At 68.2% G+C, this 228,379-nt stretch carries 188 protein-coding genes and 41 pseudogenes (1 of these 229 cut by a window edge); 103 read left to right on the top strand and 126 right to left on the bottom strand.

What is annotated here, in order from left to right; translation table 11 throughout:
* Window positions 1–802 carry the 3' portion of a DUF3732 domain-containing protein gene (locus tag ACFUJY_RS23245; protein ID WP_383302677.1) on the top strand. It extends 1,163 nt beyond the left edge of the window, so 802 of the gene's 1,965 nt are visible here — the last part of the coding sequence; its start codon lies beyond the left edge, outside the window; it ends in the stop codon at window positions 800–802.
* Between the two features lie 489 nt (window positions 803–1,291).
* On the opposite strand, the gene ACFUJY_RS23240 is transcribed toward ACFUJY_RS23245, so the two are convergent.
* The gene (locus ACFUJY_RS23240) at window positions 1,292–2,035 is read right to left on the bottom strand and encodes a hypothetical protein (RefSeq protein WP_383302675.1); all 744 of its coding nucleotides are present in this window, start codon (window positions 2,033–2,035) and stop codon (window positions 1,292–1,294) included.
* 412 nt (window positions 2,036–2,447) lie between these two features.
* Here ACFUJY_RS23240 and ACFUJY_RS23235 point away from each other — a divergent pair, with 412 nt between their 5' ends.
* Together ACFUJY_RS23235 and ACFUJY_RS23230 are read left to right on the top strand one after the other, a co-directional pair.
* Window positions 2,448–2,873: a DUF4357 domain-containing protein gene (locus tag ACFUJY_RS23235; RefSeq protein WP_383302672.1), complete on the top strand. Its 426-nt coding sequence runs from the start codon at window positions 2,448–2,450 to the stop codon at window positions 2,871–2,873.
* Between the two features lie 29 nt (window positions 2,874–2,902).
* The gene (locus ACFUJY_RS23230; protein WP_383302669.1) at window positions 2,903–5,560 is read left to right on the top strand and encodes a Helicase associated domain protein; all 2,658 of its coding nucleotides are present in this window, start codon (window positions 2,903–2,905) and stop codon (window positions 5,558–5,560) included.
* 42 nt (window positions 5,561–5,602) lie between these two features.
* Here the strand turns inward: ACFUJY_RS23230 and ACFUJY_RS23225 are convergent, their stop codons facing one another.
* Together ACFUJY_RS23225 and ACFUJY_RS23220 are read right to left on the bottom strand one after the other, a co-directional pair.
* The gene (locus ACFUJY_RS23225) at window positions 5,603–6,610 is read right to left on the bottom strand and encodes a hypothetical protein (protein ID WP_383302666.1); all 1,008 of its coding nucleotides are present in this window, start codon (window positions 6,608–6,610) and stop codon (window positions 5,603–5,605) included.
* Window positions 6,611–6,762: 152 nt separating this feature from the next.
* A complete protein-coding gene (locus ACFUJY_RS23220) occupies window positions 6,763–7,023 on the bottom strand; it encodes a hypothetical protein (RefSeq protein ID WP_383302663.1) in 261 nt (86 codons plus the stop codon).
* 135 nt (window positions 7,024–7,158) lie between these two features.
* On the opposite strand from ACFUJY_RS23220, the gene ACFUJY_RS23215 reads away from it, so the two are divergent.
* The 3 genes from ACFUJY_RS23215 to ACFUJY_RS23205 are packed head-to-tail and all read left to right on the top strand — an operon-like array spanning window position 7,159 to window position 11,109.
* Entirely contained in the window at window positions 7,159–8,226 is a 1,068-nt protein-coding gene (locus ACFUJY_RS23215; protein WP_383302740.1) for a tyrosine-type recombinase/integrase, read from the top strand.
* Between the two features lie 9 nt (window positions 8,227–8,235).
* On the top strand, window positions 8,236–8,571 hold the full coding sequence (locus ACFUJY_RS23210; protein ID WP_383302660.1) for a helix-turn-helix domain-containing protein: 336 nt from the start codon (window positions 8,236–8,238) through the stop codon (window positions 8,569–8,571).
* 6 nt (window positions 8,572–8,577) lie between these two features.
* On the top strand, window positions 8,578–11,109 hold the full coding sequence (locus ACFUJY_RS23205) for a hypothetical protein (RefSeq protein ID WP_383302657.1): 2,532 nt from the start codon (window positions 8,578–8,580) through the stop codon (window positions 11,107–11,109).
* 92 nt (window positions 11,110–11,201) lie between these two features.
* Here the strand turns inward: ACFUJY_RS23205 and ACFUJY_RS23200 are convergent, their stop codons facing one another.
* Genes ACFUJY_RS23200 through ACFUJY_RS23185 form a run of 4 tightly spaced genes read right to left on the bottom strand, consistent with a single transcriptional unit; the run spans window position 11,202 to window position 13,071 of the window.
* Window positions 11,202–11,483, bottom strand: a complete 282-nt coding sequence (locus tag ACFUJY_RS23200) for an HIT family protein (RefSeq protein ID WP_383302655.1) — start codon at window positions 11,481–11,483, stop codon at window positions 11,202–11,204.
* A gap of 1 nt (window position 11,484) precedes the next feature.
* Entirely contained in the window at window positions 11,485–11,988 is a 504-nt protein-coding gene (locus ACFUJY_RS23195; protein WP_383302652.1) for a hypothetical protein, read from the bottom strand.
* Between the two features lie 30 nt (window positions 11,989–12,018).
* The gene (locus ACFUJY_RS23190) at window positions 12,019–12,546 is read right to left on the bottom strand and encodes a hypothetical protein (RefSeq protein WP_383302650.1); all 528 of its coding nucleotides are present in this window, start codon (window positions 12,544–12,546) and stop codon (window positions 12,019–12,021) included.
* 15 nt (window positions 12,547–12,561) lie between these two features.
* Window positions 12,562–13,071, bottom strand: a complete 510-nt coding sequence (locus tag ACFUJY_RS23185; protein ID WP_383302647.1) for a replication-relaxation family protein — start codon at window positions 13,069–13,071, stop codon at window positions 12,562–12,564.
* 51 nt (window positions 13,072–13,122) lie between these two features.
* Between ACFUJY_RS23185 and ACFUJY_RS23180 the strand changes: the two genes are divergently transcribed.
* On the top strand, window positions 13,123–13,341 hold the full coding sequence (locus ACFUJY_RS23180) for a hypothetical protein (protein WP_383302646.1): 219 nt from the start codon (window positions 13,123–13,125) through the stop codon (window positions 13,339–13,341).
* A 119-nt stretch (window positions 13,342–13,460) separates the two neighbouring features.
* On the opposite strand, the gene ACFUJY_RS23175 is transcribed toward ACFUJY_RS23180, so the two are convergent.
* Both ACFUJY_RS23175 and ACFUJY_RS23170 read right to left on the bottom strand, forming a co-directional pair.
* A complete protein-coding gene (locus ACFUJY_RS23175; protein ID WP_383302644.1) occupies window positions 13,461–14,465 on the bottom strand; it encodes a sigma-70 family RNA polymerase sigma factor in 1,005 nt (334 codons plus the stop codon).
* 459 nt (window positions 14,466–14,924) lie between these two features.
* Complete coding sequence (locus tag ACFUJY_RS23170) at window positions 14,925–15,149, bottom strand: hypothetical protein (protein ID WP_383302641.1); 225 nt, start codon at window positions 15,147–15,149, stop codon at window positions 14,925–14,927.
* Window positions 15,150–15,214: 65 nt separating this feature from the next.
* Between ACFUJY_RS23170 and ACFUJY_RS23165 the strand changes: the two are divergent.
* The 7 genes and pseudogenes from ACFUJY_RS23165 to ACFUJY_RS23135 form a co-directional block, all read left to right on the top strand.
* A pseudogene (locus tag ACFUJY_RS23165) lies at window positions 15,215–15,856 on the top strand (helicase); the annotation flags it as partial.
* Window positions 15,857–17,007: 1,151 nt separating this feature from the next.
* Entirely contained in the window at window positions 17,008–18,180 is a 1,173-nt protein-coding gene (locus ACFUJY_RS23160) for a hypothetical protein (protein WP_383302638.1), read from the top strand.
* Window positions 18,177–21,545, top strand: a complete 3,369-nt coding sequence (locus ACFUJY_RS23155; RefSeq protein WP_383302636.1) for a hypothetical protein — start codon at window positions 18,177–18,179, stop codon at window positions 21,543–21,545. The genes ACFUJY_RS23160 and ACFUJY_RS23155 overlap by 4 nt, the downstream gene beginning before the upstream one ends.
* On the top strand, window positions 21,542–21,769 hold the full coding sequence (locus tag ACFUJY_RS23150) for a hypothetical protein (RefSeq protein WP_383302633.1): 228 nt from the start codon (window positions 21,542–21,544) through the stop codon (window positions 21,767–21,769). The genes ACFUJY_RS23155 and ACFUJY_RS23150 overlap by 4 nt, the downstream gene beginning before the upstream one ends.
* Before the next feature lie 75 nt (window positions 21,770–21,844).
* Window positions 21,845–24,304, top strand: coding sequence for an RNaseH domain-containing protein (locus ACFUJY_RS23145; protein ID WP_383302631.1), 2,460 nt, complete (start codon window positions 21,845–21,847; stop codon window positions 24,302–24,304).
* A gap of 343 nt (window positions 24,305–24,647) precedes the next feature.
* On the top strand, window positions 24,648–26,270 hold the full coding sequence (locus tag ACFUJY_RS23140; RefSeq protein ID WP_383302629.1) for a hypothetical protein: 1,623 nt from the start codon (window positions 24,648–24,650) through the stop codon (window positions 26,268–26,270).
* A 306-nt stretch (window positions 26,271–26,576) separates the two neighbouring features.
* Entirely contained in the window at window positions 26,577–28,115 is a 1,539-nt protein-coding gene (locus ACFUJY_RS23135; RefSeq protein ID WP_383302626.1) for a serine/threonine protein kinase, read from the top strand.
* Between the two features lie 162 nt (window positions 28,116–28,277).
* On the opposite strand, the gene ACFUJY_RS23130 is transcribed toward ACFUJY_RS23135, so the two are convergent.
* The 10 genes and pseudogenes from ACFUJY_RS23130 to ACFUJY_RS23085 form a co-directional block, all read right to left on the bottom strand.
* Complete coding sequence (locus ACFUJY_RS23130; RefSeq protein WP_383302624.1) at window positions 28,278–30,164, bottom strand: ABC transporter ATP-binding protein; 1,887 nt, start codon at window positions 30,162–30,164, stop codon at window positions 28,278–28,280.
* Window positions 30,165–30,349: 185 nt separating this feature from the next.
* On the bottom strand, window positions 30,350–30,715 hold the full coding sequence (locus tag ACFUJY_RS23125) for a lasso peptide biosynthesis B2 protein (RefSeq protein WP_383302737.1): 366 nt from the start codon (window positions 30,713–30,715) through the stop codon (window positions 30,350–30,352).
* Between the two features lie 48 nt (window positions 30,716–30,763).
* Window positions 30,764–31,057, bottom strand: coding sequence for a PqqD family protein (locus ACFUJY_RS23120; RefSeq protein ID WP_383302621.1), 294 nt, complete (start codon window positions 31,055–31,057; stop codon window positions 30,764–30,766).
* The gene (locus ACFUJY_RS23115) at window positions 31,051–32,796 is read right to left on the bottom strand and encodes an asparagine synthase-related protein (RefSeq protein ID WP_383302618.1); all 1,746 of its coding nucleotides are present in this window, start codon (window positions 32,794–32,796) and stop codon (window positions 31,051–31,053) included. The genes ACFUJY_RS23120 and ACFUJY_RS23115 overlap by 7 nt, the downstream gene beginning before the upstream one ends.
* Before the next feature lie 93 nt (window positions 32,797–32,889).
* Window positions 32,890–33,060, bottom strand: coding sequence for a hypothetical protein (locus ACFUJY_RS23110; RefSeq protein ID WP_383302615.1), 171 nt, complete (start codon window positions 33,058–33,060; stop codon window positions 32,890–32,892).
* 138 nt (window positions 33,061–33,198) lie between these two features.
* Window positions 33,199–34,389, bottom strand: coding sequence for a M20 family metallopeptidase (locus ACFUJY_RS23105; RefSeq protein WP_383302613.1), 1,191 nt, complete (start codon window positions 34,387–34,389; stop codon window positions 33,199–33,201).
* A gap of 16 nt (window positions 34,390–34,405) precedes the next feature.
* Complete coding sequence (locus tag ACFUJY_RS23100; protein WP_383302611.1) at window positions 34,406–35,179, bottom strand: XRE family transcriptional regulator; 774 nt, start codon at window positions 35,177–35,179, stop codon at window positions 34,406–34,408.
* 85 nt (window positions 35,180–35,264) lie between these two features.
* Window positions 35,265–36,187, bottom strand: a pseudogene (locus ACFUJY_RS23095) (Ku protein).
* A gap of 318 nt (window positions 36,188–36,505) precedes the next feature.
* Window positions 36,506–39,337, bottom strand: coding sequence for a hypothetical protein (locus ACFUJY_RS23090; RefSeq protein ID WP_383302609.1), 2,832 nt, complete (start codon window positions 39,335–39,337; stop codon window positions 36,506–36,508).
* 305 nt (window positions 39,338–39,642) lie between these two features.
* On the bottom strand, window positions 39,643–41,502 hold the full coding sequence (locus tag ACFUJY_RS23085; RefSeq protein WP_383302606.1) for a hypothetical protein: 1,860 nt from the start codon (window positions 41,500–41,502) through the stop codon (window positions 39,643–39,645).
* 47 nt (window positions 41,503–41,549) lie between these two features.
* On the opposite strand from ACFUJY_RS23085, the gene ACFUJY_RS23080 reads away from it, so the two are divergent.
* Window positions 41,550–41,717: a hypothetical protein gene (locus ACFUJY_RS23080; protein ID WP_383302603.1), complete on the top strand. Its 168-nt coding sequence runs from the start codon at window positions 41,550–41,552 to the stop codon at window positions 41,715–41,717.
* Window positions 41,718–41,892: 175 nt separating this feature from the next.
* Complete coding sequence (locus tag ACFUJY_RS23075) at window positions 41,893–42,273, top strand: transposase family protein (RefSeq protein WP_383302600.1); 381 nt, start codon at window positions 41,893–41,895, stop codon at window positions 42,271–42,273.
* On the opposite strand, the gene ACFUJY_RS23070 is transcribed toward ACFUJY_RS23075, so the two are convergent.
* From ACFUJY_RS23070 to ACFUJY_RS23050, 5 genes and pseudogenes are all read right to left on the bottom strand, one after another.
* Window positions 42,236–42,472 carry a hypothetical protein gene (locus ACFUJY_RS23070; protein ID WP_383302597.1) on the bottom strand — a complete coding sequence of 79 codons (237 nt, stop codon included), beginning with the start codon at window positions 42,470–42,472 and terminating at the stop codon, window positions 42,236–42,238. The genes ACFUJY_RS23075 and ACFUJY_RS23070 overlap by 38 nt on opposite strands.
* Window positions 42,466–43,350 (bottom strand): protein kinase, encoded by an 885-nt coding sequence (locus ACFUJY_RS23065; RefSeq protein WP_383302594.1) that lies wholly within the window; start codon window positions 43,348–43,350, stop codon window positions 42,466–42,468. Before ACFUJY_RS23065 ends, ACFUJY_RS23070 begins: the two co-directional genes overlap by 7 nt.
* Window positions 43,266–43,965: pseudogene (locus ACFUJY_RS23060) on the bottom strand (hypothetical protein). The gene ACFUJY_RS23065 and the pseudogene ACFUJY_RS23060 overlap by 85 nt, the downstream one beginning before the upstream one ends.
* A gap of 506 nt (window positions 43,966–44,471) precedes the next feature.
* Window positions 44,472–44,978, bottom strand: a complete 507-nt coding sequence (locus ACFUJY_RS23055; RefSeq protein ID WP_383302592.1) for a hypothetical protein — start codon at window positions 44,976–44,978, stop codon at window positions 44,472–44,474.
* Between the two features lie 703 nt (window positions 44,979–45,681).
* Window positions 45,682–48,552, bottom strand: a complete 2,871-nt coding sequence (locus ACFUJY_RS23050) for an FG-GAP repeat domain-containing protein (RefSeq protein WP_383302589.1) — start codon at window positions 48,550–48,552, stop codon at window positions 45,682–45,684.
* A gap of 975 nt (window positions 48,553–49,527) precedes the next feature.
* Here ACFUJY_RS23050 and ACFUJY_RS23045 point away from each other — a divergent pair.
* The 9 genes and pseudogenes from ACFUJY_RS23045 to ACFUJY_RS23005 all read left to right on the top strand — a co-directional run.
* Entirely contained in the window at window positions 49,528–55,356 is a 5,829-nt protein-coding gene (locus tag ACFUJY_RS23045; RefSeq protein ID WP_383302586.1) for an RHS repeat domain-containing protein, read from the top strand.
* Between the two features lie 73 nt (window positions 55,357–55,429).
* The gene (locus ACFUJY_RS23040; protein WP_383302584.1) at window positions 55,430–55,690 is read left to right on the top strand and encodes a hypothetical protein; all 261 of its coding nucleotides are present in this window, start codon (window positions 55,430–55,432) and stop codon (window positions 55,688–55,690) included.
* Window positions 55,691–56,043: 353 nt separating this feature from the next.
* On the top strand, window positions 56,044–56,634 hold the full coding sequence (locus ACFUJY_RS23035) for a hypothetical protein (RefSeq protein ID WP_383302582.1): 591 nt from the start codon (window positions 56,044–56,046) through the stop codon (window positions 56,632–56,634).
* 104 nt (window positions 56,635–56,738) lie between these two features.
* Window positions 56,739–57,071, top strand: a pseudogene (locus tag ACFUJY_RS23030) (helix-turn-helix domain-containing protein); the annotation flags it as partial.
* A gap of 28 nt (window positions 57,072–57,099) precedes the next feature.
* Complete coding sequence (locus tag ACFUJY_RS23025; protein WP_383302579.1) at window positions 57,100–57,462, top strand: transposase; 363 nt, start codon at window positions 57,100–57,102, stop codon at window positions 57,460–57,462.
* Window positions 57,420–57,986, top strand: coding sequence for a transposase (locus tag ACFUJY_RS23020; RefSeq protein ID WP_383302577.1), 567 nt, complete (start codon window positions 57,420–57,422; stop codon window positions 57,984–57,986). The genes ACFUJY_RS23025 and ACFUJY_RS23020 overlap by 43 nt, the downstream gene beginning before the upstream one ends.
* 14 nt (window positions 57,987–58,000) lie before the next feature.
* Window positions 58,001–58,273, top strand: a pseudogene (locus ACFUJY_RS23015) (transposase); the annotation flags it as partial.
* A 165-nt stretch (window positions 58,274–58,438) separates the two neighbouring features.
* On the top strand, window positions 58,439–59,050 hold the full coding sequence (locus ACFUJY_RS23010) for a hypothetical protein (RefSeq protein WP_383302574.1): 612 nt from the start codon (window positions 58,439–58,441) through the stop codon (window positions 59,048–59,050).
* A gap of 272 nt (window positions 59,051–59,322) precedes the next feature.
* A pseudogene (locus tag ACFUJY_RS23005) lies at window positions 59,323–59,625 on the top strand (transposase family protein); the annotation flags it as partial.
* A gap of 1,085 nt (window positions 59,626–60,710) precedes the next feature.
* On the opposite strand, the pseudogene ACFUJY_RS23000 reads toward ACFUJY_RS23005, so the two are convergent.
* From ACFUJY_RS23000 to ACFUJY_RS22990, 3 genes and pseudogenes are all read right to left on the bottom strand, one after another.
* Window positions 60,711–61,642 (bottom strand): annotated as a pseudogene (locus ACFUJY_RS23000) (IS5 family transposase).
* An 86-nt stretch (window positions 61,643–61,728) separates the two neighbouring features.
* A pseudogene (locus ACFUJY_RS22995) lies at window positions 61,729–63,231 on the bottom strand (tetratricopeptide repeat protein); the annotation flags it as partial.
* Between the two features lie 1,738 nt (window positions 63,232–64,969).
* The gene (locus tag ACFUJY_RS22990) at window positions 64,970–66,031 is read right to left on the bottom strand and encodes a hypothetical protein (RefSeq protein WP_383302571.1); all 1,062 of its coding nucleotides are present in this window, start codon (window positions 66,029–66,031) and stop codon (window positions 64,970–64,972) included.
* On the opposite strand from ACFUJY_RS22990, the gene ACFUJY_RS22985 reads away from it, so the two are divergent.
* Window positions 65,997–66,407: a hypothetical protein gene (locus ACFUJY_RS22985; RefSeq protein ID WP_383302568.1), complete on the top strand. Its 411-nt coding sequence runs from the start codon at window positions 65,997–65,999 to the stop codon at window positions 66,405–66,407. The two genes, ACFUJY_RS22990 and ACFUJY_RS22985, sit on opposite strands and share 35 nt — an antisense overlap.
* Before the next feature lie 206 nt (window positions 66,408–66,613).
* On the opposite strand, the gene ACFUJY_RS22980 is transcribed toward ACFUJY_RS22985, so the two are convergent.
* From ACFUJY_RS22980 to fxlM, 7 genes and pseudogenes are all read right to left on the bottom strand, one after another.
* Window positions 66,614–68,779 carry a family 16 glycosylhydrolase gene (locus tag ACFUJY_RS22980; protein WP_383302566.1) on the bottom strand — a complete coding sequence of 722 codons (2,166 nt, stop codon included), beginning with the start codon at window positions 68,777–68,779 and terminating at the stop codon, window positions 66,614–66,616.
* A 66-nt stretch (window positions 68,780–68,845) separates the two neighbouring features.
* Window positions 68,846–69,721: a glycosyltransferase family 32 protein gene (locus ACFUJY_RS22975; RefSeq protein ID WP_383302563.1), complete on the bottom strand. Its 876-nt coding sequence runs from the start codon at window positions 69,719–69,721 to the stop codon at window positions 68,846–68,848.
* Between the two features lie 202 nt (window positions 69,722–69,923).
* Window positions 69,924–70,301 (bottom strand): annotated as a pseudogene (locus ACFUJY_RS22970) (PIG-L deacetylase family protein); the annotation flags it as partial.
* Window positions 70,298–71,143, bottom strand: a complete 846-nt coding sequence (locus ACFUJY_RS22965) for a hypothetical protein (protein ID WP_383302560.1) — start codon at window positions 71,141–71,143, stop codon at window positions 70,298–70,300. The pseudogene ACFUJY_RS22970 and the gene ACFUJY_RS22965, both read right to left, overlap by 4 nt.
* Entirely contained in the window at window positions 71,140–72,096 is a 957-nt protein-coding gene (hemC, locus tag ACFUJY_RS22960) for a hydroxymethylbilane synthase (protein WP_383302558.1), read from the bottom strand. The genes ACFUJY_RS22965 and hemC overlap by 4 nt, the downstream gene beginning before the upstream one ends.
* A 35-nt stretch (window positions 72,097–72,131) precedes the next feature.
* Window positions 72,132–72,680, bottom strand: a complete 549-nt coding sequence (locus ACFUJY_RS22955) for an AAA family ATPase (RefSeq protein ID WP_383302555.1) — start codon at window positions 72,678–72,680, stop codon at window positions 72,132–72,134.
* Window positions 72,677–74,386, bottom strand: coding sequence for a methyltransferase, FxLD system (fxlM, locus tag ACFUJY_RS22950; protein ID WP_383302553.1), 1,710 nt, complete (start codon window positions 74,384–74,386; stop codon window positions 72,677–72,679). The genes ACFUJY_RS22955 and fxlM overlap by 4 nt, the downstream gene beginning before the upstream one ends.
* Between fxlM and ACFUJY_RS22945 the strand changes: the two are divergent.
* From ACFUJY_RS22945 to ACFUJY_RS22935, 3 pseudogenes are all read left to right on the top strand, one after another.
* A pseudogene (locus tag ACFUJY_RS22945) lies at window positions 74,268–75,435 on the top strand (IS30 family transposase). The gene fxlM and the pseudogene ACFUJY_RS22945 overlap by 119 nt on opposite strands.
* A 7-nt stretch (window positions 75,436–75,442) precedes the next feature.
* A pseudogene (locus ACFUJY_RS22940) lies at window positions 75,443–75,742 on the top strand (integrase core domain-containing protein); the annotation flags it as partial.
* Window positions 75,627–76,136, top strand: a pseudogene (locus ACFUJY_RS22935) (transposase); the annotation flags it as partial. The pseudogenes ACFUJY_RS22940 and ACFUJY_RS22935, both read left to right, overlap by 116 nt.
* A gap of 286 nt (window positions 76,137–76,422) precedes the next feature.
* Here the strand turns inward: ACFUJY_RS22935 and ACFUJY_RS22930 are convergent.
* The 4 genes from ACFUJY_RS22930 to ACFUJY_RS22915 all read right to left on the bottom strand — a co-directional run bounded on the left by ACFUJY_RS22930 (window position 76,423) and on the right by ACFUJY_RS22915 (window position 80,880).
* Window positions 76,423–76,965 carry a hypothetical protein gene (locus ACFUJY_RS22930; RefSeq protein ID WP_383302551.1) on the bottom strand — a complete coding sequence of 181 codons (543 nt, stop codon included), beginning with the start codon at window positions 76,963–76,965 and terminating at the stop codon, window positions 76,423–76,425.
* Window positions 76,966–77,043: 78 nt separating this feature from the next.
* Window positions 77,044–79,416 (bottom strand): tyrosine-type recombinase/integrase, encoded by a 2,373-nt coding sequence (locus tag ACFUJY_RS22925; RefSeq protein ID WP_383302548.1) that lies wholly within the window; start codon window positions 79,414–79,416, stop codon window positions 77,044–77,046.
* On the bottom strand, window positions 79,413–79,973 hold the full coding sequence (locus ACFUJY_RS22920; RefSeq protein WP_383302545.1) for a site-specific integrase: 561 nt from the start codon (window positions 79,971–79,973) through the stop codon (window positions 79,413–79,415). The genes ACFUJY_RS22925 and ACFUJY_RS22920 overlap by 4 nt, the downstream gene beginning before the upstream one ends.
* A 535-nt stretch (window positions 79,974–80,508) precedes the next feature.
* Window positions 80,509–80,880, bottom strand: a complete 372-nt coding sequence (locus tag ACFUJY_RS22915; RefSeq protein WP_383302542.1) for a DUF4259 domain-containing protein — start codon at window positions 80,878–80,880, stop codon at window positions 80,509–80,511.
* Here ACFUJY_RS22915 and ACFUJY_RS22910 point away from each other — a divergent pair.
* Entirely contained in the window at window positions 80,879–81,478 is a 600-nt protein-coding gene (locus tag ACFUJY_RS22910) for a hypothetical protein (protein ID WP_383302539.1), read from the top strand. The two genes, ACFUJY_RS22915 and ACFUJY_RS22910, sit on opposite strands and share 2 nt — an antisense overlap.
* 76 nt (window positions 81,479–81,554) lie before the next feature.
* On the opposite strand, the gene ACFUJY_RS22905 is transcribed toward ACFUJY_RS22910, so the two are convergent.
* Together ACFUJY_RS22905 and ACFUJY_RS22900 are read right to left on the bottom strand one after the other, a co-directional pair.
* Window positions 81,555–81,866, bottom strand: coding sequence for a UvrD-helicase domain-containing protein (locus tag ACFUJY_RS22905; RefSeq protein WP_383302734.1), 312 nt, complete (start codon window positions 81,864–81,866; stop codon window positions 81,555–81,557).
* Between the two features lie 614 nt (window positions 81,867–82,480).
* Entirely contained in the window at window positions 82,481–83,041 is a 561-nt protein-coding gene (locus ACFUJY_RS22900; protein ID WP_383302732.1) for a nitroreductase family protein, read from the bottom strand.
* A gap of 634 nt (window positions 83,042–83,675) precedes the next feature.
* Between ACFUJY_RS22900 and ACFUJY_RS22895 the strand changes: the two are divergent.
* Window positions 83,676–84,408, top strand: a pseudogene (locus ACFUJY_RS22895) (transposase family protein).
* Between the two features lie 372 nt (window positions 84,409–84,780).
* Here the strand turns inward: ACFUJY_RS22895 and ACFUJY_RS22890 are convergent.
* The 3 genes from ACFUJY_RS22890 to ACFUJY_RS22880 all read right to left on the bottom strand — a co-directional run bounded on the left by ACFUJY_RS22890 (window position 84,781) and on the right by ACFUJY_RS22880 (window position 86,327).
* Entirely contained in the window at window positions 84,781–84,909 is a 129-nt protein-coding gene (locus ACFUJY_RS22890) for a hypothetical protein (protein WP_383302536.1), read from the bottom strand.
* Window positions 84,910–85,536: 627 nt separating this feature from the next.
* On the bottom strand, window positions 85,537–85,938 hold the full coding sequence (locus tag ACFUJY_RS22885; protein ID WP_383302534.1) for a DMT family transporter: 402 nt from the start codon (window positions 85,936–85,938) through the stop codon (window positions 85,537–85,539).
* Between the two features lie 68 nt (window positions 85,939–86,006).
* The gene (locus ACFUJY_RS22880) at window positions 86,007–86,327 is read right to left on the bottom strand and encodes a DMT family transporter (protein ID WP_383302531.1); all 321 of its coding nucleotides are present in this window, start codon (window positions 86,325–86,327) and stop codon (window positions 86,007–86,009) included.
* A gap of 142 nt (window positions 86,328–86,469) precedes the next feature.
* On the opposite strand from ACFUJY_RS22880, the gene ACFUJY_RS22875 reads away from it, so the two are divergent.
* A complete protein-coding gene (locus ACFUJY_RS22875) occupies window positions 86,470–86,925 on the top strand; it encodes a MarR family winged helix-turn-helix transcriptional regulator (protein WP_383302528.1) in 456 nt (151 codons plus the stop codon).
* 401 nt (window positions 86,926–87,326) lie between these two features.
* Window positions 87,327–87,575, top strand: a complete 249-nt coding sequence (locus tag ACFUJY_RS22870; RefSeq protein WP_383302525.1) for a transposase family protein — start codon at window positions 87,327–87,329, stop codon at window positions 87,573–87,575.
* Between the two features lie 12 nt (window positions 87,576–87,587).
* Here ACFUJY_RS22870 and ACFUJY_RS22865 read toward each other — a convergent pair.
* The 8 genes and pseudogenes from ACFUJY_RS22865 to ACFUJY_RS22830 form a co-directional block, all read right to left on the bottom strand.
* Window positions 87,588–88,389, bottom strand: a pseudogene (locus tag ACFUJY_RS22865) (transposase); the annotation flags it as partial.
* A gap of 43 nt (window positions 88,390–88,432) precedes the next feature.
* Window positions 88,433–89,326 carry an IS3 family transposase gene (locus tag ACFUJY_RS22860; protein ID WP_383302522.1) on the bottom strand — a complete coding sequence of 298 codons (894 nt, stop codon included), beginning with the start codon at window positions 89,324–89,326 and terminating at the stop codon, window positions 88,433–88,435.
* Entirely contained in the window at window positions 89,326–89,601 is a 276-nt protein-coding gene (locus ACFUJY_RS22855; protein WP_383302519.1) for a transposase, read from the bottom strand. The genes ACFUJY_RS22860 and ACFUJY_RS22855 overlap by 1 nt, the downstream gene beginning before the upstream one ends.
* A 2-nt stretch (window positions 89,602–89,603) precedes the next feature.
* A pseudogene (locus ACFUJY_RS22850) lies at window positions 89,604–89,805 on the bottom strand (transposase); the annotation flags it as partial.
* Window positions 89,806–90,616: 811 nt separating this feature from the next.
* Window positions 90,617–91,168, bottom strand: a complete 552-nt coding sequence (locus tag ACFUJY_RS22845) for a hypothetical protein (protein WP_383302516.1) — start codon at window positions 91,166–91,168, stop codon at window positions 90,617–90,619.
* 542 nt (window positions 91,169–91,710) lie between these two features.
* Window positions 91,711–92,181, bottom strand: a complete 471-nt coding sequence (locus tag ACFUJY_RS22840) for a hypothetical protein (RefSeq protein ID WP_383302513.1) — start codon at window positions 92,179–92,181, stop codon at window positions 91,711–91,713.
* A 162-nt stretch (window positions 92,182–92,343) separates the two neighbouring features.
* Window positions 92,344–92,565 carry a helix-turn-helix domain-containing protein gene (locus tag ACFUJY_RS22835; protein ID WP_383302510.1) on the bottom strand — a complete coding sequence of 74 codons (222 nt, stop codon included), beginning with the start codon at window positions 92,563–92,565 and terminating at the stop codon, window positions 92,344–92,346.
* Window positions 92,565–93,056 (bottom strand): DUF2975 domain-containing protein, encoded by a 492-nt coding sequence (locus ACFUJY_RS22830; RefSeq protein ID WP_383302507.1) that lies wholly within the window; start codon window positions 93,054–93,056, stop codon window positions 92,565–92,567. The genes ACFUJY_RS22835 and ACFUJY_RS22830 overlap by 1 nt, the downstream gene beginning before the upstream one ends.
* 201 nt (window positions 93,057–93,257) lie before the next feature.
* On the opposite strand from ACFUJY_RS22830, the gene ACFUJY_RS22825 reads away from it, so the two are divergent.
* Entirely contained in the window at window positions 93,258–93,635 is a 378-nt protein-coding gene (locus ACFUJY_RS22825; protein WP_383302505.1) for a helix-turn-helix domain-containing protein, read from the top strand.
* Here the strand turns inward: ACFUJY_RS22825 and ACFUJY_RS22820 are convergent.
* From ACFUJY_RS22820 to ACFUJY_RS22810, 3 genes are all read right to left on the bottom strand, one after another.
* Window positions 93,632–94,135 (bottom strand): transposase, encoded by a 504-nt coding sequence (locus tag ACFUJY_RS22820; protein WP_383302730.1) that lies wholly within the window; start codon window positions 94,133–94,135, stop codon window positions 93,632–93,634. The genes ACFUJY_RS22825 and ACFUJY_RS22820 overlap by 4 nt on opposite strands.
* Before the next feature lie 50 nt (window positions 94,136–94,185).
* Complete coding sequence (locus ACFUJY_RS22815) at window positions 94,186–94,551, bottom strand: winged helix-turn-helix domain-containing protein (RefSeq protein ID WP_383302727.1); 366 nt, start codon at window positions 94,549–94,551, stop codon at window positions 94,186–94,188.
* Window positions 94,552–95,562: 1,011 nt separating this feature from the next.
* Entirely contained in the window at window positions 95,563–96,621 is a 1,059-nt protein-coding gene (locus ACFUJY_RS22810) for a PucR family transcriptional regulator (protein ID WP_383302502.1), read from the bottom strand.
* 205 nt (window positions 96,622–96,826) lie between these two features.
* Here ACFUJY_RS22810 and ACFUJY_RS22805 point away from each other — a divergent pair, with 205 nt between their 5' ends.
* Window positions 96,827–98,044, top strand: coding sequence for a cation:proton antiporter (locus ACFUJY_RS22805; RefSeq protein ID WP_383302499.1), 1,218 nt, complete (start codon window positions 96,827–96,829; stop codon window positions 98,042–98,044).
* Window positions 98,045–98,141: 97 nt separating this feature from the next.
* On the opposite strand, the gene ACFUJY_RS22800 is transcribed toward ACFUJY_RS22805, so the two are convergent.
* Entirely contained in the window at window positions 98,142–98,603 is a 462-nt protein-coding gene (locus tag ACFUJY_RS22800; RefSeq protein ID WP_383302496.1) for a hypothetical protein, read from the bottom strand.
* Window positions 98,604–98,660: 57 nt separating this feature from the next.
* Window positions 98,661–99,062, bottom strand: coding sequence for a hypothetical protein (locus ACFUJY_RS22795; RefSeq protein WP_383302493.1), 402 nt, complete (start codon window positions 99,060–99,062; stop codon window positions 98,661–98,663).
* Window positions 99,063–99,259: 197 nt separating this feature from the next.
* On the opposite strand from ACFUJY_RS22795, the gene ACFUJY_RS22790 reads away from it, so the two are divergent.
* From ACFUJY_RS22790 to ACFUJY_RS22760, 7 genes and pseudogenes are all read left to right on the top strand, one after another.
* On the top strand, window positions 99,260–100,318 hold the full coding sequence (locus tag ACFUJY_RS22790; protein ID WP_383302490.1) for a PP2C family protein-serine/threonine phosphatase: 1,059 nt from the start codon (window positions 99,260–99,262) through the stop codon (window positions 100,316–100,318).
* A gap of 52 nt (window positions 100,319–100,370) precedes the next feature.
* Window positions 100,371–100,865 carry a MarR family winged helix-turn-helix transcriptional regulator gene (locus ACFUJY_RS22785; RefSeq protein ID WP_383302487.1) on the top strand — a complete coding sequence of 165 codons (495 nt, stop codon included), beginning with the start codon at window positions 100,371–100,373 and terminating at the stop codon, window positions 100,863–100,865.
* Window positions 100,866–101,020: 155 nt separating this feature from the next.
* On the top strand, window positions 101,021–101,155 hold the full coding sequence (locus tag ACFUJY_RS22780) for a hypothetical protein (RefSeq protein WP_383302484.1): 135 nt from the start codon (window positions 101,021–101,023) through the stop codon (window positions 101,153–101,155).
* Window positions 101,156–101,290: 135 nt separating this feature from the next.
* On the top strand, window positions 101,291–102,460 hold the full coding sequence (locus tag ACFUJY_RS22775; protein ID WP_383302482.1) for a permease: 1,170 nt from the start codon (window positions 101,291–101,293) through the stop codon (window positions 102,458–102,460).
* A 251-nt stretch (window positions 102,461–102,711) separates the two neighbouring features.
* Window positions 102,712–104,475 carry a chloride channel protein gene (locus ACFUJY_RS22770; RefSeq protein WP_383302724.1) on the top strand — a complete coding sequence of 588 codons (1,764 nt, stop codon included), beginning with the start codon at window positions 102,712–102,714 and terminating at the stop codon, window positions 104,473–104,475.
* Between the two features lie 28 nt (window positions 104,476–104,503).
* Window positions 104,504–104,956, top strand: a pseudogene (locus ACFUJY_RS22765) (transposase family protein); the annotation flags it as partial.
* Window positions 104,957–105,915: 959 nt separating this feature from the next.
* Window positions 105,916–106,185 carry a hypothetical protein gene (locus ACFUJY_RS22760; protein ID WP_383302479.1) on the top strand — a complete coding sequence of 90 codons (270 nt, stop codon included), beginning with the start codon at window positions 105,916–105,918 and terminating at the stop codon, window positions 106,183–106,185.
* A gap of 168 nt (window positions 106,186–106,353) precedes the next feature.
* Here ACFUJY_RS22760 and ACFUJY_RS22755 read toward each other — a convergent pair whose 3' ends face one another.
* From ACFUJY_RS22755 to ACFUJY_RS22745, 3 genes are all read right to left on the bottom strand, one after another.
* Entirely contained in the window at window positions 106,354–106,626 is a 273-nt protein-coding gene (locus ACFUJY_RS22755; protein WP_383302477.1) for a GNAT family N-acetyltransferase, read from the bottom strand.
* 10 nt (window positions 106,627–106,636) lie between these two features.
* On the bottom strand, window positions 106,637–107,506 hold the full coding sequence (locus ACFUJY_RS22750; protein ID WP_383302475.1) for an abortive infection family protein: 870 nt from the start codon (window positions 107,504–107,506) through the stop codon (window positions 106,637–106,639).
* An 864-nt stretch (window positions 107,507–108,370) separates the two neighbouring features.
* Complete coding sequence (locus ACFUJY_RS22745) at window positions 108,371–109,546, bottom strand: IS3 family transposase (RefSeq protein ID WP_383302472.1); 1,176 nt, start codon at window positions 109,544–109,546, stop codon at window positions 108,371–108,373.
* Here ACFUJY_RS22745 and ACFUJY_RS22740 point away from each other — a divergent pair.
* Window positions 109,449–109,670, top strand: a pseudogene (locus ACFUJY_RS22740) (transposase); the annotation flags it as partial. The gene ACFUJY_RS22745 and the pseudogene ACFUJY_RS22740 sit on opposite strands and share 98 nt — an antisense overlap.
* 64 nt (window positions 109,671–109,734) lie before the next feature.
* On the opposite strand, the gene ACFUJY_RS22735 reads toward ACFUJY_RS22740, so the two are convergent.
* Together ACFUJY_RS22735 and ACFUJY_RS22730 are read right to left on the bottom strand one after the other, a co-directional pair.
* Window positions 109,735–110,552, bottom strand: a protein-coding gene (locus ACFUJY_RS22735; protein WP_383302469.1) for an IS5 family transposase whose coding sequence is annotated in 2 segments (ribosomal slippage) — window positions 109,735–110,189 and window positions 110,189–110,552 — 819 coding nt in all. Because the reading frame shifts where the segments join, the coding sequence is not laid out codon by codon here.
* 714 nt (window positions 110,553–111,266) lie between these two features.
* Window positions 111,267–114,203, bottom strand: coding sequence for an RHS repeat-associated core domain-containing protein (locus ACFUJY_RS22730; RefSeq protein WP_383302721.1), 2,937 nt, complete (start codon window positions 114,201–114,203; stop codon window positions 111,267–111,269).
* 891 nt (window positions 114,204–115,094) lie between these two features.
* On the opposite strand from ACFUJY_RS22730, the gene ACFUJY_RS22725 reads away from it, so the two are divergent.
* Together ACFUJY_RS22725 and ACFUJY_RS22720 are read left to right on the top strand one after the other, a co-directional pair.
* Window positions 115,095–115,334 carry a DUF5133 domain-containing protein gene (locus ACFUJY_RS22725; protein WP_383302466.1) on the top strand — a complete coding sequence of 80 codons (240 nt, stop codon included), beginning with the start codon at window positions 115,095–115,097 and terminating at the stop codon, window positions 115,332–115,334.
* Between the two features lie 49 nt (window positions 115,335–115,383).
* The gene (locus ACFUJY_RS22720) at window positions 115,384–115,548 is read left to right on the top strand and encodes a hypothetical protein (RefSeq protein WP_383302463.1); all 165 of its coding nucleotides are present in this window, start codon (window positions 115,384–115,386) and stop codon (window positions 115,546–115,548) included.
* Between the two features lie 1,417 nt (window positions 115,549–116,965).
* On the opposite strand, the gene ACFUJY_RS22715 is transcribed toward ACFUJY_RS22720, so the two are convergent.
* A complete protein-coding gene (locus ACFUJY_RS22715; protein ID WP_383302460.1) occupies window positions 116,966–117,409 on the bottom strand; it encodes a hypothetical protein in 444 nt (147 codons plus the stop codon).
* A 116-nt stretch (window positions 117,410–117,525) separates the two neighbouring features.
* Between ACFUJY_RS22715 and ACFUJY_RS22710 the strand changes: the two genes are divergently transcribed.
* Together ACFUJY_RS22710 and ACFUJY_RS22705 are read left to right on the top strand one after the other, a co-directional pair.
* On the top strand, window positions 117,526–117,948 hold the full coding sequence (locus tag ACFUJY_RS22710) for a hypothetical protein (RefSeq protein WP_383302457.1): 423 nt from the start codon (window positions 117,526–117,528) through the stop codon (window positions 117,946–117,948).
* A 122-nt stretch (window positions 117,949–118,070) separates the two neighbouring features.
* Window positions 118,071–119,280 (top strand): annotated as a pseudogene (locus ACFUJY_RS22705) (IS701 family transposase).
* Between the two features lie 557 nt (window positions 119,281–119,837).
* On the opposite strand, the gene ACFUJY_RS22700 reads toward ACFUJY_RS22705, so the two are convergent.
* The 3 genes from ACFUJY_RS22700 to ACFUJY_RS22690 all read right to left on the bottom strand — a co-directional run bounded on the left by ACFUJY_RS22700 (window position 119,838) and on the right by ACFUJY_RS22690 (window position 122,801).
* On the bottom strand, window positions 119,838–121,307 hold the full coding sequence (locus tag ACFUJY_RS22700; RefSeq protein WP_383302454.1) for a hypothetical protein: 1,470 nt from the start codon (window positions 121,305–121,307) through the stop codon (window positions 119,838–119,840).
* Window positions 121,270–122,061, bottom strand: a complete 792-nt coding sequence (locus ACFUJY_RS22695; RefSeq protein WP_383302451.1) for a DUF4145 domain-containing protein — start codon at window positions 122,059–122,061, stop codon at window positions 121,270–121,272. The genes ACFUJY_RS22700 and ACFUJY_RS22695 overlap by 38 nt, the downstream gene beginning before the upstream one ends.
* Before the next feature lie 326 nt (window positions 122,062–122,387).
* Complete coding sequence (locus tag ACFUJY_RS22690) at window positions 122,388–122,801, bottom strand: DUF3592 domain-containing protein (RefSeq protein WP_383302448.1); 414 nt, start codon at window positions 122,799–122,801, stop codon at window positions 122,388–122,390.
* A 134-nt stretch (window positions 122,802–122,935) separates the two neighbouring features.
* On the opposite strand from ACFUJY_RS22690, the pseudogene ACFUJY_RS22685 reads away from it, so the two are divergent.
* Window positions 122,936–124,311: pseudogene (locus ACFUJY_RS22685) on the top strand (IS1380 family transposase).
* A gap of 812 nt (window positions 124,312–125,123) precedes the next feature.
* The gene (locus tag ACFUJY_RS22680) at window positions 125,124–125,309 is read left to right on the top strand and encodes a hypothetical protein (protein ID WP_383302445.1); all 186 of its coding nucleotides are present in this window, start codon (window positions 125,124–125,126) and stop codon (window positions 125,307–125,309) included.
* A 134-nt stretch (window positions 125,310–125,443) separates the two neighbouring features.
* On the opposite strand, the gene ACFUJY_RS22675 is transcribed toward ACFUJY_RS22680, so the two are convergent.
* Window positions 125,444–125,914, bottom strand: coding sequence for an HIT family protein (locus ACFUJY_RS22675; RefSeq protein ID WP_383302719.1), 471 nt, complete (start codon window positions 125,912–125,914; stop codon window positions 125,444–125,446).
* Window positions 125,915–125,983: 69 nt separating this feature from the next.
* On the opposite strand from ACFUJY_RS22675, the gene ACFUJY_RS22670 reads away from it, so the two are divergent.
* Window positions 125,984–126,259 (top strand): hypothetical protein, encoded by a 276-nt coding sequence (locus tag ACFUJY_RS22670; protein WP_383302443.1) that lies wholly within the window; start codon window positions 125,984–125,986, stop codon window positions 126,257–126,259.
* 16 nt (window positions 126,260–126,275) lie between these two features.
* Here ACFUJY_RS22670 and ACFUJY_RS22665 read toward each other — a convergent pair whose 3' ends face one another.
* From ACFUJY_RS22665 to ACFUJY_RS22655, 3 genes are all read right to left on the bottom strand, one after another.
* A complete protein-coding gene (locus ACFUJY_RS22665) occupies window positions 126,276–127,346 on the bottom strand; it encodes a questin oxidase family protein (RefSeq protein WP_383302440.1) in 1,071 nt (356 codons plus the stop codon).
* 210 nt (window positions 127,347–127,556) lie between these two features.
* On the bottom strand, window positions 127,557–127,772 hold the full coding sequence (locus ACFUJY_RS22660) for a heavy-metal-associated domain-containing protein (RefSeq protein ID WP_383302437.1): 216 nt from the start codon (window positions 127,770–127,772) through the stop codon (window positions 127,557–127,559).
* Window positions 127,769–128,188, bottom strand: a complete 420-nt coding sequence (locus ACFUJY_RS22655) for a nuclear transport factor 2 family protein (protein ID WP_383302435.1) — start codon at window positions 128,186–128,188, stop codon at window positions 127,769–127,771. The genes ACFUJY_RS22660 and ACFUJY_RS22655 overlap by 4 nt, the downstream gene beginning before the upstream one ends.
* Window positions 128,189–128,273: 85 nt before the next feature.
* On the opposite strand from ACFUJY_RS22655, the gene ACFUJY_RS22650 reads away from it, so the two are divergent.
* Window positions 128,274–128,882 (top strand): TetR/AcrR family transcriptional regulator, encoded by a 609-nt coding sequence (locus ACFUJY_RS22650; RefSeq protein WP_383302433.1) that lies wholly within the window; start codon window positions 128,274–128,276, stop codon window positions 128,880–128,882.
* Here ACFUJY_RS22650 and ACFUJY_RS22645 read toward each other — a convergent pair.
* Window positions 128,879–129,298 carry a hypothetical protein gene (locus tag ACFUJY_RS22645; protein ID WP_383302430.1) on the bottom strand — a complete coding sequence of 140 codons (420 nt, stop codon included), beginning with the start codon at window positions 129,296–129,298 and terminating at the stop codon, window positions 128,879–128,881. The two genes, ACFUJY_RS22650 and ACFUJY_RS22645, sit on opposite strands and share 4 nt — an antisense overlap.
* A gap of 116 nt (window positions 129,299–129,414) precedes the next feature.
* Complete coding sequence (locus ACFUJY_RS22640) at window positions 129,415–129,663, bottom strand: hypothetical protein (RefSeq protein WP_383302428.1); 249 nt, start codon at window positions 129,661–129,663, stop codon at window positions 129,415–129,417.
* On the opposite strand from ACFUJY_RS22640, the gene ACFUJY_RS22635 reads away from it, so the two are divergent.
* Window positions 129,656–129,865 carry a hypothetical protein gene (locus ACFUJY_RS22635; protein ID WP_383302425.1) on the top strand — a complete coding sequence of 70 codons (210 nt, stop codon included), beginning with the start codon at window positions 129,656–129,658 and terminating at the stop codon, window positions 129,863–129,865. The genes ACFUJY_RS22640 and ACFUJY_RS22635 overlap by 8 nt on opposite strands.
* Here ACFUJY_RS22635 and ACFUJY_RS22630 read toward each other — a convergent pair.
* A pseudogene (locus tag ACFUJY_RS22630) lies at window positions 129,855–130,745 on the bottom strand (transposase); the annotation flags it as partial. The gene ACFUJY_RS22635 and the pseudogene ACFUJY_RS22630 sit on opposite strands and share 11 nt — an antisense overlap.
* A 10-nt stretch (window positions 130,746–130,755) precedes the next feature.
* Here ACFUJY_RS22630 and ACFUJY_RS22625 point away from each other — a divergent pair.
* Entirely contained in the window at window positions 130,756–131,187 is a 432-nt protein-coding gene (locus ACFUJY_RS22625; RefSeq protein ID WP_383302422.1) for a hypothetical protein, read from the top strand.
* A gap of 13 nt (window positions 131,188–131,200) precedes the next feature.
* Here the strand turns inward: ACFUJY_RS22625 and ACFUJY_RS22620 are convergent.
* Window positions 131,201–132,076: pseudogene (locus ACFUJY_RS22620) on the bottom strand (IS5 family transposase).
* Window positions 132,051–132,788 (bottom strand): hypothetical protein, encoded by a 738-nt coding sequence (locus tag ACFUJY_RS22615; protein WP_383302419.1) that lies wholly within the window; start codon window positions 132,786–132,788, stop codon window positions 132,051–132,053. The pseudogene ACFUJY_RS22620 and the gene ACFUJY_RS22615 overlap by 26 nt, the downstream one beginning before the upstream one ends.
* Before the next feature lie 230 nt (window positions 132,789–133,018).
* On the opposite strand from ACFUJY_RS22615, the gene ACFUJY_RS22610 reads away from it, so the two are divergent.
* Together ACFUJY_RS22610 and ACFUJY_RS22605 are read left to right on the top strand one after the other, a co-directional pair.
* Window positions 133,019–133,300, top strand: a complete 282-nt coding sequence (locus ACFUJY_RS22610) for a hypothetical protein (protein ID WP_383302416.1) — start codon at window positions 133,019–133,021, stop codon at window positions 133,298–133,300.
* 308 nt (window positions 133,301–133,608) lie between these two features.
* Window positions 133,609–133,845: pseudogene (locus ACFUJY_RS22605) on the top strand (hypothetical protein); the annotation flags it as partial.
* Window positions 133,846–134,371: 526 nt separating this feature from the next.
* On the opposite strand, the pseudogene ACFUJY_RS22600 reads toward ACFUJY_RS22605, so the two are convergent.
* Window positions 134,372–134,596 (bottom strand): annotated as a pseudogene (locus tag ACFUJY_RS22600) (thioesterase II family protein); the annotation flags it as partial.
* Between the two features lie 29 nt (window positions 134,597–134,625).
* On the opposite strand from ACFUJY_RS22600, the gene ACFUJY_RS22595 reads away from it, so the two are divergent.
* The gene (locus ACFUJY_RS22595; RefSeq protein WP_383302716.1) at window positions 134,626–135,510 is read left to right on the top strand and encodes a MerR family DNA-binding protein; all 885 of its coding nucleotides are present in this window, start codon (window positions 134,626–134,628) and stop codon (window positions 135,508–135,510) included.
* A 338-nt stretch (window positions 135,511–135,848) separates the two neighbouring features.
* Here the strand turns inward: ACFUJY_RS22595 and ACFUJY_RS22590 are convergent, their stop codons facing one another.
* Window positions 135,849–137,000 (bottom strand): HEAT repeat domain-containing protein, encoded by a 1,152-nt coding sequence (locus ACFUJY_RS22590; protein WP_383302414.1) that lies wholly within the window; start codon window positions 136,998–137,000, stop codon window positions 135,849–135,851.
* A 767-nt stretch (window positions 137,001–137,767) separates the two neighbouring features.
* Here ACFUJY_RS22590 and ACFUJY_RS22585 point away from each other — a divergent pair.
* Both ACFUJY_RS22585 and ACFUJY_RS22580 read left to right on the top strand, forming a co-directional pair.
* A complete protein-coding gene (locus ACFUJY_RS22585; protein ID WP_383302411.1) occupies window positions 137,768–139,678 on the top strand; it encodes an MXAN_6230/SCO0854 family RING domain-containing protein in 1,911 nt (636 codons plus the stop codon).
* 29 nt (window positions 139,679–139,707) lie between these two features.
* Complete coding sequence (locus ACFUJY_RS22580) at window positions 139,708–140,394, top strand: hypothetical protein (RefSeq protein ID WP_383302408.1); 687 nt, start codon at window positions 139,708–139,710, stop codon at window positions 140,392–140,394.
* Window positions 140,395–140,606: 212 nt separating this feature from the next.
* On the opposite strand, the gene ACFUJY_RS22575 is transcribed toward ACFUJY_RS22580, so the two are convergent.
* The gene (locus ACFUJY_RS22575; protein ID WP_383302406.1) at window positions 140,607–144,329 is read right to left on the bottom strand and encodes a hypothetical protein; all 3,723 of its coding nucleotides are present in this window, start codon (window positions 144,327–144,329) and stop codon (window positions 140,607–140,609) included.
* A 158-nt stretch (window positions 144,330–144,487) separates the two neighbouring features.
* On the opposite strand from ACFUJY_RS22575, the gene ACFUJY_RS22570 reads away from it, so the two are divergent.
* Complete coding sequence (locus tag ACFUJY_RS22570; RefSeq protein ID WP_383302403.1) at window positions 144,488–144,922, top strand: hypothetical protein; 435 nt, start codon at window positions 144,488–144,490, stop codon at window positions 144,920–144,922.
* Window positions 144,923–144,989: 67 nt separating this feature from the next.
* Window positions 144,990–145,493 carry a DUF2690 domain-containing protein gene (locus ACFUJY_RS22565; RefSeq protein WP_383302400.1) on the top strand — a complete coding sequence of 168 codons (504 nt, stop codon included), beginning with the start codon at window positions 144,990–144,992 and terminating at the stop codon, window positions 145,491–145,493.
* Between the two features lie 787 nt (window positions 145,494–146,280).
* Here ACFUJY_RS22565 and ACFUJY_RS22560 read toward each other — a convergent pair.
* Both ACFUJY_RS22560 and ACFUJY_RS22555 read right to left on the bottom strand, forming a co-directional pair.
* The gene (locus ACFUJY_RS22560) at window positions 146,281–146,487 is read right to left on the bottom strand and encodes a DUF6527 family protein (RefSeq protein ID WP_383302713.1); all 207 of its coding nucleotides are present in this window, start codon (window positions 146,485–146,487) and stop codon (window positions 146,281–146,283) included.
* A 71-nt stretch (window positions 146,488–146,558) separates the two neighbouring features.
* Complete coding sequence (locus ACFUJY_RS22555; RefSeq protein WP_383302398.1) at window positions 146,559–146,705, bottom strand: hypothetical protein; 147 nt, start codon at window positions 146,703–146,705, stop codon at window positions 146,559–146,561.
* A 316-nt stretch (window positions 146,706–147,021) separates the two neighbouring features.
* On the opposite strand from ACFUJY_RS22555, the gene ACFUJY_RS22550 reads away from it, so the two are divergent.
* Window positions 147,022–147,318: a hypothetical protein gene (locus tag ACFUJY_RS22550; RefSeq protein WP_383302396.1), complete on the top strand. Its 297-nt coding sequence runs from the start codon at window positions 147,022–147,024 to the stop codon at window positions 147,316–147,318.
* A 435-nt stretch (window positions 147,319–147,753) separates the two neighbouring features.
* On the opposite strand, the gene ACFUJY_RS22545 is transcribed toward ACFUJY_RS22550, so the two are convergent.
* The gene (locus ACFUJY_RS22545) at window positions 147,754–147,969 is read right to left on the bottom strand and encodes a hypothetical protein (protein ID WP_383302394.1); all 216 of its coding nucleotides are present in this window, start codon (window positions 147,967–147,969) and stop codon (window positions 147,754–147,756) included.
* A gap of 166 nt (window positions 147,970–148,135) precedes the next feature.
* On the bottom strand, window positions 148,136–148,477 hold the full coding sequence (locus tag ACFUJY_RS22540; protein ID WP_383302751.1) for a hypothetical protein: 342 nt from the start codon (window positions 148,475–148,477) through the stop codon (window positions 148,136–148,138).
* Window positions 148,478–148,500: 23 nt separating this feature from the next.
* On the opposite strand from ACFUJY_RS22540, the pseudogene ACFUJY_RS22535 reads away from it, so the two are divergent.
* Window positions 148,501–148,790: pseudogene (locus tag ACFUJY_RS22535) on the top strand (integrase core domain-containing protein); the annotation flags it as partial.
* A gap of 188 nt (window positions 148,791–148,978) precedes the next feature.
* Here the strand turns inward: ACFUJY_RS22535 and ACFUJY_RS22530 are convergent.
* Window positions 148,979–149,440, bottom strand: a complete 462-nt coding sequence (locus ACFUJY_RS22530; RefSeq protein ID WP_383302391.1) for a nuclear transport factor 2 family protein — start codon at window positions 149,438–149,440, stop codon at window positions 148,979–148,981.
* Window positions 149,441–149,530: 90 nt separating this feature from the next.
* Between ACFUJY_RS22530 and ACFUJY_RS22525 the strand changes: the two genes are divergently transcribed.
* The gene (locus ACFUJY_RS22525; RefSeq protein ID WP_383302388.1) at window positions 149,531–150,097 is read left to right on the top strand and encodes a TetR/AcrR family transcriptional regulator; all 567 of its coding nucleotides are present in this window, start codon (window positions 149,531–149,533) and stop codon (window positions 150,095–150,097) included.
* Between the two features lie 577 nt (window positions 150,098–150,674).
* Here ACFUJY_RS22525 and ACFUJY_RS22520 read toward each other — a convergent pair.
* Together ACFUJY_RS22520 and ACFUJY_RS22515 are read right to left on the bottom strand one after the other, a co-directional pair.
* Window positions 150,675–151,871: an IS256 family transposase gene (locus ACFUJY_RS22520; RefSeq protein ID WP_383302385.1), complete on the bottom strand. Its 1,197-nt coding sequence runs from the start codon at window positions 151,869–151,871 to the stop codon at window positions 150,675–150,677.
* 266 nt (window positions 151,872–152,137) lie between these two features.
* The gene (locus ACFUJY_RS22515) at window positions 152,138–152,350 is read right to left on the bottom strand and encodes a WhiB family transcriptional regulator (RefSeq protein WP_383302710.1); all 213 of its coding nucleotides are present in this window, start codon (window positions 152,348–152,350) and stop codon (window positions 152,138–152,140) included.
* A 535-nt stretch (window positions 152,351–152,885) separates the two neighbouring features.
* Between ACFUJY_RS22515 and ACFUJY_RS22510 the strand changes: the two genes are divergently transcribed.
* Window positions 152,886–154,241: a HEAT repeat domain-containing protein gene (locus tag ACFUJY_RS22510; RefSeq protein WP_383302383.1), complete on the top strand. Its 1,356-nt coding sequence runs from the start codon at window positions 152,886–152,888 to the stop codon at window positions 154,239–154,241.
* A 475-nt stretch (window positions 154,242–154,716) separates the two neighbouring features.
* Here ACFUJY_RS22510 and ACFUJY_RS22505 read toward each other — a convergent pair whose 3' ends face one another.
* Window positions 154,717–155,295, bottom strand: coding sequence for a TetR/AcrR family transcriptional regulator (locus tag ACFUJY_RS22505; protein WP_383302380.1), 579 nt, complete (start codon window positions 155,293–155,295; stop codon window positions 154,717–154,719).
* A gap of 81 nt (window positions 155,296–155,376) precedes the next feature.
* Here ACFUJY_RS22505 and ACFUJY_RS22500 point away from each other — a divergent pair, with 81 nt between their 5' ends.
* The 3 genes from ACFUJY_RS22500 to ACFUJY_RS22490 all read left to right on the top strand — a co-directional run bounded on the left by ACFUJY_RS22500 (window position 155,377) and on the right by ACFUJY_RS22490 (window position 157,163).
* The gene (locus ACFUJY_RS22500) at window positions 155,377–156,150 is read left to right on the top strand and encodes an oxidoreductase (RefSeq protein ID WP_383302377.1); all 774 of its coding nucleotides are present in this window, start codon (window positions 155,377–155,379) and stop codon (window positions 156,148–156,150) included.
* A gap of 33 nt (window positions 156,151–156,183) precedes the next feature.
* Window positions 156,184–156,552: a VOC family protein gene (locus tag ACFUJY_RS22495; protein ID WP_383302375.1), complete on the top strand. Its 369-nt coding sequence runs from the start codon at window positions 156,184–156,186 to the stop codon at window positions 156,550–156,552.
* Between the two features lie 104 nt (window positions 156,553–156,656).
* Window positions 156,657–157,163 (top strand): hypothetical protein, encoded by a 507-nt coding sequence (locus ACFUJY_RS22490; RefSeq protein ID WP_383302372.1) that lies wholly within the window; start codon window positions 156,657–156,659, stop codon window positions 157,161–157,163.
* Between the two features lie 409 nt (window positions 157,164–157,572).
* On the opposite strand, the gene ACFUJY_RS22485 is transcribed toward ACFUJY_RS22490, so the two are convergent.
* Entirely contained in the window at window positions 157,573–157,734 is a 162-nt protein-coding gene (locus ACFUJY_RS22485; RefSeq protein WP_383302370.1) for a hypothetical protein, read from the bottom strand.
* 547 nt (window positions 157,735–158,281) lie between these two features.
* Between ACFUJY_RS22485 and ACFUJY_RS22480 the strand changes: the two genes are divergently transcribed.
* Window positions 158,282–158,473 (top strand): DUF2795 domain-containing protein, encoded by a 192-nt coding sequence (locus ACFUJY_RS22480; RefSeq protein ID WP_383302367.1) that lies wholly within the window; start codon window positions 158,282–158,284, stop codon window positions 158,471–158,473.
* A gap of 34 nt (window positions 158,474–158,507) precedes the next feature.
* On the opposite strand, the gene ACFUJY_RS22475 is transcribed toward ACFUJY_RS22480, so the two are convergent.
* On the bottom strand, window positions 158,508–158,708 hold the full coding sequence (locus ACFUJY_RS22475; protein ID WP_383302364.1) for a hypothetical protein: 201 nt from the start codon (window positions 158,706–158,708) through the stop codon (window positions 158,508–158,510).
* A 547-nt stretch (window positions 158,709–159,255) separates the two neighbouring features.
* On the opposite strand from ACFUJY_RS22475, the gene ACFUJY_RS22470 reads away from it, so the two are divergent.
* The 3 genes from ACFUJY_RS22470 to ACFUJY_RS22460 all read left to right on the top strand — a co-directional run bounded on the left by ACFUJY_RS22470 (window position 159,256) and on the right by ACFUJY_RS22460 (window position 160,323).
* Window positions 159,256–159,684 carry an ATP-binding protein gene (locus tag ACFUJY_RS22470; protein ID WP_383302707.1) on the top strand — a complete coding sequence of 143 codons (429 nt, stop codon included), beginning with the start codon at window positions 159,256–159,258 and terminating at the stop codon, window positions 159,682–159,684.
* A gap of 197 nt (window positions 159,685–159,881) precedes the next feature.
* Window positions 159,882–160,115: a DUF5133 domain-containing protein gene (locus tag ACFUJY_RS22465; protein WP_383302361.1), complete on the top strand. Its 234-nt coding sequence runs from the start codon at window positions 159,882–159,884 to the stop codon at window positions 160,113–160,115.
* Window positions 160,116–160,167: 52 nt separating this feature from the next.
* Window positions 160,168–160,323 carry a hypothetical protein gene (locus tag ACFUJY_RS22460; protein ID WP_383302359.1) on the top strand — a complete coding sequence of 52 codons (156 nt, stop codon included), beginning with the start codon at window positions 160,168–160,170 and terminating at the stop codon, window positions 160,321–160,323.
* Window positions 160,324–160,336: 13 nt separating this feature from the next.
* Here the strand turns inward: ACFUJY_RS22460 and ACFUJY_RS22455 are convergent, their stop codons facing one another.
* Both ACFUJY_RS22455 and ACFUJY_RS22450 read right to left on the bottom strand, forming a co-directional pair.
* Window positions 160,337–160,678 carry an ANTAR domain-containing response regulator gene (locus ACFUJY_RS22455; RefSeq protein WP_383302357.1) on the bottom strand — a complete coding sequence of 114 codons (342 nt, stop codon included), beginning with the start codon at window positions 160,676–160,678 and terminating at the stop codon, window positions 160,337–160,339.
* Window positions 160,679–161,193: 515 nt separating this feature from the next.
* Entirely contained in the window at window positions 161,194–161,397 is a 204-nt protein-coding gene (locus ACFUJY_RS22450) for a cold-shock protein (RefSeq protein ID WP_383302355.1), read from the bottom strand.
* A 1,148-nt stretch (window positions 161,398–162,545) separates the two neighbouring features.
* On the opposite strand from ACFUJY_RS22450, the gene ACFUJY_RS22445 reads away from it, so the two are divergent.
* Window positions 162,546–163,004: a hypothetical protein gene (locus tag ACFUJY_RS22445; protein WP_383302748.1), complete on the top strand. Its 459-nt coding sequence runs from the start codon at window positions 162,546–162,548 to the stop codon at window positions 163,002–163,004.
* Between the two features lie 11 nt (window positions 163,005–163,015).
* On the opposite strand, the pseudogene ACFUJY_RS22440 reads toward ACFUJY_RS22445, so the two are convergent.
* Window positions 163,016–163,435 (bottom strand): annotated as a pseudogene (locus tag ACFUJY_RS22440) (MMPL family transporter); the annotation flags it as partial.
* Between the two features lie 234 nt (window positions 163,436–163,669).
* Between ACFUJY_RS22440 and ACFUJY_RS22435 the strand changes: the two are divergent.
* Window positions 163,670–164,263, top strand: coding sequence for a hypothetical protein (locus ACFUJY_RS22435; protein WP_383302704.1), 594 nt, complete (start codon window positions 163,670–163,672; stop codon window positions 164,261–164,263).
* A gap of 367 nt (window positions 164,264–164,630) precedes the next feature.
* Window positions 164,631–165,692, top strand: a complete 1,062-nt coding sequence (locus ACFUJY_RS22430) for a polyprenyl synthetase family protein (protein WP_383302701.1) — start codon at window positions 164,631–164,633, stop codon at window positions 165,690–165,692.
* Window positions 165,693–165,858: 166 nt separating this feature from the next.
* On the opposite strand, the pseudogene ACFUJY_RS22425 reads toward ACFUJY_RS22430, so the two are convergent.
* A pseudogene (locus ACFUJY_RS22425) lies at window positions 165,859–166,517 on the bottom strand (transposase family protein); the annotation flags it as partial.
* Between the two features lie 118 nt (window positions 166,518–166,635).
* On the opposite strand from ACFUJY_RS22425, the pseudogene ACFUJY_RS22420 reads away from it, so the two are divergent.
* Window positions 166,636–166,809, top strand: a pseudogene (locus tag ACFUJY_RS22420) (IS256 family transposase); the annotation flags it as partial.
* A complete protein-coding gene (locus ACFUJY_RS22415; RefSeq protein WP_383302353.1) occupies window positions 166,809–167,180 on the top strand; it encodes a hypothetical protein in 372 nt (123 codons plus the stop codon). The pseudogene ACFUJY_RS22420 and the gene ACFUJY_RS22415, both read left to right, overlap by 1 nt.
* Window positions 167,181–167,726: 546 nt before the next feature.
* Here the strand turns inward: ACFUJY_RS22415 and ACFUJY_RS22410 are convergent.
* Complete coding sequence (locus tag ACFUJY_RS22410) at window positions 167,727–168,053, bottom strand: hypothetical protein (RefSeq protein WP_383302351.1); 327 nt, start codon at window positions 168,051–168,053, stop codon at window positions 167,727–167,729.
* 327 nt (window positions 168,054–168,380) lie between these two features.
* On the opposite strand from ACFUJY_RS22410, the pseudogene ACFUJY_RS22405 reads away from it, so the two are divergent.
* Window positions 168,381–168,482 (top strand): annotated as a pseudogene (locus ACFUJY_RS22405) (ATP-binding protein); the annotation flags it as partial.
* Here the strand turns inward: ACFUJY_RS22405 and ACFUJY_RS22400 are convergent.
* From ACFUJY_RS22400 to ACFUJY_RS22390, 3 genes and pseudogenes are all read right to left on the bottom strand, one after another.
* Window positions 168,476–168,636, bottom strand: a pseudogene (locus tag ACFUJY_RS22400) (ATP-binding protein); the annotation flags it as partial. The pseudogenes ACFUJY_RS22405 and ACFUJY_RS22400 sit on opposite strands and share 7 nt — an antisense overlap.
* 303 nt (window positions 168,637–168,939) lie before the next feature.
* Window positions 168,940–169,143 (bottom strand): hypothetical protein, encoded by a 204-nt coding sequence (locus ACFUJY_RS22395; RefSeq protein WP_383302348.1) that lies wholly within the window; start codon window positions 169,141–169,143, stop codon window positions 168,940–168,942.
* A gap of 646 nt (window positions 169,144–169,789) precedes the next feature.
* Window positions 169,790–169,906, bottom strand: a pseudogene (locus ACFUJY_RS22390) (IS5/IS1182 family transposase); the annotation flags it as partial.
* A 122-nt stretch (window positions 169,907–170,028) separates the two neighbouring features.
* Here ACFUJY_RS22390 and ACFUJY_RS22385 point away from each other — a divergent pair.
* Together ACFUJY_RS22385 and ACFUJY_RS22380 are read left to right on the top strand one after the other, a co-directional pair.
* Window positions 170,029–170,454, top strand: a pseudogene (locus ACFUJY_RS22385) (transposase); the annotation flags it as partial.
* Window positions 170,455–170,551: 97 nt separating this feature from the next.
* A pseudogene (locus tag ACFUJY_RS22380) lies at window positions 170,552–171,213 on the top strand (ATP-binding protein).
* Here ACFUJY_RS22380 and ACFUJY_RS22375 read toward each other — a convergent pair.
* Entirely contained in the window at window positions 171,131–171,376 is a 246-nt protein-coding gene (locus ACFUJY_RS22375) for a hypothetical protein (protein ID WP_383302745.1), read from the bottom strand. The pseudogene ACFUJY_RS22380 and the gene ACFUJY_RS22375 overlap by 83 nt on opposite strands.
* Before the next feature lie 694 nt (window positions 171,377–172,070).
* Between ACFUJY_RS22375 and ACFUJY_RS22370 the strand changes: the two genes are divergently transcribed.
* Entirely contained in the window at window positions 172,071–172,241 is a 171-nt protein-coding gene (locus ACFUJY_RS22370; protein WP_383302345.1) for a hypothetical protein, read from the top strand.
* A gap of 638 nt (window positions 172,242–172,879) precedes the next feature.
* Here the strand turns inward: ACFUJY_RS22370 and ACFUJY_RS22365 are convergent.
* The 4 genes from ACFUJY_RS22365 to ACFUJY_RS22350 all read right to left on the bottom strand — a co-directional run bounded on the left by ACFUJY_RS22365 (window position 172,880) and on the right by ACFUJY_RS22350 (window position 177,549).
* Window positions 172,880–174,184: a BNR-4 repeat-containing protein gene (locus ACFUJY_RS22365; protein WP_383302342.1), complete on the bottom strand. Its 1,305-nt coding sequence runs from the start codon at window positions 174,182–174,184 to the stop codon at window positions 172,880–172,882.
* A 154-nt stretch (window positions 174,185–174,338) separates the two neighbouring features.
* Window positions 174,339–175,640 (bottom strand): ABC transporter substrate-binding protein, encoded by a 1,302-nt coding sequence (locus ACFUJY_RS22360; RefSeq protein WP_383302339.1) that lies wholly within the window; start codon window positions 175,638–175,640, stop codon window positions 174,339–174,341.
* 62 nt (window positions 175,641–175,702) lie between these two features.
* A complete protein-coding gene (locus ACFUJY_RS22355; protein WP_383302336.1) occupies window positions 175,703–176,623 on the bottom strand; it encodes a carbohydrate ABC transporter permease in 921 nt (306 codons plus the stop codon).
* A complete protein-coding gene (locus tag ACFUJY_RS22350; RefSeq protein WP_383302332.1) occupies window positions 176,623–177,549 on the bottom strand; it encodes a carbohydrate ABC transporter permease in 927 nt (308 codons plus the stop codon). The genes ACFUJY_RS22355 and ACFUJY_RS22350 overlap by 1 nt, the downstream gene beginning before the upstream one ends.
* Before the next feature lie 343 nt (window positions 177,550–177,892).
* On the opposite strand from ACFUJY_RS22350, the gene ACFUJY_RS22345 reads away from it, so the two are divergent.
* A complete protein-coding gene (locus ACFUJY_RS22345; RefSeq protein ID WP_383302329.1) occupies window positions 177,893–180,181 on the top strand; it encodes an FAD-dependent oxidoreductase in 2,289 nt (762 codons plus the stop codon).
* A gap of 62 nt (window positions 180,182–180,243) precedes the next feature.
* Here ACFUJY_RS22345 and ACFUJY_RS22340 read toward each other — a convergent pair whose 3' ends face one another.
* The 4 genes from ACFUJY_RS22340 to ACFUJY_RS22325 form a co-directional block, all read right to left on the bottom strand.
* The gene (locus ACFUJY_RS22340; RefSeq protein WP_383302327.1) at window positions 180,244–181,032 is read right to left on the bottom strand and encodes an IclR family transcriptional regulator; all 789 of its coding nucleotides are present in this window, start codon (window positions 181,030–181,032) and stop codon (window positions 180,244–180,246) included.
* A 196-nt stretch (window positions 181,033–181,228) separates the two neighbouring features.
* Window positions 181,229–182,251 (bottom strand): acetylxylan esterase, encoded by a 1,023-nt coding sequence (locus ACFUJY_RS22335; RefSeq protein WP_383302324.1) that lies wholly within the window; start codon window positions 182,249–182,251, stop codon window positions 181,229–181,231.
* Window positions 182,252–183,218: 967 nt separating this feature from the next.
* On the bottom strand, window positions 183,219–184,196 hold the full coding sequence (locus tag ACFUJY_RS22330) for an alpha/beta hydrolase (protein WP_383302321.1): 978 nt from the start codon (window positions 184,194–184,196) through the stop codon (window positions 183,219–183,221).
* Between the two features lie 167 nt (window positions 184,197–184,363).
* Entirely contained in the window at window positions 184,364–185,092 is a 729-nt protein-coding gene (locus ACFUJY_RS22325) for an SDR family oxidoreductase (RefSeq protein ID WP_383302318.1), read from the bottom strand.
* A 75-nt stretch (window positions 185,093–185,167) separates the two neighbouring features.
* Between ACFUJY_RS22325 and ACFUJY_RS22320 the strand changes: the two genes are divergently transcribed.
* Together ACFUJY_RS22320 and ACFUJY_RS22315 are read left to right on the top strand one after the other, a co-directional pair.
* Window positions 185,168–185,545: a MerR family transcriptional regulator gene (locus ACFUJY_RS22320; RefSeq protein WP_383302315.1), complete on the top strand. Its 378-nt coding sequence runs from the start codon at window positions 185,168–185,170 to the stop codon at window positions 185,543–185,545.
* Between the two features lie 111 nt (window positions 185,546–185,656).
* Complete coding sequence (locus ACFUJY_RS22315) at window positions 185,657–185,824, top strand: hypothetical protein (RefSeq protein ID WP_383302312.1); 168 nt, start codon at window positions 185,657–185,659, stop codon at window positions 185,822–185,824.
* 1,016 nt (window positions 185,825–186,840) lie between these two features.
* On the opposite strand, the gene ACFUJY_RS22310 is transcribed toward ACFUJY_RS22315, so the two are convergent.
* Both ACFUJY_RS22310 and ACFUJY_RS22305 read right to left on the bottom strand, forming a co-directional pair.
* Window positions 186,841–188,361, bottom strand: coding sequence for a S1 RNA-binding domain-containing protein (locus tag ACFUJY_RS22310; RefSeq protein ID WP_383302310.1), 1,521 nt, complete (start codon window positions 188,359–188,361; stop codon window positions 186,841–186,843).
* A 59-nt stretch (window positions 188,362–188,420) separates the two neighbouring features.
* Entirely contained in the window at window positions 188,421–189,404 is a 984-nt protein-coding gene (locus tag ACFUJY_RS22305; protein ID WP_383302307.1) for a hypothetical protein, read from the bottom strand.
* 200 nt (window positions 189,405–189,604) lie between these two features.
* Between ACFUJY_RS22305 and ACFUJY_RS22300 the strand changes: the two genes are divergently transcribed.
* The 3 genes from ACFUJY_RS22300 (at window position 189,605) to ACFUJY_RS22290 (ending at window position 194,503) form a co-directional block, all read left to right on the top strand.
* Window positions 189,605–189,886 (top strand): hypothetical protein, encoded by a 282-nt coding sequence (locus tag ACFUJY_RS22300; RefSeq protein WP_383302304.1) that lies wholly within the window; start codon window positions 189,605–189,607, stop codon window positions 189,884–189,886.
* A 238-nt stretch (window positions 189,887–190,124) separates the two neighbouring features.
* A complete protein-coding gene (locus ACFUJY_RS22295) occupies window positions 190,125–193,577 on the top strand; it encodes a CHAT domain-containing protein (protein ID WP_383302302.1) in 3,453 nt (1,150 codons plus the stop codon).
* A gap of 506 nt (window positions 193,578–194,083) precedes the next feature.
* Window positions 194,084–194,503 (top strand): hypothetical protein, encoded by a 420-nt coding sequence (locus ACFUJY_RS22290; protein ID WP_383302299.1) that lies wholly within the window; start codon window positions 194,084–194,086, stop codon window positions 194,501–194,503.
* Between the two features lie 357 nt (window positions 194,504–194,860).
* Here the strand turns inward: ACFUJY_RS22290 and ACFUJY_RS22285 are convergent.
* Window positions 194,861–195,181, bottom strand: a pseudogene (locus ACFUJY_RS22285) (transposase); the annotation flags it as partial.
* Here ACFUJY_RS22285 and ACFUJY_RS22280 point away from each other — a divergent pair.
* A pseudogene (locus tag ACFUJY_RS22280) lies at window positions 195,159–195,705 on the top strand (IS5 family transposase); the annotation flags it as partial. The pseudogenes ACFUJY_RS22285 and ACFUJY_RS22280 overlap by 23 nt on opposite strands.
* Here the strand turns inward: ACFUJY_RS22280 and ACFUJY_RS22275 are convergent.
* The 5 genes and pseudogenes from ACFUJY_RS22275 to ACFUJY_RS22255 all read right to left on the bottom strand — a co-directional run bounded on the left by ACFUJY_RS22275 (window position 195,618) and on the right by ACFUJY_RS22255 (window position 198,969).
* On the bottom strand, window positions 195,618–195,959 hold the full coding sequence (locus tag ACFUJY_RS22275; protein WP_383302742.1) for a DNA-binding protein: 342 nt from the start codon (window positions 195,957–195,959) through the stop codon (window positions 195,618–195,620). The pseudogene ACFUJY_RS22280 and the gene ACFUJY_RS22275 overlap by 88 nt on opposite strands.
* 61 nt (window positions 195,960–196,020) lie before the next feature.
* Window positions 196,021–196,305: pseudogene (locus ACFUJY_RS22270) on the bottom strand (hypothetical protein); the annotation flags it as partial.
* 222 nt (window positions 196,306–196,527) lie between these two features.
* Window positions 196,528–197,514 (bottom strand): NAD-dependent epimerase/dehydratase family protein, encoded by a 987-nt coding sequence (locus tag ACFUJY_RS22265; protein WP_383302297.1) that lies wholly within the window; start codon window positions 197,512–197,514, stop codon window positions 196,528–196,530.
* Between the two features lie 590 nt (window positions 197,515–198,104).
* Window positions 198,105–198,316, bottom strand: a pseudogene (locus ACFUJY_RS22260) (IS5/IS1182 family transposase); the annotation flags it as partial.
* Window positions 198,317–198,567: 251 nt separating this feature from the next.
* Entirely contained in the window at window positions 198,568–198,969 is a 402-nt protein-coding gene (locus ACFUJY_RS22255; RefSeq protein WP_383302294.1) for a GbsR/MarR family transcriptional regulator, read from the bottom strand.
* Between the two features lie 452 nt (window positions 198,970–199,421).
* Between ACFUJY_RS22255 and ACFUJY_RS22250 the strand changes: the two genes are divergently transcribed.
* On the top strand, window positions 199,422–199,772 hold the full coding sequence (locus ACFUJY_RS22250) for a hypothetical protein (RefSeq protein ID WP_383302291.1): 351 nt from the start codon (window positions 199,422–199,424) through the stop codon (window positions 199,770–199,772).
* A gap of 181 nt (window positions 199,773–199,953) precedes the next feature.
* Here the strand turns inward: ACFUJY_RS22250 and ACFUJY_RS22245 are convergent, their stop codons facing one another.
* On the bottom strand, window positions 199,954–200,472 hold the full coding sequence (locus ACFUJY_RS22245; protein WP_383302289.1) for a GAP family protein: 519 nt from the start codon (window positions 200,470–200,472) through the stop codon (window positions 199,954–199,956).
* Between the two features lie 356 nt (window positions 200,473–200,828).
* Here ACFUJY_RS22245 and ACFUJY_RS22240 point away from each other — a divergent pair, with 356 nt between their 5' ends.
* Window positions 200,829–200,984, top strand: coding sequence for a hypothetical protein (locus tag ACFUJY_RS22240; RefSeq protein WP_383302286.1), 156 nt, complete (start codon window positions 200,829–200,831; stop codon window positions 200,982–200,984).
* Window positions 200,985–201,067: 83 nt separating this feature from the next.
* Window positions 201,068–202,513, top strand: a pseudogene (locus ACFUJY_RS22235) (alkyl/aryl-sulfatase); the annotation flags it as partial.
* Between the two features lie 125 nt (window positions 202,514–202,638).
* Here ACFUJY_RS22235 and ACFUJY_RS22230 read toward each other — a convergent pair.
* Both ACFUJY_RS22230 and ACFUJY_RS22225 read right to left on the bottom strand, forming a co-directional pair.
* Window positions 202,639–203,889, bottom strand: a complete 1,251-nt coding sequence (locus ACFUJY_RS22230; protein WP_383302284.1) for a nucleotide sugar dehydrogenase — start codon at window positions 203,887–203,889, stop codon at window positions 202,639–202,641.
* A 115-nt stretch (window positions 203,890–204,004) separates the two neighbouring features.
* Entirely contained in the window at window positions 204,005–204,526 is a 522-nt protein-coding gene (locus tag ACFUJY_RS22225; protein WP_383302282.1) for a hypothetical protein, read from the bottom strand.
* A gap of 882 nt (window positions 204,527–205,408) precedes the next feature.
* Between ACFUJY_RS22225 and ACFUJY_RS22220 the strand changes: the two genes are divergently transcribed.
* Window positions 205,409–205,963, top strand: coding sequence for a Tn3 family transposase (locus tag ACFUJY_RS22220; RefSeq protein ID WP_383302280.1), 555 nt, complete (start codon window positions 205,409–205,411; stop codon window positions 205,961–205,963).
* A gap of 118 nt (window positions 205,964–206,081) precedes the next feature.
* On the opposite strand, the gene ACFUJY_RS22215 is transcribed toward ACFUJY_RS22220, so the two are convergent.
* The 3 genes from ACFUJY_RS22215 to ACFUJY_RS22205 are packed head-to-tail and all read right to left on the bottom strand — an operon-like array spanning window position 206,082 to window position 208,734.
* Complete coding sequence (locus tag ACFUJY_RS22215) at window positions 206,082–206,828, bottom strand: SDR family NAD(P)-dependent oxidoreductase (RefSeq protein WP_383302277.1); 747 nt, start codon at window positions 206,826–206,828, stop codon at window positions 206,082–206,084.
* Window positions 206,825–207,817 (bottom strand): alpha/beta hydrolase family protein, encoded by a 993-nt coding sequence (locus ACFUJY_RS22210; protein ID WP_383302275.1) that lies wholly within the window; start codon window positions 207,815–207,817, stop codon window positions 206,825–206,827. The genes ACFUJY_RS22215 and ACFUJY_RS22210 overlap by 4 nt, the downstream gene beginning before the upstream one ends.
* Window positions 207,814–208,734 (bottom strand): zinc-binding dehydrogenase, encoded by a 921-nt coding sequence (locus ACFUJY_RS22205; protein ID WP_383302272.1) that lies wholly within the window; start codon window positions 208,732–208,734, stop codon window positions 207,814–207,816. Before ACFUJY_RS22205 ends, ACFUJY_RS22210 begins: the two co-directional genes overlap by 4 nt.
* Window positions 208,735–208,823: 89 nt before the next feature.
* Here ACFUJY_RS22205 and ACFUJY_RS22200 point away from each other — a divergent pair, with 89 nt between their 5' ends.
* Complete coding sequence (locus ACFUJY_RS22200; RefSeq protein ID WP_383302270.1) at window positions 208,824–209,789, top strand: LysR family transcriptional regulator; 966 nt, start codon at window positions 208,824–208,826, stop codon at window positions 209,787–209,789.
* Between the two features lie 134 nt (window positions 209,790–209,923).
* On the opposite strand, the pseudogene tpg reads toward ACFUJY_RS22200, so the two are convergent.
* From tpg to ACFUJY_RS22185, 3 genes and pseudogenes are all read right to left on the bottom strand, one after another.
* Window positions 209,924–210,189: pseudogene (gene tpg / locus ACFUJY_RS22195) on the bottom strand (telomere-protecting terminal protein Tpg); the annotation flags it as partial.
* 18 nt (window positions 210,190–210,207) lie between these two features.
* Window positions 210,208–210,504, bottom strand: a pseudogene (locus ACFUJY_RS22190) (transcriptional regulator); the annotation flags it as partial.
* Window positions 210,505–210,544: 40 nt separating this feature from the next.
* Window positions 210,545–211,138 (bottom strand): TetR family transcriptional regulator, encoded by a 594-nt coding sequence (locus tag ACFUJY_RS22185; RefSeq protein WP_383302267.1) that lies wholly within the window; start codon window positions 211,136–211,138, stop codon window positions 210,545–210,547.
* Window positions 211,139–211,205: 67 nt separating this feature from the next.
* On the opposite strand from ACFUJY_RS22185, the gene ACFUJY_RS22180 reads away from it, so the two are divergent.
* A complete protein-coding gene (locus tag ACFUJY_RS22180) occupies window positions 211,206–212,093 on the top strand; it encodes an SDR family NAD(P)-dependent oxidoreductase (protein ID WP_383302265.1) in 888 nt (295 codons plus the stop codon).
* A 270-nt stretch (window positions 212,094–212,363) separates the two neighbouring features.
* On the opposite strand, the gene ACFUJY_RS22175 is transcribed toward ACFUJY_RS22180, so the two are convergent.
* The gene (locus ACFUJY_RS22175; RefSeq protein ID WP_383302264.1) at window positions 212,364–212,525 is read right to left on the bottom strand and encodes a hypothetical protein; all 162 of its coding nucleotides are present in this window, start codon (window positions 212,523–212,525) and stop codon (window positions 212,364–212,366) included.
* A gap of 450 nt (window positions 212,526–212,975) precedes the next feature.
* Window positions 212,976–214,082 carry a hypothetical protein gene (locus tag ACFUJY_RS22170; protein ID WP_383302262.1) on the bottom strand — a complete coding sequence of 369 codons (1,107 nt, stop codon included), beginning with the start codon at window positions 214,080–214,082 and terminating at the stop codon, window positions 212,976–212,978.
* A 713-nt stretch (window positions 214,083–214,795) separates the two neighbouring features.
* Between ACFUJY_RS22170 and ACFUJY_RS22165 the strand changes: the two are divergent.
* A pseudogene (locus ACFUJY_RS22165) lies at window positions 214,796–215,383 on the top strand (transposase); the annotation flags it as partial.
* Between the two features lie 29 nt (window positions 215,384–215,412).
* Here the strand turns inward: ACFUJY_RS22165 and ACFUJY_RS22160 are convergent.
* A complete protein-coding gene (locus ACFUJY_RS22160; RefSeq protein WP_383302261.1) occupies window positions 215,413–215,724 on the bottom strand; it encodes a hypothetical protein in 312 nt (103 codons plus the stop codon).
* Between the two features lie 214 nt (window positions 215,725–215,938).
* Window positions 215,939–216,155 (bottom strand): annotated as a pseudogene (locus tag ACFUJY_RS22155) (IS5/IS1182 family transposase); the annotation flags it as partial.
* Between the two features lie 545 nt (window positions 216,156–216,700).
* On the opposite strand from ACFUJY_RS22155, the gene ACFUJY_RS22150 reads away from it, so the two are divergent.
* Window positions 216,701–216,910: a hypothetical protein gene (locus ACFUJY_RS22150; RefSeq protein WP_383302258.1), complete on the top strand. Its 210-nt coding sequence runs from the start codon at window positions 216,701–216,703 to the stop codon at window positions 216,908–216,910.
* A 638-nt stretch (window positions 216,911–217,548) separates the two neighbouring features.
* Complete coding sequence (locus tag ACFUJY_RS22145; protein ID WP_383302256.1) at window positions 217,549–218,478, top strand: ADP-ribosylglycohydrolase family protein; 930 nt, start codon at window positions 217,549–217,551, stop codon at window positions 218,476–218,478.
* 905 nt (window positions 218,479–219,383) lie between these two features.
* Here the strand turns inward: ACFUJY_RS22145 and ACFUJY_RS22140 are convergent.
* A complete protein-coding gene (locus ACFUJY_RS22140) occupies window positions 219,384–219,890 on the bottom strand; it encodes a hypothetical protein (protein WP_383302254.1) in 507 nt (168 codons plus the stop codon).
* A gap of 252 nt (window positions 219,891–220,142) precedes the next feature.
* Here ACFUJY_RS22140 and ACFUJY_RS22135 point away from each other — a divergent pair, with 252 nt between their 5' ends.
* The 7 genes from ACFUJY_RS22135 to ACFUJY_RS22105 form a co-directional block, all read left to right on the top strand.
* Window positions 220,143–220,688 carry an NUDIX domain-containing protein gene (locus ACFUJY_RS22135; RefSeq protein WP_383302251.1) on the top strand — a complete coding sequence of 182 codons (546 nt, stop codon included), beginning with the start codon at window positions 220,143–220,145 and terminating at the stop codon, window positions 220,686–220,688.
* Between the two features lie 609 nt (window positions 220,689–221,297).
* Window positions 221,298–223,298 carry an ABC transporter ATP-binding protein gene (locus ACFUJY_RS22130; protein ID WP_383302248.1) on the top strand — a complete coding sequence of 667 codons (2,001 nt, stop codon included), beginning with the start codon at window positions 221,298–221,300 and terminating at the stop codon, window positions 223,296–223,298.
* Entirely contained in the window at window positions 223,298–223,849 is a 552-nt protein-coding gene (locus ACFUJY_RS22125) for an HIT family protein (RefSeq protein ID WP_383302246.1), read from the top strand. The genes ACFUJY_RS22130 and ACFUJY_RS22125 overlap by 1 nt, the downstream gene beginning before the upstream one ends.
* Before the next feature lie 101 nt (window positions 223,850–223,950).
* On the top strand, window positions 223,951–225,429 hold the full coding sequence (locus tag ACFUJY_RS22120; RefSeq protein ID WP_383302243.1) for an NUDIX domain-containing protein: 1,479 nt from the start codon (window positions 223,951–223,953) through the stop codon (window positions 225,427–225,429).
* Between the two features lie 42 nt (window positions 225,430–225,471).
* Complete coding sequence (locus ACFUJY_RS22115; RefSeq protein WP_383302240.1) at window positions 225,472–226,677, top strand: methyltransferase; 1,206 nt, start codon at window positions 225,472–225,474, stop codon at window positions 226,675–226,677.
* Window positions 226,674–226,982, top strand: coding sequence for a hypothetical protein (locus ACFUJY_RS22110; RefSeq protein ID WP_383302238.1), 309 nt, complete (start codon window positions 226,674–226,676; stop codon window positions 226,980–226,982). Before ACFUJY_RS22115 ends, ACFUJY_RS22110 begins: the two co-directional genes overlap by 4 nt.
* Before the next feature lie 47 nt (window positions 226,983–227,029).
* Window positions 227,030–228,379: methyltransferase (locus ACFUJY_RS22105; protein WP_383302235.1), on the top strand; the 1,350-nt coding region annotated here is incomplete at its 3' end.

The following is a 228,379-nucleotide window of genomic DNA, read 5'->3' as shown; positions in this document are numbered from 1 at the left end:
GATCGAACAGGTCTCGGCACGTCTACGCGAAGAGCTCCGCGGCATCGAGGGCGCCCTCAGCGTCATCGCCGAACAGCGCTCCGAGCAAGCCGGCCTCCTCGGACAAGCCGAAGCTCAGGCCTACACCCGCGGCAGGATCAGCGCGTACCTCAGCCAGATCAGCACCACAACCGACAACGGCCACCTCCAGCGCCTGCAAGCGGATGCCGCGATGGCACAGCAGCTCGTCCAAGGCCTCGAAGAACAGCTCGACAACGACGCCGTCGACGAAAAGCTCACCCACAGCCTCGGCTACGTCAGCGGCAAGATGACCAGCCACGCCAGATTCCTGAACCTCGAACACGGCGGCGGACTCGTCCGACTGAACCTCAAGAAACCCACCGTCGTCACCGACGCCCCCGCCGGCAGCACCGAACTGCTCCGCATCGGCAGTGGCAAGAACCACGTCGGCTACCACCTGGCCGCCCACCTCGCCCTCCACCAGTACTTCACCGCGAACAGCCGGCCCGTACCCCGCTTCCTCATGCTCGACCAGCCGACCCAGCCCTACTACCCCTCCGACATGGCCAAAGCCCGAGGACGGCTCGAAGACCTCGCCCTGGACGAAGACCGCGAGACGGTCACCCGCCTCTTCCAACTCATGCACCAGGTCGTCGCCGAACTCGCCCCCGAATTCCAGATCATCGTCAGCGACCACGCCGACCTGCCCCACACCTGGTACCAGGCATCCGTCCGCTACAACTGGCGCAACGGCGAAAAACTCATCCCCACCACCTGGCTCGACACCAACCCCACCCCGTAACCGCCGCCATATACCAGGGATCACGGAACCTGCGCAGTACTCAACCAACCTGCACAGGAAAGCCCGGAGCCAAAAACACCCCAAGTCAAACGGCTACCGCACCCAAAAACTGCGCAGCTTCAGTGAGCCACCCGGCAGACATCCCGCTCAACCAACCTGCACAACCCCAGGTCAGAAGCACGACCACTACGCAGATTCACTAAACCGCGACAACTCCTTTTGATGAAAGGTGAGCGCCCAAGTTATGCCGCCCAGGCGGGCGAGGAATCACGAATTGAGCGGCTTCGGGCCTCAGCCACAGAACGGTACCTCGGATATGGGAAAGCATGGCACTATGTACTGTTGGCTGAACATAGGACACCCCCCAAACGCCCGGGCGTGGCGCAGATTTTGAGACGGAATCTGGTCCAGCTGAGGTCCGGGCGAATTCCCAATTCGTGATTCCTCGCCCACGCGGTGGGTCTGAGTATCGGTGCTGAGGCGGGGCAGTCAGGCCCTCCGCTTTTTCGCCCACGTCCGGACCGGGTGCATAGAGTTCAGCTCGTCAGCAGGTGTGGGTGTAGGTGGCGGCCAGTGGAACGCCTCGGTAGGGGGCCACAACCTCAGCTGCTGTCCGTTCTCCCCGTATCGGGCGATCTCGTAGCCCGGGTCCAGGCGCAGTGAGGTGAACTGCACGGCAAGGGCGCCGGTGCGCAGGATGACCGAGTAGCCGTTGCTCTTCCCGCCGAGCCTTCGGCCGTGGAAGTTCCCCCACTCGTGCTGGTGCTCGTCGCTGGGCGGTTCGACGTACAGGGCTCGGGCTGTCGTGCGACGCATGGACGGCTGGCCGTGACGGTGCAGCTGGAGGTAGTCAGCGCGAGGAATCATCGTCAGGTCGTCAAGCACGCTCGACTGCACCGTCATCATCGACGTCTTCATCGCCCACGTGGCGAGGGCGATCTGCTCGTCGGGGCCAAGCGTCACGGGCCGGCCGAGCATCACGTGGTACAGGAACGGCTGCACCTTCTGCTCAACGCCAGACATCCAGACGTTGTTGCAGGTGGAGCAGACGCATTTGACGGTGGCGGTGGCGAACAGTTCGGGGATCTGCCGGTACTCGCCCTGCTTCGTGCGTATGGTGCGGGTGCCGCCTGCCCTCACGAATGCCTCGGGGGCTTGGCGCCGCAGCCACTGCGGAAGCACGTGCTCACGGCTGCCTGCCATCCCCTCGCAGAACACACACGTGTTGGCCATTTCGACTCCCCTTGGGGCTCTGGATGAGGGGGGGAAGCCTATCGAGGGTGCCCCGGAGGATGGGGAGTATTTCGGTGCAGGGGCGTGCGCGCTGGGCACGGCCCCAGCCCGTCGCGCTGGAGGTCACGCTCGGCAGACGGCAGGAGCTCCGATCCACGCGACGCACCCCGCCGGCCTCGCCCAGCTCCTTGAAGAGCTTTCGTAGATGGGGCCGGTAGCAGCCGGGTCAGACTGGCGACCGGAGGCCGAAAGCACGCTGCATCGCACCCCGGGCCGGCCGCGCAAGCTCGGCAGTGGCCGACATGACAGCAGCGTCCCGAACTGGCACCACTCCTTGATTCTTTGGCTTTCAGTTGTTAAGTTCTTCTGGGTCACTCAATCGTGAAGCCAATGTCAGCGTTAGGGAGCGTTCATGCCCACAGTCAGCCTTCACTTCGATCCGTCCGTCTTCGCGCATCTCGCGCGTGCTACGGGCAACGACACCGTCCACCTGACCCTTTCCCTGGGCGGAGGCGACGAGCCGACTAAAGCCGCATCTGGTCCGGTCGTCCCTCACGGCCCGCTCGCTGACCTCCTGAAGGCCGGCCTGCTCAACGCGGGCACCGAGCTCACCTTCTATCAGCGACGCGCCAATCGCAGGGGACGGGCCGTCGTCACCGCCGAGGGGCAGCTCATCGTCGACGGACACGCCTCTCCCTTCCCCTCCCCATCAAAAGCGGCTGAAGCGATCACCGGCAACGTGATCAACGGCTGGACGCTGTGGCACCTGCCTGCCCCTGACGAGCGCACACTGGACGACCTCCGACGTGAACTCCGGCGGAACAACCCGCAGCACTGACTCGTATCGCACCCGAGGGGAGGACGTCCGTGTCCGTCATCAAGCTTCGCGAGCACCAGGTGGCCCAGAAGGCGGCCTTCCGGAAGTGGGTGGGATTCCCCGCGAAAGCGTCCGTGCCGCAGCAGGGGGCCCGGGGCACGATCGTGTCCGCGACCGGTTCGGGGAAGACGATCACGGCCGCCGCGTGCGCGCTGGGGTCGTTCGTGGACGGCCGGATCCTCGTGACGGTGCCGACCCTGGACCTGCTCGCGCAGACCGCCCAGGCGTGGCGGACGGTGGGTCACCGGGCCCCGATGGTCGCAGTGTGCTCGCTGGAGAACGACACGGTCCTGAACGAGCTCGGGGTGCGCACCACCACGAACCCGATCCAGCTGGCCCTGTGGGCGGGGCACGGGCCGGTCGTCGTGTTCGCCACGTACGCCTCCCTGGTGGACCGCGAAGACGTCGACGCTCCCGAGGGCCAGAGGAAAGTTCGCGGGCCGCTGGAGGCCGCTCTGGAAGGCGGGGAGCGCCTGTACGGCCACCGCATGGACGGCTTCGACCTCGCCATCGTGGATGAGGCCCACTCAACCGCTGGTGATCTTGGCCGTCCGTGGGCCGCGATCCACGACAACACCCGGATCCCCGCCGACTTCCGGCTCTACCTGACCGCGACCCCGCGCATCCTCGCCGCCCCCCGGCCGAGGAAGGGCGAGGACGGCCAGGAGGCGGAGATCGCGACGATGTCGGACGACCCGGAAGGGCTCTACGGCGCGTGGCTCGCGGAGCTCGGGCTGTCGGAGGCGATCGAGCGGGAGATCCTCGCCGGGTTCGAGATCGACGTCCTGGAGATCCGCGACCCCTCCCCCGTCATCGGCGAGACCGAGGAGGCGCGGCGGGGCCGGCGCCTGGCCCTGTTGCAGACCGCGCTCCTGGAGCACGCCGCCGCCTACAACCTGCGTACGGTCATGACCTTCCACCAGAAGGTCGAAGAGGCCCGCGCGTTCGCGGACAAGCTGCCGGAGACGGCAGCCGAGCTGTACGTCAACGACGCGTCCGACGCCGACCTGGCCGCTGCGGACAAGCTGCCGAAGTCCTCCATCGACGCGGAGTTCTACGAGCTGGAGGCCGGCCGCCACGTCCCGCCGGACCGGGTGTGGTCGGCGTGGCTGTGCGGCGATCACCTCGTCAGCGAGCGGCGTGAGGTCCTGCGCCAGTTCGCCAACGGCATCGACGCGGCCGGGCGCCGGGTGCACCGCGCCTTCCTCGCCAGCGTACGCGTCCTCGGAGAGGGCGTGGACATCACCGGCGAGCGGGGAGTCGACTCGATCTGCTTCGCCGATACCCGCGGCTCCCAGGTCGAGATCGTGCAGAACATCGGCCGGGCGCTCCGGCTCAACCGCGACGGCTCCACCAAGGTGGCCAGAATCATCGTGCCGGTGTTCCTGGAGCCCGGCGAGGATCCGACGGACATGGTCGCCAGCGCCAGCTTCAAGCCGCTCGTAGCCGTCCTCCAGGGCCTGCGTTCGCATGACGAACGTCTGGTCGAGCAGCTCGCCTCCAGGGCGCTCACGAGCGGGAAGCGCAAGGTGCACGTCCGGCGTGACGAGGAGGGGCGGATCGTCGGGGCCGGCGGCGAGGACCAGGAGGAGGACGACGACACCCAGGCCGCCGCCGAAGCCGCCCTGCTGCAGTTCTCCAGCCCGCGCGACGCGGCGACGATCGCGGCGTTCCTGCGGACCCGGGTGTACCGGCCGGAGTCGCTGGTGTGGCTGGAGGGCTACCAGGCCCTGCTGCGCTGGCGGAAGGAGAACGAGATCACCGGCCTCTACGCCGTGCCCTACGACGTCGACGTCGAAGTCGGGGCGACGAAGGCGTTTCCGCTTGGCCGCTGGGTGCATCAGCAGAGGAAGGCGCTGCGGTCCGGTGAGCTGGAGGAACGCCGCAAGACGCTGCTGAACGCCCCGGAAGCCGGGATGGTGTGGGAGCCCGGCGAGGAGGCGTGGGAGGGCAAACTCGCAGCGCTCCGCTCCTACCGGCGGGCCACCGGCCACCTCGCACCCCGGCAAGACGCGGTGTGGGGGGAGGGCGAGGCGATGGTGCCCATCGGGCAGCACCTCGCCAATCTGCGCCGCAAGGGCGGCCTCGGGAAGGACCCGCAGCGGGCCGCCGTCCGCGCGCAGCAGCTCACCGAGATCGACCCGGACTGGGACTGCCCGTGGCCGCTGAACTGGCAGCGGCACTACCGCGTCCTCGCCGACCTGGTCGACGCCGACGGCGTCCTGCCACCCATCGCGCCCGGCGTCACGTTCGACGGTGACGACATCGGCAAGTGGCTCCAGCAGCAGAAGCAGCCGGCCATCTGGGCCCGGCTCCTGCCCGAACAGCAGGAGCGGCTGACCGCGCTGGGGCTCAAGCCGCTTGAGGGGCCTTCTGCCGCCCCGGCCGCCAAGGGCGCGGCGAAGGGCCAGGGCAAGGCGCAGCAGGCGTTCCAGCGAGGCCTGGCGGCGCTCGCGCAGTGGGTGGAGCGGGAAGGCGCGGAGCGGCCGGTGCCAAGGGGCCACAGCGAAGAGATCACGGTCGACAGCGAGACGGAGCCGGTGGCGGTGAAGCTGGGCGTGTGGGTCTCGAACACCAAGGCCCGGCGGGACAAGCTCGGCCAGGAGCAACTGGACGCGCTGCGGGACCTGGGCATGGAGTGGGCGTAACAGCCGAGGGTGTGGGCCGGTGGAAGCCTCCGGCCCACACGTCTAATTGGCCACGTGCGTGGCGTCGCCCGGGAGGGCATGCAGGCTCAGGATCTCACCGCAGATGATGTACGTGTTCAGAGCACACAGGTTCGCCGTCTCGAAGGCAACGGCGGCGTGGACACCCTTGTTGGTCATCGTGTCCACAGCTACGAACCGATCGTAGAGCCCTGCGATCATGGCGTCGGTTAGCTTGTTGCTGGACTTGCTTTCGACTGCCCTCTTGGTGAACTCGAACAGTCGGTTGCGGTGACGGGCATCGTCGAGGATGTGGCCCGTGGCCGCCGGCTGGTCCTGCGGCGGGAGTACGTGGTCGACAACGTTCTTGAGAATGCGACGGCAGGTCGTGATCGCCTGCGACAGCTCTTCTGCGGCATTACGATTCGGGGAGGTCTCGGCAGCTTCCTGGAGCCTGCGGTAGACCGCGTTGAACTGCTGCAGGAGCTCCGGAACGCCATCGGAGAGCAGCCTGTCGACCTTGGTTCGATAGCCAGCGAAGATCGACTCATTGATGCTGGTGTAGCCGAAGCGGCGCTCCCAGGAGCAGAGAAGAGCGAATGCCAGGTGACGCGTCTTTGCAACGATTCGTGCCGTGCGTTCCCTGGACGCCAGATCGCTCCCGTAGTCGATTCGCTCGCCATCCGCTTTGAGGTCACGCAGCTCCTCGTCCCAGAACTCGATCTCCGTCAGCGAGTGGGCGACCACCCGATCTTGACCATCATCCGCCTTGAACGCGCGGTCATTCATGTACTGCTTGAGAGCCTCCTCGGCCGGCCCCGTTCCAGAGCCCCAGGAGGAAGGGTCCGCCATCAGCATGCGGGAAATCTCGCCGTTGGTCTGGCGGTCACCTCCCTGAGGGCGCAGTTCCAGAGAAAGGCGAATCGCATGCCTGGTGTCGCCGGCCAGGTTGGCAATGCGCACCGCACGCCGAACGGAAACGTCCAGGGGCTTGTCGTCGAACTCGTCCAGCGCCTGGCGTACGAGACCGAGGATGTGATCGCTTGATGTCATGGCAGAACTGTAGAAAGTGGGCGCCTCTGCCCGCACTGACTTATCTGCGTCCAGGGCGCGCTGCGGACCGTCGCACGGGACTTGAGATGCTCGTAGGAGAGCCGTCCCGCCGGTAGCCGTCCCGAACCCGCCCTTGCGGGCAGCTTGGGAACTCACCCTTCGGCAAGGGCGGCGCGCAGACGTTCCCCCAAGGCCGCTGCTTCCGCGTTCGTGTAAGACAGCACGCCGTTCTCGGTCATCAGGGCGTGGAACTGTTGTTCCCTGTACGGCGTTCCTGGGGGCAGGCCGGCGATGTGCCAGTGAAGGTGCGCGTTGCCCTGCTGGCTGCCCAGGGACAGCAGGTAGGTGAACCCGGGGGAATTGCATCGGATGCAAGATGCGTAGTCGTCCGACCTGGTGACCCGCACTGTCATCCTCGCCCACGATCCACGCATCATAAGCCTCTCACCTGCCGCTTTGCCTAAGAGATTGCATCTGATGCATGATTCACGCACCGAATGGAAGGGGTACCGGTGGCGCGCGGTGAGCGGGGCGACGGCAACGCCCGGATGGTCTTGGTTGACGGCGTCGCCCTGTTGCATCCGCAGGACGCGGTCTTCGATGCCATGCTCGAGGGCTGGGCCCGACAGCAGCGAGGTGGCCGGCATCTGCAGCCGAAGACGATCAGTGACCGTCAGGCGATCGTGCGTCGGTTCCTGGAGATCACCAACGGGTACCCATGGACGTGGACGGCCGCTCACCTCGATGAGTGGATGGCCGACCTGGTCTCCACAGAGGCGTTCGCGGCCTCGACGATCCGCAACTACCAGACGGCGATCCGTCTGTTCTGCGACTACATCACGTCGCCGTACTACGAGTGGCCGGACGTCTGCGAGACGCGGTTCGGGACCCACCCTGTCCAGATCTGCCACGAGTGGAACACCCTCGCCCATCTCGCCGACTACGAAGGCGGCCCCAACCGACGGCCGATGACCCGCGAGGAGTGCCAGGCCCTGTTCGACCACGCTGACGAGCGCGTCGACCGAGCCATACGCCTCGGCCGCAAGGGCGCCCTCGCCGCCTACCGGGACGCCACCGTCTTCAAGACGATCTACGGCTGGGGTCTGCGCTGCCAGGAGGTCTCCCGGCTGGACATGACCGACTTCTACAAGAACCCGAAGGCTCCCGAGCTGGGCCGCTTCGGCTCGCTGCACGTCCGCTGGGGCAAGCGATCCAAAGGATCGCCGCCCCGGCGCCGGATGGTGTTGAGCGTGATGCCGTGGGCGGTGGAGTCGTTGGAGGACTACGTCGTTAACCTGCGGCCCCGCTACCGGGCCAGCGCAACGGCACCCGTATGGCTGACTGAACGGGGTGGCCGACTGCAACCACGGGAGATCGAGGACCGGTTCGCCGAGTACCGTGACGAGCTCGGGATGGACAAGGACCTGACGCCGCATGGCCTGCGTCACTCCTACGTCACCCACCTGATCGAGGACGGGGCGGACCCCAAGTTCGTCCAGGACCAGGTCGGGCACCGGTTCGCCTCCACGACCGCCATCTACACCGGCGTCAGCGGCGACTTCATGAACACGATGATGCGCAAGGTCTTGGACCGCGCGCTCACCTCGGCCCAATAGGGAGACGATGTGCCGGCGAAGCTGGACTACCGATGGCATCTTCGCGAGGTCATGGCGACCCGCGGCATGTTCTCCACGACCGACCTGCGGCCGTTGCTGGCCCAGCGCGGCATCGAGCTGTCCCCCAGCCAGACCTACCGCCTGGTCGTGGAGACGCCGGAACGACTGAGCCTGAAGACCCTGATGGCTCTGCTGGACATCCTGCAGTGCTCCATGGAGGACCTGATCGAGCCCGTGGCGGCAGCCGGCGTCCAGCACCGCAAGACGGCCGTCGGCGAGACCGCTGGCACCGAGTCGAATCTCGGCGACCTGCGGCCGAAGCGAGCCCGCATCACCTCGGAGTAGCAACCAGTGCATGATCCCCTTGCCGACATTCCGCTGGCGATCCGCGAGCCAGTCCGTGTGATCCAGGACGTCGTACGCGCGGTCGACCCCCACGTGGGAGATGCCGCCGTCCTGGAAGCCCTCGACCTCATGGCCCGCCAGAAGGCGGTCCGGCGACGGCTCGCTACCGCTCTCGAAAGTGACCCCGGCCTCCTCGACTCCGGTCGGCCGGAAGGACCACCGACGGTCGAGAAGTTCATCCGAGCCCTTCAGGCCCGAGGAGCCACCCGGGTGCTCCTGCCGCGATGCGCACGCTGCCAGAAGCAGCACCGGCTTGTGGGAACCGATGGGAAGCTGCGGATCTGCGGATCGTGCCTCAACAAGCGGGACATGCAGCCGTGCACCAGCTGCGGCCGCACCCTGCCCGTCGCCAACCGGGACCGGCACGGGCAACCACGATGCGTGAACTGCCCGCCCGTGGATGAAGGCGACCCGCTGGACGCCATCTGGACCGTGCTCGCCAGCGTCGAGCACGGGCTGTCGCGCCAGGAAGTCGACGGCGCCGTTCGGGACGTCGCCAAGATGGCCGGCCACCAGCGGAAGCTGGCCTGGGCATTGGAGAACAACCCCGCCCTGCTGACGGGTGACGGCTCCGACGCCGTAGGTGTCCCGCCGCAGGTCGTCAGGCTGACGGCAGCCCTCCTCGAGAGAGGAGCCCGCAACATCGTGAAGCCGTGCTGCCCGTTCTGCGGCAAGAGTGAGCCGCTGAACTACAGCCACGAGGGAAAGCGCTGCTGCCGCTACTGCTACCACGTCTTCCGGGCAGACACGTGCTCGCGCTGTGGTGAGCGGCGGCGAGTAGCCACCCGCTTTCCGGACGGCGGCCCGCTCTGCAACCCCTGTCTGCAGGCCGATCCACTCAATCACGACCCGTGCACCAGCTGCGGCCGGACGAGCCTGATCATCCGCAGCACTGGTGACCAGAGACTGTGCCGTCGCTGTTACCGCGGACCGATCGCCGTCTGTGCATTCTGCGGCCAGACCAGGCCGTGCTCCTTCACTGACACCGAGAGCCCGCGGTGCGAGGCGAGCTACACCAAGTCCCGTACCCCGCAGTCGTGTTCGCGATGCCACAACGTCAGACAGGTCGCTCGGCGCATGCCCGACGGCCAGCCGGTCTGCGGTGGCTGCAGCCAAGTCCCCGAGCCCTGTGCAGGCTGCGGAAAGATGACGGCGGTCCGGGGCAGGTCCACTACCGGCGAGGGCTTCTGCCAACGGTGCTATGCACGGCACCCCGATGCCCAGCGAACCTGCGTCCAGTGCGGCACCCTCGAACGCCTCTATCACCACGGTCTCTGCCATGCGTGCGCTCTTCGGCGACGCGTTGAGGCCCTGCTGGCCGATGAAACTGGTGCCGTGCGGTCCGAGGCTGTCCCTGTCGCTGAATGCCTCTACAACAACGATCACCGCCGCATGCTGAAGTGGCTTCGCGCGCCGAGCACGCAGAACCTCCTCCGGGCACTGGCCCTCGCTTCCGGCCCGCTGACGCACTCGATCCTCGATGGCCTCAAACCGTTCGGGGCAGTGCGGCATCTGCGGGCCGCGTTGGTCATCGAGGGCGCCCTGCCTCCGCGCGACGAGCAGATCGCACGCCTCGAGGTGTGGATCGCCCGGCACACTGCTCGGATCGAAGATCCCACCGAACGACAGGCCGTCCGCGGATTCGCCGCATGGCACCACCTTCGTCGACTCCGCCGAGAAGCCGAGAAGGGGCCAATCAGTCCAGGTCAAGCCGACCTCGTCCGCCGTGACGTCCGAGGCGCCATCAAGCTCCTCGCCCATCTCCGAGAGCACGGGACGTCCCTGTCCTCCAGCACCCAGCACGACATAGACAACTGGCTCGCTGAGGGCGGCGCATCCGCTCACCACGCCCGTGGCTTCCTCCTCTGGGCTGTCCGCCGGAAGCACGCCAGTGGCGTGGTGATCCCGGCTCCTGAACCCACTACGTCGATGGAGCTGGTCGAAGAAGATCAACGATGGTCCTTCATCCAACGGCTCATCCACGATGAGGAATTGGAGGTTTCGACCCGGGTTGCCGGGCTCCTGCTGCTGCTGTTCGCCCAGCCGTTGACTCGCATCTCGCGGCTCAGGACCGACGACGTGGTCCGCAAGGGCACCACCGTCAAGCTGCGGTTGGGCAGAGTTCCAACGGAGCTGCCACCGCCGTTGGACGGCCTGGTGCTGGAGCTGGTCGACAAGCGGCACGGGTACTCCGTCCTCGGCCGGACCAACGACCATCCGTGGCTCATCCCCGGCAGCGGTGCCGGTCAGCCCATCGGGGCGGCCCAGCTCGGTGTCCTGCTCAAGCGGTTGGGCATCCGAGCCCGGCCGGCTCGAAACTCGGCTCTAATGGACATCGCCGCTGAACTCCCTGCGGCGGCCCTCAACCGCCTTCTCGGCCTCCACATCAACTCCGCGACCCGTTGGACCCGAGATGCTGGGAGCCCGCGGGCGGGCTATGCGGCCGAGTTGGCTCGGCGAAGCCGTGCCGACACCTGAACCATTCCGCAGGTTGCAATAGCCGGACCTACCAATACGCTCGGGTGCGAAGACCGCTTCCACCGCGAGCGCCACCTTGCGGACCACGGACATCAGCGCGAGATAGGCGGGCTCCTCAAGGTCGCGGACGGCGCGTGCTCTATGTGGGTCTTGGGAGCCACGAGCACCTTTCCCGGCACGGTGGGATACCGGTCGAGAAAGGCGATGTGCTGGTCGTCCTCGTACACCGTCACGTGCCCGGGCTCACCCGCCACGAACGCACAGATGAAGCATGGCCCGTTACGCACCCTGGCCTCGTACGCGTCCAGGTCCATGGGGCGCCGATCCGCTGCCACAAGGCTCTCCTCTTCGGTCTGGTCGCCGGGCGTCAGCACGTCAGACGATGGCGTGGTCCAGCAAAGCCCACATCCGATCCAGCTGCCCGTGCTCGATCGCTGTACCCGGATCCTGCGCGAGCAGGCGTGCCGCCCCTGCGACCAGCGAGGCCACCGCCACCAGCCGGATCTGCTGATCCGCAGTGAGCCACGGCGCGTCCTGGACCACGCACGGCACGGCGAGCAGAGCGCTGCGCGTCACTTCGTCGACGCCGCCCGTGCCGTCGATCATCACGCCGGAGGGGTCCATGCGGTCGCACTCCTCCGGGGCAAGGGAGGCCGTCGCCGTCTCGATCGCCTCCGGCAGCTCCCCAGCGAGCCAGGCGCCGACCGGGCAGGCAGTCGGCGCACCGGGCAGGCAGTCGGCGCACCGGGCAAGGAGCGAACCCACGCGGCTGCCCGGCGGCCCGGCAGCCGCGGCGGCGGCCAGGGCCTCCTCCTCGCCCTCCCACAGCTCGGACGGAACAGGTTCAGGAGACCTGGCGGGCAGGTGAGAGGTCGTCACCCTCCTCTAACCGCTGGAAGAAGTCATAGGTCACCAGCGACGGTGGTGGAGTGTCTGGGCGAGCTGCACGGCGACGAGGGCGCGGCGCTTGCACCGGTCGCAGAGCGTGGGGTGGGTGTCTGCCGGAGTTCCCCAGTCGGTGGCCTGGGTCGTCTTCCACCGTTCGTCGGTGAACTTCGTCCCGCAGCGCGCACGCGCCGGGCGCTGCGCTTCCCGCTCCGCGGCGCGTTGTTCGGTCTCCTGGCGCTCGCGCTCCTGGGCCGCGCGCTCGCGGGCCCGCTGCTGGGCCCAGTGGCGTTCCAGGGCGGCCTGGCGGCGGGGGTTACCGATCGCGTCGAACAGCGTCTGCGGACCGGGACGGCCGAAGCGACGGAAGACCTGACCATGCGGACCGTACTCCCGGAGGTCGGCCAGGGTGGTCGTGATGACGGGGATCTTCTTGTCGTAGTGGTGGAAGTCCTCCTCGTAGTCCTTGGTCCCGGCCCACAGGTGCCGGGTGAGAGCAGCCAGGCGCGCGATGGTGCGCTCGGGGTTGCGGGCACCGAGCGGGTTGAACACGAACAGCACCGGCGGTTAGGGGTTCTCAAGCCCCGTGCCGGGTGGGGTGGTCCAGCGGGTGCGCCACATCGGCTGCGCCTTGCCCGCGGTGTCCTTCACCTTGCGGTGGTAGAAGCGGGCGTACTTCTCCAGCTTGTCCGCGAGCTCCTCCGCGGTCTCGTGGCAGTTGTCGACCTCCACGAACAACAACGGGATGTCGTCCTGGGGTGCGGTGAGGACGATGTCGGCCTGGGCGCCGCCCCTGCCCGGCGTGCTCCAGGACCCGGCCACCGGCAACGCGACCTCGGTCCAGTACGAGCCGATGCTCCCCACCCCGCCCGGTGCATCGACGACGTCCTGGGCGGCCGCCCGTACTGCGGGCGGGTCGGTGGCGAGCTTGGCCAGGTCCGGCTTCGGGCGCAGCAGCGCGATAACGGTTTCGTTGACGGCCATCGGGTGGGTGGCGCCGGCGGCGCCCGCGCCGCGTGCGGTGGCGCCCATCTCGGACAGAGGGCGCTGGAGTTCGGTGGCGGCGCCGCCGGCCACCACGCCGAGCTAGAAGTCCGTGGCCCCGACGGCGACTGGCGCGCGGACGTGATGGCCTCCTCCCCAGACGGCACCGCACGGATGGCCTGGGAAGCACAGCTGTCCGCGATCACCGCCGAGGAGATCAAGGAGCGCACCGCGCGGTTCGCCAAGGACGGCGTCCGGGTGTGCTGGGTCGCCACCCGGCTGCGCCCCTGGGTCGGCGCCGTCCCGTCCGTCCACGCCCGGCCCTCGACCGAGGACGAAGCCCCTCATACAGTAGGTCCATAGAGACCAGGGGAGCAGAGACTCGGCCTGCATGACACCCCATGCAAACTTCTTTGGATCCCGGCCGAAGTCGTTCCGTGAGGGGATGGGCTGCGCGGGGGACCTGAGTACAGCGAGAAAGATCACTCGTCCTCGTCAGCGTGAAGCTTGGCTGGCCTGGGGGTGTCTGCCCCACTGCGACGGACCTCATGGACAGCGAGTCTGGTCCACGTCTGAATGTCTACGCCTCTGACCTCGTTCTCGTTGGACACGTGGGCCATGTAGGACCTGACCACCTGGATGGTTTCGGGTGTCACACTCAGTTGTCTGGCGAACTCTTCGTCCGTAGGTTCACGACCAAGGCTGCTGAGCGCGAGCGCGCCTCCATACCTCGTGGCTGCCTCCATCTCCCGGGCATACTGGGCCAGCTCTGCGATCATGCCGTCGTTTGTCCTACGGATTCTGGACCTGATGATCCACACCGCTCCCAACAGAACGCTCAGTGCCAGAACTGCCAAGGTCGTCGCCCATGGTGAGTACCCATCGAACTTTCGGACCGCTGCCCTGACATCGGTACTGCTGGCAGGCACGAGCCTCTCTCCTCCAAATGACGCGAAGCACGTGAAGAGAGCGAAGAGGAGACAGCTTGCCGTGCCGGTCAGCAAAATCGTGAGCGCGCGCGTGCCTCGCCTGATGTGCTGGGAGATCGTCCCCTTATGCAGGCCCGTGATGTCAGCGATCTCTGCATGCGTGTAGTCGAACCCCTTCGCCAGCATGACCATGCGCTGCTGTTGCTCGGGCAGTGTCAGAAGAGCGTTCTCAAGATCAAGGTAGTCCGCAGCCTCATCCTGTCCCACCTCTTCGAGAGCTGAGACGTGGATGAAGCGATTCTGATCAACGCTGTGATGGGACGTGTCGATGGGCTGAGCCACACCAATCCGCCGGCTCTCATCGCGGACCTTGTTCGAGATCACCTTGTACACGTAGCCGGCAAGGTTCTCGATCGACTGCTTTGAGTGGTTGGCGAGGGTGACGGTCATCGCCTCCTGTACCAAGTCCTCGGCTCCCAGCCTGGACTCAGGGATGTTCTCCTTCGCAAGGCAGCGGCGAGCGTGTGCAAGGAGGTCCTCGTGCTTCTCCGCAAACATCTCCCCGAATCCGTCGGCTGCACTTTGCGGTTCTTTAGCCACCGCTCCTCTTCCCCCGCTGCTTGCCCACTCCCCCGTCTTGGCTCAGAGCATGGACGACAGACCTGCTCTTACGCTGCGCGTTTGTCCTCTTCGCTCTGACGATCTCCGCCTGAGCAAAAGCGCGAGAACTGTCAGCCCACCCTTGAGCCCGGATCAAAGCAGCTTCCCCTTCCGCACGATGACGAGCTGCCACACTCTTGACCAGCTTCTTCACACACGGGGCCAGCACTGCAAGCACCAGCAGAACCACAAACTCCATCACCGCTCCTCCTTCCCCTCCTGTCAGCCCCGCTCTTCGGTGGCTGTTCCAGGTTCCTCAAGATGTGCAGGGGAGCCTCGGATCCGTTCGCATGACAACGCAGGCGAGCGGAAAGTGCGCCCCGATGAAGGCGCCCACGACCACGGTGTGCAGGACGGTCACCCAAGGCGGACCTGTTCGACGTCGTCGACGTACTGCCGCATCCGCGGACCGCTGCTCTCGCCGAGCAGGAGTTCGCCGGCGTCGGGGTCGACGGAGATGACGACCAGGGCGCGGTCCAGGGCGTGGAACTCGGTTTCGCTGGTGATGGAGTCCAGTTGCTTCGCGGCGGACTCGGAGAAGGTGATCTGGGCGCGGCGGCGCGGGCCGTACGGTGCGGGCATCAAGCGGCAGCCGCCGGCATCTCGGCACGGGTCCCAAGCCGCGGTAACCCGCCACCCCTGAGCTGCGAACAGCGGCCGAGCTGTACGCCATCGACACCTCCGCCGCCGACCTGACCGCCGCCGACAAACTCCCCGCATCCTCAATCGACGCGGAGTTCTACGAGCTGGAGACCGGCCGCCACGGCCCCCCGGACCGCGTCTGGTCCGCCTGGCTGAGCGGCGACCACCTCGTCACCGAACACCGTGAGGTCCTGCGCCAGTTCGCCAACGGCATCGACTCGGCTGGGCACCGGGTGCACCGCGCGTTCCTCGCCTCGGTGCGCGTCCTCGGAGAGGGCGTCGACATCGCCGGCACACGGGGAGTCGACTCGATCCGCTTCGCCGACACCCGCGGCTCCAAGGTCGAGATCGTCCAGAACATCGGCCGCGCCCTCCGCCTCAACCGCGACGGCAACACGAAGGTCGCCAGGATCATCGTCTCGGTGTTCCTAGAGCCCGACGAGGATCCGACCGACATGGTCGCCTCCTCCTCCTATGCCGGACTGGTCGCTGTGCTCCAGCGCCTACGCTCGCATGGCGAACGTCTGGTGGAGCAGCTCGCCTCCCGCGCGCTCACCAGCGGACAGCCCACCATCCACGTCCAACGCGACGCGTACGGACGCATCGTCGGCGACGGCAGCGAAAGCGACGGTGATGACCAGGAGCACGAGCAGATCCCTGAGGATGCCCTATCAGGTCCGGAACTCACACTGTTCGTCAAGGAACGAGAGCGCGGCCCCGGTTACGTCGCAGACTTCCTCTATAAGGCAGCTGATCTTCCGGTCACCGTGCACGGCATCCTGGCGAACCAAGGAACTGGCCTCGGAGTGATCGAACTCGAGCTCTGGCGGCCAGAATGGGGTTATTGGGACGACTGGGGAGACTTCGTCGGCCCTCCGGACGAGGATGCGGCGGTAGCAGTGTCCCCGCCGATCACCAGTAACCTGTTGCGCCGTATCCCGCTGGGTCAGATCGTCGCCCGGGCCCAAACCGAGCTGGCCGACAAGTCATGGAAAGATGAAGGCGTCACGGTCTTGGGCCGCCCTCGGGCCGCGGGACCGGGTCTCGCACCATCGTTCCTGCGGGCCCTGGAGAACGCGAACGCCAGCTCGCGCAGTCGGCGCAGCGCGGGCGGCCCCCGCTCGACGGTGAGCTCCTGCACGCCGTGGCCCATGCCTATCTCCGTGAAGCCGTTAACGGTCCTGGCCTCCATCGCCGCCTGGCCGGCCCATTCAATCGGCCGGAACCGACGATCAAGGACTGGATCAAAGCAGCTCGGGACCGCGGCTACCTCTCCCCCGCCGTCCCAGGCCGCCGGGTCGCCGCCCCCGGCCCGCTCCTCACTGACCCCGAGAACGGGTTGTTTACACCACCGGCCTGACCTTTCCCACCGCCATGAACGCGCAGCGGCCGGCTGCGCACGCCACGGCCCGGTCGGCACCGGCCGCCAGCGGCGAGTGGGCGCCCCGAGAGGCGGCACAAGCACGGTGGCTGAGCCGCCGCCAGCAGCCCCGTCTGCCGGGGGTACGTCGACGGGGGCGAGCCCGGATAAAACAACGATCGAGCGTTGGTGAACCTTCCTCCTCGCTGCCTGCCGGGCGCCGGAAGCACGTCTCCCAGTCCCGGTATGGAGGCAACCGGACCAAGTCCGCCCGGAGAGCCCCCCGTACGCGCGCGTCGAAACCGAGATCACCGAATCGAGGGAAGGTCATCGGGCTCCCGTGCCCTCCCGCAGGGCGGAGGTGTTGAGGTTGTGGCATGGGCTCGATGCGGTGCGGGGAGGACCTGGGTGTCAGCGGTGGCCGGGACGACAGCGGCCGTGCAGGAGCTCGAAGTGGAGCAGCGCGCGGCGCTCGATGCCTGCGTGGTCGCGGCTTTGGCCTTGAGCAGCAGTGAAGGGGACGCGCAGGGGCGGATGCGGCTGCTGATGGAGTGCCATGGTCGCTATGTGCGCTCGTTCGGGGTTTTTGAGCAGGCGCCGTCGTACGAGGTGTTCGCCCGTCGGCTCCGCGGAAGCCGGGTATCCGATCTTCTGCCGGGGCGGCCTCAGGAATCTGTGCTCGGCGAGCTGTGGCTGCTCGATGAGGACGGCATGCCCAGTTCGGCGCTGCACCGGCTTGCGGTGGAGGCTTCTGAGCACGGCCATCTGGCGCCGGGGATCGGTGCTGACATCCGCCATCTGCACAGCCTGCTGCGGGCGGTGGGGATGCTGCCGGTGGGTACCGGGTTGTCTCGGATCTCCGGCGAGGCCGTCCAGCACGCTGTTTTTCGCGCGCTGCGGGCCGTCGGTTTCGAGGCGTACACCCTGGGCCGGGAGGCGATGGTCCGCACGCCCGTCCTGACACGGCGTGTTCTGTCTCGGAACGCCGCGTTGGTGGAGCTGGGCGCGTACACGGCTATCTCTCCGACGCGGCAGTTCGGCGGTCTGTGGGCAGCGTGTCCTATGTGCGGATGGACGATGCGAGCCACCTACCGTCCGAGTGGTGTAGTGGATGTTGAGTGTGAGGACGAGCGCCACAGTCTGCTGGGTGCCCGGTACCGGGCCGAAGCAAGTGCGGTTGAGGGCTGGCGTCTGGCACCGTGCGGTGAGCTGCGGACCGTGCCGGAGCTACTGCCCGTGGAGGGCTATGTGGCGTTGCCCTACGCCCTGTGGTTGTGGGTGACGCTCCCGGGCCTGCTGGAGGTTGAGCTGCGCGACCGGCTGGCCGCCTTGGGCGCGGACGTGCGGTTGTGGCCGTTCGGCGACGCCTATGACCTGCACGTTACTCGTGCCGACGGGTCCAGGGTGTGGCGCGTCGACGTGAAGACCTGGGCCGACCCGTACGGGCTTGCTGAGAGGCTGCGCGAGGATCCCGAGGGGCACGGTGAGCTGTGCTTCGTGGTGCCTGAGCACCTGCGGGGGTACCTGCCGCTGCTGCGCCGGGTGGTGCGGGGCAGCGGGGCCCGGGTGCTGACCGATGCCGACCTGGTGGCAGAGGTGGCGGGGGCGTGAGCAGGACGCTTGCCGGGGCTCTGGCCCTGGCCGAGTATCTTCTTCCCGGCCGGTTCCGCGACGGGCGGCAGGTGGTGCGCGTCGCTGACGCCCATGTCCTGCTGAGCGGGCACGCGCCGCGCGTCGTGGCGGGCTGGGAGCAGTGGTCGGAGACGGACAAGCAGCGTCTGGGCGCGCTGTTGGGCACCCGCCATCGGGGTGAGGCGCTGCTGCACCACATTGAGCGGACCGTCTATAACGTCTTCCAGACGCCGGACGTGGACGACCCGCTGCCGGCTCTCTACGCGCTCGGGTACCACGAGCGGGGGCAGGCGCTTGAGGTGCTGCCGGTTCACGGGCAGGACCCTTCGGACGTAGCCGATCGCCTGCTTGCACCGGCCGTGCCTCCGAAGTTGTTGCGGGTCGCGAGCGGGTCGGGCTGGTCGGCGCCGACATCGCGTGGGCGGGTCCAGCTCGCTTTCCCTGACGAGCAGGGGGTGTACAGGCTGCCTCAGGTCGTGACCGCGCCGTCGGTGGAGTTGGTGGTGGACGCTGATGAGCTCGGCTGGCAGAGCCGGGACACCGACCAGGCAATGAAGGGGCCGGCTTTCCGTGAGAGGCAGATCGCGCTGCTGTTGCGGGGGACGATCGGTGGCGGGCAGCGCCCCTTGGAACCCGTCGTCCTGGCGCCGGGCCGGACGCATTTGCTGAGTGCACCCCCGGGCGTGGGCAAGAACGTCTTCGGCCGGGGGCTGGCGATCCAGCAGGCTGGCCTGGGCCGCACCACCGTGCTGGTGGTCAGCGACAACGGCGACGTCTACGGCGAAGCCTCCACCTTCCAGCAGGAGCTGCGGGCGGCGGGCGTGAAGGAGACGGCCACGCCGTTCATCGCCCCCAACAGCCGGTACGACTTCGCGCTGCGCTCCGCCGCGAAGCTGGAGGGCACCGGTGTGCCGCTGGCGCAGGCGTCAGCGAGTATTGCCTTCCTCGTCGACAACTCCGCCTACGGGTGCGCTGTGCAGGCGCAGCTGGAGGGACGTGATGCGTTCGAGGGCGGCAGGGAGCCGTGCACGGTTTCGGCGTCGGATGCTTTCGGGCAGCCGGAGCGGGCGCTGTGCCCGTATGTGTCGTCGTGCGGGAAGTTCTCCCATGTCGAGGCCGCGACGACGGCCAGGATCATCGTGACCACTCACGCCTGCTTCCAGTCCGGGATGATCAAGGTTCCGGTGGAGGTCGACGGGGAGGTCCGCAACAACATCAGCGTGCGGGAGTTCCTTCTGCGCCTGGCGTCCTATGTGGTCATCGACGAGGTCGATGCCTATCAGTCGCGGGGGTTCGGCGAGTGCGGCGTGCTGGAGCTCGCGTCCCGCTCCCGCCCGACCACGGTGCTGCGGCGCATTCGCGACAGCCTGCACCAGGCGCCGCCGCGGCTGGCGGTGGCCGTGCGCCGGCCTCTGACCCGGGCGGTGTTCCTGGCCGAGCAGCTGCTGGACCTGGTGGCCGGGGAGGAAGTCTGTACCGAGGTTGCCCAGGCCCGGGCCCTGGCCCGTGGGCAGGACCCGCGCCGGGCGCGGGAAATCTTGCAGGACCGCAAGCGCTGGTATCAGCCGCATCAGTGGGACCGGCATCTGCTGGAAGACCTGATCGGAGTGGATCCCGAGGCCACGGCCACCGCCGAGCAGGCCGACTGTCTGCAGGCGCTGCTCCCACGCGTGGCCACCCGCCCTGGCGACCGCCCTTCCGGCGCCGTGCTGCCGGATCGGCTGCTGCCCATTCCGGGCGTGCTGGAGCGGATGCTCACGATCGACGAGGGAGGGGAGCGGCAGCTTGCCCCCTTCAAGGACGAGCTGCGGGAGATCGTCTCCGCCGCGCTGCCTGCCTTCTGCGCTGGCGAGGACGGAGCCGACGAAGCACCGGCTGAGTCCACGGTTCCGGCGCAGCGCGGGCTCGACCGGCCGGAACAGGCGCGGGCGCTCTCGCGTGCCGAGGTCACGGCCGGGGTTTTGCACGCGTTGATGATGAAAACGTGGCTGACGGCCATCGTCCACACGATGTTCGACCTGACGGACCGGGCCGGCGAACTTTCTGGGCATGGCATCGACGCGGCCAGTGAGCTCGCCGACGCCATCGGTCACCAGCGCGCCGGCATTGTCGTCCCGTTCGGGCCGTTGGGCCGCCAGCTGGGCGGGTTCCGCTTCGAGGGGCTGGACGATCCGGGTGGCCACGCGAGTTTGAAGATGGAGGTGCTGCGCGCGGACCCCCACACCGAGACGCAGTTCCTCGGCAGCATCGTCTCCCTCGCTCTGTGCGGCCGCCAGCGCACTGTCCTGGGGATGTCCGCCACCGGCTTCATGCCGGGTGCGGCACGCACCCATCTGCTCGCCCGCCCCAACTGGGCCATGCCCGACACCCTCCGCGATGGTCTGACCATCTTCAACAGCACCCCCGTCGCCGACGGAAAGCTGTTGGCTGTCGGCAGCACCCCCTACCGCGAACGCGACCAGCGGGTCATTGCTCTGGCCGCCGGCTACGCACCGGGGCTGGTGCGCGACCTGGACCGGCTGGCCGCAGACGCGCGCACCCGGCACCGCGCGCGGGCCCTGATCACCGTCAATTCCTACCGGCACGCCCGCCTGTTCGCCCAGGCCCTGTACGACACCGCGCTCGCCCGTGGACGGCGGCTGCGGATCTACGTCGCAGTCGCGGACACCCCTGACCTTTCTCTGCCTCCGGTCTGCGATGCGATCGGTCAGCTCACCCGTGACCGTTTCGCGGAGCTGGCGGATCTGGACGGCGAGGTGCTCATCTCGCCGCTGCCGCGCACCGAGCGGGGCTTGAATGTGCTGACCGTGTTCGAGGGCGTCGCCGTGTCGGCGATCACCCTGATCGCCATGGGTGTGCGGCCGGTCATGCCGGCCGACGAACCGGCGGTGCTGGCGGCCAGTGTCGCCGCCCGGGCCTGGCGCGACACCGTGCCCGGCGACGACCCCGCCGCCGTTCTGGCCCGGGCCCGTGGGGTGGCCAATGCGCACCTGCGCCTGAATCTCAACGCGCCCAAGCGCTTTTCCGCCCTGCCCGACGAGCTGAAGTACGAACTCGTCGCCACTCTCCTCGGGCAGAGCGTTCAGTTGGCGGGCCGCGGACGCCGCGGGCAGACCCACGTCGAGCTCCACTTCATCGACGGCGCTTTCCACGACCCCACCTGGGGATCCGACCTGCCCACCCTGATCCGCGGGCTGCTCGAGCAGTCCCGGCAGGAGGACCTCACCCAGCTCGGCACTTCCTACGGTCACACCATCGAGGAGATCGCCGAGTACGCCCACGCCCAGCACCTGCTCCCCGCGCTTCGCGCGGGCTTCGACTCCTACCTGGGAGAGTACGCATGAGCCGTCCGCTCGACAGCGTCGCCCGCAAGCAGGCCCGCCTGCTGCAGTTCCGCACCGCTCCCAGCGACCTTGGCGAGGTAGTCGCCTACCGGCCCGGCGCCCCCGCCATGGACTTGGCGGCGGAGCTCTCGCACGAGTACAAGCGCAACGTCGGCACGGGTCTGGATGTGCAGCCTCCCTACCGGGCGCTGGAGAGTGTCCTGCGCGCGGCGGCGGGCACGTAGGCGCGCTGGCAGTGGAACGACGGCTGCTACGAACTCCTGTGCGCGGCACCGATCAGCGCCGAGGACCGGCGCGACGTGTTTTGCTACTGGGCCGAAGCCGTGGTCCCCGGCCCCGACGGCCTGCGCATCGGCGAACAGCTGGCCGAACTCCTCGCCCAGGCCGAACCCCGGCCCGCTGTCCTGCCCCCGCCGCCACGCGCCGGTAAGCGCTCGCGCGGCTGGTGGCCGGGCGAACTCGCCCGCTGGCGCCTGGCCGAGGAACTCGCCGCCCTCGACTGGCCCCGCGACAACGGCGCCCCCGTCCGTTTCACCCTGTGCACCGACGGGCGACTGGCCGCAATCGGCCACGAACTGCCCGCCCAGCCTGACCGCAAGGGCATCGTGCGCCACCTGCTGCCCCGTATCACCCTCGGCACCGCCGCCAGCGGTCACTCCAGGCGCCATGCGCTGACCGTGAACGCCACCACCACCCTCCTCGCCACCTCCTGGAAGGGGGTCGCCACCGTCCTGCTGGCCAACCCCGACCAGCCACTCGTCGTCTCCGCGGCCACCGACGGCCCGCCGTGGAAACGCCGCCTGAACGTCTCCGCTGTCGCCGCGAGCCGCCGCCTTGCAGCCCTGCCCCGCCTGAGCGCGAGCGTGCCGCCCTTCCCCGATCACCTCGCCGACGATGCCCTGGCCGGCACGGCGCCGGGCCCGGTCTGGGCCGTCGCCCCGGCCAGTGCCCGCACCCCCGGCCCGGGCCGCGGACACGGCATGGAGTTCTTCCGCCGCATCGAGGAGGCCATCGACACCAGGTGCGAGAAGTACAGCCACCGCAGCCCCGTGTTCATCGAGGTCCCCGGCATTAAGGTGCCGCCCACCGAGAGCGGCTCACGGATCAGCGGACCGATCGCCCTCGAACGGATCCCCGCCGCCCTGGACGCCGCCGGCGTGGGCACCCTCCTCGTCCCCGTGCTGTGGAGCACCGACGAGGTCCGCGCCCGCGTAAAGGGCGCGATCGCCGCCCAGTGGGGCCCTGGCGAGGACTGGAAGGCCCTTGAGGGTGTCGCCGAACCAGTCGCCGGCGGGCGTATCGAGGTCCTCTTCCTCGAAGACAAGGCCGGTGCCCTCGGACACGGACCGCGCAGCAGCGCGGAGCGCGAGCGGGACCTAGCGCAGATGCTCGCCCCCTATACCCGCGAGGACACGCTCGTCGCGGCGATCTGCGAGACCGACTGGGACCCCGATCGCTGGTACCCGAGTGTCGAAGCCCGGGAGAAGGCCGAGGCAGAGGACGGCAAGTGGCCATCGAAGCAGGCTCTCGCACGTCTCTCAGCGACCTCCCAGTACATCAAGCAGGCCCCGCCGCCGGTCCCCACCCACACCCGGGAAGGCAAGCCCTACAACGAAAAATACCGAGCGAAGAAGGTCGCCTCCCGCCAGAGTGGTCTCGACAGCTCGACCGCGAACGTGCTGCGCGAAATCCTCAGCGGCATCGGCGCCACCGACCACCGCCTCGGTGCCGCGTTCGGGAAACTGCCGCTCGAGAACTGGTGGCACATCGGCATCCACGTCCGCCGCCACGCCCCGCGCCGCACACCCGGCAAGCGCCGCACCGCCGAACCGGCACCGATCACCGTAACCCTCACCGCCATGCGCCCCACCGGCGAAAAGAACTCCGGCCCCACCGGCAGAGAGAACTCTCCGTGGCAGGTCTGGGCCTACAGCCCCCAAGCCGGGCAGTGGCATCCCCACAGCCCGGCCACCACCGCGCTGCACGCCGCCGACCTCGCCTGGGACGTCAGTGGATACCACGCCGCCGCCGACATCGTCGAGCAGGCCCTCATCCTCGCCCGCACCCAACTCCCCGCAACACCACCCGCCGTCCTCTACGTCGACGGCAACGCCGCCGAACACATCTGGGCAGGCCTCACCGACGAAGCCCTGGGCCAGAACCCGCCCCCCGACATGCCCCAGCAGGCGTCCTGGCTGCCCGGCCACAGCCTCCCCCGCGCCCAACGCCCCCTGGCCACCGTCCGCGTCATCAGCGACCTGGAACGCATCGGCCGCCCCACCGGAGCACACATGCGCACCAGCGACGGCACCTGGCGCGCCACGGACACCACCAACAGCCTCTTCCAACTCGCCACCGACGACGGCGCCATCACCTACCCCGACCTCCTCCTCGTCAACGTCCCCCGCACCTGGGCCGCCGGCCCCGCCGGCCGCTTCGGCAAGGACGAGACCCGCTTCGACAGCAGCAGCCAGAGCAAGAACGGCTACGCCCACACCGCCACCCGGTTCACCGTCATCGCCCAGAGCCCTGACGCCGACTGCGACCTCATCGGGGCCGTCGCCGCTGTCCTGACCAACCAAGGCATCACCTCCGACGTTCGACAGAGCACCCCCACGCCCCTCCACCACGCCCGCAGGATGGACACCACCCACCCCTACTACCGCCGCACGGCAGAAAGCACCGAAGACGCCTCCGACGGCGCGGATGCCGACGCAGACGAGACCGGCCCGCAGGACGAAACGACGATCGGCCTCTAACCAGCGCCTGGCCTGGCCTCACCCCCCCTGGGACCACCGGCCACCTTGACGTCACCGCCCGCCGACTTGCCGGGCGCTGCGGACATCACGCAGGGGCGGACCATGACCGTCTGATCGGACCGCCCTTCGCTGGTGAACGGAGGCTTCGCCCACGGGAACGGCAGCAGTACCGCCCCGATCTGAGTGGTTCAGGGTCGGCCACCGTGCAAGTCCTAGCAACGGCAGAGCGTCAGTGCGGAGTGGGATGCTTGCCTGACTCATCTGGGAGGGAAGGGGGCCGGTTGTGGCGGTGAAGTGGAAGCGGATCGGTCAGCGGAAGTTCGACCGGATCATCGAAGCGCTGGTGCACCGCGCCTACGACGCGACCGCACGCGTGGAGGTGGTGAACGGGCGCGGCGGGGATGGCGGTATCGACATCAAGGTCACGCACGGGTCGAGGGTTCGTATCTTTCAGCTGAAGTACTACCCGGATGGTTTCCCGACCTCGACGTACAAGGGGCGACGCAAGTCGATCAGGCAGTCGTTCGCGCGGGCCATGGAGCACCAGCCTTGGGAGTGGATCTTGGTGGTGCCCTGCACCCTGACCACGCCGGAGCGGGAGTTCGTCACCTCGCTGGCGGCCGGGCACAAGGTCCGGATCGAGGTGTGGGACCGGCCGATGCTGGATGGGCTGCTCGCGACGCACGCCGATCTGGAGGCTTCCTTCACCCGGAAGCCTCTGTTCGAGGCGGCGAAGGTCTACCAGCTGGAGCGCGCGGTGTTCATGGACGGGGCGCGGGATGTGAGTGCGCGGGTCGCGGCGCTGGGGCGGCAGGTCGACGGGCTGGATGCTGACTGGACGTTGGACTTCGCGCGTCAGGGCGACGTGGTGGTGCAGACGCTGCGGGCCAAGCACCCGAGGGCGCATGAAGTCTCCCCTGTCGAGATCACCCTGACGGGCAACGGGCCGCTCGCCCCCGATCTGGCCGAGAGCGTGCGGCGCAGTCTGGGGTTCGGGTTGCCGGATGAAGTGGTGCTTCCTCGTGGGGCGGTGGAGAGCCTGACGGTCAGCGGGCCGGAGTGGCTGTCCGGGGAACATCGGGACGTCGAGGTGCGGTGGCAGCCGGCGGGCACAGTTCCGCTGGCTGAGACGGCCGTGGAGATGGTCTTTCTTGACGCCGGGCGGGTCGTCGCCTCGTACCCGGGCACGCTGGCGCACGTGGGGCGCGGCAGTGTCGGCCGGTCGCTCACGGTGAACATGACCGGCGGCAGTATGGAGCTGATGACCCCCGAGGCTTCCGGCGCCTCGGCGTCGCTGCGGTTCACCTTCGCCGTGGAGAAACTGGAGCCCTCGGCCGCGCTGCGTCTGATCGGGATGCGCCAGCGCATCATGAACGGCGGAGCCTTCGAAGTCCGGACCGACGCCGGGGTCATCGGAGGGGGTGAGCTGTCGCCGAACAGCGAGGCCGCCCGCCAGGAGGTGGCCGAGCTGCGCAGCTACGTCGAGGACCTGGATGTGGTCCAGCGCCACTGCGAGCAGCATTTCCCCGTTCCCGGCGAGGTCACGCCCACGGAACGGGTCGCCCTGCGCATGGCACGCCTGCTCATCCAGGAACACTGCGCGGTCTCCCCGTTCCTGCCCCGGATCCGCTTCCACCTCAGCGGGGAGGACTCCCCCATCCTGCGGGCCATGCTCAGCGGCAGGCCCCACGCGTTCCAGGGCTGGAACCCCGTGTGCCCGATCAAGATCGCCGGGCGGCAACTGGATCTGGGACCCGTACGCTTTCACCACCCCCGCGTCGTCGTCGACGAGGAAGACGGCCGGCAGGCGCTGGCCGCGCTGGAGGCCGGGCGCGCCGAAGGGCACGTCGTCACCGTACGGCCCGAAGGCGGCGAGTGCTTCCGGCTCCTGCGCCACGACGCCACACCCCGTAACGACTGGACCCCCATGCCACTGGAACTGCCCGGTTTCGCCGAACCTCGCTGAGGTCGGTTGGCCAGGGTAGGTGGCGCTCACCGGTGCCTCGCTGCGTCGTCCCGGTCGCCGGCACGGACGTCTGGGGCGGACCGGGCAAGGAAGTGGGCGTGGCTGCGGTCGGCGCGTGCCGGCGAGGCGCGGGTAAGGGCCAGCCGAAGGCAAGGCTGGCCGATAGCATTGATCACCACTTCGGCGTGTGCGTGCCGTTGATCGCCAGGGGGAGCATCTGTGTCCAGCCGTGTTCAGTCGATGCGACAAGGTGATCCGCAGCGTGTCGGCCCGTACCGTGTGGTGGGTCGGCTCGGATCAGGCGGCATGGGCATTGTGTATGCCGCGCTCAGCGCCGCCGGGGAGCGGATGGCCGTCAAGGTCGTGCATCCGGCGCAGGCCTCCGACGACGAGTTCCGTGCTCGGTTCCGCCGGGAGGTTCAACTGTCCCGGCGGGTTACGGGCCCCTGTCTGGTTCCAGTGGTCGATGCCGATCCCGATGCACCCGCTCCGTGGCTTGCCACTGCTTTCATACCTGGTCCCACCCTCGACCAGCACGTGGCCGCCGACGGGGCTCTGGCCGGGGCCCGCCTGTACGCCTTGGCCGCTGGTACCGCAGCAGCACTCGCCGCGGTCCACCAGGCCGGCGTCACGCACCGTGATGTCAAGCCACAGAATGTCGTCCTGGCGGCTTCGGGCCCGATGGTGCTGGACTTCGGGATCGCTCACGCCTTGGACGGGACTTCCGTCACCCGCACGGGGGTGATGACGGGAACGCCGGGCTGGATTAGCCCGGAGCATTACCGCACCGGCGCGGTCGGGCCGGAGGGTGATGTGTTCGCGTGGGGGGCCCTGGTCGCCTACGCGGCCACAGGACGTCTGCCCTTCGGGAGCGGCGCTGCCGATGCTGTTGCCTTTCGTGTCCTGTCTGCCGAGCCCGACCTCGACGGGATGGGCGATGATCTGCGCCAGCTGGTGGAGAGGGCTCTGTCGAAGGACCCGTCCGGCCGACCAGCAGCTCTTGAACTCGCGCAATTGTGTAGTGGGTTGCTTGCCAAGCAGACTACGGCCGTCGCCGGTCCCGCTGGACTGCCTCAGCCGACGCTGATAGCCGACCTGGTCGGTCGCAGCTGGGATCTGCCATCCGACGAGCCGATCTGGCCGGGCCCCCCGAAGCGCAGCAGCCGCACTGGCCTGTACCTGGCGGTCGTCGCCGCTGCTGCCCTCGTAGGCAGCCTCGGCGGTATCCTCGCCGCCACGCAGTCATCCACCACGGCGCGGGAACCAGGCATATCGGCCGACGGTCAAAAAGCCCCAACTGTCGAGCTCACACCGGCCGCTCAGCACTCCGCAAGCTCTGCACCCAGCCCCGCACGCACCGCCTCCCCCGTACCGACACCCCCCTCTACTCCGAGCCCGCGTACTTCCGCTGCCCCCTCCCCCGCGTACACCCGCGGTGACAGCACGCAGCCCACCGTTGATGAGTGGGCGGCCGCCCGGGTGCCGGCCACACAGGCGGAAAAGGCCGCCGCACAGCGTCTGCGCGAAGGCGCGTCTCCCATTCTCCAAGGGCAGCAGTACATGGGCGGCCAGGTGACCGTCACGTTCAACCCATCGGCGCAGACGATGTTCATCACCTTCGGCCCCGGCATCTACCCCGAAAGGGAGAGCTACCAGGACGATGCCGCCTGGACGGACGTCGTCCGTAGTCTGATGTTCGGCAGCTGCTCAGAGGCCCAGCAGGACTTTCTCGACGACATCACCTGGCCCTACGGTCGAGCCGCGGTCGTCTACCGCGAGTCGATGGCTAACCCCATCATCGCCAACTTCCGAGAGGTCACCCACACCGACAGCTGCCGCGTATAGCCGCACGCGACACCGTGGGCTTCCCGTGCAGGGCAGACCTAGCTCAGCTTGAAGACATGAGCCACTGAACGCTGGGACTGTGGCCACCGAGGCTCTGGTGGATGAGCTCTCGGACGGACCTGGTTCGGACTGAGAGTGCCTGGCACTCTACAAAGGGGCGGATCAACAGCGGTCTTCCTGCAGTTTCAGCATCTCGAAGAAGTTTCCGGCCTGGTCGATCAGCTCGTCGTACGTGCCCGTCTCCGAGATTCGGCCTTGGTCGAGGACGATGATCCGGTCGGCGAGGCGGGTGTTGGCCAGTTGATGTGTGATGAAGACCGTGGCCCGGCCTGCGGCGAGGGCCTTGAGGCGGGTGTAGATCCGGTGTTCGGCGCGGGCGTCGAGTGCGGCGGTCGGCTCGTCCATCACGAGGACGGGGGCGTCGCGGTGGAAGGCTCGGGCGACCGCGACGCGTTGCCACTGCCCGCCGGACAGGTCGTGTCCGCCCCACCAGGAGCGGGCCAGCGACGTGTCCAGCCCGTGTGGGAGGGCGGCGATGACGCTGTCGGCGCCAGCTGCCTCGGCGGCGGCGTGTACGGCGGTGTCGCCTTCGGGGCGGGGCTGGCCGAGGGTGATGTTCTCGCGGGCGGCCAGCGGCCAGCGGGTGTAGTCCTGCGGAACGAGCGCGACCTGGGCGAGCACTTTGGCCGGGTCGGCGTCCGCCAGGTCTACCCCGTCCCACCGCACCGACCCGCTGGTGGGGAGGTACAAGCCGGTCAGGATGCGGGCGAGGGTGCTTTTGCCGGCGCCGTTCTCGCCCACGAGGGCGATGACCTCGCCGCGCTTGAGGTCCAGGTCGATGCCGTCGAGCGCGGGCGTGTTGGCACCGGGATACGTGAAGGAGACGCCCTCGGCGGTGATGACCTGCGGCCCGTCCTCGGCGACGGTCGCGGTGCCGCGCCGGGTCGTCCACGGCTTGGCCACGGCCAGGAAACGGGCCCAGTCGTCCAGGGACAACGAGGTACGGAACAGCCGAGCCCCCGCCCGCACCGTCGTGGTAAGCGCCGCCCCCGAGGTCCGCACCGCCAAAGCGGCGGTCCCCGCGACCGCGAGCTCCATGCGGCCACTCGCCACCAGGAGCACGAGCACGGCCCACGTGACGACGGTGCCCACCGCGGTGAGCGCGTCACCGATGCCTTGGACCACCAGTGCCTGCCGGGTCGCCTTGAGCTGTTCGGCCTCCAGGCGGCCAGAGACGATCCGGTACTGCTGGATCAGGAACCCGGCCATGGTGCCCGCCCGGACCTCGTCGGCCGTGTTCCGCTCGGTGGTGTAAGAGCGGAACACGCTGCGCAGCCGGGAGTCGGCGAGGTTGCGGTGGTGGGCGGCGTGCTCGATCCGCGCCCCGCGTACCGCGCCCCACGCACAGGGCACGACGGAGAGGATCAGCAGGGGGAGCATCACGGGGTGCAGGACGGTGACGACGGTCGCCGCGGCGGCCATCTGGGCTGCGGCGGAGGTCAGCAGTTGGGCGTCGAGGATGAGGTCGCCGGTCTTTTCCGCGCCGTCGGAGGCGGCGGCGTGGGCGTCCTCGAAGTCCGGGTCCTCGTACGCGACGAGTTCGGCGGCGGTGGCGGCGGTGATGACCTGGAGGTCGGCTTCGCGTACGGCTTTGGGCGCGAGCCGGGCCGCGGCCGAGCGGGCGGCGGCGTCGAGCAGGTAGCGCCCGGAGGCGGCGACGGCGAGGACCACCACGGCGGTCAGGTTCTCGCGCAGAGAGGCGACGATGTCGCCGCCGGTGAACACGGCGGCCAGCACGCGGGTGGTGGCTGCGAGCGCGGTCGCGGTGAGCGCGGCGGAGCCGATCTGGCAGGCGAGCAGGGCCAGGACGGCGCGGTGGTCGGTGTGCCAGCCGAGCCGGGCCGCCTCGGCAAGGGTGCGGGGCAGCCGGCGCGCTATCGCGGCCGTGGACAGGCTGACGCTCGCCTCGAAATGCCGGTCGGAGGCCAGGCGCATCACGGGCGGCTGGCCCGCGCCGGCAACGGGCGGCGAGGTAAGGGAAGAACTCACGCCCCCCATGAGGGAACAGGACGGGGAGGCCGGGCAACGGGGTTGTTCCGCCCCCGCCCGTCGGCCCAGGTCGCCCCACCCCCGCCGTCAGCTTCACCGCTCCACATTCACTCGTTCGAGTGACGCCGTGGTCCGGGGCGGGGAGGCATTGGCCGGCCCCGCACCACGACAGCCCTGGCGGCCGTCTACGGCACGGCGAGAACCGGCATCCACGGCCGGTCGACGGCGTCGCCGAGGTCCCGGCCGACCGCGCCGCCTGGGACCTCGGCCCACGCGTGCGCGGCATCGGGAAGGAACCGCGCGCCGAGCACCCAGCGGGCCCGGCGGCCGGTCAGCGCGGTCGCCAGGACGGTGGCGAGGCTGATCTCCATGCAGGCGATGCGGCCCGGCCACCAGGAGGGAATCACCGCAAGCACCGCCGTGTAGAGCGCTTCGAGGCGGGCCAGGTGCGCGTACGGCAGGCCGCGCAGGGTACGTACGGCGGCGATCTGCCAGCGCAGCGGCAACCGGCTCAGCGCCAGGGACAGGGCGAGCGCGACGGCGGCGACCAGGCGGTCACGCGCCGGGGCGGTAGGCCGGGTGGTGGGGGGCCATGACCGTCACCGCCACCACCTCCTCTTTCGCCGGGCCGGGCGGGCGGTGTCGACGAGCACACCGGCGGCCAGGAGCTCGTCGACGAACGCGGCGATCTGCTCGCCGACGGCCTGCGGGTCCTGGCCAGTGGGGACGGCGATCTCGTCGGCGAGTCCGGCCGTGCCGCCGCGGACGGTGACGGCGCGCCAGATCATCGAGGCATCTGGATCGAGCATGAGCCACGTCCCGCGCCGGATGTCGAGCACCGCCGTGCCGTACGGGTCGGTGGCGTGGTGGACGTGGAGGGCAGGGGTCAGCACGCCGCCACCTCCCTGCCGGCCGTCTGGCCGCTCAGCCACCAGCACGTCACGATCAGGTGATGCAGGTCGGCGATCAGCGTGGCGCTCTGCCCCCGGGCCGCCTGCGCGAGCCCGGCACGGACGGCGGCGGGGTCGATGAGCCCGTCGGCCGCGAGCGGACTTACCGCGATCAGCTCGTCCAGCAGGCCCTGGTGGCGGGCGAGTCCGGCGATGCGCTGGGCGGTGAACGATCCCTTCGAGCGGCGCGAGGTCAGCCAGTCCGGAAGCTGTGGCAGTGCGGCCCGCAGCAGCGGCTTGTACGTCACCAGCGCGCGCCGGGCGAGCGCCGGGACAGCGAACGCGGTCCGGACGACCCCGTTGTCCAGGTACGGGTAGACCGGCCGGATGCCGAGCGTCTCGGCGTACGGGGTCCAGCCGCGGGCGGAGGCGCCGACCGACCGCAGCGCGGCCCACTGGTCGAACTCATCGGCGTACTGCGGCTGCCGGTCGCGGGCGGCCTGCCGCAGCAGCGCGGCCACCTGGTGCCTCCCGCCCGCCGTGAGCCAGGATGCGGCCGCGCCGAGGCGGCACCACGACCAGCCGCCCACGGCCGGCTCCGGGACGATGGGCCCGCGCTCCAGGGCCTCGGCGGCGCGTACGAGGGACCCGGCCCGGCCGAGGTCAGCGGCCTGCTTGAGGGACTTCCAGTAAGGGCCAGGGGCGGTGTTGCGCAGCCGGGCGAACGCAACGACCTGGCGGTGGGCCTCGCGCCGTCGTCCGTCCTGGAGGAGGCGGACCCAGCAGGAGCTGGAGGCGTCGAGCACGATGTCCCCGCCGTGCCCGGTCAGGTGCAGCGGCATCCCTCGTACGGGGTGCAGGTAGGCGGTGTCCGTGGCGTACATCGCGGCCTCCAGCACCGGTTCCGTCCCGGTCGGCTGCCCGGGCGGGAAGCCGAAGGGAAGCTGCTCGTCGCTGCCGGTGGCGACCGTGTGCCGGGCGCCGGTGTGTCCGGCGACACGGGCGGCGAACGCCATGTCCTCGCCGCTGGTGTAGCCGTCTGTGTACGTCACCGCGTGCACAGTCCCGACACCGGCGGCAAGCACGACGGCCGCGGAGGAGTCCAGCCCACCGGAAAGGTCTGCCCCCACCGCTCCGCCGGTGGCGCGGACGCGGTGCTGGACGGCGTCGGTGAGGACGTGGCCGAAGCGCTCGGCGCCGCCGCGCAGCTCGTCCACGGGCGTGATGTCCGCGATGTCGACAAGCTGCGGCGGCGCCCCGGGCACGAGCAGCAGCCCAGACCCGCCGGGCACCATGCGGATCTGCTCGTACGGGCTGCGGTGCGGCCAGTGCTGCTCGCCCGCCGCGAGCCGGGCAGCCAGCAGGGGCAGGTCCGGCATGAGCGGACACCCGAGCAGGCCGGGCTCGCTGGCCCACGCCGCCTCCTCCTGACGCGGCGTGTAGTAGACGGCCCGGATTCCGGCGAGGTCGCCGCACACGAAGTGCTGCCGCCCGTCGCTCGCAGCCACCCAGTACGAGCCCGGCCAGCGGGTCAGCTCCGCCCACCGGCCCGCCCGCACGGCCGGAAGCACGCCGCGGAGCTCCTGCTCGGTGACCGGGCTGTCGCCCACGACCGCGAGCGCCACCGACCCCTCGCAGGCCACGCGGACCCGCGCAGCCCGGGCCCGGCGTACACCGCCGAGCCCTTCGATCTCGATTCCGTCACCGGCGGCGGTGCCGCCGGTCATCCACTCCCGTTCCATCTGTTCGCCTCCCCTTTGATCAGCCCTGTGACGCGACCGGGGGCCGGCCGTCGTGCGGCCGGCCCCCGGGGTGCTCGGTGGTGTCCGGGCTGGTCAGCCCTCGAAGTAGTTGGACTTGTCCGAATCGTTGAACACCTGGCGGCCCAGGGTGAGGATCGCCACCGGGTGGGTGCTGATCTGCGGCGCGAAGCCGCTGGCGTGCGGCGCCGCGGCGGCGGTGTTCTCGACGGCGGGCTGGGTGGTGACAATGGTCTGCTCGGCCATGGCCGGTCTCCCTTGTGGCGGTGGATGCTTCGGTTGGTGCTGCCTCTATGTCACCGCGATCGAAGATCTGTTCCCAGAGACGGAGTTGGGCCGTTGCTAGGAGTGGATCTGGGAGGAAGTTGGGACGCGCTTGGGACGTCAGCCTCCGAGGAGCCCGAGAACAGCTCGCTGGTAGACGGCGTACACCGTGGGGAGTTCGGCGAGGTGGGCGCGCTCGTCGATGCCGTGCAACCCCTCGTACGGCACCCCGAAGCCGGCCGTGGCCGCGATGCCTTCCCCGGCGAGCAGGTTGCCGATGTTCGACGGGCCCGCGGTCTTCGCCCGCACGGCGAGCCCGGCCGCGGCGGCGGCGCCGAGGAGCGCGGCGGCGGGCTGTTCGTCCTCGGTGAGGCGGAACGGCGGCCACGCGGCGATCGAGGTGACCTCGGTGGGCGCCGGGCCAGGCAGCTCCGCGTCGAGTTCGGCGACGGCCTTGCGCACGAGGGTTTCGGCGTCGTGTGCGTCGAAGCCGGGGGTGGTGCGGACGTCCACGTTGATGTCGACCCGGTCGGGGGTGACGGAGAAGCCCTGTCCGCCGTGGAAGGCGGTGACCGACAGCTTCGGCGCCAGCGGAAACCCCGAGCCGTCGTCCACGCCGGGCAGGTCGGCGGTGTCCAGGAGCCGTACAAGGTGGGCAGCCCGGGAGATGGCGCCGACGACGGTCTTGCTGGAGCCGGAGTGCCCGGAGGGGGCGTGCACAGTGATCGTGGCCCGCCACAGGCCGCGGCCGCCGACCACGACCTCGTCCAGGCCCGGGTAGCCGATCATCACTCCGGCAGGGCGGTCCGCGCGTTGGTCGGTGAGGTAGGCGCGGGCGCCGCCGAAGCCGCCGGTGTGCTCATCCACGTCCAGGAGCACCGCGAGCCCGCCAGCCAGCTCGGCGGCGCGGGGGGCGAGGTCGGCGGCGATGTGGCAGAACATCGCGGCGGCGAGCTTGGAGTCCGCTGCGCCCCGGCCGCGCAGCCAGCCGTCCACGACGTCACCGCAGTCCGGCGGGAACGACCAGCCGGTCTCGTCGCCGTATGGGGCGGTGTCCACGCACGCGTCCAGCGTCCACCACGCGCCCGGGCACCCGCCGGGGATCTCCACGAGCAGCCCCACCAGCGCGCCCGCGTCGTCGTGCAGGCGCCGGTGCGGCAGATCACGGGCGGCGAGCCAGTCCTCCAAAACGTCAAGGACGGGACCGTAGTCGTCGATCCCCGCCCGGCTCGGACGGCGGATCAGCTCGCTCGCCAGCTCGACCACGGACGCCGTACGAGCCCGGGCCGCCTGTGACAGGTCCTCGATCACGCTTCTCCCTCGCCCCCTAGTTATGCCGTACCGGCAGCGCGCGGACGGCTTCGGTCGTCTCCACCGGCCGTGCCGAGGCGCACGCCTCGCGCCCATGGTGGACCAGACCCACCGCAGCCTCACGACCGAGTAGGACGCCGCAGTCGAAGCCCTCGGCCCCGTGGAACGACGGCAGCGGCACCACCGCGGCGCTCTCGGAGGCGACGAAGAAGCGTTCCAGCGCCTCGGTGGGCTCCACCATCCCGATGTGGAGCGTCTTGATGCCGTTGCGGCGCGTGGACGGATCGCGCAGCTCCAGCAGCCGCAGCAGGTGGTCGGCGAGCTCCCGGTGCCGTGGGGGTCCGTACAGCACGCGGTAGTGGACCAGGTCCGGCTGCTGGGCCACGGCCGTCTCGATCGCCGCGAGGTACGCCTTCTCCCGCGAGCGGGATCCGGTGACGACCAGCTGCTCGCGCGCTGCGGCGACGACGTCGACCATCGCCTCGACCAGGTCGGTCCAGCGGGTCAGCACCTTGACCACCACGGCGGTGCCTGAGGTTTCCAGCACGCTGGTGGCCGCGCCGTCCTGGTGGGCGAACAGCACCTCCGGCCGCTCGCGGTACAGCTGGCACAAGCCCGCGCGGTTCCGTTTGCCCGTACGGCGTCGGCCGGACTCCCACGCGCTCATCAGACTCGCATCCGTCGCCCCGCCCGTGATCGCGTTCAGCGCGTCGGCCGCCTCCTCCAGCGTCATGTTCAGCGCGAGCCGGGCCCGTTTGAGCGCAGAGTCTGTGCTACTGGCCGCGGCCACAGCGACCGCCCCCTCCCCATCCACCGGCAGTACCCGAAGTCTTCCCCGCCCGCAGACCGTTCAGCGCGGCCCCCTGGGTTCCGGATCAGGATGCGGAGCGCTTCTTCGCCGACTTCGAGGTTGTCGTCTTCTTCGTCGTGGCCTTCTTGGCGGCCGGATTCTTCGCGGGGCTCTTCTTGCGGGGGCGGATCTCGTGGACGGTGGCGTCCTCGCCGCTGTCGCCGCGGCCTTCGCGCGCCGCTGCGACGGACGCGTTCAGGGCGGCCATCAGGTCCATGACTTGCCCGCCCTCCCCCGCACCGCTGGTCTCGGCCGGCTCGGGCCGCTCCTGGCCCTCGGACTTCGCCTCGATCAGCTCCTCCAGGGCGTCGCGGTAGCGGTCCCAGAACTGGCTGATGTCGTCGGTGGTCATGGACTCGCCGAGCTGGACGGCCTGCTCGATCTCCGCCTCCTCCAGCTCCACCGGCCTGGGGGCCAGGGAGCCGGGGCTGCGGACCTCGTCCGGCCAGTGCATCGCGTGCAGCACGATCGCCTTCTCCCGCACCTGGAGCAGGCCCAGCCGCTCACGCCCGTGCCACGCGAATTTCGCGATCGCGACCTTGTCGGAGCGTTGCAGGGCCTGGCGCAGCAGGGTGTAGGGCTTGGCGGCGACCTGGCCGTCGGCGCCGAGGTAGTAGCTTTCCCCGATTCGTACGGGGTCGATGCTGTCGGCGTCGACGAATGCGACGATCTCGATCGCCTTCGCCGTGGGCAGGGGCATCTCCTCCAGCTCCCGGTCGGTCACCGGCACGACCTCGTCCTTACGGAGACCTCGTAGCCCTTTCCGATCTCCTCCTGCGACAGCTCCTTCTCGTCGAGCTCGCAGATTTTGCGCGTACGGACACGGCCCGTGTCCTCCAGGTGCACCCGACGGAAGTGGATCAAGTGATCCTCCGTCGCGCTGATGATCTTGGTGGGGATGGTGACCAGTCCGAAGCTGATCGCTCCCGACCACAGCGGCCGCGCCATACGTACGCACTTCCAGACCCCCCTGAGATCAGAGGCGGAGACAGGCCCCGCCGGGGCAGATCATTTGCCCGGGCCCGGCCGCCACCGCACCTCGATCCTCGCGCCGCGCACCGACCGCCGCACCCCGAGCCGCAGCCGGGCGCCGCGCACGGCCGGCCGGACGGCCAGAGAGGCATCTTCGTGAGACAGCGGGCGGGAGGGTTCACGGAATTCACCGCCGATCCCATGCGCCGGACACTCTTCGGCAGGATGATGTCCACTCTCCGGCCACCGCCGGGCCATGTAAATGCTGAGCACCGACGGTCGGCCGAGTTGACGTCACGGGATGTTCGGGCGGCTCCTGTGGCGGGAACACCTTCCAGCTGATGCTGCAATACGGCTATTAGGGGCCGGCCCGAGAGGCAGGGACCATGCCTTGCGAATGCTGTCGATCAGAGGACGGGCGCTGTAGGGCGATATCCCGAGTTCCTGTCGTGCATCGGCCAGCCGTTCAGGATCGCCGTCCTGGCCGTGCCCGGCAGCCAGTTGCGTACGGCGCTCGAGTCCCTCGGTGCTGAAGATGTCGAGCAGGGTGAGTGAGAAGTAAGCGTAGGTGGATGCTTCGTCGATGATCTGGCGTGCGCTGCTGCTGATCTCGGGGTCGTCTGGTGGTCGATGTGACGAGTCGCCGGCGGTCGCAGGAACGGGGCGGGCGCCGTAGGCGTGGAAGGCGAAGTGATCAAGCGTGCGGAGTACATCTGCTTCTACGCATGGACAGGGGTCACGCAGGTAGCTGCTGAGCGTGCGGAAGGAAGCGAGGATGCCGTTGGTGTCGTGCGACCACTGCAGTTTGCCCAGTAGAGTGCGGAAGCCAGCAAAGGTCTCCGCGAGTTCTTCCAGGATAAGTTGCCGCGAGATGTCTGTGAGCTCGTAGGACTGGGTCTTCTCCTGTGTCTCGCGGAGTTGTAGGCCGTATCGGAGCAGGTCGCGCAGGATGCCGCCTGACAGCGCGTGGGCAAGGAGGATGTGGGGTTCTTTCAGTGTCTGGGAGCGCTTGGCGAGGATGGCGCGTGAGTCGCTGAGGGTGCTGGGCTGGACATGGATGATGTCGTCGAGGGAGCTGTCGGTGGCATCCCGGTGCGGAAGTCCTCTGCGGACGAAGGCGGCTCCCACGTCCTCAGCAACCGAGATCAGGTAGTGGACCAGAGGTACGCCCAAGATGGCTTTGATCTCCCGAAGGAACGCCAGCGCGTCGGTGTCCGCGCCCAAGCGGTCCACTTCGTCGATGGCGATCACAACGGTCTTGCCCGCTTCAGTCCTCTCAATGGCGATGCACCTGAGCAGTTCGCGAAATTCTTCAACCAGTTCCGGGTAGTTCGGGGGGACGGTGGACACAGACGCGGAGTGGTTTGTGCCCAGGCTCAGGATCTGGGCAGTACTCCCGGCGGTCAGGCCGTGGGTGGCCTGCTGGATCGTCTGAAGACGGTAGAGGTGGCTCTGGCATCGCGTGACCAACTCGGGTTCTTCAGACCGTGGCTGCCAGTCTCCCAGCTTCGACACCAGGCCTCCGGCGATGATGCCCGCCAGTCGCAGCGGGTTTTCCGGGTCCTCCAGAAGGGACCGTATCTGCGGGTTCGTGGTGAGGAAGAACAGCAGGTATATCCCTGCGGCAGCGCTGATCGGGCGGAAGATCCTCTCCAGGAAGATGTGCCGCCTTCCAAGAGGAAACTCAACTCCCATATCGCGAATGAAGCGCAAGAACCACCACACCAGCAGCAGCCCTCCTGCATAGCCGACAGAGCGGTAGAAGGCCTCGGGCTGAGTGGCGTGGAGTTTCAGGGCCTGCTGGCGGATCTGTGCGTCGAGGAGCAGAGTGGCTGCGGATGCCCAGGCCAGGAGCAGACCGATAGGCCTGATGCCGCGCGTCCACAGGCGACCCAGCATGCGGGGCAGCCACGCTACGTGTCGTGACTTCCACCAGGCGATCCCGCCGATCGTGACGGCCATGCTCGCGACAACGGCGTGGCCCTGCCAGATGGCCGTGACGTCGTCGCGTATCGCGCTGGTGTACGCGTGCGCGGCGTCCGATGCAGGCGTGGCGTACTGCTTGTAGAAGAAGCGCACCGAGGAGGAAAGCCCCAGCACCACCAGGGCGGTGGCGGGCACCGCGAAGGAGCTCCACTGGCTCAGCCGTTTGACCTGGAGCCTCATTCGCCGCAGGGCTCGGCGCGCGGGCGACAGGCGCGCGAAGCCGATGGGCTCATAGCCGCGGGCCCGCATGTACTTCTCGCATAGCTGGACTGAGAGCGACAGTAGGAAGTCGTGGGGAGCGTAGGTGGCCGGCGCTTGGACGATCACGCCGAAGCCGGCCTTCTTGACGCACTGCTCCAGCAGCGTCGATTTACCCGCACCGCGTGGGCCGCAGACGGCGATGGTGCCGTCCTCAAGGTGTGTGAGCTTACGCTCAAGTTGACGCCGGGCCCCGTTCTCGATGATGAAGCCGGGCGCTCGAGGCGCGCGCAAGCCCCATTCGTAGTCATCGGGGATGAAGAGGGAGTCGGGGTCGTCGCCCAACATGTGGCGTACCAGATCGGCCACCACGGGACCAGTACCTGTCTCTTGCAGCTTTTCACCCCAGCGTGCGGCGCACGCTCCTACCTCTATGCGCTGAACGAGCCACGCGCCCTTGAGCCCTGCGGCTATCAGGCACTGCCTCAGGTTGGACCACAGTCGGGATCCGCGCCAGATGAACAGCGTGACCATGGTGGCTGCCGCCACCACAACCGCTATGAGCAAGGCGAGTAGGCCACTGAACATCAACAGGGCCAAAGAGCCGGCAGCGACTAGCGAGCAGGCCACTCGCCAGTCCCAAGGCGTTGCTCGAGCCGCTCGCTCGTGTTTGTCCCGGGCCTCGGTCAGGTCCTCTATCGCTCTGTCGAGCAGGGGTGATGGGCAGCCGAGGGTGGTGTAGCGGTGGTACCGGGTCGTCATCATGCGCTCTACGACGGCGTCACGGTCTACGCCGTCACGCTTGCCGAGTAGCCGCTTCGTCTCGGGCGCGTCAACTGCTGCCAGCACGCACCGCTCGTAGATCGCCGACTTGTCCATGCCTCCGACGAAATCGAAGGCCCTCGCCGCCCATAACTCCAGCCAGGCTCGCAGCCGCAGCATCCGTCCCCCTTCCCCCGAGTGCAGAACCTGCGGATGTTACTCCGAAGCCCGCCCAGTGAAAGGCGTTCTCTTGAAGGTGGCGCAGTTTGTGCGCACGTACGAAGCTGGGGTGCTCACGTCGTAAGCAACCGCCACGAATCACCCTTTGAGCACGACAACGTCCGCTTTCCAGGGAGAGCTCGAACGTGGTCTCCGTCGTTCCGTCCACGCCGTCGAGCGCGACATCCGGGGCCTGACTGGTGAGTAGAGCCAGTACCCAGGCCCTTCGTCTGGGCATCATCGCCGACAAGATCGCTGGTGATCGCCTACTCCCCGACCCGGGTCGTTAAAGCAGTCCTACAAGGGCAGCAACCCACGGTCCAGTCGACTCGAAAACCCACGGGATCACCAGGCCCGCAGGGATAGCGGCCAGGGTAGTGATCAAGGGTATGCGCGAGGCGCCGTTGCCTTCGTATCGTTGCTCGTTCCTGACTCGTCTGGTTGCGCTGTGCAGGGTTGCGACGCAGACGAGCAGGCCCGCAGCGGCGTAGCCGACGAGCTTCAGGGTGCTGGGCGGAGTTGCGGCGCGGAGTGCGGCCGTGCAACCGGTCAGAAAAAGGATGATGAGGACCGGGCCGCTGATGGCCATGATCCGGTTTCGTTGGGGAGCCAGCCGTCCGATGCGTGAACGTGGGACTGGCCAGGTCGGAGAGGTCTTGGATGGACAGTGGTGGAAGGCGGGCGTCGATGGTGCGGGTGTAGGCCTGGTGGAAGGCTTCGACCTCGTGGTTCGTGGCTCCCATTGCGCGTACCAGGTTCTTCAGGTGCAGCCAGGTGTCGGGCAGGACGTCGCCGTCGATCCAGCGCATCACGGTCATCAGCACCAGGTCGTCCTTGAGCCGGCCTGGAAATGCGGCTTGAGTCAGATCACTGATCGCGCGTTGTCCGGCGCGCTGGCGTAGCTGGGACAGAGCGGTGGACAGCGCCGCTGGAGTAGCAGCTGTCTCAAGGCCCCTCATCAGCTCCTTCGACTGGCCCTCGCGTGCGACTGCCGGCTGTTCGGATCTACCTAGCAGCCGGGAGTCGTCGGCGCTTGGCTGCGAATCGTCGCTGGTCAGGAGTTTTCTCGGGTTGTCCTGCCCCTGTTCCCGGACATTTTCCGCGCTGGACATTGCCGGGTGCTCAATGACCTGTCCTTGGATGGTCCGGCGTGCATCTTCATCGGCCGGCTGCTGTGAGCCCCCGTCGATCTGCAGGTCCAGATCGTTCAGCTCTACGTCCTGGGTGTCCAGTTGTTCTTGGACGGCCTCGAGGACCTGGTGAATCTGCTCAAGAGGTGGCAGGTCTAGGTCATGGGCCACGGAGCGCGGTGCTGTAACGGGGGGTGCCTGTCCCGTTTCCTGGTCCATGCGCCGAAGGGCGAGCCGTTCTCTGGTCACTTGCTTCTCGGCGGCGAGCCTGAGCTCGTAGGCGCGCTTCTCGGCCCGGCGTGCGTGCTCCAGCTTCTCGTCGGCCTGGCGCCGGTACTCCGTGGACATCTGCAGCTCGTGCTGGAGCTCTGCCTGGGCGTCCTCACGAGCGCGGTCTCGTTCGGCCTCGAGTAATGTGCAGCGTTCCTCCAAGACGGAAACCATGTCCTCCAGCTTCTCTCGCCGGCGTTCGGAAGCGGCCAGTTGCCTCATCGCTTCGATCTGCATCAGCCGGGCGTCATCGAGCCTGAGGTAAGCCTCGGACACGGGGTCCGAAGCAGCGGCTCTCGGGCCCGGTAACGACATGCCGTTCAAGCCGTCGCGGTCGAGGTCCTTGGCTGCCTGATGGGCTGCCGCCAGCAGGCGCGTCCCCCGGGCGAAGTGGCGTGCCCTCATGGCAGGCTCCCGCAGGTAGCGCGCCGTGACCTGCTCCACCAGCTGCTGCCGTGGCAGGCGGCTACCATCCCGGAACTCGCTCCAGGACGACTTTCCGTAGGGGAAGTGCTGCTCAAGGGTCCGTACTGTGACCCCCTTCGTGACCTCCCGCAGCCACAGAGCGAACTCGTCGGCCTGCTTGGTTCGCCCTTTCAGCGCCCCCAGTGGTCGCCCCATCCGATCCCCCTGCTCGGCCATGTTCGCGGACAACGACGTGATGTCCGCGATTTCTGAGCGGTGACCTGCGATGAGGCAGATCCCCCAAGCGAACAACAACACCATGGATGAGCGTGTGCCTCAAGCCGATCAACCGATCACAAGAGGTCACCATGTCACCTGGAAACTCCCCGCAGCCGCAACGCCGTACCTGGCCCTACGCCGCGACCACCGTGACCGTTCTCGCCATCCAGCAGGGCTGGCCGGCTCAACAGGTCATCACCCTCGCCGTGAGTCTCCTCGTCCTCATCGCACTGATCACTTCCGCCGGACGGGTGTAGGCAATAGCCAGCCGCCGGTGGGCCACCGGGCGCGCCGACGCTCGTACCGGCGAACCACCGGGCGCCTCGCGGGTCAGCCGAACCCATTCTGGGATAGCCCTGTCGCCCCCCCCTCCCGTGCGACCGCGTCGGAGACGGCAGGGCCGACTACTCCTCCAAGCACAAGCGGCACGGCGTGAACGTGCAGGTCGTCACCGACCCGGTAGGCAAGATCCTGTGGCTGTCGCCGGCACTGCCCGGCAGGACCCACGACCTGACCGCCGCCCGACCCACAAGATCCTCCGAATCTGCGAGCGCCAGCACGTCCCAGTCCTCGCCGACATGGCTTACATCGGCGCCGACGACTGGGTCACCACCGCCAAACGCCCGACCACCAGGCGGTGAGCTCACCGTCACCGAGCAGACCCTCAACCGAGCTCTGTCTGCGGCCCGGGCGCCCGTCGATCGCGGCATGGCACGGCTGAAGTCCTGGCAGATCTTCCGAAGACCCCGCATCAACCCCAACCGCATGAGCGTCATCACGAAAGCCGTCCACACCCTGAAGAGGCAACGCTGAAAACGCTCGCTGTCTCGTTTAGGGCCATCGGGTGGGTAGCGCCGGCGGCGCCCGCGCCGCGTGCGGTCGCGCCCATCTCGGACAGGGCGCGCTGGAGCTCGGTGGCGGCGGCCTCCAGACCCTTGAAGGTCAGATGGCGGCTGTAGATGCGGGTGAGGGCCGCCGCATCGCCGGGGGCCAAGGCCCGCAGGGTCACCATGACGTGGTCAGCTCCTTCGCGGTGGGCCGGTCGGCGGGGTCGGGGGCCAGGCACGCGGTGATGGTGTCCTCGAACGCGGGGAAGGGCCACGGCCGGGCATCAGGCAGCGCGGTGGTGGTGCCCTTGGCGATGGCGGCCAGTTTCTCCAAGCGGTCGGTGGTTTCGTCGTAGGGGACGGGTCGGTGACCGGTCCAGCACCAGAACAGGGAGGCGCCCAGGCTCCAGATGTCGGCGGCCGGATGTGCCTGGATGTGGGTGTCGTCGGGGGTGGCCAGGATCTGTGTGGCGATTTCGGGGGCGGTGGTGTGGGTGAGGGCTCCCCGGTACGGGACGCGGCGGTGGCCGTCGGGTCCGCAGGCGAGGGCGTAGTCGATGACCGCCGCCTGGTCGTCGTTCGTGACGAGGGTGTTGGTGGGCTGGACGTCGGCGTGCGCCCATCCGGCGGTGTGCATCCGGGCGAGGTGCTGTGTCCAGGTGCGGGCGATGCCCGTGAGCCGGGACCGGACTGCGGCGCGGTCTACTTTTGGGCTGCGGGCCGGGGCGAGGGCCTGCCACAGGGGTGGGCCGTCGATCCAGTTGATGGCCAACCACCGGCCGCCCTCCCACGTTCCGGCGCTCACCCGGTAGTCGGGGCTGATGGCGCCGGCGGCCGTGAGGCGAAGGAGGTCGTCGTCCTCCTGGGCCATCTCGGCCGCCTTCTCGTGGGCGTTGTGGCCGTCGGGGGTGTTGGCCTTCACCGCGGCCGCGCCCTTGGGTCCCTGGACCTTCCAGGCCCGGGAGCCGCGCCGGGCGCTCAGGAGCCGGACCGCGGTGGGTTTGCCGGTGTGGCCGGTGAGGAGGGCGACGGGTTCGGCGGGGGGAGGTGGTTCCTGGCCCATGTACGGATGTCCTTCCACTCGGTGGGGAGGTGCTCGAACACGTCGCGGCCGTCGTCGTCGGCCCCGGCGAGGGCTGCGGCCAGGTCGGGGATCGCGTGCAGGAAGCGCGGGTCGCGGCGACGGACGGCGGCCCGCACGGGGAGGAACGAGGCGGGGACGGCCGGGATCCGGTGGCCGGCCCCGGCGACTTCCTCTTCGCCGGCGTAGAACTTGCCGAACATCACCCCGGCCGGGCTGTAGAGGTTCTTCAGCACCCAGTGCGGCCAGGCCAGCAGGTCCCTGTGCCCCGTGCCGGGCACCTCGCCCAACAAGACGATGTTCTCGCACCGCAGCAGGCCGTGGGGCCGGTTCAGCAAGGGGCGCAGCCATTCCGCTGCCTCCCGCGTGGAAGAGCTCCGCCTGGACGGCTTCGGCTTCGGCGCCGCGGTCGGCGCGGTGCACCGTCCAGGACGTCAGGCCCTGCTGGAGCGACGTGGCAAGGTAGGGGCAGTGGGCGGTCATCCGGCGTGCATAGCCGCTGATGTCCACGGAGCGGGGTCGGGTGGTGCCGGCTTCAACGAGGCGCAGCGCCCCAGCGGTGGGCCGGGGCGCTGCACTGGTACGGCTGGTGGTCACCGGCGAGCGGTTTCTCCGGCTGGTCGGGCGCGACGTCGCCGCCGGCGCGCGGTGCCGAGGTGGCTGAAGGAAGCAGCCGTCGAGCACAAGGCGAGCCCGCAGAGCAGTCCGTCGCGCGGCGGCCGGGTCAGCGCTGTCGACCAGGAGGTGCCGCTCGATGCGGCCGGCGCCCGGGTTGCGCAGCCGGGAACCAGCAGCGGGGAAGGGCAAGGAATCCTGTCCGTCCCCTGTCGTCGCCTCTGCCGAAGTCGAGCGTGTCGGAGGTCGTCTCTTGCTGAAAGGGGTGGATTGGCCCTGCTGGGCAAGCTCCCAGCCTACGATCAGCTCGCCCTTCCAACCCTTTGCCGGGAAATGTCCACTGCGGGCAGTGCGGCCGTCGCAACAAGTGCACCGACAAGCTGGGTTGTCGTGCCTCATGGTCTTGCGTCGGGCTTGCGACGCGGCCACAGGCGCAGGTGGGGCGTGCCCCCGGTTACGCCGGTTCGGCGCCCTTGTTTCCGCTCTCGTTACTGACCGTCCACCGGCAGCCAGTCCGACCAGGCAATGGGCTGGTACCACTCGTCCGTGTCGAAGTCGTACAGCAGGACCTCCAGCTGCACGTTTCCCTTCTCCCAGTAGTCCCAGTCGCACTTGCCCGTCTTGCCGGCACCCAAGCTGACGACACAAACCTCCGCTGCGCGCCCGTAGTCGGTGAAGAGACCGACGGCAGCGGACTTGCCGTCCGCCAGGAGGTCCTTCGCGTAAACGACGTCGCCGTAGGCCTGGAAGCAGCCGGAGGAGGCGTAGGTGGCGGTGTAACCGATGCAGGGGTGGGTCGCAGCGGCCGCAGCGGCGGGTTCGGTTCCCTCTGGGACCTCGGTCGCCTCCGTGATCTTCAGGTCTGTCGGCATCTCTACTTCGAGTCCGATCGGCTGCCGGTCGTCAGCCTCTACCGGTGATACGCCGAAGGTCGACAGAGCGAGCGCGAGAGCGCTCCCCGCGACGGCGATCTTGAGACGCCCATGCACACTCATGAATCAGTACCCCCACCCTGGGCCCTCCATGAGGGCATCCATGATCATCAACAGAGTGCGATCATAGGGGAAGGGTTAATGAAGTGTGAAGTTTTTATGACCACCACAGAGGGGTGTGACGGAGACCGATGCACCAGCCACCGAATTGCCCTAGTTACTGGGCATCGGCGTCGGCACCCCCTCGGCCGGGACCGCCTCATGGGTCGCGGCGAAGGAAGGGTGCACCTTGCACTCTTCGGGCATCCCGTCGGAAGGAACCGCACATTTCGACGGGTCGACTGCGGGCTCACTCCGGGAAACCTGCTGCTGCCTGGCCCCCTTCCTGGGCTCGTCACTGTGGGATGACGGCGCGTCACCCGAAGGCGCTGAGCAGGCGGCTGAACCCAACAGGGTGAGCAGCACAACGGCGACAGAAGCGGCAGCAGCACGGGTACGCATGAGAAATCCCCCCAAAGTGGATGCACTGGCATTACTCGCCAGTCGATCAACCATGCCACCGCGCACCGCGTTTGTGGCGTGGGAAATGTGAAGGGATCGTGGGCACGGATGAGCTGTGTGCGGCAAACCGGCAGCGACATGGGGCCGGGACCGTCCCCGGCTCATCCACTGTTCCCCCTTGCTCGACCAGCGAACTGCGAAGACGCCAGTACCTGCCGCATCCGGCTGGGGGCGCCACTGCGCTCCCAGCCGGATGCGTGGCGGTCTAACTGAGGGCTTGGAAGTTGAGCCAGCCGGTGGTGCCGGCGACGGTAGGCGTTCCGATGCCGGTGGGGGTGATGGAGGGGTAGAAGTAGATTCCCTTGTCGGTGTCGTGGCTGGTTGCGTAGAGGTCGGGCTTGCCGTCTCCGTTGCTGTCGCCTTCGGAGGTGATCAGCGGGTGGGTATTGCTGTCCCAGCCGCTGGTCTTGAGGTCGTTGGTGGTGTGCCCGAGGCCCTCACCGGCTGGGCCGGTGCCCGTGTAGAGGCGGAGGCGTCCGTCGTCTCGCTGTCTGGCGAGCATGTCGACCTGTCCGTCTGCGTTGACGTCGCCTGGGGCGATCATGTCGTAGTTGGCCCAGGCGCCGTCACCGATGAGGATGGGGTCGGTGACGGCGTCCAGGTAGAAGGAGTCGGAGCCGTAGTAGAGCCACAGGTGGTCTCCTTCCTTGACCAGGAGGTCGGTGTGGCCGGGCACATCGGGTATGCCGTCCGCGTCGACGTCGAGCGGGCCGTCGACGTCTCCGATCGCGAGGATCTGGTCGGCGTTGGCCCAGTGGTTGTTCTCGGGGCTGTAGACGTCGAGCGCGACGCGGTCGAAGATGCATTCCTGGGAGGCGCCGTCGGCTTCCTCGCCGCGGGCCGTGCAGGCGTAGCCCAGGCCGTTGTTCGGGTAGATGTAGAGGTCCTTCTGATTGTCCGCTCCTGGCTGGGCGGCGATGAGGTCCTCATATCCGTCGTTGGTCCAGTCGCCTCGGTGTGTGACCGAGGCTCCGTTGAAGTTCGTGCCGCTGGCGACCGTGTAGGGGGCATGTTGGCCGTTGCCCTGGCCGGGATACAGCCACAGGGCTCCGTCGGTGCGAACGCCGTACTTGTCGGTGTTGCCGTCACCGTTGAGGTCACCGGGCTTGTCGGTGAGGCCGGGGCTGTTGGCGTAGAAGATGTAGACGGCGCGGTCGGAGACGTTGCCAGCTCTGTCGATGCTGTTCGCGTACAGCGTGTGGTTACCGGCTGCCAGTGGGCGAAGTTTGACGCTCACCGATCCGCCCTGCTGAGAGGGTGTTGCGGGCAGGACCTTGTTGTTCCAGTCGGTCCAGTACTCGTACTTGACGACGTCGGCCACTCCCCCGCTGCTGAGGGTGAAGGTGCCCTCGTCACGGGCGTCTCCGGTGGTGGCAGGCCAGCCGTCGGATCCGTCCGGGAACTGGGCGGAGGTCACTCCGGGGGGAGTGGAGGGCCGGGTGGGGTCATAGACGAAACGGCACCCCGGTTTGCCTGTGGCCGGCACCCAGGCAGAGGAAAGGGAGCCGTCCTCGGTCTGCGCCTTCCACGAGAAGTTGCCGTTCGCCACGGAGAGGTAGGGCGTGAGCTGGGCCTTGGTGACCTTGAGTTTGGCGACGGTTCCGGAAGTAGTGGAGACCGTCTTGTTGACGATGATGACCCCGTTGGGGTCATCGACGGGGTGGTGGCCCGTGGCCCAGAGGCTGAACTGCACCTTGACCGTGCCGCCATCCCGGTCCGAGCCCTTTGCGGTGAGGTACAGGTCGGTGTTCCCGATCAGCCCATAAGGGGCGGAGCTGCCACAACCGGTACTGTTCTTGGTGGAGGGGATGGTGTCCAGGCCTGTAGGGGCGTTCGGACGGGTGTTGTATGTGGTCGAGAGTGCGGCCGACTTGGCGTCGAACTTCTTCCAGCCGAAGACGTCACTTTCATTGCTTGCCTTGAGTGCCAGGGTGATGGTGTTCCAGTGTCCCTTGGCGGCATCCTTGGCGGCGGCGGTGGCGTCGAACGCGAGCTTCCCGGCGGGGCAGTCGGGGCCCCAGCCGTTCGAGTCGGTCACCGTGTCCAGGGTGCGGATCTTTGTGGGCTGATGGTCCCAGGTGGTGGCCGAGCTCATGTACTCGGTGTGCCACAGCTCGATCGGCTTCTTGGTGCAGGACCAGGACCAGGTGTTCTTGATGGTGAACTTGGAGCTGGAGATGACCTTGTCTGTGGACCAGAGGTTGCCGGTGTTCATGCGGAAGTACGAGCGGGCCAGACCGTTTGTCTCGTTCTCGTAGCCGGCCCGGGCCGTCGTGGTCCCGTTGTACCAGTTCGCCCCGTTGTAATAGGACGTCTTTGGGTTCTTCTTGTAGGCGATGGTCCAGGCGTACCTGCTGCCGGATACCGCCGGGTCCAGCAGGACGGGGTACTGGGTGCCCTCACCGGTCAGAAGGTCCTGATCCGGTGTGAGGTTCAGCTTGCCGTCCTCGACGGCCACGTCCATTGCGGCCTGCTGTGACCCGTAGCCAGGCTCGAATTCGTCGGTGGGCGGCGGCGGGCCGGCGTCTCCTTCGGTGTCCAGCGTTCGCGCCTGAGGCGCTTCGGCCGTTCCGCTGTCCCACATGAGAGGCGTGGGAGCGGTGAAGACCTCTTGGCCGGCCGGGTTGACGGCAGTGAGGTTCCCGTCCGCGTCGGTGCTCGCCTCCACTCCATCCGTGTCGAGATCGAAGTGAATTTGCTTGAGCGATGAGCTGGCGGCAGCCTGGGGTGTTTTCACCACGAATAGGCTGGTGAAGCCCGAGGAACTCGCGCGTAGCTTGAGGTCCACATCATTCAGGACATTTGCGAAGGTTGCTGTGTCGCCATCGATCCGAGGCGCCGGCAAGGCGTGGGTCCAACTCCACGACATACTGCGCCCGTCTCGGATGATGGTTGCCAGCGGACCGTCCCCTCCCCCGGAAAACCTCAGGCTCACCTCCGTCGCCTTCGGGGACAGCGTCCCATCCAGGTTCGGCTCCAAGTCGGTTTCGATGGGGACGAGTTGATTTTCCTTTCGGACGAACTGGGGCAGGACATAGGTGTCCTGGGTGAACGTCCCGTCGGGGTTGGCGAACACCTGGGAAGTTTCTGTACGACGGGCAAGGACCTCTGCTGGCTCGCCGGTACTGGCAGCTTCGGCTAGCGCACTCTCGTCGGCCCTGAACTGCTGGGGCACCCCCTCCCCGGCCGAGTGCTTGCCGCCGCCTCAGCTGTAGGTGTCATTTGCGGCGGCAAGCATATAGCGAGCGCCGCGATCGTGGCCGCAGCGCCCACCATGGGTGTCCTTGATGCGCCTTGTCTGCGCCTTTGTCTCCAAAAACCCATTACGAAAATCCCCTCCCGGATCTGATCGGTTCGCACATTAGAGCGTGAGGGATCTGTGAGGGGTGTGGTTTTGGCATCGGAGATCAGTGGGCCACTTCAGGGGTGCAAAGTTTGGCTTAAATCGGCCATAAAAAAAGAGACATTTGCAGTTAAATTGCGAAATAATAAATTCTCCTTGGTATTCAAATTGGCTTGAAATGAATGAGGATCTGCTCCCGTGGCGTGAAGGGAGTATGAAGGCGCTGCTACCTTCCGTGCCCGACTGTGTTCCGTTCTTTGAACAGTTGGGGGTTTTTCGCACATGCACTGGGGTGGGGGCGTCGATGCGAGACGCATGGGGCAGCGAACACGGCTTATAGCCGTCGCGCTGGTCGGTTTTCTCTTTGCAAGCTTGCTGGCCGGGCCTGTCGTGGCGGCAGCCGAGCTGCATCTGGCGAAACTGGCAAGCAGTGATCCTGTACCGACAACCGCGGTGAGGAAGCAGCCCTCCTCGATACGCGATGTGACGCTTCAGCACCCGTGGAGGAAGCCACAGGTGGCTTGGCCGCAGCCTGGCACGGCCACAGCGGAGCTGACCCGATCCGGCTCAATCAAAGCGGGTTCGCTGCCGGTGCGCCTGGCTCCCGGCCCGGGCAAGGGGCGGGAAGCGGGGAGGCAGGGGCCGGATAAGGTCCAGGTCCAGGTGCTAGACCGCGCGGCCACGCAGAATCTGGGTGTCGACGGAGTCGTGCTCGCACTACGGCCCACAGCGGGCACCAAGGGCGCGGTGGACGTCAAGGTCGACTACTCCAGCTTCCGCAACGCCTACGGCGGCGACTGGGCCTCACGCCTGACTCTTCGCGAACTGCCTGCATGTGCCGCCACCACCCCCGGCAAGAAGGGATGCGCCGCCGGCCGCACACTGCCCACAGACAACGACACCGAGGCCCATTCTCTGAGCACTCGGCTAGAGCTTCCGTCCGCTGTCCCCGCCACTGAGGACCGCACCCTGCTCTCGGCACCCGTCGCTGCGTCCAACGAGAAACTTTCCGTGGCTCAGGGGGCCGTGCTTCTCGCCGCGACCGCGGCGGCGTCAGGACCCTCGGGCAGCTTCAAGGCGACGTCACTCGCCCCGTCCGCCTCCTGGGCGGCAGGCGGCTCGAACGGCGCGTTCTCCTGGAACTACCCGATCACCGCCCCCGACGTCCCCGGCGAGACCGCGCCGGATCTGAAGCTCGCCTACTCCTCGCAGTCGGTGGACGGCCGTACCGCCGCGACGAACAACCAGGCCAACAACATCGGCGACGGATGGTCGATGGAGCCGGGCTACATCGAACGCCAGTACATCTCCTGCACGGACGACACGAAGAACAGCAACACCACCGCCAAGGTCGGCGACCTGTGCTGGAAGAAGGACAACGCCGTCATCAACCTCGGCGGCCAGTCCAACACCCTGATCAAGGACACGGACTCCGGTGAGTGGCACCTGGAGAGCGACGACGGCACCAAGATCGTCAAGCTCACCAACACCGCACTGAAGAACGGTGACAACGACGGGGAGTACTGGCGCGTCACCACCCCCGACGGCACCCGCTACTACTTCGGCTACAACCGCCCCAACGGCTGGGCCACCGGCAAGGACGAGACCAACTCCACCTGGACCGTGCCCGTCTACGGCAACCAGTCCGGCGAGCCCTGCCACGCCACCGCCTTCAAGGACTCCTGGTGCCAGCAGGCATGGCGCTGGAACCTCGACGCCGTCATCGACCGGCACGGCGACGCCATGACGTACTACTGGGACAAGGAGTCCAACTACTACGGCCGCAACGTCAACCCGTCGACCGGCGACTCCACCGCCACAATCTACGACCGCGGCGGCTCCCTCAAGCGCATCGAGTACGGCCTGCGCTCGAACAACTTCTACGCCAAGCCCGCGGCCAAGGTCGACTTCACCCTCTCCCCCCGCTGCCTGAGCGACTGCACCTTCGACAAGGACCACGCGAAGAACTGGCCCGACGTCCCCTTCGACCGCTACTGCGCCTCGGGCACCGAGTGCAAGGACCGGTACTCCCCGTCCTTCTGGAGCCGCAACCGCATCACCAAGATCGACACCTCCGTGCTGACCGGCGGTGCTTACAAGCCGGTCGACACCTGGGCCCTGGACCAGCAGTTCCCGACCACCGGCGACGGCAGCGACCCCGCCCTGTGGCTGGCCTCCATCACCCGCACCGGACACACCGGCACCGGTGACGTCAAGCTGCCCGCTGTGACCTTCAAGGGCCAGACACTGCCCAACCGAGTCGAGGGAGCAACGACCGGCGGAGACCCCGACCCCGTGCCGACGATGTGGCGTTACCGCGTCTACGGCATCAGCACGGAATCGGGAAGCACCCTCGGCATCACCTACTCGCCGACCGACTGCAAAGCCGGAGACGTTCCGAGCCCGGAAGACAACAAGCGGCGCTGCTACCCCGTGAAGTGGTCACCGCCTGATGCCCCCGCCGCGAACTACGAGCCCTACCTGGACTGGTTCCACTCCTACGTCGTCACTCAGATCCTGGAGTCCGACAACACCGGTGGCGCGCCGGCCAAGGAGACCGACTACAAGTACCTGGACGGCATGGCGTGGGCGAAGGCCAAGGATGACGAGTTCACCACGGCCAAGCACCTGACCTACAGCGACCGCAAAGGCTACGGCCGCGTCCAAGTCCGCACCGGTGCCGCACCCGACAAGCGGACGCTTGAAGAGTACCGGTACTTCAGGGGCATTGACGGGGCGGACGTCAAGGATCACGAGGGCGCTGCGGTCACCGACAAGGAAGCCTTCGCCGGGATGACCCGTGAGGAAGCGATCTACAACGGTGACGGTGGCGAGTTGGAAGCCACCACCAGCTACGAGCCGTGGCTGTCCGAACCTACGGCCACCGAGACCCGATCCGAGGGCCTGCCCGCACGCAAGGCGTACGCCACTGGCGGAAGAAGCGAGTCCACACGCACAGCTGTAGGCGACACCTGGCGCACCACTCGTGTCGAGCGGACCTTCGATGCCATCGGTCAGATCCTGACCGAGTCGGAGCTCGGGGACACCTCGAAGACAGGTGATGAGCGGTGCACCGCTACAACCTATGCCGCTAACACGGCCAAGAACATCCTCACTCTCGTCTCCGAGGCGAAGACCGTCGCCCAGGCGTGTGGGACTCCGCCCAGCCTGCCCGCGGACCTGATCTCGGTCCAGCGGAACTACTACGACGGTGCGACCAGCCTCTCGACCGCCCCCACCAAGGGTGACGTGACCCGGCTGGACGAGCAGGACGCCAAGGGCACCGGCTACCTCACCACCGCCACCCACACCTACGACCAGCACGGTCGCGAACTGACCGCGACCGACGCCCTCGGCAACACCACCGCCACCGCGTACACGCCTGCCACGACCGAGGCACCCACCTCGGTCAAGGTGACCAACGCGGCGAAGCACGAAACCACCACGTCCTACGACCCCGCCCGCGGGGTCGTCACGGCGGAGGTCGACCCGAACGGCAAGCGGACCGACGCCACCTACGACGGCCTCGGCCGACTGCTGAAGGTGTGGCAGCCGTGGTGGGACAAGGCCGGCCACGAGGACAAGCCGTCCGTCGAGTACGCCTACACGATCTCCCGCACCGCCGCCAACGCGGTTGCCACCAAGACACTCAAGCAGAACGGCGATTACCGCACCACCTACCAGATCTACGACGGTCTCCTGCGCGAGCGCGAGACCCAGGCCCCGGCCACCGGCACGCAGGACCGGATCGTGACCGAGACGATGTACGACACCCGTGGCTGGGCCTGGCAGTCCTTGGGCCCCTACTACGCGGACGGGGCGCCCTCGGCCACGCTCGTGTCCACGACGGTGAACAAGGTCCCGGCCGCCACGCAGAACCTCTTCGACGGCACCGGACGCGTCACCGACGCCCTGTCGCTCAAGTACGGCGACGAACAGTGGCGCAGCAAGAAGGTCTACAAGGGTGACCGCACCACGGTGATCCCGCCGAAGGGCGGCACCGCGTCGACCACGGTGACCGATGCCCGCGGCCGCACGACCGCGCTCCTGGAATACACCGACGTGGCCCGCACCCTGTCGCAGAAGACGATCTACACCTACGGCAAGTACGACGAGCCGTCGTCGGTCACCGACCCCGACGGCAACGTCTGGAAGTACACCTTCGACAGCCGCGGCCAGAAGACGGTCATCGACGACCCCGACCAGGGCATAACGCACAACGCCTACGACGACGAGGGCCGTCTCACCTCGGTCACCGACGCCCGCGGCATCACCCTGACCACCCAGTACGACAAGCTCGGCCGCAAGACCGCCGTCCAGCAGGGCGACACCACACTGGCCGAGTGGACGTACGACACCCTGGCCAAGGGGCAGCTCACCAGCAGCGCCCGTTACGTGGACGGCGCCGCCTACACGACGGCGACCGACGCGTTCAACGACCGCTACCAGCCCACCTCCACCACGACCACGATCCCCTCCGCGGCCACCGGACTCGCCGGCACGTACACCTGGACCTACGGGTACAACGACGAGACCGGCGCCACGCTCTGGACCCTGAACCCCGCCATCGGCAACATCCCCGCCGAACGGGTCACCACCAACTACAACAGCGACGACCTCCCCTTCCGCACCAGCGGCGCACTCGGCGCCCTGGTGTCCAACACCAGCTACGACATCTACTCCCGCTCACAGCGCCTCGAATTCGGCGCCGTTGTGGGCAAGAAGGTCTACAAGACGCAGGTCTACGACGAGCACACCGGGCGCCTGACCCAGCAGCTCACCGACCGGGACCTCGCCCCACAGCGCGTGGACAACACCTCCTACTCCTACGACCCCTCCGGTAACGTCACCGGAGTGAGAACGGCCAGCGGCCAGGACGCACAGCAGTCCACCGACACCCAGTGCTTCACCAACGACGCCCTGGGCCGGCTCACCGAGGCATGGACCGCCAAGACCGACTGCTCCACCGCGCCTTCGAAGGCCACGGTCGGCGGCCCGGACGCCTACTGGCAGAGCTTCGGCTACGACGCCCTGGGCAACCGCACGAAGCACACCGACCACGCCACCACGACCGCGGGCACGGACGCGACCACCACCTACACCCAGCCCCCGCCCGGCACGGGCCTCCCGCACGGTGTGCAGCAGGCCACGGTCAGCGGCGGGCCGGACAACGGTCGCACCAGCACCTTCGCGTACGACAAGACCGGAAACACCACCAAGCGCACCATCGGCACCACCACCCAGAACCTGACCTGGGACGCGGAAGGCCACCTCGCCACCCTCACCGAGGCCGGCAAAACCAGTAGCTACCTGTACGACGCGGACGGCAACCGCCTCATCACCAGGAACGCCGACGGCTCCAGCGTCCTGACGCTCCCCAACGGCGACCAGCTCAACGTCGCCGCGAACGGCACCAAGACCGGCACCCGCTACTACACGCACAATGGCGAAACCATCGCCACCCGCACCGGCAGCACCATCTCCTACCTGATCAGCGACCACCAGGGCACCGCGATGACCGCCGTCGCCGTCGGAACCCTCGTCATCACCCGAAGGAAACAACTCCCCTTCGGCCAGCTCAGAACCCAGCAGTCAACGGCCTTCGGGAACCACGGCTTCGTCGGCGGAACCAACGACCCCACCGGCCTCACACACCTGGGCGCCCGCGAGTACGACCCCGCCCTCGGCCGCTTCCTCAGCGTCGACCCCGTGATCGACATCAGCCAACCCGCCCAGATGAACGCCTACAGCTATGCCCACAACAGCCCCCTCACTCTCTCCGACCCGACCGGCCTCTGCCCCGCAGACCTCTGCGGCAACGGATACCCCATCGGCGGCACCGGCCAGACCAAGGGCGACAAAACCCGCTACACCAAAAACACTTCCACCGGAAACCGATGGACACTCGGCCCTTACGTCAGCAAAAGCGGAAAACTCGTCACCTTCCCAGGAAAGAAGAGCAAGCAGCAATCAGACGCGGCGCGTAGGGCCCAGGCTGCACTCGCAGCCGCACGAAAGGCGAAAGAGCGTCGGGAAATGGGGGTCAAGGAAACGCTCTCGCAAATGACTTTTGGAAACCTGAAGAAATTGTGGAATAGCTACACTTCGGGAGATTCCGCAGGTCGCTGCCTTAGTGGCTCGGTAGGGGCGATAGTTGGGGTGACTGGTCAAGTCTGCCTGGTAACCACCAAACGCCCCGACGGGAAGACTGACTATGGACTGTCCGCCAACTATGGAGCAGAGTTCATGTCTGTTGGATTGGGAGCGCAGTATGAGATGTACGGTAGCAACGCGGACGATTTCGATCAGCTGCGTGGAGATAGTACCGGCGCCAACGCATCCGTCGGCCTAGGAGTGGAAGTCTCCGGCAGTCACGAGTACGCCATAAACCGGTCAGGAGAATCAATTTCCACAGTCCCCAATAGTCGCGGAGAGCCTGTCACGGCCACCTCCCTGTCAGTGGGGGTAGGGGTCGGAGTCGAATTGGGCGTGCAAAGCTCGTACAACACTCGCATAGGACACCTCTTCACTCGATAGATTCGACGGACCACTTGGGGGTGCGCGGAGGTCACCGCCTCACGCACCCCCTTCGGAGATAAGAATGTTTGAAATGATTCTCGCGGCCCGCACCTCGCATTCCGTAAATTATGGAGAACTTTTCATTGGGGCAGCCGTCGCGATCACAGGATCCCTCCTCGCTTTCAATATTCGCGGCTGCGCCGAGAGTGTGGCGAAATTTCTAGGAAATAAGGGGATTTCGGCCTTCTACCTCAATAGCCTCATCTTGAGACTCCCCTCTGCATTCTTTGCAATATTGGGGGCAGCGTTCACTTTCATGAATCTCAAGATACTATTCTTTGGATTCAACTGATCTTGATCGAGCCTCGTTCGTCCTGAATAGCTGCAGGTGAGAAGTGTGTTGCTTGGCGAGCACCTTAAGGGTCTGCGTTTCGGCCGCCACTCCTGCTGGGGGATAGGCTGCGGCGTACTCCTTGAATGCGGGTGCCGATCGTCGTATGACGCGGTCCGTGGACCTCTTCCAACCTGAAGGGCGGTTGGCGCGGCAGCCTCGGCGGCGGGCATGAAGAAAGCTCCTGGTAGACGGGTTCACGAACAAGATCACCAATACGCCAGGAGCTTTCGCGTGCTTGTTTATCCGTCCGGCATAGATCTGTCCAGCCGCACTGATTCCTACAGTAAGCGGGAGGGTCCACCCACTGACCCATGAGAGCGAGACTTAATATTTTGAGTAATTTCACAGCCGTCACTCAAAAAGGCGGACAATTTTACAGCAAGGTTCGCTATCTCGGACTGGCCGCGGCAGGGGCGATGTTCGGAACAGGGATATACGTTGCACTTGTGCCAGGAAAAGTAGAGGAGTCACTTATCAATAGATCACTCACGGGGGCAACTATTAGCGTGACGATCGCCTGGGTGGCATGGGTGACAGCCGTCCGTCCACAAGTAAAGCTGACCGAAATGTCAATCATAGTGCGAAACTGGGTAACGGAAAGCGTTATCCCTTACCAACACATAGCCAGAGTGAATGTCAGCAACGGGCTGACATTCGAACTCACAGATGGAAGCAAGATCAAGGGGCGCGTGGTCAGTGCGTCGATAGTTGGCCAAATGGCCGGCTACCCATCAGCCAAGCTGATCAGGAATGAAATCCTTCCATTTTTGAGAGATGAGCACAGCGACGGAAATGGAAGCATTCGTCAGACATTCACCCTTTCGCCAAGCGTTCCGTTGATTATCCTAGCCCTCCACGGGCTACTCTACGGGGCACTTAGATACATCTTTCACGCTTCATAATGATATATATCGGCAAAGGTCTGCAACCTTGTCACTTACTGAGATTGAACGCGTGGTGTCGTAGGGGGTGACGGCTGGCCGGTGGCTGCGGTATCACCGAAGACATGCGGTATCCACAAGGGGGCGGACTGTCCGCCGAGCGGCAGCAGTTTCGCGAAGAGTTACGGCTTCAGGCGGCTGAGCGGTTCGCCCGGGGCGAGGGCAGTACGGCGATCGCCAGAGATCTGCGGGTCAGTGTCCGCTCGGTCCAGCCATGGCGTCACACGTGGACCGAGGGCGGCCCTCGATCCCTGCGGTCGCAGGGGCCTGCGTCGCTGCCGAGACTGAGTGATCAGCAGTTCACTCAGCTGGAGGCGGAGCTGGCCAAGGGGCCAGCCGCGCATGGCTGGGAGGACCAGCGCTGGACTCTGAGCCGCGTAAAGACGTTGATCGGCCGGCGCTTCCACCTGACGTACACGATCCAGGGTGTGCGCAAGCCAAGCAGGCCTGGAATGCACCGGATCCTACGAAGCGGCCCTCGCACGCTTCCTGAGCCGGGAGAGCGTCCAGGTCGTCGAGGTCAACCAGCCCGACCGCGTCATCCGCCGCAAGCGCGGCAAGACCGACGCCGTCGATGCAGAGACCGCTGCCCGCGCCGTGCTGTCCGGAAGCGCTGACGTCACGCCCAAGACCGGTGAAGGGCCCGCGGCCGACATACGCGTGCTGCGGCTGGCGAAGGAGTCTGCCGTCAAGGCCCGCACACCGCGAAGAACCAGCTCAAGGCCGTACTCCTCGGAGTCGATCCCGTGCTGCGCGAGGCGCTCTCCCAGCTCACCAACACGGCGCTGATCGACAGGTGCGCCAACCTTCCCGATGTCAGCGACGCGGCTGTCTTCACCCTCCGGCTTCTGGCCCAGCGCATTCAGCAGCTGACAGTCGAGGTGAAGGAGCTCGCACGCCGGATCACCGCAGCTGTCCGTCGTTGCCATCCGCAGCTCCTGGACGTCATCGGCGTCGGGCCCGACAGTGCAGCTTCCCTGCTGATCGCTGCTGGCGACAATCCGCAGCGTTTGTCCAGCGAGGCATCGTTCGCCGCCCTGTGTGGTGTCAGCCCGGTCGAGCAGTCCTCTGGGAAGACCCAGCGTCGGAGGCTGAACCGCGGAGGCAACCGGCAGGCCAACGCCGCCCTCTGCCGCATCGTCGTGACCCGTCTTCGCCGAGATGCCCGTACACGTCTCTACCTCGAACGACGCACGAAAGAAGGCATGTCGAAACGCGAAATCATCCGCTGCCTCAAGCGCTACGTCGCCCGCGAGTTCTACCGTCACATCCAGCCGGCCTCGGCCCTTGTCGCTTCGCCTTCTGCCGCTTGACGCAACCTAGGGGCATCCTCAACGTCCACAAGGCAGCCGGCCTGAGAGAGTTCGCCGAATCCCGCGACTGGCTGACCATCCACTACCTGCCGCCCTATGCCCCCGACCTCAACCCCGTCGAAGGCATCTGGTCACTCCTACGGCGCGGCTGGCTCTCGAACGTCGCCTTCAGCACCCCGGAACACCTCGTCCAGGCCGTCCGGCGCGGTCTGCGGCACATCCAGTACCGCAGCCACCTCATAGACGGCTGCCTCACCGAGACCGGCCTGACCATCCGACCCGCCTGACCAGCAGCACGACATCCCGACTGCAACCTCAGCAACTGCCGCCGGGATAATGCATATGCACATGCGGAAGTAAGCGTTCATACATGTGAAGGCACCCGTCGGGCAGACGTCTGCAACAGGGATCGGCCAGTACCGGTCCATCGTGCAGTGCGCCCAGGGGTGATGATGACCGAAGACCTGCGAAGTGCGTGGGAGAGAAGGCCGGATGAGCCGGTCGACTGGGAGTCCGAGCGCCGCTGGAACGACCGGCCTTGGGTGCAGGTGGGGCTCATCGTGCTCATCGCTTCCGGGGTGGCCATCGCCCTGAACGTCGCACTGAGCGTCACACTCGGGCATCCGAACAACGGGGGAATCGGTGGCGGCCTCGGTGCGGTGATCGCCTCATGGTGGAACGGCAGGCGGGTGCGTCGACAGATCGCCGAAGAGACCGGACTGAGCCCGTGGCAGGTGCCGATCGTCGGTCGGTGGCTGCGCCAGGGTCGCATTCCCCGCGATCCGCAGGCCCGAAAGGCCATGGCTGCGCTCGTGCGGAAACAGCAGCGCGCACTGACGAAGAGCAGGCGCTGGGTGCTGCCCGCCATGATGGCCGCCTTCGCCGCCGGCGGCGTCGTGTCCTTGGTGTTCGGGGAACTCGCGCTCGGGATCGTGCTGTTGGTGGCCTCCGCGCTGCTGATACCCGCACTCCTCACCCAGCGACGCAACATCGAGCGACTCCCCCGCATCGAAAAGGAACTCGCAGCACCGACAGGAGTAGCGGCACCGCCCGTCGGCTCCTGAACACGGCGTGCGGACCCACGCAGGCCGGCGTCCCAGGCCATTCTCGTCCTCGGGCGCGCTGCGCTGCACCACGGCCGCCCTGGGCGCGCGGCTGGTGCAGAGCGCCCCGGCCGGCCGTGGTGGTTGCTGAAGCTGCCCGGGGGCGTTGTGACGGCTTCCGGGACACTGCAGCTGGCGCTGACGCCGGGCCGGGCCCGGACGCAGCACCCGTCATTTTCGCGTGTCGGCCATCGCTGGGTGCTCATCCGCGCCGACCGGCTCCGGTCATCTGCAGAGCCTGGGAGGACTCCGGTGCGAAGGCCGCCGTCGGCACCACTCCCGCGGTGATCGCCGACGGCGGCTACCGCGGCACCGGCCTGACCATCCCGCACTACCGCAGGCATAAGAACGAGGAACTGCCGGCCTGGAAGGAGGACCGCAACGCCTCCCACCGCAAGGTCCGCGCCCGCGCCGAGCACACCTTCACCCACATGAAGAGCTGGAAGATCCTCCGCGACTGCCGACTCAAAAGCGACGGCATCCATCACGCCATGCTCGGCATCGCACGCCTCCACAACCTCACACTCGCCGGCTGACCAGGAAACAGCGCTGGTCAACCAGCACGCCATAGCACCCGACAGCGGGATGAACCAGTGCGCGCCAGGCGGCGGCCACAACGTTCGTGTTCGGCCACGGAGAGTCGACTGAGGACAGGGTGAGCGGCGGCAGAGAAGAGGCCGGACACGTCACGCGTGTCCGGCCTCTCAGTGGAAGACTCGTGGTTTGGGTCGGTGCATCTTCATCATGTTGCAGAATTTCGTGACCGATAGGAACTATCGACGGAGCTGACTCTATTCGTTGCTATGACCTACGCTTCGATCACCTTGCTGGTTCTTCATATGCTTCCAGGAGCTCACTGCGAGACCCAGCGATACGCAGCCAATGGCCAGGAGCGTGATGCGGCTGGCAGCTCCCTTGTTGGTTATAGCCCCGACAAGCCCGGCCACAGAGCCACAACAGCCCAGGAAGAAGGACCGCCAGCCGAATACCATCTCCTTCAAGCCTGCGGAGGATCCTCTGAGGAATCCGCCGCCCCGCAGCGCCTCCCACTTATTCTTGCTATTCATCATCTCGTCTCATCACATCGAAGGTTCTTGCGCGGAACGAAGCGGGCACCTTCTTCTGGGCCTTCCTGCGTCTCACCACACCGCTATCTCACATCGTCGAAAGGCGCGGGGAGCCCCCACCTCGCCGCTGGCCCAGTGCTGCCGGTTGATCCACTGCCAGTAGAGAGCCGGCACAAGGCGGTACCCCACTTCGAACACAGCGGCGTCCGGGTCGACGTAGTGACGTGCGAACCCGAGAACAGCCTGATCACCACTGTCCGAGACGAAACGGAAGGTGCGGCCAGCCCGCTTGAACTTGGCTGATCGCATCACTGGGGCCACATACTCCCTGACCAGCAAGTCCAGCGGTCGCATCAGTCTCACTTCCACGTTCACGCGCCCGCACGGAGCCCAGTTGCTGCCGCAGCATAGTGCCGCGCACCGACAGTCTCTGGGGTGCGTTGCACCGCCGGATGGAGATCGATGTCCGCGAGCATGAGGGGCGCTCCGCAAGGTCACGCTCGAACCGCCCTTTGATCACAACTCGATACGTGCCCTAGGCACTGTTTCTCGGATCACGTTCTGAGCCAGATGGCGAGGGCTGCGAGGGTGATGGTCCCGAGGTAGATGTAGGCGCGTTTCTCGTAGCGGGTGGCGACGGCCCGGAAGCCTTTGAGGCGGTTGATGGTGCGTTCGACGGTGTTGCGCTTCTTGTAGCGCTCGCCGTCGAAGCCGGTGGGCCGGCCGCCTCGGGAGCCTCGGTTCTTGCGATGTCTTTGCTGGTCGAGGCGTTCGGGGATCGTGTGCGGGATACCGCGTCGCCGCAGGTAGCGGCGGTTTCTGCGCGACGTGTACGCCTTGTCCGCCAGGACACGGTCAGGCCGGGTGCGAGGCCGGCCGACTCCGGTGCGGGGCACCGATACCTGCTCCAGGACCCGTTCGAGCTGGGGTCCGTCCCCGTAGTGTCCGGGTGTCAGGACGAACGCGAGGGGCCGGCATCGCCCGTCGGCGACGAGGTGGATCTTGGTGGTGAATCCACCGCGGGAACGTCCCAGGCACTCGCCGATCTGACCACCTCCTCCAGCCGGACGGCCAGTTTCAGCAGTACCGGATCGACCTGGTTCGTCCCCCACTCGGCCCCCTTTTGGGGAACGGCCGCCGGGGATACCTTCCTCGCGCCGGCGGCGTGCTGGTGGGCTCGCACGGCCGTCGAGTCCACCGACACGTCCCAGTCGATCCCGCCCGCCGCGTCCTCGGCCGCCTGAATACGGGACAACAGCATCTGCCAGGTCCCATCCGCTGACCAGCGACGATGCCGTTTATAGACCGTCTCCCACGGCCCGAACCGCTCGGGCAGATCCCGCCACTGCACACCGGTCCGAACCCGGTAGAGAACACCGTTGATCACCCGCCGATGGTCACTCCACCGACCACCACGCACACCGCCACGAGGCAAGAACGACTCCAGCCGATCCCACTCCGCATTCGTCAGATCCCCACGACCCATGTAGCCAGCCTGACGCCAACCCCCCACCCACGTCAGGAGATCCGAGAAACAGCGCCTAGAAGACTGCCAGGTAAAGCAGACCGTGGTCAGGCCCTCATACGAGCGGCCTCCAGCTGGCCTCGAACCGCTTCAGCTTCCGGGGCCCGCAGGCGCTCGAAATGGGCCAGCGCCTCTTGCCAGCAGACCAGGGCGCGCGTGGTCTGGCCGAGTGCGTCCAGCGCCCTGGCCAGTACTGTCAGGATGTTGCCGCGTGTCCAGTCTCCGCCGATGGCCCCGAGCGCGAGCGCCTCGTTCGTGTGCTGCACGGCCTGCGCCGGACGGCCGGACGCGAGGTGCGCTTCGGCGATACGGAAGTGGGTCGACCCCTCCCACAGCCGCTGCCGGTCTTCCCGGAAGATGGCCAGGGCGTCGGAGAGCTCGGCCAGCGCCTCGGAGTGCCGCCCCGACTGGCTGAGCGCGATGCCGAGGGCGTAGCGGGCGTTGGCGCTCTGTAGCGTGTACCCCATCGTCTCGTAGATGTCGGCTCCGCGTTCGGCGAGTTCGATGGCGCTCGCCGTACGCCCCAGGAGCAGATGTACCCGTGAGAGGTGGCACAGCGCCGCCGCTTCGCCGGGGCCGTCGCGGTCCGCGCGGAACAGTTCGATGGCCTCCAGTAGATGGGCTTCGGCGTCCGCCGGGCGATTCTGGTATGTGGCGATGACGCCGCGGGTCGCCGCGGCCCAGCACTGGACTAGGTCGTCGTCGGCTTCCGCGGCCATCAAGTGGGCGTTGCTCGCCTCTATGTCGGCCTCGGCGAGCCGGCCCATGGAAAGGTGGGCATTGCTCAGTGCCGCCAGGGCGCGCCGCTTCGCTTCGGTGTCACCGCAAGCGGCGGCGGCATCGCGCAGCGCCGTGGCGGTGTTCTCGTACTGCGTGGAGTTGGAGCCCGACTCGGAGAGGTCCCGCGCCGTCCAAAGCAGATCGACGGCCCGCCCCAGAGAGGCCGCGCTGGTCGACTGTCTGGCGCAGGCCAGTAGGCAGTCGGCTTCGAAGTACAGCCAGTCCTGGGCTGCGTCGCGGTTGTCGAAGGTCAGTCCCGGGTGAACGGTGGGGCGCAGATGGTCGACGAATCGGTCGCCGGGACGGTCGATCGCGTATGCCCTCGCTGCGGTCGCAAGGTAGAAGTCCAGCAGCCGGGAGAGCGCCGCTCTCTCCGCTGAGGGGTGTTCGTCGCGCTCGGCGCAGGCACGCGCGTAGAGCCGGAGAAGGTCGCCGTAGCGGTATCTGCCCGGCGCGGCTGATTCCAGCAGGGACGCGTCCACTAGGGTCTCCAGGAGGTCCTCGGTCTCGAGGAGCGGAAGATCCAGGAGTGCGGCGGCGGCCGTTAGTGCGATATCAGGCCCGTCCGCTAGACCCAGCAGGCGGAAGGCGCGCGCCTGAGTGGGATCCAGTTGGCTGTAGCCGAGCTCGAAGGTCGCCTTGACGGCAAGGTCGCCGGCTCGGAGTTCGTCGAGGCGACGGCGCTTGTCAGCAAGTTTCGCGGCTAGGGTGGAGACGGTCCAGGTACGGCGGGCGGCCAGCCGTGATGCGGCAATACGGATCGCGAGCGGGGCTCGCCTTCGGCGTCTCGGGCACCGACGGCAAGCGGTGGGCGAGGGCACACCAACTGGACGGATCGCCGTTCCAGCGGACGCGCAGGACAACGGTGACTCGCGAAGGCCGTCCGTTGCAGCAGGCGCAGGGGACACACGAGAGCGTCTACGTCCTGCCGGACAAGCACGTCCAACGAGCCGCCCAGAGCGTCATCGCAGACGGAGCGGCCGAGGTCTTAGAACAGGCCCGGGACACCGTGTTCAAGGGCCGCCTGAGTCCAAAGCGAGTGCCCGGGCACCAAGAAACGGCAACGGCCGACTGCGAGGACGCGACGGCCAGTCCCTGGCCAGCCGCGGACGGCGACTGCGGGGCGGACTACCTACTTTGCCTGGCCTGCCCCAACGCTCATGTTCACCCTGGTCACCACCCTCGTCTGGCCCATCTACACCAGCGCCTCCTCAGTCTGCGATCCGCACTGCCCGAGGACTCCTGGAACAAGCATTGGCAAGATCACCTGCTCCGTCTGGACGACCTGTGCAGCAAGTTGGGCCCGGCGTCCTGGAATGCCGCCCTGGGCCAGGTCGACGAGGGCGACCACCTCGTCATTGATCTCTTGCTGGAAGGGAACCTCGCTCCATGACCAGCGCCCTCGGCTTCCAGGACGACCCCTACACCTTGCCCATGCCCGCAGGCGACACACTGGTGGTGCTTCCTCAGTGGATTCGGCCCGGTAATTCGCACCACAACGCGCGTTTCCGCGACTCGCTCTGGCCGCTGGCACCGCTTATCGACAACCCCGGAGTAGACCTCACCGCGATCAACTGGGAGAAGTGCCCCCGGGACCTCCACGGTCAGGTGAAACTCGCCGCCTGGACCATGATCAACGGACGCCTGCGATCCACGTATCTACAGACCCGCGGTGCACGGGCCCGAGCTCGCCGCTCCGCCGGCGTGCTTCAGGTCACCTGCCGTGAGTGGATGCGGCTGGCCCGCTGGCTTCACGCGCATGGGATCACAGATCTCGCTGCATGCGACACCGATGCATGGCGGCGGTACAGTGCTCAGCGCTGGACGGACAGATGCAGCCGGACAGAAGCCGAGAAGACCCTGGGGCGGCTGACAGACCTGTGGCTGTTCGACCAGCTCAGCGCACGTCCTGCCGGAATTGACCGTCCTCCGTGGGACACCGAGGGCGCCGACGACTTCCTTCCCCCTGCCGACGCTGCCAGTGCCGGGACCGAGAACTCGACCGAGCCGCTCGATCCTCAGGTCATCGGACCCCTGCTGGTCTGGGCCATCCGCATGGTCGAAGACTTCGCCGACGACATCCTGGCCGGGTGGGCTGAACACTGTCGCCTGCGATCTCTCGCCACCACAAACCGGACAACGCTCTCTGGGCGAGCCGCACTGGAGGCTCTGGTGCTGCCCCTTCTGCGCGGAGGTGCCCAACTGCCCACCATGGGGAGGCAGGGAACCCACAAACTCGCTCGCGCCTACCTCGCCGGCACAACCGGCGCTAGCCTCGCCCAGGTCGACCGGCTGAATGTACGGCACGGGCTCACCTCGCTCGCCGCCCAACGGCCTGGCCCCTGCCCCATGCAAGTACCGGTCACCGGCCGGATCAAAGGAAGCCCCTGGCGCGAACGCCTTGATTACCACGAAGCCGCCGCATTGATGCGGCATCTCGGAACCGCCGCCTTGGTGATATGCCTATATCTGACGGGAATGCGTCCGCAGGAAGTTGCAGCCCTGCGGTCAGGCTGCTGTCCTGACCCGCAGCCCGCTTCGGACGGCACAGTCCAGCGCCACCTGATCCGCAGCCGTCACTTCAAGAACGTCACCGATGACGACGGCAACCACGTCTCCGCCGGTGAACAACGCGCTGTCCCCTGGGTTGCGATCATCCCTGTCGTCCGGGCGATCCGAATCCTCGAACGTATGGTTCCCCACGGTGAACTGCTGTTCAGCGCCACCCATCACGACTTCGTGGGACGACGAGGCCGCCATGGAGCGTTGAAGAAACACGCCCTGAACCTTCGGATCGAGGACTTCATCGTGTGGGCGAACCGGGAGGCCCAAGTGCAAGGGCTGCCGGACCAGTCCATCCCCCAGGACCCCCACGGCGCGCTCGGCATGTCCCGGTTCAGAAGGGCCCTCGCCTGGCACATCGCCCGACAGCCCGGAGGGCTGGTCGCCCTCGCGATCCAGTACGGACACCTGCGCACCATCTTGGACGCCCGGACCTCGAGCGGTTACAACTCCCGAAGCCGCGGTGGCGTCCACTCTGTCCTCGACATCGAGACGGCCCTGGCGGCCGCTGACACCGCCGCCCACCTGCGCGACCGTGTGGCTGCTGGGGAGAAGGTCTCCGGCCCGGCCGCTCGCCGGGCGTTGACCGCTGCTGCGATGACGCCGCGGTTCGAGGGCCGGATCGTCCCCACGACGTTCGCGAAGAAGGCCGCCAGGTTCCTCGCTCGGGACGGCGTCGTGCTTTACGACAACCCGGACGCCTTTCTGATCTGCGCGTTCAAGCGGGACAAAGCGCTCTGCGAACCTGACCCCGGAGCGACCGCGCCGAGGCAGTACGCCTGCCAGCAAGGCTGCGGCAACGCCGTCCGCACCGACGCCCACGCACAGCAGATGCGGCAAAAAGCCGACGAGATCGATCTCAAGGCCAGCCTCCTCCCGGAGAAGCTCGCCAACCGGCTGCGTCGCAATGCCGACAACTTCCGCAAGATGGCCGACGCCCAGGCGCCACCGCCCAGACCGCCGAGGCTTCGAAGTGAACCAGCAGAACCAGGACGAACGCACCTTCATCCGCGAGGCGATGGACCGGCTGCTGGCTGGCAAGGCCACCGCTTCCAACGGCAGCCTCACCGCCGCCGCGCTCGCCGCCGAGGCCGGCGTCCACCGCATGGCTCTCTACAAGCGGCACGCAGACCTGAAGAACGAGTTCGAAGAGCGCGTCCGCACGGAGACCAAGCAGGTCCCGGAGACGGAGAAGGAGCTGCGAGCGACCATCGCCAAGCTCAAGAAGACCATCGCGAACCAGAACACCGAGCTCAAAGAACTTCGCGATCTGGTGACTCGCTTGACCCTTGCCAGCGCTGTTCTCACCCAAAGGGCGGATATCCCATCGCAGCGCATCCCCGTCGCTGACAACGTCATCCCACTCCGCCCGCCAACTACCTGAGCTCCTCAACTACCGCGGCCGCCGCAGGCATCACGCTGCGGCGGCCTCGCTTCGCTCCAGGGTCCTTTCGAGCAAACCAAGGAAGCTGAACACAAAATTTGATAGGGGACCGCGTGCCACAGCCATGCTTCTGCGCCCCCGTTACTGCCGCCATCCCTGTGTTCCGTCCGGCAACCTGCGTATATGCGGAAGTCCGCTTGCCCCTTTCATGCTTGGGGCAGGCCACGGGCCTCGAGTGAACTGATCTCCAGCACAGCCGGGAGGGCCTCTCTCTCGAGGGGGCCGGCGAACTCGGTGGACTCGCTGCTCCACAGGTTCACGTTGAACTCCAGAGGCTGGTCGGGGACCGGTGTCGGGTCCCACAGCACCCGCTCGTACACAGTGGCCCCGTCCACCCGCCACCGGATGCAGTCGGGCTGCCAGTCGATCTCGTAGTGGTGAAACTCCTTCGACGCGTCGAAGCCGAGGTCGATGACCGCAGGCGTGCCCCGGTAGCCATACTCCAGCTTGGTGCCGGGGATGCCGGGGTTATAGAAGACGTTGACGAGCATGCGAGTCGTGTCTTGGCCGAGGATCTCGATGTCGATTTCCTGGCGAGGACCGTTGCGGTGGAGAAACAAACCTGTCACCAGGCCTGATCCGGAGGGGGTGCGCAGGCGAGCACTGAAGGCGCCGTAGGTGAAAGATGGGCGGCTGGCTATGGCGCCCCCCGTGAGGTCGCGGACTTTACTCACCTCCCCTCGGAGCGTGAGCGTGGCGGGTCCGCGCGGCGGCAGGGTTATATTGCCGGGCCGGAAGAGGGCTCTGTTGCCGGGAAAGGTGTCCTCCCGGAGGTACCAGTGCCTGTCCTCAAGCTGGGTGCCCTCGTGCCACGTGGCCGCATTCTGGCTGGCCTGAAGAGCGTTGTCCTGTGGGGCTGACATTTTCGGCATGATGCCTGACCACCCCGCGCGTTGAATGATCCAGGGGCTGGTGTCCCAGGCCAGAGGGTGTCCGGAAGCGCTCGCGTCACTCTGTGAGCGGGTTGCGACACTCCGCTGGCCCTGCTCGGGCTGGCTTGGCCAGGGGTGGGTGGGGTAGTCGCATGCGAGGAATCGGGCGAGTGCCTGCCAGGGGTCGGGGTCGTCGGCCGGGAGCATGAGTCGTCGTTCGGGTCGTTGTTGATCCCATGCTTCCTGGAACGGGGACGGTGGCTTCGCCGCCGTCGCGGACATGGTCGTCATGACGAGGCGCACCCGATTCGCGGAAACGATACGTGCGACCTCGCGCGGAGTCAGGGAGCCGATATTGACATATGCGTCGAATACGCGGCGCCGACTACCGCGGACGAGTGCTTGGGTTTCATCGGCGGGCAAATTGGTCAGATCGCTGACACAGCGGAATCCGAGGACGGAGAGTGCCTTGGCAAGAGTGGACAGACCGGTTCCGGGCTCGCCAATGACCAAGATCGGGTCCCGTGTCGGGCGGTGCTGGAGGGATTGGGGCGCTTCGCGCCGGATGGCGCCCACTTTCGCCAGGACCGGCATGACGGAGTAGGAGTTGCTCGAGGCGATGCCTGGTCGCTGCTCAATAATGGGGCGGTGCGTCATCTGTACATTGAGGTGGCCGAACTGCTGGTTGATCCACAGGTCGATGGGGCCGTGGGCCGGCAGCTGGTCAAGTAGCTTGCGTGCTCCAGCTTGGGAGAGCACGTAGCCGGAAAGCTGCCAAACTCCCCTAGTAGGGCGCCGCAGTAGAGGCCTTCTGTGGCGTCGAGGGTCTGCTTCCTCACCGGTCTCTTGGTAGGAGAGGTAGAGGAGATCAACGGGGTGGCCAGCATCGGAGCTTGCCTGTATGTCGCTCCAGGCGTACTCGAGCACGGACATACATGTCCGGGTGACGTACGCATCGTCTTCGAGCACCAGGGTGTAGGGAGCGTTGCTGGTGGCAATGAGCTGCCAGACGTGGATGTGTGAGAGGGCTACCGCGATCTCTTGCGGTGTCATGTCGATGCGTGTGGCGCGTGCGGCGTCGTCGATGTCGAGGCGAGGATGCGGGTCGACCAGAAGTTGCTCGGCCAGTGTGTAGGTGGGCTCAAGGAATTCCGGCGGAGGGCAATCTTTTAGGTAACGGGCGTCGACCGCCGGGAAGCGTCTGGCAAGGGTGTGCAGTGGGTGGCCGGCGGCGTCACGGAGCCGACTGAGTTCACGGTTGACCATGGTCCACCGCTCTTGGGCGCGGTCGAGGTTAATCACGTAAATGCGTTCGATCGCCGTGGCTGTACGGTGGGACGCGAACGCGGTGCTCCGCCGGCGAGTTGAAAGGTGCCTGGTGCGGTAGCGTGCGTGGGCCCGCAGGGAAATGGGCAGGCCGTGCAGGGAACTGATGTTCATGGGTGGGGAGACACTGCCTCTGTTGTTCGAATGGTCTGCGGCTGGGCCACGTGTCCGGTCCAGTGGTTAGTGCTGCTGGCTCCATAGGCGCCAATTGCGCTCGTCATTGCGGTAGCTGAGCGGCCACCGGCTTACGGCAACAGTGTCCCAGGCAAGGAGGATTTCGACGTCAATCGATTGTCCGAGCCGCTCCCGGTGAAGCGCATGTCGGGCGAGTGCGACGGTGAGGTTGCCTGGCCCCGTCAAGGACTGGATGTCGAGGGGGTCGCCGGTGTGAGCGAGGAGCGCGGCCGTGGATGCCTGAAGTGCTGCAACGACGACGGGATGCCCGGCAGGCGCGATGATCGGGTTGTTGTTGACGTAGTGGATGAACGTGCCTCTGTAGCCGTCGGCTGTCATGGCCTGCTGCGGGTCCACCATGGTGTCGGTGGCGGTGTCGTAGCACAGCGCCTGCAGTCGCAGCCGCGAGTCGCGGAACAGAGAGGTCCAGTCGGTGCCCTGATAAACGTCGTCCGCATCGACGTAGAAGCCGCCGTTTCGGGCGAGGTAGCACAGCCGGAAGTAGTCGCTGCGCATCGCCGGGTGAGAACAAGAGTCGAAGGCTGCTGTATGCGCCTCACCGAACAGGAAGTTGATGAGCTTGCGCGCCGAGTCGTCGTCGTAGACCTCTCGTCGAAAGCCCTGGTCTTCCAGCACCGTCCAGCTCGTCATGCACTCCTGGACATCGGCGGGGATGTGTGCGGAGTCATCCCAGAACTGGACGATCACGCGGGGAATGGGGTCGGCAGGTGCTGCTGTCGTGGGCTTGGACAGCATGCCGGTCAGGTGCCGTAGGTATTGGGACCTGTTTGCGTGGTCCTCTTCGAGGTCCTGCGCGGTGAGTGTGCGCTCCCCGACCCCCTCCGGCTGGCCGTACAGCCCAGGCGGCGTGGGCACGGTCATCGGGCCCCCTGCCGGAAGCTCGGCCTGTTGATCTTGAATCCATCGCTCCGGGCCACGGAATCTCCCCTTGCCTTTTGTGTTCTGTTCTTAATGGTAGTGAGAAGAGAACGAAGGGAAGACGGTTGCGTCGCGCTGTCGGGCGACTCGTAGCGCTGACCCTGCCCTCACTACAAGCCTTGAGCTCTGAACACATGGACTTGACAGGGAATCCGGTCAGTTGGCCGACTGCGTCGTGGGTGACGACGATGTCCGGTCGGAAGTTGCGGATGTGGGCGACGAGGTGGCCGACGGCTTCATCGATCGGGGCGTCGACGAGTCGGGTTCGGCCGGGTGCGGCTTCGGGGTTGCGGGCGTCGTTATGGCCGAGCAGGCGCGGGGTGCCGGCGCCGAGGGCGGCGAGGGCGTCGGCGAGTTCCGGGGCGCGTCGGCTGTCGGGTGCCCAGGTGGCGGTGACGACTGCCGTGCGGGCCCCGGCCGTGTGGTGCTGGGCGAGCACGCCGCCGGCGAGGAGGGACTCGTCGTCCGGGTGCGCGAAGACGGCCAGGATGCTGGGATACACGGGGTTCTCCGGAGCGGTCACGGTACGGGGGTGGCGGTGAGGTGTGCGGCGTGGCGGGCGAGGTGGGGTGCGATGCCGCGCGCGGTGACCTGCAGGAGCTGGGCGAGTGCGACGAGTTGGCCGGCCCGGCCGGAGGGTGTGTTCAGGACGTGGGTGAACTCGCGGCGGATCCGGGCGGCCGTGCCGGGCTGCAGGAGGCTGTAGGCGTACAGGAGCCCGGTGTCGAAACCGACCGGGATCTGCCCCCAGCCTTCCCAGTCGCAGATGACCAGCGGGGGACCGGTGAGGTTCGCGAAGTGCAGGTCGCCGTGTCCGGTGGTCCACGCGATGGGCGGGGCCGGGATGCCGAGGAGGCGGGTGAAGTGCCGGTCGATCCATTGCTGCCGGACCGTCGTACGGGTGGTGGGCACCGTGGCGGTGGCGGCCAGCGCCTCCCGTAGAGCGGCCCACCAGGAGGAGGGCGGGTCGAGTTCCCTGCCCAGGACGGGCCCGCCGGCGGCCAGGGCGGGCCGCGGCAGGTATTCGGACAGCTCGGCGCGGTAGACGTGTCCATCGGCGATCCACTCGACCACGTCGTACAGCCTGGGCCGGGGCACTGACCGGGGGAGCAAGGCGTCCGCCTGGGCGTTCCCGTCCCAGGTCGCCCCCGGCGCCTTGTCCACGGGGCGGGCGACCACGCGCAGCCAGCGGTCGCCCGCCCGGCGGCTGAGGGTGCGCCCCTGCCACCCCCACGTCTCCGCCCCGTGGGCGCTGACCTTGAACAGGGCGGCGCCGATTGTGTGGGCCCGGCGCATTTGGGCGAGCTCGGAGGATTCCCGAGGCGGGGCGAACACCTTCGTCAAGGGCGCCTCGTGTGTCGTCATGCCGGTGCGCCCAGCAGCCGGGCCGCCCCCGAGTGCAGGAGCTGTTGTCCCGCTCGGCGTCCGGTGCGGGCCGCGTCGGTGGACGGGCCGACCGCGGTCGTGCGGACCGGGGTCCCACCGGCGGGGTCGAGGACGACGGCGTGCACGGTCACCGTCTCTGATCCCGGTGTGTGGACGGCGTGGACGGAGGCGGCGGTCAGGCAGCCGCCGCCGAGCGTGGCGAGGGCGGCCCGCTCGGCGTCCAGGACGACGCGGGTCGGGGCATGGGTGAGCGGGGCCAGCAGCTTCGCCGAGGTGTCGTCGCCGGTGCGGTGTTCGACGACGACGATGCCGGCACCGGAGGCGGGCAGCCAGTGGGCGGGGTCGAGGATCTGGGCGGCGCGCTCGGCGTGGCCCAGGCGGCGCAGCCCTGCGAGGGCGGCGAGCATGACGTCCACGCCGAGCGTTCCGGCGTCGAGGCGTGCCAGCCTGCTGTCCGCGTTTCCCCTGATCGGGACCGGCACCAGTCCGGGGTACAGGGCGCGCAGGAGCGCGGCCCTGCGTGGGGCGCTGGTGCCGACCCGGGTGCCGGGCGGCAGTTCGGCCAGGGTCGCCGGCGCGTGCCCCAGGGGCAGGACCAGGGCGTCGCGGGCGTCCTCGCGGGGCAGGACCGCGCCAACCGTGATGCCCGGGGCGCGGTCGTGTGGACCGGGCAGGTCCTTGGCGCAGGCGATGGTGGCCTCGACCCGCCCGTCCAGGAGCCTGACGTCGGCCCTGCGGGTGAAGGCCCCCTTCCCGCCGATCTGTGCGAGAGGACCGGGGTGCTGGTCGCCCTCGGAGGTGATCGAGACGATGTCCAGGTCCGTTTCCGGGTGGCGGGCGCGGAACAACTCGGCGAAGCGGCCGGTCTGTTCCAGGGCCATCGGGCTGGGTCGGGTACCCAGCCGAAAGGGCCGGGTCGTGGTGGTGGTCACGGCGTGGTGGTCTTCCTGTCGGCGGAACGGTCGGATCAGGCGGCCGTGTGCAGGTGGGCGAGAGCGGCCTGGAGGGTTTGGTCGGCGGTGAGGGTGGTGGTGTCGATGACGTGACCCTGGGCGTGCAGCCAGGCGGTGGACTCCTGGTAGTTGGCGGCCCGGCGGCGGCGGTAGGCGCGTACGGCTTCGCTGCGTTCCGGATCGCCCGGGAACTCGTCGCTGGCCTCGATCCGCTCGGCGAGTGCCGCCGGTCCGGCATGGACGACCAGGTGGTGGAAGCCACCGCCCGTGCGGAGCGGCGCGAAGATCTCCTCGGCGTAGGCCGGGTTGAGGACGGTCATCGGCACGATGACGGGACTGCCCGTGTGGTGGACCAGGCCCGCGACGAAGGCCCGGGTCAACTGCCGCCACAGCGAGAGATCCTGGTAGTCCCGGGGCTCGAGGGCGTGGCTGGCGAGCGCGCTGCGCAGCAGGTCGCCGACGGCCTCCGGGTCCGCGACCGTCGCCCCGGGCAGCGCACGGCACAGCCCGTAGGCGAGGGTTGTTTTGCCGCTGCCGAAGGCACCGTTCAGCCAGATGATCATGCTGCTCCTGTGGTCGTGGTGGCTGTGCCGGTGGGCCTGGCGGGGGCGGGGAGGCGCCCGTCGCGGCCGGGCCACTGGAAGACCAGCCGGAAGGACGCCTTGTCCAGGACGTCCCCGGCGGGCAGCTGATGGTCGGGGGTGCCTGCCGGGTGTGCGGTCAGGACGGGATCGGCGTGCTCGTTGTTGTCGTCGGCGCGGATGTGGCGGTCCCAGGCATGGACCGTGGCCGAGAGCTGCTCGGCGAGCTGCGGGCCCTGATCACCGAAGGCGTGCACGACCCATTCCCATTCACGGTCCTGCGGGTCTTCGCCGTGCCGGGTCTGGACATGGGTCAGGTAGGCGAGCGACGCGTCGCCGAGAACGGCGGGCGCGTCACGGCCCTTCGGGATGACGGTGACTCCGGGATCCTGGTGCGCGTGCAGCCGGCAGAAGCCGGGCAGGGTGGTGGCCGCGTACAGCTGCAGGGATCCGAAGTAGGCGCCGGCGCCCATCGTGATGCCCGTGGCGATCTCGTGCCGCGGCCCGCGCAGCGCCTCCTTAAGACCGTGTGCGCCGGCGGGGGCGCCCTCGTCGAAGCGGAGGCTGAGCGCCCCGTCGAGAAGGGGTACGACGGGGGCGGTGCGGGCCTGTTGCCCCTGGTCGCGGACGAAACCGCAGTACGTGAAATGGGCCGCGTGCAGGACCTCGCCGCGCCGCTCGAAGGTGACCGACCGTGTGTAGCCGCCGATCTCGAGCGGCAGCACGAGGCGCCCTCCGTTGGACAGTTGCTCGACCCACGCAGGCGCGATGTCCCAGCAGTTGTAGGTGATCATGGTGGCGTCGAAGCCGCCGCGCGGTACGAGGTGGGCGGGGGCGCCGAGCGCTGCATCGGCCTCGACGACGGTGACGCGCCCGCTGCCGGCCTCCGTGAGGAAGGCCCGGGTGCGGCGTACGACCCAGGGGTCGATGTCCGCGCTCACCACCCGCCCGGCTGCGGTGACGTAGGCGATCAGCTCGGCGTTGTAGCCACCGGACCCCGCCTCGAACACGATCGCGCCCGGATCGAGACGCAGCTGCTCGATCATGTCGGCCTGCAGCCAGGCCGCGGACACGGAACTGATCGCCGTCCCTGATCCGTCGCGGCGCGTGATGACTGCCCGGTCGCCGCCGTCGTACGCAACCGCCAGGCCCGCTTCCGGGACGTAGCGATGCCGGGGCACGGTCTCCAGCGCGCTGCGTACGGCACTGGACGGAGCCCAGCCGCCCTCGATCACGGTCCGGGCCATCGCCCGGCGCAGCCGGCCGGCTTCGGCCGGCTCGCCCGGCACGGGCGGCCGCTCAATGGCGAGCGGGTAGGAGACCACGGGCGGCAGATCTGGGATGACGCCGGGCCATACGGCATCCAACGCCTGGGCGGCAGGGGCGAAGATGCCGCCGACACAGGCGAGGGTGTGCAGGTCGAGGAACTCCCAGCCGTGGAATTTGTCCGGCTCAGGGTTGGCCGGGGTTCCCGTCCACGCGGTGATGCGCACGACAGCGGTGAGCCGCGGGATGCCGTGGCTGTCGTCGACCAGCATCGTCACCACATACGCGTCCGCCGGGTCGGCGATCAGGCCCGTTTCCTCGGCGAGCTCGCGGACCGCCGCGGCCCAAGGTATGGGTGTTCGTGAGATTGCTCGGCACGTCGACCGTGATCCGGGGACGATTTCCCGCGAGTTGCGTCGCAACGCAGCTACCAGGAGCGGGAACCTCGATTACCGGGCCTCGGTCGCCCAATGGAAATCTGACATGGTCGCCCGCCGCCCGAAGGTGTCGAAGCTGGTCGCCAATCCGCAGTTGCATGCGTACGTCCAGGAGCGGCTGTCCGGAGAGATCAGCACACCTGCCGGCCAGGCGATCGCAGGACCTTCGACAGGCGTGTGGACGGGGCGGAACAAGCCGCACCGCAAGGACCGCGCATGGGTACAGGCGTGGAGTCCGGAGCAGATCGCGAACCGGATCAAGCTTGATTTCCCGGATGATGAGTCCATGCGCATCAGTCACGAGGCGATCTACCAGGCTCTCTACATTCAGGGCCGCGGGCCGCGGGGCGCTGAAGCGGGAGCTGATCTTGTGCCTTCGTACGGGCCGCGCGCTGCGTGCTCCGCGCGCCCGTTCGCGCCGCAAGACCTGGGCGCATGTGACGCCCGAAGCGCTGATCAGTGAACGGCCTGCCGAAGTCGAGGACCGTGCCGTTCCTGGCCACTGGGAAGGCGACCTGATCATCGGGCTGGAGCGGTCCGCGATCGGCACTGTCGTTGAGCGGTCAACTCGATTCACGATGCTGGTTCACCTGCCGCGCGAGGAAGGGTACCGGCACAAGCAATCGGTCAAGAATGGCCCTGCGCTGGCCGGTTATGGGGCGATCACAATGAAGACCGCCCTCGCCAATGCGATGTCGACGCTGCCTGAACAGCTGGCCCGGTCGCTGACTTGGGATCGCGGCAAGGAGATGTCGGCCCATACGCAATTCAGAGTCGGGACGGGCATTCCCGTATTCTTCGCCGATCCGCATAGCCCGTGGCAACGCGGCACAAATGAGAACACAAACGGCCTCTTGCGCCAGTACTTCCCGAAAGGGACCGATCTCTCGAGATGGTCCGCCGAGGAAGTCGAGTCCGTCGCTCACACTCTCAACAGCAGACCCCGCAAGACGCTCGGTTGGAAGACGCCAGCCGAGGCGTTCAACGAGCAGCTAAAGTTGTTTCAACAAGCTGGTGTTGCAACGACCAGTTGAATCCGGCCAGTACACGAGCAGAATTTTCGCTGAAGCATGCAGGTCAGCAGGGGTGCGGCGAAGCATGAGCGCGGTCGGGTCCAGCGCGGACAACGCACTCGCCGAGTCCTTCAACGCCACCTTCAAACGCGAAACCCTGCAAGGACGAAAGAGCTGGCCGACCGAGCGCGAGGCCCGGCTCGACGCCTTCCGATGGCTCCACCGCTACAACACCCGACGCCGACATTCCACCCTCGGACAACGATCACCGATCGCCTTCGAGGAGGCTCTCCACCGCACACCAACTACGCTGGCCCAAGCCGCATAACCCGTGTTCAGGATTGGGGTCAAGGCCCATCGACGCCGACACCCGCCTCGTGGTCGTGGTCGGCCGGCCGCTGCCCGGCAACCGCAACGACTGCCGAGCCTGGGCGGAGTCCGGGGCGAAGGATGCCGTCGGCAAGACGATGGCCATCGCGGACGGCGGCTACCCGGGCACCGGTCTGGTGATGCCGCATCGCCGGGCGAAAGGCCAGGGTGCTCTCCCCGACTGGAAGCAAGAACACAACCGCTCCCACAAGCAGGTCAGAGCACGAGTCGAGCATGTCTTCGCCCGCATGAAGGGCTGGAAGATCCTGCGTGACTGCCGTCTCAAAGGCGACGGCGTGCACCACGCGATGCTCGGCATCGCACGCCTGCACAACCTCGCCCTGGCCGGCTGATGAACAAGCCGCCCGACGGGCATCCATGTCACCGTCTCGACGGCGACGATCATTCACGGGACAACCCATAGCCCGCACATGTCGACCTACTTGGCATCGCGCCTGCGGCTCCGGTCCCGAACTCCCAGTCGCCTGATTCGCCAGGCAGGGAACGGGTGGCGGGCCGCTCCGTGACGATGAAGTGAGCCATGTCGACCAGCATGCGTCGAACAACTGAGATAGGGACGACCAGATCGTCCCTTGTCTGAACTTCACTTCTGCGTACTGAAGTTCAGCCAGATCGTGGTCATGGCAGCAGTTGGTGTGTCTCGATCCAGGGAAGTAGCAGATCGCGCGTCGGACCGGGTTGCAGGTGGCCGATGAGCCACTCCAGGTGAGCTGTCAGGTTCTTGTGCTGCCGCAGCTCGCGGATCTGTTCGATAGGAAGCTCGCGCCACTTGGTGGCGAGGGTCGCCGCTTCTGATAGCGACATCGCCAGGGCGGCGAGCGTGTCGACGCCCAATGCCTCTGGACTCCAGTCGGAGTTCTCGTCCTCGGGACCCAAGTGTTCGATCACCCACGTCCGCAGCATGAAGTCCTGCTGGAGTTCGCGCGCTGAGCCCTCTGCGCCTTCGCCGAGCATTCGTCGGTTCGCCAGCAGCGACAGCTCAGCCCAGTGCCGACGCATTTCGCGGGGCTGGCTTGAGTCGTAGGCGTGTTGCTGGGCAACAACGCGGACCGATTCGAGCTGCGAGCAGTCGTGAGCGTCCGCAGTGAGCGCCTGGGGACGTTCGATTGGCCAAGTGCTCAGATCACGCTCTGGTTCCCTCTGATCTGAACCGGTGCTCACCGGCTGTCGCTCCTGGTCGTGGGGATGCCGAGACCGACGACGGTTCGTTGCTGGGAACGCCGGTCGATCTGGGCGAGCTTATCCTCGGCGCCGGCGAGGCTGACCTTGAGTTCTTCGACCTCGCCGAGCCAGCCCTCGCGCTCGGCCTCGGCGATGCGGGCGAGGAGGTTGTCGCGGATCTCGGCGAGTCGGTGGCTCTGGGTAGGGTCGGGCCAGAGCATCGGGCAGCAGACGCAGGCATGCTCGTGGATGCAGGGGGTGCCGAAGGGCGCGGCCGCATGCGCCGATGGAGACTTTGCGCCGCTCGAAGTGGCCGAGGAACTCCTGCCATTCATCATCGGTGGGGACGCGGTACTCCTCGCCCGGGCGGAGGGATCGGCGACGGGCGAGGAAGGCCATGTGCGCCTGGATCGCTTCTTCCGGGTAGACGGCCTTGTAACCGAGGGTGACGTTGATGTCCTGGTGGCCTGCGATGACCTGGGCGATGTGCGGCGGCAGTCCGTTGAGGATGGCGTCGGTGATGAACAGGCGGCGGAAATCGTGCGGTGTGTAGCGCAGTGGGTCGCCGATGGTATCGGTCAGGCCCGTGGCGATGAGGGCTCGGTCCAGCATGGTGCGGACGGTCTCGTCGGTGAAGGCGCGGTCCTCGCCGGAGATGCGTCGTTGAAACAGCAACGGGGCTGGCTCCTGCCACTCGCATTCGCGGCGGTCGTAGGAACGGACCAGGGGAACGGCCCCGGAGCTGTCTCGAGCTCGGCAGATGATCGCGCTCAGGACGTCGGCGAGCTCGGGGCTGACCAGCAGCAGCCGCTCGGTGTCCGTCTTCGATGGGACGATCTGAACGAGGGGGACGAGTTCACCAGTGGTGGGCAGCCGGAATTGGACCAGGCTGTGGTGGCTGAGTTCGATTAGTTCCTCGATGCGGATGCCGGTGGCCCGCAGTACCTCGACCGCGGCCCAGGTCCAGAAGGCCCGCTCGTCCTCAAGCCCCAGGTCGCGGCGTTTGCCGGTGTCAGGGTTCTCTGCCCAGATCCGGCCGGCCGCTCCGTGTGGAACCACGGCGCGTACGAGTCGCTGACCGGCAGCGGCGAACACCTCGCCGGGGCTGGTGTGCCGGGCGGCTTGCAGCACCGCGGCGGCGTCCCTGCGGCGCTGGTCGACCGAGCGGACAAGAATCGGCAGCACCGGCAGGCGCTCGCGGGTGCGGGCGTCCATCCTCGCCTTGCGTCGTCGCTGTAGTTTGCGGTGCTCCAACTCGTCAGCCCTCACCGGGCTCGGTGCTACCCACGGGCCCCAGCGGCCGGGCTCTTCAAGGGCCCACTGAGCGATGTCGAGGTAGAAGGCCCGCACCTGGGTGAGCGTGTCCCGGTGATTGAGCCGCTCGGCCTTTGCGCTCGTGCGCCGGCCGTCGGGACCGATGACGGTCTTGTCCTTGGTGGCAATCCTCTGCTTCCACTGCCCGATGACGTCCGGGGCGAGGCGGAGGCTGTCGGCATCGGGATGATGCTGCTCGATGTTCCGCCAGAGGCACTTGCCGAGGTGGTAGGAGAGGGACCTCAAGCTGTTGTAGTCCAGCGCGGGCTGGCGTTCCCGCAGATAGTCCACCAGCAGGTCACGGACGGGACGGCAGGTCAGTCCGTAACGGTCGATCAGCTCCTCCGGCGTCCGCTGTCCCAGGTTACGGACCTCGCGCAGATTCTGCGGGGCGCCCTCCCCAAGCGCCCCGAACTGGTGCAGCAGGCGGTAGAATACCTCGGTCCCCGCCATCGCCCGCTTGAGCACCACGGCTTGGGTCTCGAGGAGCTCCAGCACGTCGCCGACGGTGATGTCAGCCAGCGCGCCGCCCTTCGCCGCGAGGATCAGGGCGCTGCGGCAGAGCGTCGTGTTGACGGCGCCCGGCCGCACACCGTGGGCCTGAGCGCCCAGCTCTCGCAGGCGCTCAAATCCGGCTGGGTCTCGGCTGTGTGCCATGGAGCGGACCAGCACTCCTTGGCGGCTGGCTCCGGCGGCCAGCCAGTCCACCGACGGCCGCAGCAGCTCAGCGCTGATCACCGTCGTCAGGGCCCGGCCCACCACCGGCATGCGCCAGGCTGCCTTCAGGCCGCGCTCGTGCAACCACTGCTTGATCACCGGCCGCCAGGCGGCGCCGGCCTGCTCGATGCCGCTGGCCTGCCACCGTTCCTGCCAAGTCTGTCCGGGATGGTCTTCCAGCCAATCCAGCACCATCACGATGCCGTGCTTGTGGTGCAGCTCGCTGCCAGCGCTCTTCAGAGTGTAGGGCGGCCGGGACAGCAGTCGGGCCGCCTCGGCGCGCGAGCGCTCGGTGCCCGGCCAGCTGTCAGGAACGGTGCGGGCTGGGAAGCGCTTCTGGGCGGCCATTGCGCGGTTGCGCCCACGCGAAACTCCGAGAGCCAGTGCGCGGTCGGCGTCCTTCGGCAAGATGGTGGTCATCGGGCTCCGGCTCCGAACAGCGCCTCGAGGCTCTCCGGCCGGTAGTCAGCTGCGGGAGGCGGCGCGATGCGGGCGGCTGCCTGCCGCGCCTGTTCGGCGTGGTGGGCCAGCAGTCGCCTGATCACGACTTCCTTGCGGGGCGTGAGGTAGAGCTGTGTCGTGGTCAACTGGGCGTGACCGAGGACGAACTGGACATCAGTGAGCGGCAGACTGGGATCCTCGGCCATCCGGTAGGCGGCGGTGTGCCGTAGCGCGTGCAGCGTCGCGGACGTCCCCGCCTTGGCGTTCGCCCGCTCAAACATCCGGTGAACCGCGTGGTAGGTCAGCGGTCTCGATGGTGAGCGCAGAGTCCACCACACCGGGAGGCGCTGCCCGCGTGGGATCGCGTCGTCCATCTCCAGCTGGTAGAGCCGCAGCCAGACGAAAGCGTCAATCGAGGCGGGGAGTTCCTGGACTTCGCGGGTGCCCTTGCGGACCACCGAGATCAGCTGGCGTCCCGGATCGACGCCCGCCTGCCAGGTGCTGAGCAGTTCGCCGGCTCGGGCCGGTGGAGACATAGAAGGCGACCAGCGCCAGGTCCCGGTGCGACGGGAGCCGGGCGAAGATCTCGTTGAACTCCTCATCAGGGACACTACGGGGCACCCTCTTGGGCACTCTCGGCCGGTAGAGCCCAGTGCGTTCGTTGCGGGGCGGGTCCATCGGATTGCGGTGGGCGTGGGCCCGTCGGCCGCGACGCGTCCGGCCCAGCGGCAACGGGTTGAGGATCGGCCCGGTGCCGATGTCGCGGTGGAAGTCGTAGAAGCTCCGCAGCACGGTCTCGCTGTGCGCTCGCACCGACGATGCGTACGGCTTCCCGCCCGCTGCCCACCGGCCCGCCTCGCTCGGGCGTCGCCAGTGCCTTGGTCCGACTACCAGCCGTGCGCAGCCCATGGCTGCGCACGATCCTCGAAAACCTCACGCAGAGCACCTCGGCTGGCCTCTTCTAGCCGTCCGGCAATCGAACAGCACCAGACTCTCGTGCCTCCCGAAGTGGTGAACATCTGCTGTCCATTCTCGGGTTCTGGCTCAGCTTCCGTGCTGAGTGACGCTCCGTTACGGCTGGACGTCGAAGAGAGCAATGGACGGGGGTGGCGGAGCAAGCACTGCGCGAAGGCGCGTCAGTATCGCTCGCCACTGCTTCCAGTCCTCCGGGTCGCCCCAGTTTGAGGCCGGCCCATCCTCGTCGTCGACGATGCGGGCGAGGGCTTCGTCGGCGAGTATCCGAAGATCGGAAGGGAACACGGGCATGGGCTTTTCCGGGCCGTAGGACATGTCGACGGGTTCGCCTCCCGGGCATTGCGCCGCGATCAAAGCGGCGGCGGCCACCGCCTCTTCCGCTTCCGTGAGATAGCCGGTTGCGTCGATCGTCCGGACGAGGACGCCTCGGATCAGGGCTTCAAGCGCCTCGGGCTCGGCCTCCGCCATGGACCTGACCGCCCGCCACCCGCGTACCGGAGAGCTGCTGTCCACCGTGAAGTTCATGGTGCAGACCCTCGCCGCCGCCGGCGAACTCCAGCGCGACCTCCAACGGGAGCTTACGTACGACGGGCTCCGGGCTGCCGAGGCGACGGGCAACAAGGGCGGCCGACGCCCCGCCGTGGCGGCCGAGAAGACCGACGCCGTGCGCACCGCGTACCTGGAGGGCCGCTCCATCGCAGCCCTTGCACGCGGCCACGGCGTCAGCCGCGGCGCGATCCGCACGGCCGTCGCCGACCTTATGCCCGACCACACCGCCATCGAGGAGGACATCCCCGCTCCCGAGCTGCTGGTCACTCTCGACATGCCGGGCAAGGTCGCCGACTTCCTCCGGGCGGCCGACCTGGAACCTGCCGAACGGGCCGCGCTCGGCCAAGGGATGATCGTACGACGCGGCCAGGGCTACACCCTGCGCGTCAGCGCCATCCCGGCGGTACACCGCCAGCTCCTTGACCGCTGCCAGCCGCTCGACAACGCCGCGGCGATCCCGGCACAGTGCAAGGCCCGCCGCGAGTACGCGAACCGCGTCAGCAACCTCGACCAGTAAACAGCGATCCCCCGGCACACTTTGCACCGTGGGTCAAAGATAGGACACCAGGGCCGACCAGCCGCCTACCTCAAGATCATCTCGTGACGGCATTTGGGCTCACCTTGGCTGGACCCCGGATGGGGGCGCCGATCTGAGTCAGCCGCAGGTTCTCGTGGTCTGCGATGGCGGGCCCGAATCCCCAGGACTGCTGAAGGTAGAGGCGCAGTTGTGCCGGCCATGTGGCGAGCGCGTCGACGGCGCCGCGCCAGCCGTAGATGGCCTGGGCCGAGTCGCCGACTGCGATCCGCTGGGCGTCCTGGTTCTGGACAAGGTCGGCAATGACGGGGTTGGCGTCCTGGGCTTCGTCCAGGAGCAGGAAGTCCGCCCGCAGGCGTGGGCGGGACAGGGCCCACGCCTTGAGGTAATAGTCGTGGGTGTAGTGGTGCTGGCTGGTCAGCTCCTGGGTTTCCTTCCAGAGCTGGCGGGCGTACGGCAGTATCTCGCCGCGCCGAACTCCACGAAGCCTTCGTCTCCCTCCCCTGCAACCTCATCTGCGGGCGGCGCCTCAAGAAGACAAGTGAGTGATCACGACCACGGGAGGCGTCGGAAAAGGGCTTGGGCCAGGTCGTCGGCGGCTGTGTTGCTGTGAGTAGGAACAGTGAGGGGACAATCACTTCGCACTCCAGGCACGAGATCGATCCGTGCGTACAGCGGGCTGCCGTGCCGACTGTTCACGGCCTTGACGGCTGCGTCGGCGCAGTTGAGTTGTTGGGTGCTCGGCACCCAGGGCGTACCATGGCGGTGACGAACAGCCCGCCCTGAGCCTCGGCACCGGGCTTGAGCAAGGCACTGCGGCGTACGGCGTGGCTGTATTTTCCGTCCAGGTAGATGAGCGACAGTTCCCCGTCGGCGTCATACGGCGTCGCCCGGGCACAGACGGCCAATCCCGGCCCGATCCGAAGACGACATCCGCAGCAGCCACCACGGGTGATGCCGGGCACCGCCGGTCCGACGCGCCGCCTACTCCGCTGGCGACCAGGGGGCAGAGCGCAGATGTGCGACGCTACGCCGGTCACGCAGTCCTGAGGGCCCGTCAGTCGCCCTTCCCACCGCGACCATGGAGACGATCACCCAGCCCGGGTTCGGGTCAAGCTCCTTGGTGAGCCCTTCCAGGTCGAAGGCCCGGAATTGGTGCACGGCGAGTCCCAGGGCCTGGGCCTGGACAGTCATGTGGGCGACGGCCTGGCCGAGGTCGTAGTCCGCGAACTCGGAGTAAGGCAGTTGAGTGTCATCGACATGACGGCGCGTCAGTGTCACGACTAGCAGGCTCGCATCCGTCGCCCAGCGGGCCGAACTCGGTGCAAGGTGAGGGAGCACCCGATCATATTCCAGCTCACCGGGCCTGCCTACGAAGAAGCCCCACGGCTGGCAGTTCCCTGCCGAGGGCGCCCACCGCGCCGCTTCCAGCAGCAGCCCGAGGGCGTAGTCGTCAATCACCGCTGACGGATCGAACCGGTTAGGGCTGTAGCGCCCTGCAAGTAGAGGGTGTATGCCGCTGGGCGGCTCCTGAGGATAGTGCACATTTCGTTGCAACCAGCGACCGTGAGCGCCTATTCCGGCCGGTGCAAGCACAGACTCCGGCCACACCAGACGGTCTACCAGAACGAAGATCAACAGGGGCTGTGCCCCCGCATTGACCGCGACCCGATACGGGCCTTACGGGTGGCCGAGACCCCGTACGTCCCCGATGCAGGGTATGCCGGTCAGTGAGCACGGGCCGCGGCAGGCTGTCCCTGCGGACCTGGTGGCGTCGAAGCCTGTGTCCTACGTAACCACGGCAGCCCGTGCGACCGGGGGAGTGATGACCAGGTCGCCTGCTTGGGGCAGGTGTGGGTGGCGTAGCCCGCGCTGGGCTGTCAGTCGAGCTGAGTGGGGGTGCTTGTCGTCGGTGGCGCACAGCAGTCGCGTCGGAGGCGTCGTCGAAGAAGGCCTCCGAGCACTGTTCGAGGGTGTCGCGCACCCGGGAGCGCACGGCGCGGCCGGGTCCGCGAGCAGCCGTTCGGTGAAGGCGTCCTGTAGCGGACCACGGGCTGGCTATGAGCGGTCGAAGTTCAAGCATGGGGTGGATGCGGACATACGCTGTGCGGGTCCTCTCGGCCGCCGCCGGCTTGGACGCCCAATTGATGGGGCCGGCGCGTCACGTGAACGGCACCGCCTGATATCGCTCACGGGCCGCGGAGCGCTCAGTGCACGTCGAACTCGTAGCCGTGCTGGATGTCGGCGGGGCTCGCGGTGGCACCGTTCCACCTGCGGCCGACAGGCCCTGCGCGTGCTCGCACACCTGCGCTGCGGTGACACCTATGTCCGCCTGGCGGGGTTTCCGCATCGGAGTCGCGACGGCCTACCGCTACATCCGCGAGGCCGTCGACCTCCTGGCCGCGCTGGCCCCGACGCTGGAGCAGGCCATGGACACGGCTCGCCGGAAAGCTTACGTGCCCTCCGACGGCACGCACATGCCCATCGACCGCATCGCCGCCGACCGCCCCGTACTACTCAGGCGGGAAGAAGCATCACGGCATGAACGTGCAGTTTCTCGCCGACCAGGCCGGACGTCTGATCTGGGCCTCGGACGCACTGCCGGGAGCCACTCACGACCTGACTGCGGCCCGGACCCACGACATTCCGGCCGCTCTGATCGCCAGTAACATCAAGTACTGGGCCGACAAGGCATCCAGAGTTCAGGCGCCGCCATCCGCGTCCCGCTCCGCGGCAGGAGCCTGCGCGGCCGGCGCCGGCGTCACGACCGGGACCATGCCAAGAGCCGCAGTCTCGGCGAACCCGCCATGGCCACCCTCAATAGCTGGCGGCTCCTGCGCGAACTCCGCTGCAGCACCATCCGGATCACCGCCATCGTCCGAGCCCTCGTCGCCCTCGAACTCGCCAACTGACCAAGATCGGCACGGCTCACTGCCCTATCCGGACGGCCGGCTTCGCGTCGGCCACCTGCCGGGCAGCCCGGTCCGCAGCCGTCCGGCGCCAGTAGTGCCTCGCCCCTGCGCCAGGCGTAGGAGGAGGAGCGGGTCACGTGCAGCAACCGGTACAACAGCACGATCGGGTAGTTCGCCTGCTCCGCGTGGGTCAACCGGAACAACGTGGTCATCGGTCGCTCTCCTTGGCGACGAAGGCCGACGCCTACTCGTCAGGATCTCGATGCTCTGCGGCTGTTCGCGATTCTGTCTACGGAACCGGCATAGTTCCTCACGCTCCGCGCTGGTCAGCTCACCCGGGGCGCCCTCCCCCTGGACGGCCTTGGCCTGGCGCTACCAGCCGCGCAGGGACTCGGAGCCGGTGCCGCGTTTTCGGGCGAGGGCGGTGACCGTCTTTACCAGGGAGTCGACGAGCGCGATCGCGTCCCGCTTGAACTCCTCGGTGTCCCGCTTCGTGTACATGCTGCCCACCTGGTGCTACTTGCTCTGGAACCTCTGGACCCGGTCTCCAGGTCTCCACATTGAGGGGGAAGCTTCACTGTCCGTTGCCCACCCAGACCCTGCACAGGCCCGTCAGCCGATCAGTGGTCACACCGAATCGCTCGCTGATCGAGCTACGTCTGGAAAGGGCCGACCTGTCCGATGGGACGGAGGGTGTCCGACGTCTGAAGCAGCTCGCTCCTCGAGGGCTCGCTTCAAAGGCCGATGCGCTGTTTTCGCTCCCTGCAGAGCTCGTGGGCATCTCCGCTTCGAGCGGATGAGAAGTCGGTCTGGCCGCGCTGATGGCAGATCTTGAGGGCCTTCCTTTTTCGTCCCCTCCGGCCGTCCCTGTCATCACCTCAGGGGCCAGGTTTACGTCCGATGTGCGGGTTCGCCCAGCTGCGGGGTCCCGGGCGAGACGTGTGGCGAGCAGCCTACGGTGATGCCACCGGGGCTGGCCGCCATGGGCGAAGCCCATGCCGGGCACTACGACGGCGCGTCGAGCCTGGTGCGCCGGCCCGCCTGGTTCCCTCCCAGCGCCCCGCCCGTTGTCCTGGTGGATTGCCAGGCCGGGAGGGGCGAGGCCGGGCGTCGATGGTGCCGGGGGCGTCAGGTCCTCGTGGACTGATGCTGCTGGGGCTGCTCTGTGGTGGCCTTGGAGGTGGAAGGCCTGTCGGCGAGCTTGAGGGCGATGACACCGGCGATGATCAGGCCGAGCCACAGGTACTGCACGCTGGTGAGGGTCTCGTCGAAGAACACCGGGCCGAGCACGGCCGCGCCGACCGCTCCTATGCCGGCCCATACGGCGTATCCGATGCCGACGTCGATGGTGCGCAGCGCCTGGCTCAGCGCCCATAGGGTCAGCAGGAAGAAGACGATGCCGATCAGGGACCAGGCCAGCACAGAGAAGCCCTCGCTGCCACCGACGGCGAGCGCGTAGACGACTTCGAACCCTCCGGCCAGCAGAAGCATGGTCCAGGAACGGGAGGCGGGCGGGGTGGAGGAAGACATGGGGATCGAGGTCCTTTCGGGAGAATGGTGAGAGCAGGTCGGGGAACGGACGGCCGGACAGCTGAGGGTCAGGCGCCGCCGCTGAGCTGCAGACCTACGACCCCGCCGATCACCGCGAGGATGCCCAGCGCCTTCCCCCAGTTCAGCCGCTGGCCGAAAAGCAGGGCTCCCAGCAGACTGATGCCGACACCGGCCACCGAGGTCCACAGCGCGTACCCCACGCCGACGTTGAAGGTCAGCAGTGCCTTGCTCAGCGCGAACGTCGCCAGCGCACCGCTGATCAGCGTTGCCGCCGTCCACTTCCGGTCGGTGAATCCGTTGGCCTTGCCCGCCGACAGGGCCACCGTGATCTCAAACACGACAGCGATGCCCAGATAGAGCCAGTGCATGACAGAACCCTTCCACTCAAACTATTTGCTTGTACGTGCAACTTCTATGACGCTGCGCGGCGCCCCGGGATAATGCGGCGGGGCATGGAAGAGCTTGCATGTGCATGTACTCTTCTGTCAACCACATCTTGAGGAGGCACCCATGAAGACGTCACAGCCCGCACCCGCCCACGCCTCCGACCAAGCGCTCTGGAGCCGCACCCTCGTGCTCTTCACACGCGTGGAGCGCGAGCTGTCCCAGGCGCTCCAGCGCCGCCACGGCATCAGCCTGTCCGAGTTCCGCTCCCTGGAGAACCTCCACCGCGCCGACAACGGCGAACTGCGCATGCAGGATCTCGCCGAGCGTGTAGGCCTCGGGCAGTCCTCGGTAACCCGGCTGGTGGGAAGGTTGGAGAAAACCGGGTACGCCCACAAGGACCTGTGCCCGTCGGATAAGCGCGGCGTCTACGCGGTCATCACCGAGGACGGCCGGCGGCGCTACCAGGACGCCTGCGTGACCTACGTGGAAGTGCTCTCCTCAGTACTCAATACCTTCGCCGCCGACCCCGAGCTCGGCCCCACCGTCCAAGCCCTGCGCGGCGCGCACGGCCTTCGGTAGTCCGTGTTCGTGCACAGCGCCTCGGACTGTCCCGGGGCGCCGACTCCCTTGTACGGGCGTATATAACGCGCTGTGAGGTCCGTCGTTCTGTACTTGACTGCACATGCTCCTGAGGAACGCCGTCTCGGACGGTGGCATGGTGTGCGTCAGGGTCCCGTGGTGCCTGCGGGAGAGAGCCGGATGAACTGTCCGTTGGCCAGCTCCGCCCTCAAAAAGCGGCGGCGCTTCAATCTCGCGTCTCCAACCTGGAGAACGCGCACTGACGGCGTGGTGTTGAGGCCACCGGCACCCACCACCGGTGTCGGCTACGGACTTTCCTGGCTTTGGCAAGATTTTCGTGAAGCGAGGGTGTGCCTCCGTGCGCCGGTTACGCCCCCGTCACGGGTAGCGGGACCTTCTGCATGTGTGTGATGACCTTGTACGGATCATCTCCGCACCTGGACGGGGTGCGGGCGGAGCGAGTGTGGTCGATGGGCGGCGGGGTCCGTATCGCTGTCCGGACACGAGAGTCGAGGGTGGCTTGTCCGGACTGCGGTCGCGAGTTCGCTCGGGTGCACAGCCGGTATCTCCGCACGCTGTCAGACGTCGCTGTCGGCGGGCGCTCGGCGCTGATCACCCTGGAGGTGCGACGGTTGTTCAGTGGGTGGTGACGGAGAGTACTGCTATCCGAGGAGGATGCGGTGGCGAAGCAGGGTGAAGCCTGCCCGTCCGTGCATCTGGCGCGCGATCCGCTTGGCCTTGGTGTTGACACCCTCGGTGGGGCCGTTGCTGTACGAAAGCGTGAGGGCGGAGTTCACGGCGTCGCGGTCCCGTTCCAGACCTCGGGCAAAGGCATGCAGGTGAGGCAGGTCGGCGCCGCGGACCTGGGCGATCCAGCGCGAGAGTGCGTCGGCATTGTGGGGCGTGAGGCGCAAGGAGCGAAGCGAAGTCGCCGATGCCTGCGGTCAGTTGGGTCATCTCGGGGCATGCGGCGGTGAGCTTGGACAGGAGCTCGTGTTGCTCGGCCTTGAGGTTGTCGGGCCTGGTCAGCAGCATCCGGGCGAGCCGCCTCAGGGAGACATGGCTGCGGTCGGCGTCCGCACGGCCTTGATTGATGCACTTGTGCAGGAGGTTCAGGCAGCCCGTGAAGCCCAGGGCTTTGATCTCTTCGAAGAGGTGCTTGACGGGGACGCCAGGGTTCTCGGCCCGGCGTTTGCGCAGGTGCTCGCGGTAGGGGTCGACGAGGCCGGCGCGGTACTTGGGGACACGGAGCATGCGCTCGGGCCGGTCGGCGCGGGCATAGCGTTTGACGGTGTTCGGGGCCAGTTCAAGGCGGCGGGCGCATTCGAGCAGGCCCACGCCCTGGTCGAGTAGACCGTGGACCTGGTGCCGGCGTTCCAGCGTGGTCTGGGCGCGGGGGCCGTAGTAGATGGGCGCGTCCAGTACGGTGGCCCAGCAGGTGCTGTGTGCCTTGACCTCGTTCAAGACGGCGGGCCTTCCCCCATGGCGGTGGACACACGGTCATTGATCACGCGGCGAGCGTGCGCTTAGCGGCGTGGTGTCGTCGTTCGTATTCGTTGGGGCTGAGGTGGCCGTTGGCGGAGTGCCGGCGGCGGGTGTTGTAGCGGGACAGCCAGGCGAAGACCGTCCTTCTGCAGGTGCCGGCGTCGCCGTAGTCGCGGGCGCCCTGGAGTGTCTCCCGTTTCAGGGAGGCGTGGAAGCTTTTGCAGGCTGCGTTGTCCGCACTCGTGCCGATCGCGCCCATGGACCGGGTGACCTCCAACTGTTCGCAGAGGCTGGCGAAGGCCCTGGACCCGTATTGCGCTCCGTGGTCGGAATGGAAGACCGCCCCCTTCAGGCCGCTGCGGGTGCGGGCCGCCATCGTCAGGGCTTCGGCGACCAGGTCGGTGCGCATGTGGTCGGCGATGGACCAGCCGACGACCCTGCGGCTGAAGCAGTCCAGAACGGTCGCGAGATAGAAAAACTCCCCGTTCTCCAGAGGCAGGTAGGTGATGTCGCCCATGTATTTGTCGCCGGGCTCATGGGCGGTGAAGTCCCGCCGGAACAGGTCCGGAACCCGTGCGGCGGCAGGGTCGGGGACGGTGGTGCGGATGCGTCTGCGCAGGCGGGCGCCGGTGATGGAGAAGGTCCGCATCACCCGTGCGACGCGCTTTTCGTTGACCGGCAGGCCCTTCTCGCGGAGCTCGGCGGTCACCCGGGGTGAGCCGTAGGCACCGCCGGACTCCGCGTGGACCAGGCGTATCCTTGCCGCCAGGCGCTGATCGGCCCGCTGCCGGGCATCTCTGGCCTCCCGGCCGGCCCGCCACTTGTAGTAGCTGGACCTGTTCAGGCCCAGGAGCTCACAGAGCCGCTTCACCTCCAAGGCGTCCCGGTGGTCGTCGACGAACTGGAAGCGGCTCATCACCAGTTCGTCTCTCCGGCGAAATACTTGGCCGCCTTGCGGATTATGTCCCGCTCGGACGCCAGCTTGCGTTCACTGGCCTCCAGCTCGGCCACCCTGGCCTCGGGCTGCCGGATCCGCTCGTCCGCATCCGCGGCCGGCGTCGCCTGCGCTGCCCGGGCCACTGTCCCGGTGTCCCGGGCAGCGTCCGGGCCGACGCCCTGGGCTTCCCGGGCCCGCAGCACCCAGTTCCGCAGGGTGTTCCTGTTGATGCCCAGGTCGGCGGCGATGCTCACGGCGCACGGCGCTCGTAGACGGTCTTCCACGGCCCATAGCGTTCAGGCAGGTCACGCCACTGCACCCCGGGTTCGCACCCGGTGCAGGATGCCCTTGACCACCTGGCGGTGATCGCGCCAGCGCCCGCAGCGGTTGTTGCCCGTGGGTAGGAGCGGCTCCAGGCGCCGCCACTCCGCCTCTGCCAGATCCCCCCGACCAGTCACGCAAGAGCCAACGAACCAGTGGGGGACATGGGTACGGTCAGCATCTGCGATGCCACCACGCCAGCCCCGGGTCTTCCGTCGGCTCGTGATGCGTTCGCCCGAGGAGCACGGCGTCCAGGCGCTCGACCTGCACCCGGAGTTCGCCGGCGGCCCGTGGCGGAAGCATGCACAGAGCGTCTTGCAGTTTGTCCCGGGCCCAACCCTCACCGCAGCAGGGGCAGGTGAACTCGGCCTCCCATTGCTTCCACCGGCGCCTCGTGCCGTGGACACGCACGGACCATACGCTCAGCGCCACCGCCACGATGCCCGGAGACAATCGCTCCCGTTCGAGCACGCGGACGGCGGCATTCGCCGCTCCCGACAGACCTGGGACATCGCGATACCGCACCCACGGTCTACCCCAGCCGTGTTCCCGCGGCCGAATCGAAGCTGGTGTTCTACGAGGCACGGACGACATCCTCCCACTGCCCAAGAGCGACCGGACAGAACCTAGCTTGACTCTGTCGAGAATATTGGTGGTCTACTCAGTCTCGGGCAGACCGCCAAGATCTCGGCCGGGGGATCCCGCGCTGGTCAACGAAGTTCTGGAAGGTGGTCGGCGGCCGAAACGGGGGTGCTTCTCCGGTCGGCGACCGCCGGCTGAGGCTCGCTGTTTGTGGCGATGGCGGTGAACACGTGCTGTAGGTGGGCTTTCCGTTGTCCCCGGTAGCGGGCGCGCCGAAAAATCCGCCAGGACACATCGAGTCTCCACGGCACCTGAACGTACGTTGGGGTGCACCCCGTTTCGTGGAGTCCCTGATGTGCCGTTGTGCTACACCGCCGTCGGCGGCCCGGCCTCATCGGGACCAACGCTGAGAGACCAGGTGCCGTCGCACTGCACAGCCAGCCACGGCTGCTTCGGCGGCAGAGACAGAAGAGCACCGCCGAGGACTGGTCGATGAGCGATGTACAGTTTCTGCTTCGGGTGGAACTGGCGGTCCAGTCGAGCCACGACGATTCCTCCATTTCGTCCGCTATGAGTGATGCGGGCGGTGGCCCTGCCGCCGGTGTAGCGGATGACGTCCCAGCCGTCACCGGTGATCGAGGTACTGAATTCCCGGCAGACGCTGATGGGTTCCAGCCAAGTCTCCCAGTACGGGATGCGGTCCACATCGAAGTCGGCGGTGTCGTAAGGCGCCTGGGAGCGCATTCCTCCGTAGGCAGATTTGCCGCCTGAAACCCGGTACGCCGCATCTCCGTCGGACCCGCCTCTTGACGGGAACGGCAGTCGTGCAGAGAATTCACCGCGCGCTTTGAGTACCAGGCCGCGAGGTTCGAGAAAGCCGGTACTCCCTCGGCGCATCTCCCGGAGAGTGGTCGACATGGGCTTCCCATAGGAAACGGAGCGCAGAACGAGCACAGCGGGAGACCCGGAGGTCCAGTGATGCCTGAACTCTTGGGGGCCTGGACTGTCGAGGCGTACGGCACGGCGCCGCGGACGCCGCTCAGCACGCTCGCTCCGCTTCCGGCCCTGATTCTGCGGGGGCCTATGGACCCCCCGCGTTGGCTGACTCTCCTGGAGCCGGACAGCGTCGGCCGCGCACACGGGCACCAGCCGCGAAGCACCTTCGGCCGGTGCCCAAGGGACTCTGGCTGTGGAGCGGCCGTGCTTCGGATTGAAAAAGCAGAGCGGGGAGTGCGGTGCCTCGAGGACTCCGAAGCTGTCGACCCGCCTGAGGGCGTCCCGCCCCGTGTCCAGTGCTCGCCTTACGGACGAACATGCCTCCGTGTCTGTCAGCGCAGCACCGAGGGCATGTTTCGCCTCTTCGTACGCGTCGAGCGCCACGGTGTAATCGTTCAGCAGAGACTCATCATGCGTTGGACCCGGTAGATGAGATTGCCCGGCCAGCTCCTCTCCGAAGTCGGTTATTTCGGCGTCCAGCTCGGCTCTCGTGGCCGACGATATGCGAGACCGTGGCATAGCCGAAGGATACGTCGGCAGAGGCCGGGCGCAGGTGATCTCGTTGGTCTCTCGCCAACATCGAGTTGGGTCAGGACCAGGCCGGAGAGGTGGCCGCAGGCGGCGAGCAGATGAATCTTGCGGCCCGTGGCCCTGGCCGCTCCGCGCAGGGTCTTGCCGTTGACCGTCACTGCCTGCAGCTGGCCGTCGGCCCCAGACCGCCGGTCGGCCAGTCGGCGGCACACCGCGTCCCCGTCGATCCGGCCCAGCAGCCGACGCGCCGTCGCCTCCGCCGGCAGGCACCGCTTTGGGAACAACGGATCGGGCCGTACGCCGAGACACTCCAGGACGGACGGCGGGGCGTCGGTGATCCACTCACCCACCGCCATCAGTGAGGTCGCTCCGGCCAGAACCGTGCACGCGGTCAGCGCATGCATGACGACCAAAGGGCGCCGTAGGCCACGCGGATCGCGAGGGCCGGGCACCTCGGCCAGCCAGACGCTCCAGCAGGCATGGGATCTCCCCGCTGCGGCCCGGGGACGCTCGCGAGGCTGAGCAAAGGCAAGCGGGATCGGCGATGACGCGTCGGCAGGCACGGTTCATTCCCTCGCCGTGTCCTCGCTCTCCCAGCGAAGGAGGTCGCCTGGTTGGCACTCGAGCACCTCGCAGAGCACGGCGAGCGTCGCGAATCGCACCGCCTTGGCGCGGCCGTTCTTGAGTACCGCCAGGTTGGCGGGCGTGATCCTCACGCGGTCTGCGAGTTCGCCCACGGACATCTTCCGCCTGGCCAGCATCACGTCGATATCGACGGCGATCGGCATCAGATCACCTCGTCCAAATCGGCCTGCATCTGCGCCGCTTCGACGTCGCGGGCGACGGCCTGAGCGAGCAGCATCCGCAGCACGAGCACGATGAGCGCGACTCCCAGAATGGCCACGCCGATCCCGCTCATAATGAGGGTGACGCCGGGATCGTCCCGCTGGCCGGGCGCGTTGATGGCCGTGACCGCAAACCACACGAGAGCAGCCACAACGATCGCGCCGATGATGACGTCCACGTACCGGAAGGCGGCGTGGGAGAACACGGTTCCGCGTCGCGCCATCGTGACCAGTCGCCATACACAGACCAGGGCGACCTGGGCCGTCCCGATGCCCAGGATCGTGATCACGCGCAGGGGAGTCAGCGGGAGCGACCCGTCCTCCGGGTCACTCTCGCTGACCAACGCCCACACCATCAATGCCTGTACGAACACGGTGCCGGTGAGCACCACCACGAGCACGGCACGCAGTGCGCGCACTGTCAGCTTTCCCATGACGCACCCTTCCATCGAACTACGATGGAAATCTATCGATTCTCGATAGGTAGAGCAAGGGTTGAGTCGGAGGGCGGGTGACGGTTGCGCACCATCACGGGATGCCGCCGCCTCCTGCGGCGTGGCGCGATGCGAAGGTTCTCGATCTGTCCGAAGTCGACCTCGCGGACGGCGGCCGGTCCTCTCCGGTAGCCCTGGGCCGTGAGGTACGTACAGGGCGGCGGGTTGACCGACGCCGGGAGGGCCGCGAGGGAGCGGGTGCGGCTGCAGGCCGCGGAACGCTTCGAGACCGGGCAGAAGAACAGAGAGATCGCTGCCGTGCTGCGGGTCAGCGAGCGGTCGGTGGAGCGGTGGCGCCGCCAGTGGCGCGAGCGCGGCGAGGCGGGGTCCTGTCGAAGGGATCGCCTGGGCGGCCAAGGCTCGGTGAAGCGCAGATCGAGAGGCTGGAACGGGAGCTGGAACGCGGGCCGCTGGCCCACGGCTGGACCGACCAGCGGTGGACGCTTTCCCGGATTACTGAGGTTGAAGTCGGGATGTCGTGCTGCTGGTCAGGCGGGTCGGATGGTCAGGCCGATCTAGGTGAGGCAGCCGTCGATGAGGTGGCTGCGGTAATGGATGTGCCGCAGGCCGCGCCGGACGGTCTGGACGAGGTGTTCCGGGGTGCTGAAGGCGACGTTCGAGAGCCAGCCGCGCCGTAGGAGTGACCAGATGCCTTCGACGGGGTTGAGGTCGGGTGCGTAGGACGGCAGGTAGTGGATGGTCAGCCAGTCGCGGGATTCGGCGAACTCTCTCAGGCCGGCTGCCTTGTGGACGTTGAGATTGTCCCAGACGAGGACGATGGGGCCGTCGAGCTGTTGGTGGGCGGCGATCAGCAGGTCCCGGTAGTCGCGCCAGGAGAAGCTTTTGCGCCCGTTACGGTTGCCGTCGTCGCGTCGGGGCCGGTAGATCAGCCTTGAGCGGTGGCCGGGTTTGTAGCAGGTCAGCGCGGCTATGGAGAGCCGTCTGCGGGAACGGCCGCGGACCCGGACCACCGGGGTCCGGCCGGGTGGTGACCATGTCTTGGCGTGCGGCGGCGTCATGGAGAAGCCGGCTTCGTCCTCGAAGACCAGCCAGGCTCCGTAGGCCGCCGCTAACCTTCCGCGCGGGGCCACACCTCCTTGACCCACCCCGCGACCGCATCATCGTCCCGCTCCATCGCTCTGCGGGCCGGTACCTGGCAGGACCAGCCGTTGCGCACCAACAGCTTGCGCACACCCTGGATCGTGTACGTCAGGTGGAAGCGCCGGCCGATCAACGTCTTCACGCGGCTCAGAGTCCAGCGCTGGTCCTCCCAGCCATGCGCGGCCGGCCCCTTGGCCAGCTCCGCCTCCAGCTGAGCGAACTGCTGATCACTCAGTCTCGGCAGCGACGCAGGCCCCTGCGACCGCAGGGATCGAGGGCCGCCATCGACCCGAACGGGAACCAGCGACTGCTCGGATGGACCGTGGACTGGCAGCGCTGCTACACCGGCCTCGCCGCACGCCTGGACGCCGGGAACATGCTGGAGGACATCCAGCCGGAGGTGACGTACCGCGGCGACGACATCGGCCGCTGGGTTGTGCGCCAGGCGCAGGGCTGGACGCAGCTGAACACGGAGCAGCGGCGAAGGCTGAAGGAACTGGGAGGGCCGGAGGAACTGGGAGGGCGGCCGCAGGCGGCTGTCCGGCCCGCAAGGGCACGGCGCGGGGTGCGGCGAAGGCTGCCGGGAAGGGCTCCGAAGCCTTCCAACGCGGCGTACAAGCCCTGCGGCAGTACATCGCGCGGGAAGGGAAGACCACCGTCCGGCGGCAGCATGTCGAAGAGCTGCCGGACGGGACGTCCGTGCGCCTTGGTGCGTTTCTGAGCAATCACAAAAGCCGACGCGACCGCCGCAACGACGACCAACGTGCCGCCCTCGCCGGCCTGGGGCTGGAGGGGCGGCGTAGCTGGGTGGCTGGTCGCGGAAGTAGAGCGAGATCGTTCGCGGTGGGCCTGCCATGGCCTCACCACTGGAGTAGTTGGGGCGCTTTGCGCTTCTTCGGTGAGGGCTCACAGCATCGGCGTGCCGCGCGGCGGATCTTGGCCACGCAGGCTCTGGGGCAGTCGCGCTCAGGCATTCACAGCTTATCTGGGGACCATGCGGCGGTCACGGGCTATCTCGCCGACCGCGGTGGCGCCTCGCCGCCGATCTCTGCGAAGTAAAAGTCCCTGCCTGGCTGCGCAAGCGGGTCGAGAAGATGCTCCCGAAGATCGACCTGCCGGACCTGCTGTTCGAGGTCCACTCCTGGACCGGGTTCCTCGACGCCTTCGGACCATCGGACGAGGAGGCGGTGGGACTGAACACGGTCAGCTTCCCGGGCCACTTCGCGTCGATCCCCGCGCTGCGTCGACGGTTCGACTCTCCCGGGACCGGAAGCGTGTATGCCTGCTCGCCCTGCGGGATCACGCACCAGACCGCAAAGTCGGGCGCATGCGACGACGCTGCTGTTCACGCGGAACGCTCCGGCCAGCCGAGCAGCCGTGCGCCGATCACTGCGGTCTGCAAGGTGTAGCGGTGAACCGGATCTGACGGGTCCGCACCGGTCAGCTGGTGGATGCGTGTGAGGCGGTAGGTCAGTGCGCGCACGCTTAGGTTCAGTCGGCGTGCCGCTTCCGCAGCCACGCAACCGGCGTCGAAGTACACCGTGAGAGTGTCGGTGAGCGGTTGTGCTCCACCTCGTGCCCGTTGCAGTGGACCGAGAGTGTTTCGTACCAGGTCTGCCATGGCCTGTCGGTCACGTGTGAGGACCGGGTAGACGAGGAGATCGGCCGAGCGCAGGAGCGGTTCGTCGAGGCCGAGTCGTGCGGCTAGGTCGAGGGCGTTGAGTGCTTCCTCGTAGGACTGCACCACACCACCGGGACCTGACTGGGGGCGGCCGATGGCGACCTGGCCGCCTCCTGCGGCAAAGGCCTGCTTGGCGAAGTACGTAAGGACGTCCCCTTGGCCTCCAGGAGCGATGCACACCATTCGGCCGTCCTTGGTGGTGAGCAGAATGTCCCTGTTGCCGAAGCGTGCGATCACCGCACGTTCGACCTCGCGCGACAATGAATCACCCTCTTCGTAGGCGATATCGCCGCGGGCCACCGCTACGGCGTGTTCGTAGGAGAGGCGAAGGCCGTACCGTTCGGCCCGTTCGGAGAGCTGGCCCAGGTTGCTTCGTCCGTAGAGTAGGTCGTCGATGAATTCTCGCCGCGCCGCCTCCTCTTGGCGCATGGTCTGCCGCTGAGCGCGTTCGTAGCCTTCGGCGAAGGCGTCCAGGGCCTGAGCCGCAGTTTCCACGGCGTTGTCGAGCGGGATCCCGGGTCCGATCGCGTGGGAGCGGATCTCGGCCAGATGGGCGGCAACGAGAGCGCGAAGCCCGAGTCCCGCCTCGGCCGCTTGCTCCCCCAGGCTTCGGCGGGCGTCGAGTTCGTCCCGGGTCAGGCGACGGCCGGTGGCTGCGGCGTCCGCAACGACCCGCGCGTACCCCTCCAGGAAGCGTTCCGGGACATCCAGCTGCGGTGACATGCCGCCCCCCTTGACTGATCAAGCACCCATGGCCGGCTCGCAACCCGCCCTATCCTGCCGGAGCCCGGCAACGAATCGGCTCTGTCAGTACCTTAAGGGTGCCTGCCGCTGCCGAGTCAAGGATGTGTAAAGTGACCGGAGGTGTGCCGGGAAGTCTGGTCGGCGAGTCCTGTCAGAGGTCTGTTCCGATCGGGGTTTCACAGTCATGGTGCTAATTGCAGTTTTCGGTGTTGCGCTGCTTGTCGCGGTGCTGCTGTCCGGGCTCGCTGCCCGCACGGTGCTGTCGACTTCCCTGCTGTTTCTCGTCGGCGGGGCCCTGGTCAGTGACGGGTTCCTGGGGCTGATCCATGTCACTCCGGACAGCGAGATCGTGGCGGTCACAGCTGATCTCGCTCTCTTCGCCGTGCTGTTCACCGACGGTATGCATGTCTCGTTTCCCAAGCTGCGTGCGAACTGGAAGAGCCCGGCGCGTGCCCTGGGGCTGGGAATGCCACTGGCCTTCGCCGGAATGGCTCTGGCTGCCCATTACCTGGCCGGCCTCGACTGGACGACCTCGTTTCTCGTAGGGGCCGTGCTCGCGCCCACCGACCCGGTCTTCGCCTCGGCCATCGTGAGCCGCCGGGAGGTACCGGCCAGGCTGAGGCAGCTGCTCAACGTGGAGAGCGGGATCAACGATGGTCTCGCCCTGCCGGCCGTGCTGGTCCTCATCGCGTCGGCCGGGCCCACCACCGGGCACGTCGAGGCGGGCCGCGGCAAGATCGCGCTGGAACTGGCGCTGGGTCTGGCTCTCGGCATCGTCCTGCCGTGGGCCGTGAGTGTCCTCGTCAAGTTCCGGCTGCTCGGCGCCGAGCCCAAACTGCAGCCGCTTTTGCCTCTTGCGATCGGCGTGATCCTCTACGCGGCCTGCCACCTCACGCACGCCAACCCCTACCTGGCCGCCTTCTCCGGCGGTGCGGTCCTCGCCGCCCGCCTGCCGCAGTCGAAGAGAGCCTTCGAGCCTCTCGGTGAAGCACTGGCCGAACTCGCCAAGTTCGCCGCTCTGCTGGTGTTCGGTGCGCTGCTGACGCCACAGCTGTTCGGCGAGTTGTCGTTCGGCGGTTACATCGCCGTCCTCCTCGCGATCTTCCTGATCCGGCCGGCGTCGCTGCTGCTGTCGCTCTACGGCACCCGGTTCGAGGCGAAGGAGAAGCTGGTGGCAGCGTGGTTCGGCCCGAAGGGCTTCGCCTCCGTCGTGTACGGACTGCTGGTCCTGCAGGCGGGGATCCCGCAGGGCGAGGAGGCGTACACACTCATCGCCGTCTGCATCGCCTTCTCGATCATTGCCCACAGCAGCACCGACGTCCCCATCGCGCGACTCTTCGACGTCGAGGACCTGGCCGGCGTCGAAGAGCCTCGGCGGGCGGAGGCGCCGACCGGCTCGTGAAGCGAGCGCCACGTCCCTGTGGGCGGTTACGCCTACGGGGACGCACAGACGTAAGGAGTCCGGGGAGAGGCACGGGTGGGGCGGCGGCGTTGAGGACTCAGGCCGGGCCGGGATCGCTGTCGGCTTCGTACGCTCCGGTTGCCCCGCTCAGCTGAGCGGCGAGGCGGACGGCGGTCTTCTCTCCAGCTCGCTGCCTGATCAACCCCTCCTTGGAAGCTGCGCGGAGCCAGACTTCCGAGCTGTGTTCATCGGCCTTCAACACTCGCGCGGTAACCACTACGGGGTTCAGTCCGCCGACACCGTCGCCGACGACGATGCGAACCGTTCGGTCCTCGCCGGAGCCGGCGGGCACGGTGTCGACCGGGCGGCCTGCCTTCCCGAGCACACCTGAGACGTGCTTCACCACCTGGTCGAACGGCAGGGGAACGAGCAGATCGATCTCATGGACGTTCTTTCTCATCAGCTTGGCCGTCATCTTGACCAAGCGACCGCTACCCCCACCCACCGTGCCAAGAGCAGCGAGCTCGTCGGCCAGGATCTGGTCTTCACTCTGATACACAGGCCCCACCCTCATCGAGGGACCGCCCGTGCCAGGCGGTCGCGTGCAGAAGCTCAGCTACTCGAACTCGGTCGCGGGCAGGCTTGCCGGTTCCTGCGGGGGCTGGGACGCGACGCCGATCGGGCGGCGCGGTTCGCGCTCCGCCTCGACGGGCAGGCGGCACACCGTGACAAGGAAAGCGACGAGAACAGCGAGGACGCCGGCCGCGCTCGCCGCGCGGCGCATACGGCCCGGTGCGTCCAGGTCACGCCAGGGGACCGGATCGGCCGACTCCAGCGTCCAGGTCTCACCGACCGGCGCGAAGCCGCTCGAATGATCCGCTGACGGCGCGTTCGTCTCCGGAAGACATGTGCCCTCTGCGCGTTCCCGCGCCGAAGGTTCTCTGGGCGCGGTCCGGCGTATGGCGTCTTCGTTGTCCTGGAGGAACTTGTGCCAGGTCTCGTCGGGATCGCCTGTCATGCCTGTTGCCTCCTCCTGGCTCCGTTCCGGCCGCTCGGGGGGCCGGCTTCGAGTGTGCCCGCTTCTACCTGCACGCGGGACTCGATTGCGTAACAGGCTGACATCGCAACTATTAGCCTGTGCAATTTTTGCATACGTTAAAGCTGGGAGGGGTAACTCGTCGAGGCCACGGGGGCCGGTGTGATGTCGGGAGCGTCATGATCACTGCAAGGCACTGGGGCGGTCGGGTGCTGCTGTCCTGGCTGCCTGTCGTGGTGATGGTGCTCGTGGCCGGCGTGGATCTCACGGCGGGTCCGGGCGTGGGACTCCTCCCCCTCGTCTCACTCGGTCCGGCTTTCGCCGGGCTGATCGGTACGTGGCGCCGCCCCGCCCTCATCGGCACCGCGGCCCTGCTGCTCTGTGCGGGGCTGGGGATCTACGACGGCCTCTTCGAGACGCGGCGTGGCTGGACGGCGATGGCCTCGGTCGCGGGTGTCACCCTCGCCGCCGTTGCCGCCGCGGTGACACGCGGGCTGCGCGAAGCGGAGCTTGCCAGTGTGCGTTCCATCGCGGAAGTGGCACAGCGCGTACTCCTCAGGCCGGTCCCCCGGAGTGCCGGTCCCTGCCAGGTGGCCGTCTCCTACACCTCCGCGCTGGCCGAGGCCAGGATCGGCGGTGACCTGTACGAGGTGGTGGCCTCGCCGTACGGGGTGCGCGTCATCGTCGGTGACGTACAGGGCAAGGGGCTGGCTGCCGTGGAGACGGCGGCTCTGGTGCTCGGGGCCTTTCGTGAGGCGGCGTACGACGAGCCGGACCTTGTCGCGCTCGCCGCGCGGCTGGAGCGCAGTGTCTCCCGGGACATGGGCGAGGAGAGGTTCGTGACCGCCGTCCTCGCCGAAATCCAGGAGGGCGTGGCCGTCCTGCTCAGCTGTGGGCATCCGGCGCCCATGCATGTCGGCTCCGACGGGGCGGTCGATTTTCCGCAACCGCCTGTCCATGCTCCGCCACTCGGTCTGGGCCTGCGCGGAGGGGAAGACCCCGAGCCTTACCGCATCGGCTTCGTCCCGGGCGAGCAGTTGCTTTTCTACACCGACGGCGTGAGCGAAGCCCGTAACGCGGACGGGGCGTTCTACCCGCTCGGGGAAAGGGCCTGCCTGCTCCAGACGCGGGACATCGACAGCGCGCTCGCAGCCCTGCGGGAGGACGTCGTCGGCCACGTCAGGGGCCCGGTGGAGGACGACGCGGCCATGCTCCTTCTGCGGTACCAGCAGGAGTGAATCGCACACGGGATGGAAGACTGCGGCATCGCGCACAGGAAGGAAGGGTGGAATGGCCAGGGATGCGGTGAGGGCACGCACTCCGGACGATGTGGATGAGGTGTCCCGGGCGGTGCTCACGGCCTCGCGCATGCTTGCCGCGATCTCAGCGCGTTCCCTGAGCGACGTCGAGGAGCGGGTGACCCTCCCGCAGTTCCGGATGCTCGTGCTGCTCTCGACCCAGGGTCCCAGCAAGCTGGTCGCGCTGGCCGACCTGCTGGGCACGGCTCCTTCGAGCACGATGCGCATGGTGGACCGGCTGATCAGCACCGGTCTGGTCCTACGGGAGACCAACCCGGACAACCGGCGCGAAACCCTTCTGCGCCTCACCGACGACGGACGGCGGACGGTCCAGGACGTCACCCGCCGCCGCCCCCACGAGATCACGGCGATCGTCCAGAAAATGGCGAGCGAGCAGAGGGCGACGCTCGTACAGGCGCTGAACATCTTCAACCAGGCAGGCGGCGAACCGCTCATCGCACAGCTCGACGAAACCCTGAATCCATGACAGCGAGTGCTCACCACAACCGTCACACGAACGACACGTCGCGCGGGGCACGCCCTGCTCCGCGCATGCCGACGGGTACGGAACACGCGCCGCCACCCGTCGCAGTGCACCCCCTCCACGATGGCGGCCGCTGCGTCACCATCCGTGGCAGACCGGTGGGCACGGCCTCCTCCCCCGGCGATGTCATGGCGTTCCTACGACAGGCCGGAGTCGTGCTGGACGCCGAGGAGCTCCCGACGACACCGCTCGTCGAGTGGCGCGGCGGGGGCCCTGACCGGTGGCAGGAATGAGGGCCGGCACGAACGCGCCGCTGGAGCGGGGTCCCGAGTCGGCGTGGCGCCCCGTACCCGCGAGCCTTCTGGCACTACAGGTGGGAGGCACCAACTGGGCGGTGCGCCGCGCGCCTCCAGGGCAGGAGGACGTACATGCACGCGATCTGGCACGCCTTGTCCATCACCGGTTCCATGGCGTGGGAGATCGCCTGGGCCCTGATCCTCGGCTTCACCCTGTCTGCCGTGGTGCAGGCCGCGGTCCGCAAGTCCACCGTCGTATCGCTGCTGGGTGACAACCGTCCCCGGACTCTGGCGACCGCGACCGGACTGGGCATTGCCTCGTCGTCCTGTTCCTACGCCGCCGTGGCGCTGGCGCGCTCCCTGTTCCGCAAGGGCGCGGACTTCACCGCGGCCATGGCTTTCGAGATCGCCTCCACCAACCTGGTCGTCGAACTCGGTGTCATCCTGGCCCTGCTCATGGGCTGGCAGTTCACCGCCGCCGAGTTCACGGGCGGCGCCGTCATGATCATCGTCTTGGCGGTGCTGTTCCGTCTTCTGCTGCGTGACCGGCTACTGCGCTCAGCACGCGAGCAGGCCGAGCGAGGTGTGGCCGGCTCCATGGAGGGGCACGCCGCGATGGACATGTCCGTCCAGCGGGAGGGATCCTTCGCCCGCAGGCTGTTCTCCCGCGAGGGCTACACCTCCGTCTCCCATGTCTTCGTCATGGAGTGGGCGGCCATCCTGCGCGACCTCGTGATCGGCCTGGTGATCGCCGGCGCCATCGCGGCATGGGTGCCGGACTCGTTCTGGCGCTCCTTCTTCTTCGACGGCCACCCGCTCGCCTCCAAGTTGTGGGGGCCGCTGATCGGCCCGCTGGTCGCCATCGGCTCGTTCGTCTGCTCGGTCGGCAACGTGCCACTGGCCGTCGTCTTGTGGAAGGGCGGTATCAGCTTCGGCGGCGTCGTACCCTTCCTCTTCGCCGACCTGCTGATCCTGCCAATCCTGAACATCTACCGGAAGTACTACGGCGCACGCATGGCCCTGTTCGTGCTCGGCACCTTCTACACCGCCATGGTCCTGGCCGGATACGTCGTCGAGTTCGCCTTCGGCGGCCTCGGACTGGTCCCCGACCGGGCCGACGCGACCGTCCCGGACAGCGGCGTGAGCTGGAACTACACCACCTGGCTCAACATCGTCTTCCTGATGCTGGCCGCGGTCCTGAGCGTCCGCTTCCTGCGCACCGGCGGCAAGGACATGCTGTGCATGATGGGCGGATCACCCGAATCCGACCACGACCACGCGACGAACCGGTCGCAGCCATAGCCGCGCAGTGATGGTGGACCGCCTTCCCGGTCTCCCTATTCGAACCCGGCCACGCCAGAGAGATTTGGACTGTGCAAAGATTGCACAGTCCAAATCTTTCAGTTGCCCGTCGACGGCTGCACCCGCGAGCGCCGGCGCAGAGGAAGGGAACGAGCCCGATGGTGACCAGTTCCTCCGCGCATACGAGTACGGACCTCCCGATGTCTCGGATACCGCTCCGCCGGACGCTGCGAAGCGCCCCACTGGGGCTGATGGTGCTGGCCGTAGCGGTCGGTGCGGGAGCCGGTGCCGGATCCATCGTGTTCCGTTGGTGCATCGAGACCTTCACGCGCTTCTTCTCCGGTCACACGGACTACGCATCGGCCCCCGGCAGCCCCCATCCTCATGCGGCCTGGCTGGGGCCGGGCTTCGTCGTCCTGGCCCCGGTGATCGGCGGCCTGCTCTACGGACCGCTGGTGAACCGGTTCGCCAAGGAGGCGCGAGGACACGGCGTCCCCGAGGTCATGGTGGCCGTCGCCCAGCGGGGCGGGCGCATCAGCCCCAAGGTCGCCGTCGTCAAGACACTCGCCTCCGCCCTCACCATCGGCTCGGGAGGATCGGTGGGGCGGGAGGGGCCGATCGTCCAGATCGGTTCCGCTCTCGGCTCCACCCTCGGACGCATCACGAAGGTGACGGAAGGCCGGAGGAAACTGCTGGTCGCCTGCGGCGCGGCCGGCGGCATCGCCGCCACCTTCAACGCCCCCCTGGCCGGTGTGTTCTTCGCCATGGAGCTCATCCTCGGCACCTTCAGCGTGGAGGCGTTCGGCGCGACGGTCCTCGCGAGCGTCACCGCCAGTGTGATCGGACGCGCCGCCTTCGGTGACACCGCCTTCCTCAACCTCCCCGCCTTCCGCGTCGAGCATCTCGCCCAGTACGGACTGTTCGCCCTGCTCGGCATCATCGCGGGTGCGGTAGGCGTCGGCTTCACCCGCATCCTGTACGCGATCGAGGACGCGTGCGACTGGGCCTGGCGCGGACCGGAATGGCTGCGCCCGGCGGCGGGCGGCCTGGCTCTCGGGCTGGTCCTTCTCGCCCTGCCCGAGATGTACGGCGTCGGATACCCCGTGCTCCAGCGGGCAACTGAAGGGGGCTACGCCCTCGGCTTCCTGCTTCTGCTGATGGCCGGGAAGATGGTGGCCACCAGCGTGACGATCGGAATCGGCGGTTCGGGTGGGGTCTTCGCACCGAGTCTGTTCATCGGGGCCATGCTCGGGGCGGCCTTCGGAGCAGCGGCCGGCGACGTCATGCCCGCGACCGCCGGCGCGGTCGGCCCCTACGCCCTCGTCGGCATGGGTGCCGTATTCGCCGGCTCCTCGCGGGCACCGATCACGGCGGTGGTCATCCTGTTCGAACTCACCGGCGAGTACACGATCATCCTGCCGATGATGCTCGCCATCGTGCTGGCCACGGCCACGAGCCGGGTGCTCTCGCACGAGACGATCTACACCCTGAAACTACTCAGGCGCGGCATAGACCTGACCCGCCCCGCACAAGGGGCGCCGATCGGTGGGCAACGCGTCGCCGACGTCATGGAGGCGCTCCCCCAGGCCGTGCCGGCGAACAGCCCGCTGAGCGAGGCGTCAGGGCTGCTCAGCCTTTCGGGCCACGGAGCTCTTCCGGTCCTCGACGAGACGGGCGCCTACATCGGGGTGGTCACAGCCCGGGCGGTGGCCGAGGCCCTCGCCCAGCAGCCGTCGGACGCCCCGACCGTCGTACGCCAGATAGTGGAACCGGCACCCCGCGTCACCACGAACCAGTCACTCGCCTCCGCGATGAAGAAGCTCGTCGGCGTGACCGGAACGGGGCTCCCGGTACTGGACGACGAGACCGGCAACCCCTTTGGCTGGCTCAGCCATCAAGGAGCACTGCGCGCCTTGCACTCACCCCTGCCCGATCGCCCCCACACGGACGCGCGAAGCTGTGCGGCTCCCCGAGCCATGCAGGCGGGCACGTACGAGCCCTCGTCGCAGTCCTGAAGACCGCCGCTCACCGCGCAGCATCTTGACGCAGGCACCCTCGCCAAGTCCGGCCGCCGACCGCCCGTACTACTCCGGGAAACACAAACGCCACGGAATGAACGTGCAGGTCATCGCCGATCCACACGGCAAACTGCTGTGGGCCTCGCCCGCGCTGCCCGGTGCCACGCACGACCTGACCGCCGCCCGGACCACCGGGATCATCGAGGTGCTGAGCGCCACCGGGCTGACGACCTGGACCGATCGCGCGTATCAGGCGGCGGGGCGACACATCCGGGTGCCCACTCGCGGCAGGAAGCTCAAGCGATGGCAGCACCGCCACAACACCACCCACGCCAAGATCCGCTGCGTCGGCGAACAAGCCGTCGCCACGCTGAAGGGCTGGCGAATCCTCCGCAAGATCCGATGCAGCACCAACCGGATCACCGGCCTTGTCCGAGCCGTCCCCACCCTTCATCTGGCCAGGTCAACGCCAAGATGAAATGCGCTCATAGCTACAGATGACCCGGCCCCTTCGCTCCGCCCCCATCACAGAGGCTTCATCACTACTACGGACCGGTCCGCCAGCCCGCCTCGCATCGGTACTCAGCACCTCACGGTTCATCCGCTCAGCACGCTCCCTCTCGCCCACAAGGGGCAGTGTTGAGGCGGGCCTTCCCACGTTCCGCGCAAGAGCGGCAGATTAAGCTCGCGCCACCTACGTGCCGGACACCATCTGGCCAGTAAACGGGTTTCCGCCAGACTCATCCCGGCTGACATATGCCACCCGCCGGTTTTGATGCCACTTGATATCGATAACGACACTTCAACAGTGGTTCACTTGCGTTCGCCTTCTTAATCCCTACCTGACGTCTCACGGACGCCTTTTCCACATCGCTCACCACGGTTGCGTTACCGCTTCCGCAGCATGTGACGGTTTGAAACCTCCCCCCGCAGGGCGGTTCCGAAGGGCCTTCCTTCATCTCTTGCACAGCATCGTTTTCCAGAGCTACCTACATAAAGCCCCTTTCAACGTTCGTGGCACACCATCTGTTCGAATTGCGGTGCACGCAGGTACCTCGTCCGTGGGCGTGTACGCGCACGATGTCCCGTGCCAGTGAACCTTGAGCGTGTGCCACCAAACTTTGACCACCGCGCGGTTTGTGTCATCGAAGAGTGACCGCCCAGGTCAGAACGGGTTGAACGCTGCGTGGAGCGCGCATCCGGCGCAGATATCCGACCTCGCAGTGCGTGGCAGCAGACTCCGTGGGAGGAGGTTCCGGCAGTCCAGCGATGGCGACCGAGGCCCCGACTATCGAGGACGGGCGGCCACTCTTGCTCGGCTGGTACAGCCTGGCCCATCACCGGCAGATCGTCCCTGGCGCGCCCTGCGGAGCCGTTCCCTGTGGGATGCTGCTGGGCACAGTTTCGTCCGCAGGGAGGGCCGGTCGGGTGGGCGGTGTGGATGTCGTCGAGTTCATCAAGGTGGCTGCTCAGAAGCGGCGGAAGAAAGGGTGGCGCGTGTTCTCCGCCAGCATGCCGTTGAGCGGAGCGAGATGGGCCGGGTCCTCGAATCATGGGCCGGGATACATCGAAGATGACCTTTCCTCTGTGATCCAAGTCCTTGAAGACGAGGGCTGGACGTTGGAGCAGGTCACCCCGTTCGCCGTTGAGGACGGCAGCTCCGGCCCGAGGTTCAGGGCCTTGGTCGTCTTCCGGTACGCGGATTGAGCGCTCAGCCTGCGTAGGTGGTGCGCCGACCGATGGTCTGCCGGGCCCCTCCCGCGGCGACCGCCCGGGCAGCCGTCGCGGCAATCAAACTTGGATGTCACGAACCTGCTGGTGATCAAACCTTCGTGGCAAAAATCAAAGTTCGGTGGCACAGGACACACGACAGCATCAGTTCTGAAGGGCGTACACCTGGTACGGCACGGTGGTTCCGCTGTCAGCCTGCCGGTCGGACGTCCCGATGTGGGTGAATCCGGCCTTGATCAGGACGCGGCCGGAGGCGGGGTTGTCGGGGTGGTGCATGGCCTCCAGCCGGTGGAGACCGGCGGTGGTGAAGGCGACCGAGAGCAACACCCGCGACACCGAACAGGCACCGGCCGTACCTGGCGTGTGACCCCCAACCGCCAAGCTCACCCATTCCTTCAGCGGCGCTCTCGCTGCCATCTCCTGGCGGTCAGGACGGTGAGACCGTGCCCTTGCGCCACGGAGCAGCGGGATCCGAGAGCGTGTCCAGGATCAACTCGCACCAGGTCACGGCAGCATTGACCGTCAGGCGAGCATGACGCACGCCCAGCCCAGAGGGTGCGCTCGCCTGGCCGTGACCGCTACCGAAGCCTTGATTACGCAGTTCGGCCACACCGACTGCGATGTTCACCGAGCCTGAAAGGATCTTCTTCACAGCCTTACTGCCGTCGGGCCCATCAGGAGCCGAGCCAGCATCAAGCTTCAACGCCTTCTGGACCGTGCCGATCAGTGCCGGGAGAGCAGCATGCCGATCAACCTCGATCTGCAGCTCTTCGAGAGCGGTCTTCGCCGTGGCCTCGATGAGCTGCTTGGCCGCGCCGATGGCCCCATGGGGGTCGCTGGTCAGGTCCCGCCGGATGCGTTCCAACTCCATCGTGATGCCGGAAGCATCGCTCAGCCCGCTGAGATCACGTGCCAGCACAGGAGGCTTCGACCAGGAGATCTTCCCGTGCGTGTCCAGAGCGAAGCCGTCGCGCTCCAACCGGACCCTGATGTCGGCAAGCCACTTCGGAGTGCCCTGGTCATCCGGATTCCGGTACGCGCGGATGAAGTCCTCGAAGACCAGGAGCACGCGCCGAATCTGGTCCGGATCCGGCCAGTCCACACCCTCCGCGTAGAGCATGAACTCGGTACGCCGCTGACCGGAATCCTGGTACTTCAGCTCATCTGGCGGGATGGGGGCGAACCCGTGGTCTTCCCACAGCTCAGCCACGATCCGGACGGTCAAGTCCGTGGCCAGCGAACGGAAAGCGTTGCGGGTTGCCGGGGTCACCAACTCCCGCCGTGCGGTTACGGTCATGGTCTGAAGATAAGAGCAGGCCCGTACACCGTCACTGTCTTCTCGCAAGCCGGCGCCTGAAACGCGCCGCGCCCGTTGCATGAAACTGACCGAGGTCACTGACGCGGAAGCCGGAGACGGCTGAGTTGCCTGTCAAACGACTCGATTGCATGTCGAAGGACAGCAGCAGCTCGCCGCCCTCGCCGCGCTGGGCATGGCCTGGGCAGGCCCGGCTCCGACCGCTGAGGCCGCCGCTCAGCCCACGCCGTCGGCGACCCCGGCGAGGCGGGCGGTATGCGAGCACCACGAGGAGTGTGACGAGGAGCTGTTCGAGGGGGCGAACTGCTCGTGCTGGTCCATCAAGCACTTCGGCCCACCCTCCGAGCGGGAGGGCTACGGAGACAACCTCCGGCCCCTCCCCCACCCCGCGAGACCCCAGGCCCGCCGACAGGGCCCGGGGTCTCGTACTGCTGGCGACGGTGCGCGGCGAGACCCCTGACGGGCTTCGGAAGGAACCAGGCGCAAGCGTCCGGGGCCAGCCGCAAGTGTGGACAGATCAGTCTTCGGAGCAGACTGCCCAGGACGTGGTGTCTTCCTGGGCATCAAGTCCGGTCTCGGCGCCCACGTTTTTGGCGAGAGCGATCCAGCTCTGACCGTCGTCGGACGGCCGGGAGACGATCAGAGCGGCCCCGTGAGCATCGCCCCCGCCACCGGTCAAGTGAAAGCCGGTGGGGCAGGTAGCCATGGCAACCTGCCCGGGCCACGCTGTCGCCTTCACAATCTGGACCGCTGGCGCAGCAGCGGTCGCCGACGTCGACAGACTCCCGGCGACAAGGGCGGTTCCCGCACAAGCGACGACTGCCGCCACAATCCCCATACGACTACTCATAGCTCTGAACCGCTCCGGGATCGGTGGAGGCTCTCTGCGTTGGCTCCAGCCGCCGGGTGGGGCTGGTGTTGAGCGTAGTAGTTGGTCTCGTGCTCGTGGGGCGGGATGCTCCCAATCGCGGTGTGGAGACGCTGGTTGTTGAACCAGTCGACCCATTCGGCAGTCGCGAGCTCGACGTCGGGCAGGCCATGCCAGGGCTTGCGAGGCTTGATCAGCTCGGTCTTGTAGAGGCCGATCTGGGACTCCATGAGGGCATTGTCCAGGGCATCGCCAACGGTGCCGATCGAGGCGTCGATGCCGGCCTCGAGGAGGTGGGCGGTGAAGGCGAACGACGTGTACTGGCTGCCCGCATCGGAATGATGTATCAGCCCAGGTCCGGCCGGGTTCCCGGCGCGGTCACGGCGCCACAACGCCATGTCGGGAGCGTCCGGGACAGGCTTGGCCCGCTTGCTGGTGGCCGCGGACCAGCCGACGATCGCCCGGGAGAACACGTCGACGACGAAGGCGATGTAGACGATCCCGGACCAGGTGGCCACGTAGGTGAAATCAGCGACCCACCGCTCGTTCGGACGCGAGGCGGTGAAGTCGCGTTCCAGCAGGTCATCCGCCCTGTCGTGGCCGTCGTCACAAACGGTGGTACGGATGCCACGGCCCCGGCGGACGCCCTGCAGACCGAGGTCGCGCATCAGCCGGGCAACCGTGCAGCGTGCCACCGGTATGCCTTCGCGGTGCAGCTGTCTCCAGACCTTCCGCACCCCATAGACGCTGAAATTGTCGGCGTGGACCCGGCTGGCCTGCGTCTTCAGCTCCGCATCCCGCACCGACCGTGCACTGGGCGCCCGCTTCCTGGCGGCGTAGTAGGTGCTCGTCGCGATCTTCAGTCCGTGGCTGGTGAGGACTCTGCAGATCGGCTGACCCCGAACACCTGCCGGTGCTCGTCGATAAACGCTACGAGCGCTTCGACGGCCGCTCGAGCTCGGCCGCGAAGAAAGCCGAGGCCGCCCTGAGGATCTCGTTCGCCCTCCGCAGCTCGGCGTTCTCGGCCGGCCGAAGCCGTGGGAAGTCGATGACGAGTTGTGGGCGGTGATCGAGCCGCTGTTGCCCAAGGTTGAGCGCCGGACCCGGCACCCTGGGCGCAAGCGGCATCCGGACCGGCTCGTGTTCCAGGGCATCCTGTTCGTCCTGCACACCGGGTTCGCCTGGGAACACCTGCCGCAGGAACTCGGCTTCGGCTCGGGCATGACCTGCTGGCGCCGCCTGGCCGAGTGGTCCGAAGCCGAGGTGTGGCCGCGACTTGCCGACCATCGACCGCGCTCCCGTTCGTGGGACGAGAGCACGGTCGGGTCATTACTTAGAGGTCCTAACAAAGGCGTTTCACGTGCCGGTGTGTGATGAGGCAGGTGGCGAGGCCGAGGAACGCTTCGTGGATGTCGTCTCGTCGTTCCCGTCGGATGCGGAGGCGTCGGAAGCCGTGGAGCCAGGCGATGGTGCGCTCCACGACCCAGCGGTGGACGCCGAGGCCGGATCCATGGGTGACACCGCGGCGGGCGATGACGGGTTTGATGCCCTGTGCCCAGACGAGTCGGCGGTACTTGTCGTGGTCGTAGCCGCGGTCGCCGAGGAGTATGTCGGGCCGCCGGCGGGGCCTGCCGACCGCTCCCGGAACGGGCGGGATCTTCGCCAGGAGGGGCAGGAGTTGGGTGACGTCGTTGCGGTTCCCGCCGGTCAGCGACACCGCGAGCGGGATGCCCTGGCCGTCGACGAGGACGTGGTGCTTGCTGCCCGGTCGGGCGCGGTCGACCGGGCTGGGACCGCTTTTGGGCCGCGTCGAGCGGCCCGCACGTGGGAGGAGTCGATCACCGCCCGCGACCAATCCAGCTGCTTCGCCGCCCGGAGCCTGGCCAGGAGCACGAGGTGCAGTCGATTCCAGACACCGGCCTCGTTCCAGGCAGCCAGCCGGCGCCAACACGTCATGCCCGAACCGAACCCCAGCTCCTGCGGCAGGTACTCCCACTGAATGCCGGTATGCAGCACGAACAGGATCCCGCACAACGCCTGCCGGTCGGGCACCCGCGGCCGCCCCGCCACCAACTTCGGCCCCGGCGCGGGCAACAACGGCTCGACCAACGACCACAGTTCGTCCGAGACGACCCACGGACGCGACTCCCTTTTCCCCACACACCAACCAACGAGCGATCAAGCCGACAGTCACACCATCAGACACTTCTGTTAGCGGTTCTTAGGGCTGCGCCTGCCGTGTGTACTTGAGGGTGAGGTACAGGCCGAGCCATAGGGCCACTGCTACTCCGCACAGGATCCAGCCCGCAGCGTTCCCCATGATGCCCAAAGCGATTCCGGAGATGAGGAGGACTCCGAAAGCGATGGAGGACATCACATACAGCATGTGGATTTTCGCCTGTTGCTGACCAGACTGTCCGAGACGTCCCATGATTCAGCGGCCCCCTGCCTTGTCGGGATGAATATGGGCGACGGTGTGGTAACCCACTCACACCTGTCTGTCCGCCACCCCGGTTCCCTACCCTCGCCCCCGCTCCCCGGGCAGGCGCTTGGAAAATTGGTTGCCCATACACCTCCGAAGGGCCCCGGAGTAAGCTCAGGGTCGGCTTCTCATCTTGTTGCGAATAAAAAGAAAACAGGCACCCCAGATACAAGCGGCCATTACCAGAAGGATCCATCCCCCCGCATTACCGGAAAGAATAAAAATGAATGACAGGACAACTGCGGCAACTGCAAAGATGTTAGTGAATAGCCAGTAGCGCTTAACGGCTGCTTGCTGCTCGACTGTCCATCCGACGTGAGGCATGAGGCTCCTTATGGTCTCAATTTTGGTGGGCCGAGAGCGTTAGCTCTCGGCCCACGTGAGGCAGGTGATTAACTGACGGCGTTGGAAGCTATCGAGCCCACACTCCAGCCGATTGCGTAGCATTCAAGTGACGCACTGAGCGACATTCCAGCCGTTTCGGGTGCACTTGCCACTGCAGCAGATTCGCAGGCCATGCCGGCCAGGCCTCCGAACACAACTCCGGCAACGTCGCCCCAAAGGGCACGTGAGTCTCCGTCAACGAGGTGCTGCACACCCGTGATCGCATCGCCGGCCACGCCCAGCGCGTCCCCGACGCTGAAAAGTCCGCTGGGGTCGGTGTGGTTGATGGGGTCGCCGGTGGCGTAGAGGTAGGTGTTGGTTTCCTGGCCGGAGGGGTCGGGCTGGGTGAAGCGGCCGAGGGTGGGGTCGTAGTAGCGGGCGCCCATCTTGTAGAGGCCGGTGGGGTCGTTGTAGGCGCCGGCGAAACGGTAGGGCTGGGGGACTGTCTCCGTGGGGGTGGTGCGGCTGGTGCCGGTGGGGGTGTAGGCGTAGGTCTGGGTACGGGTGCCTGCCTGGTCGACGGCGCCGAGGATGTTGCCGGTGGCGTCGGTGAGGTAGTAGTAGCTTTTCCCGCTGCGGGTCATGGAGTTGAGGGTGCCCCGGGGTTCACGGACGAATCCTGTGTCCGTGGATCCGGTGGTGGTGGAGGCGAGGCCGAGCTGGGTGTGGTGGAACCAGGTGTCGCCGAGCTTGGTGCGCTCGTCGTTCGTGGTTCCGGCGTGCTTGGCCTGGTAGGTGGTCCCACCTGCGGTGATGCTGGTGAGCTGGTTGTAGTCCGACCAGGATTCCCCTGTGCGGGCGGTGCCGCCGGCCGGGGCGGCGCTGGTTTCGTTGCCGGCCTTGTCGTAGGTCCAGCCGGTGGTCGAGCCGTTCTTTGATTCGAGTTCGGAGGCGTCGTCGTAGCCGTAGGTGGGGCTGGTGGGGCAGGAGGTGGCGGTGGTGTCCTGGTGGGTAAGGTTGCCGGCTTTGTCGAAGCAGTACAGCCAGGACGCGGTGCGGGCACCGGAGGACGTGTTCGTTTCCTTGGCGTAGGACAGGCGCCCGGCGCTGTCGTAGCTGTAGGCGGTCTTGCGGCCGGTGGCTGCGTCGGTGCGGCTGTAGATCTTCGTCCCGGGGTCGCCGGCGCCGGTGGTGTAGGTGTAGGCGAGGTCGATCAGGGTGGCGCTGCCGTTGGTGGTCTTGATGGCGGTGGGCTTGCCGTCCTCGTCGAGGGTGACCTTCTGGACCGTGCCGCCGGGGTAGTTGGTGTGGGTGCGCTTGTCGTTGTTGTTGTAGGTGTAGGTGGTGGTGCGGCCGGCCGGGTCCTTCAGTGACTCGAGGCGTCCGGCGTCGTCGTAGGTGTAGCGGGTGGCGCCCATGGGGTCGGTATAGGTGTCCAGGTCCCCGGCCGCCGTGTAGGCGAGGGTCGCCTCGGAGTCGTCCTGCAGGGAGCGGAAGATCTCGCGGGAGAGGGGGTCGTAGGCGTAATCGGTCTCCCCGGTGGCGTCCTTGCGCCAGGTCATGTTGCCGTCGTCGTCATAGGCGTACTGAATGGTGGCATTGGTCGAGGAGACCTTGGTGACGCGGTCGCGGTCGTCGTAGACGTAGACGGTCTGGATGCCCCGGCCGTCCTTGACCACGTCCGGGCGCCCCGCGTAGTCGTAGGTGATCGTGGTCGCGCCCTGCGGGGCGGGCGGGGAGATCTTGGTCAGGTTGCCCTTGGCATCGTAGGTGAACGACGTCTTCTTGCCCCGGGCGTCGGTGACCGAGCACTTCTGACCCTTGAACCCGCCACACGTCGGAGTGGACGGGTTGTACTCCGCGGTCGTCGTGCCGCCCCCGGTGCCGGTGACGGCGACGGAGGTGGTGTTGCCGACCGCGTCGTAGGCGTAGTTCGTCTTGCTGTCGTCCGGGCTGTCGAGAGTCCCGGGGACGTCCATGCCCGCCTTCGTCAGCCACCCCGTCAACTGGGCCGTGGCACCACTGGGCAGGGTCGCGGAGGTCGGGTTGTTCCGGGCATCCCACCCGTACGTGGTGGTGTTGCCCGGGTCGGATCCGGCCCCCATGGCGTCGACCGCGGTGGTGGCCATGTGGGCCTGGTAGGTGGTGGAGCGGGAGTGGCCGAGCGGGTCGGTGACCTTGGTGACTTCCCCGTCGCCGTTGTGCACGTACTTCGTCGCGTCGCCTTCGGGGTCGGTGACCGTCGTGGTCCCGGCTGCTGTGGCCGAGGACGCGGAGTAGGCGTAGGTCCAGGTGGGGCCGGTGCTGCCGCCCTCGGTGGCGGCTCTGGTCATGGAGGTGACCCGGTTGGCGCTGTCGTAGGTGAAGCGGGTGACGCGGTTTTCCTGGGTGGTGACCTGCGCGATGCGGTCCGAGGAGTCGTAGTCGTAGGTGACGGTGGCCAGGTTGGTGTCGGTGACCTTGTGGACGCGGTCCTGGTCGTCGAGGTGGTAGGAGACCTGGCGGCCGGTGTGGTCGGTGGCGTGCCACCAGCCGCCGCCGTCGTTGGTGACGTCCACCCACCGCCCCGACCGGCTCTCGGTGATCTTGAACCCGGCGCCCTCGCCGTGCGACGCGACCGTGATCACACCGCCGTTGCGGTCGGTGACCTTCGACAGCGTCCCGGAGGAGGTGTAGGTGTCCTTCGTTCCGGACTTGCGGTCGGTCAGCGTGTAGGTGCCGTCGCTGTTTTCCACCAGGTCACGCGAGTACCCGTCCGGAGTGCTGAACGACCCGTCGCTCGTCTTCGTAAACGACACCGTCGCACCGGTGGAGTCGTACCAGTCGACCTCGTCGGTGAAGAACGTGTCCAGGCGCCGCTCGTAGGTGAACCAGGCCCGCTGGGACATCGCCCCGGCCGGTGCGTCCAGCGAGTTGTACGTACGGGCCAGCTGCAGCTTCTGCCCCACCCCGGCGATATCGAAGTCGGTACCGGCGAGCATCAGATTGCCCGTCGAGTAGTCCACCCGCGCCACCAGCGCGTCCGTGAGCCGCGTGTCCGCTATCCGGTGCCAGGGCACGTCGCCCTGGCCCCGCGGCACCCACACCAGCGGCACCACTCCACCCGACTCGGCCGCCGAGACCGAAGGGGCCGAAGACGGGGCAGTCTTGTTCTGCTTGCGGGCCAGCGCGGCCGCACCGGCCGTATCCCTCGCCCGGTCCGTACGCTCCCGCTCCGCAGCCAGCCATGCCGCGCGGTCACCCGAAGGCTTCCCCGACGGCTCGGTCGCGGGTGCCCGGTTCACACCGGACTTCACCTGCGGCCGCTCCAGCTTCTGCTCCTTCTTTCCCCATACGGAAACCGGGGCGTCCGGCTGATCGGCCGCGGCCGCCGGCAGAGCCGCCACCCCCAGCGCGAGGACCACAGCAGTCGCGGTCAACGAATGGCGCACGGTCGTGCGGGCACGCCGAGAGGGCATGCCAAAAGCACGTGAAGACATCAACTTTCCCCACAGGAAGACGACCCCAGCAGCCCCAGCGGCCACCAGGCGCCGACAAGCTGACACAGATCCCACACAAAAGCCGGGGGGCTGCCCCCGAAATCCCCCCGCACACGCTCCCGAAACCAGCCCTATCCCACACACCGAAAATCAACACAAAGCGTGCGACAAGAGCCACATAAAGGGCAATCGTTAACGAAGGGATCTGTCACAGATGGCCGGATCCGACTCGTGACGCCTGACCAGCTCGAGAACAACCACCAGCGGCCGCGCCCCCGATTCTCACTCGCCGCGCCATGCCGCTTTCCCGCAAGGCGCTGGTTTCTGCGCGACGGGAGGAGCGTGCGGGGCCGCGGAAGCGGGTAAGGGGGTGCACGGCTCCGAAGCCGGTGCCGACGTGGAAGAAGGGGTTCTGTGATGTTGATGGCCCATCCCGCGGTGCTGCGGGACTTGATCGAGAGCTATGAGGCCCTCGCAGCCGTGGGTGCCGGCGAAGCGGACAGCGCCCGGGTGCGCCAGCGCATGGACGACATCGCCTACACGCTGTGCGTGTCCACCGGCACCCGGGACATCGACGCCGCCCTGATCGCCGCCCGGCACCAGTTGCCAGGCGCTCGCCCCTTGGACGATTCCGTCCTGGCCGGCAGCTGCAGCTGACCCGCCCCCTCCCCCTGTTGGCACCGCTCCGAGGAAACGGACACCGCACATGGACGCCTCCCGCACCAGCGCCGCACCGATATACGACCTGCTGATCGCCGAGCGGGGCGACGTTGTCGCCGACGCGGCACGCTGTGCAGCGCAAACCCGGCTCGAAGCGGCCGGCAAACTCGACTTCGGCCTGCAGAACACCAGCGAAGACGACGCCGCATAGAGCCAAACCTGGACCTGCGCGCCCCGGCTGCCGGCGACCAGCCGAACCAGCCCTCACCACCAACCTCGTAACCCCGCTCCCACCCGAGTGCCATACGCCCCGGCCGTAGGCCACTGTTCTGCAACCGGGAATGCAAGGCACGCGCCGGCGTACACGAAGGAGGTACGTTGCCCTGCCGGAGCCCGACCGCCCGTCGCGCAGCCGGCCCCCTCTCCGCCCCGCCCTGCCGACGGTTGACGAGAAACTGTGGACGGCGCGCTGCCCGGAATCGCCCCCCGTCCCAGGCGAGAAGGACGGCGCCGGACGTTGTGCGCAGTTCGGCCGTTCTCGTCGGTGCCCACGGGGGCGCCGAGGGTGTCGCCGTGGTCGTGCTCCAGCCGACACCTCGTGCGGACCGGCCGTCACCGGCGGGTCTTCGCCGCCCTCAGCACCATCGTCCTGGTCCTCGCCGTGCCGGCCGAGGAAGCGTGCGTAGCCGTAGTCCGTACGAGCCAGCATGGCCGGGGACGAAACACCGTAGGGCTGGCTGCGCAAGCCTCAGGCCCGTCGTATGCTCGCCCGGATCACTGGGACAGTCATCGCCGCCTTCGGTGTCCGGCTCGCTCTCAGCGACCGAGCACCATGCCCTGCCATTGCGCACCACCATGCTCAGCGACGGGCCCAAACTAGGACAGCGGCGAGGTGGAAGCGGGGGCCGTTCACTGCACCCTTGCCGCAGAGTCTGAGGGATCGTGTGAGGGTCGCCGTGGCGCGCAGGCCCCACCTCAGGCGTGACCGTGGGTTAGCGGGTATGCGGGTGGCGCTGCCGGGGAGAGATGCGTGACCTGGGGAGGTTGGGCGCGTCCTTCCCCGGAGAGCCTGGGGGACAAATCCGGGGCGCGCTGCACGGGCGAGAGGGCGAAGGGGCCGCGGGCCTGCTGCTGTGCCCCAGGCCATTCTCTGAGCGCCGCGCTGCACCACGGCCGCCCGGTGCGCGCGGCTGGCGAGGAGCGCCACATTTCGGGTCGGCCGTGGTGGTTGCTGAAGCTGCCCGGGGGCGTTGTGACGGCTTCCGGGACACTGCAGCGGGGCGCTGACGCCAGACGGGCCGGGCCCGGACGCAGCACCGTGATTTTCGCGTGTCGGCCATCGCCGGGTGCTCATCCGCGCCGACCGGCTCGGGCCATCACTCCAACAGTGGGCAATCGCTGCCGAGCCCGGATGTGCTTAGGTGCGCCAGCGCGAAAACCACCGGCCGGGCTTCCGCCCCGGTTCTGCCTGGTCCTGACCCTCCTGGTCCTGGCCCTCCTGGTGGTGGCGCTCGATGCCGGCCCGAACCGACTGTGCGAGCAGCTCGGCTGCGAAGGCCCGCCCCTTGCACCGCTCGCAGAGCGTGGGGGTGCCTCGTGGGCGCCGAGGCACACTGCGGTCGAACGCCTCACCGCGGGGAAGGGCGTCGGCGCACCGCTGCGAGGAATCCTGTGATGAGGGCCAGTAGCAGCAGCGCGAGGCCTGCAAAGATCACAGGATTCACCCAGCCTGGCGCCAGCTCGGTTCCCACACCGTCCGATGTGACGCACTGTGCGCCGACCGGCAACGTCCATCGCGTCACTATGTGATCGCCAGGTACGCCCTTCGCCGCGCACATTTGATCCGGGTCCAGGATGTAAAACCCCGACATCACTCCCCACGAGTACGCTCCGAGCGCCGCTGCGCCGGCCATGACCGCCAGCAGGACGGAGGTGGCGAGGTTTGGCAGGCGCCCGACCAGGATCGGTCGCTGCTTACAGACCCGTAGGACGAAGACGATGGCAGCGTCCAGGACAACCCCGGGCGCCAGGAAGGGTGCAAAGAGCACAGCAAACAAGAGGAGATCTGCCATGTCTGCCCAGACATCACCCGAGGAGGAGCGGTTCCAGCGAAGGCGGTGACACTCACCAAGCTTCGCGCACCTTCGGTGACAGACACCGAATCCGCACCACGAAGACGAGGTCGAAGATGACCACGCCTTCGCCGACCCCGCGTACCGGCCGCCGCCCGCTCGCCCTGCGCGTTGCCGTACTTCGGGAGCCGGTCGACCCTGCCCGGATCGGCCGTCGCGTCGTACGGTGCCGGGCGACGGGGATGGACACCGGCGCCGTCGTGGGCGCCCTCGATGCGGCCGAGTTCGACGTACGGCAGGCCTCCCGGCACGAGGACCTGGCCGACGACCTTCGCGGCCCGACGGAACTGGCGGAGTGGGAGCGGATCGAGCAGATGCTCGCCGCCGCGCCGCCGGGCACCGTGTACGACCCGGACACCGACCCCGTCGTCCGTGCGGAGCTCGCAGCCGACGCCGCGGCCGCCACCGCCCGGGAAGCCGAGCTGCGCAAAGCGATGCGGATCGCGGCCCGCGCCGACGAGCTCCAGGCGCTGCGCTAGTAGTGCTTGGTCATGTGCGGCCTGCGATGGCGTGTCTTCTTGATCGGCCGTGTCGTTGACTGGGTGTGCTGAGTGAGGAGTTGGCTGCGGTCCGTTGTGATCTGGAGGACTTCGCGGCGGAGATGTTCGAGCCATTTTCGCGGGCGGATCAGCGGCGGTGGGGCGGGGTCTATCTGCGGGGGCTGCTTCTGGACGGCGGGCGGAAGTCGGTGGAGCCGATGGCCGCCCGTCTGGGCGAGGACGGGAACCGGCAGGCGCTGGCCCATTTCGTCACGTCCAGCCCGTGAGATGCGGCGCATGTGCGGGCCCGGCTGGCCTGGCGCATGCAGCCGGTCATCAAGCCCACCGCGCTGGTCATCGATGACACCGGGTTCCTCAAGGACGGGGACGCGTCCGCGTGCGTGACCCGGCAGTACACCGGCACGGCGGGCAAGGTCACCAACTACCAGGCCGGTGTCTCGCTTCACCTGGCTTCCAACGGCGCCTCCTCAGCGTTGAACTGGCGCCTGTTCCTGCCCGGGAGCTGGGATCCCGCCTCACCGAAAGCCGATCCGGCCAAGGTCGCCCACCGTGACAAGTGCGCCATCCCTGCCCAGGTCGGCCATGTCGAGAAGTGGCAGCTGGCCCTGGACATGATCGACGAGACACGGTCCTGGGGCATCGACGTGCCCCGGGTCATCGCCGACGGCGGCTACGGGGACACCGCCGCCTTCCGGCTCGGTCTGGAGACACGCGGTCTCGACTACGTGGTGGGCATCTCGACCACGACCACCGCACAACCCGAACATGCACAGCCGTGCACCCCGGCCTACTCCGGCCTGGGCCGACGGCCGGTCCCGGCCTACCCCGAGCCCGCGCAGACCGTGAAGAGCCTGGTCATCTCGGCCGGGAAACGCGCCGCTCGGCCGGTGCAGTGGAGGGAGGGATCGAGGCCGGGCAGTGGCCGCAGCGGACACAAACGCATGTACTCGCGCTTCGTGGCCCTGCGGATCAGGCCCGCCGGGCGCGAGATCCGCAAGGCCACGACCACCGCCGAGCTTCCAGTCCGCTGGCTGCTGGCCGAATGGCCTGCCGACCAGCACGAACCCATGCAGTTCTGGCTCTCCAACCTGCCCGCAACCACCCCACTGCCCGTCCTCGTGCGCACCGCGAAACTCCGCTGGCGCATCGAGAGCGACTACCGCGAGATGACACAGGCCCTCGGCCTGTGACACTTCGAGGGCCGAACCTGGGCCAGGCTGGCACCACCACGTCACCCTCGTCTCGGCCGCCCACGCCTTCTGCACCCTCCAGCGACTCAACAGATCCCCAAAAGAGACGGCGCCGGCCTGAGCCTCTACCGAGTCGTCCGCGAGCTACAACAACTTCTCGCGACCTGGACCGGCGCCTGCCCCACCTGTCACCGCGACATGCCGAACCCCGCACCAACATGACCAAGCACTACTAGCCACGCACCCGGCCGCTACAACCGCGCCAGCACATAGCAACACTCAACGAACCTGATCAACACGCCCGGTATCTGACCACACCTGACCAACGACCACTCCATCTGACAAAACAGCAGCTCAACGCAGAGAACTGAAACCCCGGTCCCTCTATCGCCCAAGCCGTTATAGCTCGGCCCGAACCCCTACCATCCCAAAACCAAACTGATCAGCTCAGCCCACCCCACCATCCACTGATCAGAAAGAGCGCTCCTGGACATCGCCGCACTCGCCGAACTCGGCGTCGCGTGGGCGGGCGCGCCCGCAGCCACCGGGCCCGGCGAGGCCCCTTGACCGCGTTCCTGCGCGAGCTGGGGGTGCGGTGGGCGTGGATCCGGTCGTCGGGGCGGTGCTGACGGCCGCTCCACGAAGCAACTCCTCGCAGATCAGAAGGAGTCTTGCAGCTCAGTAGAGCCCGATCGCGTCCACGATGATGGCCGGCCTGGCGATATGGGAGTGGACATCCTCAGCTGGGAGGTCTAGATCAAAGTGGCTGACCAACTCTCGTACGTGATCGTCTACGTCAAGCATCATGAAGCGCCGCATCATGTGTTCCCGATCGTGGAGGAGCCACTGTTCGGCGCTGAGGTAACCGTCACTGCCTCCTGGAATCAACCTGCTGACGGTCCCCAGGACACGGAGTTCTCCTTCGATACGGTTCGCTGAAGCCTCGCCCAGGAAGTGGTCCGGCGGCACATTGATGTAGACCTTCTGCGGCAAGTTCGACCCGGTCAGCTCCAGGAGGATGGGGATGGGCAGGAGCTCGTTCCGGAGGTACACCTGCTGCAACTGCTCGGCGAATGGCAAGTCGTCAAGCTCGAGAGTGCGCAGGCTTTCCAGGTCTGCCTCTACGGTGTCCATCAGCCGACGAAGGATGAAGAACATCTTTCCTGCCAGGCTGGCTGCGGTGATTCTCGTCGTTCCCTCGATCTGCACCAGGTCATCCCGGACAAGGGGGGTTTCGCCGTCTGGGTCAACTTTGACCGCGCCAGCGTCGTTGATCAACGCGTCGATCAGCTTGCTGAAGGTGGCCTTCTGTCTGGGTTCGAGGCTGTAGGTGGACTGGAACTCAACATCGGTCCCCTTGGAGCCTTCGAGCGCAAACCCACCCATGCCGACCTTACCGCCGCCGGTCTGCCTCCGGATGGATTTCTCGACGATCTCGGCTTGCCGAGGGATGTCGAGTTCGTAGTACTCCGCCTGCGAGAGGAGGGTCTCAGTATCGAGGTAGATCGGTGACCGCAGTGCCATGCACACAAGTGTCTCAGTCCCCTCTGACACTCCGCCCCGTGCGTGCTGTGGTGCGATCAGTGGAGCACAGCGTACGACCGAGCCGACGGTCGCGCGCGCCGGCACCGAGGGAGCCGGTGCGGTCGTGAGGGCACCACCACAGTCGTACAGCCGAGCAGGCGGCACCGGAGTGCCTGGCGAACTTGAGCATAACCAGTGGATTGAGGAGTGCTTCGAGGAGAGGGGCGGGCGCAGGTACGTCCCGTGCTCCTCCCAGTGCTGCCCTACTTTGTGAGGGCGACGTTCGACCCAGTACCTCGGGTTTTGGGCGTAGCTCTCGATACAGCTGGCATCGGATGCTCCGGCCGGCATCTCCTTGAAGTCCGCGACCGGGATGGTCTCAAGCTGCCACCTGACCTGGCGCAGGTCGAGGCCGCCGTAGTCGTGCACGAAGGCGCCGTTGTCTCCGTGATCGAAGAGAAACTGCTTGAGGACGTCGTCCGGCCAGTGCAGCGATGCCAGTGCAAGGTCGGCTCGGAAGCGAGTGGCTCCGACAGCGTCGCCGCGACCCGACGTGGCGGCTGGAACTCGCGGCGTCTGTGCTGTTTCATGCCCCAGTGCGTGCCTGACGGTGACGTTGTTCACGTGCTGCACGGTAGGCGGCGCGCTGTTCGGGCTGAACGTAGACGACGAATACGGCTTCTTGGATCAGTGAAGCCACATCGTCTACCTCCTCGTAGGAGAAGGCCAGTCCGTCGTGCAGACTCCAGTTGCCGAGTGTCCGGGCCTCGTCGAGGTCGCGGACGACGTCTGCCGGTACACCCGTGTTGGGCAGGTCGGCGATTTTTTGCTTGAGGTTTGAGCCCCTGGCCCCGCGGTCCTTGCACAGCTCTTCAACAGCCGCTCGGTATATCGCGGCCGCTGCCCGCAGCGCGCCGGCTTCCTGGCACCTGGTGCCTTCGTCGAAGAGGTCGCGGACTTCCTGCGGAGCCGCTTGGTCCAGGGTCTGCGTCGACCGCCGAGGATGCACCAGGACCAGGAACCGAGGCTTGGATGCCCTGTTCTTGATAGCTGTGGCGATGGCCTCGTGATCGTCACCTGCGGGCGGGCCTCGGCCCCAGTGCTGATGCACAACGGCAGTTTTCCTGCACCTCTGGCAGACCAGGATGTGCTCGACAACGCGGAAAACGTCGTCCTTGGGACGCGGCTCCGGGATGGTGCTGGTGCCGTTGAAATCTGCACCTGAGCGGGCGGCGCCGAAGGGCCTTTCCTTCAAGGCCGGCCAGACATCACGTCGGCTGACATGGTCGAACGCCACGTTCAGCTTGCAGTTCGGACACTCACCGGCCGGAGTTCGGGTGTCTACGTCATCGATCGTGACACGGTTGCGCTCACTCATTGCCCAAGCCTTTCATCTGATTGATCGGCCGCGCTCGTAATTTGCCTGGTCGCCTCGGCTGCTGCGGCGCCTCTAGCCTCGCGCTTTCACGAGGTGAGCTGTCCGGCACGTGATTGAGAACGTGGAAATCGCTCCTGAACTGCAGAGATGGGACTTGTCGAGGGTCCTGATCGTGCCGTGGAAAGAAGCACTCCACAGATGAAGAGGCGTCCCGGGGCGGAACCGCCCTGTCCGTATTGAGGACAGTTGTCGGAAAACCGCCAGCCACTCCCAACGCCGGAGACGGCCCACCGAAGGAGCTGACGGGCCGTCATGCATGACCGAAGCTAGCCGCCAACAATCCAATACAGCAGTCCGAGACCAGGAACACCGAGCAGCAGGGCCAGAGTCGACAGTATGTAGGCCATGCCGTACCCGATCGGCGGCACCTCGGCGTTCTGGGGCCGACGTGGGTCGTAGACGACGTCGACCGGCTCTCCTATCCGCGCGCACGCAACGGCCGCTGGCTGGCTCAGGCATGTGAACTTCTCACCCGACGCGGCCTCATATCTCACGATCACGGCTACGCCGTCCTTGGCGAACGTGTGCCTGACACAGACTCCCGTGACCCGAACTCCCCTCACACGCACGGCGAACGCCCGTTGAGCCATAAAGGCCAGGACCCCGGAGCCACCCAGCAGCACGAGGGTGTGGGGGAGGAAGTAGGCCGAGCCCGAAGCAGCGAGGTACGCAGATGCCATACGCCCATCTAACCTCGTCTTCTCACGAGGTGGGGTGTCCGAGGCTTGATCAAATAAGCGGAAAGCGCCCCTGACCTGCAATGATGAGACGTGTCGAGGGTCCTGTTGGTTGCGTGGGAAGAAGCACTCTCCAGGTGAAGAAGCGCATCGGGTCGTACCCGTGTGTCCGCGTCGAGGGCGGCGGCCGGGCGGTGGTCTCGCAGGCCGGGGGTGTCCTGCTGGTGGAGACCGTCCGCAAGGTCGGCCTGGGCACCGCGATGTCAGCGGCGCTGACGCCGTGGCGGAAGCCGCGGGCGGTGCACGATCCGGGGAAGATCTTGCTGGATGTGGCCCTGGCGGTGGCGCTGGGCGGGGACTGCCTGGCGGATGTCGGCATGCTGCGGGCGGAGCCGGCCGTGTTCGGGCCGGTGGCCTCCGACCCGACGGTCTCCCGCCTGATCGACACCCTCGCCGGCTCCGAGGGGAAGTCACTGGCGGCCATCCGCTCGGCTCGGGTCGAAGCACGTGAGCAGGCTTGGCGGTTGGCCGGCGGCCACGCTCCCGGTGCGGGCGGGTCGGTGACCGTGGACCTCGACGGGGTGCTGGTGGTCGCACACTCGGTCAAGGAGGACGCGGCCCCGACCTGGAAGCGGACCTACGGTCACCACCCGTTGATGGGGTTCGTCGACCACGGACCGGGCGGCACCGGTGAGCCGGTGGCGGCCCTGCTCAGGCCCGGGAACGCCGGCTCGAACACAGCCGCCGACCACATCACCGCCACCCGACTGGCGCTGGCCCAGCTGCCGGCGAAGTACCGGCGCGGGCGCCGGACACTGATCCGCACCGACTCCGCGGGGACACCCACGACTTCGTCGCCTGGCTCGCTCAGCGGGGACGGTGGCTGTCCTACTCGGTCGGCATGGTGATCACCGAGCAGGTCCACCAGCATGTGCTGAAGGTTCCGGCGTCGGCCTGGACGCTGGCCGTCGAGGCGGACGGAGAGATTCGCGACGGCGCCTGGGTCGCCGAACTCACCGGCAACGTTCTGGACGGCTGGCCGAAGGGGATGCGGCTGATCGTCCGGAAGGAACGGCCGCACCCCGGGGCCCAGTTGCGGCTCACGGACGCGGACGGCATGCGGCTGACCTGCTTCGCCACCAACACCGTCGGCCGGCCGATCGCCGAGCTCGAGCTCCGTCACCGGCTGCGAGCGAGGGCCGAGGACCGCATCCGGGCCGCCCGGGCCACCGGCCTGCGGAATCTTCCTCTGCACCGCACCGCCCAGAACCGGATCTGGCTGGAGATCGTGCAGATCGCTCTCGACCTGCTGGCCTGGATGCCGATGCTCTCGCTGACCGGCAGGGCCAGGCTCTGGGAACCCCGCCGTCTGCGGCTCCGCCTGTTCACCACGGCCGGACAGCTCGTCACCACCGGCCGTCGGCGGATCCTCCGCCTGGCACGGCACTGGCCCTGGACCGGTCACATCACCGCAGCCCTCGACCGGCTCACCCAACTGCCCGACCCCGGCTGACCAGCGAAATCACCCGTCCCTACGACAGCACCTCAACACCCGGAGCAGTGGAACCCGGCGCCCTCCCGAGACGACACTCGGGTCCTCGGCCTGCCCAGCCTCAGCCCACAGCAACAAGAACGGTCCACCGACTCCGTCGGCGGACCGTCACGAAACTTCGAGGCTAGAGAGTTTCGTCGCGCTCGGAACCGGCATCGTGACGGCGTAAGCCTCCGAGGCCCTTCCACCCGCCCGTGTCCCACGCCGTCCAGGAGGGCGACCCGGGGCGCGGGCGTCGTGCCGCACGCGAGCCCGGCCGGCTCCCACAGCGGGCGGGCACATCCCGTCCCGTCGCAGTGGAAGCACCGGCCGCCTCCCGGCGAGCCGCGGGCGCCGATGGTGCCGGAGGCGTGCCGGAAGAGCCGGGTGAGTCCGGCGACGTGCGCCGCGTGAACCGGTAGGTCCTGGCGCCTGCTGAGCGTGAGCTCCAGGGCGACGCCGGGCCCGGTGAAGTGAGCATGGGGCAGGTCACCGGTCATCGCGCGGAGCGTCTCGTTCACCTCACGCATCGTCTCCGCGCCGGTCAGCTGCACCCGGGCCGTACGGACGGGAGGTATCTGGCCCCCTTTCGAGAGCGGGAGGGACTAGTTGGGCCCGGGCCGGATGGGCGTCCGGGCCTTCGCCGTTCCTCCGCAGATTTTCTTCCCGGCCGCTGCTGTCCGCCGACTCCTGGATGGCCCCAGGGGGTGAAGGAGCTCTTGCGCTCCAGAACGGAACGTCAGCACCCACAGCGTCCCGCCTGCTCGAACAACCAGCCTCTGGAGGACATTCCCGTGAACGACAACCCCGCGCCGCTCCTGTCCCAGCGCGCCGCGCTCATCCTGTTCATGGCCGTCGTCATCGGCATCGGCATCGGCGTCCTCACCTACTCCTCCGAGCGCTCCCTCGCCAAGGCGACCTTCGCCGGTCTCCTCGCCTCCGGTGCCTCCGTGCCGGTGCTGCACAGCCTGATCGGCTGACCAGGGGGTGGCCAGGAAGGCGCCCTGGCCACCCCCCTCGCGTCGCAGCCGGGCGGGCAGAGGGGCGACGATGCTCGTAGGAGAGCCGTCCCGCCAGTAGCCGTCCCGAACCCGCCCGCGGGCGGCTTGGGAACTCACGCTTCGGCGAGGGCGGCGCGTAGACGTTCCCCCAGGGCCGCTGCTTCCGCGTCCGTGTAGGACAGCATGCCGTTCTCGGTCATCAGAGCGTGGAACTGCTGTTCCCTGTACGGCGTTCCTGGGGGCAGGCCGGCGATGTGCCAGTGAAGGTGCGCGTTGCCCTGCTGGCTGCCCAGGGACAGCAGGTAGGTGCGCTCGGGCTTGAAGACCGCCTCCACCGCGAGCGCCACCTTGCGTACCATCGACATCAGCGCGAGATAGGCGGGTTCCTCAAGGTCGCGGACGGCATGCTCGATGTGGGTCTTGGGAGCCACGAGCACCTTTCCCGGCACGGTGGGATACCGGTCGAGAAAGGCGATGTGCTGGTCGTCCTCGTACACCGTCACGTGCCCGGGCTCGCCCGCCACGAACGCACAGATGAAGCATGGCCCGTTACGCACCCTGGCCTCGTACGCGTCCAGGTGCATGGGGCGCCGATCCGCTGCCACAAGGCTCTCCTCTTCGATTCGGTCGGCCGGGCGTCAGCACGTCAGACGATGACGTGGTCCAGCAAAGCCCACATCCGATCCAGCTGCCCGTGCTCGATCGCCTGCCCGCCGACCTACGGCTCCTGGCTGCACTGGATCGAGGCCGAATTCGCGGCCCTGCGCTACTTCGCACTCAACGGCACCGACCATCGCAGCCACGACGAGCAGAACGCCGCCATCACCCCCTACGTCCGCTGGCGCAACACCCGCGCGGAACCGAAGACGAACTTCGCCCCCGACTCACCCATCCGCGCCTGGACGCATTACCCGGCCAAGGCTGCGTGACGAGCCACTAGCCGCATCAGGGCCGGTCGATGAGCTCGCCAGCCAGGCTGGTCGTGGCGAGAAACGCTGGGTCGCCCGTGCGGTCGTAGGACTCGACTGCGGTGTCGGTGAACTTCAGGACGTGCTCGTCGCCGTGCTCTGCTGCCCGGCACAGCGCATCCTCGCGGGAGAGCTCGGGTAGACGCGCAAGGATCTCCGCTTCTGGTGCCGACTGGGTCGGTGCGTAGGTCGCGATGATCGCCGCTGTGGCAGCCCAGGCAGCTGTCAGGCTCCGCTGCCACAGCTCTGTCGGCAGGGCCGGGAGAACATGTAGGACGGCGTTGGGCGCGGTCGCGGCGTGGACGAGTAGGACCGGAGCTGCATGGCCAAGCCCGAGGTATGCCCTGGCGGCGCTGTCGACCAGCGTCTCCAGCCGTGCGGGGACCTCTTCGGTGGATGCGGCGGGTTGCAGCAGGCGTAGGCTCGCGGTCCAGCCCGGGCTGCGCTCGAGGCGGTCGAGCCGGTGGGCGATGAAGCCCCTTTGGTTGTCCAGCCGGTTGACGGCTGTCACAGCCTGTTGCGGTGTGAGGGAGCCCGTTGGCGTGACCACCCCGGCGAGCTCACGGTAGCGCGCCGTCCAGAACGCCAGTCCGTGCGCCAGCTCGTCGAGCATCGGATGCACCGGCGCGGCAGGAGTGGCGCGGAGGGTTCTGACCGCGTGACCGACCCGGATCACGCCGTGGGTCGAGCCGGCGACGATGCCCGGTAGCAACCTTGGCCACCACTCAGTCAGCACGTCTTGCCAGGAGCGTTCGGAAAGCTCTCGCTGGAAGTAGACCGTCCAGTCCGGCAGCCGTCGTGCCTGGCCGAGCGCCGCGCTCCACCCGTCGGGCTGGATGGGTGCGCCAACGTCGGGAAGCTCCGCCAGCTGGTGAACGTAGCGGTCGAGCCAGCCCTGGACGCCGATGTCCAGCCTGCGTCTGACCATGACCTCTACAGCCATGGGGCCGTGGTTGGTCAACCCGTGGTTGCCCTCCTCGTCTCCGCCGAACTCGGGACCGTATCCGTGCAGTCGCGCGTACGCTGCGGCGAGTTCGTCCGAGTTCACGTGGGGTCTCATGGCAGCCCTCTCGGTGACGGTTATCGGAGGCGGTCCTGGCGTTGCCGCTTGGTGCGAGGGACGCGGTCAGTTCCATACGTGCAGCATTTATGCGCTTTGTCGGACGGATTGACCGGAGGCCGTCAGGCGCCCGGCGTTCGGACACTTCGGCGTGCGGTTCGACGGTGGGTCACTGCCGCGTGGCTGCGGCCCTGGGGTCTACGCGCCTTCGGCAGACAGCTCGTAGCCGGCTTCCTCGATCGCCGCGCGTACGTCCGCGGTGTCCAGCGCTTCATCGCTCGTGATCGCAACCGTGCCGCTGTCGACGTCCACGCTGACAGCCGTGACACCAGCGATGCCTTCGAGCTCTTCGCCAACCGACTCCGCGCAGTGGACGCAGACCATGCCCCTGACGGTGTAGACGCGCTCGGTCACGGTGTCACCGCCTGCTGCCCGCTGTTTGCGTCGGCCCGAAGAGTGCGGGTGGTCATGTGGGCTTGTCTCATACGCCCGTCCGGCGTGAACCGGCCGAAGAAGTAGACCTCGGTGGCGAGGTTCTTGCCGCGTTGCGAGGAGTGCATGGTGTACCGGGCGGCGAGCCGGTCGCCGTCGACGATGGCCTCGTGCACCTCCATGCGCAATGTTGGTCGGTTCTTGCGCACGGGACGGCAATGCGCGATGAGTTTGTCGCGGTCCATCCGGTGACCGTCGGCGATCTCCACGATGTCCGGGGTGTGATAGCGGTCGATGATCGCTGCTGCGTCCTCGTCCGACTGCAGCAACTCCTCGGTCAAGGAGGTGTAGAAGTCCGCGATGAACTGCCCGGGGTCGGTTTTGCCAAGTGGTCGCATGTCGCTCCCGCTGTTGATGTACGGACGCTATCTTTTACGGGCTGTCAAATATACAGCGGCCGAGAATTTTGGCAACATGTAAGAGATGAAGTCACCTCCTGCCCGCAACCGCCGCGCGGACGCCCTTCGCAGCCGGGCCGCCATCCTGGATGCCGCGACCCAGGTCCTCAACGTGGATCCCGACGCCGGTCTGGAGGCCATCGCCGGGGCCGCGGGCGTGACCCGGCCGACGGTCTACGCCCACTTCCCCTCCCGGGAGAAGCTCTTGCTGGCCGTGGTCGAGCGGATCACCGACGAAGCCCTCGCCGCTATGGACGCCGTAGACCTCAACGCCGGCACCGCAACGGAAACGCTGCTCCGCATGATCGACGCCAGCGCCCATGTGACCGAGCGCTACCCCGTACTGCTGCGGATGATCAGCACCCAGCCCGTCAGCGCGGAGACCGACCGCGACCGACACCTGCCCGTCGCTGACCGGATCAGACAGGTGATCGAACAAGGCCAGCAGGCCGGAGAATTCGACGACCGCCTACCCGTTGACTGGCTCGTCGCCTCGACCATCTCGCTCGGGCACACGGCGAGCACGGAGCAGGACGCCGGCCGACTGCCGGCGACAGTGGCCAGAGATGTCCTGCACGCCAGCCTGCTCCGTCTGCTCGGCGCCGCCGAACCAGCCGATGCACCCGCTAGCTAGCCCATCGCTTCTTCGACCAGCGGGACCTGGTGGGGCGCCTCGCGGCGGAAGAGCTGCTGCAGTCGCTCGGCGTCGGCCTCGATGTTCCTGCGCCGGCCAGCCCGCTCATCATGGCCGTCCAGGCGCCAGATCGGCAGCTTGGCGGCCAGTGCGGGCGTCGGTGCCACCGCCAGGATCCGGCGGGCGTCGGCGCGGGCCAGACCGCCCTGCTTGTCCTTGAACGCCTCCGAGAACGCCGGGAAGTACTCACGCAGCAGCGACCGCAGCTGGTGACAACGCCGGACGGGCTTGAGTGCGACCTGTTGGGCAACCGTCGCTGGTCCGCCGACGAACGACCGGCCCGGCCCGGCCCGCCGCGCAGCCCGGCCGGGGAACTGGAGGAAAAGACCCTCTTCCCCGTGGGGAAGACACCTCATGCGGTTAAGCCGTCAAGCCGCAGGATGTCGGTCCCCTCTCACTCCGCGGCCGAGAGGTCATCCTCGGCCGCAGCGGGCGCTCACAAGCTCGTGGTGAGGGAGGCCGGGCGGGTGCTTCACCAGAGGCCGAAGAACCGTGTCCACCAGGTAGGCCGTGCAGCAAAGTTCTCCAGCGCGCTGGGGCCCTCGTAGTCGCTCTCCAACAGTTCCTCGGGGACATTCACGTAGCAGAGATCGGCCAGCGCCCGCTCCACGGTGGCGAGGTCACCGAGGTCCAGCGCCCCCTCCTCGTGGGCCTCAGCCGTGCCGAGGAAAGCCCCAGGATTGTCTGCGCAGACCTCTGCGAGAGAGCCGAACTTGCTCACGCAGACCACGATCCGCGTCCCCCAGCCTGCCGAACTTGAGGCCGACCGACCTGCGGTCGTAACGGAGCGGCCGTTCCAGCCGCTCCGGGTCGTCGAGCTCGCGCAGCAGAACCAGCAGTTCCTTCTCGCTCTTCGCCATCCGCACATTTTGCCGCCCGTCGAACGGGAGCGGAGAGACGGGGCCCTCGTGATCATGCAGTAGCTGTCACTGCTGTCTGGGGCTCTGAGGGGAAGGCGATAGCTTCGTCGAATGGGACACGTGCCAGGAGGCAGTGGTGGAGCTGGCCGAGCATCCGGTTGAACAGGTGCCGCAGGGCCTGGGCATGCCAGTCCCCCGTCTCGCGTCGTCGCCGGTAGTGGGCGTTGGCCCCCTTGGAGTGGGTGAGGGTGGCGAAGGCCCACAGATAGCCGGCGTGGTTGAGCCGGTTGTTCTTCACGAAGCGCCGTCCGACGTACTTGTGCTTGCCGGAGGCTCGGGTGATCGGCGCCGCTCCCGCGTATGCCTTGAGTCCACCGGCGGTAGCGACGCGTTTGCGGTCGTCGCCGATCTCGGCCAGGAGGCGTGCGCCGACTTTGGGGCCGATGCCGGGGAAGCTCGGCATCACTGGTGTGTCGGGGTGGCTCCGGAAGGTCCGCTCGGCCGCCTTCGCGAGCTCGTCGACGGCCTTGCAGACCGCGTTCAGCTGGGCCAACAGCGCCTTGGCCTGGATACCCATGGCTTCCTCCACCGCCGGCAACTGTCGGGCGGCCGACTGCCGGAAAAGCCTCTGGATACGCTCGGCGTCCTCGTCGATGCCGCGCTTTCGGCCGGCGCTGTGCATCATCACCTTGATCTTCCACAGCGGCAGCTCGGCGGCCGCAGTCGGGGTCGGCGCCGCAGCGAGGATCTTCCGCGCATCGGCCCGCGCCAGTCCGCCCGCCTTGTGCCGCCACGCGTCCAGGGCAGCCGGGAAGTACTCGCGCAGCAGCGAGCGGAGCTGATTGGCGACCTGCTGCCGATTCCAGACGGCGTCCTGGTGAGCGCGGGCGAGAACGGCAACGGCCTGGGCTAGGGCGTGTATCGGAAGCGGATCATGCGCATAGGGTGTCGGCATGTCGCTGAGCCACATAGCCCTCTCGTCCGGTCGCTCGATCGAACTCACCGAGCTGCGGATGTCTACGACCTACGGGGGGATGCTGGAGGGCTATCCGTGCCAGCGCATCAACGACATGGCGGTCAGCGGCCTCCTGCGACAAGCCGAGCGTGCGTTCTCCTTCGCGCCGGTTCATCTCGTTCCGCCCTCCCGCGAGTACCCGGACCAGACCGCCGGCGCCTTCGGCCCAGTTGAGGTACTGCCTTCCGTGGCTTGCATCGGTGTCTTCGGCTCGACAGCAGTCGACCCCGAACTCGACGCGGTGCTGCACCGCTCCGCTCTCATCGTGGCCTGGTTCCAGGCCACCCCAGATGTCCCGTCGGGTGAGAACGCTGATCTTGCTCTTCGCAGCATTCGCTGGGAAGAGCTGGCTCGGGACTACGAGCTCTAGGGATACGTGCCAATCACAGCCACTCGTTGATGGCGGCTACGAGGACAGTGGCCTCATAGCGGACGGCGAGCTTGTCGTATCGCGTGGCGACAGCCCGGTGTCTCTTGAGCCGGTTGATCCCGCACTCGACCGCATGGCGCTTGCGGTAGTCGACCGGGTCGAAATGCGGGGGACGGCCGCCGCGGGAACCGAGCTTCTGGCGGTTGCGTGCCTGGTCGGCCTTGTTGGGGATGGTGCAGCGGATTCCGCGGCGGCGCAGGTAGGCGCGGTTTCTACGGGAGGCGTACGCATGTCCGCGCGGACTCGGTTGGGACGGACGCGTGGCCGGCCCGGGCCGATGCGGGGCACTCGGACCTTCTCCAGCACGGGCTCGAACTGCGGCGAGTCCCCGTGCTGCCCGGCCGTAATTACGATCGACAGAGGCCGTTGGCCTTGCTCGACGGCCAAGTGCAGCTTGGTGGTGAACCCGCCGCGCGAACGTCCCAGTCCATGATCTCCGGGCTCGGTGAACACACCGCCCGGCGGTTCCTTCTGCAGATCACCCTGCTTGCGGGCCCCGGCCGCATGCTGATGAGCGCGGCACACTGTGGAGTCGACGCTCAGGTCCCACCTGATCGCCCCCCTTCGCGTCCGCCAGAGACTGGAGCCGCGTGAAGACCCTGTGCCAGATGCCGTCCCGTTGCCACCGGCGGAACAGGTCATAGATCCGACCCCACGGTCCGTACTCGACGGGCACGTCCCGCCACGGAACACCGGTGCGGACCCGGAATCGTATGCCGTCGATCAGCCGTCGCCGGGGCCAGACGGGCGGCCGCCCCAGCTTCCTCCCCTTCGGCAACAACGGCTCCAGCACCGCCCACTGTTCATCCGTGAGATCTCCCCGCCCCATGAACAGCGATCATCCAACGCTCAAGATCCACTTTCGACACACGGCCTAGTTCGGCGAGCAGTGCGGCGTGGGCGAGGACCGGCGCGGTGAGAAGGCTGGCGGCGGCCTCGCGGGGCGCCGGGTCGCGGTAGTGCCCGCGGTGCGCAGCCAGAGCGTGGGCGAGCCAGCCGTCGACGTCGCCCTGGACGTACCCGCCGACTCGCCGGGTCAGCTCGTCACGGACGGCTTCGTCCCCGGTCCGCAGCTTGGTCTGCTCCAGGGTGCCGAGCTCGCGCAGCGCCTGGAGCTCGTCGGCGCGCGATCCGCAATCCGCTGGGCTTCGCGCAGGTCGGTCTCCCGCGCGGCGGCCACCGCGGCGTCGGCTTCGAGCTCCGCCCGGACGACGAAGTCGGCGCCTGGGTCGTAGAGGGTGCCCGCCGGCGCGGCGGGCGAGCAGCTGCTCGATGCGCTCCCACTCCGCCAGCTCGTCCGGGCCGCGTACGTCGTCGGCCAGGTCCTCGTGCCGGGATGCCTGCCGTGCGTCGAACCGGGCGTCATCGAGGGCCGCCGCGACGGCTCCGGCGTCCTTGCCCTTCGCTCGGCGCCGTACGACACGGCGGCCGATCCGGGCCGCGTCGACCCGCTCACGGGGTATGGCAACGCGCGGGGCAAGCGGTCGGCGGGTGCTCTCGCCGGGCGGCCAGAGCCGGGTCATCTTCGGTCTCGCATTCATCGCGCGGATTCGTTCGGGCCGCCGCCAGGGCGCTGTACGGCGGCCCGCAGATCTGAGCCGAAGCAACATAGCCGTCATCAGCAGCAGCCGCTGAACTGCGGTTTTGATTGCATGGAGCACAGTGGTTGTTACATGGGCGGCGCTCTGTCTGTCACCGAGGGTGCGCGAAGCTTGGTGAGTGTCACCGCCTCCGCCGGAACCGCTCCTCCTCGGGTGATGTCTGGGCAGACGTGGCTGATCTTCTGTTCCTTGCTGTGCTCTTTGCTCCCTTCCTGGCGCCCGGGGTTTTCCTGGGCGCTGTCATCGCCTTCGTTCTACGGGTCCGCAAGCAGCGACCGATCCTGGTCGGGCGCCTGCCAACTCTCGCCACCTCCGTCCTGCTGGCGGTCATGGCCGGCGCAACGGCGTTCGGAGCGTACTCGTGGGGCGTGATGTCGGGGTTCTACATCCTGGACCCGGACCAGATGTGCGCGGCGATGGGCGTCCCAGGCGATCATGTGGTGACTCTGTGAACGTTGCCGGTCAGCGCTCAATGCGTCACGCCAGGCGGTGTGGGGACCGAGCTGGTGCCAGGCTGGGTGAATCCTGTGATCTTTGCAGGCCTCGCACTGCTGCTACTGGCCCTCATCACAGCATTCCTCGCAGCGGTGCGCCGACGCCCTTCCCCGGGGTGAGGCAGTCGACCGCATGGTGACTCCGCGCCCACTATTGTGACCGCACCACGGTGATCCCGCCGAAGGGTGGCACCGCGTCGACGACGGTGACCGATGCCCGCGGCCGGACGACCGCGCTGCTGGAGTACACCGATCCGGCTCGCACCATGTCGCAGAAGACGATCTACGCCTACGGCAAGTACGACGAGCCGTCGTCGGTCACCGACCCCGACGGCAACGTCTGGAAATACACCTTCGACAGCCGCGGCCAGAAGACGGTGGTCGACGACCCCGACCAGGGCGTCACGCACAACGCCTACGACGACGAGGGCCGTCTCACCTCGGTCACCGACGCCCGTGGCATCACGCTGACCACGCAGTACGACAAGCTCGGCCGCAAGACCGCCGTCCAGCAGGGCGACATCGCACTGGCTAAGTGGACGTACGACACGCTGGCCAAGGGGCAGCTCACCAGCAGCACCCGCTACGTGGACGGCGCCGCCTACACGACGGCGACCGACGCGTTCAACGACCGCTACCAGCCCACCTCCACCACGACCACGATCCCCTCCGCAGCCACGGGTCTCGCCGGCACGTACACCTGGACCTACGGGTACAACGACGAGACCGGCGCCACGCTCTGGACCCTGAACCCCGCCATCGGCAACATCCCCGCCGAACGGGTCACCACCAACTACAACAGCGACGACCTTCCCTTCCGCACCAGCGGCGCACTCGGCGCCCTGGTGTCCAACACCTCCTACGACGCGTTCTCCCGCCCCCAGCGGCTCGAGTTCGGCGCCGCACTGGGCAAGAAGGTCTACAGAACTCAGGTCTACGACGAGCACACCGGACGCCTGACCCAGCAGCTCACTGACCGGGACCTCGCCCCGCAGCGCGTGGACGACACCTCGTACTTCTACGACCCCTCAGGGCGTCGTCGTTCCGGCGGTGGAGCTGCCCCGTCTTCGCCGTGCCGGGGGCAGCCCTGCCGGACGCGAACAGACGTCGCGGGCCCGGGAGTCCGCGGTGGTGAAGCTCGTGGGCGAGTTCCCAGGCCACGGCGGAGCCCATGCTGTGTCCGAAGAGGGCGTACGGCCGGTCGAGTAGCGGGGCGACGGCATCCGCCACGGCTGCCGTCAGCTCGCCCATGTCGGGCTACCGCGTGTATCGGCGAGGACGCGGTGGAACGCCTGGCCTTCATCTCCTCGGCCAAGCTCCTCGGCCTGGCCCTGAAGGAGATCCGCGAACTTCTCGGTCTCCGCGAGGAAGGGGTGTGCGCCTCCGTTCGGGCCCGGATGCTGCCCCTGGTCGCAGGCCGGATCGCCGAGACCAACCGCCGGGTCGCCGAGCTGCGCGCGTTCTCCGCGCACCTCGCGAGCGTCCACGCCGACCTCTCGGTCCCCGCCCCCGCGGGAGCATGCGGCCGGGACTGCGGCTGCACCACACCCGGACCGGGGGCCGCGGCCGGACTCGTGCCGATCCTGCTGTCCCCGGCCCTCCTCTCCCAGGAGCCCCAGCCGTGGCGGGACGCCCCGGTCGCCTGCACCCTGGGCGGCGCCGAGCTGGGCGAGCAAACCGAGCAGTGGCGCCGGCTGGTCGGCAAGGCCGAACAGCGCGAGGAGATCGACGACGGTGTGCGCCTGTCTTTCCCTGGGGGACGAGCTGGCCGGCGAGGTCGCCGCGCTCGCAGCGGCGGAGCAGGGCTGCTGCGCCTTCTTCGACTTCCGTCTGCACCTGACCCCGATCGTCCTCCAGCTGGAGGTGCGGGCGCCCGGGTCCGCCGCCGGGATGCTGGCCGACCTCTTCGGAGCCACCGCATGACCGCCTCCTCTCCCCGCCGCTTCAGGCCCTGGGGCACACTCGGCGTCGGCGCGGCGGCGACCGCCGCCTGCGCACTCTGCTGCGCGGGCCCGATCCTGGCCGTCCTCGGCGGCATCGGCGTCACCTCCGCACTCGGCGCGCTGTGGATGCCCGCCATCGCGGTCTGGCCGTGGCCGCCGGGCTCGGTGTCCTCGTGGTACGGCACCGGCCGACCTGGGGATGCCCACCCTGGGCCCGCCACCTGAGACGAGCGGCAGCCAAGCCGCCCGCTGAGCGGAAACTGCAGGCCAGGCCCACAACCGGGGCCTGTGAGGATGGAGGGCGCGGCTGCCACGGGGCGGCGGGCACAGCACAAGGGAGCAGTTCGGGGACCATCGCCGATCAGAACACTGAGATCCAGGACCTCCGCCAGCAGATCGCCCGGCTCACCCTTGCTTCAGCAGCGCTCACACACGACCAAGACCAACAGGGACCAGCCCTGAAGGACATCGGCCACATCGTCCACCTGCGCCCGCCGACCTGAAAGCTGCCTGGCGGCGTAGGTGGAAACCAGGCACGGTTGCCGAAGCGCCGAGTGTCGACCTCAGGTCGATGCCGTGCGTGCGCGAATGCGGTGCGCGGTCCGCAGGCCCTGCTTGGCGGCGGTCGCGACGAGGCCACCGAGGGTGGTTGTGGCAAGGTCGTGGGTGGCGAGGCGTTCCAGTGCCGGCAGGGCCCGGTCGTCTGCGGTGGAGCCGAGAGCGCGGCAGGCCAGTGCTCGGAGGTCCGGGTCGGGATCGGCGGTGAGGGCGATCAGGTCGTTCACGACCGGCGGGCCGAAGGCGGCGATCGCGGAGGCGAGATGGCTGGCCTTCGGATTCCGGCCTTCGATCATGGCCTGCCAGAGCGCAGCGAGTGCCAGTTCGCCGCCGATGTGGCCGAGCGCCAGGGCGGCACTGCTGCGTACCCAGGCGGTCTCGTCGTTCAGCCGGGCTGCCAGGGCGGGCACGGCGACCGGTTCCCGGAAGAGACCGAGCGCCTCGCAGGCACCCTCTCGGACCATCGGATCGGGATGCTCCAGCAGCGCGGTGATCAGCGGAACGGCAGGGCGGAAGCCGAGTTCCGCACAGGCAAGCGCCGACCACCGCACCCCGCGGTGCCCGGTGTCGGCGAGCGCGCGCAGTAGGCCCGGTTCGACACGCGCGTCACCAAATAGGGCGATCCGGTCGAGCGCCTTGGTCCAGACGGTGACGTCCTGCGTCCGGTGATCTGAGGCAACCTCGGACAGAGCCGCCCGGGCCTGCGGATGGCCGAGCTCGGCCCACTCCAGCAGAGCGTCGATCGCCCGCAGTCGCCTCGTGCGGTTCCCGCTCAACTCGGCCGCGTGGACGGTGACGACGGATGCCGGCCCGTCCGGCGGGTGGCCGAGTGCGTCCCCGAGCGGGCCAGCGAGCTGTGGTTCGAGCTCGCCCAACCGCAGGGCCAGGGGGCCGATCCGGGTGCCGACGTCCGCGTCGTAAAGGCCGTCGCCCCGCAGGTTCGCGGCCAGCTTCGCGACCGTACGGAACAGCAGCTGTGCGCGGTCCGACGGGGAATCAGCGAGGGCGTCGAGGTGGCCGGACATCGCCGCAGTGACGGCGGTCGACGGGCGACCAGTAGCTTCCAGGATCGCCTCCGCCCAGGTGAGCGGCTCGCTCTGACGCTCGTAGAGCTGGTGACCCCACAGGCGGAGGACGGCGTCACGGTTGTCGGTCATCCCAGGATCGTTCCAGCATGGAACACCGACAGCCAACGGCTTTCCCTCGCGGTTGGTCGCATGCCGGATCATCCCGGCATGACTCCGGCAGCAGAGCGTACGCCGTGGCGGGCCCGTCCGCCCCGCGTAATCAAGCGCTGAGATTACGCCTCGCGGCCGCTCCCCCAAACCCACGGCAGGTTGACAAAGGCTCCCTACTCTTCCCTGCGGGATGTGGTGAGCTCTTCGTGTGGTTGACCCGCTCAAGGGTGCCGGGTGTGGTTCAAAAGGCTCTGCCGCTCGTGGCACTCAGTGATTGGCCGCCCGGCGCCCCACAACGACTCGGCCCCTCAGGCGTGACAGAAGGCGCCTAGACAACCGGGGCGACCTCCTCGTCCGGGACTTACCGGCCGAGGAGCGCAGCGACTTCCTGGGGGGCCAAGAGCATCGACCAGAAGCCGGGCGTGGTCGAACAACCGGGATTGGATCTGCTCGATCTCCTTCTCCGCGTCTCCCGCAGCTGATGCTCCGGCTGGCCGATGGCGGAGCCGGGTGCGCACCCGGTGCGGTGCGTAGTTCAGCGGCTGTGTGCTGAACGGCCCTGGTGGACGCTCTTGTGGCACCCCGCCGTTAATTCGTTTGGCGCTCGCGAGGGGTTGTGATGGGATCAGGGGTAACGGGGGCGGCTCCCCGGCGCGCATCCTTCTCACCTTCTTCGAAAAGTCTCAGCGCGCCCACTCTCCGTCCCCGTTCTTCTGTCCCGGGTCGTCGTGAAGGGGAATCCCCTGTTGCTCGCTGCCGAGTCCGTACTGCTGCGCCGTATCCAGACCGTGTACGTGGACAGGGTGCCCGCGTCCGGCGGCGGAACAGGACCGGCACTGCGTCGGCTCGAGGCCGAGCTACTCGGCCGCGGTCATGTCCTCTCCCCCGCGCTGCACGCGGCGCTCGGCTCTCTGGCCCCCGAGGAGCTGGCGGCCGCGCACGCCCGCCTGGTCGGGCTGGCCGATGACCTGCTCGGCTCCAACCGCACCCACATCCCGCTCTTCCGCCGCTTCCCGCGCACCGTGCCCCGGGACACCGAGGCTCTGTACGTGAACCGGGTCTTCGCCTTCCTGCTGCAGCAGCCGGACCAACCCTGTGTGCTGTGCGGCGAGGCGCGCACGGTGTTCCCCGTATCGCCCTGCGCACACCTGGTGTGCCGACTGTGCTGGGACGGATCCGACTATGCGGGCTGCCCGGTCTGCCATCGCCGGATCGACGCGGATGACCCCTTCCTGCGGCCGGTACTTGCCGTCGGTGCGGCCAAGGCACCGGTGCCCGGCTCGCTGCGGCTGCTCCGCTTGGGCACCGACCGGGCCGCCGACGCCACCGCCGTGGTGGATTCCCTGCTGGCCCGTCGCACTCCTCTCTCCCCGCAAGACCGCGACGACCTGCTCACGCTACTGCCGCTCACTCCGGTCGGCCAGGGCCTGCTGCCGGAGGAGATCCCGGTCCGGGAGACCAAGGCGATGGTGCTGGGCGCGCTAGTAGGCGAGGCGCCGGACGGCCTCCCGGTCCGGAAGCTGCTGACCGAGCGGCTCACCACCGCCACCGACGTGTTGCGGCTGCTCGCCGTGCTCTCCGGCGGCGACGCCGGGCTGGTGACGCCGTCGCGCTTCACCAGCCTGCCGCGCCCGCTGCGCCGCGCACTCCTCGCGGTCCTCGACGGCTTGCCGATGCCGTACCTGGTGGAGGACATTCTGCGGCACCCCACGGCATGGAAGCGGGTCGCGGAGGTCCTGCACCCCTTCGAACGGCACGCCCGGCATCCGCGCGCCGCCCTCGCCTTCGCCGTGCTGCGCGGGACCCCGGTGAATCCCGGCACCGCGTTCGGCACCGTCCTGCTGGAGACGGTCGCCGCGCACCCGGACGCCGTCCGCGTGGACGGTGTCCGGATCCGCCCGGCTACCTGGGCCGGACGACTGGAACAGGCGGTGGCCGAGGGCGATGTTGGTGGGGCCGCGGCCCTCGCCGGGGAGCGCCCCGGCGAACTGGTGCGCCGTCTCGACCTGCTACTGCGCCTGCACCCCTCTGACGACCTCGAGCCGGAACTGGAGAAGGCCCTGCTGCGCGGGCTGCCGAAGGTGGGCCCCGGGCCGCTGCTGTCGGCGCTCGGGGCGCTGCGGGTCCGCGCCGAGGACCGCGCCGGCCGCCGCCGGGTGTTCTTCCCACGCGGCGAAGTCACCCGGGCCCTGTCCGTTCCGGAGCGGCGGGCTCCGCTGCCCGCCGGGCTGGTCACGGCCGCGGTCACGCTGCTACAGGCCGAGCTGCTGCGCCGGTTCGCCGCCGGGGAGCCGTACGCGCTGTCGGTGCTGGATGCGGGCCTGGTCGACTTCACCGTGCCATTCACCGAGCGGTCCACCGCGAAGGCCCTAGTGACGGTGTTTCGAGGCAGCATGCAGACTCTGCCCGAGGGCGCGGTGCTGCGGCTGTTCCTGCACTGGACCGAACCGCAGGGCAACCGCACCGACCTGGACCTGTCGGTCGCGTTCTTCGACGCCGAGTGGAAATTCACCGGCCTGTGCGACTACACGAACCTGGTGCACGGCACGGAGGCCGCAGTCCACTCCGGCGACCTCACTTCTGCCCCGGCACCGCGGGGCGCCACCGAGTATGTGGACCTGGACCTGGAGCGGCTGGCGGAACGGGGAGATGTTTAGCCGTCCCGCTGGTCTTCAGCTTCAACAACGTGCCGTTCGAGGAGTTGCAGGACGCCTGCGCAGGCTTCATGGCGCTGCCCGCGCAGGGCCCGCGCAACGCCTCCTACGACCCGCGCACGGTCCGCCAGCGCTTCGACCTGGCGGGCGACTCGCAAGTGTGCCTGCCGATGGTCGTGGACCTGAACCAGCGCCGGATGCTGTGGACGGACACCCATCTGCCGTCCACCGAAGGCTTCCAGAGCATCCGCTCGCACGGCGGTGCTCAGCTGGCCACTGTGGCCCGGGACCTGTGGGAGCAGTTCGGCTCCGGCAGCCGGACCACCCTTTGGGACCTCGCGGTATGGCGGGCTGCGGCGCGCTCCCCCGAGGTGGCCGTGGTGTGCCGGGAGCCGGAGCCCGCACTGCTGCAGTATCGGCGGCGGTCGGACGAGGACGCAGCCGCGTTCGCCGCCCGGGTGTCTTCCATGGAGGGGCCCGAGGAGCGGCTCCTGCACCCGGACCCCGACGCAGCGGCGGCCGAACTCGCTTTCGGCATACGAGTGTTCCTTGCGACGGTCCATGGGAGCGTCGGGCCCACGCGGGCCTCGGGCACCTTCTACCAGCTGTTCCCCGGCCCCGGGGACACCTCAAAGGCCCTGGTCCGCGTGACCGCCGGGGATCTGGTCGCCGAGCTCAGCAGCCCCTCCGCGCCGGCCCGCGCACTGCCGCCGTCATAACGGGGTTGGTAGCGGCACCAACATCAGCAGGACCGCAGTGCTCTGTCCTCTAAGCGGTCTCGGTACGGACAAGCCGGACGAGCGCGTGGAGTTCGCGGCAGTGGGCGCGGACCAGCCTGAGCTGGAACTGCCCGGAATCGGTGAGCACTTCCGACGGCTGGTAAGTCATGCAGCGACGGTCAGGAGCGAGGACTGCCGCGCGGTCACCGGCCTCACTGGCCGCAGGGCGGGGCGTAGGCCAGGGCGGGCACGAACTGCGCCCACTCCGCGGGGGTGATCCGGTCGCCAACGGCGCCGCACAGCCACTTGGTGACCGCGAGAGGGTCGGTGTTCCACAGGCGTACGGCGCCACCCCGGCCCGCGGCGGCGAGAGTCCGGCCGTCAGGGCTGAAGGCGACGGTAAGCAGTCCGGCGTCCGAGGACGTGAGCGTGGCGAGCAGGTCCGGTTCGCGAGGGTGGCGCAGGTCCCACAGCCAGACGGTGTGATCGATGCTGCTGACCGCGAGCCGGTCGTCATCCGGAGCGAAGGTGAGTTCGTAGATCTCGCCCACCGGTCCGATGAGGGGCACGCCGACGGAGATCACGGCTTCGGGGTGGGAGAGGTCGAGGAGGCGGACGGAGTAGTCGGCGCCGCCGAAGGCGAGGAGCTTGCCGTCGTGGCTGAAGGAGGTGGCGTAGACGGAGCCGGTGGAGCCGCGCACGGTGGTCAGCAGCCGGGGTCGCCGGGTGTCGTGGACATCCCACACGTAACCCTTGCCGTCCTCGCCGGCGACGGCGAGCAGCTTTCCGTCCGGGCTGAACCGCACGCCGAAGGCGATGCCGGTCGGGCCGGTGAGGGCCGCGAGGGTGACAGGACGGGCCGGGATGGAGATGTCGAGGAGGTGGACGGAGCCGTCGTCGCTGGACACGGCGGCGACCGCGTCGTGCGGGTGCAGTGCTATGGCTTCGATGGTCGCTCCGGCGACGTGCACGGGCGGGCCGGCGGGGGAAGGACGGGCGGGGTTCGTTACGTCGAAGAGGCGGATGGTTCCGTCGGTGGCGCCGCCTATGGCCGTCCGGGCGTTCCGGGTGAGGACGGAAGCACCGGCGAGGGCGGCGGCGGATGTGTCCTGGCTGTTGCTCAGCGGCGGGCCGGCGCCGGCCGGACGCTGCGGGTCCCGTACGTCGAAGAGGCGGAGCGAGCCGTCGCCGTTGCCTGTGAGGAGATGGTGACCGGTGGCATCGAACGAGACGGAGAAGACCTGGTCGGCACCGGTGGCGACGACCGGGCCCGGCACGTTCCAGGAGCGGAGGATTCCGTCGCCGGCCAGGGTGTTCATCGTGTTGTCGTCCGTATAGGAGACTGCCGTGACCGGCGCGGGCTGGGGCAGAGTCCCCAAGGGCTTGCGTGAACGCATGTCCCACCGCCACAGCAAGGTATCCGAGCTTCCGGCGGCGAGCGTCGTGCCGTCCGGGCTGAAGGCGACGGCGTTGATCCAGCTGGCGGGCCCGGTGAGTGGCTTCCCGAGGGCTTTCGGGTGATCGGGAAGGGATATGTCCCAGGTGTGGACGGTGTGCTCGGCGGCCGTGCCCGCCGCCAGGGTACGTCCGTCGGGAGAGAAGGCGATGGCGTAGATGCGGCTGCCGGCGTCGGTGAGAGTGGGCAGCCGCCGCGGACGGGCCGGTACGGAGACGTCCCACAGGCGCACCGTGGCGTCGTCGCCGCCGGCGGCCAGGGTGTGACCTCGGGGGGCGAAGGCGACGGACTTGACGGCAGCGCGGGGCCCGGTCAGGAGGATCGGCGCCGAGAGGGTGTCGAGTTGCCACAGGCGGACCGTGCCATCACCGCATCCGGCCGCCAGTAACCGGCTATCCGCGCTGAACGCCAGTCCCAGGATGGAGGAATCGGCCGCACCCGGTAGTGGCAGGGGCGCTGTATGCCCGGCGTCTGTGATCCGCCATACCGATACGCCGCCACTGCGGCCGCCAGCGGCGAGAAGCGCGCCGTCCGAACTCACGGCCAGCGCTTGCGGTGCGACGGGGAGCGTCAGGTCCGACCGGACGGAACGCGGTGCCCCGCCACCCTGGGTCCGCCACATGCGCACCTGGCCCGTCGAGGTGCCGACCGCCGTCACCGAGGGGGCGCTCGCCATCACCGTCGTGGTTCCAGGACCCGCCCGCAGCCGCCGAGCCACCGGCCGCGCGGAGGCGTCGAGGAGTGCGGCGCGGGCCTCCGAAGTCGGCGAGGCGGTGTAGGCGACCAGCGCCAACTGTGCGGCCAGCCCGGGGTCCTTGTCCCGCAACCGGTCGGCCTTCTCGGCGATCTGCCGGGAGAGCGCCATATGTGCTTCGCGGCGGGCGGACTCGCTGACCTGCCTCGCGTACACGCCGGCCGCGGTGGCGACCATGACCAGTGCGGCGAGTAGCCCGACCAGCTGGTTGCGGTGGCGGGTCCGGCGCCGGATCGCGACCTCGCGAGCCGTTGTGGCGTCGGTCGACGCCGTGAGGAAGGCGCGTTCGAGCGCGTTGGCGGCCTCGCCCGATCCGGGCTCCGCGGCCCACTCCACGGCTGTCGCCAGGATCCGGCCCTGGTACAGAGCCTCGGCGGAGTATTGCTCATCGCGCCACTGACGGGCGGCTGTCCGCAGGCGCCCGTGGATGCGACGGCCTTCCCGGTCGTCCGCCAGCCAGCCCTTCAGTCTCGGCCACGCCATCAGCAGCGCCTCGTGGACGATTTCCACCGCCTGCTCACTCGCGGTGAGCAGGCGGTGAGTGACGAAGACATCCAGTACCTCGGCCACGTCGTCCGTCGAACCGGTGGACGGGGCGTCGAACAGCTCGTCGAAATCTACTCGCCGACGGGTGTCCGCCATGCCGTCGTCGGTATGCACCAGCCGCAGGAACAGCCGACGGCACACCGCCTGCTGAGGTGACGGCAAGGATCTGAAGGATGCCTCCGCGGTCTGACCCACAGCACCATGCATGCCACCGGCAGCCCGGTAGTGCCGTACACCCACTCTTGTTCTCCGGGGCTCCCGCGCGGCCAGCTCCGTGATGGTCTGCAGCGTGTACGACAGCAGCGGGAGGGCGCCCGGCTCCCGCCCCGCATCGGCCAGAAGCAGATCGACCAGCCCGTCCTCCCACGCAAGGCCGGCCAGCCGTGCGGGCTCGACGATCACCTCACGCAACTGGGCTTCGGTCATCGGTCCGACCGGAACCTGCCCCTGCTCGAGAACGGCCGCCAGCCGCGGATACCGCAAGGCCGCGCCGTAGAAGTCGGCTCGCAGGCCGAGGACCACCGGGCTCGTGTGCTCCAGCAGCGCGTCCAGGAACGCCGTGCGCTCACCTTCGTCGGCGCAGAGCGTAAAGACCTCCTCGAACTGGTCGACCACCACCACGGCGTCCGCCGGAGCCTTCGTCGTATGCGCGGCCCACTGCAGCATCGGCGCCGGACCGGGCGTCAACAGCGCCGAAGGCCCCACGAGGGGCAGGACCCCGGCTCTCAGCAGTGAGGACTTCCCCGATCCCGACGGCCCCACCACGGCCAGTGGCATCCCTCGCTCGTGACAGGCCCGCAGCTTGTCCAGCAGCTGGGCGGTGAGGGCCTTCCTGCCGAAGAAGACCTCGGCATCCTCGGGCCGGAACGCCGCCAGTCCACGATAGGGATTCCACACCGGCACGGCGTTCCGTGCCGCGCGCAGAGGCAGCTCCCGAAGCGCGTCGAGCCACACCTTCTGCGGTTCTCCTGCCGGAACACCCAGCGCGGTCAGCAGGGCGGCGAACTCGCCCCGTACAGCGAGTTGGGGCAGATGCCGGCCTGAGCAGTAGCCTGCGATCGTGTTGAACCCGAGCCCGCACTCGTCGGCCAGCCGCCGGTAGGACTTGTCCGACGCAATCCGCAGAGCGTTCAGTGCCTGTGCGAACTCATCCGGTGTCTCGATGTCGTTTCCCTTCATGGGTAACGCCCGGCCTTCAAGATACCGAGTGCGGTGCCTGTTGGCAGCCGGCTGTACGGAACCGTACGAACTCGAGGCGACCTGTGGCCTTTCCTCGCCGCCTCTCGGTAGACCGGTCCCACGAACACGCAACCGTGGACCACCGGAAGGACAAGCACATGAGTGCAGGAAGCAGGCTCAGGACCGCCGTCGCCGCGACCTTACTGATCGGCGCCGGACTGCTCAGCGCGGCACCGGAGGCCGCCGCCACCGACTACGGCGGCGACGGCAACCCCGCAGTCGACTGCGGTGGCGGACAGACCATCGCCTCGGCGAACATCGTCAACGCCGGCACCGTCGTGGGCATCGTGGAGATGCGTTGGTCGTGGGCGTGCGGCGGCAACTGGACCCGCACGACGTCGTACGTGGGCACGAAGACCCTGGAGTCCTACACCGAGGTCCCCAGGACGGGTCGCAACTCCCGGGCCGTTGACGTCGGTACGTCCAACTGGTCCCCGTACCTGAGAGTCGCGCCCAGCGAGCGGGTGTGCTCATGGGGGCGGGTGTTCATCAACGACAACCTGCGGGTGGGCGCAACCGTCTGCTCCAACTGAACGGCCGGCCCCGCACGGCTTTCACCACAGCCCCACGGCGGACAACTCAGACATCGAGGAGCGAAACATGCGTGTGACCGGAAGACGCACCCTGACCCTGCTGGCGGCCGTCGCCGCCGTCGGCCTGGCGGCGGTGCCCGCCGCGGCCGCCCCGTACGACCCCTACTCGGGCAGCAGCCCGCTGACGACCGGATGTCAGTCGGACGCGGTCACCATCGCCACCCGGCCCATCAAGAGCCAGCAGGCGACCTACGGGACGATGGAGGTGCGCTACTCCCCGTCGTGCGGCACCAACTGGGTGCGGGCGGTCATCAGCGTCCCCAACGCCACGGGCACCGTCACGAAGGGCATCCGGCGCCTATCGAGCCAGCCCGACGGGCATGGCGGGTGGCTCGGCTTCTACGAACAGTACGAGACCGACCCCGCAGTCGGGTCCTCCTTCGGCATGCAGGTGTACGCCCCCGGGAGCACGTGCATCTTCGCGTCGAGCGTCGTGAGGGACGCTTCCGGGCAGATCGTCGCCTTCACGGGCACAGGCATCCCCTATGACCCGTGGGTCGCGATCTGCTGAGCCACCCGGACACGCACCGGCGCCCGGCACGGCGGGGACGGACTCACCGCCGAGCCGGGCGGCCGGCCTCCGGCGCGGTGCCATCGCTGGCCCGCCTGGTCGATGATTTCTTGTCGCTGACTCGGTCGCGGACCGCCGGGCGGGCGAGACGGCTGCGGCGCTTGCGCCGGCGTGCTCCCCTGGCCGGCCTGAGTGCGGCGCCGCGCGCCGCAGCGGCCCTCGCGGCCGAGTTGCGGCAGAGACCGCCATGCTCACTCCCGCTCCCTGTTCGGTGACCTGCTGCCAGTCGACGGGGCGCCGGATGGTGCCCCGCCAGCCGCACGAGCACGCCCCGCGTAGTGCGGCCGCGCGCAGGGTGCCCCCGTCATAGACCCACCAGTCACTCGTCTCGTGGAAGCTTGTGCCGCTGCTCAGGTCGAAGATGACCGGCTTCGGCTCACTGCCATCCGACAGCACCGCCCCAGGCCGCTCCAGGCATTCCACGGCCAGCCCGTCCGTTCGCCGCCACAGCTGTGCCACGCCCGCACGGATCGACTCGTCGTCCTCTACCTCGTCCGCCCCCGGCTCGGTGCGGTCGGGGAAGGCGTCGTGCACGGCGTCGAGCCCGGATAATCGATCATGATCTGGTGACGGGAACCGTGACTCGTGTGGTGATCATCAGCACCCAACGAACAGCAGGCCTGACCGCCTCGTCCGGCTGCTTCGAACCCACCCTCCGGGCGACAAACGCATAACGGCGCCTCTGTGCGGCCTCAGTAGCGCCGGTGCCGGCGTGGCCACAGCTTGCTTAGCAGGCCATGCATGGTTGGTTCTCGCCATGCCGGATCCAGTAGAGCGACTGGCATCGCAGGGCCCAGTTACCGACCGAGGGCGCCAAGGAGGCGCTTTCGCCGTCGTAGGTAAGGGACCACTGTGTCGGCGACAGTGGGGTGATGACCTCGTTCCCGCAGCCGCAACAGCACAGGTGGCCGCATGTGCGGTACGAGATCGACACATGCAGCACTCCGGACTCACTGGGCTGCGGGAAGGTCTCGACGAATGCCGGACGTAGTACGTTAGTAGCGGTCAAGGCAGGTCCTCGTTGGCGATCTCGTTGGTGATCAGAGAGTAGGTGGCGAGTCCCTCGTCGGTGGCGTCCGCGTAGATGCCCACGGCTCGCTTGAAGCGGATGACGGCCAGGACGGCGTTCAGCCGCCCTGCGGCGCGCGCCACATGACGCCATGAGGCAGCAACGCCAGCGCATGTGCCCAGGAGGATGAATGGACAGGGACCTCGTCCACGCCGAGCTGCGGGGGGCCAGTTCGACGTTCCACCAGCTTTCCGCTACACGTCCGGAAGCCAGACCAGCGCGGATCGCGTCGGACCTCGCCGCTCAGATTCCGCGACTGGAGCCCCACGACGCTCCAAAGCGGGACCGTGTGCGGGCGGGCGGCCTGCCCCGCGCCATGGCCGACGGACTCTGAGCATGGCGGCGATCGGGGACGTTCGAGCACTGGGCGCAGGGTTGGAGCGCTCGTACCCTGTGTACGTGCGCGGGAGGTTGAAGTTCCGCGTCGGTCAGATCGTGTACGTGGCGTTCTCGCTCGACGAGAGCGTGATGGGTTTCGCCTTCCCGAAGGAGGAGCGGGCGGCGCTGGTCGCGGGCTATCCACGCAAGTTCCAGATGCCATCGGCGTCGGAACTGCGCTTCAACTGGGTCCACGCGGATCTTGCGTCACTGGAACCCACCGAGGCCCGCGAGCTCGTCGTCGACGCTTGGCGCATGGTCGTGCCCAACAAGCTCTCTCGCGCCTACGATCTTGCGCATCCCAACGGACCGGGCTAGACAACGCTGCGTCTCGACAAGTGTCGAGACGCAGCGAAGGTTGACGAACAAGGCGGGGACCACGACGGACCACGCCTGCGAGGTGGTGGCGGTCAGTCGACGAGGTCCCCGATGCTCAACCCGCCAACTACTGAACTTGAAAGCGTGATGTCGGTGGCGATGGGCCAGCAGTCGCGCACACGGGTGCCGTAGCCCTGAGGATCTACGCGGGACGTCTGGAGGTGGGCCGGCCGTTGCAGGGGAAGGCGGGCGTGGTCACGGTTGCGGGTCGTGGACGACAGCGAGGTCCAGCTTCGGGGCCTGCAGGGAGTCCACCTGAATTCGGCCCCAGTCTCCGACGAGCGCGAAATCCCCGGCGACCCATGTGAACTCGTCGATGGAGCCGTAGTCGATCTCCCCGCTTGCATCCCGTGCCGGCGGATCCCCCTGGCCAAACTAGGTCAGGCCGTGCACGGCGTCGAAACAGAGCACGGCCGGGCGGAAGCAGGCCCGATCACCTCCAAGCGGCGGGCCGTAGTCGGGATGCCCTGGATCGAGCAGCAGGTCCAGCCGGAACATCAGCTTTCCCGGACGGGCTTCGATACCCAGCACGTAGCTGCCTTCGAGCTGAACGCCTTCGAAGCCTGGCAGGCTGCGATAGTCCGCCCGCATCCGAGTCCTCCCTGGTCCCACGCCGTTCTGCGACGACGACACGTTACCCGTGTCCATCATGGCTGCCGGGGATCGAGATGGGGATTCTCAGTATGTCCTCTCGGACGGAGGGCGAGCGGCGGACGATGCCTCCCCGAATTCAAGCCCCGTCTCAGCGAGGCACCCGTCAATGGACCTGCGGCCTGTACTGGAGCATCTTGAGCTTGCTCTTGACCGCGCGGGTGACCTGGCTGAGGTCGGCGGCGGCGAGCTCGATGTGGGCGCGGATGATCAGGCCGCGGTAGTCCTTCCACCCGAAGCCCTTCGGTTCGTCCTTGCGGCCTCTACATTCGCGGATCGCATAGATCAGCCGGGACCGCTCGCCGGGCTTGTAGCAGGTCATCCCCGCCATGGAGACACGGCCCGAGCCGCGTCCGCGCACGCGGACAACCGGGGTGATGCCCTGGCGGCCCCAGATTCTGGCACGCGGTGGCGTCATCGACTGGCCGGCCTCGTTCTCGAAGACCATCCACGCTCCGTTCACCGCCAGCAGGGGTGCGGCGAAGTGTGAGCGCGGTCGGGTCCAGCACGGACGACGCACTCGCCGAGTCCCTCAACGCGACCTTCAAACGCGAGACCCTGCAAGGACGAAGAGCTGGCCGACTGAGCGCGAGGCTCGACTCGACGCCTTCAGATGGCTCCACCGCTACAACAGCCGACGCCGACACTCCCGCCTCGGACAACGATCACCGATCGCGTTCGAAAGCGTCTTCCACCGCACACCAACTACGCCGGCCCAGCCGCATAGCCCGTCTCCAGGATTCGGGGTCAAGGCCCGGTAGCGGTTGACCCACTTCGATGCACGGGCAGTCGGCCGGATTCGGCGGCGTTCTACACGACGACGTCGCCCCTCGACGGACAGAGGCGCGTTGGCGTGGAGCACGAGTTGCCCCTCAACCACATGAACGCGGTGGGCTCAGGCATTCACACTGCCTGAGCCCACCGTCCTGGGGCGGCATGGGGGCGGGCGCTACCGGAGCGGAATGTCAACTCCGTGCTCGCCCCGGGGCCGGGGGCCGCGGATGCGCCGATCGGCTTCAGGGATGGCGACGTCGTTGATGCTTGCCTCGCGGCGCCGCATGAGGCCGTGCTCGTCGAACTCCCACAGTTCGTTGCCGTAACTTCGCCACCACTGGCCTTGCGCGTCGTGCCACTCGTACTGGAAGCGGACGGCGATCCGGTTCTCGTGGAACCCCCAGAGGCTCTTGCGTAGCGCGTAGTCCAGTTCGCGCTCCCACTTCTGTGTCAGGAAGGCGACGATCTCCTCGCGGCCGCTGACGAAAGTGTCCCGGTTCCGCCATGTCGAGTCCGGCGTGTAGGCCAGTGCCACCCGGTGGGGATCACAGCTGTTCCATGCGTCCTCAGCCGCTTGGACCTTCTGCAGGGCAGCCTCCTGCGTGAAGGGCGGGCAAGGCGGGCGTTCTTCGGGCACCGCGACCTCCTCCTCATGTCGAGAACGTACGTTCTCTATCGGTGAGGCCTAAGGTAGGAAACGATCGTTCTCAACGTCAAGGAGCCTCGGATGCCAGCCCCGATTACTGACGAGCAGAACCGACTGGACCGCGAAGCGCTACTCGACACAGTGGAGGACCTCTTCTACGAGCGAGGCATTCAGGCCGTTGGCATGGACGACGTCCGTGCGGCATCCGGTCTGCCGCTGAAACGGATCTACCGATTCTTCCCGGCGAAGGAGGACCTCGTGGTGGCGATGCTCAAGCATCGCGACCGTCGATGGCGAGGAAGTCTGGCCAACCACGTGGAAAAGGTCCCGGATCCCCGCGAGCGCGTACTCGCGATCTTCGACTGGCTTGCCGAGTGGTTCGCAGAACCCGGTTTCCGCGGATGCGCCTGGATCAACGCCTGCGGCGAACTCGGCCCATCGTCCCAGGCAGTGTTGGCCGAAGTCCGGTCGCACAAGCAGGCGTTCCACGACCAGATCGCTGTGTGGGTCCACGCCACCGGGCTGCCGGTGGTTGAACCGGTCTTCCTGCTCGCCGAAGGGGCCATGGTGACGGCCGGCATCAGCGGCGACCCAGCCCCAGCCCGTCATGCACGCGCAGCCGCCGCGACGCTTCTCGGGAAACCTTGATCCCCGGCAACGCCGTCAGAAGCACTCGCAACCCATACACCCGGCTCATCACAGGACGAAGCCAACGATCGCCACGTAGATGAAGTAACCCAGCGGACCACGCCGTGGAACCCGGACTGCCTGCAACGGATCCGTTCGAACGGCCGCTGCCGGCGTCCTTCGCAAGGCCGCTCAACGTCCCCACCGGTCACGTCCGCCCCCACGGGCGAGCGACACACGCACCGGCACTGGCTTCGGCCCCGACCCTGTGCAGGTCGGCCGCCGCACTGCGCGCAGCGGCCTTGAAGACGCGGTGGTCTGGTTTGGCAACGCCGATACGGGCGGTGTTGACTATCGCGTCGAAGGCGTCTGTCAGGCCCAGAGAGGCGAGATCGTCTTCCAGCCGGGTGGTGGCGTTGGAGACTAGGACCCACCGGCACGCGGCGGCGGACATCGGCCAGGAGCTTCAGGACGCCTATGTCGATCCGGCCCGTCAGGGCGGACCATGCGTGGACGAGGCCCTGAGCCCGGACCGGCCCGCAGGTCGCAGCGAGGTCTGGGTCTGTCAAACGAGCGGTGTATCTGGGGTTGTTGAGGCCTACTGACGTGCTGCGGAGAGTCGGCCGTCGAAGGTGATGTCGAAGGCGTTCAAGGCTGTCTTCCAGCGCATGGTCCAGCGGGCCTGGCCCTTGCCGGTCGGGTCGAGCGACATGATCGCCATGTAGACGCACTTCAAGGCGGCTTGCTCGTTCGGGAAGTGGCCGCGGGTCTTGACCGCCCGGCAGATCCGCGCGTTGACGGACTCGATGGCGTTCGTGGTGCAGACGATGCGGTGGATCTCGGTGTCAAAGCGGAGGAACGGGGTGAACTCCTCCCACGCGTTCTCCCAGAGCCGCACGATCGCCGGATACTTCTTGCCCCACGTGTCGGCCAACTCGGCGAACCGGTCAAGGGCCGCGTCCTCGGTCGCCGCGGTATAGACGGGCTTGGGGAGCTTGGCGACCTTGCCCCAGTCCTGGCGGGCGGCATAGCGGAAGGAGTTACGCAGCAGGTGCACTACACAGGTCTGCACGATCGTCTGCGGCCAGACGGTCTCGACCGCGTCGGGCAGCCCCTTCAGTCCGTCGCAAACCAGCATGAGGACGTCGTTCACGCCGCGGTTCTTGATCTCGGTGAGGATGTGCATCCAGTGCTTGGCACCCTCACCGCCGTCGCCGGCCCACAGCCCGAGGATGTCCCGTCGGCCCTCGGTCGTGACGGCCAGGGCCACGTAGATCGGCCGGTTCGCCACAGCGCCGTCGCGGATCTTCACATGGATGGCGTCGATGAAGACCACCGGGTCGACCGCGTCCAGAGACCGGTTCTGCCACTCGGCCATGCCGTCGAAGACCTTGTCCGTGATCGTGGAGATCGTCTGACGCGACACCTCGGCGCCATAGACCTCGGACAGGTGTGCCTGGACCTCACCGGTCGTCAGGCCCTTCGCCGCGAGCGAGATGACCATCTCATCGACGCCGGAAAGGCGCTTCTGCCGCTTCTTGACGATCTTCGGCTCGAAGGAGCCCTCGCGGTCGCGGGGCACGGACATCTCCACCGGGCCGACATCGGTCAGCACGGTCTTGGCCCGGGTCCCGTTGCGCGAGTTGCCGCCGTTCTTCCCGGCGGGATCGTGCTTGTCATAGCCGAGGTGGTCGGTGATCTCGCCCTCGAGAACGGACTCCAGAAGCCGCTTGGTCAGCTGCAGGCCCTCGGCCTGAGCCCGACTCACGAGCTCGTCGATCAGCCGGTCGTCCATGGACGTCGGCACCACACCCTCAGACGGCTCGACGGTCTCGGCCTCGGTCACGTTGCTGCTGGTCGTCGATGCATCTTCCATGATCGGGAGTTACACCGAACGTTTTACAGTCCCGCTCCCAGTACTTGCGGACTCGGTCGCGTGATGCGAAGAAGTGATCCATTGCAACGTTCGGTGAGACGAATGGGAACACACCGACGCCAACGGGACTCCAGCTCACCTTCCGTCCCAGCTCAGATCACCTGAGACATGCACCGGAGGTAGACCTAACGCTTGATCCGATGATCCAGGGCGTGGGCAAGACACTCGGTGCGCCCCGGGCAGCCGGTACACAAGACCTCCGCCGTGTTCTGGGCCGTCCCGTCCACGAACAACTCGTCCGGATCGGCTGTGCGGAACACCGCGTTGCTGTGCCAGACTCCCTGATCGTCCCCGTTCACCCGTGACCGTCCTCTCCCCCAGTTCCGGCCCGCCACCATTCCCAGCACGGGCGGGTGCGTGATCGGGGTGGCATACGCCCCTGGCACCGGCGGGAATGTCTCTGCAGCCCTCCCTGCTAGTGAACGGGCTTAACACGAGCAACCGCAGCAGGTTGTGCATCCGCTCTCGCTCGTCCGCTGCCGCTGCCGAGAACGGGGTGCCCCCTGAAGTCGAGCGGTGCGTTTCTGCGTGGTCCTCTGCGCTGGGCCCGTTCCGCAGCGAAGCGTTCCTCTCACACGGACTGCGGTTCGTTCTCGTCGAAGTTCATCTCATATCCCTCTTGCCCTGAAGCTACATGGGCTCCGGGCACAGAAGACTTCGGGCCGACCGTGCGGGACCAGTATGTGGGGCTTCCGGCGGCCCACAGCAACACGTACCCGCTGAGCCGGCGTTGCGGGCCGCCGGAGGACGGGGTCTTCGCCGGCTCGGAGCTGCTGCACGGCGTGGTCACCAGCTCGTGGTCAAGTGCGCTCACGATTCCGCCGGCCGTTGCCGCCGATTACTCTTCCCACCGGACAACTAAGGTGCGGGGGTATGGCCGTGTCGGGGCAACAATTGGTCGCCGAGGTGCGTGCCGGGCGTGCGCATCTCGTACGGGACGCACTGTGGGCGGGTGCCGACCCTGAGACGACGGACGCCGACGGGGTCCCCGTCCTGTGCGTTGCCATCGCCGCGTTCGACGGGCACGTGGCGGAGGCTCTGCTGGACGCCGGTGCCAATCCGCTGCGACCGTTGCCGGACGGGAGCACGCCGCTGCGGCGGGCCGTGATCTCGGGGAACGTCGGCCTGGCCGCCGCCCTGCTCAAGCAGGCTGCGGACCGGCTGACGGAGGGGGATCGGGCCGGGCTCCTGGCTTGTGCCGGGCGTTGGTGCAGGACTGGAGCCGAAGCGGGGCTGCGCCTGGCGACCGGTGCGACGGGCCCAGTGGCGCGCCGCAGGGTCCCAGACGACTTCGGCGTCGCCATGTACGACATGCTCACGCTCGGCGCGATGAGCGTGTACGACGGCCATGGTGCCGTTCTCACCCGTCTGGAGGCGGTGTTCGGCGTGCACCGGCCGTTCGACGTCCTGCTCTCCCGTGCTCTGGCCCGTGCCGACGGGGACCACGCCGACTGGATGGAAGCGGTCGCGGTGCTGGCTGAACGGTCTGGGGCGGAGGTCTGGGGCAGGGTCCCGGCCCTGCGTTCGGCCTCCGACCCTCTGCGGCGGCTGTTCGCCGCGGATCTCGTGCGTCATCTCCTCGCCCTCGACGCGGAGTCCGCTCAGCGCCAGGCCGCGGAGATCCTGCTTCCGTGGGCCGCCGAGGAGAGGGACCCGGCGGCGCTTGCGTCGGTGCTGAGCGGGCTGACGTACGTCGACGACCCGGCGGCCGAGGGTGTGGGGTTTGCCCACCGCGCGCACCCCGACCCCCGCGTACGCATGGTGGTGCCGTCCTTGCTGCACCGGACGCGGTACGCGTACACCCACCCCGAGGCGTGGAACGTCCTCACCGCACTGGCCCGCGATCCCGACGCCCGGGTCCGCGCATCCGTGTGTGAGCTGCTCTACGAGTTCGAGGGTTGCGGCCCCGCCGGGGCCGACATACTCGCCGGATTCCTGAGCGAAGACGACCAGTTGGTGCGGACCAAGGCCGTGTACGGCCTCGCCCTGGCCGACGACGCCCGTTGCGTGGAGGGTGCCCGGGAGATCGGCCCCGTCGACCGGTCGGACTGGCCGGACACCTGGCTCCTGGACGCGGCGGAGCGCTACAAGCAAAGGCGCCTCGACGAGCCACTGCTGCAGTCCGGCAAGCCCGAGGAAGCCCGGTGCATTCCAGTCCAGGCGCCGCATCAGGCAGTAGTTCAGGTAGAGGGCGACGCTGCCGGCGTAGACCCGCTCGGTATTCGGTGACCAGTCCCGGGATCGCAGCGAGGCAAGGTAGGCGACCGCCTCGGTCTGCAGACCGTAGGTCCGACCTCCTAGAACTCTGGAGTCAACGATGATGGCCGCATCACCGACGTCTCACTGCAAAAACGCATGATGGCCGGCCGCGCCGGCGTCCCTCTTCTCCGACACCGCGTCGTCCTGATCGCTCACCTCCGCCGCCGCTCTGCGGCCCTGAACTGGGCCTGGACTGGGGAGTCTGCACTCGTCCCGATTCCCTGTTCGACGGACGCGTACGCTTTGAACACGACGGTTGCGAACGCTTCACCGCCCGTGCTGACGGCACCTTCGGATGATCTCCGGCTACGACAAGCTTGCCAGAGCCACGTTAACGTGCACGCAGAGACGGGGAGTTGCGCCTGCTGCGCGCCCCTGACTCGCGGGAGCTGGACGAGGACGAGGGCAGCGCCCGGGCACGGTCGGCGGCCCACGCCTCCCGACCTCAGTGCGACTGTGAGGCACCGTCTCGCAGGCCGTCGAAGAGGAGGGCGGTGATCTGCCGGGCCTCATCGAACCAGCCCTCCGTGGCTCGCATTCCGCAGATGCCGCCCAGGGCGCGCAGCAGGGTGGAGCCTGTGACGTCGTCGCGGATGGTGCCGGCGGCACTGCCGGCTTCGAGCAGCAGTGAGAGAGCGCCTGCCATACGGGTGCGTGCGTCGTCGAAGACCGGTGAGTCCGTTGCCATGATGCTCTCCAGCACGCTGGACATTCCCTTGCCTACCGCCGCATGGTCCACGAGCAGCAGGAGGAAGCGCCGCAGCGCCTCCTCAGGTCTGTGCTGGTCCAGTAGAGCCCTGGGCGTGGCACACAGATCGTCGACCTCTTTGCGGTAGACCTCCTCGATCAGTGCCTCGCGGGTTTCGAAGTGGCGGTAGAGCGTCCCGACGGCGACGCCGGCGTTGCGGGCGATGTCCTCGACGTGTGCGTCGGTGTCGTCGCCGAGGAACGCCTGGCGGGCCGCGGACAGAAGTGCCTCGCGGTTGCGTCGCGCGTCGGCGCGCAGGGGACGTGGGGGCGGCATGGGAACCTCCATAAGGTGAGTCTTGCTCCGTTTACGTGTACCGTTTCCGGAGTCAGGTTCATCTTACGGAGGGGATTTCCCATGCCGAACACCGATGACGGTCTGTCGGGCCTGCGCGTTCTGGTCACCGGCGGCAGCCGGGGCCTGGGCGCGGCGACCGTACGCCGCTTCGCCGCCGCGGGCGCGACCGTACTGACAGCCTCCCGCAGCCGGCCCGAGGAAGGCAGCGGTGCCACCTTCCTCGAAGCGGACCTTTCCACCCAGCAAGGTGTTGCCGAGCTCGGCCGCCGAGTCGTGGAACAGGTCGGCGGAGTGGACGTGCTCGTGAACAACGCGGGTGCCGCGAGCGCCCCGACACCGACTCTGAGCCGCTCGGACGCCTCCTGGCAGGCAGACCTGGAGATGAACCTTCTCAGCGCCGTGCGACTGGACCGCGCCCTGGTGCCGGGAATGGTCGAACAGGGCTCCGGCGTGGTCGTACATGTCTCCTCGATCGCCAGTCAACTGCCCCAGCGCACCGAAGCGTCTTACGCCGCAGCCAAGGCTGCACTCAACACTTACAGCCGCGAGCTGGCCACTGAAGTCGGCGAGCATGGGGTGCGCGTGGTCTGCGTCCTGCCTGGTTTCGTCGTGACCGACGGTGCCACCGCCCACCTGAAGCGCACGGCCGAGGCACAGGGTGTGACCACCGAGGAAGTCACACAGCAGATCGTGGATCACCTGAAGGTCCCCATGGGCCGTCCTGGAGATCCCGAAGATGTCGCCGAGATGATCGCTTTCCTCGCCTCGGGCCGGGCGAGATGGCTCACCGGAGCACAGTTCCGCGTCGACGGCGGCATCATCCCGACCGTCTGAGCAGTCCCCTACAGCAGGAACAGGACATCTCTCGTGCCCATCGCCCTGACCTCCGTGATCATTGACGCCGCCGACATCGAAAGGGAGAGCACTTTCTGGCACCGGCTGCTTGGCGGCTCCCTCACCCCCACTCCGACCCACCACTTCATCCAGGCCGCCGGACTCCCGGTGATCGTCATCCAGTCCGCTCCCGGACACACCGCCCCGGACTGGCCGGACGGCGCCTCCCAGCAGATGCATCTCGACTTCGGAGTCGACGACCTGGCAACCGCCGACCGCACGGCCACCGACGCCGGCGCCACCCGTATGCGGCCCACCGAAGAAGACACCGCGGAAACCTTCACCGGCAGCCGCGTCTACGCCAGCCCAGCTGGACACCCCTTCTGCCTGCGCTCGACCTGAGTGCGTTACCGTCCACCATCGCCTGCCTGTCGGCAAAGGACGGCACCCTCAAGCCGAATGCGCGGTTTGACTGGAACACCCCGAGGGGCTCCGGGGAGAAGCCGGTGACCACCTCGGACGTCCTTCTGTGTCAGTCGACGGAACGTCAGGAGCCGGCGCTGTGGTGCGTGGGTGACGAGCTGATCGTCACCGCGATGACCGGAGGCAGTGCGGTCGAGGCCGCTCGCCACCTGCGCTCGATGCCGGGCAGTCCGCGGATCGCGGACGAGCACTATCCCGACGCCCCGCGCGGCGAGCGCACGCCGAAGCCGACGAACCCGGCCGAGGCCCAGTTCCCCGCCTGCCAGTACAGCGTCTGGGAGCACTGCGCCCCGCTGTTCCGGATGGTCGGAGTGCTGGCGTTGCCGGTGCAGCCCGTGGCTGAGAGACTGCGTCTGCACGTGGAGCGGTCGTGGGACGGGCTGGACGATCTCGACGTCGTTCGTTTCCGGCTGCAGGTTTCAGCTTCGCGATCAGTAAGCACGACGGCAGTCCGGTCGGCGTGTCGTATGTATGGCTCACCCAGCCGCACGAGCAGGCCGACAAGGCCCTGGACACCCTCCTGGAAATAGTCGGGATCGGGGAGCACGCCGTCGCATTCCGCGGAGAAGCTCTTGAGGCTCCAGCAGAGCGGACGGCCACCGCACAGGATGCTGACTCTCCTGACGAAGTCCCTGGCGCCACCTTGCCAACCTCTCTATGGGCAAGGGTCCGGCGTGCCATCCTGCGCCTGGTCCTCACCCTCCACGACCAGGGCGAGTTCAGAATCGCCAACCCTTCCTTCGCCGTCCAACGACTCCTTGAGGTGGTCGGCGCCGACGCCTTCCTGAGCATTCACCCCACTGTCAGCGCCGCACGAGAAGGCCACGTCGGCTGACACGCTTCGTCGCCGGGATGCGGAAGCGGGGGCGCATGCGCACAGGGCCGGGCGCTGGGACCCTACCGGGCTGGTTCGCTGCGCTCCTGTATGGGTGTAAAGGTTCAGTCCTGGCCGCGGACAATCGTGGGCTGCTCGGGCATGCCCTCGAACTGCTCCCCGTCGGCCGGGAGGTGAGCCGGCGCGGTCGCCGGCTCGCACGTGCGGACCCGGTCGCCGTCCAGATGCACGCTGTTGATCAGACCGTCCTCTGTTACAGAGTTCACGGCGGGCCCCTACTTCCTTCATAGTCTGTCGGCCGGGCAGATGCTGCCGGCCCGCTGATACGGATACCCCGCCGCTTCCGTCCTACCGTGTGCGGGCGAGGCAGCGGAGCCGCTGCCCGACGAGATCCAGGCTGCCGGGTAGTGCCCGCAAGGCTCCGGCAGCTCGGACCGCCGGGTGCACATCGTGACCGTCGGCGCGGTCCGTGGGACCACGGACGTGCCTCCAGCCACGCTCACCCGGCGCTCGGTGTCCGCCGCCCCCGGCCGTCAACCGCTGCCGCATCGGGGCGCTCGTGCAACGACGGCATCCACCCTCCCGATCGGCCCGGTCCGTGCCCGGCGGCCGCCGGCCATGAGGCGCCCGACGCCCGGCCGCACCGGTTGCCAGCGGCGTGTACCCGGGCGAGGGCTATTCGTAGGCGCAGAGCCGGGGGAAAGCGGCAGAGAGGCACGAGCTTGGGCGTGTTCGCCGGCACACGGCCGGGCAATCGGGTCATCGGTCGCGGGATCGCGGGACGAGGGCGCCCGCCGCGGGTACCACGCTCTCATGAATGCGAACCCCATCGAACTGCAGAAGGCCCTCGGCGGCGTCGACTACCCCGCCGGCAAGGACGCCATCGTGGACCAGGCACGCCAGAACGGTGCCGGCGACGAGATCATGGCAGCGCTGGACGCGCTGCCGGACAAGGAGTACGAGTCGCCCGCCCAGGTCAACAAGGAGGTCGCGCAGGAAGACTGACCCGGACCACGCGAGGGCCGCGCCGCGGGGCGGATCAGGGGTGCTCGGGCTGCTGCTCGGGGGGCGTCGCGCCGCCCTCGCCGCCGCCCTTGTGCCCCTTGTCCGTCCCATGGGCGTGCTTCCCGGCGCCGGGCCGGGCCGCGTCCTGCTGCGCCGCCTTGGTCCGCGCACTGTCCTGCGGGGTCGCGCCACCCTTGTCGCTGCGCCGTTGCTCGGGCTGTTGCGGGTTCGACATCTCGGCTCCCGGATATCTGCGAGTAATCGTGCCGCGGCCGGTGGTCACTCCCATGGTGCACCGGCCGGGGCCCGTCCGCCCGGCGGGCGGGGCCGCCCCGGCGGCTCAGCGGTGCGTGAGTACGTTGACCGCCTGACCGTTCGGGTCGCGTACGGACAACCGGTACACGCCGCACTCCTCGTCGTGCGGGCCGTACACGGTCTCCGCGACCTCCGCGCTGAGGTCCGGGTCGGCCTGGGCCGGTCGCGTCCTTTGATCATGCAGCTGATCTGGGCGGTCGGCCGGGTATCGCCGGTGGTGGCGTGGGAGAACAGGGCGGCGAGGGTGACGACGAATTGTCTGGCCTGTCTGCAGGGCTGCGCGTGCCGACGATCGGTGCCTGGCACCACGGACGTGCTCCTGATCACGCAGCAGAGCGTGTTGCAACTCGCGCGTCCGGGTAGTGGGCGGAGGACTGCGAGATGCGGTCAGCCAGACGGGGGGAAGCATGAAGCAGCAGGCAGCTTGCGGCAGCGTCGACCAGAGCCGGCGCGGGGAAACGGGCACCATGCGCGGCAGCGCCGCCTACGACATGACTTCGGGTGCGATAGCCCGTGCCCGCGGTTTCGTCCGCGACTTCCTTACCGAGACCGAGTCGTCAAAAGGCTGGCCCGTCTCCGCACGTGCGGTGGATGTGGCGCAGTTGGTGGTCAGTGAGCTGGCCACCAACGTGTGCAAGTACGCTCCGGGGCCGTGTCTGCTGGACCTGGAATCCGACGGCACCATGCTGAGCATCACCATGTGGGACTCCGGCCCGGTGCTCCCCGCCGCTTCCCCCTGCGACCCGACCCGGATCGGCGGGCACGGACTGGAACTCGTCCTCATGCTCTGCCAGAGCTTCGAGATCCACCGCGAACCAGTCGGCAAACGCCTGACCGTCCGCCTCTCCCTCCGCGACAGCACCGACCACAGCCCCTCCGGCCACACCGCCTGGTAACCCTCGCACCGCACTCGGCCCCTGAGGCACGCCATGTCCGAGGCAGACTGCAACCGAGTGGCCGGGCCGGGCCGCGGAGCCCGCGCCTGACCGGCGTTTGGGGCGTGTGTGGCGGGTGGGGAGTGCGGGGCGCAGAATCGGGTACGTGAGCGCACGGCCCTAGCCAGTTGGTGCAGGTGAAGAAGGACGGTTCTGTGATGCTGATGGCCCATCCCGCGGTGCTGCGGAATCTGATCGACCAGTACGAAGCCCTCGCCGCCGTCGACGCCTCCCACGCCGACAGCGCGCAGGTGCGCCAGCGCATGAACGATGTGGCCTACACGTTGTGCGTGTCCACCGGTACTCGTGACATCGACGCGGCACTGATCGCGGCCCGCCACCAGCTGCCCGGAGCCCGCCCGCTGGACGACTCGGTCGTCAACCCGGGCTGAGCCGGCCACCCCGACCCCTGACCCACGACCTCACGAAAGCGGACACTCTTACGTGGACACAACCATCACAAGCGCAGCGCCGATCTACAACCTGCTGATAGCCGAGCGGGGCGACGTAGTCGCGGACGCGGCACGGGTCGCGGAGCAAGCCCTGCGCGAGACGACCGGCACACTCGACTTCGGCCTGCCGGCCGGCGATACCGCGTAGTCGCACGTCGTTGTCATCCATGGTGGCGGCCGCGCAGGACCCGCCCGATAGCGAGACGGATGGGCGTAGCCAGGGGGCGGCCCGAGGTCGTGGCGATGAGTTGTTCGGCCACGGTGCGCAGCTTGACGTTGTTGTGCTGGGAAACGGTCACCAGGACTGTCCAGGCCTCATCGGCTGTGCAGCGTCCGAGCACCATGATCATGCCTCGGGCCTGGTCGATCACCGGCCGGTGAGCCAGGGCCTCCCGCAATTGCGCCACTTCAGTGCGCAGCTGCTGAAGCTCCGTGGCCCCCTCGTTCTCCGCTTCCGGCTTGGGTGGCCGCGGCGCGTCCTGTTTGCGGGGCTGAGTCGTCACAGTGCCCACGAATTTACCGACAGTCGGCCGCTTGTGCGCGCGATGTGGTTTGCGCTGACACTGCCGACCATGTGCAGGCCGTTGATTTCTTCGGGCATGGCATCCGCCCCCCACTGCAGGGCCGCAGCACGGCCGGCGGCCGCAGCGAGGGTTCGTCTCACTCGCAACCAAGGTCAGACCGGGAATGCGACGATCACAACGAAAGAGCGCGATTGACCAAGTTCTCATCGAGTTTCCATTCAGATGCGTTCGCCATACGGTCACTGTGACCGTCCATGGCACGCTTCCTTCCAGGCTCTCCAGTCCTCGCGACTCAGCGCCGCGAACAACGGTGTTCGAACGCCGGTCCACCCCGGCACCAAACGGTCCCGCACTCGGGACACTCCGCCCGGCCGATACCGCTCAAGTCGGCGGCCCCGACGCCACTGCCTGGCACGGCATACCTCTGAGCAGTGCCGGTGTCGGCACGGAGACCGAGACGGCAGCAGCCACCTCGGCCGCTTCGCTTCGTTCAGTCAGCCCCGGGTGATGTTCTGTGCCTGTGGCCCCTTCTGGCCCTGTCCGATGTCGAAGGTGACGTGCTCGCCCTCCGTCAGTTCCCGGTAGCCGTTGCCCTGGATCTCGGAGTAGTGCGCGAAGACGTCCGGACCTCCGCCGTCCTGTGCGATGAAGCCGAAGCCCTTTTCGGAGTTGAACCACTTCACGGTGCCGCTGGCCATGCTGTCGATCCTTTGTCCATACCCGGGAGCAGCCCGGCCATCCGGGTGCTCCGGCTCCAAGCAGCACGAGCCACACCCGTTGTACCCCGTACCGGCCCGCCTGCCCGGCGGACGACACACCCAGCCCCCGCGGCGAGGGAGCCCGCCGACATCCCTCGCCCCCCTGTGGATCGTCGCGCGTCCTACGCCCGTCGGCTGCGGACGCAGATGACCCCGACGCCGGGCGCGGAGTCGGGGCCATCACACGGGGCGAGCCCCGCCGTGGGGCGACCAGGGCTCGCGCGTGTCCTCCTGTTCCCCGTCCCACTCGACGGTACTTCCTCATCGACGTCTTCCGCAGTAGGCGACCGCGTGGGCACCCGAAGCGAGGCTCGGCAGGCAGCCGACTCTGGACGGGCCGGAGCGGGGCCCCGGTTCTGGGGCAACCTGGCACGGCCAGCGCCTGGTAGGGAGGCGGAAGCAGCACCACGTCTGAGTATCGTTTCGCCCGGTTGGCGGCATAACGTCTGACGTCGGGGCGCGTTGGGCATCCCTGCTTGGCGGCGTGCTCGGCGACGCGGTCGGGCACCGGCCGGCTATGTGGATCATGACCGGCATCGTCGCGCCTTGCTGGCTCATTCTCGCCGCGAGTCCGATGCGCCGTGAGCGCGACCTTCCGCGGACCCACGAGCCAGAACAAGCGCACGCCACGAGCTGAAGGACAAGGATGGCGAGAGGGCCGTCAGACGAACAAGTAGTTCGGAGAGGCCCGCACTGCGGCAGCTGCAACGACCGCGAGTGCAAGAGCCTGCCCTACCGCTTCCGCCGGAGCGGCGGCACCCAGCACCTCCTGGAATTCAGGCCGCCGTTCACGGCCTCGTGCCACATCTCGCCCGTGGTGAGAACCTTGTCGGCGTAGTACTGGTACTCCTCCAGCGCTTGAGGACTGCAGCCGGGCCGGGAGGGGCGGGTGGGGCGGGTGGGTCTAGCCTTGGGGTGGCGTTCCTTCCAGCCGCGTAACTTCCCGACGGCCCCCTTGCTGGTGTCCCAAGCATCCGGCGTGCACGGCGATGACGAGGTCGACGGGCAGGGCCACGGGCGCGCAGGGCGCGCACCGTATCGGCAGCAGCAGTTGACTGTGGTGCGTCGCGCGAGTCGATCTGGATGGCGTGCGGGACAGCCTGCGCGGTCTGGCCTCCGGGCAGGCGCTCCGCGGCGCCGGCGTACCGGGCAGCACCGGCCCGGTCGGCGTGGGGCAGCATGGCGGACACTCGGCGGTCGGGTGGCCGCGGGAAGTCGCGGCGGACGATGTCACCGGCGGCGTGCGCGGCGGCGGAGGCAGGCAGGACGCGGTCGTCCATCAAGGCGAAGGAGACCCGCGTGAGGAGAGTGGCCAGGGTGAGCAACAGCACGGTGCCGCCCAGCAGGGCAGGCCAGGGACGGTCGACCGCAGCCTGGGCCAGCCGGCGCCACAGCCGCCCTTCGGCATGTGGGTGGCGCAGCCGGGCCAGTGGGTCGAAACGATCGATCCACGGGGCCGCAGGACGAAGGAGACCAGGCAGCACGAACCGGGTGGCGAGGGCTGCGGGCATGACGACGAGCATGGCGGCCAGGGCCACGGAGCGTAGGAAGGACACGGGAAAACCAGCAGTCCGCTCAGGCAGCAGACCACCACCGCCCCGGAGATCAGGGCGGTGCGCCCCGCTGTGGCCAGCGCGGTGTCCATGGCCCGGTCCACGGATGCACCGGAACGCAGTTCGGTGCGGTAGCGGGTGACCAGGAACAAGGCATAGTCGACGGCGATTCCCAAGCCCAGGGCGGTGGAGATGTTGACGGCGAAGACGGACACTGGCATCAACAGGCTTACAGGCCACAGAAGAAGCAGTGTCCACAGCACGGCCAAGGCGCCGACGGCAATGGGCAGCAGCGCGGCCAGTGGCGAGCTGAAGGCCAGCAGCAGCAGAGCGACCGCCGGCGCTGGCCCGCACCCGGAAGGGGCCTGGAGCGTCGGAGTACTGGGTGGCGATCCGCCGCGCGGTCTTTCCCTCTTCGTTTTCATCCCCCTGAAGGACTGCCATCAACAGCGCGCTGCGGCCAACAGCGGAGCGCAGCGCAGCATCGTCGCTGGACCACGCCGACCACGCCGCGCGCACGCCGCGTTCGGCGGCCAGGCGCGCGGTGAGAGCCCGTCCCTGGGAGTCGAGACCGGCCAGCGTGCCCGTCCGGGACGTGGCCACCAGAACGGGCGTCGGGCTGTCCTGTCGATCGGCGGGGATGGTGTAACCGCCGCACCCTGAAGACCGGCGCCGAGATCAAGGTCCCGCTGCTCATCGCCACCGGCGACACTGTCAAGGTCGACACTCGCGACGACGGCTACCTCGGCTCAGGAAACAGCGGTACAGCGGTTGGCGCTGAGAATGATCATGGGACGGGTGTGAGCGTCCTGACTCGGTTCTCGTACTCGCGGCGAGCCTTCCGCTGGGCGGGGATCGCGGGGAGGCCGTGGCCGCCGTCGAGCAGGCTGGCAGCGGGCGAGGAACTGGCGCTGCATGGCGGGGGCGGGGACGGCGATGACGCGCAGGGTGTTGCCCTGGCCGCGCCGTACGGTCACACCCTGGTTGAGCGCGGCGCGCTCGGCGGGCTCCGGTGCGGTCGCGCACAGGGGGGGCAGGCGGGGAGAGCTGGCGCGCCTCGACTTCCCCGGCGCGCGAATATCACCCTAAGTGAACGGACCGTTCGGGTCAGGACGGCGGTCGAGCGCCCGCCATCCGCCCCGGACCCACGCCCCGGTGAAGTGGACCTGATCGGCCGCCCAGTCGCCCAGCCGCTGCCCCGGGCGCAGCCCACCCGCGCAGTTGGCCGGCCGCGAGCGCGGCGGCCGCGGTGACGACGACGCCCATCACGACCACCGCATCCCGATCGCGGACAGCAGCTCCATCCACTCGGCGTCAGCGTCGCCGCCCGACTGCGCTGATTCCCGATCCACGCACCCAGCTTCATTGCCCACTTATCGGCTTGCGTACAAGGCTTCAGCTTCTCGTTCTCGCTGGCGGGCTCGATCCCGAAAACCTATTCGCACAGGGTGGTAGGTGCCCCCGATCGGGTGACGCTCGGCCCGCATCGCACGCTGGTGCCGGTAGAACGGACGCATGTCTTCCTCTTCAGTGCCGTATTCCGTTACGCCGCAGCCTGGTCAGTGGGAGGGTCTGGCCTGGAGCGAGGAGGACTTGCAAGGCGCTGCAGAGATTGTGCGGATGTCTATCGACGGGCTGTATCCGCAGCAGCTTGGTGAGTCCGTGGCCCGCGAGTTCTTGGCATGCCGCCAGGACTGCGTGCTGCCGCCCGGCACCGTAGCGCGGGTGCAGGGGGCGCTGGTGGATCCTGTGCGCTATCTGATTGAGGAGGGCGGCGGGCGGTGGCGCCCGTATTTGATCGCTGCGGCGATCGATGCGCTGGGGGGCGACAGCACACAGTGCGGGCCGCTGCTGGCGGCTCTGGAAGTGATGCATACCGGGTCGCTGATGGTGGACGACCTGCAGGATGGTTCAGTGGTGCGGCGCGGTGCAGCAGCGGCGCACGTCGCGTTCGACCCGGCTTTGGTTCTCAACGCGGGGACGGCCGCGTTCTTCGTGCTGGACCGGGCGCTGCGGCTGGTGATGCCCACAGATCCGCGTACGCAAGTGTCGATGTACCAGTCGTATATGGGAATGCTGCGCTCGGCTCATGCCGGGCAGGCACTGGACATCGCCGGGCTGCGGACGGTGATGGACGCGGCAGTGGCCGGTGATGACGGCGGGGGTGTGCTGGGCGCGGTACGGCTGACCCACACGCTGAAGTCCGGCGCCCCGGTGCGCTGTTTCATGGAGCTCGGCGCATACGGGTGCGGGGCGAGCACTCAACAGCGTGAAGCTCTCGCCCGGTTCGGAGAAGCGATCGGTACCGCGTACCAGATCACCGACGACGTCCAGGACCTTACCGGGGTACTGCGCAGTGGCGCGCCTACCAAACAGGTCGGTGAAGACTTGCGCAACGGCAAGGTCTCCATGCCATTGGCGCACGCAGTCGATCTGCTGCCGCAACCGGACATGGCCGAGTTGTGGTCCCAGGTGCGTCAGCCGGGCACGGATCGGGAGACGGTGGACCGGGCGATCAAGGTCCTGACGTCGTGTGGTGCGGTGCATGCCGCTGCGCGGGAGGCCGATGAGCTGGTGAAGGCGGCATGGAGCGGGCTTGAGCCACTGCTGCCTGCGTCCGCGGCCGTGGAGCGGCTACGGACGCTGGCCCAGGAAGCGGTGCACCGCACCCGGCTCGCCTGAGGCCGGGGCCGTCGTGCGAAAAGGTCTTCGGGCCCGCGGCCGTGAGACCGACCGCGTCCAGGTGCCCCGGCCCCGCCAGATCCCCGGCGGGACGCCGGCCTCGTCCTGGGCGACGCGCAGCGCCGCACCCTCGGGGCGGTGGCCGTCACCGACCATCACACCGTGAGCGCCAGCTCTTCAGAGTGGCCATGGTCTGCTCGCCGAGGCAGCGGATCTTGGCGTGCGTGCTGTTGTGTCGACACTGCCACCGTTTGAGGCGTCGGCCGCGGAACGGGACGCGTACGGGGTGGTCGGCTCCTTGGTACGCCTTGTCCGCCCGGCACTTGAGCTCGGCCGCGGCGAGCGCGTCGATGATCCCGTGGGTCCGTGCGGCGGCCAGGTCGTGGGCGGAGCCGGGCAGGGCGGGTGACGTCCACAGCAGCCGTCCGGACGGATCGGTGAGGACCTGGACGTTCATACCGTGGCGCTTGTGTTCCCGGAGTAGTGCGGGGTGTCAGCGGCGATCCGGTCGATCGGCAGGAGGGTGCCGTCCAGGAGCACGAACGCCTTGGTCCGCATGGTCTACATTGCCTCGGTCGGGGTCGGGGCGAGGGCGGCCAGGACGTCGATGACCTCGCGCATGTAGCGGTAGACCGTGGCGATGCCTATGCGGAACCGGGCGGCCAGCTGGGCGTAGGTATCACAGCATCGCAGGTGAGCCAAGGCCGGCAGGGCCCGCCGGCCTGCGGGCAGACGCCGCCAGCGCGTCCCGACCTCCCGCCGCCGCGCGCTCAGATAGCGCAGTGTGCGGCTGGACAGATCAATCGACGACGGGTAGACAAGCACGCGAAGCTCCTGGTGGGGCACGGTGGATCTTGGTCGTGACACCTCCTACCAGGAGCTTCATTGCAATGCAGAGCCGCCCAACTGACGGACACCGCCGTTAGGATGGAATCAGCTCATGGTCACTCGCGGCGCCGGCAGCCCCGCCGCCGCGCTGACGATGGTGTTCAAGCTCGTCGAGTCGGCTCAGGACCGCTGGCGCGCGATCACCGGCGCCTCCCTTGTCGCACTGGTCCGTGCCGACGCGACGTTCGAGAACGGCCAACTCGACGAGCGGCAGGAGGTCGCAGCCTGATGCCCAGCCCGGAACCGCTCAGCGACGAGGAACTCGACGAGCTTGACGAACTCGCACAGGCAGCCACACCTGGCCCTTGGTTCGTCCGCGGCCTCGACGACGAGTACGCGATGAACCTCGTCGCTGTCAGTACCACCCCGGACACCGGCCTTGGCGAGCACTGGCCGAACTTCGACCACCGCGAGATCGTGGCCGCGACACTGGTCCAGCAGCCCCGCTACGTGGATGCCGCCGACGAGCGCTGGGACGAGAACGCACAGTTCATCGCCACCGCCCGCGAAGCCGTCCCCCGCCTGGTTGCAGAGCTCAGGAACCTTCGCAGGCAACTGAAGGCAGGGGGCCCCGGAGGCGGATCAAGAGAAGCACGCTGATCCACAACTATCGACTATTGCTCGATCCACGTGGGCCTGCCCCCCCCTTCGGCCAGATCGCCGAGCGGTCCAACACCATCTGATCGTTGCTCTCGGTGCGGGGAATTCTGGCCGAGACATGAGCAAGGGCTGTTCGTCCTCGTCGCGCACACGGCGCGCCGCCAGCACTCCTGACTGCTCGACCTATCCAGTGACAGCACTGGAGTCCGGTGGAGGCTCGCGATCCGTGGGCTCGTGGGCAGTGGTCGGGATGCTGCCCGGTGCCCAGCCGAGAACCTCCTCGAAACGGCGGGCCGCGATGGGAACGGGAGCACACCCGCGATCACTCTCGTGAAGCCTGATGGTCGCCTGGCTCAACTCTGTGCGACGTGCAAGCTCCCTCACGGAGATGCCCTCGGCTTCCCGAAACTCGATGAGAGCCTTCGCCAGCCGCTCGGATTCTTCGCTCATAGCCAGAGCATTCCGCATCACGCGCGCTTGGTCAGCGTCCTGGTCTGATCCGCCCGTAACTTGCGCTTGGCGCCGCTTCATCGAGTCGAATTCGTCTCAGCCGAAGGCGTGCCTGCCGCCCTTCAGAAGCTGGCAGACGGACTGAGCCGGTGCGGTGTGATGCGACCCCAACGAGCCCGATCCCACCAGTAGTTCGGAGAAGGCCCGCTCTGCGGCGGCTGCAACAACCGCGATTGTAAGAGCCTGCCCTACCGCTTCCTTCAGAGCGGCGGCGCCCAGCACCTCCTGGAATGCCGGGGATGCCGGGAGCAGCGGAACCTGCCGCCCCGGTTCCGCCTGGACATCGTCCGCGCCCACCTGGAGGAGACCGAGCGGCACGGGCGGTGCCGCACGCAGCCGGACGCCGAACTCGAGCAGCAGCACGCCGACGGCGGCGGCCGGTTCCAGATGAGGTGCCGCTGGCACTCATCCAGCCGCTGGACGAAGGACGTCACGGCAGCCGAGGCGGCCGGGCTCGTACGGGCGTACGTCGACGCGGCTCTCGCCGTGCCGGGAGGCCGACCTTCACCCGACGCGACCACCGAAACAAGGTGATGAGTATCGGGCTCGGAGTGCATGGGCAGGATCAGTGACACTGACCGGCCCCGCAACGAAAAAGCGATCCGGGCCGCCATGGACCGGCTCCTTCGCGGCGACCTCCCGCCCGGCGGCCGATGCGGGAGTGACACGCACTGGCTTCTACCCGAAGAAGCCTTGCTCGGGCCGCCGGGAGTGGGCAAGACACACATCGCCGTCGCTCTCGCGGTCGCGGCCTGCCGGGCCGGCTACTCGATCTACTTCACCAGCCTCGAGGCGAGTTCTTCGGAGAGGACCAGGTCGATGAAGTCGAGGTAGCCCATCTTGGCCTCGTCGGCCTGCTGGGCGTACTGGGTCAGGGCCTCGGCCAGGTGGGGCAGCCCAGCTTGCCGGCCGCATTGCGGATGCGGGTGGAGACCAGCTCGCTCAAGACGATTCCTCCGTGCTCGGCTTGCTGGTGAAGGGGCGGGTGCCGGTCAGCTCGTCATAGACCGACACAGGCCGGCGGCCGACCTCGACCTGGGTAACCGCGGCCCGGTCAGCAGTGCCGCCAGCGGCCCTGCCTGCGAGGCCGAGGCGTCGCGGCGGCGGGGCCGGCGGCAGGCTCCCCTCACCGGTGGTGACGCGGCGGCCGGCGCCTGTGGGCAGGCCGTTTCAGTGCTTCTCATCCACGATCCGGGCGCCTCGACCAACCGCCCGGGGACGGACGGCCAGCAGGGTCTCGCCCGTGCGGTCAGGGCCGGTGAAACGCAGCATGACTCGGGACTTCGTGGCCCTGACTTCGACCAGCTGACGGGGGGCGGACCTTGCGGGCCGGCACCGAATAGAAAGTGGCGTCGAACGCGACCAGGCAGTCCTTACCGACGGGGCGGAGATGCCGCTGAGTGACCACATAGGGCGTCTGCGGCAGCGGGCCGAGGGCGACGTGGTCGCGCATCGACCTGAGACCGATGACCTCGCCGTGGGTGCCGTGGACCTACGCCCGCCGCAGCGGCACCCAGGCGGTTAACGCGGCGTTGAGTTCTTCGACCGAGGAGAAGGCCCGGCCGGCCAGGATGTGGTCGCGGACGATCACCTGTCGCTCGACCCGGCCTTTGCCCGTAGGCCGGTAGGCGGCCGGTACGTCAGGATGTAAGTCGTAGTGCCCGGCGAAGGCGACGGCCTCCGGTGGCCGAGTAGCCGGTCCATGACCGCCTGGGCGTCTTCGACGGCTGCCTGCTCGTCGTCGGTCAGCGGGATGGACACAGCCATCTTCTGCAAGTTGCTTTTGGATTCGAGGAGTAGGGATCGCGCGGAGCCCTCGGGGCTGTAGAAGTCGCAGAGTGCGCAGGCCATGCAGTGCTGGCATTGCTCGAAGAAGGTGTAGCTGCAGTAGCCGTGGCCGAGGTCGTAGTGCTGCCAGGGCTCACCGGTCGCGGCGGCGCCGGAGGCGAACGGCGTCGCGGCGGCGCCGGAGGCGAACGGCGTCGCGGTCGAGCAGGACCTCGATGGTGCGCACGTTGCGCTCGAATTAGCCAGCTTCGGAGTAGGCCTTGGAGAGGGTGTTGGGTGTGATCTTCGCGTAGTACTGAGCCCTACCAACCTCACGCTGTCGCGTGGTGAAGGACGAGGACGGCCCGAACGATAGCTGTGATGCGGGTGGTGCTGCAGCGGAGCTTCCGTAGGAGGCGCCAGCCTTTGAGGGTGGCCGTGGCCTGCTCGCCGACGCAGCGGATCTTGGCGTGAGTGGTGTTGTGGCGGGCGCTTCCACCGCTTGAGGCACCAACCCCGAAACGGTACGCGGACGGGGTGGCCGACGCCTAGGTACGCCTTGTCCGCCCATCACCTGAGGCCTGCTCCGGCGAAAGCTTCGACGATGCCGTGGTGTCGCGAGCAACAATTGTCGGACGCGAACGGACTGCCGCTCCTCGTCGGCCTCTCCGCGGCCAACGTCCACGACAGCCTCGCGCTGAAGCCCATGATCACGGGTCACCAAACGAGACACGACTGCCACCGCGGCCGCCACTTCAAGCCCCAGCGACTCCACGCCGACAAAGCCTACGACGTCCCTCATCTGCGGAAATGGCTATGGGGCAAGCACATCGGCGTCCGCATCGCCCACAAGGAAGTCGAGTCCAGCGAATGCCCAGGCCGCCGCCGATGGGTCATCGAACGCACCATGTCCTGGCTGACCGGCTTCCGCAGACTCAACCACCGGGGCCGGCACCGGCACTGCCCGGGCCGGAGCCCAGCGAGGTGGTTAGCCTGAATGCACGCCGGGCCGTCCGCCTTCCCACCGACCAGCGTCCCCTGCCCTCTCTCGACCGCTGGGACCAGCTGCTGAACTGCTCCAGGAAGGAGGCGCCATGACCGGCCTGCGCCACAACCTGACCGAGACCGCCTCCGATGCGGCGATCGACACTGCCTGCCGGGTCCTGCGGCTGCCCACCATGCGAGCCCGGTTTCCCGACCTCGTCGCCCGCGCCGAACGCGAACGACTCTCCTGCCGAGGGCTCCTGGCGTCGCCACCTGCGACTGGGTCAAGAAGGGTGAGCCGCTCTGCCTGATCGGGGACTCCGGCACCGGCAAGTCCCGCCTGCTGACCGGGCTCGGGACGGCAGCGGCCATGGCCGGCCGCCGCGTCCGCCATGCCCTGGCCGCCAGACTCGTCACGAGCTCGTCGAGGCCACCGGCCGACGAGAAGCAGCTGTCCGAGACGATGGCCCGCTACGGGCGCGTGGAGCTTCTCGGCATCGAGGAGCTGGTCCATCTCGAGCGCGACCGGCGGGGCGCCGAGATGCCGTTCCAGGGCCTGACCGAGAGGGAGGAGAACAACAGCGTGGCCATCGCTTCGAATGAATTGTTCGGGAAGGCGCACAAGTTCCGGCGAACGTGTGCGAGGTGGCGCCGAAAGTCAACAGGTTCCGACTCGTCTCGTATTGCGATCAGCCGTCGGAGTAGGAAAGGCAGACCGCTGTTGGCTCGAAGGTCACCTGGTCCTGGGTATAACAATCCGCTTGCCGGGTAGCGACTTCGGCTCCGCAGTTGCTGCAGACCAGGTTCAGGCCGTTGCCGCCTGCAGGACCTTGACAGCAGCCGATTGATCGCATGCTGTCGGGATGCCGTTCGGCGCCGAGCAGGTCAGCAGGGTGGACGATCAAGCCGGGGATGTCGTCGCTGAACTCACTCAATCGAAAGTTCGGAGCATAGGTGCCGCGGAGCATCCGGGCCGGACGTGTCCGGACACCCGGGATCTCCGACATCGGGACCGGCGGCGGCACTCTCACCTTGGTGACCTGTCCGGTGAGGGGGTGTCGGCAGTGATCACACAAGAAGCGCGGCATTCCGCTGATTCTGCAGCTCGAACACAGCCGTGACCAATGAATTTATCGAGTTGAGGGGACATCAGGCGTACGTCCGGGGGCGACGTGGTCAGCGAGGTAGCTCATGAAGCCTTCGAGGTCCATGCCGAGGGCTGCGGCGACGAGCTTGGGGCGAGGGTGTTCACCAGGTCGGCGAGGCGGGTCCTCCGCGGGGTTCGGGGTGGGACGCCGCATGAGTCCAAGAGGTGGCTGACATACGCGGTTGGGCCGGCGCCCGGCCGGTCCTGGTGATCCGCGTGACGATCACATGGGGGTGTCAGTGCGCTGATCCGCGCGGTGGGCCAGACAGCGTTGAAGTGTCGACCAGTTGGCCGGGTCCATGGGCACCGGGTACGGCCGTTTGCCCAGGCGGTAGGCGTCGCGCGGTGTCCCAGCGCGCCTCATTGTCCATCGGCTGGGTGGGCCCATTCCGTCTGACGGCCGCGAAGCTGAGGTCGCCGGTGATCTTCTGGGTCAGGGCCCAGCGAACGAAGCAGCCTGCCTCTGTGCGAAGGAGGATGTCGTGGCTGGTCATCCAGCGATCAACATCGGCCTGCCGGCAGGTAGTCAGGGTCAGATCCTGTACCTCGAGCCAGTCCAGGAGATAGACGGCCGCCCGCAGGTGCTGCCGCGCGGTCGAGAGCTGGTAGTGGGTGATCTCCTTGCCCTGGTTGCGTCGGCGAAGCCGACGTAGAGGACGCCACGTTGCGTACCGGTGCAGGATGTTCCGTCCCTCGACGCGGCGTCATGCCCGGCCGGCCGTGAAGGTCGGGGGCTCGGGTCCGGTTCTCCGCGCGGGCAGGTTCAGCCGGATCGATGGACCGCGCCACGGCCACCGCCTCCTCGCACAGCGCGAGACTCTCCGGATGCCGCCCGCCGCAGCCGGCGTCATCACTCAGATGCCGCAGCGCCCTGGCCAAGAGCGGCAGGTACGCGGCGGGGCCGACCTGGGCGAGAAACCGGTAAGCGTCCACTCCCTCGCGCGGAGTGCGGCGTCCCGACGCAAGCAGCACATACCGCGCCCGCACGATGTCGTCCTGATCAACTTTCCCCGAGTGGCGCATGACAAAGATTCTGGGTGCCCTCAGAGGCCGAACACTGCCGGTCACCTGTGCCGTTCGTCCTACGACAGCGCCCTCTGACGTGTCATGGTGCGTGTGCCATCGCCTCCTGGGGTTTCCAGCAGATGGCCCTGTCGTGATTGCGCTCCTCCCTCTTTTTCTTCCGGGGCGGTGCCTCGGCGTCCGTTCCATCTGCCGCGACGCCGATCCCGCGCCGGCCCATCGGCTCGTCCCGCCCCGGAATCCGACACGACCCGCTTGTCGCGGCTCGTCAGCGCGTCGCGTAATACAAGGCGTTGTGCACGGTATCCGGCAGGTAGAGCACATCGCGACCGTCCGTGTCCCGGCGCACCGCGAGCCGGTCGGCGCTCACACCCGGCGCGGCCGACTGCGCGGTCCACGTCCCGTCCGCCGACTGGGTCGCCGAGAAGACCCGGTCGGTGCCCGAGGGGGTCACGTAATAGACCCGCTTGGTGTCCGTCTCGTCCCAGGTGATGCCGAGGGCGGCCGCGGTCTGTCCTCCGGCGTACACAGTCTTGCCGACCCAGCCGCCACCGCTCGGATACGCGTAGTACACGTGGAACTGACCACCGCTGTCAGCCGAGCGGTAGCGGTAGGCGACCTTCGGGGTGGAGCCGTCGAGAGTGAGCTTGGCGCTCTGGACCGCGGGGCCGGTGTACGCGTTGTCGGCGCTCCACTCCTCGCCCGCGGTGAGGTCCTGGACGATGTCGGAGGTGGCCGGCGTGACCGGGGTGGTGACGGTCGTGTTCGTACTGTCCGTGAAGGCACCGGTCGACGGGTCGTAGGACAGGTACGAGAGCTGGTGGCGGAACGCGGTCGCCGGCGCCTTCGCCCACTCGTAGAGGAGGTGGACGCGGCCTGATGCGTCCACCGCGAGGTCGTCGGGGTACACGGAGCGGTACAGGGCACTCGCGAAGGTCGCCACGACGCTCCAGCGGGAGTTGGCGTTGTCCCAGCGGTACAGCTTGCCGGGGCGCCTGTCGGAGCCGGTTCCTGCACGGGCGGCCAGATACAGGTCCCCGTTGGGGGCGGTGGTGACGACCGGGTAGGTGATGCCCTCTCCCTGGTCGGGCAGTTCGGATGCGTGGTCGGTGACGTTTCCGCCGGGGGCCTCCGTGCGGAAGTACCGCCAGGGGTTGGCATGCATGGAGGTGAAGACGTGCAGGCGGCCGCTGCCGTCGCGGGCCACCGACGGCTGGTTGTGACCGTTGTCGTCGGGGAACTCGGCCTGCTGCCCGTCACTGTTCAGCAACGGCAGTCGGCTCCAGACCCCGTCCGGGTCGCGCCGTGCGATGGCGGGCCGGTGCGTCGCGGCCGTCGAGCCGGGCTCGTTGAAGGCGAAGTACGTGTACTGCCCGCGGCCCTTGTACGTGGCGACAGGCGTCCACCAGGCGGCCTGGTTCGATGTGTCCATCGTGTACGGGACCTTCTCGATCACCGTCGCCGCGGCTACGGCGGTCTGCCCGGTGTCGGCCCCTGCGGCCGGTGCGGGCAGGAGGAGAGCGGCCAGAGCCGCGGCCGAGGCGGTGTGGATACGTACCGTGGGGCGTCGCAAGATGAGCTCCTTCGCGGGTGCGGGCGCGGGCGTGGGAGATGACGCGGACGGCGGCGGCCCGGAGGCCGGCCGGGGCGGTCGTGCGGGGTGGGGTACGGAGAAAGGGCCCGGCGAGGAGTGCGGCGCTCGCCGGGCCGGGGCTACGGCGCTCGGCTCAGCGCTTGATGAGCGCGGCGGCTTCCTCGCCGGCCCGCTTCATCGCATCCTTCGGCTTCGACGTGCCGACGAGAACGGCCTGCACCTGCTTGGCGACGGCCTCCTCGATCTGGGCGTTCTGCGCGAACTGCCAGAACGGGCTGCCGGTTGCGGTCTCTGTGATCTTCTCGGTCCACTCCGCGGTGAAGGAGTCCTTGGCGACTTCAGGAGCGGCCAGACCCGCGGTGGTGGACGGCGGCAGTGCGCGCGCGGCGAAGTACTCGGAGGTGGTGGCCTGGTCGGTGGTGGTGTGCAGCGCGAACTCCGTCGCCGCGTCCTGCCCCTTGCCCTGCACGATCGCGATCACACCGCCCCACAGCAGTGCCTGCGGCGTGTCCCCGGCCTTGAGCACCGGACGCGCCATCGGCTGCATGGCGTCGGCCAGCGTCTTGTCCTTCGACTGGGCGGAGGTCACGCCCTTGCCGATGATCGCGTCGTCGTAGAAGGCGGCCTTGCCCTGCCCGAAAAGGGCGCGGGCGTCGAAGCGGTCCACGTCGGCTGCGATCAGCTTCTCGTCATGCAGCTTCTTGTACCAGGTGACGGCGTCGACCGAGGCGTCGTCGCCTATCGTGACCTTGTCGCCGTCGAGCAGCTTGCAGCCGAAGGTCTGCATCCACGGGAAGATGTCCTTGAGCTGCGCCACCTTGGTGGCGGCGGCGTACGGTACGACTCCCCCACCGAGCCCCTTCAGCTCGCGCAGCGCTGCCTCGAACTCCTCGACGGTGGTGGGGTGCTTCTTGATCCCGGCCTTCTCCAGGAGCTTGGAGTTGGCGATCACGCCGATCGATCCGGTGTTCCACGGCAGCCCGTACTGCTTGCCGTCGTACACGCCGCTCTTCAGCGCCACCTCCGTGTAGCCGCCCTTGGCGGCCACCGATCCGAGGTCGACCAATTTGCCCATCTGCGCCATCGCGGCGAGCCAGGCGATGTCGAGGTGCACGGCGCCCGTCGTCTCCCCGCCGCCCAGCTTGAGGGTGAGCTGGCTCAGGTATTCGTTGTACGGGTACGAGACCGCGCGGATCTTCGACTTCTCGGCCTTCTCCCACGCCGCGATGATCTTCTCGATCGCGGGCTTGGCGGCCTCCTCGTTGAGCGACCAGGAGGTGAAGTCGAAGTTCTTGGACTTCGGGTCGCCGCCGTTGGACGAAGAGCCGGCGCCGGAGGGCGCGCAGGCGCCGAGCACACCGGCGCCCGCTGCACCGAGCGCGCCGATGCCGAACATGCGCAGCGCGCCGCGCCGGCTGATGCCAGAGGTGGTCATGATCTCTCCATGGGAGTGTGCGGGAGGGGGGGTACGTGGGGACGCGGGCCGAACCTGCTGGTTCAGCTCTTGACCGAGCCGGCGGTCATGCCGCCGACGAGGTAGCGCTGCAGGAACATGAAGGCGACGATCACGGGGACCGACACCACGAGCGAGGCAGCCATCAGCTGCGGCCAGGCGGTCTGGAATTCGCCGATGTAGGTGGAGACGAGCCCGGGGGGCAGGGTCTGCTTCTCCTTGTCGGCCAGGGTCAGCGCGAAAATGAAGTCGTTCCAGCCGCGTACGAAGGCGAAGAGCCCGGCGGCGATCATCCCGGGTGCGGCCAGCGGCGCCACGATGGAGTGCAGCGTCCGCCACCGGGACGCGCCGTCGATGGAGGCCGCTTCCAGCAGGGCGTCCGGGATGGTGTCGAAGATGCCCTTCAGCATCCAGACGCACAGCGGCATGGTGAAGGTGGTGAAGGAGAGCACCAGGGCGCTGTACGTGTTGAGCATGCCGAAGCTGGAGAAGACGGTGTAGAGCGTCACCAGCAGAAGGGCCTGGGGGAACATCTGGGAGGCCAGCACCAGGTGCATCAGCGACCGGCGTCCCCGGTAGCGGAACTTGGAGAACGAGTAGCCCATGTACGTGGCGACGATCACGCTGAGCACGGCGGTGATCGAGGCCACGACGAGCGAGTTGATCATGTAGTTGATCAGCTGGTCGTTCTCGGTCAGGGCAGTGAAGTTGCTGAGGGTGAGATCGGTGGGTATCAGCTTCGGCGGGAACTGAAAGGTCGACTCGGGGGTGCTCAGCGCGGTGGCGAGCAGCCAGTAGACCGGCAGCAGACCGAAGGCGCCGATGACGACGACCGCGCTCCAGGCGGCGATCCGCGAGCGCACCAGGTCCTTGCGTATACGGCGCCGGGCGCTGTGCCCGGTCCGCGTGGCGGACGGCTGCTGCCGGTCGACGGCGGACAGCGGGGTGGAGGTGGTGGAGGTCATCAGGCGTCGCCCTTCCGCTCGGTGATCCTGAGGTAGACGACGACCAGGAGGAGCAGGAGCAGCATCCACAGCCCGCCCAGCGCGGTGGCCCGGCCGATGTCGAAGCCCTTGAAGGCGGTCTGGTAGACGGCGGTCGCGAACGTCTCGGTGGTGCCGGCGGGGCCGCCGCCGGTGAGGACGTAGATGGTGTCGAAGTGCTGGAAGTTCCAGATGAACTCCAGCAGGAGCACGATCGAGGCGACCCCGCGGAGCTGCGGCCAGGTGACGGCGAAGAAGCGCCGGATCTCGCCCGCCCCGTCCATCGATGCCGCCTCGTGCAGCTCCTTGGGGACGGTCTGCAGTCCGGCCAGGAGCATCACCATCATCCAGGGGAAGCTGGCCCAGGTCTTGGTGACGATCACGGCGAGCATCGCGGTGCCGGGCCGGCCGAGCCAGGCCACGGACTCGTCGATGATCCCGGCCTCCATGAGGACGCCGTTCAGTACCCCGTAGTTCGCGTTGAAGATCCACATCCAGAGGAAGGAGACCACCACGCCCGGGATCACCCAGGGGAACAGGAACAGGCCGCGCAGGAAGCCGCTGCCCTTGAGTCCGGTGTTCAGCGCGAGCGCGAGTGCGAGGCCGATCGCGAAGGGGACGAGCGTCGCGCCGACGGTGAAGACCAGCGTCTGCTTGAGGATGGTGAGGAAGTCGCCGTCCAGCCAGTAGGTGAAGTTCTCCAGGCCGACGAACTCCCGGCCCGGAAGCCGCAGGTCCTGCTGGAAGAAGCCGGTGAACAGCGCGGACAGCAGCGGGTAGAAGATGATCGCCACGAACAGGGCAAGGCCGGGTGCCGTCAGCAGCAGGGCGAACGCACCGTTGGAGAGCCGTCCCCCGGCCCGCTCGCGGGGTGGGGGCGCCTTCTGGGGAGGTGCGGCCGTACTCATGGGTCTGTCCTCTCATGTGGTGGTGGGGCGCCGGAGCCCTGCGTGGACGTCGTCCCTGCCGCAATGAACGCACGTTGCAGCATGCGGGATCGTTCTCCATATAGTGCGATGGCGTCAACCCATTTCGGTGGTGAATCGCCGATTCCGTACAGGACTGGCGAACACGCCCCACCTGCCCCGAACTTGCACTTTGGCTCCCGACGGCCAGGTCAGTGGCCACCACCGGAACTTACAGCGAATCCCACGGGATGAACAGTGGTTGCACAATATGGATGTGATGTACGTTCAAGGCCGCTCCGCTACGGCGGGGAGTATCCGAGCTTCACACCAAGGAGGCCGCACCGTGCGGGAAGAAGAGGTCCATTACGACATCGCCGTGATCGGCGGCGGATTGGCGGGGACCTGCGCTGCCATCGCTGCGGCCCGGCTCGGCCGACGCGTCGCCCTGGTCAACAACCGGCCGGTCCTGGGCGGCAACGCCAGCAGCGAGATCCGCGTCTGGGTCTGCGGCGCAACCGCACACGGCGTGCACCGCTGGGCCCGCGAGACCGGGATCATGGGCGAGTTGTACACCGAGAACCAGTACCGCAACCCCGAGGGCAACCCCTACTACTGGGACCAGGTCGTCCTCGACGCGGTCCGCGCCGAACCGAACATCGACCTCTACCTCAACACCGACGTACGCGAGGTCGACGCGCGAGGCCCCGCCGACAGCCGCGAGGTGCACTCCTGCACCGGCTGGATGATGGGCTCGGAGCGCCGCATCACCTTCCACGCGAGTCAGTTCCTCGACTGCACGGGAGACGGCCTGGTCGGCCACCTCGCCGGCGCCCGCTACCGCATCGGCCGTGAGGCGCAGACCGAGTTCGACGAGCCCTGGGCGCCGTCCGAGGCGGACCAGGCGCTGCTCGGCTCGACGATCCTCTTCCACACCAGGGACACGGGCCGGCCGGTGAAGTTCGTGCCGCCCGCCTACGCCAAGGACCTGACGACCACACCCATCCTGCACAACCGCATCCTGCGCACCGGGGACAACGGCTGCGACTACTGGTGGATCGAGTGGGGCGGCGAACTCGACACCGTCCACGACAACGAGCGGATCCGCGACGAGCTCCAGGCCGTGATCATGGGGATCTGGGACCACATCAAGAACTCCGGGCAGTTCCCGGACGCGGCGAACCTCACCCTGGAGTGGGTCGGCAGCCTGCCCGGCAAGCGCGAGTACCGCCGCTTCATCGGCGACCACGTCCTCACCCAGCAGGACATCCTCCAGCAACGCCAGTTCGAGGACCGGATCGCCTTCGGCGGCTGGTCCGTCGACCTCCACCCCGTCCAGGGCATGTACGCCGAGGAGCCCGGCGCGCGCCAGCGGTACGCGGACGGCATCTTCCACATCCCCCTGCGCTCCCTCTACTCGGCGAACGTCACGAACCTCCACTTCGCCGGGCGCAACATATCCGCCACACACATCGCTTTCGGGGCCACCCGCGTCATGGCCACCTGCGCGACACTCGGCGAGGCCGCGGGTACCGCCGCGGCCCTCTGCGTCGCCGAAAACCTCACCCCGCGGGAACTCGCGACCGAACGGCCGGAACTGGTCCACCGCGCCCTGCTCCGCCAGGACGCCTCCGTGATCGGCCTCGCCGACGAGGACCCCGGCAACCTGGCCCGGGCGGCCCGCGTCACCGCCTCCTCCTGCCTGACCCGTCTGGCCGCGGAACCCACGCAGGACGCGCCCGGCACCCCGTACCCCCTCACCCGCGACCTCGCGCTCCTGCTGCCGGTCGACCCGGCACTCGACACGGTCGACCTGCTCGTCCACGGTGCCCCGGACGGCGGGCCCCGCGAGCTCACCGTGGAACTGTGGAGCACGGGCCGGCCCGAGAACGGAGTCCCCGCCGACCAGCTCCTGACGACCACCGTCACCGTCCCGCCCGGCGGCCCCCACTGGGTCACGGCCCGCCTCGGCCACCACCCCGGGACCCCCGGGAACGCGATCCTCATCGTGCGCGCCTGCGCCGACACGGCCCTGGTCCTTCTCCCCGAACGCACCGACGGTGTCCTCGCCCTGCGCAGGAAGGCCGAGGGGGACGCGGGCGTCGACCACGACATCCCGGAGGAGGACGGCCAGCTGGTGCTTGAATGGCAGGCCCGCGGCCTGCGCCGGCAGACCTTCGCCTTCCGGGCGGCCCCCGACACCAGGGCGTTCCGGCCCGAACAGGCCGTGGGCGGATACCAGCGCCCCTACGGCGGCCCGAACATGTGGTCCTCCGCCGAGGAGAACAACGCCCCGTGGCTCCGTCTCGACTGGCCCGAGGAGCAAGAGCTCACCGAGGTGCGCCTGGTGTTCGACGACGACGTCGACGAGTACCTCAACAACCTGCACCGCCATCGCACCCCGTACGAGGTCATGCCCGAGCTCGTACGCGACTACCGCGTCCAGATGCGCGACGCCACCGGCGACTGGCACACGCTCCTGACGGTGACGGACAACCGGCGCCGGCACCGCGTCCACGCGCTGAAGGCCCCTGACGGCGGCCCCGTACGCACCGATGCACTGCGGCTCGTGGTCGACGCCACGCACGGGGCGCGGCACGCGCACGTGTTCGCCTTCAAGGCGTACGGCGCGTAGCCGCACCGCGAAGGGGGCCGGGGAAGGCGGAGCGGCCTTCCCCGGCCCCCTTCGCGTGCCCGTCAGAGCGCGCCGAGCGCCTGACTGATGGCGTCGGCGGCCTCGATGACCTCGCGTACGAGGGCAGCGCGCTGCCCCTCGGTGTCGGAGCCGTCCCCGAGCACCGAGGTCGGGCCCCAGAGCGAGATGGCGGCGACGATCTCCCCCGAAGCGTCACGGACCGGCGCGGCGAGGGACGCGCGTCCCAGAGCACGCTCCTCGGCCTCCACGGCGTAGCCGGTGCGCCGGACGGTCTCGATCTCGGCGTCGAGGAGGTCGTGACTGGTGGTCGTGTACTCGGTGTGCGCGTCGAGCGGGTCCCCCAGCAGCTTGCGGCGCTCCTTGGGGGCGAGACCGGTGAGGAGGCACTTGCCGATGCTCGTGGCGTGCAGCGGGGCGGTGTGCCCGGCCTGCGTATAGGACTTGGGGGCGCGCGTGCCCTCGAAATTGCACAGGAACATCAGCTCGCCGCCGCGGCGTACGGCCACGTTGGCCCCCAGCCCGGTGCGGGTGGCGAGGCCCTGGAGCACCATGCGCGCGGCCCGGTGCACGGGGTGGCGGTTGAGGGCGGTGGCGGCCAGCGGGAGAAGGCCCGGGCTGAGGCGGTAGAGGTTGCTGACCGGGTCGCGTTCGACCATGTCGAGGCGTTCCAGGGTCGACAGCAGGCGGGAGGTGGTCGAGGAGCCCAGTCCCGTGAGCTCGGCGACGTCGGAGACACGGAGTTCGGGCCGGCCGGAGTCGAGTGCGCGCAGCACCGAGACCGCTCGTTCGACGCTCTGGTTCGTCCCTGCATCAGTTGCCCGCGTAGCCATGACCCTCCTCGTTCTGCAAACCCCTTGCACATTCTGCATCAGCATATCGCGCATGTTCGGCGCCCGTACCTGAAATCAGCGACCGCGGCGGTTCCCCGACGTCCTACGGGCGGACATCGGGGGCGTCGAGGAACCACCAGGTCACCGGGGAACCCGCGAGCGCTCCGGGCGGTCGGATCCGGTCGTACGGCAGGGGTCAAGCGGTGGGGCGAGGCACCTCGGGGTCCGCCCCCGACAGGAACTGCCGCTGGGCCTCTTCCAGGGCCGCCGTCTCGGCCGGCTCGCCGGGGTGGTCGAAGTGCCCCGCCCGCAGAACCAGGAGTTCGCGCGGCCCGGCCAGAGCGTTGTGTACCGCGAACTGCCCGGGTGGGGGCACATGGGGATCGAACAGGGCTGCGCTCACGTGTACGGGAATCTGGAGGTGCCGGGCCGCCGTCGCGGCGTCGAAGTACGCGAGGACATCGAGCACCGAGGGATCCTCGGCGAACCGCGTACGGACCGACTCACCGCTGCCCGTGCACGGGAGCGTCACCCGGAGCGGATGGTTGCCGAAGGTGGGCACCGTCAGGCCGGCGGCCTGGAAACGGTCGTCCCAGGGCAGCGCCAGCGCTCCGATGCCGCCGCCGAAACTCGTGCCCAGGTACGTCATCCGTCCGGCGGCCTCCGGCACGAGCAGCCGCAATGCGGTCGCCGCGCACCAGACGTCCGCCACGCACCCGCCGATGAGGTACGACTCCCGGGCGCCGATGCCGTGCAGGACGTGCCCCGCCGCATTCGAGGGGACGCCGGACAGCAGGCTCCGCGTTCCGAGCCCGCGCAGGCAGGGCCAGATGGTCGCGGTCTCGGGCGGGGCCTGCCAGGGGTCCGGGGCGGCCCGGCCTCCGTATCCGTGCGTCGAGACACAGCCCTGGGTGACCCGGCCCTCGGCGGGGACGGTCAGCCACCCGCCGATGCGGACGCCGTCGGTGGACGTGTACGAGACGTCGGCGACCCGCACGCCGTCCACCGTGGCCCAGGGCCCTTCGATCCGAGGCGCCGTGTCGACGCGCAGCGCATTCGCGTAGCGCTCCCGCCAGAAGTCGGCGAAGTCGTCCGGTCCCGCCGGCGCGTTCACCGCGAGGAGGCGCGGCAAGTCGTAGCCGTAGGTGGGATCGAAGTGAAAATCGTGCGGCAATGAGCCGAGTTCGCCGGCATCCGTCGTGAGTGGATGGGTGGACACGTTCTCTCCTTGTTCGGTGTGCGAAGTGACCAGCACGTCTTCCAGAGCGGGTTCTCGGCGCGACGCACCCTGCCCTGTCGACGCCGAGCACCTGCCACAGGCCCGGCCCGACGGTTACGTTCCCGCTGGGCGGTGAGGTCACGGGCAGCTGTCTCGACGAGAACGGCGGTGATCGGTACGGGTAGGCGGTGCGGAGGAGACCGGGACGACGACGGCCCGTCGTTCGGTCTCCCGGCTCCGGCCGGACGGGCGCCGCCGTAGGCTCGCCGTGCGCGTCGCGGCTCCGTCGCCGGTCATCGGCCGGAGGATTTCGCGGTGCTCGTTGGCGGAGTCCCCCTCGTGATCATCGTCGCCCGCGCGACCATACGGGGACTGGCCCGCGCCTTGCAACAGGTTGCGGCTCGGTACTCAGCGCGAAACGTACGCAGACTCCTCGGCGGACCCGACAGTCGTCCCGTGGACGCAGGCGTCACGTACGGTGCCGCTGGCTGAGGGACGCCGCGGCGGGGAACGGGAAGCATGTGATCGCCCAGGGCAACGGCGCGTATCCCGCCACCTGCGGTTCAGGGAGTGCGGCGACGGTCTCGCCACCGAGTACCTGGCTCTCTTCGGCTCAGCTGTGACCGTGCCGAGGGAGGCGAGGGCGGTGGGGGTGTCCTGGCGGGCGGAGGAGGGCGGCGAGGCCGAGCGCAGCCCGGGCGGGGCCGGCCGGCTGGGTGTACTGGGCGGCGTTCACGTTCAAGGAGAGCAGGAGCGTGGGGGCGGCCCTCGGCACGTGTCCCTCCGCCGCATCGGTGGCCTCACGTGGGGGTGCGACCACGCACCATTGCTCGCTGACCAGCGCTCCGGGCCGTCTGCTCTCCGCCCGGGCCGGCGGAGAGCAGACGGCCCGGAGGACGGGCATGCCGACGCCTCAGGCTGTGAGGAGTCCTGGCCGGGTACACCGGCCAGGCGCCGGATTTCGGGGTCAGCTGTCGTACAAGGCGGTGCGCAGGGCGTCGATGGCGAGCTTGCGAGCGACGTTCGCGGCGCGGGTGTCGCGCAGGCTGTCCAGGAGCAGGAAGTCGTGGACCATGCCCGCCACACGGACGGAGGTGACGTCCACACCCGCTTCGCGGAGTCTGTTGGCATACATCTCGCCCTCGTCGCGCAGGACGTCGGCCTCGTCGGTGATGACCAGGGTGGTGGGCAGCCCCCTGAGCTGGTCCGAGGTCGACCGCAGCGGCGAGGCATAGTGCTGCTTCCGCTCGGCGGGGTCGCTGGTGTAGGCGTCCCAGAACCACTTCATGCCGTCGCGGGTGAGGTAGTAGCCCTCTGCGAACTGCTGGTAGGACGGAGTGTCGAAGTCGGCGTCGGTGACCGGGTAGAGAAGGACCTGGGCCTTCAGCGCGAGGCCGTCCTCGCGCTCTTTGTTCATCAGCGCGAAGACCGCGGACATGCACCCGCCGACCGACTCCCCGGTCACCGCCACCCGTGAGGTGTCCATCCCGTGCTCGGAGCCGTTCTTTCGCACCCACTGGCCCACCGCGTAGTTCTGCTCGACCTGCGTGGGGTACTTCGCCTCCGGCGCCCGGTCGTACACCGGGAAGACACCGACCGCGTTCGCTCCGACCACCAGCTCCCGGAAGAGCCGGTCGTGAGTCCTGTCGTCACCGAAGACCCAGCCGGCCCCGTGGATGTAGACGATGACGGGCAGGCGCCCGGTGGCTCCCTTGGGGCGGATGACCCGGGTACGCACCGTGCCCCACTCGCCCGCGTCGACGTCGACCCACTCCTCGTCGACCTCGGGCCGCTCCACACCCGCCCCGCTCTGCAGGCCGGCGAGGATGTCCCGGCCCTGCTCCGGCGGGACCTCGTAGATCCGCGGGTGCGGGTCGGTCGCCTCGGCCAGCTCCTTGGCCGCCGGTTCGAGGAAGGGGGTGATGGGGGGAGGAAGCGGCGTCATACGGACTCCAATGTGGGCCCTGCGAGTCGAGGCTTGGTCCCCGACTCCGCATTCCATGTTTCCCGGGACGGGGTGAAGCGCAAGTCAGCCGAGGTGACGACACGGCAGCCACCGGAGTGACGTGCCTCGACGCCTCCGGAATCACTCGTGGTACCCGTTGCCCTGGATCAGCCTGCCGTCAGCGCCGCCAGGGCTCGGTCCATCGCGGCGTTGAACTCTTCCGGCGTCAGAGGCAGCCGGGACTTGACGTCCCGACTCCACTGATCGGCGAGGACCTCGGCGGAGCCCGCCTCGACGCCGTCGAGCGCCGCGTCGGCCAGGTCCGACGGCGCGATCTTGTCCACGGGCCAGCCTGCGGCCATGTCGGTATCGGCCAGGCCGAGGTGCACCGCTGTCACGAGTGTGCGCTGCTCGGCGAGCTCCAAACGGACGCCGTTGGTCATGGCCCAGGCGGCGGCCTTGGTCAGGTGGTACGCATTGGCACCCCGGCCCCCGAACCACGACATGGCAGAGAGGACGTTGACCATCGCGCCCCCGCCGTTCCTGGCGAGCGCCGGCGCGAACTCCCGGATCATTCCCAGATGGCCGAACACGTTGGTCTCCAGCTCGTGCCGTACCGCGTCCAGCGAGCCGGTCACCAGGTCGGTCCCCGTCTGGATCCCCGCGTTGTTGACGAGCAGCGAGACGTCCGGGGCGGCCTCGGCGGCGGCCCTCACGGATGCGGGATCGGCGATGTCGAGTCGCAACACCTCGACCCCGGGCAGGTCCACGGTCTCCGGCCGGCGGGCCGTCGCGTAGACCTTGCGCGCGCCCCGTTCGAGCAGGCGCTGGGCGAAGGCGCGGCCCAGGCCGCGGTTGGCTCCCGTGACCAGGGCGACTGAATTGTTGATGTCCATGCCCGGTACGCTAAAACCTGACGTTGACGTCAGAGGCAAGTGCTGGTCGCCAGAACCAGGGTGAGAGGAATCACCATGACCGCCACAGAGGCCGTGGCCGAGCGGCTGATCCGCATCGGCGAGGTAGCACGGGGCGCCGGCGTCTCGGTACGCGCCGTGCGCTACTACGAGCAGCAGGGGTTGCTGATCGCGGAGCGCAGCCCGTCCGGCCAGCGCCTCTACCGGCAGGACGCCATCTCCCTGGTCCGCTTCTTCCAGCAGATGTTCGCCGCCGGCCTGACCAGCCGAAGGATCACTGAACTCCTTCCTTGCTGGGACTCCGGGCACACCGACGCCAAGCAACGAGCCATGCTGCGCGCCGAGCGCGCCCGCATCCAGGCCAAGATCGACGACCTGCAGACTGCCCTGGACCGCCTCGACGAGGTCATCGCGATCACGGACACACACGCGTAGACGCAGTCGGCCGGACGGCACACCAGCGCTCTACGGCCGGAGCACTGGGACTCCAGCCGTAGAGCGTGGTCTTCACGGCTTGGCGACTGCCTGCCCGACGTCGTCAGTGAGGTGCTGCTTCTCACCAGCCCGGCCCAACTGGCAGACGCGGTCGCCGCGGTGGACGTCGAACTCGACGAGGACGAGGCCGCCTACCTGGAGGAGCCCTACCAGCCGCACGAGGCCGCCGACCTGGAAGAGTCCTTCTACAAGTCGCGCCCTGCGGCGGGCTCCCGGTAGTCCGGGCTACCGCCGGGTCTTCGGCGAGTCCTTGCCTCGGCCTTCGCAGCGCTGTGGTGAGCCCGGCGGTGCGGGCGGGCGGGCGGCGCGCGACAGTGTGATCTGCGCCGTGCCCGCCGGTGCGATGAAAGGGATGCCCGCCGCCGCGGCCGGCAGCATGGCGTCGCGCAGCGGAACGTGCCCGTGGGCGTCCACGAGTGCACGAACGCTTCGGCCTGTCCACCGACGAGCCCTCGGTCGACGTCACCCGCTCCCGTTCGGGACGATTCGTTCGCCGGGGGTTCTTCGCCAGGGATTTTCGAGCAAGGCCCGTGCGCCGAACCCGGTCGCGGGTCGTCGAGAACAGTCACGGTCAGCACCTTGTCCTACCGGGCGGCGGTCAGGTCGTCGTGACGGATCAAGAATTTCGCGTGGTGCTCCCCGTAGGCCCCCGCTTCGCCGGGAGCGGTATCCATTCACTCGCCAGCCGGAACGCGTCCTCCTCCAGCAGAGGGGCAAACGGTTCCCCCTTCGCGAAGTCCTGCGCCGTGATCCATGGACCGTCGCCTCGTCATCGGACGGCCAACGGAAGGGAGCAACGGCAACGGATCGCCCCCCTCCCCCCAACGGACGGCCACTTCATGCCCACCGGCAGCCGTGGCAACCCACCGATGTGCCCGACCGGAGGACCGTCACCACCCCCGATCAATCCGATCGCCAAGCGGATACAGGAGATCCTGCGCTGCCAGGTCCGGGAGGGAGCCCGGCGATCGGAGGACCCCTCCCCCATGATCAACGACACCCAGTCCATTCGCGCGGGGTCACCGGGGTCCCGAAGACCACGACGGGACCGGGCGCCAACCCGGAAGGGGTCGGGCCGTAAGCGGGGACTGGCCTTCGACGTGCTGCGGCTGATCATCTGCGTCGTTGTGCTCGCCGCGTGCGCCCACGACACCACGCCCTGCTCCACCAGGCCACCCAGCGGTGCGGGATGCGTCTGGGAAGGCTCTGGTGGACCAGGGTTTCAAGGGCTGCCCTCATTCCGGTCGGGCCTGTTTGAGTGAAAGGGCGATGCGGCGGCGTTGGTGGTCCACGATGAGGATGGCTACACGGAGGTGGTCGCCGACCGCCAGCACTTCCTGCGGGTGCCCAACGTCGCGGTCGTCCAGTTCCGTAAGGTGGATGAAGCCCTCAATGCCCTCTTCCACCTGGACGAACGCGCCGAACGGTGCCAGCTTGGTCACCGTCCCCGAGACCGTGTCCCCGACCTTGTGGGTATCGGCATAGTTCTGCCAGGGATCGGGCTCCAGCGCCTTCATGGACAGGCTCACCTGCTCCTGTACGAAGTCGATGCTGATGATCTCGGCGCGGATTTCCCGTCCGATGGGGGCGATGTCGTCCACCGAGTCGAATCGGGTCCAGGACATCTCGGGAACACGGAGGAAGCCGAGGTAGCGACCCAGATCGTCGTCGAGGTGTACGTACACCCCTACGTCCCTGAGACCCGTCGCGACAACGCCGTTGACAGCCTCGCCCACTCGCAGCGAGCCGAGGAACGTCCGACGCTCATCGGCCCGGCTGCGATGTGTGCGCCAGCGTGCCCGAACGACACCGTCCCCGTCGGGCAGCACGGCCGCGAGAAGAGGATGGCGATCGGCTCCTTCCAGTGGAACCAACGCGACGCGATGGCCCGGGTCTACCGTGATCTGGGGATACGGCACGTCCGCACGCCCCATGCCCGGTGCCGTGACGCGCGCCTCGGAGAACCCCCCGCCCGGATACTGCCGGACGAGCAGGTGAATGCGTTCCCCTCGCCCGACGGTGTCGCGCATCGCCTCGACGTCGTCGGTGAGGTCCGGCCATACCGCCAGCCGCGCCCGCGGGGTCAGACGCTCATACACGGCCTCGACCTCGTGAGCGGTCGTCAGGCGGTGCCAGCGGTAGTCGTTGCCGGTTGGACGCTCCTCCAGCAGGACCCCGCCGCGGGCCGCGACGAGTGCCCCGACCTCAGACCAGAACTCCTCATCGGCGGCCCGCGAGGCGTCGGTCTCGTCGAGAGCCGGGTCGTAGGGTGAGCGCGCGACCCGCTCAGCGAACAGCCCGAGCATGCGGGTGCGGGACACGGCATTCCGCTGGTCCCACCCGCCGCCGACGTAGATGTCGTCCCGGTCGCCGACATGGACGAAGAAGCCGTTGTCCGCCCGCAGCCGGCACCAGGCGCCCTCGCGCAGCACCATCGCCCGCAGCAACGCGAGGCCGGTGGCGAGCGGGACGCGCGCGCCGTCGTGGAACCCGACGCTGTCATGGGGGAAGAGCCCGCTCAGCCCGTTACCCCCTCTTCCCGCGAGGACGGAGAAGGAGAAGAACCCCTCGGCCATGGGATTGTCGATCGTCACCTGCCCGACAGCGGCATCGAGCGCGAACCCTGCGACGGCCGCCACACAGGCAGCAGCGACGCCTTCCCTCGAGTCGTACGCGATGCACGTACTGTCTGCGCCTGCCCCGGGGTCCAGGTCAGCAGGATCGTACGGAGTGATGCGGTACACCATGGGCGCCATGTCAGCGGCCACACCTTCCGGGCAGGGTGCCCGCTCAGCCGTCGCAAGCGGGAAGCGGGTCATACCGCGTCGTCGGTCAGGGGGATCAGATCGCTGCGTCCCTGCACCAGGCAGGTCAGAGCCCAGCCCGTCCGGCGGTTCAGCATGGTGCCGGTCTCCAGGCCGAGCTGGTTCGCGACCTCTGCGGTGTGGAGGCGTGCGGCGGCCTCCAGGAGCAGGGCGTAGCCGTCGACTGCGCCACGTGCCCGGCGCCACGCGGTACCGAGGACGGTCACCCCGATCACCGCTGACGGCCACCACAGCACTCCGACCGCCACGTAGAGCAGCCCCCAGGCAGCCAGACTCGCCGCTCGTCCGAGCGTCTCGCGCGCAGCGGTGATCTCGGTTCGTGTGGCATCGGGCAGCGTGAGCCAGAGATAGGGCCAGACCGAAGGGAGGTCGAGGGAGAATTCGCGGTCGAGCGTGAGCGTCACGGCGTTCATCCTGTCGCCCATCCAGGTGGGCTGGACAGGCCGGTCGGGCGCGATCCGAGCGAGCCTGCGACGCCGTTCCACCAGCGGGGACGGCGTGGTGAGAGCGGGTGGTCGCGGCCCTGGCCGGGGGGCCGAGCCGGCGAGGCTCCGGGCACGGCCGGCCCGGTCGCGCTCCTCCCTGTAGGCGGTGTCCGCCGCGTCCCACTGTCTCCGGCGCCGGGCCACCTGCCGAGCGGCCAGCTGACGCAGCGGGGACGGCCAGCCTTCCCAGGTCGTGGCCAGCCAGAGGCGTTCCGTCAGCAGGCCGATGCCCTGAACAAGGAGTCCTACGGCCCCGGCCGCCACGAGCACGAGGATGAGAATGAGCACGAGCCCTACGGGGGTGTTCACTGTGGGCGCGGCGACCCAGTGGTCGAACGCCGAGGTGAGCCGGCCGGTGTCGAGTGGATGCGTGTGTCCGAGATGCCAGGCGGCCAGGCTGACGGCGATGTAGAGCACCCCTGGCAGCACCAGTGCGGCAGCCCATCGCTGAGTGAGCTGTTTGCCGATCTCTCCGAGAAGGGTGCCCATGGTCAGAGACGCTCCCAGCGCAATCTCCGACCGCTGAGGGCGCAGGAGGGGACCGCATCGTCGGCGTCAGGCCACCACAGTCGGGAACAACGCCGCTGGGGGCAGAGGAAGACGGCCTCGGCGGGGCGTGGGGCCGCCAGGTCCTGGGGGCGCGGTCCGATGCCTCGGCTGCCGGAGCCGTAGATGCCTACGGCGTCGCCATGCGCGAGGAGTGCATCGTGCACGGCGTCCAGGGATTCCGTCACGTCCTCACCGGCGTCCAGCTGGGTGAGCAACCGCTGCAGGACGGACGCGGCCCCCATTTCGTCGAGAAAGCGTCGGAGTTCGTCCAGGTCACCGCAGACAGTGGCTATGCCGTCGGCAATCTCCCTCGCGCGGGCACGCTGCCGGTGTGCGTCCTCTTCGGCCATCCCCGCCCCCAACCTATCGGCGAGCCCTCACGCTCCCCTGCTCTTCATGCCTATTTCGGCAACTGTCTCTAGGATAGGTGGCGTTGCACCTGGTCGTCGGAGAGCATGATGTGCGTGGCGTGGGACTGTCCAGCGTCGCGGCAGAGGTCGGCTCTGGGGGGTCTCGCAGGTGTCGGATGAGGATGCGCTGCGCGCGGTGCAGCTGAGGCTGGCCCGGATCTCACGTGAGCACAGTCCTGCGGCAGCCGCAGAACCCCAGGCCGTGGAGGAAGCGCATCGCCTGTCTCGGATCCTCGGTCCCAGTGCCCCGATGGACGCGTACATTTCCCTCGGCTATCTGCACTGGTTCCGGCACTTGGCGTTACCGGAGACCGATGGCGCAGAGGATCTGCGCCGGTGCGTCGAACTCCTCGTGCCGTGCTTTCTGCTGGGGATCGAGCCGATTCCGGAGCTGCTGCCGGACATAGCCGTGGCGTCCACGTACGCGGCGAACGATTTGCTGAATCAAGCACTCGACTTTCCGAACCCGGGATTGATCGCCGAAGTCGTCAGGCTCTGGCGCCGCATCGTCGCGGCCGTGCCGGAGAGCTACCACAAGGGCTTGCAGGTTTACCGCAGCCTCCTTGGGACGGCGCTGTTACGCGCCTTCGAGTTGGAGCGCGACCCGGCCATGCTGGATGCCGGCATCCAGCAGTTCACCGAGGCACACGCCGCCGCTGTGGCGAGTGGCGGTATCAACCCCGACAACCCGTACGGGGTGGGCAACCTGTACGGCTTCGCCGGTGCTCTCCTCACCCGCTACAACGTATACGGCGTGGACAAGGACTTGGCCGACGCCACCGCCAGGTTGGAAGAGGCCGTCGACTCCGGGCCGGCCGAGCTCTCTGAACCTGAGGTCCTGTTTCAAGTCGGGCTGCGCCTCCTGGAACACGCCGAGCGGCTACGGGCCCACGACGGCCGCCTGGACAGCGCCGTGACACTTCTGCGGGCGGCGATGGAGGCCACACCAACTGGCCTGAAGGAGACATCGGTCCGGGTCTACGCGCTGTGTCGCTGTCTCGTCATCCGTCACGAACTGACCGGTGCCACACGAGATCTGGAGGAGGCCATCGCCGCCGCCAGAAGAGGTTTGGACCCGGACCCCGAGAGGCTCGTGGCGGCCACCCTCGCTCTCACCCTCATCACCCGCTTCAACAATAACGGAGACCCCGATGACGTCGAGGAAGCGGTGGGGCTCACCACGTTCTTGACCGCCGGGTCGCCGGTCGGAGAAACCGCTCGCCCGGCTGACATGCACATCCATGGGACCTCCCTGCGCGCACGTTACGAACTGGCCGGTGATCTCGACGATCTCAACGCGGCGATCACCGCGTTTCGCCACTGTGTCCTCGCCCAGCCCTCGCCGTTGCCGGTCCACGTGGCCTCCCTGGGGCAGGCTCTCCGTCACCGCTTTGAACGCACCGGCGACGGCTCGGCTCTCGACGAGGCAATCGAACTCCTCCGCGACGCAGCCGAGGCCGCGGTGGACGGGAGCGGTGAAGCGGCGACGTACAGGTCCAGCCTGGGCCTATGTCTTCTGCATCGGCACCTGCGTACTCAGGACCCCGCCGTCCTGGATGAGGCGATCGTCGCACTTGGCCAGGCACTCCACAACCTGCCGGAGAGGCATGCCAACCGTCCACGATTCCATGGCAACCTCGGAATCGCACTCTGCCGCCGGTTCCAACGCACGAAGACTCTGGGCGACATAGACGAAGCCATCGCCACGTATGGTGCCGCTCTGCGGCTCACCCCGCCGGCCCACCGCCGCGACAAAGGGCTCCACGAAGCCAACCGTGGCACGGCTCTGCTCCTCCGTCATGAACTGACCGGGGCGGAAGCAGATCTCGACCAGGCCATCACCGACCTGCACCGGGCTGCGACCGTGACGCCGGTCGAGCAGCCCGAGGGCGCTGTCCTCCTGGGCAACCTTGGCCGAGCACTGACGGCCCGGCATTCCATGACGGGCAGTGACGCCGACCGGCGCGAGGCCGTGTCCGTGCTGACCCGAGCGGCGCACGCACCATCAGCCGCAGCCTGGTGGCGGATCCAGGCCGCCCAAGAGGCGGCTCGACTGGCCGCCGAGCACGACCCGGCCCTCGCCGCGGAGCTCCTGGCGGGCGGGGTCGGCCTGCTGCCCGAATTGGCCTCCCAGAGCCTGCACCGATCCGACCAACAGGATCAACTGGGCAACTTCTCCCGGCTCACCGACGACGCCGTCGCTCTCGCCCTCACTGCCGGCGAGGCCACGTCTGACGGCGAAGCGGGAGCGCAAGACTATGCCGTCAAGGCCCTGCGCCTCGTCGAGACGGGACGGGCCGTCATTCTCGGCCACGCACTCAACACTCGAAGCGACCTCCTTCTCCTACGCGCCACGCATCCGGAATTGGCGCACACACTCGCCGACTTGAGCGAACGCCTGAGCCAAGCCACGATGTCCGCCCTGCCAGGCATCAGATCCGACACAGCCGACGACCGCCACTTGCTCTCCGCTGAGTTCGCAGCCACCCTGCACGCCATCCGCACGCTTGAGGGTTTCTCGTCCTTCCTCCAGCCACCGGAGTCGGCGGACGAACTCCGCTCCGAGGCCGGCCAAGGCCCCATCGTGTTCGTGAACGTCAGCAGCCACCGCTGCGACGCACTGCTCGTCACCCGGGAGAAGGTCACCCACCTGCCACTCCCGGCACTCACTCACGACGTGGTGCTCGACATGGTCGACATGTTCCACGAGGCGCTGCCGCGCACCACTGCCGAATACGCGGACCGTCGGGAGCGTCGCGCCGCCCAGGACACGCTCTCCGCAGTCCTGCGGCGGCTCTGGGACACGGCCGTCGGCCCCATCCTCGACGCGCTCGGTCTCGCGGGCCCGCCCGCGCCCGGGGAGGATTGGCCCCAGGTGTGGTGGGCACCCGGCGGAATCCTCGGCCTGCTGCCGCTCCATGCCGCCGGATATGCCCCTGCCGAAGGTGAGCACCGCAGCGCACTGGAAAGGGTCGTCTCCTCCTACGTTCCCACCCTGCGGGCTCTGCGCCATGCCCGCAGCCGGCCTGCTCCACTCAACGAGGCGGGCAAGGCACTCATCGTCACCATGCCCTTCACCATGGCACTGCCCGAGCTGCCGCATGCGCAGGCCGAGTCCGCAGCGGTCAGGGCGCGGACACCGCGGCCCGTCGTCCTGACCGGAAGTACCTCGCTGCACGAGCACGCGGAGGCACTGCTCGACCCGGCCAACGCCCCCGCGCACCTGCCGACGAAGGCCCGGGTCCTCGAGGAGTTGGTCGATGCCTCGATCGCCCACTTCGCCTGCCATGGCGGGGTCCATGCCGACGATCCGTCCCTCAGCCAGCTTTTCCTGGAGGACTTCGCACGGGACCCCCTGAGCGTCGCCAGTCTTGCCTCGGCCCGCCTCGGCCACGCCGACCTCGCGTATCTCTCGGCGTGCGTCACCGCGCTCACCGGCTCTGCGAAGTTGGTCAACGAGTCCATCCAACTGACGACCGCGTTCCAACTGCTCGGCTTCCGGCAGGTGATCGGCACTCTGTGGCCGATTCAAGACCGCATGGCCGTCGAAGTGGCCGACTCGTTCTACCGGTGCCTCACCACGGCCGGCCGACTGGATACGGATCGCGCAGCCGTTGCTCTGCACCAATCCGTCCGCCTTCTCCGCCGCAGACTTCCCCATCTGCCTCTCCTGTGGGCGGGATACATCCATACAGGTGCTTGACGCCCGTCGAACCCGGTGGAAGTCGCAGGACGTGATGAAACGGCTCCCGCACGGCATTCCGGCGGACCACCCCCGTGCCCGCCTGCCGCGGCACCGTTCCCTGACGGCCGCCCGTTGGCTCGGCTGCGAGGAGTGAGTGCACACCGCCGAAGCTGTCGAACGGGTCCTGGCGGCCGCCGCGGATCTGGACGCCCTGCTGACGTGGCTGGTCCGTCACGTCGACCCCACCCCTCCCGCGCCCTCGACCGTGAACGGCTTGCCTCGCTCGCCCACGCGTCGTACACCTGGCCTCCGACACCACCGGGGGCGTCGGCGACGGCCTGGGCGGCCACCCGCACCGCGGCCGATGCCAAACAGGCCTTCGCCGAGTGGCGCTTCCACTAGGCCGACCCGCTGTTCCTCGATTCACCAGCCGGACGGGGTACCTCGGTGCCCCCGCCGCGGAGGGGGCGTTGGAGTTCAGCGGTGGGCTCTGCACGGGCGCGGGGTTCGCGGAGAATAGGTACATGCATGAGCAGTCGGAAGTCTTCACTGGCCCCGCCATGGACCACCCGGCGTGGTGTTCTCCCGCGCACTGCACCGCGCCGGCCCGCTACGCCGTCGATGACTGGGCGTACGAGGAGTTCGTGGGATCGGATGCATATCGCAGCGGTGCATACGCGCACGCCTCCGAACCGTGGGAGATCCCTCCCTATGCCGGCTTCCATCCGGTCCTCGAACAGTTCGTTGACCAGGGCGCACTGAGTGCGCAGCTCACCCAGTTCGCGGCTACGCCCTGGCTCAACGATGCCTACGTCAGCGTGTATGCAGGCGAGGAGCGGCTCTTGTTCATCAGCGAAGTATGGGTACAGAGAACCTTGGGAGGGGTCATGTCACGACTGCGGGGCCTTGAAGGGAACAGTGCCACCGACAACAAGAGCGTCTAGCTCGGCGTGCTCCGGTCCGTCCGCCTGCCCTGGTGACAACACGCCTGCCCAGGTGACAACACGCCTGCCTCGGTGAGGTCCGCGACGTTGCGACCGACGGCCAGCACGGCCCGGGTCGAACCGAACGTCGCAGGGTGGCGATCTGATCGATTGAGGTCGTCATGCCGTCACGGCCAGGCGTGCATTCCGAGGCGCCACGTCGACGCCTGCCGACCGAGACATCCGAACGGAACCTCGGGACCACGGTCGGCAACTGCCCCGCAAAGGCGGGACGCCGAGGAAGGCGGACACGGCCTTCGCCACGTTGAGCGGGTAGTCCGCAGGTAAGACCGTGTCCTATGTGGTGAGGCGGATGAGTCATGCGTAGCAGCAGAGGCGGCTGCGAGGCCGAGGAAGGCCAGGTAGTTGCGGGGGTGGCGTTCGGATCGGTGGTTGACTCAGCGGTAGCCGGTCAGCCAGGACACGGTCCGTTCGATCACCCATCTGCGGCGGCCCAACCGTCGCTGGGCTCGACTCCCTTGCGGGCGATGCGGACGCCGATGTACTTGCCCCGGAGCCATTCCGCAGGTGAGGGACATCGTATGCCTTGTCTGCGTGGAGGTGCTGGGGCTTGAAGTGTCGACCGCGGTGGGGGTCGTGTCTCGTTTGGTGACCCATGATCATGGGCTTCAGCGCGGACAGTCTGTGGGAGATCTTCCAGACAGTGGCGTCGGAGCCGCCGGTACGCTCCCAAGGCGGAGGCGGGCGGCGGTGCGATGACCGCTCAGTATTGGCCACGATCATCTTCGTCGCCATTTCGGGCTGCGCCTGGCGGCAACTGCCGCCGGTCTTCGGCGTCTCCTGGCAGACGGTCCACCGCCGCTTCACCGACTGGTCCACGGCCCGGGTGTGGGCCAAACTGCACCGCGTGCTGCTGGCCCGGCTCGGCAGGAGCGGCAAGCTGGATTGATCGCGCTGCGCGATCGACTCCACCAGTGTCCGGGCGGTCGAAGGGTCCCCTGACCGGACCGAATTCGACCGATCGCGGCAAGCTCGGGTCGAGAATCCACGTCATCTCCGATCGCAACGGACTGCCGATCTCGGTGGGCATCTCCGACGCCAACCCCCAGGACAATCAGGCCCTGACCCCGCTGATGCGCGGCATCCCGCCGATCCGCTCCCGCTCCGGGCCCCGGCGCCGAGTAATCGTCAAGATCTGTGGACTGGGTAGTTGGAAGAAGCCGATCGTGTCCTTGAGCAGACGAAGGGCCTTTGCGTGGTAGGTGGCGCTGTCGCGCCAGGTCTTCTCTGCCTGCATGCTGGCAATCGTGACGCCCGCCCTCCCGGCCGAGTTCTCCGCGGGCGCCAGGTGGCCGCAGGCGATGCGTGCGCCGATGCGAAAGAGAGCGATGCCCAGTTGGCGGGCAACCTCGGGCTGCGACAGCCAGACACCGTCTGCCGCCTGGGGTACCCGCATGAGCTAGGGGTGGGGGCGCTCGTCTCTCGGTGTCATCAGGCGGCCCCCGCTTCGGAGCGTCGTCCTTGCTCAGCGCGGTGGTCCTCACCCACGGCCGGGACCGGACCCGGTCGCGGCGGGAGAGCCTGTCGTCGACCGCGAGGTGCTCGTACTGGCGGGCGGCGGTCTCCAGCTTCCCGGCCATCTCGGTGACCACGCCCAGGGACAGGTCGAGCTGGGCGATGGGGCGGGGGATATCGAGCTGGGTGAACAGCGACTTGGCGGTGACATAGGAACGCTGGGCGGACAGGGGGCCGACCACGCTGCCCTGGCCGGGCTGGAGGTCGCCGAGGAGGGCGGTCGAGCGGGGCGAAGAAACACCGGCCCCGGTCAGGCAGGCCGCAGCGCTGAGTCGTGCAGACCTAGGCCGCGCACCAGCAGTTCGGCGGCCCGATCGTGCTCGCCTCATCTGGCCGTTCTCGCCCCCAGTACTCCATCCGCCTACCAGGCCTTGAATGCCGCGCCTGCATATGGCGCGGCGCTCGGTCTTGGTCACCCCCTGCCCGTTTCGCGAGACCCCTGCGCCTCCTTACCCCAGTGCATCCAGGAGTTCGCGCTCGCGCTCGGTACTCAGGCCGGCCCGACGCGGCCGGTCCAGGCCCTCCGCCCGCTCCCAGCGCAAGGTCTCCTCCAGCAGCTCCGCCCGAGGCCGGTGCCGCAGGCCGACTGCGCTCGCCGCAGCGCCGTTGCGGGCCCCGAAGCCGGCCCAGTCCGGGTCGGCCACCCACAGCGCGAGCGACTCCGGGCCCATGGCCTGGACCACCTTCTGCCCAAGCAGCCAATCGTCGTCTGCCTCCACCACCGGCCCGGTGTGCCCGCCAACCTCCCGCGACAGCGCGACCCACTCCCCGAAGGGCACGATTGGGCCGACCGCGTTGTACGTGCCGGTCGTCCCCGTCTCCGCGCAGTCGAGCAGCCATGCCGCGAGGTCTCGCGCGTCCACCACCTGCGTGGGGAGGCCCGGAGAAGCCGGTACCAGCAGCGGGGCCAGCGGCTCGCGGGCAGCGCGGCAGACCCAGTACCCGGAGCGGCCGCTGTGGTCACCGGGGCCGCCGATCAGTCCCGCCCGCGCGATGAGGAGCCGGTCCCCCACTGCGGACGCCGCGGCCTCCTCGCAGGCCACCTTGGCCTCCCCGAACTCGTCGTGCCCGACCTCGTCCCGCTCGGTCGCCGGGAGCAGCTCGGCCGACTCGTCCGCGTTCGGCTGCGCATGCGAGGCATACGCGCTGACCGACGACACGTACGACCAGTGGCCCGCCCGCTCGCCAAGCGCCGCCAGCGCCCCGCGGACGAAGCCCGGCTGCCACGACACCTCGACCACAGCGTCCCAATCCCGGCCCGCCAGGCTCTCGTACGCCGACGGGTCACGCCTGTCCGCAGCGACCAACACCGCGCCCTCAGCCGCCTCGCCGCTCTCCCCGCGGGCCAGGCAGGTCACCCGGTGCCCACGTTCCAGTGCCTGCCGCGAGACTTCGCGGCCCACCCACGCTGTTCCGCCCAAGACCAAGATCTTCATCAGCCCACTCAACCCGAACAGTGAGCCTGCGTGTCCCTGCTTCGCCGAGGGCGTAGCGGTTCTCAACGGCCCACCGGGCCGCCTTCCAGCCGGTATGCAACGGGCGGTCAGTTGACTGCACCAGCTCAGGCCACGGCACGACTCCGTGACCTTGTTCACGAGCATGCGGGGGTGCATGAAGCTTCTTCGATTCATCGAGATCTGATTGACGGCCGGGTACAGCTGCCCCGGATGGGGGCGGTGGTGGACGGCGAGTCGCCTTCGTTGCCGTGGCGGGTGGTAGATGCTGCCGGCTGGAAGATCGAGCCGGTCAGCAGTTACCTTCGGGGCCGGGTGCTGGGCGATGTCAGCCCGCTGACATGTCTAGCTACGGCTTTGACCTGCTGCGCTGGTACCGAGTGCTCTGGACACTGGATGTGGGCTGGGAGCAGGCCACCGAGGCGGAGACCGCTGCGTTGGTGGGCTGGCTTCGTTCGGCTCGCAACCCACAGCGCCAGCGCCGGGCAGATGGCCACCGGGCCGGGACGGTGAACCCGGAGACGGGCAAGCCGACGCTTCGGGCCGGGTACGCGCCGGCGACCATCGCCCACAACGTTTCCTGGCAGAGCGGCCGAGGCCCAAAACAGTCGGCCGAACGGAGCTGCGAGGACCTGCGCATTCATGCCGTGGCGTTGGGGCTTCCCCGAGTGGTACGGGGTGTCGACGGCGATCCGGTCAATCGGCAGCAGGGTGCCGCCCAGAATCACGAACGCCTTCTTGCCGACCGTCTCCATCGCCTCGCCAGGGGCGGTGCGAGGACGCACTGCACTTCGACCGCCCCGCGTATGTCCCGGCAGACGGGCCCGATATGCGTGTGCCTCGTGGCGGCGTCGATGTCGGGTTTGCGTTGGAGCTGAAGGCCCGCACAGGGTTCCTCGGGCGGCATTGACCCCCAACCATCACACAGCGCTACACGCCACCCGGCCAGGACGACAAGAGACAGGGGCCGTCAGGCGTGATGGTGGTTGTCCTGGCGGAGGCGATGCGTCGAGACCGTCGGCCGACGCGGCCTGCTCAGTGGGTTTCGGGGGCTTGAGGAAGGCTGGTGGAGTAGACCTTGTGCCAGCGTTCGGCCGAGCGGACCAGGTCGTCGATGACGTGGCGGAGGAACTGGCTCGTATTTTCCAGTCGGGCACCGGCGGGGGTGGTGACGCCGAGCTTCCGGGCTCCGGCCGCGCAGGCTTCGGCGATCCGAGTCTGGTTGCGCGCGCCGGCCATGATGGAGGTGAACACCGCGTCGTCGTCGATGACGTAGCGCTCGGCACGGCTGCGAAGGTCGCGCTCGCGCTTGATGAGTGCCTGATTCTCCAGATAGCCGATGGCCTTGGAGACGGAGGCGGGACTGACCTGCAGGCATCGCACGAGTTCCGCGGAGGTGAGGCTGCCGCTGTCGGTGGTGAACAACGCGGCGAGCACGCAGTGCGTGTGGTGGACGGTGGAACGATCACCGTCGGGTGATCAACGGGGTTCTCCACCAGGTGCGGACCGGTGGACATGAGAAGCAATCTGCCGGAGCGGTTCGCCGTGAAAACGGACTACAAACGACATCGTCGCTGGTCAACGGACGGGACCTGGCAGATGCTGCGGTCGCGGGTCCGCAGACCGGAATCGGCCGGCCTCACCCCAGACGGCGACGACGTGGCGGACAGGCGTACACGTCCCGTGGAAACCACTGCTATGGGCCACGAGGCGGAATCCTGCACACGATCCGAACGCCCCGACCAGCAGAGGACCCATACCGTCCGTCTGGCCGAAGACAGCCGACGAGATCCTCGAAAAAGTCGCCGCCCGCTACGGACGAATGCCTCACTCGGTTCATCAGGTCTGTCCGGTGGATTGTGTTCGGGTGGGCCCGGTAGGTTGCCTGTATGTCTTCTGCACTTGTTGTTGGTTACGCCCCGCAAGCGATACCCGGCGTAGATGGTGAAGCTCTTCGCACCGCTCTCGATGCGGAGTTGGTCCGGTTCGGCGAGCACGGAATCGACGCGGCCATGACGCTCGTCGTGTTCGATGGATCGGCGGAGTCCACCCTCGTCGAGTCGCTGGCCAAGCAACCATGGGATGTCGTGGTCGTCGGTGGGGGGATCCGCAAGACCGAGCAGTTGCTTCCTCTCTTCGAGCAGATCGTGAACCTGATCCGCCGCCATGCGCCCCAGGCCGCCATTGCGTTCAACACCAGCGGCGGGGACAGCGTCGAGGCGGCACAGCGATGGCTCTGAAGCCCGCCCGACCGATCACGTCCTGTACCACAGCCGGGTCGCCGCCTCGGTGAGGCCGCCGACGGCTCCCCCGCCCGGGCAGCTGGGCAGTGCTGCTGACCAGCAGTCTCTACTGCACCCGTGGCCGCCGCTGACGCCTTCCGCGAGCTGGGGTTCGCCTGAGGCCACCCGGCGTGCTCCCTCACGTGGTCAGGCCACTGACTGTGTCGCCTACATATTTGGCGCCGAGGACGAGGAACAGGGGGGTCATGATGGCTGCGTTGTGGGCCGCCATCCACGCCTTCCACTCCCCCAGGACCTTCGGGGAGCGGGTGCCGTCGAAGAGGTAGACGGCGAGGGGCAGGAGGGTGCAGAGGGAGGCGGTGAGGACCATGAGGGCGGCGGCGATGGTCTTGCCGCCCGTAGTGGCGGTGCTGGAGGCGATGGAGACGGCGCCGCCGACGGCGAGGACGAGGTTCTTGGGATTGGCGACGGCGAGCGCGGCGGCGAGGCCGGCGGCCTTGGCGGGTGTGAAGCGGTCGATCGCTTTCATCCAGTCGGACGGTTGGGTATCGCGGCCTTCCCTGGGTCGGTCCTTCCACTGCTTGACGCCCATGAGGAGGAACAGCACGCCGAGGGCGAGCTCGAGCCAGAGGGTCCAGGCGGCAGGGCCGCCGGCGCCCTGCGATACGTCGGCGCCCGAGCCGGGCAGCACGATCACGGTGACCAGGGCGGAGAGAGAGCACCCACCCGGGGGTGAAGGCGATGCCGTTGGCACGCCCCTTCGGCGTGGCCAGCATCAGGATGACCGCGATCAGCGGGAGCGGGCTGATGGCGATGCCGACCGCGGAGGCCAGCATCTGACCGACGGTGTCGCCCACGGTGCACCTCCAGTGGCTCGTACGGCCGCTCCAAGAGGATCGCACGGTGCGCGTTCTCGGTGGCGTTGGTCGCGCTCGCGCAGGCCGCTGGGATCGCACCGTCGATGCCGAACCCTGACGGCATGCGTTCCGACATCGACGGCGACTTCCGTTCCCCGGGGTACGCCAACCTTTCCTCGTCCTCACCGTACGGACGGTGCCCGACGTGCCGTCCTCGGCGGTGATCAAGCTCCTCGACCGGCACGCCCGCGTCCTCGCCGACGCGGGAGGACGCCTCGTCCTGGCCGATGCTCAGCCGTCGCTCGTCCGAGCGCTGGACGCAACCGGGGCTCGGCGCCCAGGAGAAGGCTGACAAAGTGCGTAGACGGGCGAGCGGTGCTGAGATGAACCGGACCATCGCGGAACGGAGTGAGCCCATGGGCGCAGCCCTCCCCTTCGCGCTCGCACGGCGACCACTTCGGCGGTGTCCGCGGCGTCCTCCCCCACGGCACCGAGCAGGGCGTCCCGGTCCTCGCCCCTGAGGGCTTCCTGGAGCACGCGGTCAGCGAGAACGTCTATGCGGGCGGGGCGATGGGCCGCCGCGCCGGGTACATGTACGGCGTCATGCTGCCCAAGTCGCCCGAGGGGCAGATCGGCGTCGGTCTCGGCCAAGCCACCTCCAACGGCACGATCACGCTCATCCCGCCGACCGTGGACATCACCCGGACGGGGCAGGAGGAAACGGTCGACGGTGTGCGGATCGTCTTCCAGCTCACGCCCGGCACCGAGGCCCCGTCCGAGATGAACTTCCTCTTCCCCGACAAGCGGGCTCTGTGCCTGGCGGAGAACGCCACGCACAACATGCACAACATCCTGACCCTGCGCGGCGCCGTCGTCCGCGACACCCGGATCTGGGCCCGCTACCTGGACGAGGCCATCGAGTACTTCGACGGACGCTACGACGTCGCGTTCGCCTCGCACCACTGGCCCACCTGGGGCAACGACAACGTGGTCGCCTTCCTCTCCGGACAGCGCGACCTGTACGCGTACATGCACGACCAGACCCTGCGCATGCTCAACGACGGCCTGACCGGCCCGGAAATCGCCGAGGCCATCCAGCTGCCGCCCGCTCTGGAGAAGTCCTGGCACGCACGCGGCTACTACGGCTCGCTGTCGCACAACGTCAAGGCGATCTACCAGCGGTATCTCGGCTGATACGACGGCAACCCGGCCCATCTGTGGGAACACCCGCCCGCCGAACTCGCGCAGCGGTACGTGGACGTGGCCGGCGGGCCGGCCGAAGCCCTCGCCAAGGCCCGCGCATATGCGGACGCCGGGGACCTCCGCTTCGCCGCGACCCTCCTCGATCACCTGGTCTTCGCCGACCCCGGCGACCGGGACGCGCAGGAGACACTGGCCGACGTCTACACCCGGCTAGGTCACGGCGGCGAGAACGCCACCTGGCGCAACTTCTACCTCATGGCCGCCAAGGAACTGCGCAGCGGCCCGGAGTCAGACATCGTCGACCTCGCCAACCCAGAGATGCTCATGGCCCTCACGGTCCCCATGCTCCTGGACTCCCTCGCCATCCGCGTCGACGGCCCCCGCACCTGGGACGAGGACCTGACCATTGACCTCGTCCTCACCGACCCGGTTGCCGAACGAGCCCGACACCGGGCCACCCTCCACAACGGCGCCCTCACCCACCGCGCCGCCCTCGCCGACACCCCGCCGAAGACCTCCGCCGGACTCACCCTCACCCTCACCAAGGCCCAGCTCCTCGGTGTCCTCGCCGGCAAGGGCCTCGACGGCGTCGCGGTCGACGGCGACCCGGCCCTCCTCGCCCGTCTCTTCTCGTACATCACCACCCCCGACAAGACCTTCGCCATCGTCACCCCCTGACCCCTGTCACCGAAGGGACCCTCTGTTCACCCCGGTGGGACCTCGGCGGGTCGTGGTGTGGCATCTGCCGGACCGCCGCGCGTCGGTGCTCGGGCGATGTCCGGCAAGCCTCGAATCAGAAGTGGCTACGGCGCGTTGTGAGTGGGGTCGAGTACCGGGGTGCTGTCCGGGACCCAGGACACGTCCCAGCCGGGATGCCGGGTGTGGACGATGACCAGGTCCCAGTGGCGGGTGGCCGGATCGGCGACGGCGGTCAGGACGCGAGGTCCACGAGCAAGGGTCGGTACGTAGGGGTCGGTGTAGGCGACGGACGCCCCGTTCGCGGAGAGGGCGTCGATGATCCGCAACGCCGGACTGTCGCGGACATCGGCGACGCCGGGCTTGTAGCTGACGCCCAGCAGCAGCACACGTGGCGGCCGTGAGGCGTCTTTCCTCGCGGCTAGGAGGGCGAGGGCGCGGCTCGCCACGGTGTCCGGGCGGGCAGCCACGGCCGCCATCGCGGTGTCGAGCAGGGGCGTGGCGGCCCCCGTTCGGGTCAACTGCCACCGCAGATAGTGCGGGTCGCAGGGAATGCAGTGGCCGCCTACTCCCGGCCCTGGATAGAACGGCATGAATCCGTACGGTTTGGTCGCCGCCGCCTCGATCACCGCGCGGGGGTTTAGGCCCAAGGTCAGGCAGCCGTCGGCGAGTTCGTTGGCCAGGGCGATGTTGACCGCGCGGAAGGTGTTCTCCCATAGCTTCGCCTTCTCGGCGGTCTCGGGGCTGTCGACGCGGTGCACGACGGGTGCGGTTCGCGCCAGCAGTTCGGCGGCGCGCTCGGTGGCGGCCGAGCCGACGCCGCCGACCATGCGAGGCGTCCGCTCCTGGTCGTGCAGCGGGTTCCCGGGGTCGATCCGCTCGGGCGCGAACGCGACGAACACGTCCCGCTCGGGGCGCAGCCCGCGTTCCCGGGGCGGGGTGACGAGCAGGTCGCGGGTGGTGCCGACGTAGCTGGTCGAGGTGAGCAGCAGCAGTTGCCCGGCCTGGGCGCGGGCCACTACCGCCGCGCACGCCGCGCGCAGTTCAGTCAGATCGGGAACGGCCTCATCGGTGACGGGGGTGGGCACGCAGATGACGACCGCCTCGCAGTCGCGGAAGGCGTCGGCGTCGTCGGTGAGCAGGAACTCCTCGTCGTCCAGTGCCGCGGCCAGTCCCGCGCACTGCCCGGGCAAGAGGTCCACCGCCCGGCGGCGGACCGCGTCCAGCCGGGCCGGACTCACGTCCATCCCCGTCACCCTAGTGCCCGAGGCGTGCAGCGCCAGCGCGGTCGGCAGCCCGACGTACCCAAGGCCGACTACCGCCACCCGTCCGGCCTGCACAGTCGACGGTTTCCGCATGCGCTGGCACGCTGCCGGCTGCTTCGCCCGGGTCGTCTGACCGCTGCGGTCCCACTGCGTTTCCCCGCAGGATCCCGAGGAGTTGCGCGAGGACGGGCCGGATCGCCGGGGTTCATCACGCGCCGAAGCTGTCGTCATCTGGACCGAGGGTTAGGTGGGGTGGGCACGCGTGCGTGGCACTCCAGTGGCCGGCACTCGTCAAGAAGGGCTCGGAGCCGGCCTCGGTCCGGAAGGTGAAGGTGACACCCGTCGCTTCGATCCGCAGCGCCACCTGTCCGGGCGGCTGGTGGAGTGTCACCGGGTTGAAGCGGCAGCCCATCGCGTTCAGCTCGGCCGTGATTTCTGGGTGTGTGAGTGGCCCGGTGAACGTCGCGCGTTTCTCCGTTCCGAGAACCGGAAGCTCGACGGTGTCTCGCCAGGTCTGGACGCTGATCATCGTGACGCGGCGGCATCGACAGACGCAGAATTCAGCATCCCCGTAGGAGAACAGATGTGGCCAGCGCCGACGCTTACTCACCCGGCCGATGTCCCATGGCGGCCCCAGGATCGCCGCGATGTCGTTGAGAGACGCCCCGCAGTGCAGTGGGCCGATGGCTGCGGAGGAACCGAACTCGGCCAGGATTCGAATCGCGGTCACGCAGTGGAGCGTGCCACGTGACCTGGTCGGACGTCCATCGCGTTGATCCGCCGGCGCGAGGACGTCAGGACGCGTCACACGGTGCAGACGCGTTCGACTTCGTCGCGCTGCGTGTGCAGGTCCCAGTAGAGGGGGCGAGCTCCTCGGCCGAGGTCGCCGGGCTTCGGGCGGGCCGTCCGTGCCGATGCGCACGCCGATGGCGAGGTGCCCGGCCTGGACGCCGGGCGAAAAGGGAACACGGTCAAGCTGTGCTTCGCCACGACCTACGCTTCTTGAACCAACCCGGTCGGGGCCCGCTTCGGACCACTAGGAGCTCGTAACACGATCCTGTGACCTCAGGTTCTGCATTGCTGTCACACGGCCGCCTATTGAGCCATGGACAGTTACGAGGGCGCAGCGACGCTTGAGTGGTGGGCCAACCGATCGATGTGTCTGGGCAGGCTTCGTGTGCGCATCGTGGTCTGTGCCGCCCGGAGACAACTGGCCATGCGAGGCGACCCTCGAAACTCCCCTGGCGTAGGCGAAGCAGCGGGCGACATACAGCAGCACGGTCGACACCTCGCCCGCCAAGAGGGATACCTCCCCCTTCTTCGTGCTCACACCAGTCGCACCATGATCATTCCATCTGCTTGTCGGGCCGGACCGGCCAAACGTCGCGAGGCAAGGTCGATGACAGTGGCCCGGTAGCAGAACTTGCCGCCCTCGACGGGCAGGTAGGTGATATCGCCGACGTACTTCGTGTTCGATTGCGTCAAAGTACGCCTCGGGCGGGACGTGGGGCAGGTCCCTATCGGGACCCGCAGCGTCGAAGTCACCGAGCAGCGCAGCCTCGTTGCTGTTTGGACGTCGCCCCAGAGCAGCTGTGGAGCCCGTCCCCTTATCGTGGCCCTGGGACGTGACGGCGCCGAACTCTCCCGCATGGGCACCCATGACAGTCTGGACACTCAAACGCCAGATGGTGTAACGGCGGATCATGCTGTCCTGCTCCTTGTGGACGGCATGGTCCGTGCCGTCGTCGAGGGTGATGCAGCGCAGGGCGGTGAACCTCGGTTGAAGAACATCGGCAGCATCCGCCTGTACCGCCCAGACGACACTCCGCCCGGCTGGCCGGCGCTCGGGGCGTCGCTGACACGGCCGATCCGCTGGGAGCTGATCGAGCAGCAGTACGACCCGATGGTCAAGTACGCCACTGCCCTGCGGCTCGGCACCGCTGAGGCGGAGCAGATGCTGCGGCACTTCACCCGCGCCGGCCCCAAGCACCCCACCTACGCCGCGCGCGAAGAACTCGGCCGCGCCGTGCGCACGACCTTCGCCTGCGACGACCAGGCCCGCCCCGGCCTGTGCCTCACCCCCGCGCCTCGACGGAAGCTGCTACTCCATCGACTACGGAGACACGATGACGGGCTCCGACGATTTCAGGACGTCACCGGCGCCTGATCGAACAAGGCAGGGTGGCACTGGCCGGACGGGGTGTCGTCGTAGAGCGTGGAGGTCGAAGCGAGAGAAGCCGTACCGCTCTGGAGGAGGCGTGTAAGGCTGTGGGTTCGATCGGGTGTCAGGCAGGGACGGCGCCGATCAGGCCGCCGTCGATGACAAGGTCCTGACCGTTGACGTATGACGCGTCGGGCGAGGCGAGGAACGCGACAGCCGCGGCGACCTCTTCCGGGCGTCCGAAGCGGCCAGCGACGATCTGGCCGGTGACCGTCTTTGCCTCCGCTTGGGGCAGTGCGTCGGCGGGGTACATCGGCGTGTCGATGTAGCCGGGGCTGATGGAGTTCACGCGGATCTTGCGGGCGGCGAGTGCGGCGGCGAGGGTTCGGGCCAGGTTGTGCGAGGCGGCCTTGGTCGCCGAGTAGAGGGTCAGCACGCTGTTGCCCCGGTGGAGGGTCCATGAGGCGTTGATGACGATCGAGCCTCCATCCGTCAGTAGCGGCAGCGCCTTTTGGAGAGTGAAGAACACACCCTTGAAGTTGACGTCGACGCCGTGGTCGAAATCCTGCTCGGTGATGTTCTCGAACGGCAGGAACGTCCCTGTGCCCGCGTTCGCGAAGAGGGTGTCGAGGCGACCGTGACGGTCCCGGACGGTCTCCATCAACGCGTCCACCGCGCCGAGGTCGGCGGCGTCGGCCACGACACCGGAGGCACGGGGGCCGAGTTCTTCGACGGCCGCGTCAAGCCGTGCGCGGGTGCGGCCGGTGACGATGACATGGGCGCCTTCGGCGACGAGGCGGTGTGCGGTCGCCAGACCCATGCCGCTGGTGCCGCCGGTGATGAGGACGGTCTTGTTGGTGAAGCGGTTCATGCCGGTGCTCCCGTCAGGGTGTGGACGAGGTGGTCGCTGAGGTGGGGCAGCCAGTCGGGCCGCGCGTTGCCGAGGAGATGGTCCCCGTGCGGGACGGACAGGTAGCTGCCGAGCGGTGCCAGACGGGCCAGGTGCTCCCCGTTCGTCACACCGGGGATGACGTCCTGGCCGCCGTCCACGACCAGCACTGGAGCCGTGATGCGCGGTGCGAGGGCGGCGAGGTCCACCTGGCGTACGAACTCGCGGGCGGCATCGGCACTCCCGGTGCGCGTGGCCATGATGTCCCGTACAGGCGGGGGCAGTTGCTCCCAGTCGAGGCAGAAGGGACCGCTGACGGTGGCGAGGGCTGCCACACGCGGCTCCAGCGCCGCGGCCCGGGCCGCGAAGTAGCCGCCCAGGCTCAGGCCGACGAGCCCGACGCGTGCGACGCCGAGAGCGTCGATGACCCGGCCCACGACCCGCTCGTAGTCCGGGACGAAGGTCGTGGTGGCCGCGAGCACGCCCTGTCCAGGGCCGTCCATCGCGAACACCGCAAGCCCCCTGGCCAGCAGCGCGGACACCAGATCGAGGAACTCCTCCTTGGCCGAGTCCAGGCCGGGGACGACGACCACGGTCCCCGGCGCGTCGGCGGGGCCGCGCAGCCAGCCGGTGAACCCTTCGCCGACGACCCGCCGCGCGTCGGGCTCCAGCACGGTGAGGGCTCGGCCCAAGGCGTGGTCCGCCTCGGCGGCGGCACGATGTGCCTCCGGATACGGCGCCAGGGTGGCCAGGTGGAACCACCGGGCCGCCATCAGGAGGTACTCACCCGCCGAGAGCGGTGATGCCGCGTCCTGCGCGCGCCGGAGGTAGTGGTGTCCGGTGCGCACGAAAGACGGCCCCCAGTCGGTGACGCAAGCGAGGCCATCGGTGACGCGCCGGTACTCGTGAGGATCCACTCCCATGCCGGTGGCGCGTGTCCACTGGGCGGCGGCGAACTCTGTGGCTCTCATCGTGCTCCTCCGGTCAGCAGGACGGCCTTGCCGCGAATCCGGCGCTCTCGCAGGTCGACCAGGGTGTCGGCGGTATGGGCCCAATCGGTGACGCGGCCGATCTCCGGGTGCAGCCGGCGCTGTTCCACCAGCCTCACCAGGGCTGCGAGATCGGAGCCGTACGGGGCACCCGCGTAGTGGAAGTGCTGAATCGTGACGCGCTCGGGCCCGCCGAGGAGCTGGAAGAAATCGAGGGTCGCCGGGGTGCGGCTCGCCTGGCCGAACCAGACGAGCGTGCCACCCGGGCACGCCTTCGACAGGGCAATGGGCAGATCCGGCCCGCCCGTGGACTCCAGCACGACATCGAACAGCCCCTGAGCCGCCGCGACCTCGTGCACCACCGTCGCACCCAGCTCCGCGAGCCGTTCACCGCGTACCGGCGTGGCCGTCACCGCAGTCAGTTCGGCTCCCGCGCCGACGGCCAGCTCGGTGACGTAGTGCCCGACGCCGCCCGAGGCGCCGGTCAGGAGCACCCGGCGGCCGGCCAGGGAACCCGCCGCACGCAGCAGCCGCAGGGCGGTGATCCCGGCCAGGGGCAGGGCTGCCGCCCGTACGCTGTCGATGCTGTCCGGGAGCACCGCGAGGGAGTGCGTGGGCACGGCGGCGTACTCGGCCCAGCCTCCCTGCGCCGGGTGCCCGACCACGCGGGCGCCGATGCCGGGGCCGGAGCCGTCGGCCGCCGCCTGCACGACGAGCCCCGCGATGTCCTTGCCGGGCAACAGCCCCGGCGCGGGATTCTCGAGGAGGAAGGTCTCGCCCCGGTTCGGAGCGATCGCGTCGACCTTGATCAGGGCCTCACCGGGCCCGGGCGCCGGCTGGGGGACCTCGGTGAAGGCGACCGGCCGCGCCGCTTGCCCCGTGGGAATCAGTCTTTGCATGGGGAGGATGCAACCTCCGCGGCCGCCCCGCGATCCAACAACGAACGAGCACAGCTGACAACGTTTAGTTGTCACCTAGGGTGAGAGCCATGGATCTCGACGTGGCGCAGGTACGTGCCTTCGTGCGCACCGCCGACGAACTGCACTTCGGGCGGGCGGCCGGAACCCTCGCCATCTCCCAGCAGGCACTGTCCAAGAGGATCGCGCGGCTGGAAACCCTGCTCGGTACCGAACTGTTCCGGCGCGGCGGCAACGGCGTGCGTCTCACCGAGGCCGGACAGCGTTTCCTCCTACCGGCCCGGCAGGTCGTGGCCGCGGCGGACACCGCTGTCGCGGCAGTGGTCGGAACCGAGGATCCGTTGCGCGTGGACGTCTGGGGTCACCTCTATGCGCCGATGCGGACGCTGGCCCAGGTCGCCGGACGGGCCGGCGAGCTGACGTTGGGGCACGGGCGTGACCTGCCGTCGGTGATCACGGCACTGCTGCGTGGCGACATTGACGCGGCCTTCGGTCGCGTCCACCCCCCGCTGCCCGCCGGCCTTGCCCACCGCCTCGTCCGCCTTGAGCCGGTGGATGCCCTGCTGAGCGAGGACCATCCGCTCGCAGCCGAGCGGGCGCTGCGACCAGACCAGTTGCGCGGCAGCGTGCTGTGGGCACCTGGACCGCTGAACCGCCTCGACTTCCTCGACCAGTTCGCCGACCGGTTCGGAATCCACGACACGGCGTCGAGCGTCAACCTGGGGCTTGCCCACTTCCTTGCCGAGGTGGCGGAAGCGCCGTCACGGTTCTCGCTGATACCTGCTGATGTGCCACTGCCGGAGGTATCCGGGCTGAGAAGCGTCCCCCTGGTCGACCCCACGCCGCTGTACGCCTGGTCACTGCTGTGGCGCACCGGCAACGGGCACCCTGGACTCACCAGCCTCACCGCCGCCTGCGCGGAAGAGGCTGGGTGCAGGCGATGGCTGGAGTACGACCCGGCTCGCGACTGGCTGCCCGAACCACCCACAGGCGACCCTGACCCCGGATCGGACCGACCTCGTTGCAGACAGCGTTAGCCCGTTTCATAGGTGGTCGCCTGTGAAACGCGGCATCGCCCGGAAATCCACCTGCGGCGATCACTTGTCATGAGTTGGTGCAGACGACTGGACTTTTGAAACACGATGCCGCCGATGATCGCGGCCTTCTCCTATGCCTTGGCCCTGATCTGCGGTTGCCACCGGGGCCTTCACCTCGCGCTCCAGGCGCGCGGCGAGGTCCGGACGCGACCCTTTCGAGGTGGCTCTTCACCTCCCGGTCCACGGTGCGCTGGGAGACCCGCGGCATCTGAGCGACCGCCTTCGTGCCGCCGAGCTGCCTGACCAAGTACCGCATCTGCGGGCCCGCGTTCTTCGGAACCGGACGCATGCACGCCTTCACCACCGCCTGATCGAGGCCGGCCCCGAACTCCTTGGTCATCGCACTCCCTACTCCCCTGTTGTCCTTGTCGGTGACGGTGCGGTCCTTGATGTACCGGGCGAGGTTGAGCTCAGGTGGCTCGTGCTGCTCCCGGGCTCTCTCCCTACAGCCTCGTCTGCGTGCCCCGGTGCTTGACCGGCCGGGGTTGGTTCCGAGCTTGAAGTCGCCCGGCAGCGGCTTGTCCTTGCGGTAGGGCAGGAAGTCCAGCGGAGAGGGCCCGTCGGCGGCGTAGACGACGCAGTCGGTCAGGATCGCGATCGGGTACTGGCCGGTGAACGCCGCATGCCTGACCATCTTCCGGTGGAGCTGACATCTAGCTGTTGTGGAGCAGGACGTTGGTGACGGGGAGACGGGGTCACACCTGCCGTGGACCGGGACCGACATGGACTTGACTGAACCCCCGGTCCAGCAGAGCTGGGCGGTCCGCGTTCCCATCCGATCGGGCCCACTGGCTGGACACAGCATCGAGTACGGCCGTGGCGGTGTTGGTGAGCAGGTCCGCGGTGTACGGGTCGAGTTCGGCGTCCGGACGGTCCTGGAGCGCGCCGCTGACCCGGCTGCGCCATTCGGTTCTGCGTTGGTGAAGTCGCGCGTTCAGCGCGGGCGTTGCTTCGATCAGGCGGATGGTGGCGAGTGCCTGCTCACTGGCGTGGATCTCTTCCTGCCAAGCCCGCAGGACCTGGTGCAGGCACTCCCACGGCCCTTCTCCTGCTGGTCGCGCCGCGATGTCGGCAACGACGCTCTCTCCGGTGAGGTCGATGCCCTCGAAGACGACGTCTTCCTTGGTCGGGAAGTAACGGAAGAAGCTGCGCTTGGTCATGCCGGCCGCGCGGGCGATGTCCTCGACGGTCGTCTCGTCGAAGCCCTGGCGGGCGAACAGGTCAATGGCCACCTCGGCGAGTTCCGCCCGTACGGCGCGGCGGGTGCGTTCGCGCAGTCCCTCTTTCATGCACCCAGTCTACTTTGCATCATTCGATGACTATCCTGTCACCAGGTGACAGTTTACGAATGGGGTGGTGGCAGTGGAAGGCAAGACCGTCCTGGTGACCGGCGGCACGGGTGGCATCGGCAAGGAGACCGCACGACAGTTGGCCGCGCTCGGTGCGAGCGTGATCCTCGTCGGACGGGACAAATACCACGCCGACGCCGCCGTGGCGGATCTTCGTCGCACCAGCGGGAATGACGACGTCACGGCGATTACAGCCGACATGTCCAGGCTGGGCGACGTCCGTCGTCTCGCCCAGGAGACCAGCGGCCGCACCGGGGGCGTGAACGTGCTGATCAACAACGCCGGAGCGACCCGGTCCCACCGCGAGGTGACCGAGGACGGCATCGAGACCGCGTTCGCGGTCAACGTGGTCGCGCCGTTCTGCCTCACCCACTGGCTGATGCCGGCCCTTACCTCGTCCGGGCAGGCCCGGGTCATCAACATCACCGGCGGCATCCCCCGGGGGCAGATCGACCTCGACAACCTCCAGGGCGAGAAGTCCTATGTCGGGCTGTCGTTCTACAGCCAGACCAAGCTGGCGCAGATGGCGATGAGCTACCGCTTCGCCCAGGAGCTCGCGACCTCACCGGTGACGCTGAACGTCGCCTACCCCGGACACGCCTACACCTCGATGAACAAGAACCTCACCGTCGGCACCTATCCGCCACTGGCCCGCCCGATCGTCCCGCTGCTGCGTCTGGCGATGCCCGTCGTCTACGGCCGCCGGGCGCTGCTGAGGGCCACGCGCTCCAGCGTGCACCTCGCCAGCAGCCCCGAGGAGCGCACAACGAACGGCGCCTACTTCAACAGCAGGGCCCAACCGACCCCGTGGCCCGATGCCGTCCTGGACGACACCAACCGCAACACCATCTGGGAGCTGTGTGAGATGCTGCGCGACCGTCCGACCACGGCGTAACCCTGTCACCGACAAGAACGGACGTGCTCTTGGTGCGTCGCCCCCGAGGGGCGGCGCCGGATCGCTCGGTGTCGAACCCGGCCGATCACTCCCGGAGCAGCCGAGGTGGGTTTCGTACCTGGGCCGCTTCGAAGGCATCTCCCCCGGTGACGATCAGTTATTGCTTCACGGTGAGCCAGAAGTCGGGTACGGACAGTGCATGTTCACCACTTCGGGAGGCACTGCGGAAGCTGAACAGTCTGTGACCTGCTACCGGTCCATGCGAAGCGTTCAGTCCCACCAGTCGTCGCCGGTGTGCCAGCGCTGCACCCACTCCTTGAAGCCCCATGCCGGTTCGCCGGGCGTCGGCCTGGCGCCGTCGTCGGCGGAACCGAGGCTGGACCCGTTGGCGACCTCCGCGACGAACGTTCTGTACGGCTCCGGGAGAACCACCCGGTTCTCCTGCTCCCAGGCCGCGACGGCTTCATGCCCCAGCGCCGGCTCTCGCCACTCAGGCGGAAACGCGGAGCGAAGGAAGTCGAGAGCGGCTTCGGCGGGACGCTGATCACATGTGTCTGTCACGGCAGCATGCTGGCAGGCGAGGCTGACAGCCCATCGCGACTATCCCTCTTGCTGTGGTGCTCAGGCCATGAACATCGAACAGGGCTGAAAGCAGGTGCCTCCCGAAGTAGTGAACATTCACCGTCCGTACTCGGGCTCTGGCACAACTTCTGTGGAGCTACGCCCACCGGGCCTCTGCCTCCCTCTTGGCAAGCCCCTGACGTGCCGGTTCCCGGCATGCTCCGGCCTCGGACACCGAGCTTCGACTCACCACCTCAGAAGTGGTGCCGGAGCCCCACTTCGGGAGGCACGAGAGTCTGGTGCTGTTCGGTTGCCGGGCGGCTAGAAGAGGCCAGCCGAGGTGCTCTGCGTGAGGTTCGCGAGGATCGTGCGCAGCCACGGGCTGCGCACGGCTGGTAGCCGGACCAAGGTGTGCTGGAACGTTCCCCGGTCGGCCCGGAACAGGTGATTGGGCAGCAGCGGAAGTGGGTAGTCACGGAGGACGTCTCGGGCTATGCGCCCCGACGCGGGAACCGGCAGGTTCGGTTCGGGAGAGACGAGCCACCGCCACACCCCCAGCGGCAGGGGCACCAGGTATGCCTGGGTGGTCGGGTCTGCAGGGGCCCACGTCCAGCCCGTCTCGGGATGGACGGGGACGAGGAGGATGTCGACGCCCGCGTCCGGGGAGGGCTGTCCCGGCCCGGCCAGGACGGCTTGCCGCTCCCGGGTGTCAGACGGAAGCAAGGCGTCGAGCGTGCGTTGGAACACGTCCGCGGTCAGGCCGTCCGGAACCTTCACCGGCTGCCCCTCGGAGGCAATCAGAAGGTGGGCGAGCGCCTGGCCGGCTGCCGCCTCCCACTGCGGACTCCATGACCAGTAGTGGTCCGGCCCCAGCCGCCCTCCCCACGTGGCGATCGGCTCGAACGGGGGCGTTTTCTCCCCCTTCTCTGCCAATTCCGCCCAGGACAGGGGTGCGGCGTCGATACCGTCGACGGGGACGCGGTGCACAACGTCTGAGCCGAGTCTCACCATCTGCCAGAGCGAGCAATCGTCGACCCTGGTCGCCACGGGGAGGTCGCATGCCTCGCAGGTCATGTTGGGCCCGTCGGCCCCGTCGAGGCCACAGCAGGCACTGCCACGCTTCTCGGGAATCAACCGGGTTCCACGGATATCACCGGGCGCAATGACACTGGCCCCGGGCGTGCCGTCGGACAGGGCATGGACTGGCGCGTAGATGCCGCGTGCCTCAGCCTCGCCCGGATCAAGCTCGTCCCACAGCCGCCACGGCCCTCCCCAGGGGTCAGGATCCACGGCGAACGTCCCGGATTCCATGAGCACCGGAAGCTGGGCCCCGTTCCCGTACTGCTGACGGGCGTGTACCGGCAGTGAGACCTGGGACAGCGGGACGGTCAGCTCGGCGCCGCATCCCGCACACACGAAAACGAACAAACTTCCTCCGCCTGGGAAACAGACGCATCGTCGCAGCTCACCGGCGGGCGGCCAACATGTTTTCTCATCTGCTGCGGAAAGGGCGAAGGGCACCTGTCACCGTCGCGGAGTGTCAACGCAGCGCAAGCAAATGTCAGCCGCCGTCTCGGACCCCGGCAAGCGACTCACTCGGTGTCCGCATTCTCCGGTGTGCTGAGGTGCCTCCCGAAGTAGGGTTCTGGCACCACTTCTGCGGTGGTGAGTCGAAGCTCGGTGTCCGAAGCCGGAGCATGCCGGGGACCGGCAGGCCACGGGCTGGCCAAGGGGGAGACAGAGGCCCGGTGGGCGTAGCTCCACAGAAGTTGTGCCAATACCCTTCAAGCGGCAGCGTTTGTCCATCGGTTTGGGTGGCGATGGGCGGTCGGCGGGGCCGTGGATGTGCATGAGAGGTCGTCAGAACCCCTCCGTACACCCGCAGGGTGAAGCAGCGCGGCTTGTAGCCCGTTGAAGGGGGACGTGAGTCGCCTGGCTGCCGACCCCAATCAAGACCGAGCGGCTCATGCTCCGTGAGTCCACATGCCGGCCCTGATGCAGCCCTGACATGGTGGCGTCTGTGACGCGTTGGCGAACGGCTTGTCGTTGACGCGTGCGGCGTTCTCTGGGAACGACATGATGAAGCTTCTCCTCACCGACTCCGGCGTCAAGAACGCGAGCATCCAGGATGCGGGCTCGACGGCCTGCGGACCCAGATCCACCCGTCGCTGGAACGGGTGCTGGGGCACGGCTGCAGCACCCGGCCGTTCTACCGGCAGGCGGTGGCTGGTCACCCTGCTGCGGGCGAAGGCGCCAAGGATGGCCGAGCGGCTGGTCGAGGACATATTCGGAGCTCTGGACGAGCACACCGTGACGGTCCCAGGGACCGAGGCGGCCACGCTGATCGTCCCGAGCCTCGCCGCCGTGCGCGACCAGCGGAAACTGCTGGCCGGGCGGATCGAGGAACTGCTGGAGGCCCACCCTCTTTCAAAGGTCCTGACCTCGATGCCGGGCATAGGCGTCGGGACCGGAGCCCGGATCCTGATCGAGGTCGGTGACGGCAGCACCTTCCCGACCGCCGGACACGAGCAGCGCAAACGGGCCTTCCTCCTCTCGCGTTCGCCGCCCTGGGCGACCCGGCATCCAGGGCCTACTACGACAAGAAGATCGCCCAGGGAAAGCACCACACCCAGGCCCTGCTCTGCCTCGCCAGACAACGAGCCGACGTCCTGTTCGCCATGCTCCGCGACGGAACCTTCTACGAGTCCCGGCCCACCACAGTGGCATGAGATCGCTCACGAGTCGCACTGCATGGACGTCAGAGGGGCGACTCGCAGTCGAAGTCGAAAGTCTCTACGGCGGCGTCAGCAGGGAAGTCTGGGTGGTCGTGCCAGATTCCAGCCAAGGCCACCAGGAGGTTCCACGAGGCGGTTGCATGCAGCTCCGTCTCCCCTGAGCGATCGGCCGGAGAGTTTCGGTGGAAGATCACCGCTGCGATCTGCTTGTTCGCGGCCAAGCGCAGGGCTGCGGCCGTGCGGCGGGCTTCGCCTTGCAGCGGAGCGGTTTCGGGGATGCGTGCCGACACGAAGCTGGCCAGCCGTGCGACCTGGTCCTCAGTGATCCGTTCCACTCATACCCCCTGCGGCTAGCAACCCTATTCACCTGCGACGGAGCCAACTATCGCACCGCGCTGACACCGCCATGGGCGACGGGAAGCCCAGACAGGAGGCCCAGACAGCTTGACCAAAGACATGGGCCCCCGAGAACAGCGCATCGACTGCTGTCGATGGAACGTGAGTGAGTCTGCGGCTCATGAGGTCGATCATCGCTATGTTGATCATGGCTTAGGAGCGGTGTGGGAGAGTTTCGTATTCGCGGGCGAGGCGGCGGTGGTCCATGAGTCGGCCGAAGGTCCGCGCGACGACCCAGCGCCGTGGAATCACTTTGAAGCCCTTTTGGGCTGGGTTGCGGCGGGTGACTTCGACGCCGGTGCCCTGGCGCGCCGTGGTCGATGGCCTTGGTGCGGTAGCCGCAGTCGGCCCACGCCTTTGTGTTATGGGGGGCGGGCCTCCGGCGATGTAGGGCTGCGAACGGTGCCCGGGCCCTGCGCAAGCAGCCTCACTGCTCCTGCGAGCACGGAGGTGACCGTCACCGGTCTCATCTGCTGACCCAAGGTGAGCCGGACCGCTTCCGGGACCACGCGCGGGACGGTGGCGCGCGCGCTCATCGCTCCCCCGTCGACTCCGGCTGTGCCGTCGATCATCACCCCCGTACGGTTCCATCCGATCGCACTTCTCCGGATTGAGGGGCTCCGTCACCGCCTCGATCAGGGGCGGGAACTCCTCCAGCAAGCCAGCCTCCGGCAGCCACTGCGGGCGTCGGCTCGGGCAGAGCTCTGATCCGAGCTGCCGCCCGGCGGCCCGCAGCTGCGGCCAGCCTCCTCCTCGCCCTTCGCAGCCTCCCCTTCCGGATGTTCTCTCAGACGTTCCGACACGAGAACCACCGACCGGGCTTCCGGTCCCCAGGGATGTGTGCCCGGAGTCTGATCACGGTGCCCCTGGGGACGGACGATCGCGGACCGCGGAGTGAAGGAGCACGCTGGAAGGATGAGCGCGCCTATCGTCATTCACCGTCCGTCTGCGACCGGTGGGCGGCGGGTCACCATCCGCGGGCAGATCGTCGGACTCGCCCACGACGACCTCGATGTCGTGGAGTTCCTGCGCCGTGCCGGCCTGCCCGACGCCGAACAGCTCCTCGACGATTCCTCGTGGGTGCAGTGGCGCGGCGGTCGCGCGCACCGGTACGAGGCAGCGTGATGCCTTCTCGTTGCGGCGGACGTTCCTCCGAGTCGCCGAACGGGTCCGCGCGACGTAAACCGGAAGTATGGGCGACGAACAGCGAACGTGGCATCCCGGGGAGATCGTGCCCGAGAGCGGTATCTATGAGTGCGACTGCGGGGCCGGTCATCACTGGAGCACTGACGTCAAGGGCCACCGGTTCCCTCCGCTGCCGCCCGGTTGTCCCGGTGGAGCGTGGGCGCTGAAGACGGACGCCCACCCGGACACCTGATGTGGCGCTGAGACCGTCCTTGGAGCCGATGCTGGACCAGGCCCCGCGGACGCCCTCGCGGCCCGGCCCGGGAGGCGCGGCGGCAGAGGCGAAGTCTGACGGGTGCCGGGCCATCCTGTTCACCCCTGACGCTCCGGGTGACCGGGTGCAGTCGCGGCACGGCACGACGCTGCAGTCCCGCTTCCCCGATCTCGTCGTCGCGGCCGGCCAGCTGCCGCACGGCCTGCTCCTCGACGGCGTCATGTGACCTGTGCGGTGTCTCGGCCCCAGGGTGTCTCAAATGGCGCATCTCTGTGGACGAGAGGCGTTCGCCGCCGATGGTTCAGGGAGCCAGAGAAGGAATAGGGCCGTGCGACCGCCGGCCCGGCACGGATAACCTGCGCGAATGAAGCGGATTCAGCGGGCCGCTGGCGCGGTTGTCGGCTCAGCGGTGGGTGACGCCCTGGGCGGACCCTTCGAGTTCGGTCCCCGGGGAGCGTTCTCCGCGCGGTTTCCCGCGCCTGGTGCCGGTAGCGAGATGTGCGGGGGCGGTGGCTGGGACCCCGGCGAGGCCACTGACGACACGCAGATGGCCGTGCTGGTCGGGGAGTCGCTGCTGGAGCAGGGCGAACTGGAGCTTTCGGACATCTTCGCCCGCTTCCAGCGGTGGGCAGCATCAGACCCCAAGGACATCGGCCTGCAGACCGAAGACGTCCTGACCAACGGCATGCCCTGGGACCTCGCCGCCGCGATCCATTTCCAAGTCAACCAACGAGCGGCCGGAAACGGCTCCTTGATGCGTGCATCGACCTCCGCAGTCCACTTCGCAGCCGCAGGCCAAGAAGCCACCATGGACGCCGCGCGCCGCATCGCTGCTCTCACCCACGGTGACCGCGCGGCCTGGGAAGGAACCGCGATCTTCCACGAACTCATCCGCCTCCCGTTCGAGGACACCACCCCCCTCACCGCGCTCCCGGAGATCCTGGCTCATGTCCACCCCGACCACCGCAGCCGCTACGCCACCGTCCTCTCGCCCGACTGGCACCCCGATCAAGCAACCGAGTTCAACGGTGCCGTCTGGCCCTGCCTGGGCTCCGCCGTGTGGGCCCTGCGCACCACCACCAGCTTCGAAGACGCGATACGCGCGGCAATCGACCTCGGCGGCGACACGGACACCGTCGCCGCCGTCACCGGAGGCCTCGCAGGGGCGTGTTACGGGCTGGACGCAATCCCCGCCCGCTGGACCCAACCACTCCATGTCCCCCTCCCAGGCTTCGACGGACGAGTACTGCACCTAGCAGATTTGCTCGACCTCGCACACCGCCTCGCAGGCTGAACCGGGTGCTGCTCTGCGACGGCACTCTCCAGACTCCAGCCCTCAGCAACCCCCTGCTCACCGAGAGTAGTTGATCTGATAGACCTCGGGGTCGAGCTGCGGAATCATCTTTGTCGTCCGCGCGATCTCCAGATGCGAGTAGGCGAGCGCGGCCACCTGCATTTCCCTTAAAGTCCACGCTGCGCATCTTGGCGCGGAAGTCGTTGTGGTCGTTGCTGCGTAGCCGATTGCGCATATGCGACTGTCCCGTCGCTTCCGACCACAACGCGAACCGCTCCGGCGCCGCCACGACCTCCGTGCTCAACTCCGTCACCAGCATTCCCAGCCCTCCGGTGGCCGGTTCCCCGCGGCTTTCGAACGTGGCACGGGGAGATACATGCAGTCCAGCAGCACTTCGGTCACATGTGCCGCCATGCACCCACTGGCAGCAACGAAGCCTCAAGGTCAGAAGTATCAGGTCAGAGACACGCACTGAAGCGCAGCCCGCCGGCCAGGACGTGCGGTCAGCGTCCCGCCCGGGGGGGGGCGGCGACCTTCGGTAGGAGTTACACAGTGGCCGGCTACCGGTCTGCCAGGCAGCGAGCATGCGCCGGTCGGCGAGTACATGCGCAGCTGTTCGCTGAGCGGTGGCGCAGCGGGAGGAGAAGCGGCCGTTGGTGACGACGAGGACGATGTCGGCGCCGTGAATCCGGCGGGCGGTGCCGTTGACGCGTTGGAGGTCGGGGGTGCCGACGGCGGAGACTCGGTCGCCGGCGCGGTGGTGCTAACACCGGATGACCCAGACGCGGCCGCGCGGGTCGGTGGCCCGAACGTCGGCGCCGTTGCCACCGGACCCTCTGATCTGGCGGGCGTCGGTCCATCCGTCGCGGCGAGGACGTCTCGGAGCGCGTACTCGAAGAGGTTCTTCAGCACCCAGTGCCGCCATGCCGGCAGATCGCGATGCCCCATGCCGGGTACCTCGCCCAACAAGGCGATGTTCTCGCACCGCAGCAGGCCATGGGCTGGTGCAACAAGGGCCGCAGCCATTCCGCTGCTTGGACGCCCGCGTGAAAGAGCTCCACCTGGACGGCTTCGCCGTAGCCGTCGGCGCGGTAGACCGTCCCGGTCGTCAGGCCCCGAGGGAGGGAAGGGGCGAGATAGGGGCAGTGGGCGATCATCTGGCATGCGTAACCGCTGATGAGTTGGTCGGGTAGTGCTGGCCTCGACGAGGCGGAGCGCTGGAACGGCTGGTGGTCACCGGCGGGTGGTGGCCGACTGGTCGGGCACGATGTCGCCGCCGGCTGGGCGCTGTCCCACTCGGCGACCACGATGCCGCTCTCCCGGTAGCGGGCGACGGCGGCCTGGTCGACGTCGGCGTCGGCGTCGGCGAACCAGATCCACTGCGAGCGCGCGCACAGACATGCCCATCTCAAGCCCGCGAACGACATCGTCGGCGATTCGGCCAACTACGCGTGCCCGTCCACCTGTTGCGCGACCTGGGTCGGTGCCCCCTTCACGCGCCGCCGCCCGCTCTATCTCGGGATTCCAGAACCGACCGAAACACATGTGTTCGATACCCCGGCCAAGTCGTTGAGCAGCACGACTCATTCATGACCGACCGGCGCTGAAGACCGAGCCTGCGATGCAGCTGCCCACCTCGGCCTCACGCCCGCCAAAGGAGACGTATGAGCACGCTTCTGCCACTGGAGGACTACATGGCGACACTGCCGAAGGCAACCCTCTTCGGCGCGTTCTACTTCACGGACATGAACGGCCGGCCTGTGCAACTCCATGCGGTCTACGGCACCGAGCATCCGTGGCAGCTGCCGGGAGGTACGACAGAGTCGGGTGAGCGACCGTGGGAGACCGCGGTACGCGAGACGGAAGAGGAGACCGGGCTCGTGGTTCCTGGGCCCCCGCGCCTCTTGGCGGCCGTCTTTGGTCTTCCCGGGGCAGCATGGCCCCTGGCGACTGCCGGATTCGTATTCGATGGCGGACGTCTCACCGACGAGCAGATCGCAGACTTGCGCCTCGCCCCAGAGGAGCACGACGAGGTGCGGACCCTTCCGTTGGAGGAGTGGCAGGCGCTCATGCCGGAACGTGATTACGCGCGTCTCGCCGCGCTTGCGGACGCGCGCAGGACCGGAAGGGCGGCATACATCGGCGCCTGGGACTGGGACACCGCCCCGAACGACGACACCACTACGGGCGTCGAGGAAGTTCCACGGTGAGCGCGCCGAAGGCACCGCCGCCATCATGAGAAGGAACCGGTCGCCGCCTGAAGAGCGAAGATCGCGCGCCCCGGGAACTCCAGCAGCGCACCGGCAGGGAGGCCGGCATCACCGCGCGATCTCCAGCCTGCGCACGCGTACCTCAACGCCCCCCTCGCTCCACTCTTCGCTCCGGACGGCACCGATGTTTGGAACGACGCCTCAAACGCTCCGCCCTCTGAGACCTCCGGCCCCTACCGAAGGCAGCACGCGCCCGGCGCTGTCGTCTCCCGGAGCCCCTGATCGAGTGCCGCACATCATCAACCACTCGAACGTGTGGATTGAAGAGTGACCCACCAATCGGCCCTTGCCCGAGGCGCCAAAACCGCATCCACGTTCGAGACATGCGCCCGTCCGAGACCGTTACGGCTTCGAGTCCGGCGCGTGTCTGGAGCACCAGTACCCATCACCCGCCCCGACGGAGGACGCCATGAACACTCCCCCCACTCCCATCCATCGACCTGGATTCGAACAGCGGCGGCGGTTCCCGCTCGCCACACAGACCTCCGGAACCCGTCCGTCCGACGTCTCCACGCGCCGTTCAGCACGACTGGATACGAGGTGGGGGGCATGAGCAGCGGCAGTGACGCAGACAGCATCCGCCAGGGTGCGGTACCCGGCCCACGCGGTACGGAGCTTGCGCTGCCGCCCGCCGCCGTGCCCGGCGGGCCGCACGACGGTGACATCGCGGACGGCCTGGAGGAGGCGTACTGGTCGGTGTACGACGGCGCCGCGTCCAAGGCCACGGTGGGACAGATCCTTGCTCGGCTGCCGCGCATCGTACGCCAGATCGGTCGGCTGGCCTGGGCCGCGGACCGGACCGCAACCATCTCGGTCGTCATCCTGCAGCTGGCGTCGGCCGCCATGACAGCCTTCGGGCTCATGGCCTCGGTGGCGGTGCTACGTGAATTGTTCGCCACGGGGCCCACCCCGGATCGGGTGCGCGCGGCCGTCCCCCAACTCCTGGTCGTTGTCGGCCTTCTGTCCGCTCGGGCGCTCTTGGAGGCTGGCGTCGCCGTCGCGCAGGCCCGGGTGACCCCGAAGATCCGCACCGCGCTGGAGAGGGAGTTCCTCACCCTGACCGCCCATGTGCGGCTGGAGGTCGTCGACGACGCTGAATGGCACGACGAGGCATACCGGGCCAACGACCGCGGGCTGTTCTATGCCCGGCAGATCGTCGGCCAGGTCGTCTCCCTGGCCGCGGCACTGCTCGGACTCGTGGGCACCGCCGGCGTCCTGGGCGTCCTCCACCCGGCCTTGCTGCCGCTGCTTCTGCTGTCCGTGCTGCCGGTCGGCGCGGCGGCCGTTCGCAGCGCCCGGGCGCGCTTCCACTCCTTCAAGCGGTGGAACACCCTGCAGCGCAGGGTCCGCATCTTCTCCTGGCTGCTGCTGGAGCGGGACGCCGCCGCCGAACTCCGCTCGGACACCGCCCAGGGCGCGCTGCTGGAAGAGCATCACCGGCTGACGACACGAATCGCCGAGGAGGACACCCGCCTGGGCGTGAGCTCGGCCCGGCTGGCCCTGGCGGGCCGAGCCGTCGGCGGGATCGGTACCGGCATCACCTACACCGCGCTCGGCGCCATGCTGATCGCGGGTTGGCTCCCGTTGGCCGCCGGTGCGGGCGCGGTCCTTGCCATCCAGGCCGCCCAGTCGTCGCTGACCCGGCTCGTCGACGTCTCGCACCTGGTCTACGAGCACGCCATGTGGGTGGACGACCTGCTTGCCTTCCAGGAACGCTGTCGCACTCTCCAGCCGCGGCGCAGCGGGCTGCCCGCACCCGAGAACGTGAAGACCATCTCGCTGGAGAACGTGTCCTTCGCCTACCCGGGGAAAGACACCCCGGCGCTGGACGGCATCTCCATGAGGCTGCACGCCGGTCAGACGGTCGCGTTCGTCGGTGTCAATGGCAGTGGAAAGTCCACCTGCGCCCGGCTCCTCGCCGGGCTGTACGAACCGCAGGAAGGCGGCATGGTCGCCTGGGACGGCGTGAACGTGCTCGACATGGACGCCGAGTCGCTGCAGGCCCGGGTGGGGTGCGTACTCCAGGACCCGGTGCGCTTTCCGTTCAGCGCGCTGGCCAACCTGACAGTCTCCCGCGGCACCCTCATCGAGGCCGACCCGCAGCGGGCCCTGGAGGCCGCGCGGGCCTCCGGCGCCGAGCAGGTCATCGCCGGGCTGCCCGGCCGGTGGGAGGCGCTGCTGTCCAAGCGGTTCCGCGGCGGCCAGGAACTGTCGGCCGGCCAGTGGGCGAAGATCGCGGTCGCCCGCGGCCTGTACAAGAACGCTCCCGTCCTGCTGCTGGACGAACCGACCGCCAGCATGGACCCCCGCGCCGAGCACGCCGTGTACGAGGCGGTGCTGCGGGACAACTCGCGCCCCGATCAGATCACGGTGCTGATCTCCCACCGCCTGGCCAGCGTCGTCGCCTGCGACCGGATCTTCGTCTTCGACGGCGGCCGCATCACCGAGAGCGGCACCCACCAGGAGCTGATGGCCCTCGGTGGCGAGTACGCCGCGATGTTCACCCTCCAGGCTGCTGGCTACCGTGCCGAGGCCGGGGAGGCGGCGTGATGCCCGGCCACGCACCTCCCCATCCCGCGCCCGCGCCGTCCGGCGCCTGGCCGGAGAACTTCACCAGCCACCGCCGGGGCACCGACTGCCCGATGTGCGCGAACGACTTCGCCGCCGACGACATCGGGTGGGGCCTCCTTCTCAGGCGCGGAGAGGTCAGCAACGCCTACCTGTGGCGCAGCGGCCAGGTCCGCGGTTACGCCGTCGTGATCTACACCGGCCGTCATGTCGCCGAGCCCACCGAGCTCGACGGAGAGACGGCGGCCGCATTCTGGCGCGACGTCCTTACCCTGGGCCGGGCTCTGGAGGCGTTCTACGAGCCGCTGAAGATGAACTACCTGTTGCTGGGGAACCAGATCCCGCACGCCCACTGGCACTGCGTTCCACGTAGCGAAGCCGGTACGGACCCGGCTGCGGGCGGGCCGCTGTCCTTCGATGTACTCGACCTCGGGCGCCAGAACGAGGAGCAGCTGCAGGCCGATGCCCGTGGACTGCGCCGGCTGCTGACCGGCGCGATGTGCAGCACGACCTCCCCGGAAGCTGGCCCGTGAGCATCCGCAAGCACACGTTCCCCGGTCCGGAGCGATCACCGGCGAGCCCACCGCTCCCTCCCAGCCCATACATCCCGTCCCACACGTCCCGAGGTGATCACGTGCCGCCCTCCCGCTCTGATATCCGAGGGACCATCGAGACCTACCTCAGCCGGCATCCTGTGGAACGGGACGCCCTCGAAGGGCTGTTGGCTGCCCTCGACGGCGCCGAAGAACCGTCCGGCCACCACTCCACACTGCCCGGCCACGTGACCTGCAGCGCCGTAGTCATCGACCGCGACTGCCGGGTGCTCCACATCGGACATCGGGTGTCAGGGATGCTCCTTTGCCCCGGTGGCAACATTGCGGCGGGTGACCGTACGCTCCTGGCTGCGGCTGTGCGCGAGGTGTGCGAAGAGGCTGGGCTGCGCCCCGGCGACCTGTGCCTGACCCCGCAGTTCCTCGACGAGCCGATCGATGTGAACGTGCATGACATCGACGCCAGCCCGGCCAAGGGCGAGCCCGCTCACCAGCACTTCGATGTCCGCTTCGCCTTCTACCTCACCGCCGAGCAGCCACCTGCGCCCACGCTGCAGGACGCCGGAGCGCAGTGGCTCCCGTACGCCGACGTGCGGTCCCCGACGCTACGGGCCAAGCTCCGGGCCGCCGAGGCAGATGGCCTCGACGGACGGCCGGAACCGGTGAACGCCTCCGCGATCATCCACGATGGCCACGGCCAGTACCTGATGCACCTTCGGGACGCCCACAAGCCGATCTGGGAGCCGGGGTGCTGGTCGCTTCTTGGCGGTGGCCGGGAGCGGCAGGACCGGACTCTGCTTGACACCGTCCGCAGGGAGTTGCGCGAGGAGGCCGGGCTCACGGTCGCCGACCTGGACCCGTACGCGGTCGAGTGGGTCACCGGCATGGACGGGACGAGCGTGCCGGTGCAGGTGTTCGCCGGCCGGTGGAACGGAGATCCGGCCCGTCTGCCGCTCACCGAAGGCGTGTTGGTCGCCTGGGTGCACCCCGAGAAGTTCCCGTACATGACGATGCCGTCCACAACCAGGGAACTGCTGCAGCGCCACGCGACCGAGTATCCTCCGCCCCCCGCAGTCGCCTCGGTGGGTGCGGCCGGGATGGCCCCGGCCGGGGCGCCGCCGGGGACCGTTTTGAATGTGGTCGGCGTTCACCTCTATCTGGAGCGTGATGGCCAGGTTCTGCTGGGTCTGCGCCACCCGGACTCGGCGTTCGCAGGCGAGACCTGGCATCTGCTCGCGGGTCACTGCGAGGCGGAATCGGCGACCGCCTGCCTCGTGAGGGAGGCGTACGAAGAGGCCGGGCTCGTGATCAACCCGGCGGATGTCGAGCTCGTGCACACCGTCCACATGGTCAACCGGCCAGGCGCCCAGCCCCGGATCAATCTGGTCTTCCGTGCCCGGAACTGGGAGGGCGTGCCCGAGCTGAAGGAGCCGGACAAGTGCGTGGCCTGGCAGTGGTGGAGCGCCAAGGACCTGCCCGAGCCCCTCGTCCCCTACGCGCGCGCCGCGATCGAGGGCGTCAAGGCGGGCCGGGTCTACAGCGAGATGGGGTGGGGACATTGACCGGGTCCGAATCGGGGGGGCGCGTACGGCGCCCGCTCCCGCATGGTCGACCGGCTCTCGGTGGACGGTGTCCTGAGCGACAGGCTGCTGCGCGACGCGCTGCTTCGCCTGCCGCGCGAGGTCCTGCTCCCCCACGCGTATGTGCGGGTCAGCGGCCCGGGCGCGGATCCGATCGAATGGCGCCTCCTCGACGGCTCCCATCCCGAGGACCGGCAGGAGTGGCTCGACGTGATCCACAGCGGCGATTCGGTCCTGCTCCAGCGCGACGGCGAGCGGCTTGACGCTCTTGCCCGCGGGCCGGTGACCGGCGGACACATGACGTCGATGTCCACCTACCTCCCCGCCACCGTCGAAGCCCTCCAAGCCCTGGAACTCGGCCCCGGGCAGCGGTATCTGGAGCTCGGGCCCGGGCCCGGCATCTCCCTGGCGCTCGCCGCCGCCATCACCGGCCCCGGACTCGCCACCGGGGTGGAGCGGGACACGCACATGGCCGCCTTCGCCCAGCAGAACCTGAACCGTCTGGGCGTCGGCGCGGCCGTCGCCGTGGGCGACGCACTCGACGGGCAGCAGGCGCGGGCGCCGTACGACCGGATCCACTCCGGCATCGGCGTCCCCCGCCTTCCCGAGGCATGGGTGGACCAGCTCGCGCCCGGCGGCCGGCTGCTCACGACGCTCGTGACCCGCACACCCAGCTGGCCCGGACAGCTCATGGCCACCCGGACCGGGACCGGCAGGATCGAGGCAGTGCTGCAAGGACGGCCGCGTGGATACCGGCCCATGCTCGGCTACCGATGGCTCGACGCGGTGCCGATGCGCTCCAGCATCAAGGCCGACCCCGGTCTAGCGCGCCCGACCCGGCTCGCGCCGCCGCCGGACGAGGCCTACGGCTTCTGGCTCGCGGCCGCGTATCTGGCGCCCGGGCTCGTCCGCGACTTCCAAGCCGGAACGATGACAATCGTCGCTCCCGGTGAAGACTCCTGGGCGGTCGCCGGGCCCGACGAGGGGACCGTCCGCGTCCACGGGTCCCGCGACGTGTGGGCAGAGTTGGAGGACGTACACGCCCGCTGGGCCCTGGCCGGACGGCCCGACACGTACCGGGTGGCTGTCGCGGAAGGCGCCGGCCCGCAGCACGTCTCGTCCGGCACGGGTCTGCGCGCCCTGACCTGGGTCCTGCCTCCGCTCGCGCCGGTGCCCCACCAGCCCGCCGCCCCCTGCCCGACCGAGCACCCAACGGAGAAGGCCCCGTGAGCCTCCACGCCACGGCGGACGTCTGCAGTGACCACCGCCCCGGCCTCCCCGACGACGTCGTCCACCTGCTCGCCGGCGCCCTGCGCGGCATCCGTCTACCGGCTCTGCTCGATCTGGGCACCGGGACCGGCCACGTACCGGCCGCCCTTTTGCCGGTTCTGACGCAGCTCGCCCGCCTGGACCTGGTCGATGCCGACCGCGACATGCTCCACCAGGCCGATCTCGCCCTCCGCCCCCTCCTCACGGCTCGGATCGCTCAACGATCTCGAGCGCGGACGGCAAATGCCGACCCGGCTCCGCACTGAACAACGCCCATGAATATCGCCACCGCCTACGTACGAGGAGCAGCACGTTGACGTACACAGCCCGCGCGGAGTGGGAGCAGCATTTCAGCGACGGCCGGGGGTTCCGGCAGGTCGGTGAGCGGGAGCGGGAGATCCTCGCCGCGCACACGCCCGCCCCGGACGGCGCCCGCGCTCTCGACCTGGGGTGCGGGACCGGCGAGTTGGCCGCCTACCTCGCCTTGCTCGGATACACGGTGGACGCCGTCGACTTCGCGGACAGTGCGCTCGCCCGGGCCCGCGAGGAACACGCAGATGTCGAGGGCGTGCGCTGGCTGCGCCTGGACATCGAGCGCGACGATCCTGCCCCGTTGCGCGAGGAGGGGTATGACCTGATCACGCTCCGCCTGGTGTGGGCGTTCGTGCGGGACCGGGGGCGTGTCCTTCGCGGGCTGGGTGAGCGGCTCCGGGACGAGGGCGCTCTCGTCGTCATCACCCCAGTGGCGGCGACCACGCCGGAGGAGCGGCGCGGCATCGCCTTGGACGAAGACGAGATCGCCGTGCTCGCCGCGGGATGGGAGACGGTGGAACGCCGGGACGCGGACGGCCTGGCCGTCCTGGTCCTGCGCGGCCCCCGCCCCACCGGGACGAGGGCCGTCGAGAAGCGACCACCCACCGCCCATGCCCTGACCGGCGCACTCGCGGTCGTCACCGACGACGCCGGCCGGGTCCTGCTCGGCCGCTCCCGCCGCGGCATGCTCGAACTGCCCGGCGGCAAAAGCCGCGGCCCGGAGGACTTCGCCGCCGCGGCCGTCCGCGAGCTCGGCGAGGAAACGGGCCTGATCGCAGACCCGGCGGACGCGTACGTGGTGACGATGCTCGTCGACGACAGCCACGGCATCCCGCGGCTCACGGCCGTCGTCCGCATCACCGCGTGGACGGGCACCCCGACCAACCCGGAGCCGGACAAGTTCGACCGCTGGGAGTTTTTCGACCTGCGCACTCTCGCCTGTGTCGGTGACGTCTTCGTCCCGGCCGCACACGCGATCGACAGCGTGTGGCCCGGCGTCATCCGGGACCTGCCGCCGGTGGTCTCCTACCCGCTCTCCGCTGATCGGCCGCCGGTGCCGGGCGAACCGGCCGAAGCCGCTCGGCTGCGCCGGGCGATGGCCCGGACGGTGATCGCGGGCGGCTGGGCCCCGTCCGCTGCCGTACGCAGCGCGCTGGAGACCGTGCCCCGGCACCGCTACGCCCCGGAAGCGGGCCTGGCGGTTGCGTACGACGGCGGCGACCGGGCCGTCATCACGCGCCGCGACAAGACCGGAGCGGCGATCAGTTCCGTGTCCGCGGCCTGGCTGCAGGCCGACATGATCGAGCAGCTGCGTCTCGATCCGGGCGCGATCGTGTTCGAGGCGGGGTCC

It is taken from the genome of Streptomyces sp. NPDC057249 (assembly GCF_042669245.1).
GTDB lineage: Bacteria > Actinomycetota > Actinomycetes > Streptomycetales > Streptomycetaceae > Streptomyces.
The sequence above is the reverse complement of the archived record's forward strand: the minus strand, read 5'-3'. Positions and strand labels throughout refer to the sequence as shown.

Excerpts from the sequence above, each read along its gene's own strand:
- ACFUJY_RS22115 (WP_383302240.1), top strand. The coding sequence starts at position 225,472 with ATGGTCGACCGGCTCTCGGTGGACGGTGTCCTGAGCGACAGGCTGCTG.
- ACFUJY_RS22515 (WP_383302710.1), bottom strand. The coding sequence starts at position 152,350 with ATGGTGGCGGGCCGGAACTGGGGGAGAGGACGGTCACGGGTGAACGGG.
- ACFUJY_RS22755 (WP_383302477.1), bottom strand. The coding sequence starts at position 106,626 with ATGGCAGCGAGAGCGCCGCTGAAGGAATGGGTGAGCTTGGCGGTTGGG.
- ACFUJY_RS22840 (WP_383302513.1), bottom strand. The coding sequence starts at position 92,181 with ATGCATGCGCTGACCGCGTGCACGGTTCTGGCCGGAGCGACCTCACTG.
- ACFUJY_RS22820 (WP_383302730.1), bottom strand. The coding sequence starts at position 94,135 with ATGACGCCGCCGCACGCCAAGACATGGTCACCACCCGGCCGGACCCCG.
- ACFUJY_RS22870 (WP_383302525.1), top strand. The coding sequence starts at position 87,327 with ATGTGTGTGATGACCTTGTACGGATCATCTCCGCACCTGGACGGGGTG.
- ACFUJY_RS22845 (WP_383302516.1), bottom strand. The coding sequence starts at position 91,168 with ATGTCGACCACTCTCCGGGAGATGCGCCGAGGGAGTACCGGCTTTCTC.
- ACFUJY_RS22835 (WP_383302510.1), bottom strand. The coding sequence starts at position 92,565 with ATGCCGATCGCCGTCGATATCGACGTGATGCTGGCCAGGCGGAAGATG.
- ACFUJY_RS22265 (WP_383302297.1), bottom strand. The coding sequence starts at position 197,514 with ATGAAGATCTTGGTCTTGGGCGGAACAGCGTGGGTGGGCCGCGAAGTC.
- ACFUJY_RS22300 (WP_383302304.1), top strand. The coding sequence starts at position 189,605 with ATGCGCGAGGAGTGCATCGTGCACGGCGTCCAGGGATTCCGTCACGTC.
- ACFUJY_RS22125 (WP_383302246.1), top strand. The coding sequence starts at position 223,298 with ATGCCCGGCCACGCACCTCCCCATCCCGCGCCCGCGCCGTCCGGCGCC.
- ACFUJY_RS22990 (WP_383302571.1), bottom strand. The coding sequence starts at position 66,031 with ATGAAGGTGCGTTCGTCCTGGTTCTGCTGGTTCACTTCGAAGCCTCGG.
- ACFUJY_RS22205 (WP_383302272.1), bottom strand. The coding sequence starts at position 208,734 with ATGCAAAGACTGATTCCCACGGGGCAAGCGGCGCGGCCGGTCGCCTTC.
- ACFUJY_RS23240 (WP_383302675.1), bottom strand. The coding sequence starts at position 2,035 with ATGGCCAACACGTGTGTGTTCTGCGAGGGGATGGCAGGCAGCCGTGAG.
- ACFUJY_RS23135 (WP_383302626.1), top strand. The coding sequence starts at position 26,577 with ATGGGCATTGTGTATGCCGCGCTCAGCGCCGCCGGGGAGCGGATGGCC.
- ACFUJY_RS22790 (WP_383302490.1), top strand. The coding sequence starts at position 99,260 with ATGATCACTGCAAGGCACTGGGGCGGTCGGGTGCTGCTGTCCTGGCTG.
- ACFUJY_RS22215 (WP_383302277.1), bottom strand. The coding sequence starts at position 206,828 with ATGAACCGCTTCACCAACAAGACCGTCCTCATCACCGGCGGCACCAGC.
- ACFUJY_RS22510 (WP_383302383.1), top strand. The coding sequence starts at position 152,886 with ATGGCCGTGTCGGGGCAACAATTGGTCGCCGAGGTGCGTGCCGGGCGT.
- ACFUJY_RS23215 (WP_383302740.1), top strand. The coding sequence starts at position 7,159 with ATGGTCTTGGTTGACGGCGTCGCCCTGTTGCATCCGCAGGACGCGGTC.
- ACFUJY_RS22715 (WP_383302460.1), bottom strand. The coding sequence starts at position 117,409 with ATGGCAGATCTCCTCTTGTTTGCTGTGCTCTTTGCACCCTTCCTGGCG.
- ACFUJY_RS22520 (WP_383302385.1), bottom strand. The coding sequence starts at position 151,871 with ATGGACGACCGGCTGATCGACGAGCTCGTGAGTCGGGCTCAGGCCGAG.
- ACFUJY_RS22805 (WP_383302499.1), top strand. The coding sequence starts at position 96,827 with ATGGTGCTAATTGCAGTTTTCGGTGTTGCGCTGCTTGTCGCGGTGCTG.
- ACFUJY_RS22650 (WP_383302433.1), top strand. The coding sequence starts at position 128,274 with ATGAAGTCACCTCCTGCCCGCAACCGCCGCGCGGACGCCCTTCGCAGC.
- ACFUJY_RS22975 (WP_383302563.1), bottom strand. The coding sequence starts at position 69,721 with ATGACCGTGCCCACGCCGCCTGGGCTGTACGGCCAGCCGGAGGGGGTC.
- ACFUJY_RS22575 (WP_383302406.1), bottom strand. The coding sequence starts at position 144,329 with ATGAAGGGAAACGACATCGAGACACCGGATGAGTTCGCACAGGCACTG.
- ACFUJY_RS22690 (WP_383302448.1), bottom strand. The coding sequence starts at position 122,801 with ATGGCATCTGCGTACCTCGCTGCTTCGGGCTCGGCCTACTTCCTCCCC.
- ACFUJY_RS22590 (WP_383302414.1), bottom strand. The coding sequence starts at position 137,000 with ATGACCGACAACCGTGACGCCGTCCTCCGCCTGTGGGGTCACCAGCTC.
- ACFUJY_RS22920 (WP_383302545.1), bottom strand. The coding sequence starts at position 79,973 with ATGTCTCCACCGGCCCGAGCCGGCGAACTGCTCAGCACCTGGCAGGCG.
- ACFUJY_RS22230 (WP_383302284.1), bottom strand. The coding sequence starts at position 203,889 with ATGCGGAAACCGTCGACTGTGCAGGCCGGACGGGTGGCGGTAGTCGGC.
- ACFUJY_RS22885 (WP_383302534.1), bottom strand. The coding sequence starts at position 85,938 with ATGTCTTCCTCCACCCCGCCCGCCTCCCGTTCCTGGACCATGCTTCTG.
- ACFUJY_RS22290 (WP_383302299.1), top strand. The coding sequence starts at position 194,084 with ATGCATGAGCAGTCGGAAGTCTTCACTGGCCCCGCCATGGACCACCCG.
- ACFUJY_RS23070 (WP_383302597.1), bottom strand. The coding sequence starts at position 42,472 with ATGGTGACCCTGCGGGCCTTGGCCCCCGGCGATGCGGCGGCCCTCACC.
- ACFUJY_RS23175 (WP_383302644.1), bottom strand. The coding sequence starts at position 14,465 with ATGTTTGCGGAGAAGCACGAGGACCTCCTTGCACACGCTCGCCGCTGC.
- ACFUJY_RS22450 (WP_383302355.1), bottom strand. The coding sequence starts at position 161,397 with ATGGCCAGCGGCACCGTGAAGTGGTTCAACTCCGAAAAGGGCTTCGGC.
- ACFUJY_RS22890 (WP_383302536.1), bottom strand. The coding sequence starts at position 84,909 with ATGTACACGAAGCGGGACACCGAGGAGTTCAAGCGGGACGCGATCGCG.
- ACFUJY_RS23080 (WP_383302603.1), top strand. The coding sequence starts at position 41,550 with ATGTCACCTGGAAACTCCCCGCAGCCGCAACGCCGTACCTGGCCCTAC.
- ACFUJY_RS22430 (WP_383302701.1), top strand. The coding sequence starts at position 164,631 with ATGTCTATCGACGGGCTGTATCCGCAGCAGCTTGGTGAGTCCGTGGCC.
- ACFUJY_RS22745 (WP_383302472.1), bottom strand. The coding sequence starts at position 109,546 with ATGCCCTGGAACACGAGCCGGTCCGGATGCCGCTTGCGCCCAGGGTGC.
- ACFUJY_RS23235 (WP_383302672.1), top strand. The coding sequence starts at position 2,448 with ATGCCCACAGTCAGCCTTCACTTCGATCCGTCCGTCTTCGCGCATCTC.
- ACFUJY_RS22475 (WP_383302364.1), bottom strand. The coding sequence starts at position 158,708 with ATGTCGAACCCGCAACAGCCCGAGCAACGGCGCAGCGACAAGGGTGGC.
- ACFUJY_RS22875 (WP_383302528.1), top strand. The coding sequence starts at position 86,470 with ATGAAGACGTCACAGCCCGCACCCGCCCACGCCTCCGACCAAGCGCTC.
- ACFUJY_RS22565 (WP_383302400.1), top strand. The coding sequence starts at position 144,990 with ATGCGTGTGACCGGAAGACGCACCCTGACCCTGCTGGCGGCCGTCGCC.
- ACFUJY_RS22725 (WP_383302466.1), top strand. The coding sequence starts at position 115,095 with ATGTTGATGGCCCATCCCGCGGTGCTGCGGGACTTGATCGAGAGCTAT.
- ACFUJY_RS23115 (WP_383302618.1), bottom strand. The coding sequence starts at position 32,796 with ATGGAACGGGAGTGGATGACCGGCGGCACCGCCGCCGGTGACGGAATC.
- ACFUJY_RS23040 (WP_383302584.1), top strand. The coding sequence starts at position 55,430 with ATGATTCTCGCGGCCCGCACCTCGCATTCCGTAAATTATGGAGAACTT.
- ACFUJY_RS22720 (WP_383302463.1), top strand. The coding sequence starts at position 115,384 with ATGGACGCCTCCCGCACCAGCGCCGCACCGATATACGACCTGCTGATC.
- ACFUJY_RS22185 (WP_383302267.1), bottom strand. The coding sequence starts at position 211,138 with ATGAAAGAGGGACTGCGCGAACGCACCCGCCGCGCCGTACGGGCGGAA.
- ACFUJY_RS23225 (WP_383302666.1), bottom strand. The coding sequence starts at position 6,610 with ATGACATCAAGCGATCACATCCTCGGTCTCGTACGCCAGGCGCTGGAC.
- ACFUJY_RS22145 (WP_383302256.1), top strand. The coding sequence starts at position 217,549 with ATGAAGCGGATTCAGCGGGCCGCTGGCGCGGTTGTCGGCTCAGCGGTG.
- ACFUJY_RS23180 (WP_383302646.1), top strand. The coding sequence starts at position 13,123 with ATGGCCTCCTCCCCAGACGGCACCGCACGGATGGCCTGGGAAGCACAG.
- ACFUJY_RS22955 (WP_383302555.1), bottom strand. The coding sequence starts at position 72,680 with ATGATCATCTGGCTGAACGGTGCCTTCGGCAGCGGCAAAACAACCCTC.
- ACFUJY_RS22785 (WP_383302487.1), top strand. The coding sequence starts at position 100,371 with ATGGCCAGGGATGCGGTGAGGGCACGCACTCCGGACGATGTGGATGAG.
- ACFUJY_RS22750 (WP_383302475.1), bottom strand. The coding sequence starts at position 107,506 with ATGACCGTAACCGCACGGCGGGAGTTGGTGACCCCGGCAACCCGCAAC.
- ACFUJY_RS22810 (WP_383302502.1), bottom strand. The coding sequence starts at position 96,621 with ATGTCACCGCAGCTGGATGTCCCGGAACGCTTCCTGGAGGGGTACGCG.
- ACFUJY_RS23010 (WP_383302574.1), top strand. The coding sequence starts at position 58,439 with ATGACCGAAGACCTGCGAAGTGCGTGGGAGAGAAGGCCGGATGAGCCG.
- ACFUJY_RS22965 (WP_383302560.1), bottom strand. The coding sequence starts at position 71,143 with ATGACGACACACGAGGCGCCCTTGACGAAGGTGTTCGCCCCGCCTCGG.
- ACFUJY_RS22655 (WP_383302435.1), bottom strand. The coding sequence starts at position 128,188 with ATGCGACCACTTGGCAAAACCGACCCCGGGCAGTTCATCGCGGACTTC.
- ACFUJY_RS22795 (WP_383302493.1), bottom strand. The coding sequence starts at position 99,062 with ATGACAGGCGATCCCGACGAGACCTGGCACAAGTTCCTCCAGGACAAC.
- ACFUJY_RS22540 (WP_383302751.1), bottom strand. The coding sequence starts at position 148,477 with ATGGTCTTCGAGAACGAGGCCGGCCAGTCGATGACGCCACCGCGTGCC.
- ACFUJY_RS22470 (WP_383302707.1), top strand. The coding sequence starts at position 159,256 with ATGCGCGGCAGCGCCGCCTACGACATGACTTCGGGTGCGATAGCCCGT.
- ACFUJY_RS22295 (WP_383302302.1), top strand. The coding sequence starts at position 190,125 with ATGGACGCGTACATTTCCCTCGGCTATCTGCACTGGTTCCGGCACTTG.
- ACFUJY_RS22250 (WP_383302291.1), top strand. The coding sequence starts at position 199,422 with ATGTCTTCTGCACTTGTTGTTGGTTACGCCCCGCAAGCGATACCCGGC.
- ACFUJY_RS22860 (WP_383302522.1), bottom strand. The coding sequence starts at position 89,326 with ATGAGCCGCTTCCAGTTCGTCGACGACCACCGGGACGCCTTGGAGGTG.
- ACFUJY_RS22310 (WP_383302310.1), bottom strand. The coding sequence starts at position 188,361 with ATGGCGCCCATGGTGTACCGCATCACTCCGTACGATCCTGCTGACCTG.
- ACFUJY_RS23150 (WP_383302633.1), top strand. The coding sequence starts at position 21,542 with ATGAGCCGTCCGCTCGACAGCGTCGCCCGCAAGCAGGCCCGCCTGCTG.
- ACFUJY_RS22830 (WP_383302507.1), bottom strand. The coding sequence starts at position 93,056 with ATGGGAAAGCTGACAGTGCGCGCACTGCGTGCCGTGCTCGTGGTGGTG.
- ACFUJY_RS23110 (WP_383302615.1), bottom strand. The coding sequence starts at position 33,060 with ATGGCCGAGCAGACCATTGTCACCACCCAGCCCGCCGTCGAGAACACC.
- ACFUJY_RS22645 (WP_383302430.1), bottom strand. The coding sequence starts at position 129,298 with ATGAGGTGTCTTCCCCACGGGGAAGAGGGTCTTTTCCTCCAGTTCCCC.
- ACFUJY_RS22305 (WP_383302307.1), bottom strand. The coding sequence starts at position 189,404 with ATGGGCACCCTTCTCGGAGAGATCGGCAAACAGCTCACTCAGCGATGG.
- ACFUJY_RS23090 (WP_383302609.1), bottom strand. The coding sequence starts at position 39,337 with ATGCTGCGGCTGCGAGCCTGGCTGGAGTTATGGGCGGCGAGGGCCTTC.
- ACFUJY_RS22505 (WP_383302380.1), bottom strand. The coding sequence starts at position 155,295 with ATGCCGCCCCCACGTCCCCTGCGCGCCGACGCGCGACGCAACCGCGAG.
- ACFUJY_RS22880 (WP_383302531.1), bottom strand. The coding sequence starts at position 86,327 with ATGCACTGGCTCTATCTGGGCATCGCTGTCGTGTTTGAGATCACGGTG.
- ACFUJY_RS23065 (WP_383302594.1), bottom strand. The coding sequence starts at position 43,350 with ATGGGCCAGGAACCACCTCCCCCCGCCGAACCCGTCGCCCTCCTCACC.
- ACFUJY_RS22200 (WP_383302270.1), top strand. The coding sequence starts at position 208,824 with ATGGATCTCGACGTGGCGCAGGTACGTGCCTTCGTGCGCACCGCCGAC.
- ACFUJY_RS23220 (WP_383302663.1), bottom strand. The coding sequence starts at position 7,023 with ATGACAGTGCGGGTCACCAGGTCGGACGACTACGCATCTTGCATCCGA.
- ACFUJY_RS22275 (WP_383302742.1), bottom strand. The coding sequence starts at position 195,959 with ATGCGGGTACCCCAGGCGGCAGACGGTGTCTGGCTGTCGCAGCCCGAG.
- ACFUJY_RS23085 (WP_383302606.1), bottom strand. The coding sequence starts at position 41,502 with ATGGTGTTGTTGTTCGCTTGGGGGATCTGCCTCATCGCAGGTCACCGC.
- ACFUJY_RS22465 (WP_383302361.1), top strand. The coding sequence starts at position 159,882 with ATGCTGATGGCCCATCCCGCGGTGCTGCGGAATCTGATCGACCAGTAC.
- ACFUJY_RS22350 (WP_383302332.1), bottom strand. The coding sequence starts at position 177,549 with ATGAGTACGGCCGCACCTCCCCAGAAGGCGCCCCCACCCCGCGAGCGG.
- ACFUJY_RS23035 (WP_383302582.1), top strand. The coding sequence starts at position 56,044 with ATGAGAGCGAGACTTAATATTTTGAGTAATTTCACAGCCGTCACTCAA.
- ACFUJY_RS22415 (WP_383302353.1), top strand. The coding sequence starts at position 166,809 with ATGCCCAGCCCGGAACCGCTCAGCGACGAGGAACTCGACGAGCTTGAC.
- ACFUJY_RS22980 (WP_383302566.1), bottom strand. The coding sequence starts at position 68,779 with ATGAACATCAGTTCCCTGCACGGCCTGCCCATTTCCCTGCGGGCCCAC.
- ACFUJY_RS22210 (WP_383302275.1), bottom strand. The coding sequence starts at position 207,817 with ATGAGAGCCACAGAGTTCGCCGCCGCCCAGTGGACACGCGCCACCGGC.
- ACFUJY_RS22325 (WP_383302318.1), bottom strand. The coding sequence starts at position 185,092 with ATGGACATCAACAATTCAGTCGCCCTGGTCACGGGAGCCAACCGCGGC.
- ACFUJY_RS22710 (WP_383302457.1), top strand. The coding sequence starts at position 117,526 with ATGACCACGCCTTCGCCGACCCCGCGTACCGGCCGCCGCCCGCTCGCC.
- ACFUJY_RS22770 (WP_383302724.1), top strand. The coding sequence starts at position 102,712 with ATGGTGCTGGCCGTAGCGGTCGGTGCGGGAGCCGGTGCCGGATCCATC.
- ACFUJY_RS22355 (WP_383302336.1), bottom strand. The coding sequence starts at position 176,623 with ATGACCTCCACCACCTCCACCCCGCTGTCCGCCGTCGACCGGCAGCAG.
- ACFUJY_RS22500 (WP_383302377.1), top strand. The coding sequence starts at position 155,377 with ATGCCGAACACCGATGACGGTCTGTCGGGCCTGCGCGTTCTGGTCACC.
- ACFUJY_RS22910 (WP_383302539.1), top strand. The coding sequence starts at position 80,879 with ATGGACCTGACCGCCCGCCACCCGCGTACCGGAGAGCTGCTGTCCACC.
- ACFUJY_RS22395 (WP_383302348.1), bottom strand. The coding sequence starts at position 169,143 with ATGCGCGACCACGTCGCCCTCGGCCCGCTGCCGCAGACGCCCTATGTG.
- ACFUJY_RS22320 (WP_383302315.1), top strand. The coding sequence starts at position 185,168 with ATGACCGCCACAGAGGCCGTGGCCGAGCGGCTGATCCGCATCGGCGAG.
- ACFUJY_RS23170 (WP_383302641.1), bottom strand. The coding sequence starts at position 15,149 with ATGCCCGCACCGTACGGCCCGCGCCGCCGCGCCCAGATCACCTTCTCC.
- ACFUJY_RS22675 (WP_383302719.1), bottom strand. The coding sequence starts at position 125,914 with ATGCACCTGGACGCGTACGAGGCCAGGGTGCGTAACGGGCCATGCTTC.
- ACFUJY_RS22625 (WP_383302422.1), top strand. The coding sequence starts at position 130,756 with ATGTCGCTGAGCCACATAGCCCTCTCGTCCGGTCGCTCGATCGAACTC.
- ACFUJY_RS22570 (WP_383302403.1), top strand. The coding sequence starts at position 144,488 with ATGAGTGCAGGAAGCAGGCTCAGGACCGCCGTCGCCGCGACCTTACTG.
- ACFUJY_RS22615 (WP_383302419.1), bottom strand. The coding sequence starts at position 132,788 with ATGAATGCGAGACCGAAGATGACCCGGCTCTGGCCGCCCGGCGAGAGC.
- ACFUJY_RS22130 (WP_383302248.1), top strand. The coding sequence starts at position 221,298 with ATGAGCAGCGGCAGTGACGCAGACAGCATCCGCCAGGGTGCGGTACCC.
- ACFUJY_RS22925 (WP_383302548.1), bottom strand. The coding sequence starts at position 79,416 with ATGACCACCATCTTGCCGAAGGACGCCGACCGCGCACTGGCTCTCGGA.
- ACFUJY_RS22525 (WP_383302388.1), top strand. The coding sequence starts at position 149,531 with ATGCCAGCCCCGATTACTGACGAGCAGAACCGACTGGACCGCGAAGCG.
- ACFUJY_RS22775 (WP_383302482.1), top strand. The coding sequence starts at position 101,291 with ATGCACGCGATCTGGCACGCCTTGTCCATCACCGGTTCCATGGCGTGG.
- ACFUJY_RS22670 (WP_383302443.1), top strand. The coding sequence starts at position 125,984 with ATGACGTGGTCCAGCAAAGCCCACATCCGATCCAGCTGCCCGTGCTCG.
- ACFUJY_RS22360 (WP_383302339.1), bottom strand. The coding sequence starts at position 175,640 with ATGACCACCTCTGGCATCAGCCGGCGCGGCGCGCTGCGCATGTTCGGC.
- ACFUJY_RS22545 (WP_383302394.1), bottom strand. The coding sequence starts at position 147,969 with ATGCGGGCGGACTATCGCAGCCTGCCAGGCTTCGAAGGCGTTCAGCTC.
- ACFUJY_RS22915 (WP_383302542.1), bottom strand. The coding sequence starts at position 80,880 with ATGGCGGAGGCCGAGCCCGAGGCGCTTGAAGCCCTGATCCGAGGCGTC.
- ACFUJY_RS22695 (WP_383302451.1), bottom strand. The coding sequence starts at position 122,061 with ATGAGTGAGCGCAACCGTGTCACGATCGATGACGTAGACACCCGAACT.
- ACFUJY_RS22330 (WP_383302321.1), bottom strand. The coding sequence starts at position 184,196 with ATGACGCCGCTTCCTCCCCCCATCACCCCCTTCCTCGAACCGGCGGCC.
- ACFUJY_RS22480 (WP_383302367.1), top strand. The coding sequence starts at position 158,282 with ATGAATGCGAACCCCATCGAACTGCAGAAGGCCCTCGGCGGCGTCGAC.
- ACFUJY_RS22135 (WP_383302251.1), top strand. The coding sequence starts at position 220,143 with ATGAGCACGCTTCTGCCACTGGAGGACTACATGGCGACACTGCCGAAG.
- ACFUJY_RS23055 (WP_383302592.1), bottom strand. The coding sequence starts at position 44,978 with ATGAGTGTGCATGGGCGTCTCAAGATCGCCGTCGCGGGGAGCGCTCTC.
- ACFUJY_RS22340 (WP_383302327.1), bottom strand. The coding sequence starts at position 181,032 with ATGGCTACGCGGGCAACTGATGCAGGGACGAACCAGAGCGTCGAACGA.
- ACFUJY_RS22150 (WP_383302258.1), top strand. The coding sequence starts at position 216,701 with ATGAGCGCGCCTATCGTCATTCACCGTCCGTCTGCGACCGGTGGGCGG.